The following is a 227,926-nucleotide window of genomic DNA, read 5'->3' as shown; positions in this document are numbered from 1 at the left end:
CTGTCGTTCGCCTGCTCGATCAGCGATGCCTCGTCGTCGAACGGCATCGCGACGAGCACCGGCCCGAAGATTTCTTCCTGGCAGATGCGCGCGCTGTTCGGCAGGCCTTCGAGGATCGTCGGCTGATAGTAGAAGCCGCCCTCGCGCCCGTCGCCCGACGGCCGCTCGCCGCCGCACAGCAGGCGCCCGCCTTCCTCGAGGCCGAGCGCCACGTAGCGCTCCACCGACTCGCGATGCTTCGCCGTGATGAGCGGCCCCATCTGCGTATCGGCGCGCGTCGGGTCGCCCACGCGCAGCTTGCGCGCGCCGGCCACCAGGCGCTGCATGAATTCGTCGTACACCGAACGCTGCACGAACAGGCGCGAACCCGCGATGCAGGCCTCGCCCGACGAGCTGAAGATGCCGTACAGCACGCCGTTGACCGCGTGATCGAGATCCGCGTCGTCGAACACGATCGTCGGCGACTTGCCGCCGAGTTCGAGCGATACGGGCATCAGCTTCTCCGCCGCGATGCGCGCGATGCCGCGCCCGACTTCGGTGCCGCCCGTGAACGACACCTTCTTCACGAGCGGATGGCGCACCAGCACGTCGCCGATCACCGAGCCCTTGCCCGGCAGCACGCTCAGCACGCCCTTCGGCACGCCGGCTTCCTCGCAGATGCGCGCGAGCGCGAGCGACACGAGCGGCGTGACTTCGGCCGGCTTCAGCACCACCGCGTTGCCGCCGGCGAGCGCCGGCGCGAGCTTCTGCGCGTCGGACGCGATCGGCGAGTTCCACGGCGTGATCGCCGCGATCACGCCGATCGGCTCGTACACGCTCATCGTCAGGTAGTCGCCGCGCGACGGCGTCAGCTCCTCGTCGAGCGTTTCGAGGCAGGCCGCGAAATAGCGGAACGTGTTCGCCGCGCTCGCCACCAGCACGCGGGTCTCGCCGATCGGCTTGCCGTTGTCGCGGCGCTGCAGGTTCGCCAGCGCCTCGTGGCGCTGCATGATCAGATCCGCGATGCGGTACAGCACCTGCGCGCGCTGGTGCGGCTTGAGCCCGGCCCAGTCGGCGCGGCGCCACGCGGCGTCGGCGGCCTCGACGGCTTCGGCCGCGTCTTCCGCGTTCGCGGTCGACACTTCCATGTTCAGCGACTGGTCGGCCGGGTAGAGGCTCGCGTAAGGCGCGCCACGGCCGCGCCGCCACGCGCCGCCGACCAGGATGTCGCCGTTGGGTACGAGGCTCGTATCGAATGGAGTCATTTCACAAATCCCACAAGTCTGTCTCTGCGCCCCCGCCCTTGCAGCGGCGCGGATCGATCTTTCGGTCGCTCGGGCCGCCCGCTCAGATCACGCAGCGGGCCGCGCGGTTGCGCAGCGCGCGGATCGCGCTGAACGCCGTCAGCGCGGACGTCTTCGGGTTGTCGGGCAGCGGCTTGCCGCTCATCTCGAGCGACATCTCGCCGAACGCGCCGCGCGCGGTGATCCGGTGCACGTTGCGCGTGACCGCCGGATCGGCGATCAGCCGCACGCGCGTCTGGTCGAGCCCGAGGCCCGCGAGCGCGACGGTCGCCGCGACGTTCGCGTTCTTCGGGTACAGCCGCGCCGCGTCGCGCGCGGTGCCTTCGAAAATCACGCGCTCCTCGGTCATCGCGCGCAGGTCGCACAGTTCTTCTGCCGGCGTGCCGAGCCAGCCGAGCGGCGGCTTGCGGCCGACGTACAGCACCTCGTCGAGGCCGCCCTGCTTCGCGGCGGCGAGCGCGTCGATGCCGCCGATCGCGCCGGACAGCAGCGTGAGCGTCGCGTCGCCCTCGTCGGCGGCCTGCGACAGCGCATCGAGCAGCGCGAGATCGGACAGCGCGCCGATCGACGCCACCGCGCAATCCGTGCCGGCCTTCAGCAGCGGCACGACGTGATCGACGAGCGCGCTGTGGCCCGCGCATTCGAGCGCGAACTCGGGGCGATGCGCGAGCGCGCCGACCGACGACACCACGTCGACCGCGCCGCCGAGCGCGCCCTGCACCGCCGCGCGCTGATGCTCGGGCACGATCACGTGCGCGACCCGCAGCGACGCGTCGTGCTCGACCGCGCGATACACGGCCGCGCCGATCGCGCCGAAGCCGATCATCGCGACGTCGACGGGCGCATGCCCGTGTGCGTGATCGTTACGCATACTGGCGCTCCGACGGCGCTTCCTTCTTCACCGGCGGGCCGGCGAACTGCGATGCGAACGAGCCGACCGACAGCATGTCCACTTCGACGAGCACCGGGCCCGCTTTGGCCAGCCCTTCGCGCACGATGCCTTCGGCCTGGTCGAGCGACGTGATCCGGTAGTGCGTGAGGCCGAAGCTCGCGCAGAACTGCGCGAAATCGGGCTGGTGAAGCTGGACGAAGCAGCGGCGGCCGCCGTAGTGCGCGTCCTGGATGTTGCGGATCACGCCGTAGCACTGGTCGTTCATCAGCACGATCATCACGTTCGCGTTTTCCTGCACGGCGGTCACGAGTTCGCCGACGTTGACCATCAGGCCGCCGTCGCCGACCAGGCAGACCGTCTTCGCCGCCGCGCCCGCGAGCGCCGCACCGATGCCCATCTGCATCCCCTGGCCGATGCCGCCGCCGAGCGCATGCACGCCCGCGCGCGGCTCGAAGATCTGCAGCAGGCGGTTGCCCCACGTGCTGTTCGAGATCGTCACGTCGCGCACCCAGTTGTAGTCGCGGCCGACCGCGGCCTGCAGCGTGTCGACGAGCTGCTTGTAGGGCCCAAGGCCCTTTGCAACGTCGGCAACCGCCTGCTCGCGCGCCGCCGCCAGATCCGCCGCGAATTGCGGATCGACGCTCAAGCGGCCTTCGAGGCGATCGGCCAGCTCGGCCAGCACGCGCTTCGAGTCGCCGTGGATGAACAGGTCGTTGCGATAGCCGCGGTTGTCGGCGAGCGCATCGGCATCGACGCGGAACAGCGGCTGCGGCAGCGCGAGCTTGTACTTCAGCGTCTCGTTGCCGCGCAGGCGCGAACCGACGACGACGAGCGCGTCGCAGGTCTTGTAGAACGCTTCCACCGCCGCATGCACGTTGAACGCGCCGAGCGTCGCCGGGTGATCCTCGGGCAGCACGCCGCGGCCCTGCACGCTCGTCACGACGCCGAAGCCGAGCTTCACGAGGCGCTCGACTTCCGCCCGCGCGTGGCGCGCGCCGCCGCCGAGCCACAGCAGCGGGCGGCGCTTGCTCGCGAGCGCGTCGGCGAGCTTCGCGATGCGTGCGCTGTCGTGTTCGCGGACTGCAACGTGCGCAGGCGCGAGGTCTTCCGGCCATTCGATCTCGGCCGCCTGGATGTCGATCGGAATCTCGACCGACACGGGGCCCGTCGGCGCGGTCTGCGCGACGCGCACGGCCTCGCGGATCGTCGGCAGCACCGTCTCGACCGTGCGCACGCGGAACGCGGCCTTCGAGATCGCGTCGAGCATCGTCAGCTGGTCCGGCGCCTCGTGGATGTACGCGAGATCCTGGTCGAGGTACGGCGTCTCGATCTGGCCAGTGATGTGCAGCAGCGCGGTGCCGGCGGTCAGCGCCTCGACCATCGCGCCGGCCGCGTTGCCCGCCGCCGTGCCGGTGCTCGTGAACGCCACGCCGAGGCCGCCCGACACGCGGGCCAGGCCGTCGGCCATGTTGAGCGCGCCCGCTTCGCCGCGCGCGCCGACGTAGCGGATGTTGCCGCGCGAGTTGATCGCGTCGAGGATCGGCATGTTGTGGATCGAGATGACCCCGAAGGCGGTCTTCACGCCGCACTGCTCGAGAAAGGCGGCAATCAGCTCGCCAACCGTGGTTTTGTTAGACATGGCGTGCAAAGCCTCCAGAAACGTCGATATGGCTGCCCGTCGTGTAGGACGACAGATGCGTTGCGAGATAAAAGAGCGCCCAGGCGGCCTCGTCAGGCCGGCCGAAGCGGTTCAACGGAATGTTCTTGTTGCGGGCGAGTTCGCCCGTCCAGTCTTCCCAGCTCTGGCCGGGCTGCGCCTGCGCTTCGTAGCGGCGGCGCCACTGGCCCGATTCGACGATGCCGATCAGGATCGAGTTGACGCGGATGCGCTGCGGCGCAAGCTCGGTCGCGAGCGACTTCACGAGGCTCAGCACCCCCGCGCGCGCCGACGACGTCGCGACCATGTGCGGCTCCGGCTGCAGCGCGAGCAGCGAGTTCACGCAGGTGATGCTCGGCGCGGCCGCATCGCGCAGCATCGGCAGGAACGCGCGGGTCGGCCGGATGATGCTGAAGTACTTCAGCTCGAGTTCGTCGCGCCATGCGTCGTCGCTCGTGTCGGCGAACGTCGACACGCGCCCCTGCCCGGCGTTGTTGATCAGCATGTCCGCGCGGCCGAAGCGCGCGGACACGGCTTGCGCGAAGCTCGCGACGTCGCCCTCGTCGAGCACGTTGCAGCGCGCGGCGAGCAGCTGCGCGCCCGGGTATTGCGCGCCGAGCATCGCCTCGGCGCGCGCAAGGCGCTCGCCGTCGCGGCCGCATATCGCGACCGACGCGCCCGCCTGCAGGAACCGCTCGGCCGTCGCGAGGCCGATGCCGGACGAACCGCCCGTCACCACCGCCACTTGCCCGGTCAAATCGATCTGGATCATCAGAGCCCCAATGCCTTCAAAAACGAATGCTCGTCGTCCGAGCGGTAGTTGAGCCGCCGCGACAGCTCGGCCGCCGCGCGCTGCACCTTGTCGATCAGGCCGTCGGCGATCAGCGTCGCGTCGATCTCCGGGCGCGGCACCGTCACCGTGATGCACGCGACGATCTTCTGCGTCTCGTTGCGCACCGGCGCGGTGACCACGGAAATGCCGCGCTCGAACGACGAGTTGCTGACGCCGTAGCCGCGCAGCGCGTCCTCGCGGATCACGCCGTACAGCGCGTCGACCGTGTCCGGCGTCGCCTGCGTCATCCGCTGCAGCGTGCCTTCCGGATACAGCGCACGCAGCTCGCCCAGCGACAGGTCGCCCATCAGCACGTGCCCGTGCGTGGTGGCGTGCGCCGGCAGCCGCGTGCCGACGTTCACCCGGATCGAGCTGAACACCGGCGCCTGGCTCTGCGCCTTCGCGACGAACACCACGTCGCGGCCGTCGCGGATCACGATGTGCGTCGTGAAGCCGGTGGCGTCGCGCAGGCTTTCGATCACCGGCAGGCCGAGATCGGTCAGCTCCAGCGAGCTCAGGTATTCGAAGCCGAGCCGCAGCACCGCGATGCCGAGCTTGTAGTTGCGATCCTTGTCGGCGCGCTCGAGGAAGCCGAGCGATTCGAGCGTCTGCAGCAGGCGGAACACCGTCGTGCGCGGGATGCCGAGCCGCTTCGACAGCTCCGGCGCACCGAGTACCGGCTCGCGCGGCGAGAACTCCGCGAGAATGCGCAAGCCTCGTTCGAGGCCCGGCACCACGTAGGTCGCTTCGCCTTTCTCTTCGCCCTTCGCGCCGTCGGTTTCGTTGATCAGCGGTTCGCTCATGCTGCCTCCCGCCGGGCCGCCCCAAGGGCGGCAGCCGCCCCCTCGGGGGGCCGTGAACGTGTCGATCCGGCGTGGCGCTTTAGCGCGTATTCCGGCCCCATGCAAAGCAAGTGAACGTAGGGGTCGTTCATCTCATCCCCCGCTGCTGGTCGCATTGACGGCAGAACATGTCGATCAATGCCGTATAAGCGGCCGGCGCTTCCACGTAACCGGCATGCCCGGCCTGCGGAATCACCTGCAGCCCGACGTGCGCGGCCGCCGCGATCCGCTCGCATGCCGCGGGCGGCGTGATCGCGTCGCTCGCGCCGACGGCCACCGCCGTGCGGCCGCGAAAACCGGCGAGATCCGAAGCGAGATCGGCGTTCGCGAGCAGGTGCGTCGCCTGCGCATAGCCGGCCGGCACGATGCGCGCCATGTTCCAGCGCACCCATGCGCGCGCGTCCTCGCTCGCGTTGCCGGACAGCATGTTGGCGCTGCGCTGCGCCGCGAGCCCGGCCGGGCCGAGTTCGGCCAGCATCGCGAGCCGCGCGTCGCGGCGCGCGTCGCGCGTCTCGGCGGGCGCGCTGCCGTAGCCGCCCGCGGGCGAGATCAGCAGCAGCCCGGCGACGCGCGCCGGCAGCGCGCGGGCGAAGCCGCCCGCGACGATCGCGCCGAGCGAATGGCCGACCAGCACGCAGCGTTCGATGCCGAGCGCATCGAGCCACGCGCCGAGCGCCGCCGCATAGTCGGCGGCCACCGGCGACGCGCCGCGCACGGGCGTCGATGCGCCGTAGCCCGGCGCGTCCCACGCGAGCACGCGCCGCGAAGCGCCAAGCGCATCGAGCTGGCGCACCCACGACGCGGCGCCCGAGCCGATCCCGTGCAGCAGCACGACGGGGTGCGCGCGGCCGGCCAAGGTGTGGCCGGCATGCTGCGCGCCGGCCTCGCGGTAGCCGATCGTGCCCGCCGCGCCGGCCGGCGAGCGCTGCTCGGGGAACCGCTCGAGCAGCGTCGCGAAGGCGGCGACGCGCTCGCTTTCACGTTTGTCGATGACACTCATCGCTTCACCTGTCTGCGCTCAACGCTTGATCTTCGCGAGCGGCGAATCCGGCGGATACGTCGGCGTGATCGGCTTCGACGAACCGAGCATCACGCACATCAGCGCGTCTTCCTCGCCGATGTTGATTTCCGTGCGATACACGCCCGGCGGCACCGAGATCAGGTCGCGCTCGCCGAGGATCGCTTCCCAGGTCTCGCCGTCGCGCTCGCAGATCACCTTCATCTTGCCGCGCAGCACGAAGAAGATTTCCTCGACGTCGATGTGGATGTGGCTCGGGCCGATGTTGCCGGCCGGGATCACCATCGTGGAGAACGTGAAGTTGCCGGCCGGCACCGTATTGACGTCCTTCGCGACGCCCGTGCCGCCCGTGCCGACGTAGCGCATCTGCGCGCGGCGGTACTTCGGGTCGTAGTCGGCCTGGAACTTCAGCGCATCCCAGTCGTAGCGCCGCGTCGCGTAGCGCGCGACGCGCCCTTCCATCCAGTCGCCAAAGCTTGCGCCTTCCGGCTGGTCCCACGATTTGCGATCGAGATCGGCGTCCGCCATCGTCATCTCCTTCATTCGGATTCAGAGTGAAAATCAGTTCATTACGAAGCCGCCGTTCACCGGCAGCAATTGACCCGTCACGAAGCGCGCGGCATCGGACAGCAGGAACAGCACCGGGCCCGTCACGTCGTCGGGCACCTGCGCGCGCGTCAGCGCGCGGCCCTGCTGGTAATACGCGTGGCGCTCGGCCGGCACGTAGGCGGTGGCCTCGACTTCGGTGAGGCCCGGTGCGATCGCATTGACCGTCACGCCGTGCGCGCCGAATTCGCGCGCCTGCGCATGCGTCATCGCGATCACCGCGCCCTTGCTCGCGACGTACGCGAGCAGCTTCGGCGCGCCCCACAGCGCGGTGTCCGACGCGAGGTTCACGATCGCGCCGCGCCCCGACTGCGCGAGGTACGGCAGCGCCGCATTGCTCGCGAGCCACAGGCCGCGCACGTTCACGTTCATCACCGCGTCCCAGGTCGCGACGTCGAGTTCCGTCGACAGCCGGCCGCCCGAGTTCGTGATCGCCGCGTTGTTGATCAGGCCGTCGACGCCGCCGAGCGCCGCCGCGCCCTGCGCGACGAACGCATGGACGCTGGCCGGATCGGCGAGGTCGAGCGCGAAGAAATGCGCGGCATGGCCCTGCTGCGCGAGTTGCGCGGCGAGCGCGCGGCCGTCGTCGGCCAGCACGTCGCCGAACGCGACCTGCGCGCCGGTGGCGACGAGCGTCTTCACGAACGCCGCGCCGAGACCGCGCGCGCCGCCCGTGACGAGCACGCGCCGGCCGGCGAGCGACACCACGGATGCGCGCTCAGCCATGAGCCTGCTCCGTAGCGGCCGGCTGTTGCGCGGCGCGATACGCGTCGAGCGCGGACAGGTGTTCCTGCGCGCGCTGGCGCAGCATCCGCCGCACGCGCGTGATGCCGACGTCGTGCTGGTACAGGTATTCGTGGTCGCGCGCGTTCGGCGCGAGGCTTTCGAGCACGTAGCGGTCCTGCTCGAGCACGTCCCAGTGCAGGCCCTCGAGACGGTTGCGGTACATGAAGCGCCACACGTCGCGCTGCCAGCCGCTGACCTTGCGGGTGCGCCAGAAGTACACCTGGCAGTGGTCGTCGTCGACCGGCGTCGCGAAGCCGATGATCCCGAAGTTGCCGCCCGGGCCGAACTTCTGCTTGTACGGAATCGCGAGGCGCATCCACAGGCAGCCCGTCTCGCCGAGCTCGACCCAGTCGAAGTTCACGTCGCGCTGGCCGATCTTCTCGAACATCAGGCCCGTTTCCGTCTTGCGCACGCGCATCTCGGCCTGCTTGTCGCCTTCGGCCATCGAGTGCGACGTCGCGTGCAGGTACGCGCCGTGCATCGGGTCCATCACGTTGTCGATCGCGTACTGGTAATTGCAGGTCCAGTTCGACACGCACAGGAAATGCGCGTATTCGTCGGCGACGAGTTCCTCGGGCAGGTTCAGCGGCGCCGGCTCGGCATGCGCATCGTCGCCGAACCACAGGAAGATCGCGCTGGCCTTTTCCTGCACGGGATACGACTTCACGCACTTCGTGCCTTCGAGCGGACAGTTCGACACGGCCGGCACGCGGTTGACCGTGCCGCTGCCGTCGACCTCGACGCCGTGATACCAGCACGCGAGGTTGCCGCCGAGGTTCCAGCCGAGCGACAGGCGCGCGCCGCGGTGCGGGCAGCGATCCTCGAGCGCATGCACCTGCCCTTGGTGGTCGCGCCACAGCACGATCTGCTCGGACAGGCGCGTGAGGCCGACGGGCGCGTTCGACACCTGCCAGCTCGGCGCGACGGGATACCAGTAGTTCTTGATGCCGCGGTCGAGATAGGCGCGGACCGGGTCGTGTTGGGATGCGGGTTGTGCGGGGGACGTCATCAGTGGGCTCCGGATTCGGTTGTCGTCGGGTCGGCGGGTCACGCGCGCGGCGCGCTCATTCCGCCAGCGCGGCCAGCTCGGCGCGGAAGCGCTCGGCCGTCCACGGCGCGCCGTCCGGCGTGCGGAAACCGATGCGGTTCAGGCCCGCGACGACGTCGTCCAGCTCGGTCGCGCCGGCCTCGAACACGCGTTCGAGCGCGTCGCCGAGATCGTTCTCGTACTGCGTCGGCTCGGCCTTGCGGTTCTGCCACACGCGGTTCTCGACCTGGCCCGGGATCTCGATCTGCCCCTTGCCCGCGACGTTGTTCGGCTGCGGCGCCACCCACGGCTTCAGGAAGGGATTGAAGTTCACGGTCGCTTCTTTCATCAGTCACTCCACCTTGATCTGGATTTCCTCGCCGGCGAGGCGCACCGCGTACTGCTTCAGCGCGCGGCCGCCCGGCCCCTTCAGGCACTGGCCCGTCCGGATATCGAACACGGCTTCGTGCAGCGGGCATTCGACCGTGCCGTCGTCGACGAAGCCCTGCGTCAGCAGCGCGTATGCATGGGGGCACACGTTCTCGAGCGCATACACCTCGTCGCCGACGCGGTAGATCCCGATTTCGACGCCGTCGGTCCGCTTGAACTCGATCGGCGTGTCCTCCGACAGCGCGCCGGCGTGCCCGGCGCAAATCCATTGTTCAGACATCTCACACCCTTCCTTCTGATCGACGCTTGGTTTGTTCCATACCCGGAACAGCAGTTTATGGATGGTGATTATAGGAGCGACTTTCCGGGAGAAGAATAAAAAGCTGCATGTCCTAGGGAAAACACCGACCGCCGGGTCCGAAATCGTCCGACCCAATCTCGCCGATGCGGATTTCTTCTTATATACCGGGGAGTTATTCCGTTTTCGATGGATCCCGCGCGATGCCTGCGGCCCGGCAGGCATGCCGCTCCGACCCGAAAAATTTATTTTTTTCCATGCTTGGCCCGGTCCTATACTTCATTCCACCAGAGGCACATTGTTCCTTGTATGGAACACACAAATGCCCAGCCAGCAGTGGAATGCGCGGAGCCGGCAGGTCGTCCCGTTCGCGCGCCGCCACGGCCCGTTTTTCATTCGAGTGAGACTCAGGAAGGAGATCCAATGGTCAAGCATGCGGTAGCAGCCGCGGTGGTCGGAATCGGCGCCGTGTCGGGCGCGTGGGCGCAGAGCAGCGTGACGCTGTACGGGAGTACGGATGCGGGCGTCGCCTACGTGAACAACGTCGGCGGCCACGCGAAGTGGGCGATGATCCAGGGCAACACCCAGCCCGATCGCTGGGGCCTGAAGGGCAAGGAAGACCTGGGCGGCGGCCTGTCGGCGATCTTCCAGCTCGAGAACGGCTTCTATACGAACAATGGCCAGTTCGCGACCGCGAACACGATCTGGAACCGCGCCGCGTGGGTCGGCATCGATTCCACGCGCTACGGCACGCTGACGCTCGGCCGCCAGACGCCGCTGACCTTCGACTATCTCGACCCGCTCAGCACCGCCTACCTCGCGGCGAGCTGGTTCGCGTTCCACCCGGGCAACATCGACGGGCTCGCCGCGACCGGCAACGTGCCGTACAACAACGCGATCAAGTACCGCTCACCGAGTTTCGCGGGCTTCAGCGCCGCCGCCGTGCTGGCGCTCGGCAACACGACGAACTTCTCGACCGGCAAATCGGTGGGCGTCGCGCTGAACTATGCGAACGGGCCGTTCAAGGCGTCGGCCGTCTATTCGAGCGAGCACGACCGCTCGGTGCTGATCAGCCAGACGGGGATCACGCGCTTCCAGGGGCAGAACACCGCGAACGGCTATCTCGCGAGCAAGATGGAGAACATCGGCGCGGGCGCGTCGTACCAGTTCGGCGACTTCCTCGTGCACGGGCTCTACACGCGCGTGAAGCTGCAGTCGAACGGCTTCTCGGATACGTTCCAGAGCTACGACGCCGGCGTGAACTACCGCACCAGCGCGTTCAACACGATCGCGGGCGGCGCGGCCACGTCGACGCTGGCGGGCCGGCGCTGGACGCAGCTCGAGCTCGGCGACATCTATGCGCTGTCGAAGCGCACGCAGCTCTATGCGAACGTGCTGGTCGAACACGGCACGGGCGGCGCGAAGGCGGCGTTCTTCACGGCCGGCGTGTCGAGCACGGCGAACCAGGTCGTCGTGCTGGCCGGGATCCACCACTCGTTCTGACGCGGTGACGGTGCGTCGCACGGGCGCGCGCCCGTGCGACCGGCGCTCAGAGTTTCGGAATGCGAATCCGGCTGATCATCAGCGAACCCGACAGGCCGAACACCAGCGCCAGCGGATGAAACACGCCGACGCGCGTCGCGATCTCGCCGAGCCACATGGTCGGGCCGATCCCGCCGCAATAGGTGGCGACGGCCAGCATCAGCACGATGACGATCGAAGTCGGAATCGGCGTGCCCTCGAAGTACGTCACCTTGCCGGCCTCCTGCGACAGCGCCTCCGCCGTCACGTTGTAGCGCGCGAGCCGCGACACGCCGCATGCGACGAAGTAGACCAGCAGGACGCGGTCGACCATGCCCCGCATCCCGCACCCGTAGCCGATGACGGCCGGCGCGACGCCGAACGAAATGACGTCGGCGAGCGAGTCGAGCTCGCGGCCGAGCACCGACGACTTCTGCCGCCAGCGCGCGATCCTGCCGTCGAGGATGTCGAAGATCAGCGCGGCGACGATCAGCCCGGCCGCGTAGTACACGTGCCGCACGTCTTCGGTGGCGATGTACGAGATGATCGAGAAAATGGCGCTAGTGCCGCAGACGGCGTTGCCGAGCGTGAACCAGTCGGCCAGGTGGAATTCCCGGATCATCGAGAAACGTCGGACGGGTTTGGTCTTGTTCATCTATCTGTCGGGAGAATGGGGGCAGGCACAAGGTGCTGCCGATGTCGCTCCCCGACGAGGCGGCGTCGCGCCGCTTCGCCGAGTCGCCCGTGTATCAGGACATTTCCACGGAGCGCCACGCCGGCCGCGCGTCAGAACATCGCGACCTTGTGGCGCGCGTGCGCGAACGTCGGATCGCTTTCGAGCGGACGATAGTTGAGCCGTTGCGACAGGTCGACCGCCGCGCCGCAGACGGCCTCGACGAGGCGCTCCTTCTCGCCGGCCTCGCCGATCTCCGAGCGCGGCACCGTCGCGGTGATCGCCGCGACGATCGAGCCCGAATGGTCGCGCACCGGCGCGGTCACGGCCGAGATGCCGGCTTCGAACGCGGCCTCGCTCACCGCATAGCCGAGCCGCGCATAGTGGCGCACGCGTTCGTATAGCTCGTCGACCGTGCCCGGCGTGCGCTCGGTGAACTGCTCGAGGCGCTTTTCCGGGTAGAGCTGGCGCAGCGCGTCGCGCGTCAGGTCGCCCATCAGCACGTGGCCGTGCACGGTCGCGTGCGCGGGCAGCCGCGTGCCGACGTGCACCTTCACCGAGCCGAACATCGACGCGTTGCTCTGCGCCTTCGCGACGAACACGACGTCGCGCTGGTCGCGAATCAGCAGGTGCGTCGACAGGCCGGTCGTGTCGCGCAGCCGTTCGAGCACCGGCGTGCCGAGATCGGTCAGTTCGAGCGAGTTCAGGTATTCGAAGCCGAGCCGCAGCACGCCGACGCCGAGCCGGAAGTGCCGGTCGCCGTTCACGCGTTCGAGGAAACCGAGCGCTTCGAGCGTCTGCAGCAGGCGGAACGTGGTCGTGCGCGGAATGCCGATGCGCTTCGACAGCTCGGGCGCGCCGAGCACCGGCTCGCGCGCGGAGAACTCGGCGAGAATCCGCAGGCCGCGCTCGAGGCCCGGCACGAGGTAGGACGACGCGCCGCCGGGCGCTTCGTCGTCGCCGGCCGCGACGGGTTCCGGCGCGTCGCCCTCGGCCGCGGCCCGGCGTGACGGCCGCGCCTTCGCGGCAGGAGGTTTGGTCGCGCCACTCATCGTAGTCTTGGCCATGTGGACATGGACGGAAGGAAATCGATCACGAAACAGGTCATGGATCAGCGTGGAGATTCGGTCATGCTACCTCAGCGCGCGCCGCCAGTTTGCACCCACGGGCACCGCCGGGGCGCGGCATGCGCATCCACGATCCATTGAATAGTCAGACACGATCGAGAGGATATCAGCGATAGGCGGCGAGACGCCATACGGATATCGCCGGACGACGGGTGGACGCGGCTCGGCCCGTCGCCGGTTCGACGCCGGTTCACCCGGTCATTTACAGGCGCGACAGATGTACCCGAATGTTCGTCCTGTCGTACAAGAAGGTGCCGTCGTCACCGGGAGCAAGCACGCGCGCGAGGTCTACCGGCAACAACCATCCGCTCCCCAGACGCCCGCCGTTTACGGCCCGGATCCGGGTGCCGCCGACGGCGATCGCGGCATGAAAGACATTGCCGCCCCGCGAGAAGCCGACCGCGGTTCCCGCCGCAATGCTGCCCCGCCCGTCCCATTGACTGCCGGCCTCGAAGTTGAACCGCGGCCGCCAGTGCTGGCCCGTCGTGTCGAGCAGCATGCCCGGCGTGATCAAACCGTGACCTTGCAACAGGTATCTCACGAAGGCGGCGGCATCGTAGCAGACACCCCTGGGAACGTATTCGGCGATGTTGGCCATGCCATACAGCAATGCCTGCGCGTGCTTCTGCCTTTCGGCAAAACCCAGTTGGGCGACATGCGAGCCTAATTGAGTGAGTTCCATGGTCGGATCCCTTGCGATTCGAAATAGGAAGTGATCGGAGAGACATCGTCAAGAGCAGAAGACGCGGCGATGTACGAATCGGGGCGAACCAGGATTATTCGATCCGCATACGGGCTCTTCGCTTCTCGAATCCGGATCACTTTGACGAATGCCGGCAGATCCAGGGGCAACTTGCAGTCGCCAAAAATGAGAAGCGTAAAAAACCGGTAGTCCAGCAGCGAGTAGATGCGCGTATCCGCCTGCGCCCCCTCGTTGCGGACCATGAAATCGGGCAAGCGCGTGCCGTGCAGCGCGTGCTCGCCGTAGCGAATGCCCATTCCCGTGATGTAGCCGGCTCTTTTCTCGACGATCCTGACGTAGTCATCCGCGTGCGTTCCCGCCTCGGAGTACTTGGTGGAACGCACGAGCGCGCTGGACGTCTCGACCACGCCCATGGCCACCGGCTTGCGCTCCTGCTCGTAGGTGCGCAGCAGCGCCGTCGGTGCGCCCATGCCCAGCACCATGCTCATCTTCCACATGAGGTTGAAGGCATCCGCCAGGCCGGTGTTCAAGCCCTGACCGCCATTCACCGAGTGAATGTGGCACGCATCGCCAGCCAGAAAGACCTTGTCGGCAATCGCATAGTGCTCGGCCACCGATTCCTTCACCGAGAACTGCGAGAACCAGACGAGTTCCTTGAAGCGCAGCGCGTGCGGCTGCATCGCGCGATTGATCTTCGCGACCGCCTGTTCGACCGTGAAATCCTTCGTATCCATGCGAACGTAAAAGCGGTCGAGATTCCCTTCGCGTGGAATCCACGCCACGTCGGAGGTCTCCGCCTGAAAGACGATGATTTCCGGCACCTTCTCGAAGTCGGTCTCGATCACGCCATCCAGCACCGCCCAGACCAATTGCGGCCGCGTCACCTCGAACGGAACGTTGAACAGGTCGCGCACGAACGAACGTGAGCCGTCCGCGCCGATCACGAACCTGGACGTGACGGTCTCGCCGGTCGACAGCGTCGTCGTGCATCCATCGTCGGTAACCTGGATATCGGTGACGGACGTGTTGCGCCGTACCGCGGCATCCAGCGCCTCGAGCTTCTCGTCCAGCAACTGCTCGACGAACGACTGCCCCAGCATCAGGAAATGCTTGTGAAAGCAGCCTTCCAGCGCTTCCCACCACGTCGACTGACGCGAAACGAACTTGCCCCCCGCCCACACCGAGCTGGTGTTGCAAGGCTTCCCCTGCGGATAGAGGTCGTCGAACAGGTCGACGATCTCGAGCAGCTGCAAGGTGCGCGCATTGAGCGCATCGGCCCGCCCCACCTGCAGCGGCGCCGCCGATTTGTCGACGACCAGCGTGCGCAGATTGCACAACTGCCCCAGGTACGCGCACAGCAGCCCCACGGGGCCCGCGCCGACGATGACGACGTCCACCTCCCGCGCGCTCATGCGTATGCCACCAGGTGAGGATTGTCGAGCGGCGGGTTGCCGAGCACGTGCACGCGGCGAAGATGTCGCGGCGCGCCGCTCGTGAACCCTTCGCGACCATGGAGCAGCGTGTAGTTATCCGAAATCACCACGTCGCCGGTCTGCCATGCATGCGCATAGAAGTTCTCGGGCGCGTACAGCGCGGCGCGCAGGCTGCGATGAAAGTCGCCGATGTCGGCTTCGGCAATACCCGTGAACGCCAGGGCCGGCCGATTGACGAAGCTCTCGTCGCCTTCGACGGACGGCTCGTTGTAGCGGACGACCGGAAAGCCGCTCACCGGGTGCGTCGTGACGATCGGCGCAATCGTCTTGCTGTCGTAGAACGCCATCTTGCGATGGTAGACGCCGGTCACCTTGCTCCAGAGCGCGCGGGCCTGGGGGGCGGCCCGCTCCAGCAAGGCCTTCGTGTTCGAGAACGTGGTGCGCCCGCCCTGCTCGGCCTCGGGCGCACTGACGCAGTGGAATAGCTGAAACTCCGGCACCTGCTGCCGGTACATGCCGTCCCAGTGAAGCGGCACGTAGTTGTTGTCGAAGATGTGGTCGTCGGGCTTTTCGTGTTCGATCAGCTCGAGGGTCTTGCCGAACGGCCACACGCTGATCTCGCCCCAGCCGCCGCAATATGCCTCGAAAGCCTCGGCGCCATCGAACGTCTCGAAACCGCGAAGCACCAGCAAGTGGTGTTGCCGCACCAGTTCGCGCATGCGTTCGGTCGGCAGTTCGCGCACGTCCGCGCGGCCGGACGCCGGCCGCACCATCACGCCGAACGGTGTCACCTGTGTGGTCTCGTAGTTCACCTTCATTCCTCCATCCCGGCCGCGCCGAGTCTGCGATTGGGCAATGCCGAACCATCGAGAACGTAATGGCTCGGACGTCCGTTTTGAAAGACGAGCGCCGCGCCCGCCGCCTCGGCCTCGCGCCGCTTGAGCAACCTGAAGCTGCCGTTCACCAGGGCCGCGACGCCGTGCCAGGGCGTGAGCCATCCGTCCGCCGTCGCCATCATGTGGATGCCGATCTTCCTGCTGCCGCAGCTCTGCGGGTGGATCGACAGGCGGACCGCATCGGGAAAGATCGTCGCGAGCAGCCCGTCCCATGCCTTGCTGCGCTGCACGACCTGGTATGCGCGCTCGCGGCATTCCTTCTGCAGCGCCGTCTTGCTGATGTCCATGTCGGGCCGGGTGGCATCCTCGACGAGAAAGCGCGTGATCCCGCAGTACATGCGCCGGGCCTCGCCGCCGGCCCGGACGGCGGCCCGCAGGTCTTCGAGGGGCTGGCCGTGGCTCGTCATGAGGCGCGCGCGCATCTCGTCGAAGCCGCTGCCGGGAAAGACATCGTCCAGGTTGAAGGTGCTGAGCGCGCTCGCGCCGAGCTCCTCGATCAACGCAGAGATCCCCTGTTGATAGGCGGTGACGTCGCTTTCGTCCATCCCGACCGCATCGCTGAACACGCGGCCGTCCGAGCACAGAATGATCCGCGCCCCTGGCGCGTACACGGCGCCGATGCGGTTGCAGAGTTCGTTGAGAAACGCGAGCGACTGCCGCTCGGCCATGTCCGGCGTCGGGCCGAGCACCTTGTCCGGGTTGGGCGATTTGGCGGGAAAAGCGGGCAGGACGAACACGACAGGCTCGTCGCGCTCGATCGCCTTGATGACCCGGTCGAGATGCGGACCAAGACAGGTCGCGCACAGCGGGCCTTCGCAGGGGTTCTGGGCCGCGATGCGGCGATGCTTCATCACGAGCCCCAGAATCTCCGTCGCTTGCGTATGGATGGATTGATCGGGCAGATCGCGCTTCTCTGGGGGCGTACAGGAAAAGGCTGTGTGCATCGATGATCTCGACATTAGGGCGTGTTGACGTGATTAAAGGGATGCAAATAGACATTCCACCTATTCGCTCTGCGAACTATGTTTCATTCGCCGAGAGACTGGTAAATTCCGCCGATACTTTTAACATTAAATATTATTTGCGTCGAGATTAAAAATTCGAAAAATATAGTTGAGAAGAGAAACGGAAATAAAGGACTCCACTGAAACGCAATAATGAATAATGGCGTGCATATGTTTATTTAGAGCTGCTGACACATGCGCACGGATCCCCGGGCCGATCGAAACGCTCACGATCTGCACAGGCGCCGCCGCGCTCGTCGTTCAGGCGAGAGCATGTATTGCATTCCAGGCCGGCCATCAGCGCAGGAGCCCGTTTGGCGATTATGCGAACGACCCGCTGAGTGTGTTCATGCAAAAACATATCGCGGCCTGAACAGAACGGCGCGCGTTTCAGAAAGATCGGGTTGGCCCGCAGGAACGCGCCGTAAATGCGCCACTGATTGACGGCCGGCTCGCTTCGACCGCGGCGAGAATCTCGACCCCATACTCGCCGCGAATCCGGCCGCCGAACCCGTCGATGACTTCATCGAACTTCGGCGCCGATACGGTTGGTCTTTCGCGGCGCACTGTTTCTGTGATCCGCGCATGCGCTTCGAGCGACGCCTCGCATCGCCCGGCAAGCCGCCTGCCACGCGCGCCGCAGCGCCGCCCGCGCCGGAGCAACTTCCCGGCGCAAGCGTTCGAGCTGCGCCCGCGCAGGCTGCGGGCCGATCCGGCCGGTCAGCGCGTCCACATGCGCGGCGAAGCCGAACAACGCGGCGATCGCCGGCACGACCAGGATCAGCACGATCATCATCGCGCCGCTCCGGACGGCCCGCGCCGCGCGCGCCGCTTGCCGATGTCGGTCACTCGCCGCACCGGATCCCCGCTTCGAATGTCGCCGCGCGCGCCGCGTGCGGCTGCAGCGGTCCTGGATGCGGCGACGGGCGGCCGCATTCGTCGCGCCCGCGCCGCGCTCACGAGCGGTGCGCACCGGTCGCTCACGGCGCGCCCGACACAGCAGCCGTCGCATCCGGATTCGGCGCGAGACGCAAACGCACGCGCAGCGGCTGGCGCATGCCGGGCGGCGGCGGCTCCGCCAGCGGGCCTGCGGTCAACAGCTGCCGCAGCGCGGCATCCGCGCCCGCATCGCCGAGCGGGTCGAATTCGACGCGCGTGACGGTTCCATTCGCGCCGATCCACGCGCGCACGACGATCGCGGGCGGCGGCGCATCGGCGCGCGCGTTCAGCACGCGTGCCTCGAGCGACCGGTGCAACCGGTCGGCGGCGTCGCCGTCGGCTTCGAGCCAGCCCTGGAACTGCCGCCCGACGCGCTGCGCGTAGGCAATCCACGGCTGCGGCACGTCGGCGGTCTGCGCGCGCGCGGGCGCGCCCGCCGCGAGCGTCCACGCGACGACGAGCGCCGCACCCCAGCCCAATGCGCTCATGCGCGGGTTTCGTTTCATGAGGATGTTCGCCTCTCCGTCCGTTTCCGCGACGCGCCATGCGCCACCGCGCTCACCCCGGTTCCACGGCCACATACAGGCGCGTGCCGCCGCGCTGCACGAGCAGTGCGGCCGTGCCGCGCGCGCGTTCGATCTCGCCGACCAGCGCGCCGGCGTTCGCCACCGGCGCGCCGTTCACCGACAGCACCACGTCGCCTGCCCTGAGCCCCGCCCGCGCGGCCGCGCCGCTCGCCTGCTCGATCACGAGCCCCTGGCTCACGCCGAGCTGCCGCCGCTCCTGCTCGTTCGCCGGACGCAGCGCGAGCCCGAAGCGCGCGAGCCCCTGCGCCTCGCCGCCCGGCGCGTCGCCGCTGTCGAACGCCCCCACCGTCGCCTGCAGATGGCTCGCGCGCCCCGCGCGCCACACCAGCAGATCGGCCACGCGCCCCGGCCGCATGCCCGCGACGGTGCCGAGCAGGTCCGCGGAATCCGCGACCGTCTTGCCGTCGATCGCGAGCACCACGTCACCGGCCTGCAGGCCGGCCTGCGCGCCGGGGCCGCCGGGTTCGACCATCGTGATCAGCGCGCCGTCGGAATGGCGCAGGCCGAACGAGCGCGCGAGCGCCTGGCTCACTTCCTGCAGCGCGACGCCCAGCCGCCCGCGCGTGACCTTGCCGGTCTGCAGCAACTGGTCCTTCACGTCGAGCGCGATGTCGATCGGGATCGCGAACGCGAGCCCCTGGTAGCCGCCGGTCTTCGAATAGATCATCGAATTGATCGCGATCACGCGGCCGTTCAGGTCGAACAGCGGGCCGCCCGAGTTGCCGGGGTTGATCGGCACGTCGGTCTGGATGAACGGGATCGCGCGCTCGCCGGGCAGCGCGCGCGACTTCGCGCTGACGATGCCCTGCGTGACGGTGTTCGCGAACCCGTATGGCGAGCCGATCGCCATCACCCAGTCGCCGACCTCGGTGCGCGCCGGGTCGCCGGTCACGACCGTCGGCAGGTTGCGCGCGTCGATCCGGATCACCGCGACGTCGGACACCGGGTCGCTGCCGATCACGCGGCCCCGGAACTCGCGCTTGTCGGTCAGCTTCACGTCGACCGCGGCCGCGTCGGCGACCACGTGCCGGTTCGTCAGGATGATGCCGTCCGCGCCGACGATGAAGCCCGAGCCGAGGCTCACTTCCTCGCGGTTGCCGATCACGCGGCGCGCGAGAAACGGCGCGAGCGGATTGTCCGGCGCGATGCCGGGCGGCAACTGGATGCCCATCTGCGCCACCTCGCGCGTGACGCTGATGTTGACGACTGCCGCGCCATACCCCTTGACCAGTGCGGCGAAGTTCGGCAGCGCCGCACCGGTGATCGCCGGTGCCTGAACCGGCCGCTCGGCGGCCGACGCCGCGCCCACGCCCGCGCCGGTCAGCACCATCGCACCCAGCATCGCGAGCAGCACGGCCATCTGTCTGCAGATACCCGATTCCACGATTCCCTTCCCTTTGGATTCATGCCCGCACGACGCACATCGCGCCGCCCGCTCATTTCGGCGGCACGGCCACCGGCGGCGCCGGGCGCTGCGGCGTCGCCGACTTGCCCCAGTTCGTGCCGAAACGGTTGCGTTCCGCCGACAGGTTGAACGTGCCGAGCCGGTTCGACGGCGCCTTCGCGAGCCCCTCCGTGGACGCCTGAGACGCGCCGGCCTGCGGCGTGCCCTTCGGCTTGAGCTGCGCGCTCAGGCAGTCGTACGACAGCGCACGCCGCCCGTCCACTTCGGCGTCGACGCACACCGGCTTCGCCGCCGCGCCCGGCTGGCTGCCGGCCGCGGGCGGATGGCCCGCCTGCGCATGAGCGGCGCCCGCGAGCCACATGCCCGCGACCATCACGCTCCACCTCGCTCCTCTGGTCATGCCTGCCTCCTTCGATGCTCGCCGGCGCGCCGCGCGCCCGCGTCAGGTTGGCTCGCGCCGCGCCGAGCGGGCGACGAAACGCGCGAACGCCGCGCGCTCGGCCGGCCCGATGGCGGGCCGGCGCGCGTCCTGCTGCTGCGCCCACGCGTCGCGCACGCCGCCGATCTGCTGCCACGCGACCACCTGCGCGCCGGTCGGGAACGGCGTCGCCTGCGGCTCCCGGTAATCGACGCGGAACAGGCGCGGCGCGTCGGCGCCGGCGGTCCACAGGTCCGCCGCATCCCGCACGCTCGCGTCGAACCAGAAGCGCACCCAGCGCACCGCCGCGCCGGCCGCCGGCGGGTCGCGCCCGTCCTGCTCCGCCTGCTCCTGCGGGGCCGGCACCCGCATGAAGCCGGCCAGCACGAGCAGCACGGCCGCGAGATCGTCGTCGCGCAGCGACGGATACGACCACAGCGCCTGCACGTCCGCGCAGGCCAGCACGGCCGTGAAGCGCGCGATCGTGAACGCGGGCCACACGCGCCGCACCAGCGCATAGTGGCGCTCCCAGTGCGCGACGAACCGCTCGCGCTGGCGCGCCGACGCCTGCGCGTCGCGCCCGCCGCGAATCGCCAGCTCGTCGGGCTGGTACTGGCGGGTCGTCAGCACGCATTGGGCCGAGCACCGCGCGCTGCGATGGCGCACCCGGCCCGGCATGCCGGGCATCGGCTCGAGCGCGCCGAAACAGAGCGGGCAATGCGACGGCGGCGTGCCGCGCCCGCCGGGCCACGCCACGGTGGCCGCGACGCGCGCCTGCGACGGCCCGGCGGGCGGATGCTGCTGCCCGCGCGCGGGCGGCGCGGCCTCCTCCGGTGTCGATGCGGATCGGATGACGGTCATGGCGCTCCCTACCGGGCGGACGCGAGCGCCTTCTTCAGCGCATCCTCGTTGATCGGCGCGTTGCCGCCGAGCTTCGCCAGATACGCCTGCGCGTTCTGCTGCGTGCGCTGCGCACGCAGCGTCGCGCGCAGGCGCTCTTTCACGTCCGCGAGCGGGCTCGGCGCCGCCGCCCGCGTCTCGATCAGCTTCACCACGTGAAAGCCGGCCGACGTGCGGATCGGCGCGGACACCTGCCCCGGCTTCAGCGCATCGGCCGCCTGCCGCACCGCGGGCAGCATCACCGTGTCGGGCACGAAGCCGAGATCGCCGCCGTTGACGGCGCTCGCCTTGTCCTGCGAATGCGCTTTCGCGAGCGCCGCGAAGTCGCCGGTGCGCGCGCGGGACGCGAGAACGGCGGCCTCCTTGCGCGTGCGCTCGACGGCTGCCGCGTCCGCATCCGGCGCGACGGCCAGGTAGATCTGCGCGACGTGCAGCGCGCGCGGCACCGTAAACGCCGCGCGATTCCGTTCGTACGCCGACTGGATCTCCGCATCGGACGGATAGTCGGCCGGCGGCGCATTCACCGACGCGAGATAGCTGCGCGCGATGATGTCGCGCCGCGCCTGCTCGATCGCCGCCTGCACGTCGGCCTGCTTGTCCCAGCCCTTCGATTTCGCCTCGGCGAGCAGGGCCTTCTGCGCGAGCGTCCCGCGCACGAGCTGGTCCAGCGCGGCCGGATCGGCCGCGAGCCGGGTGCGCGCTTCCGCGCCCGCCGATTGCAGCAGCGCGGCGATATCGGCCTGCGTGACCGATGCCTGCGCTACGTTTGCGATCACGTCGTCCTGTGCGGCCGCGACGAGCGGCAGGCTCAACGGCACGCTTACCAGCAGGCCGGCCATCATTCTTGCGAGTGTCTTCACGGTATGTCCCGTTCCTGTGTTCCTGTGTCACTGCCGTTACCGGCCGCGCGCATCATGCGATAAGCGCGGGCCGTCTGTTTCCACCGGCCGCTGCGCCCCGGCCCCGACATGCACCCGTACGACCACCGGCTGCGCCATCCCGCGCGGCGGCGGCGCGCCGATGGGCTGGCCGACCAGCACCGCGCGCAGATCCGCGGCGACGTCGGGCACGAATGCCGGAATGCTCTCGATGCGTTCGACGTCGCCGCGCCGATCCAGCCATGCCCGAAGCAGCAACTCGGGCGGCATCGCGCCGTCGTTCTCCGCGGCTCCGGCTTGACATTCGAGGTACGCGCGCAAGCGGCTGGCAGCGGCCCCCGTGCCGTCGAGCGCCGCTTCGAGCCGCCGCGACACGCGCTGCGCGTAGACGACCCACGCTTCGGGCGCATCGGCGAGCGAGACCGGGCCCGGCTGCGCCGGCCGGCCGCCCGTCAGCAGCGAACGCAACGCGGCGCCGATCCAGCCCGGGCCAGTCATCACGCGGCGGCTTCCGCGCGAACGGCCGCGGCGTCACCCGCACCGTCACCGGCCTGCGCATCGTCGCCGTCGGACGCCGTGCGCGCGGCGGCTTCCTGTTCGGCCAGCGCCGGCCGGTTGCGCAGGTGCAGCAGAAACTCCTGCACCATCCGGTCCCACAGCTCGATCGTCGAACGCAGGTGGCGCACCGACACCCCTCCCGCGACGATCACGTCCATCTCGAGCGCGAGGAACGGCCCGTGGCTCGCGAGCCGCGCGAACCGCTTCGTGCGGTTCCAGTCGCCCACGAGCTGCGCGGGCAAGTCGCCCTGCACCTGCAGCACGCAGCCGAGCGTGTAGTCGAGATAGCGAAGCGTCGCGGGCTCCGCCTGCGCGGCGGATGGCAACGCATTGCCGAAGCGCACCGCAAAGCCGACGCCCTGACTCGCGCTCATCAACTGCACCGCGCCGTTCTGTTCGGTCGCGCTCACGCGGTAGCCCGCGCCACGGAACACGTCCGCGAGCTGCTCGACGCCCACCGCGTCGATCAACCCTTCCTGCGCCGGGTGCTCGCCCGGTGCGTACTGCTTGCTGTCCAGCATGGCTCTCATCCTTGTTTCAACGAATCGTTTTGATTACACGCGACGGAAGGCGCGTGCCGTCACGGCGCGGCGGCCCCGCTGGCCGGGTTCGCCGGGCGCGCGGCCCGGTCGTACTTGCCCGCATACAGCGCATCGCCGTAGCGCTGCGCGAGCGTGTCGTACTTCACGCGCGCCGCTTGCGCGAACGGCTGCCGCGACGCAAGCACGGTGCCGATGCCGACCTGTTCGTAGGCCTCGAGGATCTCGTGGCCCACGCGGTACAGCGCTGCATTGTGGGCTTCGCAGGTTTGCAGTTGCGTGTCACGCGCGCCGATTTCCGCCTGCCGCTGCGCGTTCTGCGCATCGCGGGCACGCGACACCGTCAGCAGATCCTCGTAGGACGCCTTGTATTTCGCGAGCGCCTGCGCGTCCTGCTCGCGCGCCGCCTTCTCCTGCGCGAGCGCGCGTTTCGCGGCCGCCTCGCCGCCCGGCTGCCCCCTGGCCGCCGCGAGCTGCGCCTGGGCCGCCTTCAGCTGCGCCAGCGCGTCGTCGCGCTGCTGTTCGGCGGCGGTCTTGTCCGCCTGCAGCTGCGCCTGGCCGTTCTGCAGCTGGCGCAGCTCCTGCACGGTCGAGCGCAACTGGCTGCGCAGCTTGTCCTCGATGCCCTGCGCGCCGGCGCCGCCGGCGGCCAACAGCAGCGCGCCGGCCAGGCCGGTCGCGAGCAGCGCGTATTGCGTGGTTTTCATCCGCGGCTCCGGTCAGAAACGGGCGTTGAGCTCGAGCTGCAGCACGTCGATCGACACCGGCGGGCCGTACACCTCCTTCGCGCTCAGGTAGCGGGCCGACACCCACGCGTCGCGCGCGACCGCGTATGACGCGCCGATCACGTAGCCGCGCGCGTTGGTGCCGCCGAGGTGGAAGTCCGAATCGTTGAACGCGTCGAGCACCGCATCCGGCTGCAAATACTTGTACGCGATCGAGAAGTTCCACTGCCCCTTGGCACGCGGTTCGGGCTCGCCGATCGTCGCCTTCGCGAGGAAGCCGTTCGGGCCGCTGCGGTAGTCGCTGCGCGACGCGTTCACCGTCGTCGATTCGTAGTTGTTGACCGGCAGCGACGCCGCGCCGAACGCCTTGTTCTCGTTGTACGCGAGGTTGCGCACGTATTCGCCGTCGAGCCGCAGCTTGAAGCGGTCGGCGACCACCGTATCCCACTGCGCCTTCAGGTCGAGCAGCCGGTAGTTGTACGCGAGCCCGAACAGCTGCGGCTGCGGCGTCATGCCCGGCGCGAGGTTCGGGTTCTGCACGATGTTGCGCAGCGCGACCAGCGTGTTGCCGCCCTGCATGAACGCCGGCGCCTGGTTGTCGCTGCTGCAGTTCGTCGCGCCGAGATACAGCGCGCACGGCGACGACAGCGTGCCGCGCATGTTCTGGAAGTCGTAATACGCGACCGCGCCCTTCAGCCGGTTCTTCGCGTCGATCTTCCAGTCCGCGCCGAACTGCGCGCCGAACATCCACTTCGTGTCGCTGCCGGCCTTGTCGGTGCTGTTCGACGGGAAGTTCTCGCTCGTGTACTGGATCGGGAACACGCCGAGCGTGCCGAACAGCGTGACGTCCGGGTTCCACGGCAGCGCATGGCGCAGGTTCGCGGCGAGGCCGTCCATCATCAGGTCGTCGGAGAACACCAGGTCCGACTTGAAGAACGGGTTGTCGAAACGGCCGGCCTTCAGGTTCAGCCACGCCGTCGGGCGGTACGAGAAGTACGCCTTGTTCAGCCAGATGTTCTTCTTCGCGAAGCCGCCGCCCGCCGTGGCCGTGGTCGACACCGGCCCGTTGTCGTTGCCGCTCGCGAGCTGCACGCCGGCCGTCAGCTCGTCGGAGAGCGCCGCCGTCACGCCGAGCCGCGCGCGGTAGCGCAGCAGGTTGTTGCGGTTCTGCGTCGTGTTCTGCGTCGGCAGCTGCGTCGTGTTGGTGTTCGAGTTGATGTCGAAGCCGCCGCCCTGGTTGATCGCGGCGAAGTTCGTCACGTTGTTCGCGTTGCGGCTGCCGTAGAAGTGATACTCGTCGCGCACGCGCAGGTCGCCGTCGAGCGTGATGCGCGACACCCAGTCGGGGAACGTGTTCGGCTGCGCCCAGTTCTCGGCCTTCGCCTGCGCGATCACTTCCTGCTTGACCTGGTCGCGGATCTGCTCGCGCACCACCTGCGGCACGTACGGCACCGCGACGTCGCCCGGCTGCGTCGGCGGGTTGACGATGCCCGCGCCCGCGACGGCCGGCGCGCGGGCCGCCTTCGCCTGCGCGGCTTCCGTGCGCGCTTCGGCGATCAGCTCGTGCGCGTTCTGCTGCGTCAGCACGCCGCGCTTGACGAGCAGGTTGATCAGGTTGATCACCACGCTCTCCGTCGGCGCGGCCTTGCCCGCTGCCGCCTGCGCGTCGAGCGATTGCCCGTGTGCGGCGGACGCGCAGGTCAGCCCGAGCATCAGCACCGCGCCGCCGATGCGCGACAGTCGCGCGGGCAGCGCGCCTTGTCCGTTCATCTTCCGAATCATTAATGGACTCCGAACAATTTCCGTTTCTTTTCCGGCAGCATCCGAGCGACGGCGCTGCCCCGTGATTCACTCGCGTGTCGTGCGCGTCGCGTCATGCCGGCTTGCGCCCCTGCAGCCTGACGAGCACCGGATAGGTGGTCGCGGGCGGCGGCGCCTCGTCCACCTTGCCGAGCGCCTCGACCGCCGCGACCACCGCCGCGTCGAGCTTCACGTCGCCGGTCGACTGCGCGACCGTCACCTTCGCGATGCGGCCCGACGGCTCCAGCCACAGGTGCAGGCTGCCCGCGAAGCGCGCGCCGCCGGCCTCCTGCACGCCCTTGTCCTGCTCGATCGCGCGCTGCAGCACGTAGACCATGTACTGCGCATAGCTCGCGTTGCCGAACCGGCCGCCGCCGCCGCTGCCGACCATCCCCGAGCCGTCGCCCGCGCCGATGCCGAAGTTGTCGCTGCCGGCCTGCGCATCGGCATTCATCGTCATCTGCTTCGGCTGGTTGTCCGACGGCTTCGGCGTCTCGGACGGCTTCGGCGCGACGGTCGGCTTGTCGACCGGCGTCTTGACCTCTTCCTTCACCTTCTCCGGCGGCGGCTTCTGCTTCGGCGGCGGAGGCGGCGGCGGCAGCGGGATCACGGTCGTCACCTGCGGCGCGGCCGCGCGCTTCACGCCCGCGGTATCGCTCGCGAAGCGCCAGACCAGCGCGGCCAGCCCCGCGAGCACGAGCGCGATCGCAACCGGCTTCACGAAACGGCCGGGGCCTTTCTGCGGCGGGCCGCCGTTGTAGGTCATTTCCATCGCGCTAGCCGCCCTGCTTCGCCTTGCCCGTCACCAGGCCGACCTGCGACAGGTCGAGGCGGCGCAGCAGGTCGAGCACGTCCATCACGCGCTGGTACTGCACGGCCGCGTCGCCCTTCAACACGATCGGGAATTCCGGGTGGGTCGCCTTCTCGGTGCGCAGCCGGCTCTCGAGTTCGTCCATCGTCACGGGGTACGCGTCGAGGAAGATCTGCCCCGAATCCGCGACCGTGATCGCCTTCGTCTTCGGCTTCGCGAGACTGGCTGACGAGCTCGCCTTCGGCAGGTCCACCTTGATGCCCTGCACCGACGCGGTGGTCATGATGATGAAGATGATCAGCAGCACGTACGCGAGGTCGAGCATCGGCGTGATGTTGATGTCGTCGTACGGCTTGTCGTCGTCCTGAACCTGCATGGTGGTCTCCCCGCGTCCGTTCAGTCGGCCAGCACCGCGTGATCCGGCGCGCGATGCGCTTCGGCCAGGCGCGTGACGAATTCGTCGACGAACACCTGCATGTTCGCGGTCACGTTCTTGTTGCGGATCAGCAGGTAGTTGTAGCCGAACAGCGCGGGAATCGCGACGAACAGGCCCGTCACGGTCGCGAGCAGCGCGGCCGCGATACCCGGCGCGATCGCGTTCACGTTCACGTCGCCGGCCGCGGCGATCGCCGCGAACGTGATCATCACGCCCACCACCGTGCCGAGCAGGCCGAGGAACGGGCCGCCCGAGATCGCGATCGTCAGCAGCACCATCGACTTCGACAGCTTCTGGTTCTCGCGCACGAGCGTCGCGTCCATCGACGCGCGGATCGCCTCGATCGATTCGGTCGTGATCACCGTGCGGCCGTTGCCGTCCACGCGGCTGTGGATTTCATGAACGCCCGAGCGATACAGCCGGTACAGCGACGACTGGTGCAGGCGCCGGCCATCGTCGCTGCGCTCGTCGACGTGCGCAAGCCCGACGAGGTGCTTGCCCGCCACTTCGCGAAAGCGCTGCACGAAGTAGAGGTTCGCCTTGTCGACGGTGCCGACGTAGCGCGCCTTGGTCCACATCACGATCCACGACACGATCGCCATGCCGAGCAGGATCGTGATCACGACCCACGCGTCGACCGTCACCGACTGCACGATCACGCCGAAGTAGCCGAAGCCGAAGCCCGACTGCTTCTCGTCGTTGCCGTAGGCGACGAGCTTCGATTCCGAGCCTTGCGACAGCACGTCGAGCGCGAGCGCGTCCGGCGTGCGTGCGATCTTCGACAGGCGCAGTTCGTCGATCGCGCCCACGTAGCCCGCGAAGCCGGCCGGCGCGCCGGCCGCATCCGCGCCCACCGCCGCAGCGCCGGCGAGGGCCGGCAAGGCCGCCGCGGCCTGCGCCGCCTGCTTGCCGTTCACGTAGACGGTCAGGTGCTTGCCGTCGGCCGTCACGGCCACGTGCGTCCACTGGTTCGCCGCGACCGGCTGCGCGGCCGGCGTGCGGACCGGCGCCGAACCGTTGGCGGCGCCGTCGACCTGCGCGAACGGCACGCCGTTGTCGAGGCCGATCAGCAGGGCGTTCGCGCCGTCGCGGCGGCTGTACAGCAGCGCGTTCGGCGCCAGCGCGGACGGCTTGACCCATGCGCTGAACGTGAAGCCGCTGCCCGCGGCGACGTTCAGCGACGGGCTGGCCGGCAAGTTCAGCGCGGCGCTGCCGTCGAACTGCGCGGCCTTGCCGACGATGCCGTCCTCGACGGCGCGCAGCGGCGCGTTCTGCGCGTGGTTGCCGTACGCGGTCGCGTCCTTCGGCGGTGCGCCCGCCGCGCCGTTGAAGTGATAGACGAGCGTGTAGTCGGCGTCGAAGGTATCGGCCGGCTTGCCGCCGTCCGGCGCCTTCTTGTTGCCGTAGTACATCCAGATCGACTGCGCGGCGCCCGCCGGCATCTTCGGCACGTCGATCCAGACCAGCGCGACGCCGAGCATCGGGTCGTACTGCTCGACGTGGTAGTTCAGCGGCGTCTTGTCGTCGGCCGCGACGAAGCGGATGTCCGCGCCGTTGTCGGCGAGCCCGTCGAACTGGAAATTGCCCGAGTGCAGCCGGATCAGCAGCGGCACACGGCCGGCCGATTCCGCCAGGTTCGCGCCCTTGCCGCTGGCGTCGATCGTGATCGCCTTGCGGTACGACCAGTCGTTCTGCCACCACGCACTCGCGATGCCGGGCAGCACGCCCAGCATCGCCGCCAACAGGAAACCCAAGACTCGCTTCACGATCCACTCCCCGAATGTGCCGCCCCGATGCGCGGGTGCGCGGCACGATCAAAAAAATCCGTCAGAACCCCAGCCGCACGTAGAAATCGAACCGGGGGCTGTATTGCTTCGTATGGACGCCGGCCTTCAGCGGCCAGCCCGCCTCGAAATCGGCGCTCAGGTACTTGGCCAGTTGCAGCCGCGTGCCGACGCCGACGCTGAGCAGGTTGAAGCTCGACGTCTGCTCGGGCAGCGGGCTCAGCAGCCACAGATGCGCGGCATCGACGAACGCATGGAAGCGCCATTCGTTGATGCGGCTGCCGATCGCGCCGCCGAGAAACTTCGCGAGCGACGGGGTGCGCAGCTCGAGCGAACCGATCACGCCGCTGTCGGCCGTGTCCTCGGCCTGCATGTAGCCGCGCACGCTGTTCATCCCGCCCGCGGCAAACTGCTCGCTCGACACCAGCGGCGAATTCGAGATCTGCGCGCTCACGTGCGCATTGGCCTGCAGGTCGTTGCCGAAGCGCTGCGTATGGTTCACGTCGAACTTGCCGTAGACGAAGTCCGGCGTCGCCTTGTAGCGCTTGCTGTCCCACGCGCCCCAGTCGCTGCCGATGCCGCGGATGTTGGTCACGAGCGCGGCGGAGAACGACGTCTGCGATTGCTTCAGGCTGAGCTGGCCGTTGTACGAGAACGTCACCGGCACGTAGGTGAGCGGCACCGTCGACGTCTGGCCTGCCACGCTCACGTTCTCGTCGTAATGCTTGCGGTCGATTTCGATGCTCACCGAGTGCGCATAGGTGTCCGACGCCGGCAGCGCGTAGATCGCGGTGAAGCCGAAGGTCGTGCCCTTGCCGAGCACGTTGGTGCCGCCGACCGACGCGACGTTGCTGTCCGAGTGGATGACGGTCGCGAGGAAGCTCCAGCGCGAATCCTTGAGCGGCGCGAGATACGAGAACGCATAGACGCGCGCATCGTTCGGATGCTGCGGCGCCAGCACGTAGGTGCCGGAAATCACGTGGCCGAGCTGCCACAGGTTCGAATAGCTGAGCGTCGCGGTGGTCCGCAGCGCGGAGGTGCCGGGGCTGCTGTCGTTGTTCAGGTCGATCGAGCCGTGCAGCGGGCTGCGGTCGTCGACCTTCAGGTCGACGTCGACCGTCTGCGGCATCGTGCCGGGCTTCAGCACCGGAATCACCTGGCGGTCCGCCGAGCGGTTCAGGTCGGCGAGCTGCAGCTGCGCCTGGTTGAAATCGGGCACGACGCCTTCGGCGAGGGCCGGCACCGCATCGCGGACGTTCTGCAGCGACGTGTATTTCGCGCCGTCGACGCGCAGCCGCCCGACCTTCGCCTCGACCACCTGCAGCACGATCACGCCGTTCTTCACCTGCTGCTGCGGCAGCTCGACGACGACGGACTGATAGCCGCTGTCCTGGTACACCTTCTGCAGCGCGTCGCGCGCCGCGTTCACGTCGGCGAGGCTCCGGCCCGGCCCCTCGAACGGATACACCGCCTTCTCGATCTCGATGCGCGGCAGCGTCGTGTTGCCGCGCACGATGAATGCATTCACGTCGAACGTCTGCGGCACGCCGCTCGCGGGCGTCGCGGCCGGCGGGGCCGGCGGCGCCGCGCCCGCGTCCTGCGCGCGGGCCCCCGATGCGAGGCTCAGTCCCCCGACCAGCGCCACGCCGGCCAGGCACCGGCGTCGCAGCCGCCCCGGTTCGCGTGATTTACGGTCTGCTCTTGGCGGCATGCGCCATTCCCCTTTTGTTTCGGATCACCCTCGCGCTGACGGGGGCCTCCGGTGCGCCCCGCTATCAAAGCGTTGTTTCAGATTGATGACGAATGCTTAGCCATCCTCATCGCGCTGCGCGGCATCGTCCTGTCCGATACCGCCATCGCCGGTCCGGCCGCCGATCTCACGCGCTCACCGACAAGGACGAAGCCTTTGCGCGAAACCCGCAGTACGCATCACGACGCATCGCATCGCGGCATTCACCTACCTAGACGGAACGACACGCGAATTGCCGCAGATTTTTTTTGCGCGCAGGACCCGGGCGCGACGCGGGCAAGACGGCGGAACACGACGAAAGGACCGGCGCGGGCCGGCGAAGGGCGAACGCGCCGCGCGACGACGATGCGCGACAGGCCGCCCGCGCGTGAAACGCGCGGCGCATGGCAGTTGGCGTTGAATGGCCCTCGTTTCGTATGCGTGCCGTTCGTCCGAGTGCGGCACTGTCGGCAAACGTCCCGCCGTCATGCGCGCGCGACGCGTTCGCCACGCCCCGTCATGCATGCAGCCCGACAATCGTCAGGTTTCAACAGGGAAGTTTTTGTGACATTCGCCGGAAGATTCGCACCGGACGGCGCGCGACGAAAAATTCTGCGGCATTCGCCGCGCCGAAACGTCCTAACCGTTGAGAAGATCGTCAACGACGGGAGTCACCATGTCGCTCGCCACACTGCTGCTGCGGTGGCTCGCCGATAGACTGGCGGGCGTCGCTGCACTGCCGCATCCGACGCATCCGCATCCGCGCGGCGGCCGCCCGCTGCGCTGGCGTGCGCCGTGGCTTGCGTGGCAGCTGCTTTCGTGGGTCGCGCTCACGCTGCTGGCCCCGCCGTTCTGCGCGATCGGCGCGCTGCTGCTGATCGATCCGTCGAGCGACCAGCCGCTGTTCTGGGCCGCGGCGATGGCGATCGTGCCCGTGGCGAACGGCGCGGCGATCGTCGCCGCGAACCAGCGCCATCACCGCGCGCCGTTCACGAGCCGGCGCGCGGTGGCGTGGTACGGCTTCGTCGCGGGCGCGACGATCGCCGCCGCGCTGTTCGTGCTCGTGCTGTGGCTGACCCACGCGATCGACGCGCTGATCGGCCCGCTTGCGGCCGCAACGGCCGGCACGCGGCCGGCCACGCTCGCGCCTTGGATCGCCGGGGTCGCCGCGCTGTTCGGCATCGCGTCATCTGCGCATGCGAGCATCGCGCATGCGTGGCTCGCGTTCGACGCATGACGGCCACGCCCCTGTTTCCTGTTCGCACGAGGAGCGCACATGCATCGTTGCGGTGATGGCCGGACCCGGGGCGCGCGGCGCGAGCGCGGCATCGCGATCGTGACGGTGCTGCTCGTCGTCGCGCTGGCGGCGACGCTAGCCGCCAGCGTGCTGTGGCGCCAGCAGGTCGCGACGCGCGACGTCGAGAACCAGCGGCTCGGCGTGCAGACGATGTGGGTCGAGCGCGCGGCGGTCGAGTGGGCGCGCGCGGTGCTGCGCGCGCAAAGCGCGACGTCGAACGTGACCGTCGCCGGGCAGCCGTGGTCGTCGCCGATCGCCGACGTGCAGCTCGCCGACTTCCTGCCGCCGGACGCGGCCGCGGTCAACGCGGAACTGTCGCGCGCGTGGATTTCCGGGCATGTCGAGGATGCGCAGGCCCGCTACAACCTGATGAACCTCGTGTCGCGGGTCGCGCCGGGCAAGCCGTGGCAGGCCAACGGCGAAGGCGTGCTTGCATACCGGCGCCTGCTCGGCGAGCTGTCGCTGAACCCCGAACTCGCGCAACAGACGGCCGACTACATGCTGCGCTCGCTGCGCGACGCGAACGGCCCGGGGGGCTGGCCGCTGCAGCTCGTGTCGGTCGACGATCTCGCGCGAGTGCCCGGCTACGACGCGCGCACGCTCGACGCGCTCGCGCCGCACGTGACGATCCTCCCGGACCTCGCGCCGGTCAACGTCAATACCGCGGCCGAGCCGGTGCTGGTGGCCGCGATCCCGTCGCTGTCGCGCAGCCAGGCGCGCCGCCTCGTCGAGCGGCGCCGCACCGCGTACTTCGTCGGCACCGGCGACATCGCCGAATACCTGGCGCCCGTGCAGGGCAACGCAACCCTGCCGGACGGCGCGGCCGTCGGCGTCAACAGCGGCTACTTCATCGTGCATTGCCGCATCCATTCGGCGCGCGTCAACGCGCGCATCGATACGCTGATCGCCCGCTACGGCAGCGGCAACTTCAGCTGGACCTCGGTGATCTGGGTGCGGCGGCTCGCGAGTTAGGGTCTGTTTACGCGCATGCGAATACGTCCATCGCGCGCCTCGCGAGCGGCCGTTCTCATGGCAACGCATGCGCGTTCCAAATGTAAGCCCCTAATTCAGCGACGGCTCGCCCAGCGCGACCGGCCGCACGACCTGCGTCGCGCCCGCATGGCCGAACGACAGCCGGCTCACGCTCGTCTCGCGCACCTCGCCGAGCAGCCGGTTCCAGTCGTCGATCGACACCAGCAGCGCGATCGGCCGGTTGTATTTCGTCACCATCACGAGCGCCTCGCTCGCGTGCCGCAGCGCCTTCGACGGGTTGCTGCTGAAATCGCGGGTCGCCATCGCGATCGTGCGCAGGCTGAACACGTTCGACGCCGCGTCGTCGCCGTCGTCGTGCAGCAGCCGCTCGAGCGTCGCCGCGCGCAGCAATGCCTGCGATTTCGCCGACAGCTTGTTCTCGCGGCGCTTCCTGCGCTCGCTGCGCGGATCGACGTGGATCGCGAGCAGCCGCACGATCTGCGCGAGCGCCGTTGCCGGCATCTGGTCGTAGCGCCGCCACCAGTCCGGCGGCAGCGCGATCATCATCCCCGCGTAGGCCGCCGCCACGCCGGCCGCGATGTGGGCCGGCAGCCGCTCGGCATCGCGCGCGTCCAGCTCCAGCGCATGCGTGACGACGTTCGCCATCACGCCGAACACGTTGTATGCGAGCGCGACGATGCCGCGCGCCAGCAGCGCCGCGCGCGCCGGCACGTTGCCGCCGGCTGCGTCGCCGAGCACCGCATCGAGCGGCAGCGGCAGCGCCTCGCGCCAGCGCCGGCTCGCGAGTTGCGCGACCTGAACCGCGTCGAGCTGCGACGCCGGCGCGTTGGTCAGCACGCGCAGCGGCGCATCGGCACCGCCACGACGCCATTCGATGCGCCGCAGCGCGAGGCCCGGCTCGCCGTCGACGCGGACCGCCTGCTCGACCACGGGCCCGCCATCGAGCGTGCCGGCGTCCTGCCAGTCGCCGGGTGCGCCGAAGCCGACCGTGCCATCGTCGTCGCGGACCACGAACGCGCTGCCGCGACGCGGCCAGCCCGACAGCAGCGCGCCGACATCGAGCGGCGCGTCGACGATCCACAGCTCGCCCGGCTTGACCGACTCCAGCACCGCAGCAACGAATGCACGCGCGTGAATCCGGCCGCGCTCGGCCGGCAACAGGTCGACGATCATCCCGAGATCCGGATCGTAGACGGGCAGCATGCGCGGGCCGTCGGCCGGCGCGTGCGCCGCGTCGTCGGCATCGCGCGCGGGCGCTGCACGCGTTGCGCCGCCGTCCAGCACGCGCAGCCGCAGGCCGCCCGCCGCCCGTGTCCATTCGCGCTCGCGCGGCACCGGCGCGGTCGCGGGCAGCAGCAGCTCGACGCTGTCCTGCACGAGCGCGCGCCCCCAGCCGGCGCGCAGCCGGCTCATCCGGTCGTGCAGCGCAGCGACCGCCGCGCCGAACCCGGCCGGCAACCCGGCGACCTGCGCATCCGACGGCCGCGATCGCGCCGCGATCGTTGCGATCGCATCCACCGCCAGCGAGAACAGCGCCTCGCGCAGCTGCTCGCCGTCCGGCTCGCCCTCCATTTCCGCGGCGACGTCGACCCACTCGTCATGCAGCGCGCACTGCATGACGAGGCGCGCCATGATCGCCATCGGACTGTGCTCGACAAAGCGTTCCACGACCGTGCGTATCACCTGATCACCCCATCCCTGTCTGGTTGAGCGCGCATGCGCACACTTGACGCGCCATTTCAGGCGCAGCAGCATCGTGGACGACCGGATGCGCGCGGCCGACACGCCGCGGCCATCCGCCCGCAACGGTTGCACGAGGCCCCCGCATGTACGTAGACCCCCGCGTGGCACACGGCCGCGCCCGCTTCGACCTGAGCCGCTCGCCCCGCCTGTTCGCCGAGGAACGGCGCTGGGAGATCAGCGACGTGGTCACGCGCGGCATCGACCAGTTCGCGGGCGTGCGCAACCGCCGCAACCTGATGCGGCTGCTCGAACGGCAGATCGCACCGAAACTCGCGCGGCTCGGGCTCGAACCGTACGTCGGCGCGCTCGGCCGGCATGAAGGCCTGTTCGTCAATTTCTCGACGATGAGCGCCGAGCATGGCCTGCGCGAATTTCAATTGCAGCTCACCGTGCCCGACCTCGTGCTGCGCAGCTTCGCGTCGAGCGTGATCCGCCCGCACGCGGTCGCGCGCTGCATGCAGCGCAACGGCGTGATGTCGCTGGCGGAAATCGAACATGAAACGCGCACCGCGTTCGTGATCGCACGCGTGATGCGCGCGCTGGCGCGGGCCGAGCAATGGCGGCAGGTGGGCGTGCCGACTCCGCACGGGCTGTTCGTCGGCGCGCTGACCGGCGGCGACGACGTCTGCATGAACACCTACTTCCGGCCCGGCGACAACGACCGGCCGTCGCGCTGGCGCGGCTTCGCCGGGCTGTTCGCCGCGATGCCGGACTGGCGAGCGGACCAGGTCCGGCACGGCGGCGATCTGCTGCAATGGATGATCAACCATATCGTGGCCTTGCAAGAATCCGCACCGTTCGTCGAACGCTTTCCATTTCTGCTCGAACCGCATCGCGACGCCGACGACCCGCTCGACGCGGCCTGGGCCGGCGCCCGCGCCTGCGCGCGGGACGATCCGGCGTCGTACTGACGCCGTCGGCGCGGTTCCCGATTTTTCTTGCTCGCTTGCTCTCTCCGTGGCGGCGATCCGGGGGCCGTCCTCGTCAGCCCCCGGTGCCGTCTCACGATCACGCTTCTTGGCCCTCGTGCTCTCGTTTACTAGGTCGCAACGGGCGCGCCTAACCCGCAGACTTTCTTGCGATGAACGCCGCGCACCGTTCAAATCGTTCGCCACATCCGCCGCGTTCCGGTAGGGTTGCCGTGTCACACCGCCGTCACGACCACGACACTTCAACGGACTGCGACATGCCCCTGCTCAGCATTTACCTGACTGCACCGATGGCATCGACTGATTCGGAAATTTGGTTCTCGGCATACGGGTTCGGATGGGGCTACGCAGCATTCGCGCTGCCGTTCGAAACGCTGCGCGAGCATCTCGGCGCGTCGGATACGAGCCATCGGCAATGCATGCTGGCCTTCGAACTGAACCGGCAGCGGATCCTGCGCGCGGTCGCAATGCGCACCATCCCGCTCGACGGCCAGCGCATCACGCTGCTGCCATCGGATCTCTAGACGCCCCGGCGGCCGCCTCAGTGCGTCCGCGCCGGGCCATCCGGTTCCGGATCGCCGAGCATGCCGAGCACGACCCACAGCCAGATCAGCTCCTGCGCGGCCCCCGCGTGCGCGGCGCTTTGCATTTGCCAGCGCCGGAACGCGTCGAGCTCGCGCTCGGTCGCATCGCCCGCGCGCAGCCAGAGCAGCCAGCGCACGGCGCCCTCGCAAATCCCGTCGGCGAGCGCGTGCGCGTCGCCGGAATGGTCATCCCGTCGCGATATGGTCATGATCACGCCACCGCCCGAAGCTCATTGAACGCATCTTCCCCACGCAACGCGTCGATACGCTGCACGGGGCGCCTTGCCGCACACGCCTCGGGTCCGACGACGCCCCACCGGGCTGCCGCTGACGGCAGCCCGGCGTTTGCCGGCCCTCATGGATAAGGTCGAATCGAAGACGCGCAACCCGCAGAACGCGGAACGCGATGACGGTGGCGCTCAGCTCAGCTCAGCTCAGCTCAGCTCAGCTCAGCTCAGCTCAGCTCAGCTCAGCTCAGCTCAGCAGCACGATGTTGCCGGGCAGGCGCGTGACGTGCGCGCCGTACAGGCGGCCGACCATGTCGATCACGTCGTCGAGCCGCGCGATCGGGAATTGCGCCTGGATGCGGTTCGCGCCGAGCGCGGCGCTGCGCAGCACGACCTTGCCGCGCCGGTAGCGGTTGATCTCGTCGACGACGTCCGCGAGCGGCACGCCGTTGAACACGAGCATGCCGCGCCGCCATGCGCTGACCGCGCCCGGATCGACGCGCGACACGGGCCGCATGCCGCGATCGTCGTAGATCACCTGGTCGTCGGCGCGCAGCGTGCGCGCGCCGCGCGGATGCGCGAGCGCGACCGTGCCCGACAGGCAGGTCACGCACACCTGCGCGCCGGTGCGCCGCACGTTGAAGCGGGCGACCGCCGCCTGCATGCGCCCTCCGCCCGCGACCACCACGACGGGCCGCAGCGCCGCAGCGCCCCCAGGCGGCGCCGCCGCGTCGATCTCCGCTTCGCCGGCCACCACCTCGACGCCGCGCGCCGCGATGCTCGCGGGCAGCACGTCCACCCGCGTCTGCGTGTTCAGCTCGACCGTCACGTTCGCGGCCAGCGCGACCTGCCGCTGTTCGCCGGTGCCTGTGCGGTAGTCGGCCGCGAGATCGGCCAGCGACGGCCAGAGCGCCATCGGCGGGCGCAGCGTGAGCCACGACGCGCCCGCCGCGACCGCGAAGCCGACGAACGCGCGCCGGCCCGTGCGGATCGTGCGCTCGCGCTTTGCAACGTTTGCCCACGCGGCGGCCGTGCGCTCCTCCTGCGCGAGTTCCGCCGCGGCGGTGCGCAGCGAGCCCCACGTGTCGCGCAGCAGGTGCGCGGCCTGCGGACGATCCGCGCACCAGCGCGCGAACGCGTCGGCGTCGTCCGGGGCCGCTTCCCCGGAGCGCAGACGCAGCAGCCACGCGCTCGCTTCGTCGAGCGGATCGTGTGCGGTATCGGCCTGGGCTTTCGTCATCGTCGGGATGCTCAAAATTTGCGGGGCCCGCCGCGCGAACCCGTGTACGACTCACCCTCTTCCTGCATGCGCTGCAGGCAGTGCTTCATCGCCGCGCTCAGCTCGCTTTCGACGAGCCGCAGCGAAATGCCGAAACGCTCGGCGATCTCGCGATTCAGCAGCCCGTCCACGCGGGCCGCCAGCAGGATCGCCCGGCGCCGCGGCGGCAGGCCGCGCAGCACCTCCTTCAGCGTGTCGACCTTGCGCCGCGCGGCGACGATGCGCTCGGGATCGGCCACTTCGTCGGGCAGTTCGAGCAGCGTCTCGACATCGTCGTCGTGCAGGTGACGCCGCTCGCGGCGATGCTGGTCGATCGCGACGTTGTTCGCCATCCCGAGGATATAGGCGTCGGCGTTGGTCACCTGCGCGGACACGTTCGCGTTCTCGAGGCGCAGCCAGGTTTCGTGCAGCGCGTCGGCGGCGCCGTCCTTCGAGCCGGTCACGCGTTCGAGCCGCCTGACCAGATACGCGTAGCGCGACGCCAGCAGCTTCCTGAGCCCGGCGCGAGTGGTGTCGGACATGGCCGCCTAGTTCCGTTCGGCTGTCTGCGGACAGCGGAAATGCACGCCGTTGCCGACCGGCCGCAACAGGATCGTGACCGGCTGCGGCAACGCCGCGGGCGGCGCCGCGTCGAGCTGCAGCGCGCGCAGCGCGCGCACGATCGCCGCGTCGCGCGAGGCCAGACCACTCGATGCCACCATGTTGACCGCCACCACCGCCCCCTTGTTATCGATGCGCAGCTGCGCGACGAGCCGATAGCCGCCCGGCACCGCCGCCGGCTGCGCGCACAGCGCATCGATCAGATGCGCCTGCAGCAGGCCCGCGAACGCGCGCCGCTCCGGCGAATCGCCGACGCCGTCGATCGGCAGCGCGGCATCCGCCGGCGTGTCGAGCGCGGCGGACGCCGCATCGCCGGCGGGCCGCGCGACGATGATCGCCTCGTCCGGCCGCGCGAATTCCGCGCGCAACCCCGTTCCCGCCAGCACCCTCTCCAGTGCGTCGCGCGGCAGGAACTCGCCGCTGACCGGCGCGCTCGTCCGCCCGTCGAGCAGCGGCGCGGGCGCCAGCACGATCAGCTCGGTGATCCGCGCGAAATCCTGCAAGGCCTTCGCGAGCGGCTGCGCGGGCAAATCGAAGCGCGCCGTGGCGCCCGGCTGACGTCCTGCGGTTCCGGTCTCCTGCGCCTGCACGACACGCATGAACAACGCGGCAAAGGTGAACCACGCGACGATCGCCAGGACACCGGCCGGCGCCCGTGAACGCGTCATGAATGCCTGGATGGAATTGAGGTTGCATGCTGCCACCGGATTCCCCTCACCCCCGTGAGCGCCCCGTGGCAAGCGAATGACAGATTGTGCGCGCCGTCCATGACAGTCAGGTGAATTGTGCAGCGGGCCGGCGCGACGGCAAGCCGCGCGTAAGGCGGCCGTGTGCATCCTGCACCGTGCATCGATCGAGCACGGTCTGCGCCGCGTTCGGCCACGCATTGCGGGGCGCATCGCCCGTGTTTACCCATTGCCCGCGCCGGGCGAACGGCGCGTACGGCGTCGGCACGTCCTGTCATTGCGCGGCGTCGAACGCGCCGGGCGAAGGCGGCGGCACGATCAGGCTGGACATCGCGCACCCCGCGCGGGCCGCGTGATGGCCTTCATGGTGATCGCGCCGCCGCTCAAGGCCGCTGCACGACGAAATTGCCGATCCCGGTGCCGACGACGAGCAACCGCACGTCGCCCGACGTCAGCGTGATCGTCACCGGCACGTCGATGCTTTCGTCGCCGAGCACGACGCGCGCGATCGGCTCGCCGCCGCCCGTGTAGTGCACCGTCACGGCGGTCACCGCCGTGCCCCAGCGTCGCGCGCGAAACAGGTCGTCCGTCATCGGCGACCACGCGCCGCCCTCGGTGCGTTGCACGAACCGGTAGCCGCCGCCCACCGGCTGCCATGCGATCGGCGTCGAGCGCACCTGCGCCTCGTCGCCCGCCGATTCGAGCAGGCTCGCGAGCCGCTGCGCCTCCTCGGCGAGATCGGCGCGCCGGTTGCGCGACGGCGCGAGCGTCACGACCGCGACGAGCAGCCCGACGATCATCAGCACGACGAGCATCTCGAGCAGCGTGAAGCCCGCCGCGCGCCGCTCGGCCATGCGCTTATTGCCACGAGCCGATGTCCGCATCGTTCCCCTCTCCGCCCGCCTTGCCGTCCGCACCGTAGCTGAACACGTCGATCGCGCCGTGCGTGCCGGGGCTCAGGTACTGGTACGCATTGCCCCATGGATCGTTCGGCAAACGCTCCAGGTAGCCGCCGTCCTTCCAGTTGTTCGGCATCGGGTCGACGGCCGGCTTCTGCACCAGTGCATGCAGCCCCTGCTCCTGCGCCGGATAGCGGCCGTTGTCGAGCCGATAGAGATTCAGCGACTGCATGATCGTGCCGATGTCCTGCTTCGCGGCGATGCGCCGCGCCTCGTCGGGCCGGCTCATGATCTTCGGCACGATCAACGCGGCGAGGATGCCGAGGATCGCGACCACCACCATGATCTCGATCAGGGTGAAACCCCGTTGCGCACGGCCGCGCTTGGGTGCTGGATGCTCGTCTCGCGTCATCATGCATTCACTCTCGCGTCAAATCGCGCTGCCCGCCGTGCGGAACCCGCATGCGTTCGTGCGCTGAGCGGCGCATCACTGCACCATGTTGTTCAGTTCGATGATCGGCATCATCACCGCCAGCACGATCACGAGCACCACGCCGCCCATCGCGAGAATCAGCAACGGTTCGAGCAGGCTCGTCAGGAACATCGTGCGCCGTTCGAGCTCGCGCGCCTCGCCTTCGGCCGCGCGGTCGAGCATCGTCGTCACGTCGCCGGTGGCCTCGCCCGAGCGGATCAGGTGCACGAGCACCGGCGGGAACGTCTTCACATGGTTCAGCGCGCGCGACAGCGCCGAGCCTTCGCGCACCCGCACGATCGCATCGTCGATGTTCGCGCGCATCGCGCGATTGGAAAGCGTCTCGCCAGCGGCCTGCAGCGCGCGCAGGATCGGCACGCCGGCCGCGGTGAGAATCCCCAGCGTGCTCGCGAAGCGCACCGTGTTGTAGCCGCGCACGAGCTTGCCGGCGAGTGGCGCGGTGAGCGTCCACCGGTCGAACGCGAGCCGCGGGCGCGCTTGCGACAGCACCTTGCGGATCGCGAGCACGGCCGCCGCGAACGCGACGAGCGACGCCCACCACCAGTGCCGCACGAAATCCGACAGCGCCATCATGGCGACCGTCAGGAACGGCAACTGCTGCTTGGTGCTCGTGAACACGTTCGCGACTTGCGGCACCACGTAGCTCAGCAGGAACGTGACGATGCCGAACGCGATCAGCGTGACGATGCCCGGATACGTGAACGCGAGCAGGATCTTCTGCTTCAGCGCGTTGCTCTGCTCGATGTAGTCGGCGAGACGCGACAGCACGACGCCGAGCTTGCCGGTGTGCTCGCCGGCCGCGACGAGCGCACGATAGATCTCCGGGAAATCGCGCGGATGCTGCGTGAGCGCGTTCGCGAACGTATGGCCGCCGACCACTTCCGCGCGGATCGACGCCATCAGCTCGCGCACGTATTCGCGTTCGGCCTGCTCGCTCAGCACCGACAGCGATTCGTCGAGCGGCAGCCCGGCGATCAGCAGGCTCGCGAGCTGGCGCGTGAGGATCGCCTGTTCGCGCTGCGACAGCTTGCGGCCGAGTGCGAGACGCTGGCTGCGTTCGCCGTGCAGCCGCGACGCGGCAAGCTCGACGACGAGCGGCGTCAATCCTTGCGTGCGCAACTGGTTGCGCCCGGCACGCGCGCTGTCGGCTTCGAGCAAGCCCTTGCGGGTCTTGCCGGCCCGGTCGATCGCTTCATAGCGGAATGCGGACATGTCAGTGGCCTCCGGTGACGCGCAACACTTCCGCGAGCGACGTCGCGCCCGCCGCGGGAATCTCCGCGATGCGGCGCACGTTGTCCGCGTAATCGGTGACGACGATCGCGTTGTCGCTCGGATAGGCGGCGACCGCCTTCGCGACCTGGCTGACGTCGGCGTTCGCGACGTTCGGCAGCACCTGCGCATGCGCGAGCCGCACGACGCGCAGGCCGACGGCGAACCATGTGCAGCGGGACGAGAAGCGGACGAAACGGGAGCGTGTCATCGGTAATCGGCGACGGGTGGCAGGCGGGCTGTGGCGATGCGCGAGCAAAGACTAAGGAGTGAACCGGCGCAAATTTGTGACGGATGTTGGGCTACCTTTTGGGGCGGCGGCGATTAATCGTCTCGGTTATTTACTTGTCGTCTTTTTAAATTTCCCGCTTACCCTAAATTCATTAAATAAGCAGCCGTTTGGAATCCGCTCTCTTCTCGATCACTCAAGTTCGAAAGCGTGGGCGGCACGAATGTTCCGTAGCATCTGCCATCAAATTGACTCGACGCCACGCTAGCGCAAGCCGGCGTGCAGCCCGGGAATCGCGAATCGCCCCGAGTCCCGTTTACTCCGAGCCGCGACCCGATCGAATAAGGCATTCAGTCATTCCGTTAAAAATGTTCCGTAGCATTCTTTATGAAAAGTTCACACGCGCACGGCGCGTTTCCTCCTACAGTTCATCCGGCGGTCGACACGGCATTCCGGCCGCAGCAGCAGGCTTCCCGTTTATCTTCGTCCAAGGACATTCTCATGAAATCCAGCAAGCGCAAGATCTGTCAGGTCCTCGCTCTCGTCGTTTCGGGCATGGGCGCCTCCGTCGCGATGGCCGCCGGCCCCGTGATTCAAGGTGGCGGCTCGTCGCTCGTCGCGCCGACCATCGGTTCGGTCAGCAACCCGGCCACGGAAATCGGCCTGTTCGGTACCTCGCAAGCCACGTTCACGTACTTCTCGGTCGGCTCGGGCGCCGGTCAGAACGCATTCCTGAACAACCAGCCGACGTTCTTCGGCGCAGGCGTGACGGGCACGGCTCACTTCGCGAACAGCGATGCCGCGCTGAGCAACGCGCAGGTCACGAACTACAACAACACCGGCCGCGGCACGACCGACGGCCCGCTGATCCAGATCCCGTACATCGTGACGCCGATCACGATCCCGGTCGTCAACGGCCCGGCCGTGACGAGCACGACGACCCCGCAAACGACGCCGGGTCAGGCACACAGCATCGCGCTGAACGACAACGATCTGTGCGGCATCTTCTCGGGCAAGCTCACGAACTGGAATCAGGTCACCAATCCCGAAACCAACGCGACCTACACGACGAACGCTCCGATCAAGGTGATCTATCGCTCGGATGGCAGCGGCACGACGGAACTGCTGACCCGCCACCTGGCCGCCGTTTGTACGACTGCCAACACGGCCACAGGTGTGAAGTTCGTCGACTCGCTGACGTTCACTGCGTCGTTCCCGAGCGGCTTCCCGACCACCGCGTCGTTTGTCGGCGTGTCCGGCAGCGGCGGTGTGCGCAATGCGCTGTCATCGTCGACGACCGCCGCAGTCGCCTACCTGAGCCCGGACTACACAAACACGTTCCTCGCGCCGTCGAGCTCGGTCGTGACGGCAGCCGGCGCGCTGCAACTGCAGGTGGCCAGCCTCCGGAACGGGAACACGTACTACGCGCCGACGTACGCAAACGCGACGGCGGCACTCGGTACGGTTGCGGCGCCGTCGGGTGCTGCCGCAGCAGATCCGACGCAATGGGTGCCGAACGCGGGTAACCCGTCCACCGGCTATCCGGTTTCGGGCACGAGCCAGATCATCCTGAGCCAGTGCTATGCGAACGCGACGGTCACGAGCGCCGTGCAAAACTTCCTGAACAGCCACTACACGAACGCCAGCTTCGCATCGATCGTGCATGGCAACGGCTTCGATACGGTGCCGTCGAACTTCCGGTCGGCGATCTCGGCGAACTTCCTGAGCAACACGAGCGGGAACGGCCTCGACATCGGCAACGCATCGACCTGCGCACTCTTCACCGGCCGCTGACAGAAAGCCGACCCCGTCGTACCCGGTATGACGACACCCCGGCCTTGAATATTCAAGGCCGGGGTTTTTTACGTCCCGCCACTGCAAATCCCGGGCCTCGGAAATCGGGCTGTTTGGTACGGCCGAAGGCACGTTCTCGTACTACCCGGTTGAAGTCGGAGCAGGTCAATATGCATGCTTGAATACAGCGATGCGGCGCTCACACACCGGCAGCAGGTCACCCATCCTCAAATGGGCGCGTACCACGCAGCGAGCGCCCCGATCAAGGTGATCTGCCAGAACCGAGCGCCTGGCTCGTCACCTGGCAGCCGTCTGCATACCTGAATCGATACCTCGTCGCACCCGCACCTTGAACCGACAAGGTGAGGGTATGTCACGCTCTGCTTGCGCAACATTCATCGACCCATCGACCCGTCGCCGAGCGTCGATACGCCGGTTCTCCGCTTGCCAATCCGCGCTCCGGTGCTGACGACGCAACGTTCCAAAGCCGACACCCCGAAATTCGTCACCAGCCGCATACCCGTTGCTCATGACCTGTTCCGGGGTTTCCTGACAGACAACGCTCAAAACCGGTTCAACTTCCCGAGCTCGTCCTTGCTGAGCAACGTCCGCTGCGTCGGCCCGGCGGAGCCGAATCCCAGCAGCGAAACGGCGTTCGACGGATCGTAGCCGACCTGTTCCGACTTGCGCCGCTTCGCGCCGCCATCCGCGCCGCTATCGCCGAAGCCCTCGACCTGCACGGTGATCGTCCAGCGACGCTGGCTGCCGCCCGCCGCGTTGTTCTTCGCGAGGTCCTGCGCGACCTGGCTCGCCGCCGACGCCGCCGCACTCGCGGCAGTCAATGCGCCCGTATTCACGGCCTGCACGAGCGGAATGCCGGTCGACTTGCCCGTCACCTGAATGTTGTCCGCATTCACGACATGCAGCGCCGCGACGTTCAGGTTGCCCGCGCGAATGCCCGCATCGCCCGCATCGACCGTTCCGCGCGGCGCGATCAGGTTGATCGTGCCGTTCGGCGCGCCCGGCACGCTCTGCAGCGTCGCGATGCCTGCCCCCGTCACCTGGCCGCGCGCGTCGACCGTGCAGTAGTGGTTCGCGTCGCACACATACTGCGGCGCCGGCGTGTCGGCCGACGACTTGGAGCCCTTGCCCGCGTTGATGTCGCCATTTGAACTCCAGATCGTCATGTCGCCGCCCTGCTCGGTGAAGATCCGGCTCTGCGCAAGCAGCACGCTCTGGTCGGTGAAGATGTTGACGTCACCTTTTTCGAGCGCGAGGATCCCCATCGTGCCGGGACCGGCGACGACCGTCCCCGTGCCATCGACGACCTGCGGCGGCGCCGAGGCGCTGCCGACGAGCGCCTGCCCGCCCGGCCCGAGGATCGTGATGTCGCCACCCTGCTGGGTCTGGATCGTCGTGCTGCGGATGTCGAGATTGCCCGTATTGGCGGTTTTGTTCGCGCCGTTGGAGCCGCCGCCCAGATTGTTGGCGGTATAGCCGTACGAAGCCGGGAACAGCGTATTGATCGCCTGATAGCCTCTCGCATACTGATCGTGGTACGGACTCGACGCATCGTTGAAATCCTCGCCGACGCGCGTCAGTACGCCAAACAGCACCTTCTCGGCAAAAAGCTGCTGCACATGCGACGGCAATGCCTGGAACTGCTTCCACGCTTCGTCGGCCGTCAGGCGGCCCACCCTGGCCTGTGCCGCCTGCTTGTCGACCAGCAATCCCGTGTCGACGCCAAGCCCCGCGTCGTACTGCTCCATGAACGCGATCAGGGCCGGCGTCGCGCTCGGTATGCCTGCCACGGCGCTGCCCGGCGCGATGTAGGCCGAGATGAACCCCTGCAGATCGACACCCGGCCCGACGCCGAACCGCACGTTGACGTTCGCGCTTTCATGCGGAAGGTTCGGGTTGTTCGCGTTGCCGACCGCGTTGATGCCCGTGAAAACCTGCGTAACCGATGCGGTGTCGGCATGCGCGTTGAACAGTTCGGCCCGGCTCGTCAGCGGACCGATATTGCGCCCGGCTTGCACGTCGAGCCAGCCTGGACCGCCGACCGCCAGCACAGGCACTGCACCGCCGCCGCCATTAGGTATCGGCGTATCGTAGATGTCGCGGCCCGCTACGATGCGGGTCATGTCCGAGCTGCGCAGGTTCTGGCCCAGGAACGCGAGGTTGACGATATCCTGCCCCGCCTGGATGAGCGCCGGCTTGTCGATCGAAAGCGTGACGAGACTCCCGTAGAGGCCGTCACCTGCGCCTGGAATATCTGGCGTACTGGCCACGCCGTTGACGATGCTCCCGTTCAGGCTGTAGATGCGCGCAGGCGTCGAATCGCCGCCGTGCAGCGCATTGAGTGCATGTGCAGCAAGCGTCACATCGGTCGGAAGCGGGACCTTCGCCAGCGGGTTCGTCGGTGACGGCATCTGCGCCTGATCCGCATCCGACATGCCCAGTACGCCGGGCAGGTAGGCCGCGGTGTATTTCGTCGCGACGTTGGAGAGACTCACGGACTGGGTGGCAATCAAATTCATCTGCCCGGTGGCGGACGGATACAACGTGCCGCCCGAATCGATGCCGATGCCGCCGTTGAACGCGGTCAGATTCAGGCTGGCTGGCAATACACCGTTCGTGCCGGTCAGCGTTGCGCCGAGCGTACCGAACCGTACATCGCCCGTCGTGGACAACACGTTCACCGCGGAAGACGAGGAATAGCCTTGGCTGTCGGCATACTGCGAATAATCCGAGAGACTAATGTTCGGCTGTTCGCTGTTGTTGGCTTGCTGGAACGTGCTTGAATAAGACGGATTGAGCATCGCGCCTATATCGACGCCCTGCCGCGCGGTCACGTTCAACACGCCATCCTGCGCGGCAAGCACCGTCGATACGGCAATCGGCTCAGCGCCGAGCATTCGCCACGGCAGGGCGATATCCGCGCCGATGCTTCCACCGGCCGCGATCGCTCCCGTTCCCTTCGCGACGAAGTAGCTGCCGCTCAGGATATCGCCACCCGCCCTCACGGTCAGGTTGCCGCCGCCGACGGTCACCGGGGTGTCGCTGGCATCCTTGTACCAGGTCGTCGGCAGCGATACGGCAAGGTCGGAAATATTGCCGCCCGCGCTGATCGACACATTGCCGCCGACGCTCATCACCCCCTGGCCAAACGCGCCGAAGTCGATCGAACTGCGGGCCAGCGGCGTATAGACCATCGTACCGTCGGTCTTCTTCGTGACCGTCTTGTCCGGCGAGATCTGCATCCACTGCCACCAGTACTGGCTGATGCTGTTGCCGGCCTGCCCCGTCACCTCGCCTGTCGTATCGGTGACGTTCTGCACGCCGTCGACGTTGCGCTGCGCATGAATCGTGATATCGCCGGCCGAATCCGGGTTCACGGTCGGCGTGACCAGAATGTCGGGGCTCCCCGGTGCGCCGCTCATCAGTGCGCTGGCCAGACCCAGCGCGGGCGCACCCTGCGCGGGTGCACCGGCCGTGTACACCACGCCCGGCGCAGTCGTATCGGACAACGCGAAGTCGTTGCCCGCGGCGATGTCGATCGACCCGGTGCCGGTACGAATCGTCGTCGGCTGCAGCAGCGTCCGCCCGTTCGAATCGACATACGCGGTATGCTGGTTCAGCGTCACGTTGCCCGTCGACGCGCCGCCGGAGCCGAATGCCGCAACGGCCTGCAGCGCAAGCGGATTGGCGCTGGCGGTATCCGCGCCCGCGACGATCCGGTACGACGCACTCTGCCCACCGAGGAGCGCCGCGAAACTGATCGGCAACGGGTTGTTGGCGGTCGCGACGTTGGCCGGCGCATTTCCCGGCAACGCGCCGATGTTCACGCCCGTGAACGGGATCGACAACGGCGCGGTCGGCGCGAAGAAGAAGCTGTATACGCCCTTCGGCTGCAGCACGGGCGGAGTGGCCGTCGTAATGCTCGTGACTTGGTTCAGATAGCCGTTATAGACGGAAATGTACTGTCCGTAATCCTTCGGATTCGACGAAGCGACCGGTGGCGTCGGTGTGCCGAACTTCGGAATGACCGTCGTGCCATTCCGCACGAAGCCGACGATGGTGAAATTGGTATAGCCTTTCAGCCAGCTCGGTCCATTCTCGTCGTAATACGCGAGCGCGTAATCCTGATAGGTCGGGAAACTCGACGGAACCGGCGCCGGCGTATTCAGCGGACTGTAGGGCAGGATGTGCGACGTGTACCGGCCGCTTGCCCAGTCGCCATAGTACGTTCCCCACGCATTCGCGTATTGAAGGTAGTCGGAATAGTACTCGGACGCCTGGCTCGTGAGCGGTGCGCGCAACGAAACATTGGGGTCGTACAGCGGGTTTTGCGGATCGCCGGCGAACGAAGCGAGCGACTGGCTCGCCCCGCCGAAGAACTGCACCGTAATCGACGCCGGATCGCTCACGGCCATCAACCCGTTGTACAGCTTCAACGCATCCGCATACGTGCCGGTGGCCGACGCATCCCCCGCCGCCCCGAGGATCGTCGCCACCTGACTCTGGAAGAACCCGTCGGTGATGCTGGCCTGCGCGTCGACATTGCCTGCCGCGCGGAACGTCAGCATCGGCGCGATCGTGTCGTGGTAGCGGTACGCCGGCGTGATCGAGCCGTTGTCGTTCGGCAGCCCGGCGCCGAGATTCCAGTTCGACAGGATCGAGATGTTGCCGTTGTTGATCGTCGCGCCCGGATTGTCCAGCTCGATGCCCGGCACCACGCGGAAGTTCGCGATATTCGACGTCTGCCCGACGAGCGCGGGCCCGCTCGCACCGAGGCCGCGCTGGATGAAATCCATCAGCGTGCCGGGCTGCATCGTCAGCGTTCCGTCGGCGGCCTTCACGATCTGCCCGCCGTAATAGTTCTGGTGATCGGTATTCGCGCTCGTCGGCGAGAAATACATGCCGTTCAGCCCGTTGAAGCCGGCGAACGCGTCCGACTTCACCCCCGCGTAAAGCTGCGCCGGATCGGTCAGCGTGAATTGCGCGCCCGTCGCGGTGTTCGTCACCGTGCCGAGGCCGCTGCCGTTCGGATCGGGCGTGAACGTAAACGTTGCGCCGCCCGCGCCCTGCGCGGTAAACGTGCCGGCCAGCAGGTGCCCCTTGCTGTCGAACCAGCCGGCCGGATCGACGATGCCGTCGAAGTGCTGCGCGCCCGTCGACGCGTCGGTCGTACTCCACACGCCATACGCCTCGAGCGACGTCGCACGCGAGCCGGCGACGCCCTTGGCGTTCTTGAACGCTGCCGGCAACTGCACGTTGACGCTGCCGTCGGCGAGCAGCGGCGCGCGGAACGTCACCGTGCCGCCCGACAGCCCGCCTGCCGTACCGCCCGACACGTCGATCAGCGCGTTTTCGCCGACCCGGATCAGCCCCGCGCGCGACGGATCGAAATTCTCATAGCCATACGTCCCGTTGTACGGATTCGCGACGCCCGGATCGAACACCGCGCTGGTGCCGATGTTCACCGTGCCGCCGCGCTGGGCCGCATCGGTGCTGCGCGCGAGCAGCGTGCCCTCGACATCCACCCCGCTGCGGCCGAACAACGCGATCTTCCCGCCTGCTTGCCCCGACGCATCGATCGTCCCCAGCACGCTCACATTGCCGTTCGCCGTATCCGACGCATTCCCCGCCCCACCATCGGCCGTCAGCGACACCGCATGCGCGGTCAGCGCATTGCCCGGCGACAGCGTCAGGTTGCCCGTCTTCGTGTGCACCGTGATCGACTGGTTCACGCCGCTCGACGCGAGCGTCTTCGCGAGCGCGTCGAGATCCGCCGCGCCCGCGGTGTCGAGCGACAGCGAGCCGCCCGCGTAGCCGTTCGCCGCGCCGCCCTTGATTGCGCCGTTCAGGTTCACCCCTTGCTTCGGCGCCGCCAGCGCCAGGCTGCCCGCCGCACCGCCGCCCTTCGCGCCCGAGAAGTCGAGGGTCGCGCCAGGCTGCACGTCGACCGTGCCCGCATCGGCGGTCAGCTGGATCGACCCGGCCGGCGCGTACTGCGTCACGTCGAAGAACTGCTTCGACACGCCCGCCGCACTCACCGTCGCGCCGCTGCCGATCGTCAGGTTCCCGCTCGTCGCCTGCAGGCTCACGTTGCCCGCCGGCGCGGTAATCGTCGCGCCGTTGTCGAGGAGCGTTCCGCCGATGAAGCTCCACGCGCCGCCCACCGGCGTTTTCGTCAACGCCGTGCCGGGCGCCGCGTTCAATGTCAGCGCGCCGGTCGTCTTCACCGTCGACGCCGAACGCGTATCGGCGAGGTACACCGGCGCATTGAGCGTCACCGGCAGCGCGCCGAAGTCGAACGTGCCCGTGCCCTGCCCGACGATGCCGCCGGTCGCGTTCAGGGTGGCCGCGCCGAATCCGCTCACGGTCTTCGCGCCCGTGCCGAAATCGATCTCCTTCGCGTTGACCGTCAGCGTGCCGCCGCCCGGCGCCGCCGTGCCGACCGGCGCGCCCATCTCGTTCGTGAACGCGAGCTGCGGCGCATTCAGCGTCACGCGGCCGCCGTCGCTCGTGAAAGTGCCCGCGCTCAGGTCGACGCTGTTGCCGAACGTCGCGTCGACGTCGCCGACGAAGCCGATCGCCCCGTAACTGCGCAGCGTCACCAGTTGCGCGTTCGCGAACTGCGCGAGCCCCGCCGGATCGATCACGAACCCCGGCAGGTTCGCCGCCGCCGCGCCCTTCGCGTTCGTGAACGTGATGGCCGAGCCGTCCGCCGTGATCGCCTTCGCCGACAGCACCGCGCTCGGGTCGACCTTCAGGTTGCCGGACGAGTCGAGCAGCAGCGCCTGCCCGCCGGCCAGCGTCGCGCCCGCGCCGACCGTCAGCAGGCCGGTGCCCGTGCCGCCCGTGCGCGCGAGCGGCGCCATCGCGCCGTTCGATACGCGCAGCAGCGCGCCGTCGCCGGCGATCGCGATCGGCTGATCCTTCGCGGCCGGATATTCGCCCGCCGCCGCGATCGACGCGCCCGCATCGACGCGCAAGCCGTTGGCCGCGTTCGGATCCGTGCCGCTCGCATCGGCCTTCGTCACGAGCAGGATCTCGGGCCCCTTCAGCGCGGAATTCGCGTCGTTCGACACGACCACGCTGTTCGCGATCGGCGTGATCGTCACACCTTTCGTCGTCGCCGTGCGCGTGCCGCCGATCAGCAGGCTGCCCGCGTTCAGCGAGCCGAGCTCGTTCGCGCCGATCTGCAGATAGCCCGCCAGCGCCGCGCTGCCGTTGCCGGTGACCTGGATGTCGCGCGACGCGATATCGACTTCGGCCGGCGCGCCGCCCGCGCCGGCGGCGGTGTTCAGCGTCGCGCCGAGCGCGAGCGCGCGGGTCGCCGCCAGCACCAGTTGCCCGCCGTCCACCGGCAGCGGCGGCGTGACGTTGCCCTTCTTTGCCGCCTGCTCGGTGAAGAAGGTGTTAGCGCCCTTCAGCGTGTATTGCGAATACTGCTGCCACACCGGGCCCGACTGCACGCTGAACAGCGTCGGCGTCGCGCTGCGCCCGCCCGTCACTGCGTCGGCAAAGTAGCCGGCCGTGACCACCGTGCCGTCCGGCAGCACCTTGCTCGCGCCCGGCGCGACGTTGCCCGGCGTGCCCGACACCGTCACGCGATACGCGCCCGGCACCGTCGCGTACTTGCCCGGCAGCAGCGTGTAGTAGCCGGCGGCCAGCCCCGGCACGCCGGACAGGTACACCGCCTTGCCGATCGCGTCGTTCATCCCGGCCCGGCCGACGCCGAGCGTGGCCGTCGTGGTGGACGCCGTGCCGTTGTCGTTGAGCTGCGGCTGCACGGTTTGCGCGAACACCGGGTCGTATGCGGCAACGGGCGACTGCGCGCCCGGCAGGATCGCATACACGTTCCCGCCGCCGGCGTTGACCGGCACGGCCGTCGCGCCCTTGCCGTTCGCGTAGCTCACGTTGTATTGCGACAGCACGTCGCGCGTGCCGCCCGTGCCCGGCACCCATTCGGCGGCCTGCAGGTCGCCGCCGCCCGACAGGTCGATCGTCGCGCCCTTGTCGAGCGCCACGCGGCTGCCGTTCACGCCGATGAACTTCGCCGGCGGCGCGCCCAGGTCGGCCGCCGTCGTCCCCGCGAACGGGTTGTACTGCCACTGCACGCCGTCGACGGTCGTGCCGTACGGAATGATCGCGTCGCCGTTCGACACCGAGGTCACGCTGCCTTTCGCGAACGTCACCGAGTCGGTCGCGACGAGCGGCAGGTTGTTGAACTGCGCCTGCGTCGCCGCGTTCGCCGGGTCGCCGACGCCGAACACGAGGGTGCCCGACGGCGCGCGCACCGCGCCGCCCTGCACGATGTTCGTCGCGTCCACCAGCAGCGTGCCGCCGGCCGACAGCGGCGCGCCCGACGTGCCGTTCGACGCGAACGTGACCGCCGTCGGCGCGGGCTTGCCCGTGACCGGATCGATCGGGCCGACCGCATCGACGATGAACGTGCTGCCGGTGGCCGGATACAGGCTCGCCGCGCTGAACGTCAGGTTGCCGGGCGTGTACAGCACGCCGGCCAGCGGCGCGACCGTGCCCGCCGTCGTCACGTTCGTCGAACTGAGCCGGATGTCGCCGCGGCTGTTGAAGTTCGCCTGGCCGAAATTGTTCAGCTGGAACTGATTGCGCAGATCGATGAACGACGCGTTGACGTTCAGCGTCGCATCCGACAGCGCGGCGACCGGCGCCAACCCGGGCGACTGCGTCGTGTTCACCGGGCCGGCCACCGCAACATACGGCGCATCGATCGACACACGCGTGCCGAGCGGCGGCTGCGGCTGCGCGAGCAACGTCGAGAGCACCGTCGGCGGAGTCGAATTGATGTCCGGCTGGCTCGCGGGCTTCGACAGCAGCGTCGTCAGCTGATCCAGCCCAAGCGCCGCGATCCGGCCGGTATTCAGCGTCACCGACTCCGGCAACGTCAGATTGACGTTGCCGGCGAATGCGATCGGCGGCACCGGCGACCTGAGGTGCGACGACGCACCGTCGCCCAGCACGAGATTCGCGATGCCCGAGCCGTTCAGGCTGTCGGCGACGAACTGGATCACGCCGGTCGGTTGCCCGACCGGCAGCCCGGTGGCCGGGTCGATCGCCGTCGAGAAGGCTTGCCCCGGCGCCAGCCCGGCCGGCACGAGCGTCCCGCTCTGCCGCACGACCAGCGCGGTCGCCCCGGCGCTGCTCGCGTTCTGATGCGGCAGGATCGACAGCGTGCCGCCCCGCGCCGGCTCGGCGCCCGCGCGGGCTGCCAGCGTCGCATCGGCAAAGAGGCCATACGCGGCGGACAGCGTGATCGACCCCGCGTCGCTCCACACCGGCTGCGATGCATATGCGCCGTTCGCCTGCAACTGGTCGAAGTTTGCCGACGCGCCCGACGCGTCGATCTTCGAGCCGGCCTGCGCGACCACGTAGCCGGTGTCGCTCGACAGCGTGACCGAACCGCCCGGCAGGACCTTGCCGACGTTCGGCACGACGGCTTGCCCGCCGACCTTGACCGGCGTCGCGAGCGGATTGGCCAGCGCGACGCCCGACACGTCGAGCGTCGCATCGGCGCCGAGCCAGACCGACCGGCTGTCGCTCGGAACGTAGACGCCGAACTGCCCCGGCTGCGCGAACGCGCCGCCCGTGTCCGCGCTCAGCGTGATCGCGCCGCCCGGCGCACGCACCGAACCGAGCACGGTGACTTGCGTCGGCGAGCCGAAGCCGATGCTCGCGCCGGCATCCGCAAGGATCGACGCGCCGGCCGACACCGTAACCGCACCGGTCACGCCCGGATACGACGGCGTCGCGACCGACGGCGTGAGCCACGACACGTAGTTGCCGCCGGTCAGCACGAGATTCGTTGCCTGCCGGTGATAGGCGTCGAGCCGGCCGATCGTCGTCAGGCCGCCGGCCGACAGGTTCGCGCCCGTGCCCGCCTGCCGCAGCGCCGGCAGGTCCGGCACGAGGTTCCGCTGCGTCAGCGCGATCGTCGCGCCGGGTGCGACGACCGAGTCGTAGTACGCGTTCAGCACGTACTTGCCGAAGCCCTGCTGCGCAAAGAAGGTCTCCGGCAGATACACGTCCCACGGCGCGGCCGCCGCCGGATCGCCGCCGATCCGGAAGCCGAGCGCCTGCAGCGACAGCGTGCCGCCGCCGGAGAAACCTTCGCTGAGGATCGTGCCGCCCAGCGCGAGCGTGCCGGCCGTCGGCTGCCTGTCGGGAAGGTTGGCCCCCCCGTCGCCGGTATGCCCGAACTGCTGGGCGAGAGGCGCCACATACGTGCGCAGCGACACATTGCCGGCCCGCCCGGCCGGGATGCCGTCCTGCATCAGCAGTTGACCGTTCGCCAGCATCTGCCCGCCGCTCGAGACGTCGAGCACGCTGCCGGGCCGAAGCAGGATCGAGCCGGTCGTATCGGCGGTGACGCCGTTATTCGCGATCACACTCTCGGTGGCCGACAGCGAAATGCTGCCGCCGTTGATGAACTGGCTGTTGCCGGGCGTCGTGCCCGGCGCTGCCCGCACATTGTTGTTCACCCATTGACCCGCGGTACTGAGCACCGCCTGCGGGCCCACGACGACATTGCCGCCGCTCGTGATCGAGATCGAGCCGCCCGGCGCGGACAAGCGGCCCTCGACGTTGACGTCCATGCCGCCCGTCGAGCTGTTGAGCGTGACGGAGCCGCCCGGCTGCAGGTTCAGTTGCGCATGCTGCTCGACCGCGATGCCCTTGCCGCCCGCCTTGTCCTGGGTCACGTTCAGGTTCGCGAAGCCGCCCTGGTTCAGGGTCGCGGCCGGCACCACCATCGTCGTCAGGAGATCGCGCGGATCGGTGTCGGGCAGCGCTTGCAACGCATGCTTGTCGAGCGGCGTATCGATCGAAAAAGCCGGCGCCAGGTCGCTCAGCTGCGGCGCCCGATCCTGCAGGATCGTGAACCCCGTGATGCCCGACGGCGCGGCGGTGCTGTTGTTCCACGCGAGCGCGGCCAGCGCACCGCCGCCGAGCTTCGGATCGGCGCCGAGATTGAACGTGCCGCCCGACGGCAGGCTGTTGCCCTGCATCTGCTTCGCGCCGCCGAACGCCTGCGCGCTGACGTCGCCGTCGAGCACCAGCGCGCGCGACGCATAGAGGTCGAGCGTGCCCGCGTTGCCGCCGACGATGGAGTCGGCCTGGTACGCGCCCGCCGTCTGCAGCGGGTTGAACCAGGACTTCGTCACGCCCCAGCGCGGGTGGCTCTCGACGTACTGCCCGGCGATCCCCACGTATCGCTCGTACGGGCTCGCCTGCCCGATCGGCACGATCGCGCCGTTCGCATCGACGAGGCGCGTCGTGTTCACCATCCCGCCGGCGTAATGCACATAGCCGCCGTTCAGGTTCATCGACGACCCGGTGGCCGTCATCACGTCGCCGCCCGCGAGCGTGATCGTGCCGCCGTTGGTCAGCAACTGGTCGACGGTGCGCGGAATCAGGTTCGCGTAGCCCGACAGGTTCAGGATCGGGCTGCCGACCCACTGCACGCCGTCGCTGCGCGTGCCCGTCAGCGTGCTGTCGACCACCATGCCCTTCAGCCCGTACAGGAAGCTGTTGCGCAGCAGCGGCGAATCGGCCAGCTCGTTCTGCCCGATCCGGTCGATCGTGAGCAGCGTCTGCGCGATCGGCGCGCCGACGTTCGCGAGGCCCGACACGTCGATCGTCGCGCCGCCGTCCACGTAGATCCGGCCGGGCACCGCGGTCTGGCCGGGCGGCGGCGCCGCGCCGGCCACCTGCGGCACGTATGCCGTCACCGACACGTTCGAGCCCGGCGCCTCGATCAGCGAGCCCCCCTGGAACCATACCGAACCGGCCGTCATCGCGATGCCGCCCGGCGTGAAGGTCGTGCCCGGCGTGGACGTCGCGGTCTGCCCGTTGCTGTCCGGCAGCACCGCCGTCACCGATCCGGGGCCGAAGCTCAGCAGGCCCGCGCGGTGCACGTCGTCGGCGCCGCCGCCGGGCCCGCCCACGACCGCGCCGGCCTGGCCCGGGTACGCCCGGCCCAGCGGATCGTTCGACGCGTACTCGTCGGCGGTCGAGATCGCGATCGTGCCGGGCGTGCTCACGCTCGTCGTCACGCCCACCACGCCGTTCTGCGCGACGCGGCTGCCCAGCAGGTTCACGTTGCCGCGCGCGGCCTGGATGATGCCCGTGTTGGTCAGCGTGCCCGCGGGCGTCACGTCGATCGTCGCGCCGGTCTGCGGGTCGCTCGTGACGATCTGCCCGCTCAGCTCCGGCAGCAGCACCTGCGGATTGTTCTTCCCGGCCAGCCCGTTGGGGCGCAGGCTCACGCCCACGCCGGCCGCGAGCACGACCTGCCCGGCCGTCGCGGTGATGCTGCCGCCGTTCGTCACGTTCGGCGCGGCCACCAGCACGAACCCGCCGTCGCTCACCGTGCCGTTGGCGTGCGTCGTGATCGACGCGCCCGGCTCGATCGTGATGTCGCCCGGCGCCTGGTACGCGCCGGCGAGCGCCGCCTGGGTGCCGAGGCCCAGCACTTCGTTCGGCCGGTTCGACCCGACCACGCCGGTCGAACTGCCCGACTGCGGATACGCGAGGCCGCCGGTCGTGCCGGCCGGCAGGCTGAGGAACTGCTTGTTGCTCGCGACGATGCCGTCCGGCGTCGGCATCAGCTGGTTCTTCGTGTCCAGCAGGTGCAGCGACGACGCCACCAGCGAATGCACGTTGACCTGCGACCCGGCCCCGAACAGCACGCCGTTGCGGTTGATCACGTACACGGCCCCCTGCGCGGTGATGTTGCCGAGGATCTGGCTCGGCCGCCCGCTCGGGTCGTTCACGCGGTTCAGCACGGCCCAGTTGTTCGCGCCGTTGGTCTGCGTGCCGGCCGACTGGTCGAAGTTGAGCGTGGTCTGCCGCCCGACGTTCATCGTCTCCCACGTCAGCACCGCGTTCTGCCCGGTCTGCTTGACGTCGACGTTCACGTGCCCGTTCGCGTCGACGCTCTGCCGCGGCGCGTTCGCATTGAACCAGAGCACGGGGTTGTTCGAATCGCTGCTCGCCCCCGCCGCGACCTGCAGGCCGCCCGGCGCGAGCCCGTTCGGCACCGTCGACGGCAGCTTCGCGGCGGCCGCGGCCGCATTCTGCTGCGCCGCGATCTGCGCGGCGATCGCATGCGCCGCGTAGCCGAGGTTGCGGATCGACGGCTGGCTCGCCTGCAGCGCCTGCTGCGGCGACACGCCGAGATTCGGCACGCCCGGCATGTCGCCCGCCCCGCCGCCCGGCGCGCGCGCCGCCGCCTGCCCGAGGTTCATGATGCCCGCCGCCTGCGCATGCGCGGTGACGCCGGCCGCCAGCACGAGGGCGACCGCCCGGCATAGCGGACGCAGGTCCGATCTCAGGATCGACCGCGAACGAATCGGGTCATGTTGTCGTGCTGTGCGTGCGCGTGCTGCCATTCTCCACCCCGAACCCTAGAAGATTGCGCGCGGCCACGGTCGCGCCGATGTCGACGCCGATCCGCTGCCGCGCATGTCGTTGCGCCTTGAGCAGGCTGCCGGAATCCGAAGACCATACGAAGCCCGCGTGGCAGCGACGTGGCGGGTGCTACGGACCATTCCGGCCGCCGTCGAAAGGTCCGTAACTTTTGTCATGGGCGCGCGCTCGCGCGCGCGGCCAGCGCCGCGCCCACGCGCGCGACGACGGCCGGCCAGTCGCCGGGCCGCGCCTGCCGGAACAGCGTCGCGCCCGGGTACCACGGGCTGTCGTCGCGCTCGAGGAGCCAGCGCCAGTCCGGCACGCGCGGCAGCAGCACCCACACCGGCCGCCCGAGCGCGCCGGCCAGGTGCGCGACCGACGTGTCGACGCTGATCACCAGATCCAGCGCGTCGACGAGCGCGGCCGTCTCCGCGAAATCCGTCAAGGCATCCTCGAACGACGCGACGCCGCTCGCCGCGAACGCATCGGCATCGCGCGGCCGCACTTGCGGCTGCAGGCTCACGAAGGTCGCGTCGAGCGTCAGCAGCGGCGCGAGCGCGGCGAACGGCACCGAGCGGTTCTCGTCGTTCGCGTGGCGCGGGTTGCCGGACCACGCGATGCCGACCTTCAGGCGGCGCGGCGGCGCGATCCCGGCGAGCCGTGCCGCCCATGCGTCGCGGCGCGTCGGGTCGGCATGCAGGTAGCGCGCGTCGGCCGGCACCGTGTCGAGCGTCGTGCGAAACGCGTAAGGCAGGCTCATCAGCGGGCAATGCAGGTCGAACGCCGGCAGCGGCGCCCCTTCGGTGACGACGCGGCTCACGCCGCGCAGCGTGCCGAGCAGCCCCCCGAGCGCGGCCGGCGCTTCGACGATCACGGTCGCGCCGCGGTCGTGGACGAGGCTCGCGTAGCGGCAGAACTGCAGCGTGTCGCCATAGCCCTGCTCCGCATGCAGCAGCACGGTCCGCCCGGCGACGGGTGCGGCGCCGTCCCACATCGGCCGGTCCGCATGGCGCCGGTGCAGCATCGTGTCGGCGGCGCTCCAGCGCGCTTCATGCCGCTTCCAGCCCGTGTCGAAATCCCCCATCAGCAGGTGGCAGAACGCCTCCGAGCGGCGCGCCGCGCCGTGATGCGGATCGCGCTCGCACGCCAGCTGAAAATCGGCCAGCGCCGCGTCGTGTTCGCCGAGCTGCTGGCGCGCGACCGCGCGCGTGAACAGGTGCTGTGCGAGCATCGCCGGCGCGCGGGCCGCCGCCGCATGGCTCGCGTACGCGTCGTCATAGCGGCCGAGCTGCTGCAGTGCCAGCGCGCGGTGATATAGCAGTTCCGCATGCGGCCCCGTCGTCGCGAGCGCGCGGTCGTAGTGCGCGAGCGCGTCGTCGAACGCGCCGAGCGCACGCAGTGCGGCCGCGCGGTTGCGCAGCGCATCGACGTCGTCGGGCGTGCGCGCCAGCGCTTCGCCATACGCGTGTGCCGCGTCCGCATGCCGGTCGAGGCCGAGCAGCGCATTGCCTCGGCCGATCCACGCGGCCGGGTTGCCGCGATCCAGCGCGATCAGCCGGTCGCAGCGCTTCAGCAGCTCGTCGCGCGCGTGCAGCAGGTCGAGCGCGACGCAGCTCGCGAACAGCAGCTGCGCATCGTCCGGCGCGCCCGCGAGCCCTTCGTCGAGGCAGGCGAGCGCTTCGGCCGGGCGGCCGAGTTCGGTCAGCACGACGCCGCACGCATGCACGAGTTCGGGCGTCTTGCCGCGCACGACCATCGCGAGCCGGTAGGCGCGCAGCGCTTCGTCGCACCGGCCCAGCGCGCGCAAGGCATGGCCGTGCTCGACGTGCGCGGCCGGGTCGTCCGGATCGATCCGCAGCGCGTGTTCGACGCTGATCAGCGCATCGGCGGGCCGGCCGAGCAGCCGCAGCGTCTCGCCGCGCCGGCACCATGCGCTCGCGTAGCCCGGTTCGCGGCCGAGCGCGCGATCGTAGGCGGCGAGCGCGTCGTCGTAGTGCCCGAGCGCGCGCAGCGCGTCGCCGCGCGCGAAGTGCGACGCCGCGTGGCCGGAGTCCTGCGCCAGCGCGCGATCGCTCGCGGCGAGCGCATCCTGATGGCGGCCGACGCCGGCCAGCGCCGCCGCATGGTTCGCGAGATTCCACGGTTGACTCAGGCCGCCCCGCATCGAGCGGGCGATCAGCGGCTCCGCACGCGCCGGGTCGCCGAGCCGCAGGTACGCGACGCCGAGCAGGTGCAGCGCCTCGACGTGATCGGGCGCCATCGTCAGCACGCCCTCGTACAGCCGTGCGGCGCCGGCGAAGTCGCGCTGTTCGAGCCGCGTGCGCGCGTTGCGCAGCGCGTCGTCGAGCGCCGCGCGCAGCGTGCCGATGCCCGCGCCGGGCGCGAGCGCCTGCGCCGCGTCGCGCGTGCTCATCGCGCGCCTCCGTCCACCATCGCCGGCAACGCGGCGCGGATCCGCTCGACGACCGGCGCCCACTGTCCGCCTTCCGGCTGGCGGAACAGCCGCGCGCCCGGATACCACGGACTGTCGTCGCGATCGAGCAGCCAGCGGAAATCGGGCGTGTACGGGATCATCAGCGCGAGCGGCCGCCCGAGCGCGCCGGCCAGGTGCGCGACCGACGTGTCGACGCTGACCACGCCATCCATCAGCGCGGTGAGCGCGGCCGTATCCGCGAAATCCTCGAGCGCGTCGCCGACGAAGCGGACCGGCGCAGCATCGAGCAGCGGGCGATCCTCGTCGCGCAGCACCTTCTGCGCGCACACCCATTCGTAGCGATCGTCGAGCAGCGGCAGCAGGTCGGCCAGCGCCATCGAGCGGTTGCGGTCGTTCACGTGCAGCGGGTTGCCGGACCACACGAGCCCGATGCGCGGCCGCGCGGGTTCGCCGAGCCGTTCGCGCCAGCGCGCGATGCGCGCCGGGTCCGCCCGCAGATACGGCACGCCGGCCGGAATCGACGCGAGGTCGGTGCGGAATTCGTGCGGCAGGCTCAGCAGCGGGCAATGCAGGTCGAACGGCGGCAGCGGCGCGCCGCGCGGCACCAGCGCGTCGACGCCGTCGAGCGTCGCGAACAGCGCCGTCAGCTCGACCGGCGATTCGAGCACCACCCGCGCGCCCAGCGCCTTCACGAGCGGCACGTAGCGGCAGAATTGCAGCGTGTCGCCGAGCCCCTGCTCCGCGTACAGCAGGATCGTCTGCCCGTCGAGCGGCAGATCCCGCGTCCAGCGCGGCTGCGCGAACGCGCGCCGGCTCGCGTCGAGCTGGCGGTCGCGCCAGCGCCATTCGTATTCGGCCCAGCCTGCTTCGAAATCGCCGATCGACAGGCACAGGAACGCACGCATGCAGTGCGCCTGCACGTAATCGGGATCGATGTCGATCGCGTCCGCGTACGCCTGCCGCGCCTCGTCGTGGCGGCGCAGCGCGCGCAGCGCATTGCCGCGGTGGAAATGCGTGAGCTTGTCGCGCGGCGACGCCGCGATCACGCGCGTGAAGTCGGCCAGCGCATCGTCGTAACGATGGGTCTCCAGCCGCACCCGGCCGCGCGTGAACCACGCGTGCGCGTAGCCCGGATCGGCCGCCAGCGCGCGGTCGCACGCGTCGTGCGCGTCGTCGTGGCGGTCGACGGCGATCAGCGCGCTCGCGTAGTTGCACAGCACGCCCGGGTTGTCGGGTTCGGCGTCGAGCGCGCGCGCATAGCTGTCGATCGCGTCGCGATAGCGCGCGAGGTGGCTCGCCGCGTTGCCGCGGTTGGCGAGTGCGCGTGCGTGCCGCGGGTCGATCGCGAGCACCCGGTCGCAGCGGACCAGCGCCTCGTCGTGCCGCCCGAGCTGTTCGAGCGCGACCGAGCTGTTGAAGATCGCATCGACGAAACCGGGGCTCGCGGCCATCGCGGTGTTGAAGTCGGCGAGCGCGCGTTCCGGTTCGCCGAGGTCCAGGTACGCGACGCCGCGCAGGAACAGCACTTCGGCGCTGCCCGGCACGAGCGCCAGCGCATGATCGTAGCTTTGCGCCGCGTCGCGGAACCGGCCGAGCCCGCGCAGCGCCAGCCCGCGCGCGCGCAGCGCGTCGAACGTGCGTCCGGCGATGGCGACCGCGTGCTCGCAATCGGCCAGCGCCGCGTCGAAGCGGCCGAGCGCCAGCAGCGTCTCGCCGCGCTTCACGAAGCCGTCCGCGAAGCCCGGCGCGAGTTCGAGCAGGCGGTCGTAGGCCGCGCATGCGTCGCCGTGGCGCGCGAGCTGCGCGAGCAGGCCCGCGCGCTGAAACAGCGCGCGCGGGTGCGCGGGATTGATCGCCAGCGCTTCGTCGAGACGCGCCAGCGCTTCCGGCTCGCGCCCGAGGCCCGCGAGCACCGCCGCGTGGTTCGCGAGCGCGAGCGGCGCCGGCTGCCGCTCGATCGAGCGCCGCATCAGCGTGTCGGCTTCGGGCAGCTGCCCTTGCTGGAATCGCACCGCGCCGAGCAGATGCAGCGCCTCCGGATGATCGGGCGCGAGCGTCAGCAGTTGCGCATACGCCTGCTCGGCATGCTGCAGCGCGCCCTCGCGATGCGCGTTGCGTGCCCGCTCCAGCAGCCGGTCGAGCTGCGCGGCGTCGGATGGACGGATCTCGGGCGACGGCTGCGCGATCGTCGATGTCGCGAGCGGCGTGCCTGCACCGTTCGATGTCATTGTGTGGCCCCCGGGTTGTCGCATGTGTCGTCTAATGTGTCAGCCGGCTGAGCGCGGCCCGCACCGCGTCGATCACGCCCGCCCATTCGCCCGCAACGGACTGGCGGAACAGGCGCGCGCCCGGATACCACGGGCTGTCGAGCCGCTCGCGCATCCAGCGCCATTCCGGCGGGTCCGGCAGCAGCACCCACACCGGATGGCCGAGCGCGCCGGCCAGGTGCGCGACCGCCGAATCGACGGAAATCACGAGGTCCAGCGATGCGATCAGCGCCGCCGTCTCCGCGAAATCGCCGAGCTCGTCGTCCACGCGCAGCACCGGCGCGTTCTCCAGCAACGCGCGCTCGCGTGTCGTCACGTTCTTCTGCAGGCTGATCCAGTCGACGTCGAGGTCGAACAGCGGCGCGAGCCGCGCGAAATCGATCGAGCGGCGGTGGTCGTTCCGGTGTTCCGGATTGCCGGCCCACGCGAGCCCGACGCGCGGGCGGCGCCGGTTGCCGAGCAGCGCGGCCCACTGGCGAACCCGTTGCGGATCCGCGTGGAGATAAGGCACGGGTTGCGGTATCCCGGGCAGCAGCGCGCGCAGCGCGAACGGCAGGCTCGGCAACGGGCAGTGGCAGTCGAACGGCGGCAGCGGCTCGCCGCGCGCGATCACCTGTGCCGGCCCTTCCAGCGAGGCGACGAGCGCGCGCAGCGGCGGCGGCACTTCGAGCACGACGCGCGCGCCCTGGGCGGCGAGCTGCGGCACATAGCGGCAGAACTGCAACGTATCGCCGAAACCCTGCTCGGCATGCACCAGGATCGTCCTGCCGTCGAGCGCGCCGTCGCCGCGCCACGCCGGCTGCGTGAACGGGCGCGCGTGCCGCGCGATCGCCGGATCGCGCAAGCGCCATTCGTACTCCGCCCAGCCGCGCGCGAAATCGCCTTCGACGAGGTGGAGCGACGCGCGCGCGACGCGCGCTTCCACGTCGTCGGCATCCAGTGCGATTGCGCGATCGTAGGCAGCCAGCGCATCGTCCGCGCGCCCGGTCGCGGAGTGAAGGTTGCCGCGGTTGAGCCAGCTCGTCGCATGGTCCGGCCGCAGCGCCAGCGCGCGATCGAGCGAGTGCATCGCTTCGTCGTAGCGGTGCAGGTCCTGCAGCACGCTGCTGCGGTTGGCCCAGGCCTCGGCGAAGCGGTCGTCGCTTGCCAGCGCCGTGTCGTAGCAGCGCAGCGCCTCGTCGAAGCGCTTCAGGAAACGCAGCGCGGTGCCGCGATTGCATTCGATGTCGGGCGCGCCGGGCGCGAGGTCGAGCGCGCGGGCGTAGCTGTCGAGCGCGTCGTCGTAGCGCGCGAGCTGCAGCAGCGCGTTGCCGCGGCACGCGAACGCGCGCGCATCGTGCGGCGCGAGCGCGAGCATGCGTTCGCAGCGCGCGAGCGCCTCGTCGGCGCGGTTCAGCCGTTCGAGCGCGACCGCGCTGTTGTAGAGCGCGTCGATCAGCGCGGGATCGGCGGCGATGGCCTCGTTGAACGCGCCCAGCGCTTCGTTCAGGCGCCCGAGCGCGACGAGCGTCTCGCCGCGCGCCGACAGCATCGCCGCGATGCCCGGCCGGATCCCGATCGCGCGGTCGAAACACGGCAGCGCATCGGCCGGACGCTGCAGCGCGCGCAGCGCGAGCCCGCGGTTGAACCACGATTCGAACGAGCGCGGCTCGACCATCAGCGCGCGGTCATAGGTGTCGAGCGCATCCTGATGACGCCCGAGCGCGCGCAGCGCGCTGCCGCGATTGCACAGCGCATCGAGCACGAGCGGCGACACGGCGAGCGCCCGGTCGAACGCGGCCAGCGCCTGTTCGTGGCGGTGCAGCCCGATCAGCGTATTGCCGAGCCGCACCAGCGTCTGCACGTCGTTCGGCTCGACGCGCAGCGCCGCGTCGAACTGCGCGAGCGCTTCGTCGATCCGGCCGCTTTCCCCGAGAATCGCGCCGAGATCCGACAGCGCCCGCGCACCCGCTTCGATCGCGATCGACTGCCGCAGCAGCGCCTCCGCGTCGGCGGCCGCGCCGCGCTGGTATTGCAGCACGCCGTACAGGTGCAGCGCCTGCGGATGGTCCGGCTCGTTCGCGAGCACGGTGAGATAGTCGCGCGCGGCGTCGTCGAACTGCCCCGCGCTGTGCCGGTTCCTCGCGCGGGTCAGGATCGCCGCCGACGCGTGTGTTCCGGATGCGTGATGCGCGGATGCGCGCACCTGTGCGCCATGTGAGTACTCGCCCGCCACGTTGGCCCCCTTGCCGTCTTGCGGAATCCGTCGCCGATCGCCCGCCGGAAGCGGCGGGTCGCGGCAATCGCTCTCGACGCGAGACTAGGGACGGGCGGTAACACGCGTATGACGAATGTTACGGACCATTTTGCCGGGCGCGCGGGATGCGCCGCCGCGCATGCGCGGCGGGCGTGCCGCTCACTGGCCGATCGGGATCGTGCGCACGTATTCGACCGGCGGCGTGCCGAGCGCGACCGCGAAGCGAATGCCGCGCGGCAGCGGCATCCCGAGCGACGTGGTGCTGCTGATGCCGTGCTGCGCGAGGAACTGCGCGTAGGTCTGTTCGACGAGCGGCTGGCTGGCCGTCCACCCGTCCGGCGCGATCCATACCGACAACTGCAATGCACGCGCGTCGCGGCTCACGACCACGCGCGCGAAGCTGTCCATCTGCTGCAGCGCGCCTTCGAGTTCGGCGAGCGACGCCAGCGGCTGCGACGCGCTGCGCGCAAGTTCGCGCCCTTTCAGCTGATAGCGCACGACCTGCACGTGCGTCGGCCCGGCGCCGACGCCGACGTGCCGCACGAGCACCAGTTCGTTCGGGCGGATCCGCAGCGGCGGCCCGAACACCTCGTCGGCCGTCACGAGGTTCAGCAGGTCGAACTGGAGTTGCGAGAAATAGCGGCCGAGCAGCCGCGTTTGCGTCAGGTTCGACGCGATACCGTCGCGCCCGCGAATCGTCGCGTCGAGGCCGCGCCACGACAGCAGCGCGATCACGGCCAGCAGCGCGATCGCAACCAGCATCTCGATCAGCGTGAAGCCGCGGGCGCGCCGCCGCGCGCGACGGTCAGCGGCGCGCTTCATTCTGGACGACGGTGACGACTTCGGCGAGCACGTTCCGGCTCGACGCCGACGGGTGCACGCTCACCGTCACCTGGCGCACGAGCGGGCTCGGCAGCGCCGTCACGCGCTGGCGGCACACGAACCGGTACGGCCCCTGCGGGCACGCGAACGTGCTGGTGCCGACCGGCGGCCAGGCGGCGGCGATGCGGATCGCGCCGAGCGCGTTGTCCGCGCTCCACAGCGCGAGCAGGCGCATGCGGGCCGTGTCGGTGTCCGACGCGAGCGCGCCGATCGCGCGCATCACCGCGCCCAGCGCAACCGCGACGATCGCGAGCGCGATCAGCACCTCGATCAGCGTGAAGCCCGCTTGCTGCCCCCGTGCCGCAAGCGGCGCGCCGCGCACGGGGCGGTTGTCGTGTTCAGTCTGGTCGTCGCGCATGGCCCACGTCGGTCGGTTGTCCGGCTCGCCGGCCGGATGCGCGGCCAACGTTAAGCGAAACCTGTGGCAGGGGCGTGTCGAAAGATACGGACCATTTCGGCCGTGCGAGGAAGGGAGATACGACGGGCGGGATGGGAAACCGGCAACGGGCGTCATCGCCCGCCGGTATGAACCGCAAGCAATTCGAATGGCGATTGCGACGAAACCGCACTGCGATCACACGCCGGCAGCGCGCACCGTCCGCCCGTCACGGGCGTCGACGCCGGCCGGCGCTTTCACGCCATCACGGGGCCGTCGAACGATGCGAGCGCACGCTCGCCGGCCGCCTGGGCGTCCGCTTCCCGATAAAAGCCGTCACGGCTGAACGCGACCACCTTCACGCCGACGCCAGCCGCCCGCTTCACCGTCAACGCCCATTGCCATTCGCCGTCCTGTTCGAAGACGTGCAGCAAGGGTTCGAGGGATTCATGCAGTCCGGTCACGCGCTGTTCTCCCGCTGCCCGCCGTTCGGCGCCTGCCGAGGTCCGGGCATGCGATGCAATCATTCCGGCGGCTGTCGATGCTCTCTCAGTAGTCGACGCACGCCGGTCCATCACGCAGTGTAGTCGAGGATTGTTGCAACGCACCATTAGCGGTTCTACTCAGCTATCGAGCGACATAAATCGATTCATTGATTCAATTTCGAGTCACGCGTCGACCAGCCGGAACGTCAGGTTCACGCGCTCGCCCTGCACGGCCGGCGCTTTCGGCACGCGATGCTGCCATTCGGCCTGGGTCCGGCCGCGCATCACGAGCAGGCTGCCGTGCGTCAGGCGGTACGCGTGCGTGACGCCGCTCGCGCGGTGCCGCAGGTCGAACACGCGCATCGCGCCGAGGCTCACCGACGCGATCACCGGCGCGGCGCCGAGTTCGGGCTCGTTGTCCGCGTGCCAGCCCATGCTGTCGAGCCCGTTGCGGTAGCGGTTCAGCAGCACGCTGTTGAAGCGCGCGCGGCAGGTCGCCTCGACCGCGCGCTTCAGCGCGAGCACGGCCGGCGTCCATGGCGCGGGCACGTTGCGGATGCCGGAATACACGTAGACGGCTTCGGGCTCGCCCTGCCATGCGGTCAGGCGCGGCAGCGGAATGCGCCCGCGCGGCGTGCGGATCGCGTCCTGGCGCCACGCGACCTCGTCGATCAGCGCGGCCAGCAGGCGATCGGCGTCCGGCGGCGCGAGCCAGTCCGGATACCAGTCGACGTCGGGCGCGGGGGTGTCATCGAAGAGATCGGGCGTGGAGGACATGTCGAAGGGATGGAAATTCAGGCAGCAAACATCGACGGGCGATGCATGATTGCATGTTAGCGAACGGCGCGCGCGGCCGCCATGCTCGCTCATTCGTGCGGCGTCGCCCGTCGCGCCGGCCGGGCGCGGGCGCGTCACGCTATCATCGCGGCATGCTGCCCCCCGCGTTCCGGCCATGCCGGCCGCCGCGGCGCGGCTTTTTCGTCACCCTGCGGCCGGCGCGACCCGGCCGCGCTTCTTTACCGTACTCATCATGACGCTTTCCGATTCCGCCCTCGACCAGCTGTTCCTCACCGCGCGCACGCACAACGCCTGGCAGGACAAACCGGTCGACGACGCGCTGCTCCACCGCCTGATCGACCTGGCGAAATTCGGCCCGACGTCGGCGAATTCGAGCCCCGCGCGCTTCGTGTTCGTGAAGTCGCCGGAAGCGAAGGCGCGCCTGAAGCCGGCGCTGTCCGAAGGCAATCTCGCAAAGACGCTGGCCGCGCCCGTCACGGTGATCGTCGGCATGGACATGGCGTTCTACGACCACCTGCCGCGGCTGTTCCCGCACGCGGACGCGCGCAGCTGGTTCGCCGGCAACGACGCGCTGATCCAGGCCACCGCGTTCCGCAATTCGTCGCTGCAAGGCGCATACCTGATCATGGCGGCCCGCGCGCTCGGCCTCGACGCCGGCCCGATGTCCGGCTTCGACAATGCGGCGGTCGACGCCGCGTTCTTCGCCGGCACCACGGTGAAGAGCAACTTCCTCGTCAATCTCGGCTACGGCGACCCGGCCGGCCTGCACCCGCGCGGCCCGCGCTTCGACTTCGACGACATCGCGCGCATCGCGTAACAGTCATGCGGGGGCACGCTGCGCACGCCCGCACGGGCGGCCGCGCCGCCCCCTTCCGCTGCCGCCTACGCGCCCCGCGTCAGCCGGATCAGCGTGATCTCGGACGGCACGCCGAAGCGGTTCGGCGGCCCCCAGTACCCGGTGCCGCGGCTCGTGTAGACCCACAGATCGTCGAACTTCCGCAGCCCCGCGATGAACGGCTGCTGCAAGCGCACGAACGGCGGCCAGGGCAGGAACTGCCCGCCGTGCGTATGGCCCGAGATCTGCACCGAGAACCCGGCCTTGCTGGCCTGCTCCGCGCTCCTCGGCTGGTGCGCGAGCAGGATCCGCGTGCCGACGTCGCGCGGCGCGCCCGCGAGCGCGCGCGCCGGGTCGCTCCGGTGCGCCGGGTCGAACGCGCCGGCCGTGAAGTCGGTGACGCCCGCAACCACCGCGCGCGCGCCGCCGTGCTCCACGACGACGTGCTCGTTCAGCAGCACCGTCAGCCCGATGCGGCGGAATTCCGCGATCCATGCATGCGCGCCCGCGTAGTACTCGTGGTTGCCCGTGACGAAAAAGCTGCCATAGCGGGATTTCATGCGGCCGAGCGGCGCCGTATGCTCGCGCAGCCGTTCGACGGACCCGTCGACCACGTCGCCCGTCACGGCCACGATGTCCGCATCGAGCGCGTTGACCGCGCCGACGATGCGCTCGACGTACGGGCGCTTGATCGTGGGCCCGACGTGGATGTCGGACAGCTGCACGATCGTCAGCCCGTCGAGCGCGGCGGGCAGGCCTGCCACCGGAATCGACACGCGCTTCACGGCCGCGGTGCGCCGCGCGCCCGCGAAGCCGATCGCGGTGATCAGCAGCGCGCCGGCCAGCACGGCCAGCGCGCTGTCCGCCGCCGCCCCGCTCCACGCGCCGGCCTGCACCAGCGCCCGCCATGCGGCCACGCCGAGCAGCACGAACTCGCGCAGGAACGTCAGCGCAAGCAGCGACGAAAAGAACCCCATCGCGATCGCGCCCGCCCAGCCGAACGCGGTCGCCGCCCAGCCCTCGTCGAAGCGCCGCGAGAACATCCCGAGCGGAATCAGCACGCAGAAGCTGGCCAGCACCAGCGCCGCGACGACGCGCGCGCCGGTCGACGCGAATGCGTCGGGAATGATCCGCATCCCGACGTACAGATGAAACGACACGCCGATCGCAATGAACCGGACAAAGAAACTTCGCATGGAGCGCTCACCCACCACGTTGCGACACAAGCCAGCGGGGCGCGCGTCGAAGCGGGACGTTGCGCCCCGTGCCGCGTGCCCCGCACCGTACGCACGATGGTACACATATCGCGCCGAACGCGACGGCGGCGGGCCCGGACGCACCTGCCGTCGCGCCATGCCACGCGCTTCCATCCGGCATGACCCGTAGTGGCGTCCGCGCGCCGTTTCGCGGCTTCGCGCGATAATCGGCGCATTCATCCGCCCACACCGCCATGCGCTTCGATCTGGTCGACCTCAATCTCTTCACGCACATCGCCGAGGCGAGCAACCTGACGCGCGGCGCGGAACGCGCGCACCTGTCGGTGCCCGCGGCCAGCATGCGCATCAAGAATCTCGAGGAACAGGTCGGCGTGAAGCTGCTGAGCCGCACGAGCCAGGGCATGAAGGTCACGCCGCCCGGCGAGACGCTGCTCGCGCATGCGCGCCGCGTGCTGCGGCAGCTCGAGCAGCTGAGCGGCGACCTGCAGGAATATGCGTCCGGCGTGAAGGGGCACGTGCGCGTGTTCGCGAACACCACCGCGATGAGCGAGTTCCTGCCCGCGGTGCTGCGCAGCTACCTCGTCGACCATCCGGACGTGACCGTCGACATGCAGGAGCGGCTGAGCCCGGACATCGTGCGCGCGGTGCAGGAAGGCGTCGTCGACATCGGCATCGTCGCCGGCAACGTGCGCACCGAAGGGCTGCAGGCGATGCCGTACCGGCGCGACCGGCTCGTGCTCGCGGTCGCGCCCGGCCATCCGCTCGCGAGCCTGAAGTCCACGCCGTTCGTCGACACGCTCGGCTACGACTTCATCGGGCTGCCGGAAGCGAGCGCGATCCAGAACTTCCTGAAGCGCGCGGCCGCGGACGTGCAGCGCACGCTGCGCTGGCGCATCCAGGTCAGCAACTTCGAGACCGCGTGCCGGATGATCGAGGCGAACGTCGGCGTCGGCGTGCTGCCCGAAGGCACCGCGCGCCGGCACGCGAAGACGATGGCGCTGCGCATCATCCGGCTCGACGACGACTGGGCCGAACGCCGGCTGCAGATCTGCGTCGCGGATCTCGACGCGCTGCCGCTGTTCGCGCGCAAGCTCGTCGACCTGCTCGTCGAGGACGGGCTCGGCCGGCAGGACTGACCGCGTTCGTACCGATTCGCGCCCGTTCGCCACGCAATGCGCGCGTCGCGCGCCGATTCTTTCGTCGACGGTTCCTTTCGATCCTTAGCGACCCTACGCATGACCGGGCACGCCGGCCGTGCGCCGGCTGGCCGCCGGCGTCGCCGTGATTTATCATCGGCACCGTCACGCAAGCGCGGCGGCCGCATCGCGCCGCGCCCGGCCCCACCCTCATCCGTCGAGCCCGTCACACCATGATAAAAACAACGTCGCGCGCGCCCGTGCGCGTCGCCGCCGCCGTGGCGCCCGCCCTGCCGCTCGCAGGCTGCGCATCGCGCGGCGCGCCCTCCTACGTGCTGTTCGGCGCCTATTTCCCGCTGTGGCTCGCGAGCGCCGTGATCGGCGTGATCGGCGCGATCGTCGCGCACCGCGTGTTCGTCGCGACCGGCTGGGCGGCCACGGTGCCTTATCAACTTGCCGTCTGCACCGCGATCGGGCTCGTGATCGCCGTGCTCGTCTGGCTCACCGGCACGGGGCCCTTCGCATGAAGCTCGCCGGCCTCTCCCGCCCCTCCGTCAAGGGCCGCGCGATCGCGCTCGCGATCGTCGCGCTCGGCGTCGCCGCCCTTGCCTATGCGTATCTCCGCACGAGCGCCTATCCGTCGACCGACGACGCGACGATCGACGCGGACGTCGTGCACGTCGCGTCGCCCGTCGGCGGGCGGATCGTGCGGCTCGCGGTGCACGAGAACCAGCGCGTCGCGAAAGGCGCGCTGCTGTACGAGATCGATCCGGTGCCGTACCGGCTGACCGTCGCGCAGGCGCAGGCCGATCTCGAGCTCGCCCGCGCGTCGCTCGACACGCGGCGCAGGACGCTGATCGGCGAACGGTCGGGCGCGTCGGTCGCCGCCGAACAGGTGAAGCGCGCGTCGCACAACTACGATCTCGCGACGCGCAACGTGAAGCGGCTCGCGCCGCTCGCCGCGCAAGGCTACGTGAGCGCGCAGGCATTCGACCAGGCGCAGGTCGCTCAGCGCGACGCGGCCGTGTCGCTGGCCCAGGCGCAGGAACAGCAGCGATCGTCCGCGCAGACGATCGGCGACGACGCCGACGCGATCGCCACGCTGCATGCGCGCGAAGCCGCGCTCGCCCGCGCGCAGCATGCGCTCGACGACACCGTCGTGCGCGCGCCGCACGACGGGCTCGTGACGGGCCTGTCGATCCTCGCGGGCGAGACGGTCGCGCCGAACCAGTCGATCTTCACGCTGATCGACGCGAGCGAATGGTTCGCGGTCGGCAACTTCCGCGAGACGTCGCTCGAGCAGATCGCCGTCGGCGACTGCGCGACCGTCTATTCGATGATCGACCGCGGCCGGCCGCTGGCCGGCAAGGTGGTCGGGATCGGCGCCGGCATCGCGGATACCGACCGCGTGAACCTGCCGCGCTCGCTGCCGCTCGTCCAGCGCTCGGTGAACTGGGTGCGCGTCGCGCAACGCTTCCCGGTGCGCGTGAAACTCGACGAGCCCGACGCCAGGCTCGTGCGCGTCGGCGCGAGTGCGATCGTCGAGGTGCGGCATGGTTCGGCCTGCCGCTGACGTCGTCGCGCCGGGCCCGCGCGAGATCCTGCGCCTGCTCGCGCCGTTTCCGGGCCGCGCCGCGATGGTCGCGCGCGTCGCGCTGATCTGCACGCTGACCGTGCTCATCACGAGCGCGTACGGCACGCCCGAAGCCGCGATTTCCGCGTACGTCGTGTTCTTCCTGATCCGGCCGGACCGCGTGACGAGCGTCGTGCTGGCCGTCGCGATGCTGCTGCTCGTGACGATCGTGATCGGGCTCGTGCTCGGCGTCGCGATGTTCAGCGTCGACTATTCGATCCTGCGCGTCGCGTGCATGGTCGTGCTGTCGATCGGGCTGCTCTACCTGACGTCGGCCAGCAAGCTGCGCCCGGTCGGCGCGATTCTCGCGATGATCGTCGGCTTCGGGCTCGACCAGCTCGGCCTCGTGCCGTTCGGCGAGGCCGCGACGCGCGGGCTGATGTATGCGTGGCTGATGGTCGCGATCCCGGTCGGCGTCGCGATCGTCGTCAATATCCTGATCGCGCCGTCGCCGCGCCGGCTCGCGTGCGCGCGGCTCGCGCAGCGGCTGCGGCTCGCCGCGCAGCGCCTGCGCGGCGGCGACGACGACGCCACGCGCGCCGCGTTCGACGCAAGCCTGCGCGAAGGCGACCAGCAGCTCCTGACCTGGCTCAAGCTGTCGAAGCTCGAAGGCTCGTCGTCGGCGGCCGACGTCGTCGCGCTGCGGCAGGCAATCGCATCGAGCACCGCGATTCTCGTCGCGGCCGCGCTCGCGACGCGCGAACCCGGCGCGCGGCTGCCGGACGCGTTTGCCATGCCCGTCGCGGCCACGCTCGACGAGATGGCCGGCATGCTCGAGCAAGGCGGCTATCCGGTCGACATCGCGCTCGCGCTGCCGCCGGACGATGCGCTGCCGCCGCTCGCGCGCGTCGCCGCGGCCGACCTGCGCGACGCGATCATGCATTTCGCGGAACCCGCCGACCCGGCCCGTGCCGCACCGGCCTCACCGGCCTCACCGGCCTCACCGGCCGCACCGGCCACATCCGCCGCGCCGCCCGCCGTGCCGCCCGCCGTGCCGCCCGCTTCGCCGCCCGCCTCGCCATCCCCCGCCGCGCCGCGCGGCGGCTTCTTCCTGCCGGACGCGCGCACCAACCCCGATCACATCCGCTACGCGCTGAAGACCACCGCCGCCGCGATGTTCTGCTATCTGCTGTACCTGCAGCTCGACTGGTCAGGCATCCATACGTGTTTCATCACGTGCTACATGGTGTCGCTCGGCACGACGGCCGAGACGGTCGAGAAACTCACGTTGCGGATCGCCGGGTGCATCGCCGGTGCACTGATCGGCACCGCCGCGATCGTGTTCGTCGTGCCGTCGCTGTCGTCGATCGGCCAGCTGATGGCGCTCACGTTCGCCGGCGCGTCGATCGCCGCGTGGGTCGCGTTCGGGTCGCCGCGCATCGCGTACGCCGGCTTCCAGATCGCGTTCGCGTTCTTCCTGTGCGTGCTGCAGGGCGCGAGCCCCAGCTTCGACCTGACGCTCGCGCGCGATCGCACGATCGGCATCCTGCTCGGCAACGTCGTCGTGTATCTCGTGTTCACGCGCGTGTGGCCGGTCAGCATCGGCAAGCAGGTCGACGCGGCGCTGGCCGCGCTGCTCGACCAGTGGCGGCGGCTCGCGCAGGTCGCGCAGCCGGCCGAGCGGCGCGCGAAGGCAGCCGACGCGTTCGCGCGCCATCGCGCGATCGCGCAAGATCTCGGCCTGATCCATTACGAACCGTCGTGGGTGCGGCCCGCGCCGGCGTGGGTCGCCACGCGGCGGCGCACGCTCGCGGAACTCGATGCGCTCGAAGCGCCGCTGTTCCTGCTCGCCGAGCGCACGCCGGGCGACGCCGCGATCGGCGAGCGGCTCGCGCGCGTGTCGCACGACGCCGGGTCGGGCGACAGCGGCGCGGGCGCCGACACCCTGCCGCCCGCACCCTCGCCGACCGTTGCCGACCCCGCGCGCGACGCTTTGCTCAACCTGATCGACACGAGGCTCGCGCGCATCGCCGACGCCGCCCGTCAAGCCTCACCGAAGGAGCCCGCCCGTCATGCGCCGACCTGAATCGCCGGCCGCCCCGCTCATCGTCGCCGTCGCGGCCGCCGCCGCGCTGGCCGGCTGCGCGACCTCGTCGCTCGAATTGGCGCCGCAGGCGTCGGACCATCCGTGGCAGCCGCAAACCGCGCCCTCCGGCGAGATCGTGCCGGGCGCAGCGAAGGTATCGGCAAATGCCGCCGGCCACGACTACACGCTGCCCGCCAACCCCGCGCTCGCCGCGGTGCCGCCGCCGGCCGCACTCGATCCCGCGCATGCGTACACGCTGCCGGAACTGATCGACCTCGCCGAATCGACGAACCCGCTGACGCGTATCGCATGGAACGACGCGCGCAACGCGGCGCTCGCGGTCGGCATCGCGAAGACCGCCTACCTGCCGCATTTGTCCGCGACGGCGATGGGCGGCTACCAGGCCGGCCACGGTTCGACGTCGACGCAGCTCGGCAGCGCGTCCACCGACACGAGCGTGCGCGGCACGATCTCGGCGCTGTCGCTGCAGTGGCTGCTGTTCGATTTCGGCGGCCGGGCGGCGCGCGTCGAAGCGGCCGAGCAGGCGTCGATCGTGTCGAACGTCGCGTTCACGGCCGTCCACCAGCAGGTGATCCACGACGTGACGGTGGCGTACTACCGGTACGAAGCATCGCGCTCGCGCGCACGCAGCGCCGAGCAGAGCCTCGCCAACGCCGACGCGATCGTCGCGGCTGCGCGCGCCCGGCTCAAGCAGGGCGTCGGCACCGTCGTCGAGGCCGCGCAGGCGACGCAGAACCGCGCGCAGGCCAACCTCGCGCTCGTCGAAGCGCGCGGCGCGGAGAGCGACGGTTACCTCGGCCTCGTGTCGGCGCTCGGCATTTCGCCGCTGTCGAAGCCGACGATCGCGGCGCTGCCCGCGCGGCCGCTGCCGCCGGCGCTGCGCACGTCGGTCGACGCGATCGTCGCGGATGCGATCGCGCGGCGCCCCGATCTGCAAAGCGCGTATGCGCTCGAAAAGGCCGATCGCGCGAAGGTGAAGGCGGCCGAGGCGGAGTTCATGCCGAAGGTGTTCATGTCCGCGTCGACGTCATACAGCAGCGGCCGCACGGCGATCACCGCGCTGCCGGCGATCGGCCAGCAGGCGCCGACCGTCAACCTGAACGGCAGCCGCTACGGCGGCGGCGTGTTCGTCGGCGTGACGATCCCGCTGTACGACGGCGGCCTGCGCTCGGCGGTGCTGATGCAGGCGCGCAACGATGCCGAGAGCGCCTCGGCGCGGCTCACGCGCACGAAGGAGGAAGCGGTGCGGCAAGTCGTCGCCGCGCAGAACGCGCTGCAGACGAGCCTCGCGTCGAACGAGGCCGCCAAGGCCCTCGTCGATGCCGCGCAGACGAGCTACGACGCGGCGCTGACCGCGTACCGCAATGGCGTCGGCTCGGTGACCGACGCGACGCTCGCGCAGAGCCAGCTGCTCGCGGCCCGCAACGCGGATGTCGACAGCTACTGCGGCGCGCTGTCGGCCGCCGCCGCGCTGGCGCTCGCAACCGGCACGATCGGCGCGGCGCAGTGACGCGGGTGCGGGCGGCGGCCCGCCACCCGCGGCGCGAACGAACGGTGCGAATGAACCCCATGAGTTGACGCACCCGTGCGCCGCCCACTAGAATGCCGCCCATTCAACTTTCAGGAATCAACGTGGACAGTTGCAGCACATTGCGTGCGCTTCTCGCCGCCTGAACGCCTGCCCGCCGCAGTTCTCCTGCCCCGGCTCGCGTTCCCGCGAGTCAGCACGCCGCTTCGCTCCGTTTCACATTGCATGACGCATTCGCCGGGTAGAGTACCGGGCGATGACGGCTGCCGCATTGCCGCCCGTTTCGACGCCGGCACGATGCGAGCCCGCATGCGCGCCCCGTACGGCAGGACAACTCATGACTTTCGATTTCGCACTTCGACTTTTTACCGCGTTCGCCTGCGGCGTCGCGATCGGCCTTGAACGCCAGATGCGCCAGCGCACCGCGGGGCTACGCACGATCACGCTGGTCGCGAGCGGGGCCTGCCTGTTCGTGACGCTCGGCGTGCTCACCGGCAACGGCGTCGCGGGCGTCACGCAGATCGCCGCGTATGTCGTGTCCGGCGTCGGCTTCCTCGGCGGCGGCGTGATCATGCGCGACAAGGGCTCGATCCAGGGCATCAACACGGCCGCCACGCTGTGGTGTTCGGCCGCCGTCGGCGTGCTGTCGGGCTCCGGCCATTACGTGCCCGCGCTGGCCGGCACCGGTGTCGTGCTGCTCACCAACACGGTGCTGCGCGGCGTCAGCCAGGCAATCAACGCGACGCCCGTGTCGAATGCCGACCTCGTGCGCGAGTACCAGATCACCGTGATCTGCCTCGAGGCGGACGAGGTGCACATCCGCACGCTGCTGTCGAATTCGATGTATGCGAAACCGTTGTCGTTCCAGAGCCTGACGAGCGAGGACGTGCCCGATCAGCCCAACCGGCTGAAGGTCACCGCGACGCTGAAGCTGCATCCGAAAGACCAGCCGAAGCTCGAGCAGATCGCCAGCCGGATCAGCATGGAGAAGAGTATTTCCAGCGTGAGCTGGACCGCGAAGGAAGCGGAACCGCTGATGGAGTGAGCGGCGCGCGAGCCGGGCGCGCCGCGCGTTACGGCGTATCGATGAGCCCGGCCGAGATCGCCTTGACGACCGCCTGCACCTTGTTGGTCGCGCCGAGCTTCTCGAGGACGTTGTTCACGTGGAAGTTGACCGTTCGTTCGGAGATGCTGAGGATCTGGCCGATCTCGCACGCCGTCTTGCCCTCGGCGGTCCAGCACAGCACTTCGCGCTCGCGCGCGGTCAGCGCGACGCTCGCTTCGGGCGACAGCTTCGCCACCATGAAGCGGCTCATCAGCGAATGCGACAGGTTCGCGAGCCAGTTGGTCTGCAGCGTCAGCATGTTGATTTCGGCGGGCGTGAGCGGATCGGCGTGGCGCGCGATGCTCAGCAGGCCGAACGCTCCGCGCGCCGCCCAGCTCGACTGCGCGACACCGACCGACAGGCCGTAGTCGCGCGCGTCCTGCCACAACGGCGACGGCCCGATCTTGTCGACGTCCGGCCACACGATCATGTTGGTGCTGAGCGCGCCGTCGCGGACCGTCGAGTCGATCTCGATGTAGTTGTTCGCCTGGTAATGGGCCATCCAGCCGTCCGGGTAGGTGTCGAAGATCGCGACGGTCGGCTTCGACACCGGCAGCGGCACCCGGATCCCATAACAGCAGTACTCGAAGCCCAGGCGCTTCGAATACGCGGCAATCCGCTGAAAGAGCTGGTGCTCGTCTTCAGCGGCGCTGAATTGTTGGTAGGCATCCTGCCAGCGCAGTTCCATTCGTTCTCCGACACGTCACGCTGTCATACTTATCAGGTTTCAGCCCCAGGTGGGGCTGATACATTCCGCGCATGACCTCACCTTTGCTGTACCCCTTCCACGGCCCGTCTCCGGACGGCTACGTGCGCCTGTCCGAAAGCGCACTGGCCGAGCTTGCGCTCGACCATGTTTCCAGCGGCATCGATGCGTCGCTGCTGGTCGAGCTGCGCAGCAGCGCGATCGACGCCCGCCTGGCCGGCTACACCGAGTGGCAACGCCCCGCCCGCCCCGGCATCGCCTACGTCACGCTCGGCTGGGACTGGTATCTCGAACGTGCGTCAGGCACGTTCGTGATCGCCGGCGGCGACGTCCGCAGCAATGTCATGGCCACCGACGCCAGCGGCGCCGACATCGGCATGTTCCGCACCGCCGCCGCGCTCGTGGCCCGCCTCGCCCGCCTCGACTGGCCGACGGCCGTCGCGTTCGCCGTGTTCGCGCATCGCGACGCCTATCATGCCGGGCCGACGCTCCAGTGACAACCGGCCAGCCGCGCATTCATCCGATGATTCAGCAGCGTTGGCGCTCTTTATAAGCAAATCCGCGCCAGTTTTCAATCCCGGCGATCAAGAAACCGTTACCACGCCCACGCCGGTTATTTTCACCGGCCACCCTGTAAGAGTTACCAGTTACCGCCCCCTCGGGACGCGCGCTGTAATGCGTGCATACCAAGCAAACATCCGAGGACACCATGCGGACCTTCGTTCACGAAGAAGGGCGGTTACCACACGAACTCGCGGCGGATATCGGGCGTTACCGGCATCGAGTGTTCGTCGAACAGCTCGGGTGGTCGCTCCCGTCGGCGAACGAGTGCTTCGAGCGCGACCAGTTCGATCGCGACGATACCGTATACGTATTCGCGCGGAACGGCCACGGCGAGATGTGCGGCTGCGCGCGTCTGCTGCCGACCACGCGCCCGTACCTGCTGAAGTCGTTGTTCGCGGACCTGATCGCCGAGGACATGCCGCTGCCGCAATCGGCCGCAGTGTGGGAGCTGTCGCGCTTCGCGGCAACCGGCGACGAAGGCACCGCGGAAAACGCGGCCTGGGCGGTGCGGCCGATGCTGGCGGCGGTGGTCGAGTGCGCGGCGCAGCTCGGCGCGCAGCGGCTGATCGGCGTGACGTTCGCCAGCATGGAGCGCCTGTTCCGCCGCATCGGCGTGCATGCGCACCGCGCCGGCCCGCCGAAGATGATCGACGGTCGGATGGTCGTCGCCTGCTGGATCGATATCGATCCACAAACGTTTGCAGCGCTTGGAGTCACCCCGGGGTCCGGCACCGGGCAAGCCATCGCCGCCTGAGCGCATCCCTTCGCTCGGGCGGCACAGTATTCGAAGGAGAGTCAACGTGGACCATTCAACGGTCTTTCGCTCGATGATGCCGGCATTGACGAGTGCCGACGGCGCGCGCATCGCCGTCGCGTATCCGTCGTTCCCCGAGCCGCTGCCGCTGGTCCGGCTCGACCGCCGCGGGCTGGTGTTCCGTGCCGCGGGCCCTGCTCCGCTCGTCTGCGGGCTGCCGCGCGCGGCCACGCTGCTGGCCGGGGACGAGCCGCTCTGCTCGCTGCGCCTCGTGATCCGCGAAGTCGCCGCGGCCGGCGACGGCCACCACGACCTGACGATGCAGCCGTCGGGTGCGGCCAGCGACGAACTGTTGTGGCATGCGCTGCGCGACCGGGAGCCGTACCGGCATATCCAGCACCCGCTCGCGCCCGTTTCCGATCCGGCAGCCGCGCCGGCCGGCACGTCGCGCAACCCCGCCATGGCGTCGACCGACGGCGCGCGCCTGTCGCGCCGCGCGGCGTTCCGCCTGCCTTGCCGCAGCGACGCGCTGTTCCTGGCCGACTGGCTCGAATATCACTTCGACGAACTGCGCGCGCTCGCACAACGGCATACGCCGCAATTGCACCTCAACCAGCTCGAGCGGCAACTCGCCGACGACGAAGTCGGCGTGCGCTTCGTCTACGACATCGACGGGCATGCCTCCCGGCATGAGCTGAACGACTGCGCGCGTGAAGCGTGCGCCTGGATCGAAACGGAAATGCGCGACAAGTTCGCGCTGCCGATCGCCCAGGAGCGGTTCGGCGAGCATCGGGCGCGCAGGGGCGCTTGAACGCCCGGCACCGTGAAGCGATGGTGACAGGCCCAGCAAGTTGCAGAAATACAACGGGCTCTTGCCATCGCTAGGGTTTTCCCTTAAATTTGCACCTGTCTCCTCCATGTCTCCAACATGGATTCGGCCCGCTCAAGCAGCGGGCTTTTTTATTGCCTGCGTCGGCCCCGATACGCAGTCGATCCGGCTAGCTGCCAGCGAGATGCCCACCGCCTCGCTTCATGAAGTAGAGCGTGGCGGCGACGATCGCGACCGATAGCGCCGGCACAAGCAGCAAACGCCACCGACCTTTTCTCGTCCTCGGCCACGGCATTGAGCCTGTTCCACCCGCGTCGCCCGTGATGATCGATATGGCCACCATGATCAGCACGGCCAGCACCATCGTCCCCTTGGCAACGAGCCCGAACACGTATTCCAGCACGGCCGCCCATCGCGACTGACGGTATGGCCCAGTGACGGGTCGCCGAAGATCCGGCTGACGATCGTTCAAACTTTCACGCCCAACGCTCGGCCGTTCACGCGGCACCCACGCGTGTCAGGCGCTCGAGTTGACGCACGATTTCCACGCGCAGGTCGTCCGGCATGTCGTCCTGGAAACCGAGAATATTCGCAAACCACAGCCCGTCGGCCGCAAGCCGGCAGATCATCAGCGTCGCCGCCTGCTCGAGCGGCACCGGATCGGGGCGCGTCCATTCGCGCAGCGGCACGGCCCAGCGTGCGCGCGTGCGCGGCTCGCTCACCATCGATGCCACGAGGGCGCGCAGCAGATCGATGCTGGCCGCGGGGTTCGTCTCGTCGAGCGTCGTGTGCACGTATGCGCGTGCGGCGGCGCCGGCAGGCTGCGGATCGGCAGCGATCCGCGCGTCCATCTGCGCGCCGAACCGCGTCGTCGTCTGCTCGAAAAGCGCATCGAGCAAACCCTGCTTGTTCTCGAAGTGATATTGCAGCGCCCCTTTCGTCACGTTGGCGCGCTTGGCCACGGCCTCCAGCGTCAGCGCCTGCACGCCATGCTCCGTCACGATCTCCGATGCGGCGACGAGAAGCCGCGCCCGCACCTGCTCGGGCGCCTTCTTGCGCCGCACGCCGGCGAGCGCTACCGTCGCGGCGAGTGTGGGGGCTGCGGCCTGCTCTGCTGCGGGCGCGCCGGCGGCCCCGGCAGAATCGGTCTGCGCGGGCGCGCCGTACGGCGCCATGTCGACATGTCTGTTCATGCGCGGATCTTATCACCGCCTCCAGCTTCCACTCAAACATTCCATCTGGATGGTATTATTTCGCGCATGAATCCGATCCCCGTTTTCTCCTCCGCCGCGCTCGACGCGGCGATCGTCCGCGGGCGCGACGCCCTCGCCCATCTTCAGCAGCCCGACGGCAGCTGGTGTTTCGAACTCGAATCCGACGCGACGATCACCGCGGAATACATCCTGATGATGCATTTCATGGACAAGATCGACGAGGTCCGGCAGGCGCAGATGGCGCGCTACCTGCGCGCGATCCAGCGGCTCGACTCGCATGGCGCGTGGGATCTGTACGTGGATGGGGCGCCGGACATCTCGTGCAGCGTGAAGGCGTACTTCGCGCTGAAGGCGGCGGGCGATTCCGAGCATGCGCCGCACATGGTGCGGGCGCGGGAAACCATCCTGAAGCTCGGTGGCGCGGCCCGCTCGAACGTGTTCACCCGCATCCTGCTCGCGACGTTCGGCCAGGTGCCGTGGCGCGCAGCGCCGTTCATGCCGATCGAGTTCGTACTGTTTCCGAAGTGGGTGCCGATCTCGATGTACAAGGTCGCCTACTGGGCGCGCACGACGATGGTGCCACTGCTGGTGCTGTGCTCGCTCAAGGCGCGCGCGCGCAATCCGCGCAACGTGTCGATCCGCGAACTGTTCGTCACGCCGCCCGACGAGGAGCGTCGCTACTTCCCGCCCGCCACCGGGATGCGCAAGCTCTTTCTGGCGATGGACCGCGTCGTCCGGCACGTCGAGCCCCTGCTGCCGAAGCGCCTGCGGCAACGCGCGATCCGGCACGCCGAAGCATGGTGCGCGGAGCGCATGAACGGCGAAGACGGGCTGGGCGGGATCTTTCCGCCGATCGTGTACAGCTATCAGATGATGGAAGTCCTCGGCTACCCGGAAGACCATCCGCTGCGGCGTGATTGCGAAAACGCGCTGGAGAAGCTGCTGGTCACACGCGCGGACGGCAGCATGTATTGCCAGCCCTGCCTCTCGCCGGTATGGGACACAGCCTGGAGCACGATGGCGCTCGAGCAGGCGCGCGGCGCGACGCAGGATGCCCAGGTTCCCGATCGCGAACTCGATGCGCGCATCGCGCGTGCATACGACTGGCTGGCAACGCGCCAGGTGAACGACCTGGAGGGCGACTGGCGCGAGAACGCACGACGCGGCACGCCACCGGGCGGCTGGGCGTTTCAGTACGCGAATCCGCACTATCCGGATATCGACGACACCGCGGTCGTCACGGCGATGCTCGATCGCCGAGGTCGCGCGCAAGCGCGTGTATCGGGCAAGGATCCGTACGCGGAACGCGTCTCGCGCGCGCTCGACTGGATGCGCGGGCTGCAGTCGCGCAACGGCGGCTTCGGCGCGTTCGATGCGGATTGCGATCGCATGTATCTCAATGCGATCCCGTTCGCCGACCATGGCGCGCTGCTCGACCCGCCGACCGAGGATGTGTCGGGCCGCGTGCTGCTATGTTTCGGCGTCACGCGGCGCGAGGAAGACAAGGCGGCGCGCGCCCGCTGCATCGAGTACGTGAAGCGTACGCAGCAACCGGACGGAAGCTGGTGGGGCCGCTGGGGCACGAACTATCTGTACGGCACGTGGAGCGTGCTCGCCGGCCTCGCGCTGTCGGGCGAGGACAAGTCGCAGCCGTACATCGTGCGTGCGCTCGACTGGCTTCGTGCGCAGCAGCACGCGGACGGCGGCTGGGGCGAGACGAACGACAGCTACGCCGATCCGCGCCTCGGCGGGACCAACTACGGCGAGAGCACGTCGAACTACACCGCGTGGGCGCTGCTTGCGCAAATGGCGTTCGGCGACTGGCAATCCGATTCCGTGCGCCGAGGCATCGCGTACCTGCTGTCGGTCCAGCAGGACGACGGCTTCTGGTGGCATCGCTCGCACAACGCCCCGGGTTTTCCGCGCATCTTCTACCTGAAGTATCACGGCTACACCGCGTATTTCCCGCTGTGGGCGCTGGCGCGCTATCGGCGCCTCGCCGGCGCGCAGTCCGCGCCGCCCGCGCGCGATCCCGGCACGGCGAACGCGATCGCCGATCAAGCGGTGGCGTGAGCGGTGCGCGGCGCTGCCGCGTGGCCTCGGTGAGCGGCTCGCCGGCCGCTCAGCCTGACGTCGTACGCCGCCGGGCGACGTACACCACATGCCGGCGCAACGGATGCCCCGCCGCAAGCGCCGGATGATCGAAGTCCCGCACGGGTTGCGGCTGCATGCCGATACGCTGCATCACACGCTGCGAGCGGAGATTGCTGTCGGCGGTCCACGCGAAGACCTCGGCCAGCCCGATCCGCTGGAACCCGTCGGCAAGCGCCGCCGACGCCGCTTCGGCCATATACCCCTGCCCCCACGCGGCATGCGCTTGCCGCCACGCGATTTCCACGCAAGGCGCCATCGGATGCTCGACGCCGCTCACCTGACGCAGCCCGCAGAGGCCGATCAATGCGCGGTCGACGCGGCGCTCGACCGCCCACGGGCCAAAACCGTGCTCGTCGAAATGCGCGTCGAACCGCTCGATATCGCTGTGGGCCTCGGCCGCCGTCATCGGGCCGCGCGCGAGCCACGCCGTCATCTCTGCATCGGCATGCAGCGCCGCAAACGACGCGGCATCGTCCAGCCGCCAGCGGCGCAGCGTCAGGCGCTCCGTCACGATCTTCATTGCAGCGCTCATCCGTCACCCGGGTCGGGTCGTCCGCCGCACCGCCGGCAACAGAACGCTGCGCGCGCAATCATCCTGCCGATGCGCCATGGCTGAGGCCGGCGGACGGGCTTCGATGCACGCGCATCGACACGCGTCACTCGTTTTCCTCGAAGTAATGCCCGAACTTCGTCTGCTTGGTGCGGATATAGCGTTCGTTTTCCTCGCGCACCGGCACCGCCAGCGCCACCCGTTCGCACACGGGAATGCCGTGCTTCACGAGGGTGTCGAATTTCTTCGGATTGTTGCTCATCAGGCGCACCGACGTCACGCCGAGGATGCGCAGGATCGCGGCGGCGGAATCGTATTCGCGGGCGTCGTCGGGCAGGCCGAGATCGAGGTTCGCCTCGACCGTGTCCCGCCCCTGCTCCTGCAGCGCATACGCGCGAATCTTGTTGCTCAGGCCGATCCCGCGCCCTTCATGGCCACGCAGGTAAAGCAGTACGCCGCGGTCTTCCGCGGCGATATAGCGCAACGCGAGGTCGAGCTGCTCGCCGCAATCGCAGCGATACGAACCGAACACGTCGCCGGTCAGGCATTCGGAATGCAGCCGCGTCAGCACGGACTGCTCGCCGGCGACATCGCCCATCACAAGTGCGAGGTGTTCGGCATCGCTGCCCGTCACACGGAAGGCATACGACGTGAACGTGCCGTAACGCGTGGGCAGCGACGCGGTAGCCACGAGCGTCACGCACTCGTCGGCCTGGCCATTGCCCGGCTTGGGCGATTGGGAACGCGAAGACATCATGAAGTCAGTCAAACGATCAGGTATGTAGGAATTTTCTGGATGGCGCGTGACGGAAGTTTACCGCTAATCTGCAATCTGTCACGCGCCTGCTGCCACGCACCCGGCTATACTGAACCCGTCGGGTGACCCGCATCACGCCCAGCCTTCCCTGCATTGTCCAGCACTCGGAGAAAGCGTATGAGCACGACCGTCGCGCAAATTCTCAAGGCCAAGCCGGATTCGGGCCGCACTATCTACACCGTCACGAAGACCGATCTCGTCTACGACGCCATCAAGCTGATGGCCGAAAAGGGCATCGGCGCGCTGCTGGTCGTGGACGGTGACGACATCGCCGGCATCGTTACCGAGCGCGATTACGCGCGCAAGATCGTGCTGCAGGATCGCTCTTCGAAGGCGACGCGCGTCGAGGAGATCATGACCTCCAAGGTGCGCTACGTCGAACCGTCGCAGTCCAGCGACGAATGCATGGCGCTGATGACCGAGCACCGGATGCGCCACCTGCCCGTCCTCGACGACGGCAAGCTGGTCGGCCTCATCTCGATCGGCGACCTCGTCAAGAGCGTGATTGCCGACCAGCAGTTCACGATCAGCCAGCTCGAGCACTACATCCACGGAACCCCGGCCGTCACGTCCGTCTGACGGCGCTCCCAGCAAAAAAGGCCCAAACGCGCGAGCGTCTGGGCTGAAAGCCGCCGGAATGCGGCGACGGAGGTTCTGCGCCTGCTTGCGAGCGGCGCGCCTGTGGCGCGCGGCTCGTCGATGTCGGATGCGTGCGGGCAGACCCGGGATGCTTAGTTGCCGAAGTAGACCGAATTCACGGGATTCGGCGCTTCCGTCATGCGGCGGCCGCCCGATTGCGCCGCGCCGGCGGCCACGGCACCGTAGCCGCTCGTGTCCGCGTGCGCCAGCATCGGCTGGCTCGGCTGGATGCGCTGCTCGGCAGCCTGGATGTCGGCCGGGTACTGCGAATCGCTGGCGTGCGGCTTGTAGCCGTTCTGCTCGAGCTGGACGAGCTCGGCTTTGACCTGGTCGCGGGTCAGCCCTTGCTCCGATTGCGCGAACGATGCAAGCGGGGTGGCAAGAACGGAAGCGGCAATCGCTGCGTAGATGATCGACTTCATGATGACTTACCTCCGAAATGTGTTCTGTTTTCACGTCGCTTCCGGCAGGTTTGTCTGAAGCGATTGAAAGCAGTCTAGTCTCCGCCAGACCAAGGGGAAACCCTTAGTTTGAACATACTGCGTTGCGTTTTTGACAAAAATCGTAGGTCCCCGTGAGATCAGAACGCGTTCACTTGCGTCATTTCGACAACAATTGCTGACGAATTTCTGACATGCCGATGCACATCACACGCCAGGATGTTGTAGAATCGTAAGGTTTATTTGACTGACGATTCCCCCCCATCATGCGCGCGTTCACGTTTTCCGCTATTTCGACGTCCTGCCCGGACGGCGTGCGCGCGCTCGCCGGCAACCCGGCTCACCCTCTCGCTCGACGCGCGGCCCAGGCTCCGCTCGCCCCTGCCCGGCGCTTGATCTGACCACCCAGTCTCCTCCCGGAGCCAAGTCAGACAGGCTCCGGGCGATCCACGTAGGTAAGCCTCGCCTGCCCTGCCGATCAATTGGAGAACTGCCATGAAACAACGCCTTTATCAGCTGACCGAACTCGACGTTGCACGCCTCAAGAAGCATGCCGAACACAACCCGCGCTTCCAGGCCATGCTGGACGCGTTGCTGGAGCGGGCCGATATCGTCCAGCCCGACGCCATCAAGGCCAACGTCGTCACGATGAACTCGCAGATCACGCTGCTCGACGAAACGAACCAGGAGCGGACGACCTGGACGATCGTTTATCCGGATGCCGCCAATCTCGAACAAGGGCGCCTGAACGTGTTTTCGCCGGTCGGCATGGCGCTGCTGGGCACGCAGCGCGGCCAGCTCGTGAAGGTGATGCAGCCGAGCGGCGTGGAAAAGCTGATGAAGGTCGCGGAGATCGTGTTCCAGCCGGAAGCCAACGGCGAATACACGCGCTGACGTGGTGCTGGACGGCGGTTGCACCAAGCGCGCCGCCGAGCACAAAAAAAGCGAGGCCCCGAATTTCGGGCCTCGCTTTTTTTTGTGCTGCCGCCACCGGAAACATCCAGGATCGGCGCTCGATCCCAGCGGCTGGATCGTCCAGACGAAAAAAAAAGGCGCCCGAAGGCGCCTTTTTCAGAGCTGCAAAGCTGGTTTCCCAGCCGTCACGCTTAGAAGCGGTGACGCAGACCAACCGTTGCTGCGGTTTGGTTGATCGACGAGCTCGGCAGGTTGTTGCTGCTGATGCCTTCGCCGTTGTAGATCGATGCGCCAATACCGTTCTTCGCTGCACGCTGATACACAGCTTGTGCGTAGACGTCCGTGCGCTTCGACAGCGAGTAGTCAGCTTGCAGGCCGAACTGGTTCCAGTGCGTGCTGCTGTTGTTGATCTTCGCGTTCGTGTACGTGTAAGCAGCGCCCAGGCCGAGAGCCGGCGTCAGGTTGTACTTTGCGTTGACTTCATAGTTGTCAGTGCGCAGCGTGCTCAGACCGACTGCATTGTTGTCGAGACGCGCTTGCGTCCATGCAGCGCCGACTTGTGCCGGACCGAATGCGTAACCAGCAGCAGCACCGTACGTGCGGACGCGGCCTTGGCTAGCGATGCCACCGATTGCCGACGACGTCGCGCCGTTTGCGTTCGTACCGTCACCCAGGTTCGCTTGCGAGTATGCAGCAGCCAGCTTCAGACCTTGGAACTGGTATGCAGCACCCGCGCTGTATGCACGGTTGTTGCCGAAGTTCGTGTTGTTCGAGAACGAGTACGTGCCGCCGAATTGCAGGCCAGCGTAGTTCGCGCTCGTGAACTTGATCGTGTTGTTCGCTGCGACATCGCCGGTCGTGCTCAGACGGTCAAGGTTCAGCGGGTGCGCGAAGTACGTGCCGCCCCACGAGCCCGTTGCGGTCAGCGGAGCCAGGTAGTCTTGAACTGCGTCATACTGCTTACCCAGCGTAACGGTGCCGTATTGGCTCGACAGACCGACAAACGCTTGGCGGTTGAACATGCCGTTGTTGTTCGAGAACTTGCCGTTACCGATGTTGAAGCCGCTTTCCAACGTGAAGATTGCCTTCAGGCCGCCACCCAGGTCTTCCGAGCCACGCAGGCCGAAACGGCTCTGGTCAATGCCCGAACCCATCGCCCAACGCGACTTGCCAGCTTGGCCCAGTGCCGGCTGGACGTTGCTCGTGTAGGTGATGCCTGCGTCCAGCACGCCGTACAGCGTGACGCTGCTTTGCGCGTGAGCGACGGTTGCGAACGATGCTGCAGCTGCTGCAACGATCAGAGTCTTGTTCATTCGTGGAGCTCCCTTCTAAAAAGAGGCAGGTCTCGCGACCTTGTTCATAAACGGTCTGCAACCGTCCGGAAGCGCCATCGGTCCTGCTGGCTGCACCCGGATAGTTGCCCGTTTGGGAACCGTGAGTTTAGGGGTGTACCCTAGGCCCGCCATTCGCAAATAAAGAAATAAGCTTTTCCAGAACTAGAAATAATGAAATCGGGGATGAGTCATAAGTATTTGTTTTGAAGCTTCTTTTTGGCTTCTTGACGACCTCTTTTTGGCGACCTTCATCCCATCATTCTTTCGTGTCACCGTCTTGACGGTTGCATAGAAACAACAGGCGGAATCGCGCAAACCACCTGGATTCGGTAATTGTTACCGCATTTTGTCTCAAATATTGGGTTGCTCGCAGCGAAAACGGACGGTGCCGGTGCCAAACATCCGAAGAATGGCCGTCAACCCTCTTTCCACGTCATCACTACAAGCGGCGGGCCGTGACATGCCGTAACAGCCTTAACGGGCCGCGTAACCCCGCCCAAGGGCGAGCAGGATAACGTACGTCATCCCGGACAGCAGAACAGGACACGCCATGAATCGACGCTCGTTATTGCGCACCATCGGATTGACCGCCGCCTTCATGGGTACGGGCGCCTGGCTCCGCGCCGCCTCGGCCCAGCCCGCTCCACCCGTCTACCGGCCGTCCGGCCCGCATCGCGTGCCCGGCGGCCCGCCGTATGACGACCGCCCGGGCGCCGCGCCGCCGCCGATCCGCCATGACCGCCGCCCGCCGCCGCCACGGCCGCACGGCTATATATGGACGGACGGCTACTGGCGCTGGCAGCGTGGACAATATGTATGGATCCCCGGCCGCTGGCTCGCGCGCCGCCCCGGCCATCGCTGGATTCCCGGCTATTGGCGACGTCAAGGGCCGGTGTGGGTGTACGTCGACGGGTATTGGCGCTAGCCGCCGTGCGCAGCGGTAGTCACGTCACGACCGGCACGACGCGGGGCAACGCCTTCGATCGGGCGATGCCCCCGCACTTCGACACTAACTCACGTTGCCGTCGCGCTCCCGCGCCTGACGCCTCGCGTCGCAAATCGCGCGATGGTTCTCGTCCGCCCAGCGGACCAGCTCGCGCATCGGCACGAGAAACGACCGGCCGAGCCCGGTCAGCGCGTATTCCACGCGCGGCGGCACTTCGGCGTACAGCGTGCGGCTGATGAATCCGTCCTGCTCCAGCCGCTTGAGCGTGCGCGACAGCATCTGCTTCGAAATATCGCCGATCGCGCGGCTGAGCTCGTTGAAGCGCAGCGTGCCATCGGCAAGCGCCTCGAGCACAAGCAGGCTCCATTGGTCGCCGATCCGGTCGAGCACGTCGCGAATCGGGCAAGGCTGGTCGAACGCGATCGGATCGCCTGCGGTGGAGATCGGCATCGCCGGGTGGTCTTTCACGGGAATGAGCAGGTCATCGCGGTGTGACCTGTTCACACCGCCGTGACTTCTTGTGACGGTCGGGCGGCAACTGTACCATTCCAGCGGCCCGGAATCGGGCTCATTTCGACAGTTCAACGAAGCATGTTCGAAGCCGGCGGCCTCGACTGCTTCATCAGGAAACCTGCGCGTCGATTCGGCGCGTCCGCCGTGACGCATCGATGTCGACGGCAGCGCCCGCAGACAAGGAACACGCCCATGGCCTCCTCCCGCTCGTCCCTTCGCTCCCTCCTCGTCGCCGTCGGCCTGCTGGCCGGCGCCGCGGCGGCGCACGCCAGCCAGCCGGCGACGCGCGACCTCGCCGCCGAGGAAGCAAACCGCCAGCTCGTGCTGACGTTCTACGACCGCGTCTTCAACAAGCACGAGGTCGCCGAGGCCGCGACCGTCTTGGCCGACGACTACAAGCAGCACAATCCGCACGTGCCGGACGGCAAGCAACCATTCGTCTCGTACTTCACCGGCGCATTCAAGGCGAATCCGCAAGCACACGCGCGGATCGTGCGCAGCGCCACCGACGGCGATCTCGTTTACCTGCACGTCCACTCGTCCGTCCGCCCGAGCGACCGGGGGGAAGCGATAGTCGACATCTTCCGCGTGAAGGGCGGCAAGATCGTCGAGCACTGGGACGTGATCCAGCCGGTGCCGGAAAAATCCGCGAACGCGAACACGATGTTCTGAGGCTGCGTGGCGGGCGCGCTTTGCCAGGAAGCAAACGGCCGCGCCCGACAAAGTCAACAAGCGCCTTCAAACGACTTCCAGCGCCAGCACCTGCCCGGTCGTCAGCACATCGGCGAACGTGTCCTCGAGCGCGGCCAGCGACGCGCGATGCAGCACGCCATGCTGCACGACGCTGCCGTCCGCGGCATCGAGATCGCGCGTCGCGCACGCGTCGTCCACCACGATGACCGCGTAGCCGAGCGGCACCGCGTCGCGCGCCGCGCCGGCCACGCACGCATGGGTCATCAGGCCGGTCACGAGCAGCGTGTCGATGCCGGCCGCCTTGAGGCGCACGTCGAGATCGGTCGTCGGAAACACGCTGACGGACGTTTTCCGCACGACCGCGTGATGCGGCGCCGGCTGCAGGTCCGCGTGAAACCGGAAGCCTTCGCTCGCGTCGGCGAAGATCGGGCTGTCGGCGGGCGCCACGTGCTGGATGTGGAAGACCGGGATGCCCGCGCGATCCGCAAGCGCGATCACGCGTCGCGCGTTGGCCAGCGCGCGCGGGCCATCCGGAATCGGCAGCCGGCCGCCGAAATACTCGTTCTGGAAGTCGATGACCAGCAGTGCCGTGCCGGCGGCCCGGATCGACGTCGGCGCGCTCGCGCCAGCGATGGTACGGATGGTGGGATGGTGCATGCGTCGCGCGCTCGAGATGGAGGTTGAACGGAACGTGATCGCCCGGCGTGCGCCGGGCCGTGCCGTTCGCGGCAAATACCGCGAAGCGCCAGTGTCGGGCGGCGCGGCCATTTGTGACAGCGGCCCGCAGGACAACATCGGAAAGAATCGGGCCAAACGAATCGGACAACGCGCGATGCGCGGCGGGCAACCCCGCGCCGCGCTCAATACCCTTTCGGCTGGATCGCCGGCGCGCCGCCCGCGGAGTGCGCCGCGCGCTTGCCGCCGCGCACGAAACGCCGCCCGGCCGGGCCATACACGCCGTCCGGTTCCGGGAACAGCGACAGCAGCGTCAGGTACAGGATGCCGCCCACCAGCAGCGACACCGGCACGCTGAGGTCGAGCCCGCCCGCGAGCCGGCCGAGCGGCCCGACGAACTGCCCCGGCAGGTTGACGAACGCCAGCCCGAGGAACGCGGCCGGCAGCCACGCGCCCATCGCGCGCAGGTTCCAGCCGTGCGCGAACCAGTAATGGCCGCCGCGCAGGCCGCGGTTGAACACCTGCAGGTCGTCGGCGAGATAGAACCCGCGGCGCGTCACGTAGCCGATCACCATGATCGCCATCCACGGGCAGCTGAACGTGCAGATCAGCGTCGAGAACGTCGCGACGCTCTCGACGAGGTTGAACGCGAAGCGGCCGATGAAGATGAACGCGATCGCGATCGTGCCGATCAGCAGCGTTGCGCGCACACGGTTCAGGAAGCGCGGGAACATGCTCGACACGTCGAGGCCCGTGCCGTACAGCGCGGTCGTGCCGGTCGACATCCCGCCGATGATCGCGATCAGGCACATCGGCAGCAGGAACCAGCGCGGCGAAATCGCCAGCAGGCCGCCGACGTAATCGTTCGATGCGACGAACGCGGGCGCCTGCGATGCGATGAGGGTCGCAGTCGCGAGGCCGAAGAAGAACGGCACGAAGGTCGCGACCTGCGCGGCGAACACGGCGCCCATCACGCGATGCTTCGGCGTGCGCCGCGGGATGTAGCGCGCCCAGTCGCCGAGCGTCGACGCGAACGATACGGGGTTGCTCAGCGCGACGAGCACCGCGCCGATGAACGCGGCCCAGAAGCCCGCGCTGCCTTGCTGCAGCGTGCCCGCGTAGTTCATGTCGAACGTGCCCGCGAACGCGAACAGCCCGGCGACGAACAGCACGCTCGCGGCCCACACGGCGATCTTGTTCACCCACAGCATGAAGCGGAAGCCGTAGATGCAGACGATCAGCACGAGCACCGCGAACACCATGTAGGCCGCGCCGAGCGTGAAGCCGTTGACGGGCACGCCGACCATGCTGTGCGCGCCGCCGACGAGCGCGTCGCCCGAGCTCCACACCGCCAGCGAGAAGAACGCGATCGACGTGAGCAGCGCGAGGAACGAGCCGACGATGCGGCCGTGGATGCCGAAGTGCGCGCCCGACGATACCGGGTCGCTCGTGCCGTTGCGCGGCCCGAACTGGCTCATCGGCGCAAGGATGCAGGTGCCGGCGAGCACGCCGAGCAGGATCGCGCAGACGCCCGCCTTGAACGACAGCCCGACCAGCACGGGAAAGCTGCCGAGCACCGATGTGGAAAACGTGTTGCACCCGCCGAACAGCAACCGGAACAGATCGATCGGCCGCGCGTAGCGCGATGCATCGGGAATGCGCTCGAAACCGAACGACTCGACCTGCGTAATCCTGCCTTCACTCATTTGTCTCCAGCTCCTCAGGTGCGTCTGCACGGCCCGGGGCTGCGGCCGCGCGACGCATCGTCATCAATATTTGCGGCCACTCTAAAACAGATCGAGGGCCGCAAATATCACGCATTCGAGACGTTTACGACGACGAGGAACAATGTTTTCCGGCAGGTGACGCGCCGTCAGTGCGCCGGCTCGGCCGCCGGCGCGCGGCATGCGACCAGGCCCCGTTGTACGGCCGGCCGCGCCGCGATGTCCGCGAGCCAGCGCTCGACGTGCGGGTATTCGCTGACGTCGAGATCGAGTTCATGCGACGTGCGCAGCCACGGAAACGCGACGATGTCGGCAATCGAATACCGCGACGATGCGAGATACGCCGATTCCGCCAGGCGGCCGTTCACGACACCGTACAGGCGCCGCGCCTCGTTCCGGTAGCGTTCGATCGCCTCGGCATTGACCGTCTTCGATGCACGCAGGAACCACCAGAGCTGGCCGAGCATCGGGCCGATGCCGCCGATCTGGACATGCAGCCATTGCTGGACCGCCGTTCGCTCGGCCAGCGTTTCAGGATGCAGGCACCCCGTCTTCTCGGCGAGATAGCCGAGGATCGCGCCGGATTCGAACACGGCGAGCCCGGCATCGTGATCGACGATGGCCGGGATCTTGCCGTTCGGGTTGATGGCCAGGAATGCCGGGCTGCGCTGCTCGCCGGCGGACAGGTTCACGTGCACACGCTCGTGCGCGAGCCCGGCCTCTTCCAGGTAGATGGCGACCTTGTGCCCGTTCGGCGTGTCGGCCGTGTAGAACGTGAGGGAGTGCGTCGATGTCATGTCGGTCCTTGATCGTTGTCATCCGCATATTGTTGCAACTACAATCATTGCAATTGCAATCCTATGCGGGGCCGACGGCTCCGGCAAGATTCCAGCACTCGAAGGAGGGACATGCAGACTGCGCCATTCGGTTCGCCCGCGCGGACGCCGGCGCCGCCGCCGCGCACATCCGGCTGCGCGGCGCGGGCAGCACGCTCGCGCAAGTGCAACAGGCGGCCGCGCTGCTGAACGACCACTGGCGCATCGATTCGACGATCTGGAGCTGTCCGAGCCATACGCAGCTCGCGCGCGACGGTCATGCGGCCGACCGCCTGAACCGGCTACTTCTTCGCATCGGCCGCTGCCTCGCGCGCGGCGGCAGTCGCGCGATCGAGCGCGGCGGCCACGGCCGCCTGCTCCTTGCCGCCGAACTGGCCGAGAAACAGCTCGGTGACCGTCGACTGGTACACCTTCCACATCTTCTTGCGCAGCGCACGCCCCTTGTCGGTAATGCTCGCGTACGCGGCACGACCGTCGTCCGCCGAGCGCGCGCGCTCGACGAGCCCTTCCTGCTCCAGGCGATCGACGAGCCGTGTGAGGTTGTAGCGCTCGATCGCGAGCACGTCGGCCAGTTCGTGCATGCGCCGCGTGCCGTCGGGCCCGCTTTCGAGCCCCCACAACGCGTCGTACCACGCATACGCGGGCAGGCCGGCATCCGCGAGGCGGCGCTCGATCTCGCGAATCATCGTGCGGTGCGCGCGGACGAACGAGAACCACAGATCGGGGGCGGGTGCGGTCATGTCAGGTCGTTCCTCTGTCGTTTAATTGCAGTTGCAATTAAATTTTACCTCGATACAATTCCCCCAATACGATTGCAATTGCAATCATCTGCCCGCCTATCGGCGAGCGCTGCGTCGCGCGACGCAGCGCCACGACCATCGCCCCGCGCAACCTGATGCTTCTGGAGACACCGCACCTCTCACGTTGCCCGACATCGATCCGCAGGAAACCCGCGAATGGCTCGATCGCCGCGGAGCGCTGGAACCTGCTGCATCCCGAGCAGGAGCCGCGCATGCCGTACGTGCAGGAATGTCTCGATGGACGCACAGAGCCGGTGGTCGTCGCGACCGACTACATGAAGATCGTCGGCGACCCGATCCGCGCGTTCGTCGACGGCCGCCGCTTCGTCGCGCTCGGCACCGACGGCTTCGGCCGCTCGGATACGCGCGAGGCGCTGCGCACGTTCTTCGAGGTCGATCGCCACTTCATCGCGCTCGCCGCGCTGAAGGCGCTGGCCGACGACGGAGCAGTGCCGCGCGCAACCGTCGGCGATGCGATCCGGCGCGACGGGATCGACATCGACAAGGTCAATCCGGCAACGGTGTGACGGATACGCCGGCCATCGGCCGGCGTATCGCTCGATGCGCGCCCCGCTATCGCTGCGACTGCGCGAGCGGGCCTGGCGCGCCCTGCCCCGTTCCCGACGGCCAGCCGCCGGCGAGCGCCTTGTACAGCGCGACCGTCGCGGCCGCACTGCGCATCCGGCCATCGGCCGCCGCGTCCTGCGCCTGCAGCAGCGTGCGCTGCGCGTCGAGCACTTCGTAGTAGTCGATCGCGCCGGCCGAGAAGCGCGTCTGCGCGAGCTGCGCGGCGCGCGCGCTGTCGTCCGCGGCGCGCACGAGATGCACCGTCTCGTCGCGCGTGCGTGCGGCGCGCAGCAGCGCGTTCTCGGTGTCCTCCAGCGCGCCGAGCACGGTCTGCCGATACTGCGCGAGCTGGCCGGCCGCCTCCGCGTCACTCGCGGCGATCCGCGCGCGCACGCGCCCGACGTCGAGGAACGACCAGTCGATGCCGAGCGCGATCAGGTTCGTATCGCTGCCCGCACGGAAGAACCCGTAGCTGCTGGTCGCGCTGCCAAGCAACCCCGACAGCGTGAAGCGCGGGAACAGGTCGGCCGTCGCGACGCCGACGCGCGCGGTTGCCGCATGCAGCCGCGCCTCGGCGGCGGCGACGTCCGGACGCCGTCGCAGCAGGTCGCCGGGCGTGCCGGGATCGATGTCGGCGGCGAGCGCCGGCAGCGGCGCGGGCGCGTCGAACCGGCCGATCAGCGCGTCCGGCGTCTGCCCGGTCAGCACCGCGAGCCGGTGTTCGTCGACGCCGATCGCGGCTTCGTACACGGCGATCCGCGACGTCGTCGATTCGTATTGCGCGCGTGCGCGCGCCGCATCGAGTTCGGAGCCGCGCCCGGCCCCGACGCGTGCATTGATCAGCGCGAGCGTCTGCTTCTGGTTCGCGGCATTCTCGCGCGCGATCCGCAACCGCTCCTGCGAGCCGCGCAGGTCGACGTACGTGCTCGCGACCTCGCCCGCGATCGCGATGCGCACCGCGCGCACGTCCGCCGCGCTCGCGGCGGTTTCCGCGCGCTGCGACTCGATCGAGCGCCGCACGCGGCCGAACAGGTCGAGTTCCCATGCGGCGTTGATGCCGACGCTCGACGTCGGCGTGTCGCGCTGGCTGCGCGGTGCGCCGAACGCCTGGTCCCGGCTCGCCAGCCGATGGCCGATCTGGCCGTTCGCGGTGATCGTCGGATAACGGTCGAAGCTCGCCTGCGACAGCAGCGCGTTCGATGCGTCGTAGCGCGACACGGCGACCTGCAGGTCCTGGTTAGCGGCGAGCGCCGCGTCGATCAGCCGGGTCAGCGCCGGATCGCCGAAGCCGCGCCAGAACGCGGCATCGGCATCGGCCGATGCATCGGCCGGCACCGCGCCCTGCGGCGCCGCCGGATGCGCGTCGCGGGCGAATCGCGCGGCCGTGGCCGTGTCAGGCCGCTTGAAATCGGGACCGACCGCGCACGCGGCAAGCGCGATCGACATCGCGAGCGCGGAAAGACGGAAAGCGGCGCTCATCGGTTTTCTCCTCCGAGGGTGCCGTGCTGCTCGTTCCAGACGGCGGGGGTGCCACCCGCGAGCTTGCGGATCGCGACATAGAACACGGGCGTGAGGAACAGCCCGAACAGCGTGACGCCGAGCATCCCGGCGAACACGGTGACGCCGGTGGCCGCGCGCACCTCGCTGCCCGCGCCGCTGCCGATCAGGAGCGGCACCGAGCCCGCGATGAACGCGACCGACGTCATCACGATCGGGCGCAGCCGCAGCTTGCACGCGTCGAGCGCGGCTTCGATCGTGCCCTTGCCCTGGATCTCGAGCTCGCGCGCGAACTCGACGATCAGGATCGCGTTCTTGCACGCCAGCCCCATCAGCACGACCAGCCCGACCTGCACGAACACGTTGTTGTCGCCGCCGGACAGCCACACGCCGAACAGCGCCGCGCACATGCAGACGGGCACGATCAGGATCACCGCGAGCGGCAGCGTCCAGCTCTCGTACAGCGATGCGAGCACGAGGAACACCAGCATCACCGCGAGCGGGAACACGACGATCGCCGCGTTGCTCTGCGTGACCTGCTGGTAGCTGAGATCGGTCCATTCGAGCGTGATGCCGGGCGGCAGCACCTCCTTCGCGATCTGCTGGAGCTTCGCGATCGCCTGCGACGACGACATCACCTTCGGATCGGCGTCGCCGATCAGGTTAGCGGCCGGGTAGCCGTTGTAGCGCACGACCGGGTCGGGCCCGAACGTCGGCTCGACCGTCACCATCGAACCGATCGGCACCATCTCGCCCTTCGCGTTGCGCGTGCGCAGGTTCGCGATATCCTCCGCGGTCTGCCGATGGCCGGCATCGGCCTGCGCCATCACGCGGTACACGCGCCCGAACAGGTTGAAGTCGTTCACGTACATCGAGCCGAGATACACCTGCAGCGTGTTGAACAGGTCGGTCAGCGCGACGCCCTGCGCCTTCGCCTTCAGGCGATCGACCTTCACATCGAGCTGCGGGATGTTCGCCTGGTACGAGCTGACGGGGTAATGCATCCCCGGCGTCTTCGCGACCGCGGCCTGGAACGCCGTCAGCGCATTCTGCAGCGCGCCGTAGCCGAGCCCCGCGCGATCCTCCAGGTACAGCGCGTAGCCCGAACCGTTGCCGAGCCCCTGGATCGGCGGCGGCAACAGCGCATACGTGATGGCGCCGCTGATGCCCGCGAAACGCGCGTTCAGCTCGGCATTGATCTGCGCGGCGCTGCGCTTGCGCTGGTCGAACGGCTTCAGGATGACGTACGAGTTCGTGATGTTCGGCGTGTTCACGCCCTGCAGCGCGTTCAGGCCCGCGAAACCCTGCACCATCTCGACGCCTTCGGTGCTGCGCGCGATCTTCGTCATCTGCTCGGCCACCGCGCTCGTGCGCGACAGCGACGCGCCTTCCGGCAGCTTCGCGCCCGCGAACAGGTACAGCTTGTCCTGCACGGGGATGAAGCCGCCCGGCACCGCGTTGAACAGCAGCGCGGTGGCCGCGAGCAGCGCCGCGTAGACCGCGAACACCGCGCCGCGCCGCTTCAGCGTGCGCGCGACCACGCCGTGATAACCGTCCGAGCTGCGCTCGAAGAAGCGGTTGAACGGGCGGAACAGCCAGCCGAACGCGCGGTCGATCGCGCGCGTGAGCGCATCCTTCGGCGCGCCGTGCGGCCGCAGCAGCTTCGCGGCGAGCGCGGGCGACAGCGTCAGCGAGTTGACCGCGGAGATCACCGTCGAGATCGCGATCGTCACCGCGAACTGCTTGTAGAACTGCCCCGTGACGCCGGACAGGAACGCCATCGGCACGAACACCGCGCACAGCACCAGCGCGATCGCGATGATCGGGCCGGACACCTCCTTCATCGCCTGGTGCGCGGCGTCGCGCGGGCTCAGCCCCTGCGCGATGTTGCGCTCGACGTTCTCGACGACGACGATCGCATCGTCGACGACGATCCCGATCGCCAGCACGAGCCCGAACAGCGTCAGCGTGTTGATCGAGTAGCCGAGCATCAGCAGCCACGCGAACGTGCCGACCACCGACACCGGCACCGCAATGAGCGGGATGACCGATGCGCGCCAGGTCTGCAGGAACAGGATCACGACGAACACGACCAGCACCACCGCCTCGATCAGCGTGTGCTGCACCGCGCGGATCGATTCGCGCACGAACACCGTCGGATCCCACACGGGCCGGTACGCGATGCCTGGCGGAAAGCGCGTCTGCAGCTCGTCGAGCTTCGCGTACACGGCCTTCGCGACGTCGAGCGCGTTGGCGCCCGGCGACAGGAAGATGCCGACCACGGCCGAATGCTTGTCGTTGTAGAACGAGCGCAGCGTGTAATCGCCCGCGCCGAGTTCGAGCCGCGCGACGTCGGACAGCTTGACGACCTGCCCGTCGCCGCCGTTGCGCAGCACGATGTCGCCGAATTCCTGGGTCGTGCGCAGCCGGCCGCGCACGTTGATCGACACGAGGAAGTCGCTCGCCTTCGGCGACGGCTCCGCGCCGAGCTGCCCGGCCGATACCTGCACGTTCTGCTCGCGCACCGCGGCGATCACGTCGCTCGCGGTCAGCCCGCGCGACGCGAGCCGGTTCGGGTCGAGCCAGACCCGCATCGCGTAGTCGCCGGAGCCGTACACGCCGACGTCGCCGATGCCGGTGATCCGCGACAGCTCGTCCTTCACGTTCAGCGTCAGGTAGTTGCGCAGGTACAGCGAATCGCGGCTGTTGTCCGGCGAGTAGAGACTCACGTACATCAGCGGCGTCGGCGACTGCTTCTGCGTCGTCACGCCGTACTGCCGCACTTCGTCGGGCAGGCGCGACAGCGCCTGGCTCACGCGGTTCTGCACGCGCACCGCGGCGGTGTCCGGATCGACGCCCGGCAGGAACGTGACGACCACCTGCAGGCTGCCGTCCGAACCCGCGACCGACTTCATGTACATGATCCCTTCGACGCCGTTGATCGCTTCCTCGAGCGGCTCGGCGACCGATTCGGCGATCGCCTTCGGGTTCGCGCCCGGATACGTCGCGCGCACCACGACGCTCGGCGGCACGACTTCCGGGTACTCGCCCGCGGGCAGCATCGGGATCGCGATCAGCCCGAGCGCGAAGATGACGATCGACAGCACGACCGCGAAGATCGGCCGGTCGATGAAGAAACGGGAGAAATCCATCGCTTGGCCTCCCGTCACTGCGCCGCGGGCGCCGCGGCATCGGCGCGCAGCGCGGCGACGGGCGGCGCGGCCAGCGCCTTCGGCTTGACCGGCGCGCCCGGATAGTAGATCCGCTGCAGGCCGTCGACGACCACGCGATCGCCCGCGTTCAGCCCCTTCTCGACGATCCGCTCGCCGCCCAGCTCTCGGCCGATCGTCACGTCGCGGCGCAGCGCCTTGTCGCCCGGGCCGATCACGTATACGTACTTGCGGTCCTGGTCGGTCAGCACGGCCTTGGTGTCGACCAGCAGCGCGTCCTGGTCGCGGCCGCTGACGAGCTGCACGCGCGCATAGAGGCCCGGCGTGAACGCATGGTCGGCATTCGGCAGCCGCACGCGCGCGCGGATCGTGCCGGTGGCCGGATCGAGCCGGTTGTCGAGGAAATCGACCGTGCCCGCATGCGGGAAGCCGGCTTCGTTCGCGAGGCCGACGCGCACCGGATCGGCGCCGATCGCGCGATGCTTCGGATCGGCGCGCTGCGCGTTGTAGCGCAGGTAGCTCTGTTCGTCGCAATCGAAGTACACGTAAACGGGATCCTGCGACACGACCGTCGTGAGCAGCGTGTCGTCGGCGCGTGCGAGGTTGCCGACCGTCGCCATCGCGCGGCCGACGCGGCCCGCGATCGGCGCGCGCACCTCGGTAAAGCCCAGGTTCAGCTGCGCATCCGCGACCGCGGCTTCCGCCGCCTGCAGGTCCGCGCGCGCCTGCGCATCGGCGGCGCGCGCGTTGTCGAGTTCTTCCTGCGACGTTGCGTGCGCATCGATCAGCGTCTGCACGCGCTTGAGCTGCACCTGCGCGAGGCCGGCCGCCGCACGGGCCCGCTGCCGCTGTGCCGTCGCACGATCGAGCGCGATCCGGTACGGGCGCGGATCGATCACGAACAGCACCGCACCTTGCGGCACGAGATCGCCCTCCTTGTACGCGACGCGCTGCAGATAGCCGCTCACGCGCGGCCGCAGTTCGACCGCGTCGACCGCTTCGACGCGGCCGTTGAATTCGTCCGCGAGGCGGACCGTGCGCAGCGCGATCGTCGCGACGCCGACTTCGGGAAGGGCCTGGGCCGGCGGATCGCCTCTGCCGTCATGGCAGGCGGACAACGCAAGCAGCAGCGCGCCGGCGACGCCCCATGGCGCCGCCTTGCGAACAGGGAAATGGATCATGGAGCCTCGCGGTACGTTAAACTGCCGCGTAGCTTAAAAGTTGAAGTTGACTTTAAGTCAAGTTTTCCAGGAGAACGTCATGGGTACTGTCGAAGAGTCGGAATGGCCGTTGATGTCGATCCGCGAAGTCGCCGCGCGCAGCGGCGTGCCGGCATCGACGCTGCGCTTCTACGAGTCGCGCGGCCTGATCCGCTCGCATCGCAATGGCTCGAGCCATCGCCACTATTCGCGTTCGGTGCTGCGCCTGATCGCGTTCATCGTGTTCGCGCAGAAGATCGGCTATTCGCTCGACGAGATCGCCGAGCAGCTCGTCAGCCTGCCGGCCGACACGCTGCCGACCAACAAGGACTGGCAGCGCTTGTCGCGTGGATGGAAAAAACGTGTGGCCGACCAGATCGTGGAATTGCAGCGGCTGTATATCAATCTCGACGAGTGCATCGGCTGCGGATGCCTGTCGCTGAAGCGCTGCAAGCTGACCAACCCGGAAGACCGCGCGGGCCGGCGCGGGCCGGGCGCGCGGCGCTGGCTCGGCGATCCGCCGCCCGTGTGACGGCGATGCGACCGGCCGTCAGCGCGACGCCGGCGTGCGGGGCCCCAGCATGTTGAATGCCGTCTCGAGCACGGCTTGCTTGAACGCGTCCGGGCGCATCGGCAGCGTCGTGAATTCGTGCATCAGGTGGCTGTAGGACACCGTCGTGCTGATCGCATTCTCGAGCATGAAGAACAACAGGCCGGGATCGTTCGCCTGGATCTCGCCGGCTTCGGCGGCGTCGTTCAGCAGGCGCGCCATGGCCGCATAGTACGGCCGCACCAGCAGCACCTTCAGCCGGTCGAACCGCTCGCCCTCCTCCGTCGCCGCGGTCGAGAAGAACATGCCGATGTCCGGTTCGGCGAACACCGAATCCACGCCGAGCGCCACCGCGCGTTCGACGCGCGCGCGGTAAGTCAGCGGCGACGCACGCAATGCGTCGACGGCCGCGAACAGCGGCGCCATCAGCTCCGCGATCTGGTCGACGACCGCGTTCCAGAGCGTCACCTTGCTGCCGAAATGGTGCGCGATCAGCGCCGCATCGACCCCCAGTTCGCGCGCGATCTCGCGCACGCTCGTCGCGTCATAGCCGCGCTTCGCGAACGTGCGGCGCGCCGCCCGCAAGATCACGTCCGGACCGACGGACTCGCCCGGCAACGGCCGCCCGCGCGTGCGCCGCCGGCTCGCCGATCGCTCTGAGACTGCTTCCACGTTCCCGCCCTCCCTCCAGAATCCGATTGCCCTGCCTCCCGCCCGCCCCGACTCGCGGAACCGGACGGCCTCTCTTTGATTGACACGTCAAGCACCGAGGCGCTAGGATCATACCTTATTCATCACGCGATGATTTAAGCATGTCCGATCCAGTACGCATCGTCATCGTGGGCGGCGGCATCGCCGGCCTGTTGCTCGCGACCCGCCTGGGCGACCAGCTCGGCCGCACCGGCCGCGCCCATGTCACGCTGATCGACCGCAGCCCCACGCACGTGTGGAAGCCGCTGCTGCACACGATCGCCGCCGGCACCCGCGACGTGCAGCAACAGCAGGTGATCTTCCTCGCGCATGCCCGCGAACACGGCTTCACGTTCCAGCCCGGCGACATGCAGGGGCTCGATCGCGCGCGCCGGCGCGTGGCGCTCGGCGAGATCCGCTCGCAGGACGGCCAGCTGGTGCTCGATGCGCGCACGATCGAGTACGACGTGCTGGTGCTCGCGCTCGGCAGCCAGGCCAATGATTTCGGGGTGCCCGGCGTGCGCGAGCATTGCTACTTCATCGACAGCCAGCGCCAGGCCGAGACGTTCAACGAGGCGTTGCGCATGCGCGTGTTCCGCAGCGTCGCGAACGACGAGGCGCTGCGTGTCGCGATCGTCGGCGCGGGCGCGACGGGCGTCGAGCTGGCAGCGGAATTGAGCCGGCTGCTGGAGATCGCGGGCGCATACGGCGACGCGTCGGTGCGCGAGCGCCTGCAGCTCACGCTGCTCGAAAGCGCGCCGCGCATCCTCGCCGCGTTCCCGCCGAAGATTTCCGCGTCGGCGCAGCGGCGGCTCGAGCAGATCGGCTTTCGGGTGCTGACGTCGACGCGTGTGAACTCGGCCGACGCGCACGGCTTCCATTTCGGCGACGGCGCGTTCGCGCCGGCCGACCTGATGGTCTGGGCCGCCGGCGTGAAGGCGCCCGACTTCATGAGCGCGCTCGGCGGGCTCGACACCAACCATGCGAACCAGGTCGTCGTGCGGCCGACGCTGCAGGCGCTCGACGACGAGCGCGTGTTCGCGATCGGCGACTGCGCGAGCCTGCAGCCGGACGGCCAGGAACGGCCGCTGCCGCCCACCGCGCAGGTGGCCACGCAGCAGGCGGCCCATCTGGCCGCATGCCTGCCGTCCTGGCTCGACGGCAAGGCGCTGCCCGATTTCGCGTTTCACGATTTCGGCGCGCTGGTGTCGCTCAGCGACTACGACGCATTCGGCACGCTCGGGCAGTTTGGCTTCTTCCGCGGCGGCTTCATCCGCGGACGCTTCGCGCAATTCAGCCACCTGATGCTGTACCGCCGTCACCAGCACGCGCTGCACGGCTTTTCCAAGGCGACCCTGCTGTGGATCGCCGAGCGGATCAACGGCTGCGCGCAACCGCGAATTCGCCTGTCGTAACACCGGCCGCGCTCCGGATCGCGCATCGACTCGGGAGGACAGACATGTTGGATGACAGTGCAACGCCGTGGCTGCGAACCGTCACGGATATCGGCAGCCTTGGCGGGCCGCCCGCCGACTGGGCGATGTCGCGGCGACGCAGCACGACCCGCGACAAGCTGCCGGCGTGGAATGCCGCGAGCCGGCCGACGATCGGCGTGCTCGAGCGGCCGACGCGCGAATGCGTGGTGATCTCGTGGTGCGACGCGTGCACCGGCCGCTACGCCGACCAGAAATGGCGGCTGTTCAATACGCGGCGCCGCGGCGTGTGCGCGCTGTCGGGACGGCCGATCCAGATCGGCGACAGCGTGTACGCCCCGCAGCTGCTCGGATCGACGCCGGGGAACGCCGCCGCGATGATCCTCGCGGATTGCCTGGATCAGCTCGAAGCGGCCTGATCGCGCGACGTGGGCCATCGTGCCGCCCGCGCTTACGGTTTGCCGACAGTCGCGCATGTCCGTCCGCACGCCGCCGCTCTCACGGCGGGAATAAATCCGCCGCCTCGCAGGTATACCCGGCTGAAAGTGCCGGTTTCTTCGCGGACGTTTCCGGCCGTCCGCCGTCGTCATTCGCTCGCGAGGCTCCCATGTCGTCACAAAACCCATCCAGTCCGTCCCGCCGGCAGGCGTTGAAATGCATGGCCTACGGCGGCCTCGGCACGCTCTTCACGCTGTCGGGCGGCGTGCTGACGCCGTTCGACCTCGCCCTGGCGCAGGGCAGCAAGATGCCGCCCGCGGACATGGGCAAGCCGCTGTTCGTGCAGATCAGCGACACCCACATCGGCTTCAACAAGGAAGCCAACCCCGACGTGACGAGCACGCTGAAGCAGACGATCGACCTCGTCAACGGCATGCCGGCGAAGCCCGCGCTCGCGATTCATACCGGCGACATCACGCATCTGTCGAAGGCGGCGGAATTCGACCTCGCGTCGCAGCTGCTGTCGGGCCTGTCGATCACCGAGCTGCATACGGTTCCGGGCGAGCACGACGTCACCGACGGCTCCGGCGCCGAGTATTTCAGCCGCTTCGGCAAGGCATCGGACAACCGCGGCTACTACAGCTTCGACCACGACGGCGTTCACTTCGTCGGGCTCGTCAACGTGATGCACTTCAAGCCCAACGGCCTCGGCAGCTTCGGCGCCGATCAGCTCGCATGGCTCGAACAGGATCTCAAGGGCAGGAGCGCGAGCACGCCCGTCGTCGTGTTCTCGCACATGCCGATGTGGACCATCTACGAACCGTGGGGCTGGGGAACGGGCGATGCGGCGCAGGCGATCGGCTACCTGCGGCGCTTCGGTTCGGTCACAGTGCTGAACGGGCATATCCATCAGATCGTCTCGAAGGTGGAAGGCAACATCACCTTCCATACCGCCCGCTCCACCGCATTCCCGCAGCCCACCGCGGGCAACGGCCCGGGCCCGGTGCCGCTCACGGTGCCGCGCGACCAGCTGGCGAAGATGCTGGGCGTGACGACCGTCGAGTATGCGGGCCACCCCGCCGCGTCGGCGCTGCACGATACGACCATCGGCTGAGCGATCAGGAGACCATCGTGAAAAACCGCATGTTGCCCCGCATCCTTGCCGCAGCCGCGCTTTGCCTCGCCGCGTCGGCATCGGCCGTTCCCGCGTTCGCGCAAAGCGCCGGCGGCCCGGTCGTCACCATCAAGAATTTCATGTTCTCGCCAATGTCGACGACGATCAAGGCCGGCACGACGCTCACCTGGAAGAACCTCGACGCCGAGCCGCACACCATCGTCAACGACGCCGGAATCTTCCATTCGAACGCGCTCGACCAGGACGAGACGTACTCCTACACGTTCGACAAGCCGGGGGTCTACAAGGTGTTCTGCGGGATCCATCCGTTCATGAAGGAAACGATCACGGTGCAGTGATCCGGATCACCGCGGCCCGTGCCGGACGACGCAATCGCGGTCGTCCGGCATGACGCCGTGCCCCCCTCCAACGCCTGCTTCCTTCATCGCGGCTACATGACGCGCGCCGGCTCCGCCACTACGAACCCGCGCGCATGCGCTCGACGAGCCCGTCGAGTTCGCGGGCGCCCGCGTCGGTGATCGCCCAGTAGTTCATGTGCCCGGCCGACCAGCGCGCGACGTGATACCCGTGCTGCTCGTCGATGCGCGGCGTCGCACCCGCGCTGTCGCCCGGCCATACATAGACGTCGATCGGGTGACGCTTGTAGCGATACACGAGCACCGCAACCGCGCGACCGCCGACGTAGTCGAGCCGGCCGCCGACGAGCGGATAGCCGGCCTGCGCGAAATCCCGCACCGGCGGCGCGAAGTCGAGCTTGCCGTCGAACCACGGCTTGACGGTGTGCCGGTCGGTCGACACGACATCGGTCAGGCGATCCAGCTGCAGCGAACGTACGTGGTTGTCGACGAGCGCCGACCTGAGCTGCGCGTCGGCCGACGGCGCGGACAGGTAGAGCACGCCGCTGCAGGCGAGCGCCAGCGCACCGAGCGCCATCGCGCCGGCCGGCGCCCAGATCGACAGGCCGCTCGCGCGCCGCGGCGCAAACCAGCCCGCGATGCGCTCGCGCACCGGCCGGTGGGCGCGCAAGTCGGCCTGGATCCGCGCGCGCAGCGCATCGGGCGCGGGATAGCGAAGCTCGGGCGACGTCAGCCACGCGCGCACGCGCCGCTGCGCGTCGAGCGCGGCGCGGCACGCATCGCACCGGGCCAGGTGACGCTCGAAGGCCGCGCACTCGGTCAGGCTCAGTTCGTTGTCGACGTATGCGGGCAGTACGTCATGTGCTTGTTGATGATCCATCATGCCTCCTGGCCCAGGTCCGTGAGAATCGCGGCGAGCTGCCGGCGGCCGCGCCCGAGGCGCGACATCACCGTGCCGATCGGCACGCCGACGATGCTCGCAATTTCCTTGTACGACAGCCCCTCGATCTCGCGCAGCACGATCACCTCCCGATGCTCGACGCTCAGGCTGTCGAGCGCCGCGACGACCTGCCGGCGATCCTGGTCGCGCATCATCAGCGCCTCGGGGCTCGACTGCCCTTCGTCGCTCGGCTCCGGCACGGCATCCTCGTCGTCGAGCGACAGCGATCCGGCGGCCCGCCGGCGGTTCTGCCGATACCATGTACAGAACACGTTGCGCACGATGCGCAGCAGCCACGCGCGCGCATCGTCGCCGTCGAACCGGCCGATGAAGCGGAACGCGCGCACGTACGCTTCCTGGACGATGTCCTGCGCGTCCTGGTCGTTGCGGGCCAGCCAGCGGGCGACGTTGTACGCGGCATGCATGTGAGGCAGCATCAATGCCTCGAAGCGCCTGACGGAAGTTTGCTCGTCCATTCCACACCCGGATCGTCGCTTGATCGGAACCGCACCCGCATCCGTAATAACTGCGAATGCGTGCGTTCTATTCCCGTGTTCCGCACAAATCGCCGCGCGGCGGATTTCGACGACGCCGGATGAAATCGCGGAATAAATCCGCGCCGCCCGATGTTGGAACGGATGCAGCACTCACCTTTTCAACTTCCGAAGGAGCTGGACATGAACAAGCACTTGCTGGCCGGCGTGGCCGTCGTCATGCTTTCCGTCGCCGGTTTTTCCACGTCCGCATCGGCGCAGGGCAAGACGCGCGCCGAAGTGCGCCAGGAACTGATCGATGCGCAGAACCACGGCCTGAGTTTCGTGACCGATACGTCCTACCCCGAAGTCAGCCCGTTGTTCCGGGCGCAGGCAGAACAGATGCAGGATTCGCAGGCGCGCAGCGGAACGGGCAGCCAGCCCGCCGATTCGTCCGAGGCCGGCAAGCGCGCGATTGCGCCGTCGATGCCCGGCGCCGCCAACTGCGTCGGCCCCTTGAGCTTCTGCTCGCCGTACTTCGGCAGTTGATGCGAACGCGTCGCCATCCCAATCGTGTCGGGAGCATCACCATGAAATATTCGATCGGATCCCTGATGATTGCCGCGCTGTTCGCCAGCCATGCGGCATGGGCCCAGTCGCCCGCGCCGCTCACGCGCGCGCAAGTGCTGGATGAACTCTATCGGCTCGAAGCCGCCGGCTACAATCCGTCCGCCGGCGACGAGGGCTCGTATCCCGCCGATATCCACGCCGCGCAAGCGCGCGTCGACGCGCAGCAGGCGGCGCAGGCCGCTGCGTCCGGCGCGCCTGCCGCCGGTATGACCACACAAGCCGGCAAGTAGCGGAACATCGTGCCGGAACGAAGCAGGCGCGGCCCCGCCTCGGGAAGGCCGGTTTCCCGATGAAAACCGGCCTTCGCCTTCACGCACGCGAACTGGCCAGCACGTTCAGCAGGCCGGCGCCGATCAGCGCGGGAATCAGCGGCGTGAAGATGCTGGCGATACGCCGCAGGAAACGGCTCGGCGCGGTGTTTTTCCGCGCCGCGCGCGTCGCGGCTTCACGTGACGGGGCTGCCGTCTCCGGCTGGGCCGCGGGTGCTGCAGGCGCCGCGGGTACCGCCGGCGAAGCAGCCAGCGCGTCGGCGAACGCGGCCGACGCCTGCGCAACCGCGCCCGGACCGATCACGATCTGCAGCGGGTTGCCGGCCACGACGCCGAGCACCGCCGGCGACGCCTTCAACGCCGACAGGTCGGCGCGGTCCGCATCGACCAGCACGATACGCAGGCGCGTCATGCAATGAAAATGGCGCTCCACGTTCGCCGCCCCGCCCACCGCGCCGAGGATGGCGTGCGCCAGCGCGTCGAGCTGCGCCCCCTGTTCCGAACTCATGCTGTTGCTCCCGCCAGTCGATCCGTCATGTCCATGCCCCGCCCGCCGCCGCACTCGGGGCAGGTTCTTCGCGAAAGGTATGCCTTCGCAATAATTGGACCGTACCAAATATCGACCGCCCCGCAAAATCCGTCTTTTCATATGCATATGAAGCGATCGGCAGATTTATTCAAATCTCCGCCATATCAAGCAATTCTCTGCATATCGCGATGCGGCTTCACGCGCACGGCATGGCGAAACCGCTTGCCATACCTGTTTTCAAATCCGACCATACCAATTATCATTTGACGGATCGTTTCCGGGAGAGCACACCACCATGCCGCTGGACCATCTCGTCACCGAGCAGCCCAACGGGCAAAGCGCGAACCTCGACGCGCTCGGCATCGGCGAAGCGCTGGCACTGATGAATCGGGAAGACGCGCGCGTCGCGGCGTGCGTCGCCCAGGCATTGCCCGCGATCGCCGCCGGCGTGGCCGCGATCGCCGACGCGCTGCGCGCGGGCGGCAGGCTGATCTATATCGGCGCCGGCAACAGCGGGCGCATCGGCTACCTCGATGCGCTCGAGTGCCAGCCCACGTTCGGCACGCGGCCCGGCGACATCGTCGGCATCGTCGCGGGCGGCTTCGCGGGCATCACCGAGTCCGCCGAGGATTCGGACGCGCTCGGGCGCCGCGATCTCGAAGCCGTCGAACTCGCGGCGAACGACGTGGTCGTCGGGTTGACCGCGAGCGGACGCACGCCTTACGTGATCGGCGCATTGCGCTACGCGCGGGCGACCGGCTGCCGGACCGTGTGCGTGGCGTGCAACCTCGGCAGCGAAGCGGGCCAACTGTCCGACGTCGCGATCGAGGTGGACTGCGGCCCGGAAGTGCTGACGGGCTCCACGCGCCTGAAGGCCGGCACCGCGCAGAAGATGATCTGCAACATGCTGTCGACGATTTCGATGGTGGCGCTCGGCAAGACCTACGGCAACCTGATGATCGACGTCCAGGCGCACAACCACAAGCTGCGGCAGCGCGCGATCGGCATCGTGTCGCAAGCCGCGCACGTGTCGCACGATGCGGCGGAGCGCGCGCTCGATCAGGCCGGCAACCGGCCGCGCATCGCGATCCTGATGCTCGTCGCGGGCGTCGATCGCGCGAGCGCCGAGCGGCTCGCCGGCGCGGCAGGCGGCTCGATCCGCAAGGCGCTCGCGCTGCTGCCGTCCGACGGACAAAAATGATGCGCGCGTCGCGCGCATTGCCCCCTCGAATGTCGCCTCTCACATGAAACCTTCGAACCCGACTCCACGCGGCCGGCCCCGCGCCCGCCCGACCGAACGCACCGACCTGTTCGACGCTGCCCAGGTGGCGGCGCTGCGCGCGCCCGTCAATGGCGGCGAGAGCGGCGATTCGTCGATCTCGATGCGGCTCGCGCGCCTGCTGCGCACGGCCATCGTGGACGGCAAGCTGAAGACCGGCGAGGGCCTCCCGCCGGAACGCGAACTGGCCGAGCGCTTCCAGGTGTCGCGGGATACCGTGCGCCGGGCGATCGACAAGCTCACGCGGCAAGGGCTGATCGAATCCCGGCGCGGCGCCGGCACCTTCGTCGCCGCGCGGGTCGAGCAGCAGCTGTCGCTGATCACCAGCTTCTCGGACGACATGCAGCGGCGCGGGCTCAAGCCCGGTTCGCAGTGGCTGCGGCGCGAGCTCGACCGGCCGTCGCCCGACGAGCTGCTCGCGCTCGGGCTCGGGCCCGATGCACGCGTGATCCGCCTCGAACGCGTGCGCACGGCCGATGCGGTGCCGATGGCGATCGAGCGCGCGACGCTGCCGGCCGACCTGCTGCGCGACACGGTCGATTTCGGCGAATCGCTCTATCGCGCGCTGCAGGACGCCGACGTGCGGCCCGTGCGCGCGATCCAGCGGCTGCGCGCCGAACTTGCGTCGGCGCGTGATGCAGAACTGCTCGGCATCAACGCGGGCGACCCCGTGCTGTCGATCGAGCGCCGCTCGTTCTCGAGCGAGGGCTGCCCGCTCGAGTTGACGTGCTCGTTGTACCGGGGTGACCGGTATGACTATGTCGCGGTGCTGGATAACGATTGATCGAGGGCGGCGGCGCAAGTCAATGGAGGTCTTCTTCCGTTGAATATGCCTGCGGCGCCTTGGTCCGCCTGAAGCACCATCATTCCGTGCTGGCGCACCCGGGCGCGATCCGAACGGCAGGATCGAGGTTTCGCCGCGACAGCCAGTACATCCCCGCGACGGCCGCCGCGTACGGAATGGCCGAGTACCAGCCGATCTCGATGATGCTGTTCACGCCGCTCGTCTTCAGGATCGACGGAAGCCAGAAACCCACGGCGTAGACGCCGCATATCAGACAGAAGTAGACCACCGACAGACGGTAGATTCCGATGTCGCGCAGCACCGTCTTCAGGGCCGGCCACCGTTCCCGAGTCGATCGTTCGGTATCGCGCTGCTCGATGATCGCCCGCTTCTCGTCGGCCGTCAGCCATCGCGTGTCCTCGGGGGCGCCATTCAGCCACATCAGTGCGAGCGCGCCCAGAATGAGCGCCGGCACACCTTCGATCACGAACATCCATTGCCAGCCGGCGAACCCCGCGACGTCTTTCATGTGTTCGAGCAGCCACCCGGACGCTGGTGCCGCGACGATGCCGCCGAGTGGCGCCGCGCACAGCAGCAAGGCCATCGCCCGACCGAGGCGCTCGCGCAGGTACCAGCGAGTGCGATAGAAAAGCATGCCGGGAGCGAAGCCTGCCTCGCATACGCCGAGAAGGAGTCGGGCCACGTAGAACGACGTTGCGTCGGTGACCAGGAACATCGACATCGACGCGATACCCCAGAGCAGCATGATCCGGCTCAGCGTCTTGCGCGCGGCGATCCGGGTAAGGAGCTGGTTGCTCGGAATTTCGAACAGCATGTAGCCCAGGAAAAAGATGGCCGCACCGAAGCCGTAGGCGGCGGCGCTCAACGCGAGATCCTGTTGCATCTGCAATTTCGCGAAGCCGATGTTCACACGATCGATATATGCGACCGCATAACAGACGGCGAGGAAGGCGAGTACCCGGCGATCGATTTTCCTGTACAAGGCGTGCGCGCCGTGGGTGCCCGCGTCGAACACGATCGACATGAATGCCCTCGGTGAATGGCGCTGCTTCTCGGTATTGCGCGTTTTTTATCGGGTCCGACTTTAGCGCCAAATGGTATCGCGCGGGATATCGATCTTCGAAAGGGATGTTGCGTCATATCTCAACACCTGTCGCAACTGACAGTTAGTCGGTAGAGAACAAGAACCGAAATTTTCGCCAGATTCAACGAATTGAAAGCGGACCCTGCCGGCACCTCATCGACCGCCAAGACTGGCATGGCTTCAGTGATGCTCCCAATCTCCCCCTCCATCAGCAGGAATCTCGAATGGCACGCTCACGACTCTAGTTTCATGGTCGTAAACAATGCCAACGCAATCGGTCAACTCAATATCAATCGAGTGGATTTCCTGACCACACCAAAAACAGTACGCGCGCGCGAAATTCGGATCTAAGTATGTGACGATATTTCCTTGGACTGGCCCCAGGGGGCTCACTAAGATACCGAGCGTACTGTTTATTTTTCGTTCGCATCGACGTGCTGCGTTGGGCAATCTTCGCCCCAGGCACACATAGCCTTATGACCACTGCCACATCCTCTGCCACGGGCCGCCACCGACGCCCGCAAAGCGAACGCCGCGCCACGACCCGCCACGCGCTGATCAATGCCACGCTGCGATGCATGAAAGAAGTCGGGCTCGCAAAGACATCGATCACCGAAATCTGCAGCCAGGCCGGTTTCTCCCGCGGTGCGCTTCTGCATCATTTCCCGCACAAGAACGACCTGCTGGTTGCGTCGTACATCGAGTGGCTGGAAGGCAAACTGGCTTCGCTTCAGCAGCGGATCCACAGCACCGCCACCGTGCGCGAGGAAGTCGTTGCCTGGCGCACGCAGATGCAGGAAACGCTTCCGATGACGCAGGAGTTCTACTGGGCCCTGCGCAATGACGACGACCTGCGCGCACGCTTCAACGCTGCGTTGCTCACGCATTCGATCGGAGCAGACGTGAGCGCGTACCTGCCGAATACGTCGATCGACAACACCGCCACACCCATGCTCACGCGTTACGTGATTGCATGCTTCATCCGTGGATTGTGCTTTCAGGAACTATTCGTACGCGATCAATCCATCCCGGATCAGGCATTCGATCATTTCGTCGAGATTCTGAGTGCTTTCGTAGAGCGCCCCCCCGCTGCTCACGAGTGAGATTCAGCATTGGTTGATCCATTCATGAATCCATGCCAGGCATGAGATTCCTTCATATCGGATTCCTAATGACAAGAGATTGCAAATTCAGGCTGCACATATTGTCCGCACTGATGTTCGGAACAGGATCGCTCTCGCTTGCGCATGCCGAGACCGCCCCCGCCTCGCCCGACGCCCCGACATCCGATACGCAAATACCGGCCGGCAAGGGCGCCCGCCAGGATAGCGACCGGGTTCGCAGTCTCGCCACCGTGACCGTGAACGGCGTGCGGCAGCAGGCCCCACAAGTCTCGAGCGGCGCACTTGGCACGCGTTCGGACCTCGAAACGCCGTTTTCCACGCGTGTCGTCAAGCAACAGGAACTGGAGGATCGCCAGGTGAAAGCACTTGGCAAGGTGTTCGCGGAAGATGCGGCGGTCATGTCGCTCGGCGACACCTATTCGTTCAACGCGTACTCGATCAACGTACGCGGCATTGCCCTCGATGACTACAACGGCTACAAGATCAACGGGTTGCCGTTCTATATGACGACGGTGGAACTGCCGGTCGAATCGTTCGAGTCGATCCAGCTGCTCAAGGGATCATCCGGCTTCATGTATGGCTTCGGCGCCCCGGGCGGCATCATCAACTTCGTGACGAAGAAGCCCACCGACGCATTCACGTTCAGCGCGGACGTCGGCTACAGTTCGGACAGCGTGTTCAGCGAGCACATCGACACCGGCGGCCGCTTCGGCCCCGGGCAGATGTTCGGCTATCGATTCAACATCACGCACGAGCAAGGCGATACCTACAATGGATCGCACGTGCTTCGCAATTCCGAATCGCTGTCGCTCGATGCGCGTCTTGCAAGCGGCCTCACCTGGACGTTCGACGGCATCTACCAATCGCGCAAGGTCGAAGGCGGCATCCAGGATCTCACGCTCGATTCGTATGCGAGCAAGGCGTTGCCTCGTGCGCCGAGCGGTCGCACGAATCTGTCCGCATACAACGACACGTGGTTCAACTCGAACGTCTATTTCGCGTCGACCGGCCTGCACTGGCAGATCGATCCGGCCTGGAAAGCGAGCGTCGACTATAGCCACAGCAAGGACGAACGCAGCTACTCCGGGCAGTGGCTCGGGTTGCTCAACGAACAAGGTGACTTCAATACGTTCCTGAATCGCGCACGCGGCTCGTCGATCTACGATCAGGTACAGGCCACGCTCGAAGGCAAGTTCTCGACCGGCCCGGTCGATCATCAGGTCGTGGTAGGCGCGTCCAGCCAATGGCTCAGCAAGAAAACCGTGCCAGCGTCGCTCTACACCGACATCGGCGCCAACAATCTCTATCAACCGATCGCCACGCACACGTGGAATGGCACGTTTGACTACGGCCTCCAGTTCGACAACTTCAGTTCGCAGCAAAAATCGGTATTCGCAAGCGACACGCTGAGCTTCCTGAAGTACTGGTCGATCCTCGCCGGCGTCCGCTACACGAGCTATCACCAGACCTCGCTGACCAAGCCCGGCGCCGCGGCCAAGGTTTATACGCTCACGCCCACCACGCCCACGTTCGCGCTGATGTTCCGTCCGCGCAACGACCTGCTGTTCTACGCGAGCTATGTCGAGGCGATCGAGGACGGCGGAACGGCGGGCCCGACCTATGCCAACGCAAACGAAGTGCTGTCGCCGCTCAAGAGCAAGCAGTACGAGGTGGGCGTGAAATATGACGGCCGCAAGGTGGGCGCTTCGGCGGCGCTCTTCCGGATCCAGCGCGGCGCCGAGTACGGCAATGCGCAGAACATCTATGTGTCGAACGGCTCCGAGCGCATCGAGGGCCTCGAACTGAATGGCCGCGTCGACCTGCCCGCGGGTTTCCGCATCTCGGCGAGCGCGTCGTGGCTGTCAGGCACCTATACCGAGACCGAGGCCGATCTCGTCGGCAAGCGCATCGAAGGCATCCCGCGCTGGCAAGGCGTGCTGCAGGTCAGCGATCGCATTCCGGGCCTGCCCGGCCTGACCGCGAGCGCCGAGGCACACTATTTCAGCAGCATGAAGGCCGATGCGCTCAATCAGTACGTGCTGCCGAGCTACACGCTCTTCAACGCCGGCCTGAGCTACCGCACCACGATCGGCGGGCACGGCGTCACGCTGCGCGCCGAAGTCGACAACATCTTCAACCGCCGCTACTGGGGCTTCCTGCAGTCCGACTATATCTTCGTCGGTCAACCGCGCACGGTGGCGCTCAACGCGAGGTTCGACCTGTGAGCGCCGCGCACTTTTCCTGGGATGGCGCGATGCCGGGCGAGCGTCGCCGGGCGACGTATCTTGCGCTCGTGATGCCGCGCCGCGAAACGCACGCTCACGACGAACGCCGTTCGCAAGATCGACGCGCACGAACGCCCGGCGCGCATGGCCCGCGCGACGCCGCATCCGTTCCGTCGCGCAATGTCCTCGCATGCGCGCTCGGCGTGGCGGCGCTGCATGCCGCATTCGTCTGGACGTGGCTGCACGCGCCGGCACCGGCGAACAAGCCGCCCGTTACGCCACCCATCACGCTCGAGATGACGGCGCCGCCCAAGCCGCTGCCACAGGCGCCCAAGGTGGCACCCGTCACGCCGCCGAAACCGCTGCCGCAGGTACGCAACGCGCATCCGCCCCGCCCGCGCCCCGTGCCGACGGCGACGCCCACGCCGCTCGCCGACGTGCCGCCGCCCCCGGCCGCGGCGCCCACGCCCGCTCCGGCGGACACGCCCGTGGCGGCGCCGGCGGCAGCGCCGCGCACGGCCGCGTCGCCGACCACCGAGAAAACCACGCTGCCGGACGGCGATGCCGACTACCTCCGCAATCCCGCGCCCGCCTATCCGGCCATCGCGCAGGACTACGGCTGGCAAGGCAGGGTCGTCCTTCACGTGCACGTCCTCGCGAGCGGCACGCCCGATTCGATCCAGTTGCGCAGTTCCAGCGGACATCGCGTGCTCGACGACGCCGCCATCGCCGCCGTGCGCCGCTGGAGCTTCGTGCCCGCCAAGCGCGGGACGACACCCGTCGACGGCTGGGTCGACGTTCCTCTGAATTTTCAACTTGATTGATCCATCAGGAGTTCGAACATGAATTCGCTACCGCTTACGATCATCGTGCAGGGCGCGCTGTGGGCGCTCGGTCTCTTTTCCATCGCCACGTGGACGATCATCGTCGTCAAGACCCTCCAGCATGTGCGCGCAGCGCGCGCCGATGGCCGCGCCAGCGCAGCACTCGCCGACGCCAGCACCCTGCGCGAAATCGCCGCGCGTGCGCTGCAGGCAGGCCCCAAGGCCCGGGTGACGCAAGCCGCCCTCGATGCGCTCGCCGACGCGCATGCATTCGCGGGCGAAACACCCGAAGATCTGTGGAGCCGCCAGGACACGCTCGAGCGCCAGCTCGCACGGCAGATCGGCCAGGAACGCCGACGTCTCGAGCATTCGCTCGCATGGCTCGCATCGGTCGGCAGCGTCGCGCCGTTCGTCGGCCTGTTCGGCACCGTGTTCGGCATCATCCACGCGCTCGGCGCGATCTCGCACGCGGCGTCGGCAAGCATCGACGTCGTGGCCGGCCCGATCGGCGAGGCGCTCGTCGCCACCGGCATCGGCATCGCGGTCGCCGTGCCCGCCGTGCTTGCCTACAACGTCTTCGTGCGCCGCGTGAAGGTGGTCGTGGCGCGCCTCGACGACCACGCAGGCGATCTCTATGCACTCGCGCAGCGCGACCATTTCCGTCTCGCACGCGACGGCGGGGACGATGCAGGCACGACCCCGTCGCGCGCGGAACGCAGCGCGGCGCCGTTCGTTCGTGCGCAGGAGGTCGCAGCATAATGGCCTTTTCTTCCTCCAGCCAGGACGACGACGTCCTCAGCGAAATCAACATTACGCCGCTCGTCGATGTGATGCTCGTGCTGCTCGTCGCGTTCATCGTCACCGCGCCGCTGCTCAACAAGGCGATTCACGTCAATCTGCCGAAGACCGAAGCCACGGCCTCCGTCGATCCGAAGAAACCGCTCGCGGTGAGCGTCGACGCGGCCGGCGCCGTATGGTTCGACAAGCAGCAGGTGCCGCTTGCGCAGGTGGAGAGCCAGCTCGAATCGCGCAAGCGGCAGGATGCCGATCTCGCGGTATCGCTGCAGGCTGACGAAAGCGTGCCCTACGGCCCGGTCGCGAAAGTGATGGGTGCGATCCAGCATGCAGGCATCGCGAAGCTGTCGCTGGTCACGCAGCCGGGGCATTGATGGCACGCGCCGGACGTTCATTTCCGCACCGTTCGCGTCGTACCGGGCGCCGCGCGGCATCGCGTATCGCGGCGTGCATTGCGCTGTGCGTCGTCGCCTCGGCGCGAGCCGCGATCACGCCTGCCGCGGCCACTTCTCCAGCCCCCCGCTGGCAAACCACGCTCTCCGAGTTCGGCGACGCACGGCCCGCTGCCGCACTGACGCGCTTTGCCTATGCCGATGCCGCCCCGCCGCGCGAAGGCACGCTCACGCTGTCGAACTACAGCGAAGTCTCGACCTACGACTCGCTGAACCCGTTCCTGCTGCGCGGCAATGCGGCGCCCGACCTGCTCAATCTCGCCTTCGAGACGCTGATGCAACGCAGCCTCGACGAAGTCGGCATCCAGTACCCGCTGCTCGCCGACCGCGTCGCACTCGCCCCGGACGGTCTCTCGGCCACGTTTCATCTCGACCCGGCCGCGCGCTTCTCGAACGGCGACCCCGTCACCGCCGACGACGTGCGCTATGCGTTCGAATGCCTGACGAACCCGGCCACGTCACCCGTCTACAGCAGCCGCTACGCACTGATCCGCGACGCCGTCGTGGTCGATGCGCACACCGTTCGCTTCGAGTTCCGCCGCGCCGACCGTCGCGCCGCGCTCACGGCGGGCGACCTCTACGTGTTTTCGCGCAACTGGGGGCGCACGCGTGGCCGCGGCACGCTGCGCTTCGATCAGCTCGCGACCGTCGAGCCACTCGCGAGCGGCCCCTACGTGATCGCGTCGCGAGCGAGCAACCGCGAAATCGTTTATCGGCGCAATCCGCGCTATTGGGCCGCGAATTTGCCGGTGCGCCGCGGCATGTTCAATTTCTCGACGATACGCTTCCGGCTCTACAGCGATCCCTACGCGCCGCTGCAGGCGTTCCGCGCGGGCGAAATCGACGCGCTCTTCGAAGGCAGCGCCGAGCAATGGGCGCACAACTACGACGGCCCCGGTTTCACGAACCGCACGCTCTACAAGCGCGAGTTTCCCGAACGCGGCATCAGCGGCGCACAAGGCCTCATCTTCAATCTTCGCCGCGCGAAGTTCCGGGACGTGCGCGTGCGCGAGGCGATCGGGCTCGCGCTCGACTACGAGTGGATCAACCGCAACATGTTCTACGGGCAATACACGCGCAGCCGCAGCTACTTCGACGACAGCGAGTTCGCGGCCACGGGCGCGCCCGGTGCGGCCGAGCTGGCACTCCTGGAGCCGCTGCGCAACACGGTGCCGCCCGCCGTGTTCGGACCGCTGCCGCCGCAACCCGACACGTCGGCCCCCCACGGCCTGCGTCGCAATCTCGCCAGGGCCGAAGCCCTGCTCGCGAGCGCGGGCTGGCGGTATCGCGACGGCGTGCTGCGCGACGCGTCCGGCGCGCCGCTCACCGTCGAGTTGCTCGACGACGGCAGCGGGATGGAGCGCATCCTGATGATCGTGGTGCGCAACCTGCGGCTGCTCGGCATCGACGCGCGTCTGCGCATCATGGACCAGGCCGTCATCAACGAACGGCTCAAGCATTTCGACTTCGACATGACCACCGTAGGCTATCGCCCGGCCAGCATCCCGGGCGCGGAACTCGCGCGCCGCTTCGGCAGCGCGGCAGCGCGCACGCCCGGCTCGGAAAACTATGCGGGCGTGGCGTCGCCCGCCGTCGACGCGCTCATCGATGCCGTCCAGCGCGCGCAATCCGAAAGCGAACTGGTCGCGGCGACGCGTGCGCTCGACCGCGTACTGCTCGGTGAACACATCATGGTGCCGGAGTGGCATATCACGCATGCGCGCATCGCGTGGAACGCGCGCATCGCGCCGCCGTCGAGCGTGCCGCGGCAGTACGGCTGGGCCGACTGGGTCATCGGCTGGTGGCACCCGCAAGCGGGCACGCCGCTGCGAAGCAAGTGAGGCCGCCATGATCGCGTACATCGGTCGCAGACTGCTGCTCATGGTGCCGACGCTGCTCGGCGTGCTGACCCTCACCTTCATCATCATGCAATTCGTGCCCGGCGGCCCCGTCGAACAGGTCATGGCGCGCCTTCAGGGCACTTCGCTGCACGGCGAAAGCACGCGTGGCGGCGACGGCTATCACGGCAACGAGGGAGTCGATCCCGTGCAGGTCGCCGCGATCCGCCATGAGTTCGGCTTCGACGTGCCGCCGCTCACGCGTTATGTGCGGATGCTCGGACGCTACGCGCGGCTCGATCTCGGCCAATCGTTCTTCCAGCATCGGTCGGTGTGGGACCTGATCGTCGGCAAGCTGCCCGTCACGGTCACGCTCGGCGGCTGGTCGCTCGCGCTCACTTACCTGATCTCGGTGCCGCTCGGCATTGCGAAGGCGCTGCGACGCGGCACGCCGTTCGATTTCGCGACGAGCATCGCGCTGCTCGCGGGTTATGCGATTCCGGGCTTCGTGCTCGGCGTGCTGCTGTTGATGCTCTTTAGCGGCAACCTGTTCCTGCACGTGTTTCCCCTTGGCGGCCTCGCGTCGGACGGCTACGACCGGCTCGCTTTGGGTGCCCGCGTCGTCGACCGGCTGTGGCACCTCGTCCTGCCCGTCACGGCGGCGGTCACGGGCAATCTCGCCGTCGTCTCGCTACTCACGCGCAACGCGTTCCTCGACGAGCTCGCGCGTCAGTACGTGCTGACCGCCCGCGCGAAAGGCGCGTCGCGCCAGCGCGTGGTGTGGGGACATGTGCTGCGCAACGCGCTGATCCCGCTCGCCACCGGCTTTCCTGCCGCATTCGTCGCAGCGTTCGTGAGCGGCAGCCTGCTCATCGAAACGCTGTTCTCGCTCGACGGCGTCGGCCGCCTCTCATACGACGCCATCATCGGCCGCGACTATCCGGTCGTACTCGGCGCGTTGTTCGTGTTCACCGTGGTGAGCCTCGTCGCGAAGCTCATCGGCGACATCGCCTACGCGTTGATCGATCCGCGCATCCATTTCGGCGGCAACGTCCATTGACTCTCTCGTCCATCATGGCAGCCATCACCCCACTTCGCCCGCCCGCGCCGCCCCTTCCGGCGGCCGATATCCCGCCGATCGGGCGCACGGCGAACTTCTGGCGGCGCTTTCGCGGGCACCGGCTCGGCTTCGCCAGCCTCGTCGCGTTCGCGGCGCTCTTCGTCGCGAGCCTGTTTGCGGGCTGCATCGCCAACGACCGCCCGCTGATCGTGCGATACGACGGCCAATGGCTGTTCCCCACGGTGCGCACGTACCCCGATACGCGGTTCGGCGGCACGTTGCCGACGGAAGCCGATTATCTCGATCCGTTCATCCGCGAGCAGCTCGCGCGTGACGGCAATTTCGCACTCTACGCGCCCGATCACTATCGCTACGACACCGTGAACTATCACGCGGCGACACCGTTTCCCGCGCCGCCCTCCACGGAAAACTGGCTCGGCACCGATGCGTTCGGCCGCGACGTATTCGCGCGCGTGCTCTACGGCTTTCGCAGCTCGATCCTGTTCGCATTCGCGCTCACGCTGTCGGGCGCGCTGATCGGCGTGCTCGCGGGCGCGCTGCAGGGCTATCACGCGGGACGCGTCGATCTCGTCGGGCAGCGGCTCATCGAAATATGGAATGCGCTGCCCGACCTCTATCTGCTCATCATCCTCTCGTCGATCTTCGAGCCGAGCCTGCCGCTCCTCTTCGCGCTGCTCGCCGCATTCGGCTGGATCACGCTTTCCGATTACGTGCGCGGCGAGTTCCTGCAGAAGCGCTCGCTCGATTACGTGCGCGCCGCGCGCACCCTCGGCCTCTCCGACCGGCAGATCATGTGGCGGCACATCCTGCCCAACAGCCTCACGCCCGTCATCACGTACCTGCCGTTTCGCATGAGCGCCGCCATCGTCGCGCTCACGAGCCTCGACTTCCTGGGCCTTGGCGTACCGCCGCCCGCGCCGAGCCTCGGCGAGCTGCTCGCCGAAGGCAAGAGCCATCTCGACGCGTGGTGGATCTCGGCCACCGCCATTGCCGCGCTCGTGCTCACGCTGCTGCTGCTCACCTTCATCGGCGACGCGCTGCGCGAATCGCTTTCCGTCCGCAAGCCGGGCGCCTTCGGATCATCACGAACATGAACACTCCCGTACTCGCGGTGGAAAACCTGCACATCCGCTTCGGCGCGCATACGGTCGTCAACGGCGTCGATCTCTCGATCGCGCCCGGCGAACGGGTCGCGCTCGTCGGCGAATCGGGTTCCGGCAAGAGCCTCACCGCGCTCGCGATGCTGGGCCTTGCCGACGGCGCCACGGTCAGTGGCCGCGTGCGCCTGGACGGCAAGGACCTGCTCGGCAATACCGATGCGAAATGGCGCACCGTTCGCGGGCGCGACATCGCCATGGTGTTCCAGGAACCGATGACTGCGCTGAATCCGGTGTGGAGCATCGGCCGGCAGATCGGCGAAAGCCTCCGCCTGCACGCGGGCCTGCGCGGCGCGGCGGCGCGTGCGCGCGCCATCGCGCTGCTGCGCCGCACCGGCATTGCGCAGCCCGAGCGCAAGATCGATTGCTATCCGCATCAGCTGTCCGGCGGGCAGCGCCAGCGCGCGATGATCGCGATGGCGCTCGCGTGCCGGCCGCGCCTGCTGATCGCCGACGAGCCCACCACCGCACTCGATGCCACGATCCGCCAGCAAATCGTCGATCTGCTGATCGACCTGCAGGAGGGCGAATCCGGACTCGCGGTGCTGTTGATCACGCACGACCTGCATCTCGTGCGGCGCTTCGCGCACCGCGTGGCCGTGATGCGTCACGGCGAAATCGTCGAAAGCGGCGAAACCGGCGCGCTCTTCGCAACGCAGCGGCATCCGTACACGCGGATGCTGTTCGGCAGTGCGCCGACACGCACGCTCGCGCCGCTCGCCGCCGACGCACCTCGCGTGCTGGAAATCAACGGGCTGCGCGCGGGCTATCGCATGCGGGCGCGCGGCTGGCGTGGCGTGTTGCGCAGCGACACGTCGACCGTACTCGACGGCATCGATCTTCATCTGCGCGAGGGGGAAACGCTCGGCGTGCTCGGCGAGTCGGGCTGCGGGAAGTCCACGCTCGCATCGGCCATCCTCGGCCTGGTACGGCCGCTTGGCGGCACCCTCGGCTTTGCCCGGCTCGGCCACGCGGACACGCAGTCGCGCATGGCACGCGCGGCCCACGTGCAGATGGTGTTTCAGGATCCGTTCGGCTCGCTGCCGCCGCGCATGACGGTGGGCGAGATCATCGGCGAGGGGATGACGCTGCATCACCCGCACCTGACGCCCGATGCGCGGCGCGCGCGTGTCGCCGCACTGCTCGCCGAAACCGGCCTGCCGGCCGAGGCGGCGTCGCGCTACCCGCACGCGTTCTCCGGTGGACAACGACAGCGCATTGCGATTGCGCGCGCGCTCGCCGTCGATCCGCGCATCCTCGTGCTCGACGAACCGACCAGCGCACTCGACGTCTCGGTCCAGCGCAACATCCTCGCGCTCCTTGTGGATCTGCAGCGCCGGCACAAGCTCAGCTACGTGCTCATCAGCCACGACATCGACGTCCTGCGCGCGACCGCGCATCGAATCGCGGTCATGCAGAACGGGCGCATCGTGGAAACCGGCGAGACGCTTCAGACCTTGCATTCGCCTCGGCATGCGTATACCCGAGGACTCGTGGCGGCGACGCGCGAACAGCGCGACCTGGCCGCGCTTTCAGGTACTGCACTCATGCAGTAGCGGGTCCGTGCAGTGGTCGATCCATCCCGGACACTGCGTCACGTCTTTCTTCCGCGACTGCCGCCGCGAACCTCCTGCGCCGTCATGTAACCCGCTGACGGCAGCCATTCCGTCTTCAGGCGGCGGAACAACCGCTCCATCGGCGCGTTATCCCGACAGCCACGACGACTCATGCTCGGTTGTGGCCTGCCACGCCACCCATCCGTCATGTCCCGTGCCGGCAGGACCAGACCGGCATCGGCGCGTGTCGAGAACGCCCGGCCAACGCCCCGCCGCGGGTACAAGCCGAGCAATGCCGCCAAGTCATCGACTGACTGTCATTTCTGCGAGTTGCCGATTGCCAAACAATATCTAAAGATATATTTTTAGATATACATCCTTCGCCATCACGCCGCAGGAAACCGACCATGCCCTTCCTCCTCGACCGAGCGCGCGGCGTCCGCCGCCTGCTTCCCGGGATCGCCGCGCTCGCGATCGCCGGCTGCGCCCCGTTCGGCCCGCAACGCCCGCCGGCCAGGATCACTCCCGTCGAGCAGCTCGATGCGGGCGCCGCGATCCGGTCGGCCGGCGCCGGCTCGCCGACGATCGCCGCACGCTGGTGGACCGCATTCGGCGATGCGCAACTGGATCGCCTCGTCGACGACGCGCTGGCCGGCGCACCGACGCTGCGGGCGCAGCGGGAACGCGTCGCGCAGGCGCTGGCCGACGCCGACGTCGAAAGCGCTGCGCTGCTGCCACAGCTCGGCGCGGCGGCCAGCGCGGTGCCGACGCGCCTGCCGGGCAGCTACCGGACGCCGCCGCCCGCGGCCGGACACTGGCAGGCCGATGCGCAGGCGCTCCTCGGCGCGTCGTTCGATCTCGACATCGCCGGCCGGCAGCACGCGCTGGCGCGCGCCGCCGCCCTGCGCGCGGACCAGCAGCGCGCGCTCGAGCAAGCGGCCACGGTGTCGCTGCAGGCGGCGATCGTCGAGACCTATCTGCAGCTCGCGCTCGAACGGCAACTGCTCGCGATCGCGCGCGATACGCTGCAGCAGCACAGCGAACTGCTCCGCCTCACATCGCAACGCGCCGATGCCGGCCTCGACATGCAGGTCGCCGTGCTCAGGGCAAGCGAACCCATCCCGCACGCGCAGGCCGACGTCGACGCGCACGCGGCCGCGGCAGCCCGGCTGCGCCACCGGCTCGCCGCGCTGGTCGGCCGGGGGCCCGGTTACGCCGAGGCGCTGACGCCCGCCGCGCCGCCGGCCGCCGAGCTGCCGATGCCGGCCGTCCTGCCCGCGGCGCTGATCGGCCGCCGGCCGGACGTGCTGGCCGCGCGTTACCGGGTCGAAGCCGAAGCGGCGAACATCGACGCGGCGCGCGCCGCGTTCTATCCGGACGTCAACCTGCTGGCCTTCGCCGGCGTGCAGAGCTTCGGCTTCCGCGCGCTGTTCCACGGCAACAGCGGCACGCTCGGCGCGGGCCCCGCGATCACGCTGCCGATTTTCGAGGGCGGCCGCCTGCGCGCCGGCCTGCGCGCGCAAAGCGCCGCCTACAACGCCGCCGTCGCCGTGTACGACGACACGGTCGTCAACGCGCTCGCCCAGGTCAGCGACACCCTCGTCCAGATCGACACGCTCGGCCGGCAGCGCGCGCTTCGCCGCGAAGCGCTGGCACGCGCGCGACAGACCTATGCCATCGAGACGCAGCGCTACCGGAAAGGCATGTCCGGCTATCTCGACGTCCTGCTTGCGCAAGGCCGGCTGCTCGAGGATCGCGCGTCGGTCGCCCGAGCCGACGCGTCGTTCGCGATCGAGCACGCCCGCCTGATCGCCGCGCTCGGCGGCCCCTCTTCCACTGGAGTCACGCAATGAACCGTCCCGAATCCCCCGTCGCCGAGCCGTCGCTGCAACGCGCGCGCCGGCGCTACTTCCGCTGGTTCTTCATCGCGCTCGCCGGCGCCGCCGGCATCGCCATCGCCGGCTGGGCCGCCACGCGCGGCACCGAGACGACCGACGATGCGTACGTCTCCGGCGACGTCGTGCAGATCTCGCCGCAGATCGGCGGCACCGTCGACGCGGTGCGCGTGCAGAACGCCGACTGGGTCCGCCCCGGCGACCTGCTGTTCAGCGTCGACAAGACCGATGCCCGGCTCGCGCTGGACGAAGCGGTCGCCCAGCTCGCCCATGCGGTACGTGAATACCGCACCGCGCACGCGGACGCGGCGCGCGAGCAAGCGCAGATCCGGCTGCGGCGTTCCGAGTGGTCCAAGGCGAACGACGACCTGCAGCGCCGGCTGAGCCTCGCGCAGGACGGCGGCGTGTCGCGCGAGGATCTTCGCCACGCGCGGGATGCGATGGACGGCGCGGCGGCCGCGCTGAACGCGCAGCAAGCCGCGTACGACGCGACGCTCGCGCACACCGACGGCACGTCGATCGGCACGAATCCGCTCGTGCGCGCGGCGGCGTCCCGGGTCCGCAGCGCGGCGCTCGCACTGCGCCGCACCGAGATACGTGCGCCGCTCGGCGGGCTCGTCACGCGCCGGGTCGTGCAGGTCGGCCAGCACGTCGCGCCCGGCACGCCGTCGCTGGCGCTCGTGCCGCTGGATCGCGTATGGGTCGAAGCCAACTTCAAGGAATCCCAACTGCGCGGCATGCGCGCCGGGCAGCCGGTCGAGCTGTTCTCCGACCTGTACGGCAGCGACGTGGTGTTCCACGGGCACGTCGTCGGGCTCGAAGCCGGCACGGGCGCCGCATTCGCGGCGGTGCCCGCGCAAAACGCGACCGGCAACTGGATCAAGGTCGTCCAGCGCGTGCCGGTCCGGATCGCGCTCGATCCCGCCGAGCTGCGTGCGCATCCGTTGCGCATCGGCCTGTCGATGACGGCGTCGGTGCCGGTCGATCACGGCGCCGGCGCCGCAACGGCATCGGCGTCGCCGTCCGCCCATCCGCCCGAGGTGCGCCGGCCGATCGACGCCACGTCGATCTACCGCGACGACGACGAAGCGGGCGATGCGCTCGTCGCCGCGACGATTCGCGCGAACAGCGGTGCGCGCCCGCTCGCGCCGGGAGCCTGACGATGCGCTTCTTCGCCCGGAACGCAGCACCGAAACTGCCGCTGGAGCCGCTCGCCGGCATGCCGCTGACGCTCGTCGCGATCGCGGTCAGCGTCGCGAATTTCATGCAGACGCTCGATCTGACGATCGCGAACGTCGCCGTCCCGACCATCGCGGGCGATCTCGGCGTCGCGCCGGACATGGGCACCTGGATGCTGACCTCGTTCGCGACGCCGCTCGCGATCACGCTGCCGCTCACCGGCTGGCTCACGCAGCGCTTCGGCCAGGTCCGGCTGTTCCGCGTCGCGGTGCTGCTCTTCGTGCTCACGTCGATCCTGTGCGGGATGGCGCCGAATTTCGAGGCGCTGCTGCTGTTTCGCGCGCTTCAGGGTGCCGCGTCGGGCCCGATCACCGCGCTGTCCCAGGCGCTGCTGCTCGCCGTGTTCCCGCCGACGCGCCGCCACGTCGCGCTGGCCGTGTGGCAGACGACGACGTTCGTCGCGCCGGTGCTCGGACCGATCGCCGGCGGCTGGATCACCGACAACCTGAGCTGGCCGTACATCTTCTACGTGAACGTGCCGCCGGGCGTGCTCGTGCTGGTGGTGCTCGCGCGGCTGCTGGCGGGGCGCGACAACGCGACGCGGCGCCTGCCGGTCGACGTCGTCGGGCTGCTGCTGCTCACCGTCGCGTTCGGTTCGCTGCAATTGCTGCTCGATCGCGGCCAGAACCTCGACTGGTTCGCGTCCGACGAAATTCGCGTGCTGGCGGCCGTGGGTATCGCGTCGTTCATCGCGCTGATCCTCTGGGAGCTGACCGACAGCCATCCGATCGTCGACCTGCGGCTGTTCGCGAACCGCGACTTCACGACCAGCACGCTCGCGATCACGGTCGGCTTCGGGCTCTACTTCGGCGCGCTGGTGCTCGTGCCGCTATGGCTGCAGACCCAGCAGGGATACACGGCCACCTGGGCCGGCATCGCCACCGCGCCGCTCGGCGTCGCGGGGATCGTGATCGCGCCGCTGCTCGGCCGCTTCCAGGGCCGCACCGACCCGCGCCTGCTCGCGACCGTCGCGCTCGTCGGCTGGGGCGCCGCCTCGTTCTGGCGCATGCACTTCAACAGCGACGTGACGATCGGCGACATCGCCGCCAACTCGCTGCTGATGGGCGCCGCCACCGCGTTCTTCATCACGCCTCTCGTGTCGCTTTCGCTCGCCGGGCTGCCGCGCGAGCGGCTGCCCGCGGCATCCGGGCTGCAGAACGCGCTGCGACGGATCGGCACCGGCGTCGCGACCTCGGCCGCGCCGACCTACTTCGAGCACCGCTCCCGCGTGCACAACACCTATCTCGTCGACCACATTACGCCGTACGATTTCGCGTCCGGCGACTGGTTCGCGCGGCTCGATCACGCGGGGCTGTCGCCGTCCGGCGCGCTCGCGTCGGTCGCGCATGCGATCGATGTCGAGGCGCACATGCTCGCGTTGAACGACTTCTCGTTCGGCTGCCTGCTGCTGTTCGGCGCGATGCTGCTGACGGTCTGGTCGATCCGCTACCGTCGGGCGTGAGCCCGGGCCCGGACATCCCGAGCGGGTCATTTGCATGTCCACGGCTATCACCCCCATAGCCGCCAGTGTCTTTCCGAATATCGTCAAATTCCGATATAAGATTCGCCCATCGACGATGCCAATTTGCCTGAACAATACCCACCCATGCCGACCGACCTCGACATCGACGCGATCCTGAAAGCGCTCGCGAACCCTGTCCGCCGGGAAATCCTCGTCTGGCTGAGAACGCCCGGCGCGCACTTCCCGAACCAGACGCTGCCGTACGACCACGGCGTCTGCGCGGGGCAGATCGACGCGCGCTGCGGGCTGTCGCAATCGACGGTGTCCGCGCACCTTGCGACGCTGCAGCGCGCAGGGCTCGTGACCTCGACCCGGATCGGCCAGTGGGCGTTCTTCAAGCGCAACGAGGCCGTCATCGACGCATTTCTCGACGCCCTGCGCCGCGAACTCTAACCCACCCGGCCGGACCATCCATGCGGACTTCCGTCCCGCTTTTCGTGAAGAGGTAACTGTCATGCCCACGCTGTTCGATCCCGTCACCCTCGGCGACCTGACCCTGCCCAACCGTATCGTGATGGCGCCGCTCACCCGCGCCCGCGCGGGCGATTCGCGCGTGCCCAACGACCTGATGGTCCGCTACTACGCCGAGCGCGCGTCGGCCGGCCTGATCATCAGCGAAGCGACTGCGGTCACGCCGCAGGGCGTCGGCTATGCGGGCACGCCGGGCATCTGGTCCGACGAACAGGTGGAAGGCTGGAAGCGCGTGACGCGCGCCGTGCACGACGCGGGCGGCCGCATCGTCCTGCAGCTCTGGCACGTGGGCCGGATCTCCGATCCGGTCTTCCTCGACGGCGAATTGCCGGTCGCGCCGAGCGCGATCGCGGCGGGCGGGCACGTGAGCCTCGTGCGTCCGGAGCGTCCGTTCGTCACGCCGCGCGCGCTCGCGCTCGATGAAATCCCGGGCATCGTCGCCGCGTACCGCAAGGGCGCGGAAAACGCGAAGGCCGCGGGTTTCGACGGCGTCGAGATCCACGGCGCGAACGGCTACCTGCTCGACCAGTTCCTGCAGGACAGCACCAACCGCCGCACCGATGCGTATGGCGGCCCGATCGAGAATCGTGCGCGCCTGCTGCTGGAAGTGGTCGACGCCGCGATCGACGTGTGGGGCGCCGGGCGCGTCGGCGTGCACCTCGCGCCGCGCGGCGACGCGCACACGATGGGCGACTCCGACCCGGCCGCGACGTTCGGCTATGTCGCGCGCGAACTCGGCCGCCGCAAGATCGCGTTCATCTTCACGCGGGAGTCGTTCAAGGGCGACGAGTTGAGCCCGCGCCTGAAGGAGGCGTTCGGCGGCCCGCTGATCGCGAACGAGCAGTTCACGCCGGACGCCGCGCAGCAGGTGCTCGAAAGCGGCGACGCCGATGCGATCGCATGGGGCAAGCTGTTCATCGCGAACCCCGACCTGCCGCGCCGCTTCGAACTGAACGCGCCGCTCAACCAGCCGGTGCCGGCCACGTTCTACGCGGAAGGCGAAACGGGCTACACCGACTACCCGGCGCTCAGCGACGCCGCGTAAGCACCGCCGGCCACGGGTTCATGCGCGCAGGTCGCGGCGCATGAACACGCGCCGGGTTTCGTCGAGGCCGAGCGACACGTGATGCGCGCGGATCGCGCGCAGCGTCTCGTCGAGCGCGGCATCGTCGATGTCGTCGAAGCCGTGGCGCCGGTAATACGGCGCATTCCACGGCGGCGTGACGAACGTCGACAGCACGATCTGCGCGAGCCCTTCCGTGGCCGCGCGCGCGGCCACCTGCTCGATCAGGCGCACGCCGATTCGCTGCCCCGCGTGCGACGGCGCGACGTCCAGTTCCTCGAGATACAGCCGGTGCGCGTCGAGCAGCCGGTAGAACGCGAAGCCGACGCATGCGTCGCGTGCATCGACCGCGACGTACGCGCGGCCCGCGTCGATGCGCACGAGCACGGCGGCCGCATCGGTCGCCCCCGCGTCGGCGATGTGCGCCATGCCGATCTCGCGAAAGCGCTGCGCGGCGGCGACCTCCACGGCGGCCATCGCGGCGGCGTCGTCACGGGTGGCGAGGCGGATTCGGACAGGTTCGGTCATGGCGTCGGCAGTAGGCAGGCTGGAACGGGCATCACTATAATCGAATCTTCATACGTATCGAACGCCCCGCATACGAGGCCACCATGACGCTGTCCGCGCTTGCCGTATTCGCCCTCGCCCTGCTCGTCTCCGCCGGCACGCCCGGCCCGAGCGTCGCCGCGCTCGTCGCGCGCGTGCTCACCAACGGCGTGCGCGACGTGCTGCCGTTCCTGCTCGCGATGTGGATCGGGGAAGCGATGTGGCTCGGCTGCGCGGTCGCGGGGCTCGCAGTGATCGCGCATGCGTTCGGCAGCCTGTTCATCGTGTTGAAGTTCGCGGGCGCGGGCTATCTTCTGTTCCTTGCCTGGAAGATGTGGCGCGCGCCGGCCGACCCCGCCGGCGCGACGCTGCCGAGCGCACGCTCGCCGTGGCGGATGTTCGTGGCGGGCCTCCTGGTTACGCTAGGCAACCCGAAGATCATGATGTTCTACCTGGCGCTGCTGCCGACGCTCGTCGACCTGCGCCACATCGGCGTGCTCGCGTGGCTCGAGCTGACCGTCACGATGCTCGTCGTGCTGGTGGCGAGCGACTTCTGCTGGGCATTCGTCGCCACCCGCGCGCGGCGCTTCCTGACGAGCCGCAAGGCGATGCGGATCGCGAACCGCACGAGCGCGACCGCGATGGCCGGCGCGGCGGTGGCGATCGCGACGCGGTAGGCGACGCGACCTGCTGCCTCGAACGCGGACGACGCAGGCAAGCATCGCGCGAATGCACGACGCATCCGCCATTCACCGGGACGGTGCGAGCAGGAAACCGATTGCAGATCGCCACCAGCGATCGTCGACGAACGCCGCCCAGTCGCCATGGTCGGCCGATTTCACGACCGCCAGCCGTCTCGGGTCGGCCAGCGTGTCGAACAGCGCCTCGCCGAAGCGCGCGGGCACCGTGCCGTCGCGCTCCGCGACCACCACCAGCACCGGACGGCCGAACGCCGTCAGGTGCGCGGCGCTGTCGTAGCGGTCGCGCAGCAGCCAATTCACCGGCAACCACGGGTAGTGATAAGCCGCGACATGTTCGAGCGTATCCCACGGAGTGATCAGCATCAGGCCGGAGATCTTGTCACGCTCGCGCGAGCTGGCCTCGGCCGCCACGCCCGTGCCGAGCGATTCACCGACGACCAGCAGCGGCGCGCCGTAACGGCGGCGCGCGAGTTCGATCGTCTGCTGCGCGTCGGCGGCCAGGCTGCGCTCGTTCGGCGTGCCGTTGCGCGGCCCGTAACCGGGGTACTCGGCGAGGATCACGCGCAGCCCCATGCGAGTGAGTTGCGTCGCGTAGTACGAACGGTGTCCGGCGTGGCCGGCATTGCCATGAAACACGACGACCGTGCCGCGAACGGGCCCGGCCGGCTCCGCAACCAGCCCGCGATAGGCATCCCGCGACGGCCACGCGCGCAGTGTGCCGGACACGACGTCCGCAATCGCCGCCTTCTCCGGAAAGTAAAGGAAGCGATCCTGCAGCTTGGCAACGCCCGCCATGACGATCACGCAGGTGATGGCGAGACACAGCACGATTCGTATGATTTTCATCGCGTCGAGCGCAACCCGTCCGTGGCCTGCCGCCCTGCATCGCCTTCGTGCATGCGGTTCGTCGATCAAGCATACGCCGGCCGCCCGAATAAACATTCAGGATTTCTGCTGATCGCGACAGGCGTCACGCGTGCGACGGCCCGGTGGCGCTGCTCTCCGGCGAACCGGTAATACACGGTAACGAAATCGGCTGCCCGTTCCGCGCCACCAGCGCCCGCACCAGCCGCCAGTCGTCGTCGCGACAGAAGTCGAGCAGCACGATCCCGCACGGCCCGGGGTGCGTGCGCAACCGTTTCGCGAGCCGCGCGTGAATTCCCGCCATCGTGCCGTTGCCGCGCGCGACGACCGACGGATTCGCGCCCATGCCCGTCCCGCTGGTGAAGTTGACCGCCCAGCGGCCGCTTTCCGCACCCGGCATGTGCGTGAGCAATGCGTCGACCTCGCGCCACTTGTAGTCGATCGACGCCGCCACCGGCACGCGATACGCGTCCTGGATCACGAACGCCGCCCCCGGCTGATCGATCGTGAACGTCTGGTTGTCCGGCCACGCCGTCAGGTCGATGCCGAGCGGACGGCTGCTCCGGAAGCGCCGCAGCAGCACGGCCGCCCCGCGCACGTCGCCGAGTGCCGGAAGCGCGCCGCCCGCATGCCAGCGCAACCCCGGATGCCGCGCGCGATGCGCATCGAACGTCGCATCGAAGCTGCGCCGGCACGCGTGCGCCGGCCATTCGTCCTTCACCGACATCACGATGCATTCGCGCGGATGCGCGGCAAGAAAACGCGCGCAGGTCGCGAGCACGTCGTCGAAGGTCATCCCGAGCGCGATCCCGCCGTGATGAATCTCGAACCGGTCGTGCACGTGCCGGCAGCGGATATCGAGCATCCGCACGCCGTGCATCAGCTGCGCGTCGAGCGGCGCGTCCTGGGTGCGGACCAGAGCATCGTCAACGGTATACGCACAGGTGTCATGACTGCCCGGTACGGTCAGGGTATGCAGCGCTCGCGCGTCGTCGAGCGCCGACATCCAGTCGGCGAGCGGCAGGCGCGGATCGGAGTGCGGATGGATCATGAGTCGATGACAGACAAACAGAAAAAACAATGGGTGACCGCGTCCGACGTGGCGGCGCGGGCCGGCGTGTCGCGCTCGGCGGTGTCGCGCGCGTTCTCGCCGACGGCGAGCATCGCGCCCGAGACACGCGAACGCGTGATGCATGCGGCGCGCGCGCTCGGCTACCAGGTGAACCTGATCGCGCGCGACATGATCACGCAGCGCAGCAGCATGATCGGCGTCGTCACCGCGGGCTTCGAGAACCCGTTTCGCGCGCGGCTGCTGTCCGACCTGCTGGCGGCGCTCGGGCATCGCGCGCTCACGCCGCTCGTGACGAACGCGGAAGACCCGCGCCAGATCCGCCAGTCGCTCGAGCGGCTGCTCAGCTACCGGATCGCCGGCCTGGTGATGACGTCCGCGTCGCCGCCGCTGTCGGTCGCGCGCCAGTACCTCGCGCACCGGATTCCGGTCGTGATGATCAATCGCGCGGCGAACCTGCCCGGCGCGGACGTCGTCGTCAGCGACAACGCGGACGGCGCCGCCAATGCCGCGCGGATGCTTGCCGAGGCCGGCGCGCAACGTCCCGCGTTCGTCGGGCCGCGCGCAACGAGCTACAGCGCGAACGCGCGCGCCGCCGCATTCGCCGACGCGCTCCGTCAACACGCGCCCGAGCGCGCCGCGGCGATGCGGATTCACGCGACGCCATCCGACACCTACGCATGCGGCGTCGACGCCGCGCGGCAGCTGCTGGCCGGCAACGCGCGTCCGGACGGCGTGTTCTGCTCGTCCGACCTGCTCGCGCTGGGCGTGATCGACACCGCGCGGCACCGCTTCGGCCTGCACGTGCCGGACGACCTGCGCGTGATCGGCTTCGACGACATTCCCGCCGCCGCGTACGACGGCTACGCGCTGACGACTTTCCGGCAGGACACGCAGGGGCTCGCGAACGCGGCCGTCGGCATGCTGGCCGAGCGGATGCAGGCTTTTGCCGGCCCGTCGCGCACGCAGGTCGTGCCGGTGACGCGCGTGATCCGTCACAGCTGCGGCTGACGCCGGCCACGACGCGGCGCGCCCGCACCACCCGGCCGGTTCACGTCAAGGTTCACTTCAACCCGCCCGCGAAGCCGCGCAGCAGATAGCGCTGCACGTACCCGGCCACCGCGAGCGTCGGCAGCGACGCGATCAGCCCCGCGCTCATCAGGTCGCCCCAGTCGATGCCGTTCTCGGTCACGTAGCCCGCGATCGCGAGCGGCAGCGTGAAACGGCTCGGCGTCGACACGAACAGCAGCGCGAGCAGGAACTCGTTCCATGCGGCGATGAACACGAAGATCGCGGTGGCGATCAGGCCGGGCGCGCACAGCGGCAGCACGATCTGCACGAGCCGCCGCGCGAGCCCCGCGCCGTCGATGCACGCGGCTTCCTCGTATTCGACAGGCACGTCGCGCACGAACGCGAGCAGCATCCAGATCGCCATCGGCAGCGCGTAGAGCTGGTACGCGATCATCAGGCCGGGCGACGAATCGAGCAGGTGCAGCCGCTTCGCGAGCGCGAACAGCGGCACCGCGATCGTGATCGGCGGCATCAGCTTCAGCGCCAGCACGAGCACGAGGAACAGCAGGTCCAGGCGCGCGGGAAAACGCAGCCGCACGAGCGCATAGGCGGCCGGAAACGCGAGCGCCAGCGCCAGCAGCGTCGTGCCGAAGCCGACCAGCAGCGAATTGACGAGCGGGCCGCCGATGCCGTTCGACCAGACCGACGCGAAATGCGCGAGGGTCGGCGCGGCCGGCCACAGCCGCAGCGGATGATCGAGCCGCTCGAGCGTCGGCATGAAGGCCGCGCCCGCCATCCACAGGCACGGCAGCAGCAGCGCCGCCAGCGCGAGCGCGCGCAGCGCCCACGGCATGCCCCGTGCGAATGCCGCGCGGCCGCGCGCGGGCCGCGCCATGGCGCGCGCGCCGTGCGGCGTCACGCGCGCCGCTTGCGAACCGTTTGCCATACGTATCCCGAGACGAGCAGCGCGGACGCCGCGAGCATCAGCACCGACGCGGCGCTCGCCGGCCCGACGTTGAAGAAGCGAAACCCCGTGTCGTAGATGTAGGTCGACAGCGTCTGCGTCGCGTTGCCGGGGCCGCCGCCCGTCAGCGCGTAGACCTTGTCGAACAGCTTGAACGTGTCGATCGAGCGCAGCAGCAAGGCGAGCCCGATCTGCGGCGCGGCGAGCGGCAGCGTGATGTCGCGCAGGCACTGCCATTCGCTCGCGCCGTCGGTGCGCGCGGCTTCGTACAGCTCCTGCGGGATCGACTGCAGGCCCGCGAGCACGATCAGGAACGCCATCGGCGTCCACTGCCACACGTCGACGAGCATCAGCGACCACAGCGCCAGATGCGGATCCGACAGCCAGCGCACGCCGTCCAGCCCGACGGTCGCGAGCAGCGCGTTCAGAAAGCCGTCGAAGTTGAGCCAGTTGCGCCAGATGGCCGAGCAGACGAGCGTCGACAGCATCATCGGCAGGATCGCGAGCGGCAGCGCGAGCTTGCGGCCCGGGAACGCGCGCACGAACAGCAGCGCGAGACCGAAACCGAGCGCCACCTCGACGAGCGACGCGGCGAGCGTGAAGCGCAGCGTGTTGCCGAAACCGGCGGCGAATGCATCGTCGGCGAGCACCGCGCGATAGTTCGCGAGGCCCGCGAACGCGCGGCGGCCCGCCGTGTAGTCGACCTGGCAGAACGAATCGACCAGCACCTGCGCCACCGGATACAGCGCGAGCGCAACCAGCACCAGCAGCGCGGGCCCGAGCAGCGCGACGAACGGCAGCATGCGGCCTGGCGTCTTCATGGGCGGCTTGCGTCGAATGCGTCGGCGCGATGCATCATTTGCCCGCCGCGGCCATCGCCTGCGCGATCTTCTGCCGCGCCTGGCGCAGCGCCGCGTCGGGCGCGGCCTGCCCCGTCAGCGCGAGCTGCAGCTGGTCGCCGAGGATGCTCTCGATCTGCTGCCAGTCCTTCACGCGCGGCCGCGCGCGGCCCGCTTCGAGCGCCTTCAGCTGATCCGGGTACCAGCGATACTGCCGCACCAGCGCCGGATCCTCGAACACGCTCTTGCGGGTCGGCGGAATGCCGAGCGCGGCGAGGCGCGCCTGCGTGTCGCGCGACGTCAGGTAGGCTAGGAAATCCTGCGCGAGCTTCGCATGCGGCGCGTCCTTCGGAATCGCCATCTGCCAGATGCCGAGCATCGGCGCGGGGCCCGCGGTCTGCCCCGGCGGCGCCTGCAGCGCGATCTGGCCGGCCACGCGCGACTGCTTCGGATCGTCGAGCGCCGGCACCCACGCGGGCCAGACCTCGATCGCCTGCGCGGCGGTGCCGCGCTGCAGCGCATCGCGCACTTCCGCCGCGCCGTACACGTCGACGTCCTTCGGCGCGTACGCCTTCAGCGCGAGGAAGGTCTTCAGCGCCGCCTGCGCCTCGCGCGAATCGATCGTCACGTTGCCGGCGCGATCGAGCACGTCGCCGCCGTACGCCCACAGGATCGGCAGGAACCCCGTCACGACCGGGTTGCCCTTGGTGCCGCGGAACACGACGCCGCTCAGGCTCTTGTCCGCGCCGCCGAGCGTCTGCGCGATCTTCAGCACGTCGTCCCAGTTGCGCGGCGGCTGCAGCTTGAATTTCGCGAGCAGATCCTTGCGGTACGCGAACATCTCGACGTTGCCGACCACCGGCAGCGCATACAGCCCGCCCGCCGCGTTGCGGCCGAGCGCGACGGTCGACGCGACCAGGTCGGCGTCCGCGAGCGTCGCCGGCAGCGGCTTCAGCCAGCCGTTGCCGATGAATTCCGGCGACCACGTGTCGTCCATCATCACGAGGTCGTACGCGCCGGTGCCTTCGCGCATCGACAGCTTGAGCTTCTGGTAGAGGTTCGCGTTCGGCAGCTTCAGCAGTTCGACGTCGGTGCCGGGATGCAGCTTCTGGAAGCCGGCGACGGCGTCGGCCAGCCCCTTGCCGTAGATGTCGTCGCGGCCCGCGATGACGAGATCCGCGGCGACGGCATGCGACGCGACGACGGAGAGCGCAACGGCGGCGGACAGCGCGCGCAGGCGGCTGAAAAATGTCATGGTCTTCCTCACGATGGGCGCGATGGTGGAACGGCAATCCGTTGCACACGTGTGCAACGAAAGGGGCGGCTCGGGCCGCTCGAGACGAACGCCATTGTTCACGCCGATCGTTAAGGAATTGTGGCAGGCGGCTTGTGCGGGTTCGGGCGGCCGCCCCGCCGCGCCTGCCCCGGCAACCGGCCGTCGCCGCGTCAGAAGTTCACGCGTATCCCCGCCATCACCGCGAGCTGCCGGTTCGAATTGCTGTTGCCGAGCACCGGGATCTGCGCGTAGTTGGCCGGGTTGCCGCCCGCATCGGTGCCGAGCCCCGTGCCGCTCGCGAGCTGGCCGATCGCGACCGCATACAGCGCGGTGCGCTTCGACAGGCTGTAGTTGGTGCCGACGTTCACCTGGTGGAAACGCGTCGTGCCGCGCCCGTCGGTATGCGCGGCGTTGAAGATGTACGCAACGCCGCCCTGCAGCGCGGGCGTGAACATGTACGTGACGTTCAGTTCGCCGGCGTCGAACGTGAATGCCTGCGTGCCGGGCCGCGCATCCGTCGAGAAGAAGCGGCTGTCGCCCAGGCGCGTATGTGTGTACGTGAGCGCAACCGTGGCATCGCCGAGCGCGACCGAGCCGCCCGCGCCGAACGTGCGCATCGACGCGGCGTCCTGCAGCAGGCAGTACATCGCGCCCGGGTTGCTGCAGGAGAAATCGCCGATATAGCCGCTCTGGCCGCCGAGCGCCGCGTCGAGCGGCTGGCGCAGGTTCAGGTAGCCGAGCGCGAGCGACACCGGCGCGCGGTTGTACGACACGGCCAGCGCATAGCCGCGCTTCGCGGAGAAATTGCCGGCCTGCCCGCCGAAGCTGAACGTGCCGCCGAACGTGAGGCCGTTGAAATCCGTGCTCGTGAACTTCACCGCGTTGTTGAAGTTGAACGCGGCGTTCAGGTTGTCGACGTCGCCGAGATGCGAGCCGTATGGCGTCGACCAGTTGTTGCTCGACACGTACGCGCCGAGCATGTCGGTATAGGAATCGTATTGCCGCCCGAGGCCGAGCGTGCCGACGCCGTCCTGCCGCAGCCCGACCCACGCCTGCCGGCTGAATGCCGCACCGCCCTGCAGCGCCTGCCCGTTCGCGGACAGGAACTGCTGCTCGAGCGCGAACACCGCATTCAGGCCGCCGCCGAGCGGCTCCGCGCCCTGCAGGCCGAAACGCGACGGCACGAGGTTGCCGCCGCCCATCTGCCACGCATGCCCGCCGCCGACGCTGCCGTCCGCACGCGTGAACTGCTGGTTCGTCGAGTAGATGATGCCGGTATCCACGGTGCCGTACAGCGTCACGCTGCCTGAAGTCTGCGCGTGCGCGTGAACGCAGGAAGCTGCAGCCGCCGCTGCGGCCAGTCGTCGTCCGATCGTCATTCCCGTCCCCTGATGGTCATCGCTTCGCTGTGCGAAGCGATATGGTTGATGATGTGGGTGACGGGACTCTATCCGGCGAAAATTCCGGACCTCTATCGCAAATCGGCAAACGGATGCGGCGTGGCGCTCATTCGGGGCGCAGCGTCTGCGACGGCAGTTCGCCGAACAGGTCGCGATACTCGCGCGCGAAGTAGCCGAGGTGCGTGAAGCCCCAGCTCGCGGCCGCCTCGCCGACGCCGAGCTGCTGCGCGGTCGTCGTGCGCAGCATGCGCCGCACCGCGTTCAGGCGGATCGTGCGCAGGTAGCCGACCGGCGTCACGTCGGCGACGCGCTGGAAGCTCGTCTGCAGCGTGCGCCGGCTGCAGCGCAACGCGCGGCACAGCTCGAGCACGGTGACGGGCTCCTCCGGCCGCTCGCGCAGGTGCCGCTCGCAACGGCGCACGATGTCGCTGTAGGTCGCATGCGTGATGTCGCGGCGCTCCGCGCCGACTGCCTGGTCGAGCGCGTCGAGGAACATGCCGAGCATCGCGTCGCGGAACATCCGGCGCGTCGCCGCGTATTCGAGGCAGCCGGGGTTGCGTTGCGCTTCGTCGATCAGCGACGACAGCCGCGCGCCGAGCGCGACGCCCTGCGCGTCCGACAGCCGCGTCACGTGATGCAGCTTGCGCCCGCCGGCCGCGCCCGAACCGAACTCGACCTCGCACAGCTCGTCGACGAGATCCGACGCGGCGCTGATTCCGACGAGGCCCATCCCTTCGGGCGTATGGAACTCGAAATCCTCTCCGGCGCGCAGCGCGAGCAGTGCGTAGCCGTCGATCGGCTGCCCCTGGAACGTGCCCGCGAGCGGCATCGACAGCGGCACCGCGAGCGACGTGCGGCCAGCGGGCGCGACGCCCGTCTGCGCGACGCGCCGGTTGGTGGTTTCGCGGAAGAAGTGGAAATCGTCGTACAGCACCTGCGTGACGGTGCCCTTGAACCGGCCCGGCGTCATCTGACGATAGACCTGATGCCAGCCCGCGATCGCGAGCCCATGGTCGTGCACGTCTTCGTGCGAACGTGACTGGAACAACATCGGCGCCTCCGGTGGAACCCTGATTCCCTTGCGCGCGGCCGCCGGCATCGTGCGTCGGCACGCGACGCCACAGCTTACCTTCGCAAAAAGCCGCGCAATACACGATCGAATGCCGCGCAGGCCGCCGACAGCGCAGTAGCCTGCTCGCCCGTCAGCCGCACGTAGCGGCGAAACGACGGCATCCGGTTCACGACCTCGCTGCCGCCGTACGGCACGATGGTCAGGGTCCAGCATCCGTCATGCGCGTCGATCGCGCAATCCGCCAAATGGACAGGCCGCAGCGCGTCGGCGAGCGCCGTTTCGGCCAGCAGCGCGTCGACGATCCGCGCGAAATCGGGATCGCACCCGGGCCGCGGCGCCGCGCGCACGCCGGTGCGCCGCAGCCAGCCCGTCTGTAACACACGCGCACTGCCGTGCGCGGCCGGGCCGCGCGCCGTCACCGCGATCCGCACGCTGACCGTGTGCATCAGGAACTGCCGCGCGACCTGCTCGGTGGCGCTCACCCGCACGCCGTTCGGCAGCCTCGCCGCGCCGTTTGCGCCGTTTGCGCCGTTTGCGCCGTTCGCCCCGTTCGCCCCGTTCGCCCCGCTTGCCCCGCTTGCCCCGCTTGCCCCGCTTGCCCCGCCCGCGCCGTCGCGCGTGGCGCTCAGGTCGGCCAGCACGCGCGCGGCGGTCGCGCCGGGCCGGTAGCCGGGCGGCGGCGCACCGGGTGCGGCGCGCCAGCGGGCGAGCATGGCCTTCATCCGGCGACGTGCTCGTTGCGCAGCACGTCCTCGACCGGCACCGGCCTGAACGGATGCCGGCGCTGCACGACGACGGTCCAGAACAGCGCATACAGCGCGGTCAGCCCGAGCATCGCGCCGAACGGCACGTAGATGTCGCGCGGGTTCATGCCCGGCGGCGTGATGTACCAGATCGCGAGCACGATGCCGACGCTCGACACGATCTGCGGCAGCGGGAACCACGGCGAGCGGTACGGGCGCGGCAGGTCCGGCCGGCGGATCCGCAGCATCACGACCGACGCGGTGACGAGCAGGTACGCGGTGCCCCATGCGCAGGTCGCCGCGAGCACGAGGTGCAGGATGCTGTCGAGGTTGCCCTTGATCAGCCACGCATGGAAGATCGGCACGACCGCCGCCGCGACGATGCCGACCACCGGCGTCTTGAAACGCGGATGCAGGTACGCGAAGCAGCGCGGCAGCGCGCCGTCGATCGCCATCCCGTACAGGATGCGCGGCAGGCCGGCCATCAGCGTGTTGATCGTCGCGGCGCCGGCAAACAGGAATGCGATGCCGAACCACACGCGGCCGAACGGCCCGAGCACCTGCAGCGCGAACGCGGGAATCGCGCCGGGCGTGTCGAGCAGGTGCGTGAGGCCGTCGGCGCTGACCGCGACGTTCGGCACCTGGCGGCGGATCGCCGCGCCGTACAGGAACATGCAGACCGCGACGCCGACGAGGCCGAGCGCCATCGCGCGCGGAATCGTGCGGCCGGGCGCTCTCATCTCCGGCGCGAGCGGCGTGACGAACTCGCAGCCGACGAACATGAACATCGCCATCCCGACGAGCGACAGCACGGCCGGCACCGTCGTGCCGACTTCCGAGCGGCCGAACCAGCCGTCGAGCTGCACGGCCGGCGCGGCGGCGATGCCGAGGATCCCGAAGGTCATCAGCGACAGCCACATGCCGGCCGTCAGCACGATCTCGAGTTTGCTGAACACCTTGATGCCGATGATGTTGGTGATCGCGAACGTGATCACGAGAACGACGCCGACGAGCCACGAACTGTTGTGCTGCTCGAGCGCGGCGTTCAGCGATTCGAAGTTGACGAGCGCCATGATGCCGCTCAGGATCGTCTCCGCCGTGCCCGCGAACACGTGCACGAGGAAATACGCGGAAATCGTGCCGGTGATCGCCCAGAAGCGGCCGAGCCCGCACGACAGGTAATCGTAAACCGAGCCCGCGGTGGGCAGCATCGCGGCCGCCTCGGCGAAGGTCGTCGCCTGCGCCTGCATCATCACGAACGCGATGATCATCGCGATCGCGAACGCCCAGCCGCCCATCCCGAAGCCCGACGTCGCGGTGAGAATCACCGGGCTCGCCATGATGAGCCCGACGGCGCTCGCCAGCGCGGTCGGGAAGCCGACCGCCCCCGCCTTCAGCACGGTGCCGTGCTGCGCACCCGTCGCGGCGGCGGACGTGTCGCCCGCCGTGCTCGTATACCCTGACCATTCCGACATCGTCGTCTCCTATCTACCGTCCGATGTCGACAAAATACGTAATCCAAAAAAGCGAGAGATAGCTCAAATCGGCAAACCGGCGGGCGGCGTCCGTACCGCCCGCGCGGCGGGCCCGCGTTACGCGAACGGCACCGCGGCAAAGCCGGCCGCGAGCGCGTCGACGATCCGGTCGAGCTGCTCGCGCTGGATCACGAGCGGCGGCGACAGGATGATCTTGGTGCCGACCGGGCGCACCAGCACGCCGTGCTCGCGCGCGACCTCGGCCACCGCGTTCGCATAGCCGGACAGCGGATCGATCGGCTCGCGGGTCGCCTTGTCCGCGACGAGGTCGAGCGCGAGCATCAGCCCCTTGCCGCGCACCTCGCCCACCGCCGCGAAGCGCCCGGCGAACGGCTGCAGCGCTTCGAGCAGATAGGCGCCCTGCTTCGCCGCGTTCGCCGGCAGATCCTCCTTCAGCACGATGTCGAGGCTCGCGATTGCGGCCGCACACGCGACCGGGTGGCCCGCATACGTGTAGCCGTGCATGATCGCGCCGCCGAAATCGGCGTTGCCGGCGAACGCGTCCTCGATCCGCGCGTTCACGGCGGTCGCGCCAAGCGGCACGTAGCCCGACGAGATGCCCTTCGCGAGACACATGATGTCCGGGCGCACGCCCCAGCCGCGGCTGCCGAACAGGCTGCCGCTGCGGCCGAAGCCCGTGACGACCTCGTCGGCGATCAGCAGCACGCCGTAGCGGTCGCACACCTCGCGCACGAGCGGCCAGTAGTTGGCCGGCGGCACGATCACCCCGCCCGCGCCCTGGATCGGCTCCGCGATGAACGCGGCCACCGTGTCGGGGCTCTGGAACAGGATCTCGCGCTCCAGCAGCTCCGCGCAGATCCGGCCCAGTTCCTCGGGATCCTGCGTGAACGGGTTGCGATACAGCCACGGCGTCTCGACGTGGAAGCAGCCCGGCAGGTTCGGCTCGTAGTTGCGGCGGAACACCGTGTTGCCGTTGACCGACGCGCCGCCGAAATGCGTGCCGTGGTAGCCCTGCTTCAGCGAAATGAACTTGGTGCGGTCGGCCTGGCCGCGCACCTTCCAGTACTGGCGCGCGATCTTCAGCGCGGTCTCGATCGAATCCGAGCCGCCCGAGCTGTACAGCACGCGGCGCATCCCTTCCGGCTCGAGCATGTCGATCAGCAGCTTCGACAGCTCCTCCGCGCGCGGGTGGCTGATCCCGTCGAACAGCTGGAAATATTCGAGCTCGTCGAGCTGGCGCACGATCGCATCTTTCACTTCCTGGCGGTTGTGGCCGACGTTCACGTTCCACAGGCCCGCGACGCCGTCGACGAGCTGCCTGCCGTGTTCGTCGAACACGTAGCAGCCGTCGCCGCGCACGATGCGGATCGGCTGGCGCCGCTTCATGTCGTTCGGGTGCAGCATCGGGTGCCAGAACTTCGCTTCGTTGTAGCTCATTGCAGTCTCCGGTTTTGGATGGGTGGTCAGGCCGCGCCGCGCGTCAATGCGCGATGCAGACGGATTTGGTTTCGGTGAAGCCTTCGATCGCGTACTGGCCGAACTCGCGGCCGATGCCCGACTGCTTGTAGCCGCCGAACGGCATCGACGGATCGAGCGGGATATGGCAGTTCACCCACACGGTGCCGGCCTCGATCTGCGGCACGAGGTTCATCACGCGCGTCAAATCGTTGCTCCAGATGCTCGCGGCGAGCCCGTACGGCGACGCGTTCGCGAGCCGCACGGCGTCGGCCGCGTCGTCGAACGGCACCACGACGATCACCGGGCCGAACACCTCGTCGCGCACGATCGCGCTGTCGGGGCGCGGGTCGGCGATCACCGCGGGCTTCACGAAGTAGCCGGGCAGCTCGTCGGCCGGCGTGCCGCCCGCGAGGAACGTGAGGCCGTCGCGGCGTGCCCCTTCGATGTGCTGCACGACCTTGTCGCGGTGCTGCGCGGACACGAGCGGGTTGATCTGCGCGCTCGTGTCGAGCCCCGGCCCGAGCTTCATCGACTGCGCGACGCCCGCGAGGCCGTCCGCAAGCTGCGCGAACTTGCTGCGGTGCACGTAGATGCGCGACGCGGCCGCGCACACCTGCCCCTGGTTGAAGAACGCGCCGGCCGCGACGCCGTCGAGCGCCTGCTGCACGTCGACGTCGTCGAGCATCACGATCGGGTTCTTGCCGCCGAGTTCGAGCGAGAAGCGCGTCATGTTCTGCACGGCCGCCGCGCCGACCAGCTTGCCGGTCGCGGTCGAGCCCGTGAACGAGATCTTCGCGACCGACGGATCGCTCGCGAGCGCCGCGCCGCACGCGCGGCCGCCGGTGACGACGTTGAACACGCCCGGCGGCACGCCCGCTTCGCGTGCAAGCTCGGCGAGGCGCAACGCGGTGAGCGGCGTTTCCGGCGACGGCTTCAGCACGATCGTGCAGCCGGCCGCGAGCGCGGGCACGAGCTTCCACACGGCGATCATCAGCGGAAAATTCCACGGCACGATCGCCGCGACCACGCCCACCGGTTCCTTGCGCGTATAGGCCGTGTAGCGCGTGCCGGGCGGAAACGGGATCGACACGTCGAGCGTCTGGCCGGTGATCTTGGTCGCCCAGCCAGCCATGTAGCGCACGTATTCGACGCTCGCGCCGACCTCGACCGCGCGCGCGACGTGGATCGACTTGCCCTGGTTCAGCGTCTCGAGCTGCGCGAGGGTTTCGGCGTCGCGTTCGATCAGGTCGGCGAGCTTCAGCAGGATGCGTTCGCGGTCCGCCGGGCGCAGGCCGCTCCATACGCGCGCGTCGAATGCGCGCTTCGCGCTCGCGACCGCGCGGCCGACGTCGTGTTCGTCGGCGTCCGCGACCGACGCGAGCCGCTCGTCGGTCGCCGGGTTGTAGATGTCGAGCCGTGCGCTGGCGTGCGCGGGCTGCATGTCGCCATCGATGAAAAGGCCGAAGTCGCGCGCGACGAAGCGGCGCACGGTGTCGCTGACGGCGACGAAGGTCGTTGAGGTCATGAGCGTCTCGAAGGTGTCGGGTCGAGGCCGCGTGCGTGGCACGCGGGCGTCGCACCACTGTATCGAGCGGGTTCGGCGCGCCGTGAGCGCAAATTGGCAGCGTGTGGGGGCTGCGGCGACTACAGGAACAGCGCGCCGACGAGTTCGGTGCGGTTCGACACGCCGAGCTTGCGATACATGCGCATCAGGTGCGTCTTGATGGTCGGCTGGCCGAGCGCGAGATCCCGCGCGATCTCCTTGTTCGAGCGGCCGTCGCGCACGAGGCGCGCGATCTGCTCCTCGCGGTAGGTCAGGCGCTCCTCGCAGCCGATCCGGTGGATGCCGCGCCGCGCGCGCAGCAGCGGGCCCAGCGCAGCCTCGGCCACCGGTTGCACACGCGCGAGCGCGTCGATTTCACTCGGCGAGAAGCGGCCCGCCGCGCCGAAACGCAGCAGCGAGAATGCGCCGACCGTCCGGCCCGCGTCGCGCAGCCATATCTCGATCACGTCGGCGACATCGTGGCGGCGCAGGAAGCAGGTCCAGTACGCAGAGGCGTCGCGGCACGCGTCGGGCAGCTGCGACGCGAGCGTGACGACCTCGCCGGCGCCCGACGCGCAACGCGACGGATGCAGCGGATCGAGCATCCGGTAACGGGCGACATAGGTGCGATGCATCGATTCCGGCATCCCGAACAGTTCGAAATCCGCCGGCTCGCCGCTCGCATCGAGCCGGTAGAACACGGTCGCCGATGGGCGCGCGAATGCTTCGAAGGCGCTCACGCAGGCCCGCAGCGCGCGGTGCCAGTCGGCAGCGGCGGCATCGAAAGGCGGTGATGAAATCGGCGTGATGGACATCGGCTGGCTGGCGGACGCGTCGGATGTCGAGGCAGACTACCGGCGCCGACGCATGACGCGTGAGCACAAATCGGCAAGTCGCCGGGACGGCAGCTTGCCTGCCATCGAGAACAGCGGCTTGACCGAGGCTGAATACGCATTGCGGTGATTGGCTGCGAAGGACAAGTCAGCGGCCTCCATCCCGCCGTCACATCGCATGCATTTACATACAAATCGCCAAATGAAGTAAACGCTAGCATTAATAAAAAATCACCTTGAATTAACGCTCGAATTCCAGTTGCTTAAGGTTTATTCGTGTATTAGATTTCTTCGTACCGTCTGTCGCGATCCATCACCACGCAATTCAGACGCCCGCGTGACCACGCGCAAGCGAGCAGGCTTCAATTGCTGCCGCGCAATAAGAAATCAGCGAATCGTTCGCGATCCGGGGAAAAACATGCGACTTCAATTCTGGATGTGCGCCGGCATCTCCTGCTTGCTGGCGGGGTGCGCCACAAACCTGTCCAACGTCTCGGCATTCGCGAATTCCGCCTCCAACGTGGCGTCCGAGACGAATACCGTATTCTCGAACCTGCCCGACACATGCACGGATTTCGAATCGCTTTTCCGAGCGGAATACAATGTCGGCGCTTCTGCGCTGGCACATGCCAAAACCACTGGGAAGAAAATTGATCCGATGGTCGAACAGGCAGCCCGAGGCTTGGTCGACGGTCTGAAACCCGTTCGAGAGAAAGTCAAGGACAATTGCGTACGGCTTAACAAACTGACCCCCGCCCTGCAACTCCTCAACCAGGCTTTGTCGAATTATGCATCGGGCTTGAAAAGCCTTTCGCAGGATCAATTCGTCACCTACAACCCTGCCTTTGACAGCCTTCCGCAGAGTCTGGCCGGATTCAAGAACCCGGATGGATCCTCGCTGATCTCGACAAGCCAGGTGCAGGCGGTCGACAGCCTGCAAAAGCTCATCTATTCGGCAGCCATTCGGTCCTACCGTCAAAATAAGCTTGCTTCCGTGCTGAATGACGAGAGCTCGGAAAGCGTCGCCAAGGTTGTCGGCGCCCTTAAAACGCTGGCGAGCAATTACGGCACACAGCTCCAGTCCAATCAGCAGCTTGCACTCCAGGCAAAGGATCTGTTCTCGGTCCTCCAGTCAGCGGGCTACTACTTCGAGCCGGTCGCTCAGGAAAGCATCTCGACGGAGATGGCCGCGATGTCGGCAAAAAGCGAGGCTCAGCAGCACGCGCTGAATCAGTACGTCACCCTTCTGGACAAGCTCATGCCGGCATTCAAGGCCGCGCAGTCCAGCGTACAGTCGCCATCCGCGAAGGATGTGGCGGTTGAAATCAAGGATTTTTCGAAGTCCGCTTACGACACCGCGGAAGCGCTCAGGAAGGCATTCTGAAAACTGGAGTCATGTATGGCACCCGCTATCTCCGTCTCACCGACGCAAGACGAACTTCAGCAGATCAAGGACGTCGGCATCTCGTACGTGCAGGCAATCGGCACGCAGGTCCATAAATTGACGGCGGATCCCGAGCAGACTCGGGACGAGCTGGCGCTGGCACTCAACTTGATCGGGCAGTCCAACACGTTGCTTGCGGCGCTTCAGACGATCACCGTCGACAACATGACGGCCGCGCTGGCCGATTCCGGAGAGGCAGTCGACGTCATCAACCAGTGCGCACGGACGCTCGCGGATGCTATCAAGACGAGCGCGCGGATTGCGACGACCGTCGCGGCAGTCACCGCTTTTATCAATTTCGTGGCCTCACTCGCCGCAGGGCCGTCACTCTCCGTCATCTCCACCGGGAGAACATTTCTGCTAGCAGCGAAGGCGGCGGCGTAGGTCGCGGGTCTTGAGCCGGGTTACGCCAACCGAGTGAAGCATCGTCGGGCGAACCGCCCCGGTTTCGTCGGGGCGGTTGACTTGACGATGTGCATGGCGGCAGCCCGCCTCACCGCGACGCGAACGTATCGCACACGCTCAACTGCCCCGATTCGAGCCCGCGCCGCAGCCAGTACACCCGCTGTTCGCTCGTGCCGTGCGTGAAGCTCTCCGGCACCACATAGCCCTGCCCTTGCTGCTGCAGACGATCGTCGCCGATCGCCGCAGCCGTCTTCAGGCCCTGCTCGAAGTCGCCCGGCTCGATGAGCCGCTGGTTCGCGCGCTGCGCGTTGTTCGCCCACACGCCCGCGAAGCAGTCGGCCTGCAGTTCCATGCGCACCGACAACTGGTTCGCGCGCGCCTCGCTCGAACGCCGGCGCGCGGCGTCGACCTTGCCGGAAATGCCGAGCAGGTTCTGCACGTGATGGCCGACCTCATGCGCGATCACGTACGCCTGCGCGAAATCGCCACCCGCGCCGAAGCGGTTGCGCAGGTCGCTGTAGAACCCGAGATCGATATAGACCTTGCGGTCGGCCGGACAGTAGAACGGCCCCATTGCGGTCTGGCCGGTGCCGCAGGCCGTCGGCGTGGCGTTCCGGAACATCACGAGCGTCGGCGGCTGGTACTGCTCGTGCAGTTGCGCCGTGAAGATGTTCCCCCAGGTCCGCTCGATGTTGCCGAGCACCTTGCGGGTGAACACCGCGCCGGCGTCGTTCGCGGGTGCGGCGTGCTGCTGCGCGGCCGACGGCTGGGCCTGCTGCTGCCGCGCGCCCTGCAGCGCCGACGCGCCTTCGAGGACGACACGCGGGTCGATCCCGAAAAAATACGATGCGGCCAGCGCGATGACGATCGTGCCGATGCCGATCGTCGCCCGCCCGCCGCCGAAGCCGCCGCCACTGCGGCGATCCTCGACATTCTGGCTTTCTGCTTCGTCGTCCAGTCTCATGGCGGACTCTCCCTTGCTTGTCGTTGCGCCGGCCGGATCGCGCCGGCCGGATCGCGCCGGCCGCCCGCGCTATTGTGCCGAGCTTTGACGGCATATCGCAAAAATATCGAGCATAGAGCGATCGGGCGCGCGCGATCGTCAGTTTTTGCAAAATGCGGCGCGCCGCGCGAACGCGGCGTGTCTTGAATTGCACAGTGTGCCAGCCGCGCGCGGCATTTCGACAGACGATAACCGGGCGACGCGCGCCACGGCCGGGGTTCAGCCATCCGGCTGATAGCCGCGCGCCGCCACGCCGCCTACAGTGACCGGAATCGACACCTTCCGGAGAACACGATGACGCACCCGCACCCCCGCACGATCGCGATCACCGGCGCGGGCACCGGCATCGGCGCCGCGTGCGCGCGCCGCTTCGCGCGGCAGGGCGACCGCGTCGTGCTGATCGGCCGGCGCCGGGCGCCGCTCGACGCGCTGGCGGCCGAAACGGGCGGCCTCGCGCTGGCCGGCGACGCAGCCGGCGCGACCGACTGGAGCCGCTTCCTGCCGCGCATCGCCGAGCGCTTCGGCCGCATCGACGCGCTCGTCGCGTGCGCGGGCGGGCACGGCGTCGGCCGCGCGGACGAGATCGACGACGCGCATTGGCGCGACGCAATGCACGCGAACCTCGACACCGCGTTCGTGAGCGCCCGCGCCTGCCTGCCGGACCTGATCGCGCAGCGCGGCAGCATCGTGCTGGTCGCGTCGATCGCCGCGCTCGCGGCCGGCCCCGGCGTGTGCGGCTACACGGTCGGCAAGCATGCGCTGCTCGGGCTTGCGCGCTCGCTCGCACGCGATTACGGGCCGCACGGCGTGCGCGCGAACGCGGTGTGCCCCGGCTGGGTCCGCACGCCGATGGCCGATGCGGAGATGGCGCCGCTGATGGCGCGGCACGACGAATCGCTCGACGCGGCCTATGCACGCGTGAGCGCCGACGTGCCGCTGCGCCGCGCGGCCGGTCCGGACGAGATCGCGGCGGTGTGCGCGTTCCTCGCGTCGCCGGATGCGTCGTTCGTGACCGGCGCGACGCTCGTCGCCGATGGCGGCGCGATGTGCGTCGACGTGCCGACGCTGGCGCTTGCCGACCTTTAAGACGCGTGATGCACGCCGGCGCAGCTTGTCCTGCGCGCGGAATCCGTTACCATCGATCCGGCCTGCGAACCGTCCGCGCGATGCGCGCCTTTATTGTCGAGATTCGATGAACATCCGGTTTCTGGAAACCTTCGTCTGGCTCGCGAAGCTGGAAAACTTCCGGCTCACGGCCGAGAAACTCCACACGACGCAGGCCGCCGTGTCGAGCCGCATCGCATCGCTGGAGGACGCATTCGACGTCCGCCTGTTCGACCGCAACGCACGCTCGGCCACGCTGACGCCGGCGGGCCGGCGCATGCTCGCCTACGCGGAGCGGATCGTGCGGCTCGACAGCGAAATGCGCCGCGACATCGATGCGGCGAGCGATGCCGGCCTGATCCGCATCGGCGTGATCGAATCGATCGTGCACAGCTGGTTTCCTGCGCTGATGGCGCAGCTTCGCGAGCGCTATCCGCGGCTCGACGTCGAGATCACCAGCGACACCACGCGGCACCTGATGCGCCTGCTGAGCACGGACGGCGTCGACCTGATCCTCCAGACCGACTCCGTGCCGGGGCCCGACTTCACCAACCGGCCGCTCGCCGAGTTCGCGGTGCGCTGGGTCGCGAGCCCGCGGCTCGGTCTCGCCGGCGAGCGGCTCGGCGTCGCGCAACTGGCCGGCTTCCCGATCGTCAGCTTCTCGCGCCACTCGGGGCCGCACGCGACGATCGAGCGGATGTTCGCCGCCGTCGAGCGCCCGGCCAGCATCAACTGCATCACGTCGGTCGCCGCGATGATTCGCCTCGTCGCCGACGGCTTCGGCGTCGCCGCGCTGCCGCCCGCGATCATCCGGCGCGAGCTGCAGGAAGGCGCACTCGAACTGCTGGACGTCGAGCCCGACTTCCCCGCGCTGCCGCTCGTCGCGTCGTACCGGACGCAGGGCCTGCCGGTCGCGGCGCGCATCGCGGAACTCGCGAGCGAGGTCGCGCGCGCAATGCCGTCCGTGGCAACCGACGGTGCGGCCGGCACGCAAGCACACACGCAGGCCGCGCCGCTCCCGGCATCCGCCGAGCGCACGTCGAGACGCGGCGCCCGCACCGCACGCACGCCGCGCAAGTCATAAGAAAACCTGTTCACCGCGAATTTGATTTCTTGTTGGACGCGTGCGGGGCGCGTTCGGGACACTGAGGTTCCTGTCTCGCACCCTGTCACGAGGAATCTCCGCGATGAGCCGCACCTTTCTTCCGCACGGCCAGCTTTGCGTCTGGACGGACATCGACCCGCTGCACGAAGCCGATTTCAACGCGTGGTACGACCGCGAGCACATGCAGGAACGCGTCGCGATTCCCGGCTTCCGGTACGCACGGCGTTTCCGGGCAACCGATCCTGGGCCGCGCAAGTATCTGGCGCTGTACGTCACCGATACGCTCGACGTGTTCCGCAGCGACGCATACCGCCACGCGTTCACGCAGCAGACGCCGTGGTCGCTCGCGAACTTTGGCCGCATGAGCGCCACGCAGCGGCGCGTCGGAGAACTGACGATCGAGGCCGGCGACGGCGAAGGCGTGCATCTCGCGATGTTCGTGCTGCCGCCCGCGCGGCTCGACGTGCCGCTGCTGCGCGAGCGTGTCGATGCCGCCGTGCGCGAACCCGGCATCCACGCCGCGCGGCTGTTCCGTACTGAGTCCGAACTCTCCGCCCCGATCGGCGACCCCGCCGCCCGGCCGCTCGCCGACGCGCTCGTGCTGATCGAAGGCAGCGACGCCGACGCCGCGCGCCGGGTGGCGGTCGAGCTTGCCGGACACGACGACGTCCGCACCTTCGATCTGCTCTGGCGAATCGCCGCGCGCCCCGCGCCGCCGCTGGCCGCCAGGGGGGCGGCTGCAGCCGGCCGGTCCGCCGCGCCGGCGATCGGCACGTGAGCGCCCGAGCATCCTGCCGCGCGCATCGGGTTCGCCCCGCCTCTCCCGTCACCTCACAACCTGCACAGACAACCATGAACACCCTTGCCCCGCCCGCCGCCGGTGCGCCGCACCGCGTCCGCAACAGCCGTCTCGCGACCGCGAGCATGATCGGTACGTCGCTCGAGTGGTACGACTTCACGATCTACAACACGTTGGCCGCGCTCGTCTTCAACCGCCTGTTCTTCCCGTCGGTCGATCCGCTGGCCGGCACGATCCTCGCGTTCTCGACCTACGCGGTCGGCTACGTGTCGCGCCCCCTCGGCGGTTTCGTGTTCGGCAACCTCGGCGACCGCATCGGCCGCCGCGCGGTGCTGATGCTCACGCTGGTGCTGATGGGGCTGACCACCGCGCTGATGGGCGCGCTGCCGACCTATGCGAGCGCCGGCCTCCTGAGCCCGATCCTGCTGGTCGCGCTGCGCTTCGTGCAGGGCGTCGCGCTCGGCGGCGAATGGGCCGGCGCGGTGCTGCTGTCCGTCGAGCACGGCGACCAGAACCGGCGCGGCCTGTCCGCGTCGTGGACGCAGGTCGGCCCGTCGTTCGGCACGCTGCTCGGCACGGGCTGTATCGCGCTCGTGACGCTCGCCACGTCGCCGGACGGTTTTCTCGCGTGGGGCTGGCGGCTGCCGTTCGCGGCCAGCCTGCTGCTCGTGGGCTTCGGCCTGTGGCTGCGGCACGGCGTCGACGAAACGCCGCAATTCGAGCAGCTCGCCGAATCGAACGCGACGGCGGAAATCCCGGTCGCGGAAGTGCTGAAGCACTACTGGCGCCGGCTGCTGATCGCGGGCGGGGTGCGGATCGGCTCGGACGTGCTCTATGCGCTGATCGTCGTGTTCACGCTGACCTACGTGACCACCGTGCTGAACCTGTCGCGGCCCGTCGCGCTGACGGCGGTGATGGCCGGCACCGCCTGCAACGCGCTCGCGGTGCCCTTCTTCGGCGCGCTGTCCGACCGCTTCGGGCGCCGCCCCGTCTATCTGGCCGGCGCGCTCGCGGGCATCGTGTGGGCGTTCGTGTTCTTCGTGATGCTCGACACCGCGCGACCGGGCGTGATCGTCGCGGCGGCGGCGTTCGGCCTCGTGATCCACGCGGCGATGTATGGCCCGCAGGCCGCGTTCATCACCGAGCAGTTTCCGACGCGCGTGCGCTATGCCGGTTCGTCGCTCGCGTACACGCTGGCCGGCATCGTCGGCGGCGGCTTCGCGCCGCTCGTGATCACCGCGCTGTTCCGGCAGACCGGCACGACGACAGCAGTCTCGCTGTACGTAACCGCGGCGCTCGTCGTGACCGCGCTCGCGCTGCTGGCCGCTCGCGAAACCGCTCACCGGCCGCTCGCGCAATGAGCGCTGCCGCGCGCTCGCCGTTCCACTGCCCCGAACCCCAAACGGAGAAAGATCTGCATGCATCCCCTGTCGTTCAACGTCATTCCCCGCCATGGCCCGCCGGAAGTCGTCGCCGTCGCGATCGAGCGGGTCGTCATCGCCGGCTGGGCCGGCCGTGACGCCGGCGCGATCCGCGCGCACATCGACGAACTCGCCGCGCTCGGCGTCGCGCCGCCATCGGCCACGCCGTGCTTCTATCGGGTCGCGCCCGCGCTGCTCACGCAGGCGGCGTCGATCAGCGTGCTCGGCGCGCGCTCGGGCGGCGAAATCGAATGCGTGCTGCTCGACAGCCCGCTCGGCACGCTCGTGACGCTCGGCTCGGATCACACGGATCGTGAGGTCGAGGCGTACGGCGTGGCCGTGTCGAAGCAGGTGTGCGCGAAGCCGCTCGGCCGCGATGCATGGCGGCATGCCGATGTCGCGGATCACTGGGATGCGCTCGAAATGCGGTCGTGGCGAATCGCGACGAGCGGGGAGCGTGTCGCTTACCAGCATGGCGCGCTCGGCGGTCTGCTCGCGCCCGACACGCTGTGGCGCCGCTTCGACGATGCGCGCGCGATGCCGGCGCGCTGCGCGATGTATGGCGGGACGGTCGCCGTGCACGGCGCGATCGCGGCGATGGCGCACGGCGATGCGTTCGAGATGGAACTGCACGATCCGGTGCTCGGGCGCAGCCTGCGGCATCGGTATGCGGTCGAGGTGCTGCCGGTGGTCGCGTAGCGGCCGGCGGGATGCGTGCGGCTTGCGGGGTGTCGCTCATCGCACGCACCCCAACCCCGCCAGCGTCGCCTCGACCGCTGCATCGAGCGGCGTATGCGGTTCGCTGCCCAGCACCTCGCACAGCCGCGCGTTGTCCATGCGGATCGGTTCGCGCCACAGGTAACGCATCTCGAGCAGTTCGCGCAGCGTCGGCACGAACGGCGACGCCGCGCGCAGCAGCCACCACGGCAAGCGCCGCATCACGGGGCGCGCACCATGCCGCTGCGTGACGCGGCAGATCGCCTGCGCCATCTGCGTACCGTCCTCGTCCCAGTGGCCCGCGTGGTGAAAGCGCGCGAACGGCGCCAGCGTGTCGCGGCGCGCGATCAATTCCACCATCGTGCGCGCGACGTCGGGCAGATATGCCCATTGATGGCCGACGCCGCGCTGCCCCGGCAGGCTCACGGCCCGCACCGGCCGGCCCGGCTTGACCAGCGCCTGCGAGAACCAGTTGTTGCCGGCCCGCGGCCCGAAGAAATCGCCGGCGCGCACGATGATCGTCCGCACGCCCTGCGCGGCCGCCGCCTGCAGCCGGCGCTCCAGTTCGACGCGAATCGCCCCCTTGCGCGTGGACGGATGCTGCGGCGAATCCTCATGCAGCACCGGAAACGCGTCGGCGCCGTAGTTGTAGACCGTGCCCGGCAGCACGACGGTCGCGCCCGCCGACGCGGCCGCCGCGATCGTGTTGTCGATCATCGGCAGCACCAGCGTCGACCAGTTGCGATAGCCGGGCGGATTGACCGCATGCACGATCACGCTGCACCCGTGCGCGGCCCGCGTGACGGCCTCGCGGTCGAGCGCGTCGCCCTGCACCCAGGTCAGGCCATCTCTCGCCGGCTCGCTCCCCGCGCCGCCGCGTCGCAGCGCGCGCACCTGCCAGCCCGCGTCGCGCAATTGCCGCGCGACCTCGCCGCCGATGCCGCCCGTCGCGCCGAGCACCAGCGCCCACCGTTCCGCCCCGTCCACCCGTGTTGCCATTGCCGCTCTCCCAAGTCGCGTTCGTCTGCGGTGCATTCTGGGCCGCATCGGGATAGCAAGGAATTGCCTAACGTGATCGATCCGCTATACATTTTCGTATGGCCTCCGATCTCAACTGGGAACACTATCGAACCTTCCTCGCCGTGCTGGACGAGGGCTCGCTGTCGGGCGCGGCGCGCGCGCTCGGCGCCACGCAGCCGACGGTCGGCCGTCACGTCGCCGCGCTCGAAGCCGCGTTCGGCCAGGCCTTGTTCACCCGCTCGCCGTCCGGGCTGCTGCCGACCGAGGCCGCGCTGGCGTTGCGCGGCCATGCCGAGGCGCTGCGCAGCGCGGCCGCCGCATTCGAGCGCGCGGCCGCCAGCCACGGGAGCGGCGCGAGCGGCGTGGTGCGGATCTCGGCGAGCGACGTGATCGGCGTCGAAGTGCTGCCGCCGATCCTGACGCGGCTGCGGCGCGACCATCCCGAACTCGTCATCGAGCTGGTGCCCACCGATCGCATCCAGGACGTGCTGAAGCGCGAAGCGGACATCGCGGTGCGCATGGCGCCGCCCGCGCAGGATGCGCTCGTCGCGCGGCGCATCGGCAACATCGAACTTGGAATGTATGCGCGCGACGACTACATCGCCGGGCACGGCGCGCCGGCGACGCTCGCCGAGCTCGCGCGGCATGCGCTGATCGGTTTCGACGCGGTGACGCCGTTCCTGCGCGCGGCATCCCGCGCGCTGCCGGCGTGGAACCGGGACGCGTTCGCGCTGCGCACGGACAGCAACCTCGCGCAGCTCGCGATGATCCGCGCCGGCTACGGGATCGGCATCTGCCAGGCCGCGCTCGCGAAACGCGATGCGCGGCTGGTGCGCGTGCTGCCGCACGAGATCGCGCTGCCGCTGGAGACGTGGGTCGTCATGCACGAGGATCTGCGCAACAGCCCGCGCTGCCGGGCAGCGTTCGATGCGCTGGTGCGCGGGCTGAGTGCCTATGCGGAAGGAATGGAGGATTGACGGGGGCGCCGAGCTGGGGGCGCCGAGCCGGGGGCGCTGAGCCGGGAGCGCCGAGCCGGGGGCGCCGAGCTGGGAGCGCCGAGCCGGGGGCACCGAGCTGGGAGCGCCGAGCCGGGGGCGCCGAGCCGGGGGCGCCGAGCCGGGAGCGCCGAGCGGGCGCCGCGTCACACCAGCAACTGCCTCGCCAGCACCTCGCGCGCCTGCGTCACGGCTTCGCGTTCGCCGGGCAGCGGCGGCGTGAGCGAGAACACCGCGTCGGGCAGCGCCGGCAGCCGGTATTTCGCGCCGAGCCGCATGAGGCCGTCGCCGATCGCCGACGCGCACAGGCAGCCGACGCCCAGCCCCGCCGCCAGCATCGACTGCAGCCCGGCGACGCCCGACGCACTGTGCACCAGCACGAACGGCACGCGCTGCTCCTCGAGGGACCGAATCGCGACCTGATGCATCATGCAGTCGTCCGGCAGCAGCACGAGCGGCAGCGGCTCGGGCAGGTGCTCGGCCAGCGCGGGCGACGTGACCCACGACAGCGGCTCGCGCCGCAGCACCCAGCGCGTGTCGCCCGACATCGGCCTGAACGGCCCGGACGACAGGTTCATGACCACGCCGATATCGATCTGCCCCTTCGCATGCGCGTGCTCGATCTCGGCGCTCTTCATCGCGCTGACGTGCAGGCTGAGCTGCGGATAGCACTCGCGCAGCCGCGCCAGCAGGCCCGCGACCTCGTGCGTGCGGTAATAGTCGGTGATCGCGACGCGCAGTTCGCCCTTGATCGCCTGCCCGCGCAGCTCGTCGAACGCAGCCTCGTTCAGCGCAACGATGCGCCGCGCATGATGCAGCAGCCGATTGCCGGCCGGCGTGGCCTCGACGCCGCGCTTGCTGCGCACGAATAGCGGCACGCCCGCGCGCGCCTCGAGCTTGCGAACCTGCTCGCTGACCGTCGACTGCGAGAGGTGCAGCCGCGGCGCGGCCGCCGTCAGGCTGCCCGCGTCGGCCACCGCCGCAAAGGTCCGCAACTGGTCCAGGTCGAATCCGCGCATGTCCCCGCCTATCCATCGAATAACCCGATGGATGCTACCACTCTTTCCCGCTTTTCCGAATCATAGGCGCGACGCCAGAATGGCGGCTCGCCTGCCCGGGCGCGTGCGGACCCGTTGTCCGGCGCGGCCGCAACGGCATGCCTCGATCGGACACACGCTCATGACGAACCCCATGCTCACCTCACCCGCCACGGCGGCGGACGCGACCGACGCCACCGCGCGCAGCCATCACGGCTGGGCGCTCGTGGTCCTGCTGATCGGCGCGATCCTGCCGCCGCTCGACTATTTCATCGTGAACCTCGCGCTGCCGGCGATCCGCGACGGCATCGGCGCGCATCCCACCGAGCTCCAGCTCGTGATCTCGGCGTATGCGTGCGCGAGCGCCGTGACCCAGATCACCGGCGGGCGCCTCGGCGACCTGTACGGCCGCAAGCGCATCTTCATGATCGGGATGGCGGGCTTCGTGGCCGCATCGACGCTGTGCGGCCTCGCCGGCAGCGGCTCGGTGCTCGTCGGCGGGCGCGTGCTGCAGGGCCTGTTCGCCGCGACCCTCGCGCCGCAGGTGCTCGCCACGATCCGCAGCGTGTTCACGCCGCACGAGCAAGTGCGGGTGATGGGGCTCTACGGTTTCGTGTTCGGCCTCGCGGCCGTGATCGGCCAGCTCGGCGGCGGTGCGCTGATCAGCCTGCATCCGTTCGGGCTCGGCTGGCGCGCGATCTTCCTCGTCAACCTGCCGATCGGCGTGCTGGCGCTGCTCGGCAGCTGGCGCTTCATCCCGGAAAGCCGGCCGCCGCGCGGCCAGCGCATCGACCTGCCCGGCACGATCCTGCTGTCGCTGTTCCTGCTGATGCTGGTCTATCCGCTCACGCGCGGGCACGAGGAAGGCTGGCCGCTGTGGATGACGGCCTGCCTGATCGGCGCGCTGCCGATGCTCGGCGTGCTGCTGACGGTCGAGGGCCGCCGGCTCGCCGCCGGGCACGATCCGCTGCTGGACGTGCGCCTGTTCCGCAATCCGGTCGTCGCGCTCGGGCTCGCGCTGGCGTTCCTGTTCTACATGCTGAGCGCGTTCTTCCTGAGCTACGGGATCTATCTGCAAGGCTGCCTGCAATGGTCGCCGCTCGCGTGCGGGCTCGCGATCCTGCCGTTCGGACTCGGCTTCCTGTCAAGCCCGCTGCTGATGCCGCGCCTCGTCGGCCAGCTCGGCGGCTATCGCGTGCTGACGCTCGGCTTCGCGCTGCTGACTACCGGCCTCGCCGCCGCGGTCGCGCTCGCCGGCACCCGCGCGCCCGGGCCCGGGTTCTATCTCGGCCTCGCGGCGATGGGCGTGGGACAGGGGCTCGTGCTGCCGTCCATCGTGCGGATCGTGCTTGCCGAAGTGGCGCCGGAGCGCGCCGGCGTCGCGTCCGGCATGGTCACCGCGACGCTGCAGATCGGCGCCGCGGTGGGTGCGGCGACGCTCGGCGGCGTGTTCTTCGCGCGGCTCGGCGCGCATCCCGGCGCGCTCGACTACGTGCACGCGTTCCGCGCGTCGATGTTCGCGATGGTGGCGATACTGGCGATGTGCGTGCTGCTGTCGATGGCGCTCGGGCCGCTGCACCGGCGCCTGCATCCGGGGGCGTGACGCGCGCGCCGTCGTTCAGTGGCGCGCAGTGCGTTTCGCGGGTTCCATGCGTTCCGCCTGACGCGCTTCCCATGCGACGAGCGCTTCGCGATAGCGGGCCAGCGCCTCGTCGTACAGGTCGAACACACAAGGCGAGCATCCGCTGTTGCAGCAATCCTCGAGTTCCGGTTTCTGCGGCGGGGTCGGACGGGGATCGTCGGGCGTCGGATCGGAAGCGGGCTTGCGGGACACGGCGGGATTCGGTCTGGGTGAAACGCCCAGTATAGGCCGATCCCGCCTGCCGCCGCGTTACACCGGGGTCACCTCGAGCGTCTTCGGGGCGATAACGCGCACGCGCAAGCTCACGACGCCGGGGCATCCGGCTTCGCGCCGTCGGCGGCGGGCTTGTCGAGCAGCGGCTGCCACGCCGCGCCCACCGAATACCAGTCGACGTGCCGGGTCAGCAGCATGATGGTGGCGAGTATCGCGAACAGCAGCAGCGAGCCGAGCATCAGCGCGTTGTCCTCGGACAGCAGCAGGCCGTAGAGCGCCGCGTACAGCATCGCCAGCAGGCCCGCGAAGGTCGCCCCGCGCCGCGCGCTGTGCAGCACGAACGACACGTAGAAGCCGAGCAGCCCGATGCACGCGCCGCTGGCCGCGAGATACGCATACCCGAACGCGATGTGCTCGGACAGGCTCAGCAGCAGCAGGAAGAACAGTGCGAGCGACAGCCCCACCAGCAGGTACTGGATCGGGTGGATGCGCAGCCGCTTCACGAGCTCGAACATGAAGAAGCTCGCGAAGGTCAACATCACGAACAGCGCGCCGTATTTCGTCGCGCGCTCGGCTTCGAGATAGACGTTGACCGGCTCGATCAGCGACACCGACGCCGATTCGAACGCGTCGTCGCCGCTGCCCGACGCGATCTGCTCGCGCACCTTGGTGTTGAACGACGTCAGGCTCCACGCGCTGGCGAAGCCGCCGGCGTCGACCGTGCGGGTGCGCGGCAGGAACGCGCCGTCGAAACTCGGGTGCGGCCACGCCGATTTCAGCGAGAAATCGTTCTGGTCGGCCACCGGCGCGAACGCGACCGACTGCGCGCCCAGCAGCGGCAGGTCGATGCTGAACGGCACCGGGTTGCCGCCGGCGGCGGCCGCGAACGCGGCAAGATCGACGTCGGCGTGCACGCCCTGGCGCAGGCTCGGCAGCCGCGCGCCCTGCTCGACCGCCAGCCGCTTGCCGCCGAACGCCAGCACCGGCTGCGTCATCAGCCCGCGCACGTCGCTGATGCCGAACGCGACATACGCCGTGCCGATCGCGAAGCTCACGTGCCCGGCCGATTGCGGCAGCTGCTTCAGGTCCGGCAGCGCGAGCGTGCCTTCCCAGCGACTTTGCAGGTCGTACACGAGCGCCTTGTGGATGCCGCGATAGCGGACGTCGGTCGCGAGGCTGCCCTTCACGCCCAGCGTCTTCGGAAACACGAGCAGGCGTTTCGCTTCGCTCTGGAGGCGGGTTTTCTCGGGCTGGCCCGCTGCGGTGTCTTCGCGCACGCGGGTGACTTCCGTGTACGGCACGACGAGGATCGGCCCCGTCACGGTCTGCGGCCCCGCGTAGCTGGACCAGATGCTTTTCAATGCGTCATCGCGATACAGCGCGCGTTCCCGCACGATGCTCTCGACCAGGTGCAGCGGGATCAGGATCAGCAGCACGAGGGCCGCAGTGATCAGGGACTTGAACATCAGGATGCGATTCATGCGATCGGAGACCGGAGTGGAGGAATCCGGTCAGCATGAGCCCGCCGCGTGAAGCGCCGCGGAAGCGGACGTGAAGCGAATGTGTGGCGAACGTGAAGCGCCCGCTCAGCCCGCCGAAGGCAGCGTCAGCGTCGCGCAGGCGCCGCCTTCGGGGCGATTGTCCAGCGCGATGCTGCCGTGGTGCAGCATCGCGACTTCGCGGACGAAGCACAGGCCGAGGCCCGTGCTGCGATCCTGGCCGTCGGGCCGCGGCAGCGAATAGAAGCGATCGAACACGCGCGCCATGGCGTAGCCGGGGATTCCGGGCCCGTCGTCGGTGACGCGGATGACCGCGACGGGCGCCCTGCCCGCCGCCTGCCGCTGCGCGGCGACCGTGACCGCGCTGCCGGGCGGCGCGAAATCCAGTGCGTTGTCCAGCAGGTTGCCGAGCGCCTGGCGCAGCAGGAACGGATCGCCTTCCACGTGGCCGGCTTGCGCATCGGCCGGCGTGTCCAGCCGCAGCGTCACGCCGCGCTTGCGCGCACGCGGCTCCGCATCGTCGAGCAGTTGTGCGAGCAAGGGCCCCAGCGCGACCGGTTCGCGCACCGACAGGCGCTGCTTCTGCTCCACCTCCGCGAGCGCCAGCAGCTTGCGGATCATCTGCTCGAGGCGGCCCGCCTGGCGGCGGATGTTGTCCGCGAAGCGCCGGCGGTTCGCCACCGGCATCTCCTCCTGCAACAGCTCGGCCGCGCCGCTGATCGCCGCGAGCGGGCTCTTCATCTCGTGGGTGAGCGTGTGGATGTAGTTCTCGACGTACTGCCTGTCCTCGAGGCGCTGGTGCATGGTTTCCACCGCGCGGCCCAGCTCCGCGAGCTCGTTGGCGCCCTGCAGCGGCATCACCGCGCGTTCGCCCGCCGCGATCGTGCGCGCATAGCGCTGCAGCCGGCGCAGGCCGACCACCAGCCAGCCCGTGCACGCGACGCCGATCAGGATCGCGCCGCCCATCAGCAGCGCGCCGTACAGCAGGATCTTGCGCTGGCTGCGCGCGATGAACGGCGCGACGGCCTGGTTCGGCTTCGCGATGGTCAGCACGCCGATGATCTCGCCGCCCTTGCGGATCGGCGCGGCGACATGCATCACCGTGCTGCTGTCGTCGTCCGGGTCGGAGCGGGTGCTGCGCGCGCCGTACTGGCCGCGCAGCGTGCGGTACACGTCGTTCCAGCGCGAATAGTCCTGGCCGACCGCGCCGCCGGCGGAGTCGTAGCGCACGATCCCGCGTGCATCGGTGACGTAGATGCGGTAGCTGATCGTGTCCTTGCGCATGCCCCACACTTCCGCGCCCACCGGGCTCGCGTGCAGCTTTTCGAGCTGCCGGGCGAACGCGCCGTCGCCGATGTGTCCGCTGGCCATGTCGTCGGCGGCGAGCGCGGCGAGCACCTGCGCGGTGTCGACCAGCGTGTCCTCCATCGCTTCGCGCACGCCGGGTTTGACTTCCTGCACGAACACCCGCAGCGTGATCAGCGCCGCGAGGCCGACGATCAGGAAAAAGCCGAAGAAGATGCGCAGTCCGATATGCATGAGGAACAGGCCGTCGTCACGGTTGCAGCGAATAACCCATCCCGCGATGGGTGCGGATCGGGTCGCGCGCGGGGTCGATCGCGCGCAGCTTCGCGCGCAGCGTCTTGATGTGGGTGTCGACCGTGCGGTCGGTCGTGTCGATCGCGTCGCGCCAGACGAGATCCATCAGCTGCTCGCGCGAGTAGATCCGCCCCGGATGCTGCACGAGCAGCGCCAGCAGGCCGAATTCGTAGCGCGTCAGGTTCAGCGCGTGGCCGAGCCATGCAACGCGCGCGCCGGCGGTGTCCAGTTCGAAGCCCGCTGCGATGTTCGACGGTGCGCCTGCCGGTTCGCGCGGAGCAAGCGCCGGCCGGTTCAGCCGGCGCAGGATCACCCGCACCCGCGCGGCCAGCTCGCGCGGCGAAAACGGCTTGATCACGTAGTCGTCCGCGCCGATTTCCAGCCCGACGATCCGGTCGATCTCGTCGTGCCGTGCGGTGAGGAAGATCACCGGCACCTCCGTGAACGTGCGCAGCGTCCGGCACACCTCGAAGCCGTTGATGTCGGGCAGGCCGACGTCGAGCACGACGAGATCGAAGCGCCCTTCGCGCAGTTGCTCGAGCGCGGCCTGCCCGAGCGTGCAGTGCACGGTCTGCATGCCGTCCGTGCCCAGCGCGTAGACGATCGTGTCGGCGATCGCCAGTTCGTCTTCGACCACCAGGATATTCGGCTGATTCATTGTGTCAGGGGTTGCTCGCGCAATGCGGTCCGGTATTTTACGCGCGGGCGGCGCGTCGACGGGCCCGCCCCCCGCCTACGCGACCCGCCCGCTCACCGGAATCGTCGCGCCGCGGATCGCCTGCGCATCCGTCGACAGCAGGAACCCGATCGTCGCCGCGATCTCGCGCGGCTGAACCCAGCGCGAAAAATCCACATCGGGCATGTCCGCGCGGCTCTGCGGCGTATCGATGATGCTCGGCGCGATCGCGTTGACCGTCACTGGCGTATCCAGCAATTCCGCCGCCAGCGCCTCGGTGAGCCGCGCTTGCCAAGCATACAGGTCCAAACCGCACCAACATTTCAGCTGCTCCTAGACACGGCTATCGGAAATAGTCATGCGGGACTCGCTTGCCAGCCGATGAATCTGATCAGTCAGTGCAGGCACCGGCATGAAGACGTTACGTATAGTAAACCCTGAAATGCGCGACGCTTGCCTTTTCAGAACTACGACCTAAATTACTTAATCGTTAGCAAAATAAAGTAATGAATTTCGCTGCATGCCCGTGCATGAAACAGATCAAATAACAACCATTCCCTTTATCAAAAGGTTATCCATCTAAAATTGGCGGCAGTCGTTTAATTTCAATTGTATTCAGTTGTTACATAATGCAGCCCGATGAGTTGTTGTATACGCTCGTCAAATCGATGCGAGCTGGAAATACAGTGAATTGCCAATTTTTTATCGAATCAATATGGCTACCCTGGATCCTAAACTGCTGACGCAAGGATGGCTCCATGCGCACGAAGAAGACGCCGGTGGCTTCTGCGTTTTTCGTCCAAGCGGAACGCCGCTCGCGCCATCACGCGGACGATCGGGCTTCAAGTTTTACGCGGATGGCCGAGTGGACGTCACCGGGCCCGGCGCCGACGACCGCAGAATCACCACTCAGGGAACATACACGCTCAGCCCGGACGGCAAGCTGACGGTGAAATTACCAGGCAAGGCAGAAGAGGTCATGCAGGTGCATTCGCTCGATCCGGATCGTCTCGTCGTAAAGCGCTGAACGTTTCCTTTCACCACGCGGGGAGATTGAAATCATGGCCACCCGTCCGCCACCATCGAACAGCAATCAACAGCCGCCGGCGCAACGGACCTGCGGCACGATGCAGGTTCACGAACGCCTGCTGCGAACCGATCCCAATTACGTGCGAAACCGCATTGCCAGCGAGAACTATCATCACATGTCGATGCGTGGTCTCGCGGTGGCGAGCCGCACTGGGGTGACGCAAATTCCCGTCGTGGTCCATGTCGTCTACAACACTAATGTCCAGAACATCTCAGATGCGCAGGTACAGAGCCAGATCGATGTTCTGAATCGTGACTATCGCAAGAAGAATGCGGATATCGGCTCGGTGCCGGCCGCGTTCCTGCCGCTGGCGGCAGACTGCCGGATCCAGTTTGTGCTGGCGAGTACCGATCCCAGCGGCGGCGCCACCAATGGCATCACGCGAACCCAAACCAACGTCACCGGCTTTACTGATGACGACAAGGTCAAGGCGGCGTCGACCGGCGGCGCAGATGCATGGCCAGCCACCCAGTATCTGAACTTGTGGGTTTGTCAGCTCGACGGTGGCCTCTTGGGCTACGCGCAATTCCCCGGTGGTGCAGCGACCACCGACGGCGTGGTGATATTGCACTCTGCGTTTGGCACGGTCGGCACGGCCGCGGCGCCGTTCAATCTGGGACGCACGGCCTCGCATGAAATCGGGCATTGGCTGAACCTTCGCCACATCTGGGGCGACGATGGCAATGGTTGCAACGGCAGTGACTTCGTCAACGACACGCCGAACCAAGCCGGCCCGAACTACGGTACACCCGCGTTCCCTCACGTGACCTGCAGCAACGGCCCCAATGGCGACATGTTCATGAATTACATGGATTACGTCGACGACGCGGCTATGTTCATGTTCACCGCCGGCCAGGTGCAGCGCATGCAAGCTTGCCTCGACGGAGATCGCAGCAGCATCGGCACGACGGTATCGACGTCGCCTCTCCAGGACATCCACGCGACGTTGGCAAGCACGGATGTACATCCGACGATACCGACGGTTGACCTTCATGTCACCATCGCGACGGCAGACCAGCCCACGATCGCCTGGACTGACGTTCATCCGACGCTGGCGACTGCCGATCATATTCCTACGCTTTCGACTCTCGACGGCGGTCCCACGCTGAAGTTCATCGACGAGCCCAAGCAACCGGTGTTCGACAAGCCGCCGGTGGCAGACCTGCAAAAAGGTCCGGCCTCCGACAGCACGGTCCAGCCGCCACATCCCGTCGATCCGGGCGTTGCCCTCTCTCACGGCGGTGGTATCCAGGGCGGCGGCGCGCGCATGGTAGCGCCTTTCGTCCTCTCTACCCCCCATCATTCGATGGCCTGGACGCAAAGCCATCAGGATGTCGCCCAAGCCACCGTGAACGGGCTGGAGCAGCGCCTGATACAGGCTCAGCAGTGGCTCAACCAATATGCTCAGCTCGAGGCGGTAGGACATGCCACTGCCGCGGATCAGCAACTCGCGCAGCAGGTATGGTGGGAATATCAGGCCCTGCTGCGCGAATATCAGCAGTACTCGGGCACAGAAACTGGCCGCGGCGGCAACAGATGATCCTGATCCTATCCACGCCGCGCGATGAACATGCGCAGGTCGTCCTGGCAGAACTGCTCAAGCTCGGCGCTCGCGCGACCATGATCGACTTGTCCGATTATCCGCAGCGCCTGACTCTTTCGATGCGATATGAGCCGGGCAAGCGCACGTTGAATTTTGGCTGCAGTGAAGGTGGACTGGATCTCGATGATTGTGGTGCCGTCTGGTGGCGTCGCCCACAATGGCCCGAGGTCAGTCACGAAATCGTTCGCGAGACGCACCGCAGGTTCGCCCTCAACGAATGCACAGAAGCCTTACATGGTCTGTGGCAATCGTTGGATGCGCAATGGATGAACGAGCCAGCGCGGGATCTCGTCGCCCAGCGAAAGCCATACCAGCTCAAAGTCGCACAAGACGTAGGGCTCGAGATTCCCGATACACTCATCACCAACTGTCCGAGCGCAGTGCGTGAATTTACATGTCGTCACGGCGCAAGCAACGTCATCTTCAAGTCGTTCTCGGCAACTGACAACGAATGGCGCGAGACGCGCATCTTGCGCGACGAAGAGCTCGAACTCGTCGACAATGTGCGCTACACACCAGTAATTTTTCAGCGCTACATCGAAGCCGATGTCGATTTGCGCATCACCGTCATCGGCAACCAGATCTTCACGGCCGCAATTCACTCGCAGCAGACAAGCTACAAGTTCGACTTCCGCATGGACATCGCTCACGCTCGCATCGAGCCTGTGGCCCTGCCGAAAAACATAGAGGATCGCGTGCTCGAGCTGATGAGGCGCCTAGGGTTGGTCTACGGTGCGATCGATATGCGCCGCACACCCGACGGCCGGTATGTGTTTCTTGAGGTGAACCCCGCCGGGCAATGGCTCTTTACCGAATTGCCGACTGGATTGCTGATCTCACAGGCAATCGCCCGGACGTTATGTGCATTCGACGCCTAACTGGACTGCGTGTTTTTGATGACAGAGCGCTCAAGCCGATGGCACGAGCGCCCCGTGAGGGACAATATTTATGATGTAATTTTCCGTACATTTCAAACGAAATCTCCCAGCGCAACGAACCGGTCGATTTCGCCTTGCCGCGCCGTCAGGAAAATCACCGGCCCCTCGGTGAACGTGCGCAACGTCCGGCACACTTCCAAGCCGTTGATATCGTGCAGTGCACGGTCTGCATGCCATCCGTGCCCAGCGCGTAGACGATCGTGTCCGCGAGCGGCAGTTCACGCGCATGGCCGGGCGGGCCCGCCCCCGGCTACGCGACCCGCCCGCTCACCGGAATCGTCGCGCCGCGGATCGCCTGCGCATCCGTCGACAGCAGGAACCCGATCGTCGCCGCGATCTCGCGCGGCTGAACCCAGCGCGAAAAATCCGCATCGGGCATGTCCGCGCGGTTCTGCGGCGTATCGATGATGCTCGGCGCGATCGCGTTGACCGTCACTGGCGTATCCAGCAATTCCGCCGCCAGCGCCTCGGTGAGCCGCGCGACGCCCGCCTTCGCGGCCGCATATGCGCCCATGCCGGCCCCGGCCTTGAGCGCCGCACCCGCGCCGATGTTGACGATGCGGCCGGCCGGGCCGCGCAGCAGATGCGGCAGCGCCGCCTTCGACGCGTTCAGTGCGGTCTTCACGTTCAGCGCGTACATCCGGTCCCAGGTGGCCGCGTCGCCGTCCGCGACGGTTTCCCACGTGAACGCGCCCGCGATGTTGAGCAGCGCGTCGAGCCGGCCGAAATCGCGCTGCGCGGCGTCGAGCGCCTGGGTGGCGGCCTGCGCGTTCACCAGGTCGATGCCGCCGATGCACAGCGCGCCGGCCGGCACGACGGGCGGCGGGTCGCCCCGCCCGATCAGCGCGATGCGCGCGCCCCGCCCGGCGAGCCATGCGGCCGTCGCGAGGCCGAGCTGGCCGAATCCGCCGGTGATCGCGACGGCCTTTCCGTTGATGTCGTCATTCATTGATGTGTTCTCCTTGATCGAGGGTCGGGTCATGCCGGCCGCCGCACCTGCGGCGTGGCCGGCGCTTCGACAGCGTAGCGCCGCTCGGGCGTCCGTGCGCGCCGGGGCGAGGCCGTGCGCTTCGCACGCGGCGCTGCAGGCCGCACAACCGGCGCGCAAGCGGGCGGGCATAATGCGCGAGGCCGGTGCGGCTGCTCGCGCATCGCGCACCGCCCCCGTATCGAATCCCGAACTTCAACCCGTCAATCCCATGCAAGTACTCATCGTTGGAACCGGCAAGCTGGCCACCGAGTTGCTCGGCTCGCACCAGCTCGACCCTGCAACGTGGCGCGTGATGCCGTGGTCGGACAGCGCGCGCAGCGATGTCCGGTCGATCGTCGTGCACGCCGGTTCCGGCCGGGAGCTTCCGGCCGCCATCGCGTTCTGCCAGGCCACCGCGTCGCCGCTCATCGAACTGTCCACCGGCTCCGACCTCGAAACCGGGTCGCACGACTTTCCGGTCGTGCTCTGCCCGAACACGAACATCCTGATGCTCAAGTTCATGAGCATGCTGGAAACCAGCGGCCCGCTGTTTCGCGACTGCCGAATCAGCGTGACCGAGTCGCATCAGGCGGGCAAGACGTCCGTGCCCGGCACCGCGGTCGGCATTGCCCGGTCGCTCGGCGTGCAGCCGGACGCCATCCGCTCCGTGCGCGACCCCGACGTGCAGCGCGGCGAATGCGGGATCCCCGACGACCAGCTCGGCCGCCACGCGTATCACCGGATCCTCATCGAGGACGGCGCGTGCAGCCTGCAGCTCGAATCCCGCGTATACGGCGCGTCGCCCTACGCGGACGGCGTGTCGCGCATCGTCGAGGCTGTCCGGCGCCACGATCTCGACAACCGCCGCTATTCGATCGTCGAGTTCATCCGCAACGGCTGGCTGTAGCCGCGCCGCTGCCTTCACGCGCCCCCCAGCACCGCACCGCTCTCCGGCAAGGTCGCGCCGCCGTCGACGACGATCGTCTGCCCGGTGATGTACGCCGCATCCGCCGACGCGAGGAACAGCATTGCGCTCGCGATGTCCTCCGGCTCGCCCATCCGCGCGAGCGGAATGTCCCGCGCGATCTGCGCGGCGAGCGCGGCATCGCCGAGATTCGCCGCCGCCGGCGTGCGGATCATCCCGGGCTCGACGCCATTGACCGTCACGTTGCTGCGCGCCAGCTCCAGCGCCGCCGCCCGGATGAAGCCGTTCACCCCAGCTTTCGATGCCGCGTAGTGCGCGAGCCCCGGATACGCGACCCGCGGCCCCGTGACCGACGACGTGACGAGCAACCGCCCCGCCCCCGCGCGCACGAACGCCGGCAGCGCCGCCTGTGCGAGCCAGAACAGCGCGGACAGGTTCACGGCCAGCGTCCGCTCGAGCAACGCCTCGTCGATTCGCGTGAACGGCGTCAGCGGAAAATACGCGGCGTTGTGGACGACGACGTCGAGCCGCCCGCTGTCCTGTTCGACCGCCGCGACGAGCGCCTGCAGCGCGTCGCGGTGCGCGGCATCGACGTGATAGGCGCGCGCCTGCCCGCCCGCGTCGACGATCGCCGCCGCCTGCGCCCGTGCTGCCTCGTCCTGCAGGTCGGCCAGCGCCACGAACGCGCCGGCCTGCGCGAAGCGCCGCGCGATTGCCGCGCCGATGCCCTGCGCGGCGCCCGTCACGAGCACGACGCGCCCGGCGAAATCCGCACTCAGCCGGCCGCTGCCGGGCACGCCGCTCATCGCGCCGCTCCGTCGTCGAGCGGATGCACGGTGTCGTTCAGCACGCGCGCATGCGCGCCGATCGGGAAGTTCGACAGCGAGCCGAAGTCGCCGCCCTGGTAGCCGAAGATCTTGCCGTCCGTCTTGCACTGCGCGAGGTCGATCAGCACCACGCCGAGGGTCGGCACCACCTTCTCGCGCCACACGAACAGGTACAGCGCCTCCGCGATCCGGAAGGTGTGGCAGCGATCCACGTCGGCCAGCCCGCGCTCCACGCCTTCCAGGCACTGCCACGCATAGAAGTTCTCGTTCAGGTAGATGTGCTCGTAGCATTCGGTCGGGCTGTAGCGATACATCGTCCGCTTGCCGATCAGCTCGCGGGTCGGCGCGTGCAGCGGCGCGGGGTGCGCGTGCGCGCCGAGCGTGCCGTGGCGGAACGCGACGTCGACGCCGGTGAGCGGCAGCCCGCGCGCGACCCGCGTGAAAGCATCGATACGCGTATCGGCTTCGGTCGGCAGCGTGCCCGTGACCGATGTCCACACGCCGCCGTCGAGATCGATCACGAGGCTCACCGACGTCGCGCGCGCCGCCGAATCGACGTAGTCGACGAAGAACAGCCCGTCGCGCAGCCGCGTCACGCGGCACGGCTCGCGGCCGCTCGCGCCGCTCGCCGCGTCGCGCCATTGCAGCGTGTGCTGCCCGAACGCGCAGACGCGCGATGCGCCCGATGCGTCGTCGAGCGTGAGCGTGTGCCCGTCGAGCGCGTCGACGGTTGCGAGGATGTTCGCATCGGGCGCGAAGCCGTCCGCGAGCGCGCCCACCTGGATGAATACCGGATCCTGTCGTTCCACCTGCCGTCTCCCGTGCAGCTTCAGGCCCGGCGGGCCATCTACGCTGCTCGTGCACATGGTGCGGGCAACGCGCGGCGCGCGGTATCGGCCAAACGGCTGAAGGGCGCGCGCCGCCGGAACGCGCTACAGTGCGCCTGATCCGCGCCAGGGCCGGCGCGCGAGGAGCGTCCATGCATCGAGTCACCCATTACTCCCGCACCCGTGAAGGCGTCGAAGCGCTCGGCATCGATTCCGACCGCGCGTTCCCGCGTCACGCGCATGACGAGTTCGGCGTCGGCGTGATCGTCGGCGGCGCGCACCGGTCGTGGAGCGGCCGCGGGCAAGTCGATGCGCTGGCCGGCGACGCGATCATGGTCAACCCCGGCGAAATGCACGACGGCGCGCCGCTCGGCAGCGGCCTGCGCAGGCAGTGGCGGATGCTATATCTCGCGCCGGCGCTCGTCACGCGCGTCGCCGAGGAGGAAGGGCTCGGCGGCGTCGAACTCGCGCATCCGGCCGTGCGCGACGCACGGCTAAGCACCGCCGTGAGCCGGCTGTACGCACGCATCGTCGTCGGCAACGACGACGCATCGCTCGCGCGCGACGAGGCGCTCGTGACGCTCGTCGCGGGGCTGCTCGCGCGGCATGCGAGCCGCCCGCTGCCGCCGGCCGGCGTCGCGCCCGCGATCCGCGCGGCGCGCGAGCGGCTCGACGCGGCGCCCGCCGCGCCGGTGTCGCTCGCGGAGCTGGCAAGCCTGAGCGGCGTCAGCCGCTTCCAGCTGCTGCGCGGCTTCGCACGCGAACTCGGCATCACGCCGCATGCCTACCTGATCCAGTCGCGCACGCGCGTGGCCCGGGCGCTGCTCGCGCGTGGCCGGCCGATCGCGGACGCCGCCGCCGAGGCCGGGTTCGCCGATCAGAGCCACCTGACGCGGGCGTTCGCGCGCCAGTTCGGCATCACACCGGGGCAGTTCGCGCACGCGATGCGATAGGCGATAGGCGGAACGACGCGTGTCGCTTCGCAGCGCCATCGCACCGCCTCCCGTTTCGCCAGCACAAAAAAACGCGCTGCAATTTCGTTCAAGACGCCCGCTGCCAAGCCGCGCGACGATGCGGCGCATGAAAACACGACTGATTGGCTACCTCTATCTCGCCGCCGCGATGACGGGCGTCGGCAGCACCGTCATCGCGAGCCGCCTCACCGCCGGCGGCTTGCCGCCGTTCACCGCGACCGCGCTGCGCTTCCTGATCGCGACGCCGCTGCTGTTCGCACTGATGCGCGCGCAGCGGTTGCGCTGGCCGCGCGTGTCGCGGCGCGACGCCGCGCTGCTCGTCGTGCAGGCGGCGGCGGGCGGCGTCGGCTACACGGTGCTGCTGATCAGCGGCACGCGGCTGTCGTCGCCGCTCGACGCGGGCGTGATGCTCGGCACGCTGCCGGCGATGTCCACCCTGATCGCGGCCGTCCTGCTGCGTGAACGGCAGACGCCGCGCGACTGGGCCGCCGCCGCGCTCGCGACGTCCGGCGTGCTGCTCGTCACGTTCACGCCGGGCCACGCGGCGCCGTCGATGCAAACGCTCGCCGGCGATGCACTGGTGCTGGCCGCCGTCGCGTGCGAAGCGGTCTTCATCCTGCTGAACCGACGGCTCGCGACGCCGCTCGCACCGCTTGTGCTGTCGACCGCGATGTCCGGCCTCGGCTTCGTGCTTGCGCTCGTGCCGGCCGCATTCGAATGGCGCGCGGCCGCGGCCGGCTGGACCACCGGCGCCGTCGCGGCGATCGTCTACTACGCGCTGGTGCCGACCGTCCTCGGCTATCTGTGCTGGTACGCCGGGTCCGCGCGCACGAGCGGCACGGAAGCGGCGCTGTTCACCGCGATCGCGCCGGTGTCGGCGGTGCTGTTCGCGGTGACGCTGTTCGGCGAGGCGCTGAACGCGACGCGGCTCGCGGGCATCGCGCTGGTCGTCGCGGGCATGCTGGTGGGCGCGATGCGGCGGCGGGCCGCAGCCGCGCATGCGCCGGACGCGCAATCGGCGTGAACGCCGCGCACGCCGCCCGTGCACGCGCGTCGCATGAAGGCTTGGCATTCAAGCCCGCGCCGCGCCAATCACGACGCGATTCCGCATGCACTGTAGGAATGTGTCCGCGCGGCGCGAAACCATTGCGCGCGCTCCCGCGAGATGCAATATTCGCGTCTCCGGGCACCTCGCCATTCCGACAACCGCTCATGAACAAGACCGAAGCCAAAACAAGCATCGCGGCCATGCTGTCGGCAGGCTCGAAAAGGAGCGACGTGCTGGCCGCGCTATCCGGCCAGGGCGTCAAGGATCGCGTGCTGGCCAACCTGATCGCGTCCCGCCCCGACCCCGAGCGCTGCCGGCAGAACAAACTGCACGTCCGCCTCCTGATCGCGCTTGGCATCCTTCAGTTGCTGTACTGCCTGTGGGTGGCCTACACCCTCGCCGCCGATGCCGCATCGAACGGCCCGCCGAGCACGGCCAGCGTGGTCGTCATCGGGCTGTTCCTCGCCGTGACCGTGCCGCTGTCGCTGCTGTTCATCTGGGGGTTCGCGACGTACCGGGTCACCATCTATCACGCGTACATCGCACTGTCGATCGCGCAGATGCCGAAGCTGATCGAGCGTCTCGCGACGGATCCCGGCGATGCGCTGAAGGGCCTGGCGATCTCGATCGCACTCGTCGTGTACGTCTATTTCGTGCGCAACCGGCTGTTTCCCGATTACGTGTGGTTCTGGCCGCGCAAGGCGCAAGGCCGCTACGTGTTCGCGGAGCGCGGCTGACGCGCCCGGCAAAAAGCGCCGTGCCGCCCCACGATCGCGGGAGCGGCACGGCGCTCGTCATGTCCGGGTGCAGCGGGCGGCCTACTTCGCCTTTTCCGCGGTATCGCTGATCGCCTGCCCGCCCTTCGAGATGTCCTGTCCCACGCCGGCAACCGTATTGCAGCCGGCCAGCGCGGCGGTCGCGATCAGCAGCATTGCAGCAATCGTACGCATCATTCTCCCTCTCCTTCGAGTCAATGAGCCCGGGCGGCGGGCCGGTCGTCAATCGTCTGCGGCACGGCGGCCTGCGAGCGCAGGCCGCGGGGCCTGACCTGATTATACGAAGCCGTCCGACTTGCGCCAGCCCGGCCCCGTTCGCGGCGCCCGTGCAAGTTTCCCTTGACTTCGGCCGGCCTCGAACTAATATACGCACCGCGTATATTTTCCAGCGAGGTGCCGCCGATGACCGTTCCCCAGCAAGCCTTCCTCCGCGACGCGATGCGCCGCCTCAACATGACCCGCGAAGCGTTCGCCAGCCGCATCGGCGTCAGCCGCCGCGCCCTGGACACGTGGCTGCTGCCGGACGATTCCCAGGAGTCGCGCGGGATGCCGGAGATCGTCGAGCGCTTCGTGTCGGAGATCGTCGACCGCTCCCCGCCGGAAGGCAGCGACTATACGCAAAGCGTAGACAATCAAGGGTTGGCGAAGCAGTTCCTGTTCGAAGGCAAGCCGCAGCTGCTGTCGGTCGACCAGTTCTCGCGGGATTCGGTCGAGGCGCTGTTTCGCGTGGCCGACGTGATGCAGCCGATCGCGCGCCGCCGCAAGATCTCGCGCGTGCTCGAAGGCGCGGTGCTCGGCAACCTGTTCTTCGAGGCCAGCACGCGCACCCGCGTGTCGTTCGGCGCGGCGTTCTGCCGGCTCGGCGGCTCGGTGTGCGACACGACCGGCTTCACGTTCTCGTCGATGGCGAAGGGCGAATCGATCTACGACACGAGCCGCGTGATGTCCGGCTACGTCGACGCGCTGGTGATCCGCCATCCGGAGCAAGGCTCGGTGGCCGAATTCGCGCGCGCGACCAACCTGCCGGTGATCAACGGCGGCGACGGCCCCGGCGAGCACCCGAGCCAGGCGCTGCTCGACCTGTACACGATCCAGCGGGAATTCTCGCGGCTCGGCAAGATCGTCGACGGCGCGCACATCGCGCTCGTCGGCGACCTCAAGTACGGCCGCACCGTGCATTCGCTCGTCAAGCTGCTCGCGCTGTACCGCGGCCTCAAGTTCACGCTCGTGTCGCCGCCGACGCTCGAGATGCCCGCGTACATCGTCGACCAGATCTCGAAGAACGGCCACGTGATCGAGCAGACGCACGATCTCGCGGCGGGGCTGGCGGGCGCGGACGTCGTCTATGCGACGCGCATCCAGAAGGAGCGCTTCGCCGACGAGTCGTTCGAAGGCTACACGCCGGATTTCCAGATCAACCAGGCGCTCGTCGACACCGTCTGCGGGCCCGACACGCTGATCATGCACCCGCTGCCGCGCGACAGCCGGCCCGGCGCGAACGACCTGTCGGTCGACCTGAACCGCGACCCGCGCCTCGCGATCTTCCGGCAGACGGACAACGGGATTCCGGTGCGGATGGCGATCTTCGCGGTGCTGCTCGGCGTGGAGAACCTCGTGCAGCATTCGATGCGCGACGCGACGTGGCGTCCGCCCGCGTACCTCGGGCCGGAAGATGCGGTGTTTCACGGGATCGACTGAACGAAACGGGCGGCACGGCGGCGCACCGGACGGACGCCGCCGCCGCCGCGAAGGGTCAACCTCCCGGCAGCCCCTTCAATCGTCGGGCAAAATACGGGCGCGACTTACGTATCGCTTGCGGCGCACGCCGCCCCGCCTTTTTCGATTCCGTCCACATGAAACTCAAAACCGCGATGACGCTCGCGCTGCTGCTGGCCCCGTGCCTGGCCAGCGCGGGCAAGGTCGATTCGAGCTGCACGTACAAGGGCATTCCCCTGAAAGGCAGAGTGCAGGTCGTGACCATCGCCCCCAAGCTCAGGGTTCAAGTCGTGACGATCGCCCCCGATCTGCAGGTCGAACGTGTCAGGATTGCGCCGAACAGCTGCGGCCGGTGGGAATTTGTCACTATCGCACCCGATTTCACAATCGAGTACGTCACCATTGCCCCTGATATCAGAGTGCAGTGGACCACCATCGCCCCGGGCGTACGACCGTAACGTCTCCCCCACCACCATTGCAGCCCCCCCCGAGTTCACTCGCCCCCGTTCAACCACCCCGCAACATTTTTCAACACTCTTCCAACAACACAAACAAGAACGCTTCTCATTCCGCCTGAAATTACATAGAATGCCAGCCGAAAACAAATCGTAATAATTCCCGGCGGCATTCATGCTTTTTGAGCGATCGCCTCCGGGGCCACACCAGATGAGGTCGAAGCACCGATGAAGTCCCGCCCTGACGAATTGAAGCTCGGAAAATTCACGACCCTGTGCGGCGTGCTCGCGGCCGGCCCGGCGTTCGCCGACGGCGCGCCGCCGCCCGCACCGCCCGGCACCGACGGCCATCTCGCACCGATCGAGATCAAGGGCAAGACCGAGCACAGCTACAAGGCCGACTTCTCCGCTTCCACGAAATTCACCGCGCCGCTCGTCGACACGCCGAAATCCGTCACGGTGATCCCGCAGGAACTGATCCGCAACAGCGGCGCGGCCACGCTGACCGAAGCGCTGCGCACCGTGCCCGGCATCACGTTCGGCGCGGGCGAAGGCGGCAACCCGCTCGGCGACCGGCCGTTCATCCGCGGCTACGACTCGCAGGGCAGCATGTTCGTCGACGGGATGCGCGACACCGGCGCAACCACCCGCGAGATCTTCAACACCGAACGCGTCGAGATCACCAAGGGCTCGGACGGCGCATACGGCGGGCGCGGCGGCGCGGGCGGCAGCATCAACCTGATCACGAAGGCGCCGCACCTCGGCACGACGGCCGAAGCCAGCGCGGGCGCCGGCACCGACCGCTACCGCCGCTTCACCGCCGACGGCAACTGGCAGTTCGCCGACCATGCCGCGTTCCGGCTGAACCTGATGAGCCACAACAACGACGTCGCGGGCCGCGACGCCGTCAACAACGAACGCTGGGGCGTCGCGCCGTCGATCGCATTCGGGCTCGGCACGCCGACCCGCGTGACCGCGAGCTACTACCACCTGTCCACCGACGACCTGCCCGACAGCGGCATCCCGTACGTCTACGGCTTCAACATCCCGAAGGGCGTCACCGACGGCCCGGCGAACGTCGACCGCCACAACTTCTACGGCCTGCGCGACCGCGATTTCCGCAAGACGACGTCGGACATCAGCACGCTGAAGATCGAGCACGACATCACGCCGTCGCTGACGATCCGCAACACCACGCGCTACACGGAATCGACGCAGGACTACATCTGGACGCAGCCGGACGACAGCTCGGGCAACGTGATCAACGGCAAGGTCTGGCGCCGCAACAACAACCGCAACAGCTCGATCAACAGCATCGCGAACCTGACCGAGCTGTTCGGCGAATTCCGCACCGGCCCGTTCAAGCACAGCTTCACGACCGGCATCGAGCTCACGCGCGAATGGGGCAAGCGCGACACGTACACCGTCGCGACCGGCACCGGCAAGATCTGCCAGAACGGCATCGGCGCGGCGTCGGGCTACAACTGCACGAGCCTGTGGTCGCCGAACCCGAACGATCCGTGGGCCGGCTCGATCACCCGCGACAACGATTACGCGCACGCGCGCACCGTCACGAAGTCGATCTACGGCTTCGACACGATCGAGCTCACGCCGCGCTGGCAGGTGAACGCGGGGCTGCGCGTCGACGACTACTCGACGCGCTTCACCGACACCCGCGCCAAGGGCGGCAAGACCACCACCCGCGACGACACGCTCGTGAACTGGCAGGCCGGCCTCGTGTTCAAGCCGGCGCAGAACGGCAGCATCTACGCGTCGTACGCGACGTCGTCGACGCCGGCCGGCATGCTGCTCGGCGAAGGCAGCGAAACGCAGTCGCTGACGCCCGGCCGCGGCGGCGTCGGCTCGAACGCCGACCAGCTCGCCCCCGAGAAGAACCGCAGCATCGAGCTCGGCACCAAGTGGAACGTGCTGAACGACAAGCTCGCGCTCACCGCCGCGCTGTTCCAGATCGACACGACGAACGCACGCGTGACGCTGCCGAACAACCAGTACGCGATGGTCGGCAACAAGCGCGTGCAGGGCCTCGAACTCGGCGTCGCGGGGCAGATCACGAAGCAGTGGCAGGTGTTCGGCGGCTACACGTACATGAAGAGCGAGCTGCGCGACAACGGCAAGGACACCGCGAACAACGGCAACCGGTTCCCGAACACGCCGAAGCACAGCCTCACGATGTGGTCGAACTATGACGTGACGCCGAAGTTCACCGTCGGCGGCGGCGCGTTCTACATGTCGGAAGTGTTCGGCGACCCGGCGAACCAGCGCGCGGTGCCGTCGTACTGGCGCTTCGACGCGATGGCGCAATACCGGATCAACAAGAAGCTCGACCTGCAGCTGAACGTGAACAACCTGTTCAACCGCACGTACTTCGATCAGGCGTATCCGGCGCACTACGCGTCGATCGCGCCGGGCCGCTCGGCGTTCGTCACGCTGAACGCGCGCTACTGATCGATGGAGACCGTGTCGCTGAAGGCGCTCGCGTCGGTGTCGCCGCGCGAGTTCGCCGAGATCCTGGCCGGGCCGCCCGAGCGCGCCGCCGCGTGGGTCGCGGCGGCGGCCGAAAACGGCATCGTCGACGCGCAGGCCGTGTACGGGCAGTACCTGCTCGACGGCCACGGCGTTGCACGCGACCCTGCGGCCGCGTTCACGTGGTTCCGGCATGCCGCGCAGGCCGATCATCCGATGGCGATGAACATGCTCGGCCGTTGCTACGAGTTCGGCTGGGGCACCGCCGCGTGCGCGCCGGTGGCCGTCTACTGGTACCGGCTCGCCGCGCAGGCGGGGCTCGACTGGGGCATGTACAACTACGCGACCGCGCTCGCGCTCGGCAACGGCGTCGACGAGGACCGCGAAGCGGCGCTCGACTGGTTCCGGCGCGCGGCCGCGCTCGGTCACGCGAAGTCGATCAACCTGATCGGCGGGTTCTACGAGGATGGCTGGGTCGTGCCCGCCGACGCCGAGCTCGCGTTCGATCACTACCGCCGCGCCGCCATGGCCGGCGATTTCCGCGGCCAGTTCAACCATGCGCGGCTGCTCGCCGAGCGCGGCCGCATCGACGAAGCGCTCGCGTGGCTCGCGCGCGTGCCGGCCACCGCGACGCCGGCATTCGTCGCAAAAATGCGCGCGTATCTCGCCGCGTCGCCGATCGATGCGTTTCGCGCGGCGGCGGCGCGGCTGCCCGTTCAGAATCCGGAATTCACGTCATGATGCTGCACATTCCCGGGGTGCTGACCCGGGCGCAGGTCGCGCAATGCCGCGAGCTGCTCGACCAGGCCGAATGGACCGACGGCAATGCGACGTCGGGCGCGCAGTCCGCGCTCGCGAAGCGCAACCGACAGTTGCCGGAGGGCTCGCCCGCCGCGCGCGCGGTGGGCGACGCGATCCAGGATGCGCTGGCGCGCAATGCGCTGTTCTTTTCGGCGGCGCTGCCGCTCAAGGTGTTCCCGCCGCTGTTCAATCGCTACGAAGGCGGCGACGCGTTCGGCACGCACGTCGACAACGCGATCCGCCTGCTGCGCGGCACGGATTTCCGCGTGCGCAGCGATCTGTCGGCGACGCTGTTTCTCGAGGAGCCCGATGCGTACGACGGCGGCGAACTGTGCGTCGAGGATACGTACGGCGTGCATCGCGCGAAGCTGCCGGCCGGCGATCTCGTGCTGTATCCGGCATCGAGCCTGCATCACGTGACGCCCGTCACGCGCGGCGCGCGCGTCGCGTCGTTCTTCTGGATCCAGAGCATGGTGCGTGATGATGGCGATCGTACGCTGCTGTTCCAGCTCGATACGCAGATTCAGGCGCTGTCGGCGGAGAAAGGGGCGAAGGATGCGATGGTGATTGCGTTGACGGGGGTTTATCACAACCTGTTGAGGAAGTGGGCGGATGCGTGATGTGGCCAGCCCATCACCAAAGTGCCGCCACCGTTGCTATCGCAACACGAAGATGTGCAGCAGTCCGATTACAAGCACTGTCACGATTGCGCCGTAGAAAGCGACCTTCGTACGGAGGAAATCGAATTTGCTGGACGTCCGCTCGTATTCATTGTCGAGATTCCAGAAATCCGACACGGAATCAGGGCGATAGGCAAGATTCAGCATGACGATTGCTCCCGCCGCAACGAACAGGATCACCATCAGCACTGTAACGAACATTGACATCTCTTCTACCCAATCTCACTTGGAAGTCCATCGATAGAACTCATCCAGCTCGTCTTGATACACGTCGTTCACCATCTCGCCGGTGATAGCGCCCGCGCTTGTGCCAATGTAGACGAGTATCGCGGCGCAGACAGGTTCGGCAGGCCCACACATGAACGACACGAACAGGCCTGCAATGCCGCCGCCCAACATCGAGCCCGCAATGATACTGCCCTGTCGCGCGGCCTCCTTTACCTTGTCGTCTGCGTTGATGATAGCGCCAATCGCAAACAAGGAAGTCACGAGGATGGCAACCTTTGCCATAACCCGCATCTTGCGAATCGACGCGTTGACATCATCATTCGGACGCCCCGCCGCTTCGATGACTGTGTAGTAGACCTTGCTTCGCTCCAGTTCCGTCAGCTGAGAAAACGGCTTACTAAATTGACGCTGCGCATACTTGTCCAGGTAGTAGTCAAACCCCCGCGACTTCAGCTTAATTTTCTCGGCGCCGGCGACGCCGATGGCGGATGTGTATCGCCGATACTCGACAAACAGCTTGTCTCGCAATTGGTTGATATAGATCGCGCCATCCTTTACGGTGATGTGCCCGCCATCGACCTGTTTGCGAGTTTCGTCGGATACCTCCTTGATGTGCGCCATGTAGCGCTCACGCGTCTTGCTATCCTTGATCGCATCGGCCGCAAACTTTGCCGCCACTGCTTCGAATTCAACAATGGCCGCTTCAAGGATGCCCTTTTCCAGCGTGTGTGTTTGCTGAGTCGCGTAGTTGCCTTCGTGAGTGGTCTTGCCTTGCGCTTCAATTGTGCTCACGACGACATTGCTCCCAGCAAACGATCAATAACCGAGCCGCCTTGTGCTCCGCTCTCGTGGTGAATCTCCACCTTTTCGCACATGCTGCTGTTCGGCCGCTCGAACGCAAACATGTTGTTCGAGTCGACAACTCCGTGCTGGATGGAGCCATCGGCAAAATGCGCCGTGCATTTCATCCCTTCGCAGCTTCCGTTTTCGTCGAGCTTGAACCTGACCCAATGATCGGGATCGGAGAGTGCAGCGGTTGCAGCGGCGGCAGACGAGAATCCCATGCTCGAAAGTCCTTCGCCGTCATATTGCTCATACATTACGTTTTGCGAAGGCAGCATCGTCGGCAAAGGAAAGCACCCGCAAGAAACCTTGTCGCCTTCAAGAGCGACTTTCTGTCCCATCCACCCATCCGGAAACCGTGGGCCTACCGGAACAATATGTCCGACCGTCTTGCAGGCCGGACACATTACTGACGCGCCAAGACGGGTCAACTCCTGACCCATGACCGATGTTGTCGCAATGCCTTCGACGACTACGCCCCCGGCCGTCGATTTGTCACCCACTCTCAGATAATGTCTTTTCACAAGCGCCCTTTGATTACTCTCGGGAAAGTTTGTTTTTATATCTTCTATTACACATAAGTATCGATTATGGAAGAACGAGCTTAATGGAGGCGTCACGCAACGGGACACGGCTGCCCGTCCGACGACGGGAGCCATTTGCAGCCTGTGCAGCGAACGGGGAGTTATCGTAGGCATCAATCAGTTCCGCCTCGCTACGACACTCTCGCAATACCGTCGAATCGGACGACACGCTGCGGCCTCTCCAGCAGCCGACCCTCGCTGTCCTCCGTAATAAGGCTGACCACGATCAGCCAGAACCGCTTTCAGCGCGGGTACGGAACGACCGCGCTGCTTGATTGCGCCATACTCGATACACAGATTCAGGCGTTGTCGGCAGAGAAAGGGGCGCAGGATGCGATGGTGATTTCACTGACGGGGATCTGTCACAACCTGTTGATGAAGTGGGCGGATGCGTGACGCCACGGAATGGCGCCACGCGAAATCTTGCCGCCCGCCCTCGCCGGCTCACCGCCCGGCGCAGGCGCATCAAGCCCGCTGCAGAATATCGACCGCCTTCTCCGCATCGTCCCGCGAGTCGACCCCGAGATACGCGATGAACTGCGAACCCAGCACGGCCGACGACACGCCGCGCAGATTGATCCCCCCATCAGCGAGCATCTGCGTCAATTGCGCAATCGCGCCCAATTGATCCAGCCCCATGACGCGCACGGAGTGAACGCTCGGCGTGACGCTGAACCCCGCTTGCGTCGCGGCGCGCACCACCGCGTCGCCCTGCAGCGGCGCGACGAACACGACCCCCTTGCCCGGCGCCTCCGACGTGCGGCGCGCGACGATGAACTGCAGGTCCGCGCCCGCATCCCGCAGCGCGCCCAGCACGCGCGCAAGGCCGCCCGGTTTGTCGTCGATGGTTGCGGCCCAGACGTCGACATGTTCCACGCTCAGTTCCATGGCAGCCCTCCTGCCCGACGCACCTCGATAAAAAAAATCTAGATCACCGCTTGCATGCGGGCAAGGCAGGGCCGCATCGCGCGGCAAAGGCAAAGGGTATCCCGGGCTTGCGCCGCGTCGACGCCGCACCGCACAATCGCGATACATCTGTCACCGGCTGCTCCCATGTCCCATGCGTCGCTCGCCACCGGCGTGCTCCTCGCCGCCGGCCTCGGCCAGCGCTTCGATCCGAGCGGCCTGCAAAGCAAGCTGCTCGCGCTGCTTCCCGACGGCACGCCGGTCGCGTTCGCGGCCGCCCGCCGCCTCGCATTGGCCACCGCCGACGTGGTCGCCGTCGTGCGCCCCGGCGCCGAGAAACTCGCGATGCTGCTGAACGAAGCCGGCTGCCGCGTGATCTTCGCGCCCGACGCCGAACGTGGCATGGGCGCGAGCCTCGCCGCCGGCGTGCGCGCAAGCGCCGACGCCTGCGGCTGGCTGGTCGCGCTCGGCGACATGCCATGGATCGCACCGTCCACCTACGAACTCGTCACCCGCACGCTCGACACCGGCGCCGCGTCGATCGTCGCGCCCGTCCATCGCGGCACGCGCGGCCATCCGGTCGGCTTCGCCGAGCGCCATTACGATGCGCTCGCGGCGCTCGACGGCGACACCGGCGCGCGCGCGCTGTTCGCCCGCGAGCCGGTGACGCTGCTCGACGTCGACGATCCGGCGATCCTGCGCGACGTCGATACGCCGGCCGACCTCGCGCGCGGGCGCAACGAGCGCTGAGCGAATCCGGGTGCAAACGCGCGCCCGATTGCCTATAAAGGAGACGAGGCGCCGGCGCACCGCGCCGCCCGTCACGATCTTCGCGAGCGCTCCATGACCGACCACACGACTCCGTTGCCCGAGCCCCCGGCAGATCCCACCCGCGACCCGGAAGGCGATCCGCTCGTGCCACCGTCGCCCGGACATCACGACAGCCCGCAGCAGCCCGAGGGGCCGCCAAGCAAGGATCCCGTCTAGGGGTCGCGCGACGCCCGTTTCCGCATACCCGCTCACCGCGTGCACCGGCGTGGTGCGAACGGGCGTGCGCATCGGGTCCGACACGCGCCGCCCCATTCCGCCTTCGCCTTCGCCTTCGCCTTCGCCTTCGCCTTCGCCTTCGCCTTCGCCTTCGCCTTCGCCTTCGCCTTCGCCTTCGCCTTCGCCTTCACCTTCACCTTCACCTTCACCTTCACCTTCACCTTCACCTTCACCTTCACCTTCACCTTCACCTTCACCTTCACCTTCACCTGACGCCGTGACATTCCGCCGCACGCTCTGCCGCACATCGGCGTGACGGCCGACGCCCGCCCATGCTCCCGCCCCGTTGTTTTCACGCGGCGATCCGCTCGCGGTCAAACCTTGCACGGAACGCGACGCACCGCCGCACGCGCGGCGCGGCATTCTTCACACCATTTTTCCCTGTTAGGGATTTCCCCTCTACGGCAGTGCACAACGCCGGCCGTCAAGAAAGTCATCCCGTCACGCCGCGAGCGGCGCGTTTCTCCGATCGACCGACCGAACCGACCATGCGCAACCTCTCCCTGAATCAGAAACTCGCTTCGATGATCGTCATCCTTTGGCTCGGCCTGCTTGTGATCGCAGGACTCGGCGCGTGGCAGACGCGCGCATCGATGATCGAGGACCGCCGCGACCAGCTGGCGGCGCTCATTGCGCAAGCGGTGAGCGTCAGCGACCACTACTACAAGCTGTCGCAGCAGAACGCGATGCCCGAAGCCGATGCGAAGCAAAAGGCGCTTGAAGCGATCGCCGCGATGCGCCACGGCGCGGACGGCTACATCTCGATCAACGACTCGAAGCCGGTGATCGTGATGCATCCGATCAAGTCCGAGCTCAACGGCAAGGACGTGTCGGGCTTCACCGATCCGGCCGGCAAGCACCTGTTCGTCGAGATCGTGAAGGCCGGCAACCAGGGCAGCGGCGCCGGCTTCGTCGAATACCTGTGGCCGAAGCCCGGCTCGAGCGAGCCGCAGTCGAAGACGAGCGCGGTGCAGCGCTTCGCGCCGTGGGACTGGTACGTGGTGACCGGCATGTACATGAACGACGTGCAGACGGCCGTGCTCGCGAGCATCGGCCGCTGGTTCGCGATGACCGCCGTGCTCGGCGCGATCGCGACGGCCGTGATGGTGCTCGTGCTGAAGAGCGTGCGCGCGAATCTCGGCGGCGCGCTCGAGGACGCGCTGACCGCCGCGCAACGCATCGCGCAAGGCGACCTGACCGCGCAGGTCGACGTGAAGCAGAACGACCGCGGCAGCCTGCTGCACGCGCTGCACACGATGCAGGGCGGGCTGATCGACATGGTGTCGCGCGTGCGCATGGGTACCGAGAACATCAACGTCGGCGCGGGCGAGATTGCCGCCGGCAACACCGACCTGTCGCAGCGCACCGAGGAGCAGGCGGCCGCGCTCGTGCAGACCGCGTCGAGCATGGACGAGATGACCGCGAACGTGAAGCAGAACGCGGACAGCGCCGCGCAGGCCGCGTCGCTCGCCGAGCAGGCCGCGCAGGTCGCGACGCGCGGCAGCGAAGTGGTCGACGACGTGGTGCGCACGATGAACGAGATCACCGACCGCTCGCACAAGATCGGCGACATCATCGGCGTGATCGACGGCATCGCGTTCCAGACCAACATCCTCGCGCTGAACGCGGCCGTCGAAGCCGCGCGCGCGGGCGAACAAGGCCGCGGCTTCGCGGTGGTCGCGGCCGAAGTGCGCTCGCTCGCGCAACGCTCGGCCACCGCCGCCAAGGAGATCAAGTCGCTGATCGTGTCGTCGAACGAAACCGTCGAGCACGGCGCGACGCTCGTCACGAACGCGGGCGAGACGATGGCCGAGATCGTGCAGTCGGTGCGGCGCGTGAACGAGATCCTCGACGAAATCAGCCACGCGTCGCGCGAGCAGAGCGCGGGGATCGAGCAGGTCAACCGCGCCGTCGGCGAGATGGATCAGGTCACGCAGCAAAACGCGGCGCTCGTCGAGCAGGCGGCCGCCGCCGCGCATTCGCTGCGCGACCAGGCGGAAGCGCTGCGGGATGCGGTCACGCGGTTTGCGCTGCCGGCCTGATACGGCTCACGCCGCGCTTTGTCGATGAGCGGCGGCGGCGCATCGCAGCGATGCACCGCCGCCGCGCCGCGCGCCTAGGCCGGCACCGAAGCGACGACGCTCGCGCCGTCGCGCAGGCCGAGGCACGCCGCGCGCGAGATCAGCTCGACGTCGTTTTTTGCGCCGAGCTTCTTCATCGCGCTGATCTTCTGCGCGCTGACCGTCTGCTTGCCCTTGTTCAGCCGCTCGGCGATCGACTTGATCGACACGCCGGACAGGTAAAGCCGGATCACTTCGATTTCGCGCGGCGACAGCTTCGGTGTGCTCTGGCGGTTTTCGGTGGCCGGCGTGAGCGTGTGCCTCACCGCCGGCGACAGATAGCTGCCGCCCGCGTAGCTCGAATGAATCGCGGTGACGATGTGGCCGACGTCGTCGAGCTTGCTGACGACGCCCGACGCACCCTGCGCGAGGATCGAGCGGACGATCACCGGGCTCTCGTCCGTGACCAGCACGACGACGCCGACGCCTTCGCGGGATGCCCGCAGGCGGTCGAGCAGCTGCAGCGCATCCATCTGCCCGTCGCCTCGCATCGCGTAATCGACGAGTACGACGTCGCAGTCGATGCTGCCGAGCGCCGCGACCATGTCGCCCACGCGCCGGTAGACGCCAACCAGTTCGATCGCGCAGCCGTTGCCTGCGACGTGTTCCATGCCGGCCAGCGTCAATGGCCAGTCGTATGCAAAGACGGTGCGGATACTGAATTTCCCCATACGCGCTTCCCTTGGTTGCCGCGGTGTCGGCGGGCTGTCGCGCGCCGCCGTCCGGAGGTCGGCTTTGGTTTTCCTGTTCAGGCTATTTATAGCCTGATCGTCATTCTACGAATTCGGCGCGGCGCGGGATATCTGACACGAACTTAAATGCGCCTCAGAACGCTGGTACGAGTTTTAATTTGGCCCGGTGCGGTGAAGCACCGGCCGCCGTCCGGTTGGCCGAATGGCCGACGTTGGGGCCGGCGCGCTGCGGCGAGCGTGGCAGCGGGTAAAATTGCGGGCTTCGAATGCCATTGCGGGCGGCACGCCGGCGCGTGCAGCGTGCGCCCTCGCCTGTTTTCCCGATTGATCCATGACCGATTCCGACCTCCAAGCCGACGACACCACCCTCCACGAAGACACCCTCTGGCGCGACAACGGCTGGACCGCGCGCATCATCAAGAATGAAGACGACGACGGCTGGGCCGTCGAGATGGTCAAGGACGGCGAAGCCGAACCGGCGCTGGTCGGGCCGTGGACGATGGGCCGCGACAAGAAGAACCCGAAGCCGATGGATGCGAACGCGTTCCGCACGCTCGTCAAGACCGCGAGCGAGGTGCTGATGCGGCACGAGCAGCAGCGGCGCGCGATGCTGCACAAGGAGGTGACGGTGTGGGCCGGCGAGGATGAAGTGTCGGTCACGCTCGATATCGTGCCGGACGAGTTCGAGCCTTATGCGGAACTCAAGGCGTTCGACCGGTTCGGGGGATTGCTGGGCGACGCGAAGGTATCGGCGAGGTTCAAGCTCACCAAGGCGAGCGCCGACCGGTGGGTCGAATCGGGGTTCGCGCGGCCGTCCTGAGCGGGAAAAGGCGGCGGCCGTTCGCGTCGCGTCGAATTTCGGGCCGGAAGGCGTTCACAAAACTGCCATGTGCAGTTACAATGGCGACCCTCTTGCTCAGGTGGCGGAATTGGTAGACGCACTATCCTGAGGAGGTAGCGCCGCGAGGCGCGCGGGTTCGTATCTAAACATGCCCTTGGTGCACATTACAAAGTGCGGCTTGGCTCATGGCTGGCAGGGCTGTCCGCGATACGAGGCCTGGTGCATTCTGATTGCATTGAAATGCCGACGTGGTGAAATTGGTAGACACGCTATCTTGAGGGGGTAGTGGCGAAAGCTGTGCGAGTTCGAGTCTCGCCGTCGGCACCAAAGTATTTTCATGTTCATGCGCTTTGTAGTGGTCAACCAACCCCGGACACTACGTTAAGTTTTTCTTCCGCGACGGCCGGCGCCCGTCCGTCATTGAACTGATGCGGCCGTATCCAGTTGTACCGGTGCATCAGGCAGTGGCCGATATCCCGGTGTGCTTCCTGCGCGGACATGTAACCCGCGGACAGCAGCCATTCGGTCTTGAAGCTGCGGAACAGCCTCTCCATCGGAGAATTGTCCCGACAGTTTCCGCGACGGCTCATGCTCCGCTGTATCCGATAGCGCCACAGGCGCTGACGGAATTTCCGACTCCGCATACTGACCGCCCTGATCCGAGTGGAATAGCAACCCTTGTGGCCGACCACGCTGCTCATAGGCCATATCCAGAGCTTGCACGACCAGATCGGCATCCGGGCGTGTCGAGAATGCCCAGCCGACGACTCGGCGCGTGAACAAATCAAGTACGGCGGCCAGGTAATGCCAACGGCCTTGTGCCCAGACATACGTGATGTCGCCACACCAGACTTGATTCGGCGCATCAACCTCGAACTGACGGTTGAGATGGTTCGGAATATCGAGCCCGGCGCCTACAAGATGCGAGAGGTCCGTGACGTCATTCCTCGCGTAAAGGCCAAGGATGGCGATTCTTTGCAACGAGAACAGCTTCATGCATGGTTTCGGGAGGCTCGAAAAATCGAGAATCCAATTCGAAGTGCCTACCTGCAAGGCTTGCTGATCACCGGCGCTCGCCGTGAGGAATGGGCAGCGTTGCGCTGGGAGGATGTCGACTTCGGTTGGCGAAGTCTCCGGCTTGACGACAAGATCGAGGGAACCGGCGGACGCATCATTCCCCTCACGCCATACTTGGCCAGCCTCCTACTCGAATTGAAACGCTTGAACGAAAGACTACCTAACAAAAGGCAAGCCGCACGGCTTGCCAAGCGGGGGAAAACTGGTGGCAGTCCGAGTGGGTGTTCACCAGCAAGAAATCCGCAGACGGCAAGATAGCGGATCCTCGTGACGCTCATGTCAAAGCATTGACATCCGCCGATCTGCCTCACGTGACACTACATGGATTGCGGCGGTCCGTCGGCACTCTTTCGGAGTGGGTCGAAGTACTGTTGGCGTCGTTGCTCAAATTCAGGGGCACAAACCATCCGCGATCGAGGAAAAGCACTATCGACGACGCCCCCTGGACCTTCTACGAATGCGGCATGAAAAAATTGAGTCCTGGATACTGGAACAGGCGCAGATCGAGTTTGGCCCATCTACAACGGAGTAGTGAAGTATGCAATCCCCAGCAGCAAAGCCAGACGGATCCATAGCCTCCCATCGCAAACCACGTACATGGCAATGGAACCTATTGGTGCTAGATGGAGGCTATTCGTGCGTGGCCGATCAGTGTCGTCAGAGTCCATAGCCCCGCCTACTCATACTGTAGAGAGTAACGCTTGGCCGAAAGAACACAATGCCTGCGCCCTGAACTAGGCCCCCTCATTCCGGCACCGTTGCGACTTAAGCCATCCAGACACCCGTTTTCAGACGAGAGATACAATCATGTCAAAGCCGCTTGACATGGAGGGGTCATTACCCGGTGGTTCCGCGCCAGCGTCGGTCGACGCAAGCAAGGAGGATCACATCCTCGACGTAATCCTGTTTGCCGAAGCGTTTCTGCGCCGCGCGCTGACCTACTCGTCCGCGAAGTCGATGGTCGCTCTCAAAGTGCTCTCAGTGATGAGGAATTGTGGGCCGGCTATGATGCGTGCGAAGACCTCAATTGACGAATTTTTTGTTTTTGGCCGGCGCCACGGCCTTCCATCAACATAAAGTCTGTAAGCTATCGGTTTGATGCCCTCGATTTCCAAACACAATTATGCCTGTTCGACCTGTGTCAAAGATTCCGAAACCCCTACCCTCTGATGCGGGTGAGCCGACCGGTCGAGTTCAGGCTATCGACCGCGCGTTCATCATCCTGCGCGAGCTGGCAAAGCATCCCAACGGGCAAAGCGCCCTCGAACTGGCGCGAAATACTGGTATCGACCGAACCACAACCCATCGTCTGCTCAAGACCCTGATGCACTGGGGAATGGCTGCGGGGGAGTCCGGTGTATACTTCGTCGGCGCCGAATGCGCGTTGCTCGCTACCGGTCATTTGAATCGGGCGAAGGTTCGGCGCATAGCCTTGCCTTTCGCGGTAGAGTTGCAGGAGAAAGTGCTGCGAAACTATGCAGCCGTGTTATCCATCTCCATTCCGGCGCGTGACGAGGTCGTCATCATTGAGCGCCTATGGACGCCGGCAACCCCGATAAACGTCATCACGGATATCGGCGACCATTTTCCGATTGACCTGAGCGCGAGCGGCAAATCCATCCTGTCAACGTTTTCAAGAGAAGAATGCATCGAACGTATTGGCAAGGAGCGCTACGCCGCAATCGAAAGCCTGTTGGCGCGATCCCGAAAGCAGGACGGCTTTTCCGCGGGACACGATGATTTCAAACCTGGGCTATCGTCGCTGGCATATCCCATCATTGGACCGGACGGCACCGCCTGTGCGGCAATGGTAATTGCGGGCCTCGACCTGACGGCCCACACCAAAGTCAACTCGGACCTCGCTCAGCACCTGCGGCGGGTCTGTCAGAATGTCTCGGCAAGCCTGGGCAACATTAGCTCAAGCTCACGCGCCGTCTCGCGTCATTGATGCTGGCAGGGTCGCGATGATGGTCAACGCACCCAACGCGACGAGACCAGCCACGATATAGAGACCGGTGCTCATGCTGCCAGAGTGAGTCCTAATCCATCCGATAAAAACAGGCGTGCCAAGGGCGCCCAGTTGACCAAGCGTGTTGATAAACGCGATGCCGCCGGCTCGCGCTGACTCAGACAAATAGAAAGTCGGAATAGTCCAGTACATCGCCGTAGCGCCGAGATACCCAGCGGTGCTTACGACCAGTACCAGGACCGCCAAAGTAGCGTCATTCGCGGCCTGCGGGAGCATCGCAATGCCGAATGCTGAAATGAGAACGGGCAAAGCAAAGTGCCAGCGTCGCTCGCGCCGGGCATCTGACAACCGGGTCACGAAGAACATAAAAAACACGCCAACCAAGTACGGCAGTGCCGAAAGCCAACCGAGATTGCCTATGTTCGTCACCCCGGCACCGCGAAGAATCGTCGGCGCCCAGACGTTGACAACATTTCCTGCAACCATGATTGCGAGGCAGAACGCAATTGCCAGAAGGTACACCCGCTTGTCTTTCAGCGCGCCCCAGAAGCCAGCGTGCCGAATGTTCTGCTGGATTCGCCGATCGGCCTCGAGCGCGGCATTGATTGAAGCCTTCTCATAGTCAGTCAACCACTTTGCCTCTGATGGACGGTCACTCAACATAAAAAAGAGCATGACGGCGAGGACCATCGGCGGCAAACCTTCGAGAATGAAAAGCCATTGCCATGCGCGCAATCCCCCTACATTGCCCATGTGCGAGAGTATCCAGCCTGCGATGGGGCCGCCAAGCATTCCCGATACGGCATTCGCCAGAATGAATCGGGCAGTCACGCGAGCCCGATAAGCCGCCGGAAACCAGTAGCTCAAATAGAGAATGACGCCAGGGAAGAATCCGGCCTCGGCCGCGCCGAGCAGTGCCCGCATCCAGATGAGCTGCGTCGCATTTTGCGCGAAACCGGTCGCTACGGTTATCAGCCCCCAGAGAAGCATGATGCGTGACATGGTCTTACGCGCACCAATCCGCTCCATGAGCATGTTGCTCGGTACCTCAAGTAGCAGATACCCGATGGCGTACACGCCAACCATCACCCCGAACTGCGCCTCCGAGATGGCAAACTCGTCTTTGAATCCGAGATGAGCGAAGCCGATGTTGATACGGTCAATCCAGTTCATCACCCAGCCGAGAAACAACCACGGCATGATTCGCCAAGTCATCTTGCGGAACAGCGCCCTATCGATAGTCGGTCGATAGGTGGCCGACCCGCTCTGTGCCAACACTTGTTCTGACATTTCCCCACCCCTCTGCAGACGCTTCAGACAACAATGTCGGGAAGATCGCGGCGCACACGTCCGCAACCAGAATATTTCGACTCAGGATTCGCGTACGCGCCCAGCGCCCGGCTTGTGCGCGACGATGTCACCGTATTCCTCGGAGTCGGTCACGCGCTTCCTCGCGGAATCAACGAGCGCAAAGTGGGCCTCGACGCGACGAGCGCGTTCGCAAAGGACGAGTTCCTTCGTGAGTCGCATCGCTGCCGTGGAGTGCCCGGCCATTCTCTTCGCGAGCTCGAGCGCAACGCTATACGGGTCGTCATGAATCTGATGAACCAGACCGAGCGTGAGCGCTTCCTGCGCATCGATAAGACGCGCTGATAGCATCAGGTCGAGCGCTGCTGCTTCCCCGATTATCGCGGGAAGGTTGACTGCACTGATCCCCGAAAGCATGCCGTGTTGGACTTCGGGGAAGCCTAAAGTACTGTTAGGCGCCGCAATCCGCACGTCGCAGTGAATGGCCAACGTCAGCCCCATGCCGATGGTGTACCCGTGAAGCGCAGCGATGACGGGTTTCGTCAGCCGAACACCAATCGATGGAATCGCGTCTGCGAGTACCTGCGCGGTCACCATCTCCCCGCTTTCCTGAATCTCTTTTATGTCGGACCCCGCGCAGAAGGCACGCGGTCCAGCTCCGTGCACCACGATGGCGCGAACGGCGGCGTTGTTCTCAGCCTCTTGCCAGATTTGTGCCAAGCGTCGCTTTCCGATGCTTCCAAGTGCGTTCATGCGCTCGGGGCGATTCAGGGTCACGACATAGACGCCATCGGCTGCGGGTTCGAAATCAATCTGCATGCTGTCCTCTATTGAGAAATTGACGGGCTCCAGCCGAGGCGAACGTTGCGTCGCGATGTCGCGAAGTGACTGTCGAACCTCAACTATTTTTTTCGATGTTTGTATTGTGCACATCGTGTGTGTATTATGAACACATCAAAATTATGAGGACAACGATGAAAGCAATTATTTTGGAAGCGTTTGGCGGCCCCGAAGTGCTGAAACTGCGCGAGATTCCGCCCCCAGTTCTGAAGCGCGGAGAGGTGTTGGTCAAGGTTCATGCAGCGGGTGTTTGCCACCACGACGTCATGCATCGCGCCGGCAAGCTTCCGGGCGCCAAGGTCGGGGTCGTGCTCGGTCACGAGACGGCCGGCGAGGTGGTCGCACACGGAGAAGGCGGGAGTCCTCACGCGATTGGCACGCGTGCGGTGATTTATCAACGCGCCTTCTGTGGCGAGTGCCGGGATTGCCTTCGCGGTCGCCAAGATATGTGCCGCGCCGCCAGCCTCCCATCAGTGGATGCCGAAGGAGGTACTGCGGAATATGTAGCGGTCTCATCGAGCGCCATCATTCCAATTCCCGATGGACTCGACTTCGTGAGTGCGGCGCTCGCGTCCTGCCCGATTGCCACCAGCCTTCGCGCCCTGACGAGCGTCGCGGGTATGCAACCCGGAGACACCGTTCTCATTACTGGCGCAAGCGGCGGACTCGGTGCCCATCAGATTCAGATTGTCAAGGCTCTCGGCGGCCGCGCTATTGCTGTCACGACGAGCGAACGCAAGGCTGCCTTCCTCAAATCGCTCGGCGCACACGATGTCGTTGTCGCATCGAATGGCGAATTTGGCGCGGCCGTATGGAAGCTGACAGGTAAACGAGGCGTCGACATCGCTGTCGAGAACGTTGGCCCATCTCTGCCGGAGACCATTCGCTGTGTGACGTATGGCGGCACCGCAGTCGTCCTTGGGAACATCGGCGCTCAACCGGTACCGATTCCGCCTGGTCTGCTTATTGGCCGACGCATCACCGTGGCCGGTTCTGGCATGGGAACGATGGAAGACTTGCGGAAGTCCATCGCGATGTTAGCCAATGGTCAGGTCAAGCCCGTTATTTCGAAGGTCCTTCCCTTCTCCGAAATCGCCAGTGCTCACGAGATGCTGGATACGCGGGCAGTGGAAGGCCGCGTGGTTATGCAAGGATGGTGACGCGTGAATGTAACCCATTGCATTGAGGAAGTCGCTCGACGATTTCCCTCCAGACCCGCGCTCATCGTCGACGAGTCGGGCGAACAGGTCAGCTTCCGTCAGTTCGCGGACGCAATTGCAGCAACCGGCGCGCTCATCTGTAAGAATGCCAAACTCTCGGAGGGAGGCCGCGTAGCGCTGCTCGGTGACGGCTCTGCCCATTATCTGTACGCCGAGTATGGTGCCATGAACGCCGGACTGGTACGGGTCTCGCTGGATCCGAGCTTGACCAGCGAGGAATTGGCAGCGCAAATTTCCGACGCAGGTGCGGGCGTGCTGCTATTTGCCAGTGCTCACGCTCAACGTGCAGAGGAGGTCCAAAGACTTATCGGCGGCACGCGACTCGCACTCGCCCTGCTTGATGACTTAGGCAATCTCACTGCGCCGCAAGAAGTGCCGCAGTCGGATGATGGGAAAGGAATCACCGCTCTAAATTACACCGGAGGGACTACCGGAAAGCCGAAAGCGGTGATACATACCCACGCTTCTCTGAATGCGGCAAAAGAAAACGTTGTTCAGGCCTGGATAGCGGATGGTTCGGACGCAGCCCGCCTGATGCTGAATGTGCGTCCGCTGTGGCCAATCGCAGCCATCGGTCTACTCGCGCACTTATCACAAGGCGGCACTGTCATTCTCGGGGGCCACTTCTCATCGGAAACGTTTGCCGACCAAGTAGCGCGTCATGGCGCGCAGTGCACCTCGCTTGTGCCGACCCATCTCGTACGGCTTACTCGCGAACTGAAGCCGGGTGACGAACGGCTAGCTTCTCTTCAGCGTATTGACATTGGGGCCGCCGCGCTCTCGTTTGATGTACTCAGTCGAGCTAAGGAGATTTTTGGAAATACGCTGGCCATGCTCTACGGTCTCACTGAGGCACCATGGAGCTGCTACCGCAACCGTGCTGCGCTCAGCCTTGTTACTCGTGACGATTTGCTCACCCATGGTCTCGTCGGTGTGCCCACGCGAAACAGCAGGATAAGCATTCTGTCTCCGGACGGGCTGCCATGTGCTACCGGGAAATCTGGTGAGGTTGTCATTGAGGGCGGACATCTCATGGCATGCTATTGGAATAGACCCCAAGCGACCTCAGATGTACTGTTTGGTGGACGATTCCATACTGGCGATGTGGGTCAACTCGACGAAGCCGGGCGACTTTATCTAACCGGGCGGGCAAAAGAAATCATCCGATCCGGCGGGAAATCGGTACAGCCTGGTGAAGTGGAGGCAGTGCTGTGTGAACACCCCGCCGTGGCAGACGCTGCCGTCGTAGGAATCGCCGATGTCGAATGGGGTGAGATGGTGGCCGCAGCGGTCGTCGCGAAGCTGGGTGCAACGCTGTCTGCCGAGATTTTGACCGAATATTGCCGTCAGCGACTATCCGCGCACAAAAGACCTCGCCGGATACTTATCGTCGAATCCGTCCCGCGCTCGCATTACGGAAAAATACAGCGCGCAAAGGTGAAGCAACAGTTTGACCAGGTGTGAGCGAAGTCCGACGTTTTCGCGCCGGGCTTCGTAAGGCAACGTCGTCATTTCTTTCTTCCAGAAGAGAATACAAGTCATGACCACCACCAAAACTCTCATTTGTTTAGGCATCCTACTATTGTGCTTAGAGGCACATGGTCAAAGCTCAGTCACGCTTTACGGCATGGCCGACGCTGGACTGACTTATACGAACAACCAGGGCGGCGCCTCTCGAGTCCAGACGTGGAGCGGAAGTCGGGGAAGCAGTCGATTCGGGTTTCGTGGCACTGAAAATCTTGGCGGAGGCCTGAAAGCGATATTCGGTCTTGAGAATGGCTTTGATATTCAAAGCGGAAAATCACTCCAGAACGGGCGCTTGTTCGGGCGTCAGTCGTGGGTGGGCCTGACTGGAGACTTTGGGACGGTCACACTCGGCCGTCAGAGCGACATCGTCTTCGATGTGCTGGGAGCGTATGAAACAGGAATTCTGATGGCGGGATCGTTGGGTGCTCGCGCCGGCGATGTAGACAATATTTTCGGTGACTACTTCTTTAACAACGCCATCAAGTACGTCTCCCCGACGTGGCAAGGCGTGACATTGGAAGGGATCTATTCCTTCGGCGGTATTGCCGGGTCGATGGCTCGCAACCAGGTATGGGGCATCGCCGCTAGTTACGACCGTGGTTCATTGGGCGCGACCGTTGTGTATCGCCGTGCAAACGAGCCCGCCGTGTCGCAATTCGATGCAAGCAGCAGCGCCGTCGCAGGACAGACGTTCGCGAATCCCTCCAGCAACCCGATGTTCTCTGGATACCTATCTGCCCGGAGTCTCGAGGTCTATGGAGCGGGCCTTCGCTACAAATTCGGTTCATCGGTGGTCGCAGCAAACTACACGACCACCCGCTTCAACCATGTTCTAAAAACGAGCTCCACGCCAATCGGAGGCATCAGTCCGAGCATCAACTCGGCAGAACTCAACTATACCTATCGGTTCACGCCAGAGCTTCTTATCGGCGCCGGGTTTTCATATACGCATGCCGAAGATGCGAAGTACACGCAGTCGACAATTGGTTCGACCTATTCACTTTCCAAGCGCACATTCCTCTACGCGATGACGTCCTGGGTTCACGCCATAGGTACCAACTCTCTCAATCGACCTGCCGTGGCAGGTATCGACCTGCTGACAGCATCGAGTAATGCAAATCAGCTGGCCGTCCGCATCGGCATTCACCACAACTTCTGACAAGCCGGAAATTACATGAAGCGATATGTGAATCCAAAAGTTGGTGACCGTGCGACGTTCGCAGACGCAGTTCAAGTCGATGGATGGCTTTATGTGTCTGGGCAATGCGCAATGCAGGATGGTGAATTTCAAAACGGTCCCATTGCATCGCAAGCCCGCAAGTCGCTCGAGCAACTTTCCGAGATTCTTGAGGCTGCCGGATATTCAAAGGAACACGTCGTCCGGTGCGGCGTTTGGCTTGCCGACGCCAGAGACTTCAACGCGTTCAATGCGGTTTTCAGGCAGTTTTTTGGAGAGCACAAACCCGCCCGAGCTTGCGTTGTGTCGAGCATGGTCGTCGACAGCAAGGTCGAGGTCGACTGCGTCGCATACAAGGCTTCATGACCATCGCAGTCGCGAAGCCATGTCATCAAGACAGCCAAGACGTGCACACGTCAGCGTCTCGGTTAAGACTCGATTGATTGACAGATTGATTCACTTTGGATAAGCCGCAGAGGGAAAAACATGACTGTTTATAAACTCGACAACGTCAGCCCGCACATTGATGAGTCCGCTTATGTGGCAAAATCCGCGAATGTGATTGGTGACGTTTCTATCTCCAAGGGAGCGAGTATTTGGTTCGGCGCGTCTGTCCGAGGGGATAAAGCCTCAATCTCGATAGGCGAAAATTCAAATATCCAAGAAGGTGCCGTCTTGCATGTCGACCCTGGATACCCACTGAAGATTGGCGCCGGAGTAACCATCGGTCATCTTGCCATGGTGCACGGTTGCACGATTGAAGACGGGACGTTGATAGGCATCCAAGCGGTTGTATTGAATGGCGCGGTCATCGGTCGAAACTGCCTCGTGGGCGCAGGCGCCATTGTGACCGAAAATAAGGTTTTTCCAGATAATTCTTTAATTCTTGGCGTGCCAGCAAAGGTTGTAAAAGAACTCTCGGAGGCGCAAGTAGCATCTCTCAGTGACAATGCGAGCACGTATGTGGAACTCGCCGGAAGATATAAGGCAGGTCTCCAGGAGGTTGATTAGGTCCTGTCACGCCCTGATGCTTTACAGCCGGTACGATGGGTGACCTGCTGCGGAATTCTACGCCAATCAAGTAATGAGTCTGGCGTCGATTGATCCGCTTGGGTTTCCTGGACCAGATCTAGAGCGAGTTTTGCGGCAAGCTTCACCCTGAACCAGGAGGTGGTTTGTCATGAAGCGGAAACGCTTTTCGATCGAACAGATTGTGGCGGTACTGAAGCAAGCCGAGCTGTGTTGCAATCGGCTATGCCTGATGAGGCCGCTTGCGCATTGATGTGAGCAACGCGCGCTTATTCGTCCTTCACCACGAACCTCAGAACAGCCGTCAGGACCGTCGATACCGGCAGCACTGCCGCCATGCCCAGCATGCCCATCGCGAACGACCCCGTCCGATCTTTCAGCCAACCAACGAGGAACGGTCCAGCAAATCCGCCAAAGGTGCCAACGGAGTTGATAAAGGCCAGCACACCGGCAGCCGCAGCGCCGGACAGGAACCGCGTCGGGATGCGCCAGAAGACAGCCCGCGCCGTCGTGACGCCGATGACCGCAATCGTGATGCCGATCAGCGCCAGCCAGAATGCATTGAGCAAGGCCGCAATAACCATCCCACCCGCGCCAAGCAGACAAGTGAGCAGCAAATTGGCGATCTTTGTCCCATTGCGATCAACCATGTGCGCCCAGGTCGACATCGCCGGCGCACACGCCAGCGCGAATCTCTACTCACTGGTCGAAACCTGCAAGGCCAACGGCATCGACCCGTATCGCTACCTCACTTGGCTGTTCCAATGCTCCAGTTCCCTGATCGTCCGGGGCAAAGGGGATTGGTCAATGTGCAATCGCTCGGCCGCACGGGCGAAATGGAGTTCCTCGGCAACAGCCATGAAACAACGGAGGTGTCGAAGTTCCACACCCATTCCCACGAAGATTTCATATCGAATCAAGACATCTCAAGCCTTGCCTGATTTGCTCGCAGCTCCATGTAGTGCTAGCAGAATCTGCACCGGGTGAGGCAATGTCACCGAGTCCATCGCTCTGACCTGGCTACGGCAGGAATAGCCCGTCGCCATTAATCTGCCGCCTGATCGGTGCTGTGCCACCACAGGTGCCCAGCTCATCCCGTAGAGCGACTCGGAGGTCGTGCGATTTCGAGCTTCATGGCCGTAGGTGCCGGACATGCCGCAACAGCCGGAAGGCTGGACATTCAACCTAGCCCCCAATGCCGCGAACACACGTTTCCAGTCCTCCATCGCGCCCGCCGCGTTGGTTCGCTCGGTGCAATGAGGCAGCAGCACATAGGGTTCTGCGTCGTCGGCAATGGCGTTGCCATGCGGCACCAGCGCTCCGGCCAGCCATTCCTGGAGCAGATAAACGCGCGGCAGCTTGACGTCACTCAATGCTTCCGGGTATTCGGTGCGGTAGACGAGCGTCATCGCCGGATCGATACCGACCAGCGGCACGCCCGTGGCTGCCAGGCTCTCGAGCATGATGGCGTTGCTTTGGGCCGTGCGGCGAAAACCGTCCAGGAAGCCATGCACGTGCAGCGGCTTGCCGCTCGGCATGTAAGGCGCCAGCAGGGGCTGAAAGCCGAGCGATTCCAGCAGCCGCAAGGTGTCTAGCACGAGGCCTGTCTCGAAGTGGCTGGTGAAAGCATCCTGCACCAGCACGACGGGGCGCTGTTCCTGCTTCGCGGCAGCGGCGACACTTTGCGGTGTAGCCACCGCGAAACCGGCACGGCGCGCCTCGTCCGCCAAGTCCAGGCCACTCAGGCGGGGAATGTGCACCAGGCCGACGCGGCGCAACAGCCACTGTGACGGCGCGCTGGCCATCAGCGAGTTCATCAGGCGCGGCGCCTTGGCCATCCAGGGCAAGGCAGGCTCCAGGCAGGCCAGCAGCCAGTCGCGTACGGGGCGCAGATAGCGGGTGTGGTACAGGGCCAGGAACTTCGCCCGGAAAGCAGGAACATCTACCTTGATGGGGCATTGCCCCGCACAGGACCTGCAGGACAGGCAGGTATCCATTGCTGCCTTGACCTCGTGCGAGAAGTCGTATTCGCCGCTGCGCTTGGCCAGGGTATTGCGGATCTTTGCGAGCGGTGACGCCATGCGCTGCCATCCGTTGATGGCCTGGGCGTTCAACTGGTCGGCTTGGCCCGCTTGGCTGACGAGGTACAGCCATTCGCGCAGCAACCCAGCACGACCCTTAGGCGAAAAGCGCCGGTCGCGCGTCGCCTTCCACGACGGGCACATGGCGTCGTCGGCATCGAAGTTGAAGCAGGCGCCATTGCCATTGCAGTGCAGCGAGTCCTCGAAGTGGTGACGTACGGCAATGGGGATGACGCGATCACGCTGGCCACGCGTCGGTGCTTCATCCACCCGCGTCAATGCCTGCCCGGCAGGCGCAGCGATCTTGCCGGGGTTGAACTGGTTATGTGGGTCGAATGCCGCCTTGATGTCCTGCAAGCGCGAATACAAAGGACCCCAAAAGGCCGGTGCATATTCCGAGCGCAGCCCCTTGCCATGCTCGCCCCACAGCACGCCGCCGTACTTGCGCGTCAAGGCCACGACTCCATCGGTGATGGCGCGGATCTGGCCTTCCTGCGCCGGGTCTTTCATGTCTAGCGCTGGGCGCACGTGCAGCACGCCCGCGTCGGCATGGCCGAACATGCCATAGACCAGCCCCTGGACGTCCAACAGCGCGCGGAACTCGGCGATGTAGTCGGCCAGGTTTTCAGGTGGTACGGCCGTGTCTTCGACGAAAGGCAGCGGGCGGCGCTCGCCGCGCAGTCGCCCCAACAGACCGACCGAGCGCTTGCGCATGGCCCAGATGCTTTCCACATCGGCATGACCGTGGGCGATGCTGTGACCCAGCACGCCGGCGGCGGCGTCCGCACCGTTCAACAGGGCCAACGCATTGTCCAGCGCGGCGTCGAGCGCCGCCGGGTCGTCAGCGGTGAATTCCACCAGGTTCACGCCCTCGAGCGGCAGTGAGGCGTCGGGGAAGAAGCGCGCGATCTCCGACCAACTGTTGTCATCGCGCGCCAGACGCAGCACTACGGCATCAATGGCTTCGATGGAGGTGGCCTGCAGCTTCAGCAGCCGGGGCGCGTCGCGCAGGGCGGCGTCGAAGCTGGCATAGCTCACCACCGCCAGCGCAGCGTGCTTGGGAATGGGCAGCAAGTTGAGCTTGGCTTCGGCGACGAAGCCCAGGCTGCCTTCCGCGCCGCACAGGATGCTGTTGAGGTTGAAGCGGCCCTGCGCGTCGCGGATGTGGGCCAGGTCGTAGCCGGTCAGACAGCGGTTAAGCTTGGGGAAGTGCCGCTCGATCAGCGCAGCGTCGTGTTTCCGGATTTCATCGACGGTACGGTGCACGCGGCCCACCAGGTCAGTGCGGGCCTGCAGGCCCGCCAGCGTTTCGTCGCCGATCGGGGCCGAGGTCCACAGCGTGCCGTCGGCCAGCACCGTGCTCAATTCCAGCACGTGGTCACGCGTCTTGCCGTAGGCGCACGACCCCTGGCCGCTGGCATCGGTGTTGACCATGCCGCCGATGGTGGCGCGGTTGGATGTAGACAACTCGGGTGCGAAGAACAAGCCATAGGGCTTGAGCGCAGCCTCCAGCTGGTCCTTGACCACGCCCGCCTGCACCCGCGCCCAACGCTCCTCAACGTTGATTTCGAGGATGCGATTCATGTGGCGCGACACGTCCACCACCACGCCATCGCCCAGGGACTGGCCATTGGTGCCAGTGCCGCCGCCGCGCGGAAACAGCCTCAGCGCATGAAAGCGTTCGTTCACGGCCAGACGGACGATCCGAATCAGGTCTTGCGAGTTCTTGGGGAACACCGCCAGCGCGGGCAGCACCTGGTAGATGGAATTGTCAGTGGCCAGGGCCGTGCGGTCGGAATGGCTCTCGCACACCTCCCCCTCGAAACCGCGCAGCCGCAACTCCGTCGCGAATTCCTGGTAGAGGCTGCCCGCTTGGGGCAAGCGATCAAGTCGCGGGATCATGAATGCTCCTTGGCGAACACTCGATTTCAATGAGGGCGAGCGCGGAACATTAGGAGATTTCCCGCCCCTTGGTTTCGGGCAGCAACATCGCGGCCAGCAGAACCACCACCGCCGCCCCGCCGGCGAACATGCCGATGGCGACACCCAAGCCTTTTGTGTTCGCCAGATGGCCCACCAGGCTCGGGAACAGCGCGCCGATGCCGCGCCCAAAGTTGTAGGCGAAACCCTGCCCCGTGGCACGTACGGCGGAGGGAAACAACTCGGTCAGGTAAGCACCCATGCCGCTGAAGATCCCGGAGGCCGCGAAGCCGAGCGGAAAGCCGAGAAAGAGCATCTGCTCGTTGGACAGGGAGAGCTGGGTGTACGCATAGACGGTGATGCCCGACAGCACCGCGAAGATCAGCAGGTTTGCCCGGCGGCCCAACCTGTCGGTCAGGTAGGCGCCAACCAGGTAACCGATGAAGGAGCCGACGATGATCACCAGCAGGTAGCCGCCAGTGCCGATGATCGACAGATGGCGCTCGGTCTTCAGGAAGGTGGGTAGCCAGGTAGTCACAGCGTAATAGCCGCCCTGCACGCCGGTGCACAGCAAGGCGCTCAACACCGTCGTCTTGATGAGCGCCGGCGAGAAGATGGCCCAGGCGGAGGTGCGGTGGTGACTGACCACTTCCGCCTCCTGGGTGCGCTGGAACAGTTCGGGCTCCGGTACGTGCCGGCGGATGAACAGCACCAGCGCGGCAGGGATGATGCCGATCCAAAACAGGGCTCGCCATGCATAGTCTTCCGGCAGCCAGGTAAAGACGGCGGTATAGAGCACAGCGGCCACACCCCAGCCCACCGCCCAGCCGCTTTGCACCGTGCCGACGGCGCGGCCGCGGTACTCGGTGCGTACCATCTCGCCCATCAGCACCGAACCCACGGCCCATTCGCCGCCAAAGCCCAACCCCTGCAGTGCACGCAGCACCAGAATCTGCTCGAAGTTCTGCGCGAAACCGATCAGCATCGTGCACACCGAGAACCAGAGGATGGTGCCTTGCAGGACGCGCACGCGCCCGAAGCGGTCGGCCAGAATGCCCGCCAGCCAGCCGCCCACGGCGGAAAACAGCAAGGTGACGGTGGCCAACATGCCGGCCTGTCCCTTGTCGATCCGGAAGAGCGTGCTGATCGTCGTGATGACGAAGGTGAACACCATGAAGTCGAAGGCGTCGAGCGCCCAGCCGCCGAAGGCAGCGGTGAAGGTGCGCCGCTCGGTCTTGGTCATTTGGCTATACCAGCTCATGTCTTGTCTCTTTCGTGTTATGTGGAAGAGATATCCCTATCCGTGCCGGGTTAGGCAACGGATGGGAAGCCATACAGGCAAGTGGGGTTGGTGACGAGGATGCGGTGGCGGGTTTCCGCATCGGGCGCCCATGCGGCCAGCAGGTTGAGCAATCGGCCCGTATCTGGCGTGCGGCTTTGCGAAACGTGCGGCCAGTCGCTGCCCCAGAGCATGCGATCCGGGGCATCGGCGATCAGCGCTTGGGCGAAGGGGGTGACATCTTCATAGGTTTGGAAGCGGTCGCTGAGGCGATAGGCGCCCGAGAGCTTGACCCAGTAGCCGTGATCGGCCACCAGGCGGCGCAACGCAACGAAGCCGGGGGCATGGAGCCCCTCCCCAACAGGCATGTGCCCCATGTGGTCCACCACGCCGGGAACGGGCAAATCGGCCATGCGCGGCAGCAGCTCGGGCAAGGCTCGCACATCCATCAGGAACTGCATGTGCCAGCCCAGGTGCTTGATGCGGTGAGCCAGTTTCTCCATCGCCGCAAAGCCGATGCCACCGCCAAAAAGCACATTGATGCGCAGTCCGCGCACGCCCGCCTGATGCAGCTCTTCCAACTCGCGGTCGCTGATGTCGGGCGAGACCACGGCCACGCCCCGCAAACGGCTCGGATGACGCCGCAGCGAATCCACCATGCAGCGGTTGTCGGTGCCATACACGCTGATCTGCACCAGCACGCCGTAGGTCATGCCGAGGGTGTCGAGCATGGCGAGGTACTTCGCTTCGGGAGCCGGCGGCGGCGTGTAGCTACGGTTGCTCACCAGCGGGTGGATCGGGTCGCCGGAAATCACGTGGGCGTGGGTATCGACCGCTCCCCACGGCACCTGGAAGCCGGGGGGCTCGAACTGGTCCTGTGCGGCCGCACACAGCGGCGCAGGCACATCGTGGGTGGCTGTGTTCATGTGTCTCCTTCCTTGGAAAACCGTCGAGGCTGTTGCTCGACTTCCGGCGAATTGTCATATGTTATCGATTCCTTGTTATCTTCAAGAAATTCAGTATTCATGAGTTTAAGCACCCGGAATATTGAGCAAAAGCGTATTATTTCCGGGATATGCATGAGGTTTATGAATGAACCCCCGAGCCCTGACTCCTTCCATGTCCCTGCTGCTGGCGTTTGAGGCATCCGCGCGACACCAGAGCTACACCCGCGCAGCAGAGGAGCTAGCCTTGACGCAAAGTGCGGTCAGCCGTCAGGTACAGGCTCTCGAAGAACTGCTGGACGTGCAGTTGTTTCTCCGCAAAGGGCGGCGGATCGAGCTGACCGATGCAGGGCGGTTGTACATGCGCGGTGTGGGCAGCGCGATTACCGGTCTGCGCAACGCGACACTGCAAGCCATCGCACACCGCTCGGGGGGCGGCATCCTGAATTTGGCGGTGCTGCCCACCTTCGGCGCTCGTTGGCTGATGCCGCGCCTGCATGCCTTCTATGCCGCCAACCCCAACGTGGTTGTCCACATGCATTCGAGAATCGGCGACTTCGATCTCGACACGGCAGGCATGGATGCTGTGATCGGCGTTGGCAAAGACGATCTGCCAGGCTTGGCATCTCATCGCCTGCTCAAAGAGGAACTTGTCCTTGTCGCCAGTCCAGAGTTGCTGAACCGGCACCCCATCCAATCAGTACACGATCTGGATTCGCTGTTATTGCTCAGGGTGGCCTCTCGCCCCAATGTCTGGAAGGAATGGTTCGATGCCTGCAATGTCAAGCTGCGTGGCTCCTATTTAGGGCCGACCTTCGAGGTGACATCGCATCTGATCCAGGCCGTTGCGACAGGTATCGGCGTGGGCCTGCTACCGCGATGCCTCGTCGCGGAAGAGTTGCAGTCAGGGAATCTGCTCGCGCCACTCAACGTTTCCTATTTCAGCGGCCTGAGCTACTACTTTGCTTATCCCGCCCACAAGGCAGAGTGGCCGTCCATCGCGGCATTTCGTAACTGGCTCCTGACGATCGGCTAGGGGTATGTCTGCGGCCTATTAAAGAAGGCCACGATTTTTTGCAACCTCACGATGTGACCCTGCCTCGCTTTCACGTACGGCGACTCATGCGGCGATCACACCGAGTTCCCCCGTGTGAGTTCTCTCAAAGTCTCGGTCGTACAGTCGACTCCGTCGTCTTACGTGGCGGAAAAAAGAAAAAGACGGACGTTACGGTTCCGGACCTGATGCATCGGCCCCGCTCAGTGGAATGCCATATTTGCGTCGATCTCCGGGTCAGCATCGGATCGATGCCGCCCCATCCCCATTCCGCCGCGCCGATCCTCACGAATGGTAGGCCGTCTCCCCGTGCGAGCTGACGTCGAGCCCTTCCCGTTCGCGCTCGTGATCGACGCGCAGGCCGATCGTCATGTCAACGAGCTTGAACGCCACGACCGACACGGCCGCCGACCAGACGAGCGACGTCCCGACCCCCCAGCATTGCGCGATCAACTGATCGACAACGTGATAGTCGGCCACCTTGTTCGCGACGTAGTCGTAGATGCCCGTGCCGCCGAGCGACGGCGACGCGAACACGCCTGTCAGCAAGGCGCCGGCGATCCCGCCGATGCAATGCACGCCGAACACGTCGAGCGAATCGTCGACGCCGATCATGCGCTTCAGGCCATTGACGCCCCAGTAGCACACCGCGCCTGCGATCAGCCCCATCGCGATCGCGCCCATCGGGCCGACGAAACCGCACGCGGGCGTGATCACGACGAGCCCGGCGATCGCGCCCGACACCGCGCCGAGCATCGACGGCTTGCCTTTCATCGCCCACTCGACGACGGTCCAGGACACCGTCGCCGCACACGTTGCGAGCAGCGTCGTGACGAACGCCAGCGTCGCCGCGCCGCTCGCCTCGAGCGCCGAGCCGACGTTGAACCCGAACCAGCCGACCCAAAGCAGCGACCCGCCGATCATCGTCATCGTCAGGCTGTGCGGCGCCATCGTTTCGCGTCCGAACCCGGCGCGCTTGCCGATCATGACCGCGCCGACCAGCGCCGCGATGCCGGCGTTGATGTGCACGACCGTGCCGCCCGCGAAGTCGATCGCGCCCTTCTGGAACAGGAAGCCCGCCGTCGCATTGGCCTTGTCGGCCGCCGCGGCGCTCGTGTAGGCATCGGGGCCGGGCCAGTACCAGACCATGTGCGCGATCGGCAGGTACGAGAACGTGAACCACAGCACCATGAACATCAGCACCGCTGAGAATTTCGCGCGCTCGGCGATGCCGCCGACGATCAGCGCGGGCGTGATCGCGGCGAACGTCAGCTGGAACGACACATAGATGAACTCCGGAATCACGACGCCCTTGCTGAACGTCGCGGCCGTCGAATCCGGCGTGATCCCGGCGAGGAACGCCTTGCTCAGCCCTCCGAAGAACGCGTTGCCTTCGGTAAAGGCGACGCTGTAACCGTAGACGGCCCACAGCACGCCTAGCAGGCAGAACACGACGAGCGTCTGCATCAGGATGGACAGCATGTTCTTCGCCCGCACCATGCCGCCGTAAAAGAGCCCGAGCCCGGGCGCCGCCATCATCACGACGAGCAGCGTCGCGACGATCATCCATGCGGTGTCGCCCTTGTTGGGCACCGGCGCGGCGGCTGCCGCGGCGCCATCCGCCAATGCGGGCACGGCAAACGCCGCCATCCCGAGCAATGCAAGCAATCCGATGACTTTTTTCATTCGTCGATTCCTCGAAAATGGCAACGCGGGCTTGGTCGCGACGCCGATACCGTCGCGAAAGCGGAGCAGGCGAACCGGCATGCCGTCGCGCGGTCCGCCGCGCGACGATGCGGCGGACCTCAGCCCAATGGAGTAATCACGCGGCGCGCCCGCGAGCGGAATCGGCAGCAGCTACGCCGGCCGGGCCGGCGTGCGCCGAGCTCTTCGCACGCGATGCGGCGGACGTCAATAACGCTGCCCAGGAATCCACGACGTGCCGGCGAGCGGCACCCGCGCCATCGCGGCCGCCTCGACCGTCAGCGCGACGAGATCCTCCGGCTCCAGGTGATGCACGTTCTGCTTGCCGCAGGCCCGCGCGATCGTCGTGAGCTCCATGTTCAGCGTCTTCAGGTAGTTGCGTACGCGGCGCGCGCCTTCCTCGGGCTGCACGCGCTGCTCGAGCACCGCGTCCTGCGTCGTCACGCCGACCGGGCACTTGCCCGTATGACAGTGATGACAGAACCCCGGCGACGTATTCAGCGCCGCGTAGTCCGCGACGGCCGAATGCAGCGCACCGTTCTGGAAGTACGTATCGCCGTTGCAGCCGAGCGCCATCAGCACGCCCTGGCCGATCGCGACCGCGTCCGCGCCGAGCGCGAGCGCCTTCGCGACGTCGGCGCCCGTGCGGATGCCGCCGGACACGATCAGTTGAACCTGCCCTTTCATGTTCAGCTCCTCGAGCGCGTCGACGGCCTGACGGACCGCCGCCAGCGTCGGGATGCCGACGTTCTCGATGAAGCAGGTCTGCGTCGCCGCGGTGCCGCCCTGCATGCCGTCGACGACGACGACGTCCGCGCCCGCATGGACCGCAAGCTTCACGTCGTTGAACGTGCGCGTCGCGCCGACCTTCACGTAGATCGGCTTCTGCCAGTCGGTGATCTCGCGCAGCTCCTGGATCTTGATCGCGAGATCGTCGGGGCCGGTCCAGTCCGGATGGCGGCTTGCCGAGCGCTGATCGACACCCGCCGGCAGCGTGCGCATCGACGCCACGCGCGGATTGACCTTCTGCCCGAGCAGCATGCCGCCGCCGCCCGGCTTCGCACCTTGCCCGATCACGACCTCGATCGCGTCCGCGCGGCGCACGTCGTCGGGATTGAACCCGTAGCGCGACGGCAGGCACTGGTAGACGAGCGTCTTCGACGAACGGCGCTCCTCCTGCGTCATCCCGCCGTCGCCGGTCGTCGTCGACGTGCCGGCCGCGGTCGCGGCGCGGCCGAGCGCTTCCTTCACGTTCGCCGACAGCGCGCCGAAGCTCATGCCGGCCACCGTGACCGGAATGTCGAGCACGATCGGCTTCTTCGCGAAGCGCGTGCCGAGCACGGTCTGCGTTGCGCATTTCTCGCGATAGCCTTCGAGCGGATAGCGCGACAACGACGCGCCGAGAAACAGCAGGTCGTCGAAATGCGGCACCGGCCGCTTCGCGCCGAGACCGCGGATCTCGTAAAGGCCGCGCTGGGCGGCCGTGTGGATGTAATCGATCGTCTTGCGGTCATAGCCGTGCGACTCTTCCTGCTGCAAGCGCGCGAAATGAATGGGTTTGGCTTCCATGGCGTCTTCCCGAACGAGCTTTGGATTCAATATTGCTGGTCCGCGTCGGCGTTCCAGTGGTAAAGGGTGCGTGCCGACGCGATGCGCCTGAACGCGCGCGGGTCGTGGTCGAGGCCGGCGGCGTCGAGCAGCGCGGCAACGGCGCCGACGTCCGCGTCGGTCATCGGCTCGAACTGCGCGTCGGCGCCGAGCGATTTCACGTCGCCCTTCACGTACAGCACGGCCTCGTAGAGCGAATCGCCGAGCGCGTCGCCGGCATCGCCGCAGATCACCATGCGCCCGGCCTGGGCCATGAACGCGGAGAAGCTGCCGACCGAGCCGCCGACGACGATGTCGCCGCCTTTCAGCGAAATCCCGCAACGCAGCCCGGCGTCACCGTCGATCACGAGCAGCCCGCCGTGCGCAGATGCGCCCGCGCCGTTCGACGCGAAGCCCTTCACGTGCACCTTGCCGCTCATCATGTTTTCCGCGACGCCGGTACCGGCGCTGCCCTCGATGACGATCGTCGCGCGCTTGTTCATGCCGCCGGCGTAGTAGCCCGCATGCCCGTCGATCGTCACCGTGACGTCGGCGTCGACGCCGACCGCGATGTTGTGCGCGCCGTTCGGCGAGGCCACGACGATGGCTTGCCCGTCGAGCACGTCCGCATCGCCGTGCAGATACTGGTTGACGTCCCGGACCGTGGCGCGCTCAAGGTCGAATGTCACGCGTTCCATACATACATCTCCTCGGGTGCGGGTTCGAATACTTTCGCGTTCTTGATGTCGGGCAGATGCGCAAGCGAGCGGAACTCGGACGCGATCGCCACGTAGTCGTCGTTCTCGGCAACGACGGCAGGCTTGCACGCGAACGGATCGCGGATCAGCGCCAGCTCGGTCGGGGTGCCCATCAGAAAGGTGAAGAAGCCGTCGAGCGCCTCGAAGCCTTTCTGCAGCGCGGCATGCAGCGTGTCGCCTTCACGCAGCCGCCATTCGAGGAAGCGGCATGCGGCCTCGGTGTCGTTGTCGGTGTCGAAGCGGATACCCTCCGGCTCGAGCTTGCGCCGCACGCCGTACGGATTCGACAGCGACCCGTTGTGCACGAGGCAGAAATCCTCGCCCGCGGTAAACGGATGCGCGCGGTCCGGCGTCACCGCCGACTCGGTCGCCATCCGCGTGTGGCCGACGAGGTGGGAGCCCTTGAGCGCGCCGAACGCATAACGCGCGGCGATGTCGGCGGGCAAGCCGATGTCCTTGTACAGGTCGATCGAGCGGCCGGCCGACAACACGTAGACGTGCGGGTAGTGCTCGTTCAGCCAGTGCTTGATCGTATCGGGTCCCCCTCGGACGGTCAGCACCGCGTGATTGCGCTTCGCGTCGATGCGCGCCGTGGCGTCGACGGACGCATTCAGGCGGTCGAGCAGCACGTCCCACGGGAAATGCTCGCCCTCTTCCGTAAAGCCCGAATACAGGCTCAGCTTGCGCTGAGCCGAATCGACGGCCTCGCCGAACACGGCGAGGCCGGCCGAATCCGGGCCTCGCTCGGTCATGCCGATCAGCATCGGCACCATCAGTTCACCAAGCCGGTCGCGCAATGCCGGTGTCTTCACCAGCAAGCCTACGATTCCGCACATGTGTTCCCCCTCCTTAGAAAAATTCGATGTACTGCTTGATTTCCCAATCCGATACGTGGCGCATGTACTCCAGCCACTCCATCCGCTTGAGCTTGAGAAATTCGTCGACCACCGGCCCGAGCGCACCCCGGATCAGCCGATCGGCTTCGAGCGCGTCGAGCGCTTCGCCGAGGTTCTGCGGCAGCACGCCGATGCCGCGTTCACGCAGCTTTTGCGCCGGCCACTCGTACAGGTTCTCGTTCGCGGGGGCGCCCGGCGACAGGTCACGGTCGATGCCGTCGAGCCCGGCGGCGATCACGGCCGCCGTCGCGAGATACGGGTTACATGCGCCGTCGGGCAGCCGCAACTCGATCCGGCCGCCGGGCATGCGCACCATCGTCGAGCGGTTGTTGTCGCCGTAGCTGATGTAGGCCGGCGCCCAGGTCGCGCCGGTCAGCGAGCGCCCGACCACGAGGCGCTTGTACGAGTTCACGGTCGGGTTGCAAAGCGCCGCCAGCGCGGGCGCATGCGCGAGCAAGCCTGCCGTGAACCGGTAGCCGAGCGCCGACAGGCCCATGCCGAGCGGATCAGCGTCGTCGGCGAACAGGTTGCGCTCGCCGTCGCCGATCGACATGTGCATGTGCATGCCGTTGCCGGGGCGGTTTGCGAACGGCTTCGGCATGAACGAGCAGATCATCCCCAGGTCGTTCGCGATCTCCGACGCGGCCATCTTGAAGAACACGTAGTGATCGCACGACGTCAGGCAGTCGGTGTACGTGTAGTTGATCTCGAACTGGCCGTTCGCGTCCTCGTGGTCGATCTGGTACACGTCGATGCCGACCGAGCGCAGCGCTTCGGTCAATCGCTCGAGGAACACCCGCGTACGCGACAGGCCCTTGTAGTCGTAGCACGGCTTCGCCAGCGTGTCGCTCGGGTCGCACGGCTCGAGCACACCCGATGCCGAGCGCTTCAGCAGCGAAAACTCGGGCTCGAGGCCGGTAAACAGCGTCCAGCTCCGCTCGGCAAGACGCGCGACCTGCTTCTTCAGCGTCACGCGTGAATCGAACGCCCAAGGCGCGCCGGCGACATGGCCGTCGCACACAATGCGCGAGAGCCCCGGCTGCCACGGTACCGGCGTGAGCGTCGCGAGATCGCCGACCGCCATGTAATCCGGACCGTTCGGCTCGATGCCGACACCCCAGATCGCGAAGCCCGCAAAGCCCGCCCCGGCGGTCAGCACGCTTTTCAGATGCGCGACCGGCACCGACTTGGCCTTGGCCACGCCGTGAATATCGACAAATTGCGCAAGCACGTACTTCACGCCTTCCTGCGTCAGATACGCCTGCGCCTCTTCCGCGGAGTCGAAACGGGGCACGCTGCCGAGCACGTTGGCCGGCAAACTGCTCGCATCATTCAGGTTCATCGCCACTCCTTTCCACTGCTGCCTTCGATGATCAAAGGAAACCGCCCGCATGTGGACGGATTTACTTTCAAGAAACAATAATTCCTTTCATGAAACTTTCCGCGCGAACGCCTCCCTCCTTCGTTCACGGCTTCCGCCGCCACAATCTGCTACCCTGCCCTTTTTACCGAGGCCGACGATGTCCACCGCAGACGACAGCAAACCACCGCTCGAACGCTATCTCGGCTCGACGATCCGCGAGCTTCGCCAGCGTCACGGCCTGACCATCGCGCAGGTTGCCGAGCAGGCCGGCATCAGCCGCGGGATGCTCTCGAAAATCGAGAACGCGCAGACTTCGACCGGCCTCGACGTGCTCCATCGCATCGCGCAGGCGCTCGGCGTATCGATGTCGACGCTGTTCCGCAACTTCGACGTTCCGCAGGGCGGTGCTCAGCTCGTCAAGAAGGGCGCCGGCATGGAAGTCGTCCGCAAAGGCACAAAACGCGGCCACACCTATCATCTGCTCGCCTACGACCAGGGCCCGCGCAAGCTCTTCGAGCCGTTCCTGATCACGATGGAAGATCAGGCGGAACGCTTTCCCGTCTTCGAACATCCCGGCACCGAGTTCATCCACATGCTCAAGGGCGTGATCGAGTACCGCCACGGCCAGCAGACTTACATCCTCCATCCCGGCGACACGCTGACTTTCCGGGGCGACGTACCGCATGGCCCCGAACGCCTGATCAAGACGCCGATCCAGTTCCTGTCGATCTTCGTCTATGGTCAGCAGACCGAATAGTGACGCCGTGACGCCGTGACGCCGGATATGACGCAAGCATCGTGCCAAGTTTCCCAAGGTGAATCAAAGATTCCCACGGATAAACACTTTCAGCGCAATGCGTGCCGTGCGTCGTTTCATCTGTTCAATCGATCCTGCCTGCCGGCGGTGCGACGTCTTGTTGAACACGGTGCAACGGCGCACTGAAACAGCAACCGCGGTTACGAAGATGTATCAGAAGCGCTTATGCTGAAGCGGGCAACGCCGCGAGCACAGCCAGCGCCGTGTCGATCATCCGGCGCAGCGTCGGCTGCACGGCCGCCGCGCGAGCGGGATCGTATTCAAACGGAAAAACCTCGTTCATATAGGTCGACTGGCACATCTCGAGCTGGATCGCGTGCACGCCACGCGACGGCTCGCCGAACCGCCGCGTGATATAGCCACCCTTGAAGCGGCCGTTGGCCACCCACGTGAACGGACTCGCCGCGGCTTCGCGCGCCGCAGCGGCGAGCAGCGCCGGCGCGGCGGTGCGGCCGTCCTGCGTGCCGAGATTCAGGTCGGGCAGCTTGCCGTCGAACAACCGCGGCAGCACGCTCGAAATCGAATGTGCCTCCCACAGCAACACGTTTCCATGAAGCGCGCGCAGTCTGGCCAGTTCCGCTTCGAGCGTTGCGTGATACGGCTGCCAGTATGCGTGTACACGGCGCGCTTGCTCCTGCGCGTCGGGCGCGCAGCCCTCCCGGTAAACCGGTTCGCCGACGAAGGTTTCCGTCGGGCACAGTCCTGTCGTCGTCTGCCCCGGATACAGGCTTTCGTCATTCGGCGGCCGGTTGAGGTCGATCACATAGCGCGACACCGTCGCGCCGAGCACCGTGGCGCCGAATTCCGCTGCGAACGCGTACAGACGGTCGAGATGCCAATCCGTATCCGCGAACGTCAGCGCCGCATCCGAGTACGTGTCGCGCAGCGGCGCCGGGATCCCGATGCCGAGATGGGGGATCGAGATCAGCAGCGGCGCATCGCCCTGCTGCAACTTGAACAGTTCGGTCATGTAGCACTCCGTGGAAATCAAAGCAGCGCATCGTCGGGCAGATGCGGCAACGCGCGTTCGAGTGACGGTCGAATCGAGCGATCGATGACGGCCCGTGTCAGCGTGACGATTTCCCTGACGAAATCGTCCCACTCGTCCTGGCGATGCAGCAGGAAGAAATCCCGGCGTCCGAGTCGCCCGGACGGCAGCGGCAGCACCTCGATTTCGTCGAGATAGTGCCGCGCCTGCCACAGGCACAGCGGCGTCGAGATCGCAAAGCCGAGCCGCGCAGCCACGAGGCTCAGCAACGGATCGGTCGCGTCGAATTCGAAGCGTCTCGGGCTGTCGATGCCGAGGTGGCGCGCATAGCGTTCCACCTGCTGGCCGATCACCGAACGCCCGGTGTAACGGATCAGCGGCAACTCTGACGCCAGCACACGCCAGTCGACTTTCGGGCGGCCGGCCAGATGGCCGCGCGCGACGACCGCGACGAACGCCTCCGAGAACAGCGGCATCTCGACGATGCGCGCGTCGCTCAGCGTGGTCTGCGTGCAGACCGCGACATCCAGTTCCCGATCGTGAAGCTGCTTGCTCAGCCCCGGCGTCAGCCCGGACCACATCGTGATCTGCCGGGCGGTGCCGGAAACCGCCCGGATCAGTTCCGGGCCGACCGTCGCGGCAAACGAATCAACGCAGCCGAGCCGCACCGGCAGCCGGCCGGCGGCCGACGCATCGCCGACGCGTGCGCTGACCATCTGCGCGTGCTCGAGCAGCGGCCGCGCCAGTTCGAGCAGCGCGCGCCCGGCGATGTTCGGCCGCGGGGGCCGGCTGTCCCGGTCGAACAGCACCGTGCCCTGCTCGCGCTCGAGCGCCGTGATCGCCTGGCTGATCGCGCTCTGGCTCACGCCGATCCGCTTGGCCGCGGCGGTCATCGAACCGGTCTCGCAGACGGTGACGAACGCCGCAAGCGCCCGCAGATCGATTGGCGGTGGGGTGCGTCTCATCGTTTCTCCCGGGTAGACACCGGATTCGACGGACCGGCGGCATGGAACGCATGGTGCGCCGGATCGGGCGGCCCGGGCGCGAGATGAGCATTTCCGGGCACGCAGCATAAGTTTGCCTAATACAAAATTCGGCTGCGCCCGTGCTTTCTAGAATCGGCTCACTGCCTACCCAGAGGGAAATCATGAGCCGTTACGACTTCATCGTGATCGGCGCCGGCGTGATCGGCGCATCCGTCGCACATCATCTGGCGTCGCTCGGCGCCGGCAGCGTGCTTGTCCTCGAACGCGGGATGATCGGCACCGGCACGACGTCGCAATCGTCCGGCCTGCTGCGCACGCACTACTCGGTACGCCAGAACGTCGAACTCGCGCGCGCGTCATGGTGGGCCTTCAACAACTTCGCCGAATACGTAGGCGACGACGAGGCATCGTGCGGCCTCGTCAAGTGTGGATACATGATCTGCGCGCCGGACGGCGACAAGCTCGAGCCGCTGCGCGCGTCGCTCGACGTACAGCGCGCGATGGGTTCCGAGGTCGAGACGCTGGACCGGCAGGCCGCGCAAGCGCGTTTGCCGATCGCCCGCTTCGACGACGCGGTGCTGATCGGCTTCGAGCCCGAGGCCGGATTCGCCGACGCATATCTCGTCGCCACCAGCTTCGCGAAATCGGCTCGCCGCCGCGGCGTGAAGATTCTGGAAGGCACGACCGTCACCGGCGTGTTGCGCGAGGGCCGCCGCGTCGTGGGCGTCGACACGACCGCCGGACGCTTCACCTGCGGCACGCTGATCAGCACGCAGAACATCTGGACGCCCGAGCTGTCCGGCTGGATCGATGTGCCGCTGCCCGTCAAGCCCGAGCGCCACACCGTGCTGGCGCTCGAGTGCGATGCGCACTACTCGTTCAAGATGCCTGCGTTCAAGGATCTCGGCTCGCCCGGCATGCTGTATTACCGCAGCTACGGCGGCAGCCAGATGCTGGTGTCCGAGGGCGTGGTCGGCGAGACGCTGAATGTGCCCGAGACGGAACAGGGCGACATCTCGCTCGACTATGTCGCCGAAGTCGGCGCGCAGGTGGCCGAGCGCTTCCCCGCGTACGAAACCGCTGGGCTCGCGTCGTCGTGGACCGGCGTCTACGACGTCACGCCGGACTGGAATCCCGTGCTCGGCAACGTCGGCGATATCGATGGGCTCGTCGTGGGTTTCGGTTTCTCCGGCCACGGCTTCAAGCTGTCGCCCGGAATCGGCAAGCTGCTCGCGCAGCATGCGCTCGGTCTTCCGACGGACGTCTCGCTTGCCCCTTACGCGCTCGAGCGTTTCTCGACCGGCGCGTTGCTGACCGGCAAGTACGGCCTCGGCGCCGTGTCCTGATCTCTCCTCCTTCAGCGTCTACATCATGTCTGTCAAGATTCTGGTCCCCATCAAGCGCGTGGTCGATCCGAACGTCCGGGTCCATATCGGCGCGGGCGGCGCGATCGACACGGCCGGCCTCAAGATGTCCGTCAACCCGTTCGACGAATGCGCGATCGAAATGGCGCTGCGTCTGCGCGAAGCGGGCCACGCCTCGCGCGTCACCGTCGTCACCTGCGGCCGGCCGGTCTGCCAGGACGTGCTGCGCACCGGGCTCGCGATGGGCGCGGACGACGCGGTCCTGATCGACACCGGCGACGAGCGTGCATCGATCGATTCGTCGGGCGTTGCCGCCCTGCTTCGCGCATTTATCGCCACGTCGCCGCACGACCTGGTGCTGTGCGGCAAGCAGGCGATCGACGACGACACCGGAGGCGTCGCGCCGATGCTCGCCGGCCTGCTCGGCTGGCCGCAGGCGCTCGACGCGACCGGCCTCGCGCCCGACGGCGCCGGCTGGCGAGTCACCTGCGGGGACGATTCGGGAACCGCCACGTGGCGGCTCGCCGGTCCCGCCGTGATCAGCGCCGACCTGCGGCTCGCGGAACCGCGCCGCGTCACGCTGCCGAGCATCGTCAAGGCAAGGCAGAAGCCGCTCGCCATCCTCGATGCAGCTCGCTTCGGCATCGAACTGGCACCGGCCACGCATACGGTCCGCATCGACGAACCCGCGATCCGCCGAGCGGGTACGCGCATGGCCGACATTGCAGAACTCGTCGCCGCGCTCGCCGCGCACAACGTATTCGTTCATTCGGGAGCCGCCGCATGAGAACGCTCGTCATCGCGGATACGTTCGCCGGCACGCTGGCCGAATCGGCGTCGCGCGTCGTGACCGCCGCCCTTCAGCGGCGCCAGCCGGTCGACGTGCTGGTCCTCGACCCGGCCGCTGCTGCTGCGGCGGCCCTGATCGAAGGCGTCGAGCAGGTGTTCCATCCCGTTGCGGCGAACGCCGCCATCCCGCCGGAAGCGCTGGCGGCGATGCTGTGCGAATGGGTGCCGCGCCATTCGCTGTTCGTCGCCGCGCATCGCACGCTGGGCCGCAACGCACTACCGCGCGCGGCAGCCGTCGTCGGCGGCGCCTTCATCGCCGACGCCGTGGCGATGACGGACGACGATCGCTTCGTGCGCGGCCTCTATGCGGGCAGCATCGTCGCCACGGTAATGAGCACGCGTGCGACGACCTTCGCCACGGTTCGCGCATCATCGTTCTCGCCGGCCGGACTGCGCGCCCAGCCGGCCCCCGTCGTGGCGCTCGACGCCCCTCCGGCGTTCCCGGCGACGACGCTGCTCGAGCGGCATGGCACGCAAGCGACCGGGCTCGATCTGAACAACGCGCCGATCGTCGTATCAGGCGGGCGCGGGCTTGCATCCGGCGAAAACATGGCAAGACTCGGCGCGCTGGCCGCGCGGCTCGGCGCGGCGCTCGGCGCATCGCGCGCCGCCGTCGACGCAGGCTATGCGCCAAACGCGATTCAGGTGGGCCAGACGGGCAAGACCGTCGCGCCGGATGTCTACCTGGCATTCGGCATTTCCGGCGCCGTGCAGCATCTCGCCGGCATGAAGGACTCCAAGCTCGTCGTCGCCGTCAACAAGGACCCGGACGCCCCCATTTTCTCGTTTGCCGATATCGGCTTCGTTGGAGACCTGTTCGACGTGATGCTCGCGCTCGAACGTCACATCGGCCCGGGCGACAGCGCATGACACGCGCACCGTCCAGTGGCAGTGGCGCCACCGCGCGTCACGCACTTTCGTCCCATCGCTACCCGAGCGTGCAATTTGTCGATTGCGTGCGAATTGCGCCCGAAGCGTGGGCGAACGGGGCCGGCGTGACACGGACGGTTGCCACGCGCATCGGTTCCCGCGGCAACGCCGAATGGCGAGTCAGCCTCGCGACGCTCGACGGATCGGCGCGGTTTTCACAGTTTCCGGGTGTGGACCGCACGCTCGTTCCAATCGACGATACGCCGGTCGAATTGAACGTGCAGGATGGGCAACTGATCGCACGCCCAATGCAACCGGCCTGCTTTCCCGGCGATCTTCTCGTGTGGACGAGCGGCATGACACGCTCGACGACGGTTCTCAACGTCATGACGCATCGTGACGCATGTCGCGCCACGGTCATCGTGACGACCCATTCGCGCCGCATCACGCCCGCGCCCGCGCAACTGTTGATCTGTGCGTCCGGGCAATGGCGCGTCGCAAGCAGCCTGTTGAGCGCAGTCTCGCTGGGTTCGATGCAGGGTCTGTGGGTCGAGGGGCGCGCCGAAGAACTCGACCTGCGTCCCGTCGCGCCCGGGTCCAGACTGGTCTTGATTGCTATCCATCCGGTCTCGCACTAAACGAAACGAACAGTGAAGACATGCCTGATATGACCTTTGCCGAGCAATACGGCCCGCGCGAATCGATGGAATACGACGTCGTGATCGTCGGCGGCGGCCCGGCCGGGCTGTCGGCCGCGATCCGGCTCAAGCAGCTGGCTGCCGAGAAAGGCACCGAGATCGGCGTGTGCGTGCTCGAGAAGGGTTCCGAGATCGGCGCGCACATCCTGTCGGGCGCGGTGATGGACCCGCGCGCGATCACCGAGCTGTTCCCCGACTGGAAGGAACGCGGCGCGCCGCTCGATGTCGAGGTGACGGAAGACCGCTTCCTGTTCCTGTCCGAGAAAGGCGCGGTCACCACGCCGAACTGGGCGCTGCCGGACAACTTCAAGAACCACGGCAACTACGTGATCTCGCTCGGCAACGTCACGCGCTGGCTCGGCGCACAGGCCGAAGCGCTGGGCGTCGAAATCTTCCCGGGCTTCCCGGCCGCCGAGATCCTCTACAACGACGACGGCTCGGTGAAAGGCGTCGCGACCGGCAACATGGGCGTGGGCAAGGACGGCGAGCCGACCGAGAACTTCCAGCTCGGCATGGAGCTGCACGCGAAGTACACGCTGTTCGCCGAAGGCTGCCGCGGCCACCTCGGCCGCCAGCTGATCTCGAAGTTCAAGCTGGACGCGAACGCCGATCCGCAGGCGTACGGGATCGGCATCAAGGAGCTGTGGGAAATCGATCCGGCCAAGCACAAGCCGGGCCTCGTGATCCACACGGCCGGCTGGCCGCTGAAGTCGGACACCTACGGCGGCTCGTTCCTGTATCACATGGACAACAACCAGGTGGTGGTCGGCTTCGTGGTGGGCCTCGGCTACACGAACCCGTATCTGTCGCCGTTCGAGGAATTCCAGCGCTACAAGACGCACCCGTCGATCCGCGCATTCCTCGAAGGCGGCAAGCGCGTGTCGTACGGCGCGCGCGCGATCACCGCGGGCGGGCTGCTGTCGCTGCCGAAGACGGTGTTCCCGGGCGGCGCGCTGATCGGCGACGACGCAGGCTTCCTGAATGCGTCGCGCATCAAGGGCAGCCACGCGGCGATCAAGACCGGCATGCTGGCGGCCGACGCGGCCTTCGACGCGGTGCAGGCGGGCCGCCAGGGCGACGAGCTCAACGCGTATCCGGATGCGTTCAAGCAGTCGTGGCTGTACAACGAGCTGTACCGCGCACGCAACTTCAAGCAGTGGATGGCGAAGGGGCTGTACCTCGGCACGCTGATGGTCGGCCTCGAGCAGAAGGTGATGGGCGGCAACGTGCCGTGGACGCTGCATCACAAGCACGCGGACCACGAGATGCTGAAGCCGGCGTCGCAATGCGAGCCGATCGAATATCCGAAGCCGGACGGCAAGCTGACGTTCGACCGGCTGTCGTCGGTGTTCATCTCGAACACGAACCACGAGGAAAACCAGCCGGCGCACCTGACGCTGAAGGATGCGAACGTGCCGGTGAACGTGAACCTGCGCACGTACGCGGGGCCGGAAGGCCGGTTCTGCCCGGCGGCGGTGTACGAGTTCGTAAAGAACGACGACGGCAGCGATCGCCTCGTGATCAACGCGCAGAACTGCGTGCACTGCAAGACCTGCGACATCAAGGACCCGACGCAGAACATCGTGTGGGTCACGCCGGAAGGCGGCGGCGGGCCGAATTACCCGAACATGTAATGTCGAGCTCAGTCGACGCCGGTTGCGGGGCATATCGTGGCGCCTTGGCCATCAGCTTATGCCTCACACACAAGGTTTCGGATAGGCTCGGCGGCCAGACTGTAAACAGCCCCGTCTAGAATTGACACCCAGGATCGCTACTGTCCTTCTTACAGATCAACGCCCAGCATTTCAGGTCCTGTTCGTTCTTCAGCATGTCGCTGCTGACCTGGTCCTTGACGGCCTGAGAAAATCGAGCGTTTTTCAGTACTTCAGCACGATTCTGCTCCATGTATGCGGCGGCTCGCTCGTAGCCACCGTAGTTGCGTGCCTGATCCTTGAGCAGGATCGATTGCCGAACCGTGATGGCCTGGCCGTCATTGCTGATCACCCCTTTGATGCCCGTCAATTCGCAGGCCATTGCAGTCGAGGCAAGGCTGAACAAGATGTATGCGGTCAGAATGGTTTTCATTCGTAGGTTTCCTCACAATTTTACTTAGAGCCATTTACTCATCTTTGACACCGCGGTGTTCGGCGAGCAGCGTCACGCACGCAGGTTCCTTCCAGTAGGTCGCCTTGACGCGATAGTCATCGTCGTACTGGATCTGATACTGGCACGTAACGTAGCCCGGTTTGTTCGACGTATGGAAATTGAAGATGTAGTTCCATACGTGCACGCCAAACAGTCCCTCATCGAAATGTGGTTCGCGAATCAGCGCGTAAACCTGTTCCTTCGTCAGCCCGGGCTCGACCTGCCGCAAATTTTCGACGTTCGGAAACGTGCCCTCCTTCAACCATGCAGTACTGCGATCAGGAAACACGACCGCTCCGTTTTTGTCCGTTATCGGCGCCATGCCGCCGCATCCTGACAACAGGAGAATACACATCAGGGCGCCGGAAATATATCTACGTTTCGTCATCGCATTGGATTCCAAACAATCTGATTGCAAGATCGCGGACGGCGTTTCCCTTCGGCAAGGTAAACACCCTGGTCACCGAATCCGCCCCTCTTTCATCACCACTCGTATCCGACTTGCGCGCGTACGCCTACATCGCCAGTCGACGTGCCGGCGACTCCACCGTTGATCAGCCACCGACCATTTTCTGAACGATGGGTGACGCTGACTGCGCCCGCCTTTCCGCTCTTGTAGCTCCCCACCCCAACCCCGACCACCGTACGCCCCGGCTGGGACGGCGTGAGATTCGGCATTGCCATCGCCGCCGCGACGCCCGCATACGCATTCTTGGCAACATCGCCGATCGCCCGGTTCATATCATTGACCCGTCGATCGGTGTAGTCGTTTGCCTGTTGAACACCTTGCGCGACCGATGTATTCAACTGATTGACGTTGACGGCATCGGTGCCCTGCGTACCCGGCGCGACGTTGATGATCTGGCGCTGTTGCGTGTCGTTGCCGACCGACACGACGTTCGAACGACCGCCATCCGTTGAATTTGCGCCGATTGCCGCCGAGTTCGAGCCGGCGGTGACGGTCGGACGATCCGTGCCGGTGCCGTTCATGTCGGCCGCAACGCCGTTGTTGTTCGCCGTGCGCGTCGTGTTGTTATTGATGGTCGTCGACAGCTGGTTCAGCGTGTTGTTGATGGTGGTCACGCCGGTCGACAGCGATGCCACGGTGCTGTTCGTCGAGCTGAGGCCCGTCGACAGCGAGCCGATGCCGGTCGAGGTCGACGTCGACAGCGACGTGAGGTTGCTGTTGGTCGACGACAGGCCGGTCGACAGCGAGCTGATGCTGGTCGACGTCGACGTGGACAGCGACGCGACGGTGCTGTTGGTCGAGCTCAGGCCGGTAGACAGCGAGCTGATGCCGGTGGACAGCGAGCCGATGCTCGTCGACGTTGCCGTCGACAGGCTGTTGACGGCCTGGTTGGTCGCGTTGAGCTGGCTGCCGTTGACCGCGTCCGTGCTGGTGGCCGAGATGCGGCCCGCGGCGACGTTGGTGATCTGGCGTTCCGCGCCCGGCGCGCCGACGCTCACGACGCTCGTCGGCGAGCTACCCGCGAAGAGGTACGTGACGCCGCCAATCGTCGTGCTGGACGTCGGGTTGGCGGCGGCCGTGACGGAGTTCGTGCCGAGCGCGACGTCGTTGAGGTTGTTCGCAACCGCGTTCGAGCCGAACGCGAGCGAGCCGGCTGCTGCTGCCGTGGAGGTGTTGCCGAGCGCGAGCGAGCCGTTGCCGGTGGCGGAGTTGGCGTTGCCAATCGCCAGTGCGCCGTTGCCGGTCGCCGTGTTGTTCGCGCCGAGCGCGACCGCGCCGGTGCCGGTGGCCACGTTCGGATCGCCGATCGCGACCGCGCCGTCGCCGATCGCCGTGTTCGCGACGCCGATCGACACGGCCTTGCCGCCTGTTGCCGACGCGTTCTGGCCAATGGCGACTGCACCGTTCGACGAGGCGTTCGCACCGTCGCCGACCGCGACGCTGCTCGCGCCCGAGGCGCTTGCGTTCACGCCCGATGCGATGGCGTTGACGCCGGAAGCACCGTCGTTGTTGTAGTTGGCCTGCTGGGTGCCGTTGTCGTTGACGCTGTAGTAGTGCGTCTTCGCGGCCTGGATCGCGGTCGAGGTGGACGTCGACAGCGATGTGAGGTTGCTGTTGGTCGTGCTCAAGCCGGTCGACAGCGAGCCGATGCCGCTCGACGTGGAGGTCGACAGCGATGCGACCGTGCTGTCGGTCGTGCTCAGGCCCGTGGACAGGGAGCTGATGCCGGTCGAGGTCGAGGTGGAGAGCGATGCGACCGTGCTGTTGGTCGTGCTCAGGCCGGTGGACAGGGAGCTGAGGCCGGTCGAGGTCGAGGTGGACAGCGACGCGACGGTGCTGTTGGTCGAGCTCAGGCCGGTAGAGAGCGAGCCGATGCCGGTCGAGGTCGAGGTGGACAGCGAGGCGACGGTGCTGTTGGTCGAGCTGAGGCCGGTGGACAGCGAGCCGATGCCTGTCGAGGTCGAGGTGGACAGCGAGGCGATCGAGCTGGTGGCCGTCGAGATGCCCGTCGACGTGGAAGTCGACAGCGATGCGACCGAGCTGTCGGTCGAACTCAGGCCGGTCGACAGGGAGCTGATGCCCGTCGAGGTCGAGGTGGACAGCGAGGTGATCGAGCTGGTGGCCGTCGAGATGCCCGTCGACGTGGAAGTCGACAGCGATGCGACCGAGCTGTCGGTCGAACTCAGGCCGGTCGACAGGGAGCTGATGCCCGTCGAGGTCGAGGTGGACAGCGAGGTGATCGAGCTGGTGGCCGTCGAAATGCCCGTCGACGTGGAAGTCGACAGGGAGGCGACGGAGCTGTCGGTCGAACTCAGGCCGGTCGACAGGGAGCTGATGCCCGTCGAGGTCGAGGTGGACAGCGAGGTGATCGAGCTGGTGGCCGTCGAGATGCCCGTCGACGTGGAAGTCGACAGCGATGCGACCGAGCTGTCGGTCGAACTCAGGCCGGTCGACAGGGAGCTGATGCCCGTCGAGGTCGAGGTGGACAGCGAGGTGATCGAGCTGGTGGCCGTCGAAATGCCCGTCGACGTGGAAGTCGACAGGGAGGCGACGGAGCTGTCGGTCGAGCTCAACCCAGTCGAGAGCGAGCTGATACCCGTCGAAGTCGACGTGGACAGCGAGGTGATCGAGCTGGTGGCTGTCGAAATGCCCGTCGACGTGGACGTCGACAGCGACGCGACGGAGCTGTCGGTCGAGCTCAAACCGGTGGACAGCGAGCTGATACCGGTCGAAGTTGAGGTGGACAACGAGGCAATCGAGCTGGTGGCCGTCGAAATGCCGGTCGACGTGGAGGTCGACAACGACGCGACGGAACTGTCGGTCGAGCTCAAGCCGGTCGACAGCGAATTGATGCCCGTCGAGGTTGAGGTGGACAGCGACGCGACGGTGCTGTTGGTCGAGCTCAGGCCGGTAGAGAGCGAGCCGATGCCGGTCGAGGTCGAGGTGGACAGCGAGGCGATCGAGCTGGTGGCCGTCGAGATACCGGTCGACGTGGAGGTCGACAGCGACGCAACCGAGCTATCGGTCGAGCTGAGGCCGGTCGACAGGGAGCTGACGCCGCTTTGTGCAGTGCTGATGCCGGTCGAAGTCGACGTGGAGAGCGACGTGATCGAGCTGGTGGCCGTCGAAATGCCCGTCGACGTGGACGTCGACAGCGACGCGACGGAGCTGTCGGTCGAGCTCAGGCCAGTGGACAGCGAGCTGATGCCCGTTGAGGTCGACGTGGACAGCGACGCGATCGAGCTGGTCGCCGTCGAAATGCCGGTCGATGTAGAGGTCGACAGCGAAGCGACGGAGCTATCAGTCGAGCTGAGACCGGTCGACAGCGAGCTGATGCCGGTCGAAGTCGACGTGGACAACGACGCGATCGAGCTAGTGGCCGTCGAGATGCCGGTCGACGTGGACGTCGACAGCGACGCAACCGAGCTATCGGTCGAGCTCAGGCCGGTTGACAGGGAGCTGATACCGGTCGAAGTCGAGGTGGACAGCGAAGCGACGGAGCTGTTGGTCGAGCTCAGGCCCGTCGACAGGGAGTTGACGCCGCTTTGTGCAGTGCTGATGCCCGTCGAAGTCGACGTGGAGAGCGACGTGATCGAGCTGTTGGCCGACGAAATGCCCGTCGACGTGGACGTCGACAGCGACGCGACGGAGCTGTCGGTCGAGCTGAGGCCGGTGGACAGCGAGCTGATACCCGTCGAAGTCGAGGTGGACAGCGAAGCGACGGAGCTGTTGGTCGAGCTCAGGCCCGTCGACAGGGAGTTGACGCCGCTTTGTGCAGTGCTGATGCCGGTCGAAGTCGACGTGGAGAGCGACGTGATCGAGCTGTTGGCCGACGAAATGCCCGTCGACGTGGACGTCGACAGCGACGCAACCGAGCTATCGGTCGAACTGAGGCCGGTGGACAGCGAGCTGATACCCGTCGAAGTCGAGGTGGACAGCGAAGCGACGGTGCTGTTGGTCGAGCTCAGACCCGTCGACAGAGAATTGACGCCGCTTTGTGCAGTGCTGATACCCGTCGACGTGGACGTCGAAAGTGACGCAACAGAGCTATCGGTCGAGCTGAGGCCGGTGGACAGAGAGCTGATGCCGGTCGAGGTCGACGTGGACAGCGAGGTGATCGAGCTGGTGGCCGTCGAAATGCCCGTCGACGTGGAGGTGGACAGCGACGTGATCGAGCTGTTGGCCGACGAAATGCCCGTCGACGTGGACGTCGACAGCGACGCAACCGAGCTATCGGTCGAGCTCAGGCCTGTTGACAGGGAGCTGATACCGGTCGAAGTCGAGGTGGACAGCGAAGCGACGGAGCTGTTGGTCGAGCTCAGGCCCGTCGACAGAGAGTTGACGCCGCTTTGTGCAGTGCTGATGCCGGTCGATGTGGACGTCGAAAGCGACGCGACGGAGCTATCGGTCGAGCTGAGGCCGGTGGACAGCGAGCTGATACCCGTCGAGGTCGACGTCGAGAGCGAAGTGATCGAGCTGGTGGCTGTCGAAATACCGGTCGACGTGGAGGTCGACAGCGAAGCAACCGAGCTATCGGTCGAGCTCAAACCGGTCGACAGCGAGCTGATGCCCGTCGAGGTCGAGGTGGACAGCGAGGTGATCGAGCTGGTGGCCGTCGAAATGCCCGTCGACGTGGAAGTCGACAGGGAGGCGACGGAGCTATCGGTCGAGCTCAACCCAGTCGACAGCGAGCTGATGCCGGTCGACGTCGATGTGGAGAGCGAGACAACGGAGCTGTTGGTCGAACTCAGGCCGGTCGACAGCGAGCTGATGCCCGTGGAGGTCGACGTGGACAGCGACGCGATCGAGCTGTTGGCTGACGAAACGCCCGTCGACGTGGACGTCGACAGCGAAGTCACGCTGCTATCCGTCGTCGAGAGTCCGGTCGACAGCGACGCAATCGCGCTGTCGGACGTCGACAGTGTCGAGGACAACGATGCGACGGTACTGTTCGTGCTCGACAGGCCGGTGGACAGCGAGCCGATGCCGGTCGAAGTCGACGTGGACAGCGACGTGATGCTCGAATCGGTCGTGCTCGCGACTGCATAGAGCTGGCTGCCGTTGATCGCGTCCGTGCTGGACGACGTGATTCGGCCGGCCGCCACGTTGGTGATCTGACGCTCCGCCCCTGCGTTGCCGACGCTCACGACGCTCGACGGCGTGGCGCCAGCGAAGTTGCCGTACGTCGTCGAGCCGATGGTCGCGCTGCTGGTCGGGTTCGCGGCCGCGGTGACGGAGCCGCTGCCGAGCGCCACGTCGCCCGCGTTGTTCGCGATGGCGTTCGGGCCGATCGCGACGGAGTCGGTGCCAAGGGCCTGACTGTCTGGCGCAGTCGAATTCGCGTGGAAGTACTTGATGCCCTGGCTGTTGATGTTGTCGATGGCCGCGCCGACGCTGTTGGCCGCGGACGTTGTACCGTTGGCGTTGTACGTGGTGTACGACGGCGCGGAGATCGTGCCGGTTGCCGGGTTGTACGTTGCGCCGCCACCAAGCGCAGCGGCAGTGCTGTTGCCGAGGTTGTTGGTGTTGGTCGTCACCGTGCTCAGGCCGGTGGACAGCGAGCTGATGCCGGTCGAGGTGGACGTGGACAGCGAGGCGATCGAGCTGGTGGCCGTCGAGATACCCGTCGATGTGGAAGTCGACAGCGACGCGACCGAGCTATTGGTCGAGCTCAGACCGGTGGACAAGGAGCTGATACCGGTCGAAGTCGAGGTGGACAGCGAGGCGACCGAGCTGGTGGCCGTCGAGATACCCGTCGATGTGGAAGTCGAAAGCGACGCAACCGAGCTATCGGTCGAGCTCAGGCCGGTGGACAAGGAGTTGATACCGGTCGAAGTCGAGGTGGACAGCGAGGCGACCGAGCTATTGGTCGAGCTCAGACCGGTGGACAGCGACGTGACACCACTTTGCGCGGTGCTGATACCCGTCGACGTGGACGTCGACAGCGACGCGACCGAGCTATTGGTCGAGCTCAGACCGGTGGACAACGACGTGACGCCGCTTTGCGCGGTGCTGATGCCCGTCGACGTGGACGTCGACAGCGATGCAACACTGCTGTTGGTCGTGCTCAGACCGGTGGACAACGACGTGACGCCACTTTGCGCGGTGCTAATGCCCGTCGAGGTGGACGTCGACAGCGATGCGACCGAACTGTTGGTCGAGCTCAACCCCGTCGACAGCGACGTGACGCCACTTTGCGCGGTGCTGATGCCCGTTGACGTGGACGTCGACAGCGAGGCGACCGAGCTATTGGTCGTGCTCAGACCGGTGGACAACGACGTGACGCCGCTTTGCGCGGTGCTGATGCCCGTCGACGTCGAGGTCGACAGCGATGCGACCGAGCTATTGGTCGAGCTCAGGCCGGTGGACAGCGACGTGACACCACTTTGCGCGGTGCTGATACCGGTCGACGTGGACGTCGACAGAGATGCAACGCTGCTGTTGGTCGAGCTCAGGCCGGTGGACAGCGACGTGACGCCGCTTTGCGCGGTGCTGATACCCGTCGACGTGGACGTCGACAGCGATGCAACACTGCTGTTGGTCGAGCTCAGACCGGTGGACAACGACGTGACGCCGCTTTGCGCGGTGCTGATGCCCGTCGACGTCGAGGTCGACAGCGACGCGACCGAGCTATTGGTCGTGCTCAGACCGGTGGACAGCGACGTGACGCCACTTTGCGCGGTGCTGATGCCCGTCGAGGTCGACGTCGACAGAGATGCAACGCTGCTATTGGTCGTGCTCAGACCGGTGGACAACGACGTGACGCCACTTTGCGCGGTGCTGATACCCGTCGACGTGGACGTCGAGAGCGACGCGACCGAGCTATTGGTCGTGCTCAGACCGGTGGACAGCGACGTGACGCCACTTTGCGCGGTGCTGATGCCCGTTGACGTGGACGTCGACAGCGAGGCGACCGAGCTATTGGTCGTGCTCAGACCGGTGGACAGCGACGTGACGCCACTTTGCGCGGTGCTGATGCCCGTCGACGTGGACGTCGACAGCGACGCGACCGAGCTATTGGTCGTGCTCAGGCCGGTGGACAACGACGTGACGCCGCTTTGCGCGGTACTGATGCCGGTCGACGTCGACGTCGACAGCGAGGCGACCGAGCTATTGGTCGAGCTCAGGCCAGTGGACAACGACGTGACGCCACTTTGCGCGGTGCTGATGCCCGTCGAGGTCGACGTCGACAGTGATGCAACGCTGCTATTGGCCGAGCTCAGACCGGTGGACAGCGACGTGACACCGCTTTGCGCCGTGCTGATGCCCGTCGACGTCGAGGTCGATAGCGATGCGACGGAACTGTTGGTCGAGCTCAACCCCGTCGACAGCGACGTGACGCCGCTTTGCGCGGTACTGATGCCGGTCGAAGTCGACGTGGAGAGCGACGTGATACTCGAACCGGTCGTGCTTGCGACGGCATAGAGCTGGCTGCCGTTGATTGCATCGGTGCTGGTCGACGTAATCCGGCCTGCCGCGACGTTCGTGACCTGGCGCTCTGCCCCAACTGCACCGACGCTCACGACGCTTGACGGCGTAGCGCCGGCGAAGGTGCCATACGTGGTCGAGCCGATGGTTGCGCTGCTGGTCGGGTTCGCGGCGGCGGTGACGGAACCGGAACCGAGGGCGACGTCGCCGGCGTTGTTCGCAACCGCGTTCGGGCCGATCGCGACGGAGTTGGTGCCGAGGGCCTGGCTGTCCGGCGCGGCGGAATTCGCGTGGAAGTACTTGATACCCTGGCTGTTGATGTTGTTGATCGCCGAGCCGACATTGTTCGCGGTGGTCGTCGTGCCGTTCGCGTTGTACGTGGTGTACGACGGGGCCGAGATGGTGCCGGTTGCCGGATTGTACGTTGCGCCGCCGCCGAGGGCCGCGGCAGTGCTGTTGCCGAGGTTGTTGGTGGTGGCCGTCACCGTGCTCAGGCCCGTGGACAGCGAGCTGATGCCGGTCGACGTGGACGTCGACAGCGAGGCGACCGAGCTGTTGGTCGAGCTAAGTCCGGTGGACAGCGAATTGACACCGCTTTGTGCGGTGCTGATGCCCGTCGAGGTCGACGTGGACAGCGAAGCGACGGAGCTGTTGGCCGAAGAAATACCCGTCGACGTGGAGGTCGAGAGCGAGGCGACCGAGCTGTTGGTCGAGCTCAAGCCCGTGGACAGCGAATTGACCCCGCTCTGCGCCGTGCTGATGCCCGTCGACGTGGACGTCGACAGCGAGGCGACCGAGCTGTTGGTCGAGCTCAAGCCCGTGGACAGCGAATTGACCCCGCTCTGCGCCGTGCTGATGCCCGTCGACGCCGACGTCGACAGCGACGCGACCGAGCTATTGGTCGAGCTCAGGCCGGTCGACAGCGACGTGACGCCACTTTGCGCGGTGCTGATACCCGTCGACGTGGACGTCGACAGAGATGTAACGCTGCTGTTGGTCGCGCTCAGACCGGTGGACAGCGACGTGACGCCGCTTTGCGCCGTGCTGATGCCCGTCGACGTGGACGTCGACAGAGATGTAACGCTGCTGTTGGTCGCGCTCAACCCCGTCGACAGCGACGTAACACCGCTTTGCGCGGTACTGATACCGGTCGACGCGGACGTCGACAGCGACGTGATCGAGCTTTTGGCGGATGAGATCCCCGTCGACGCTGAGGTCGACAACGAAGTGATCGAGCTATTGGCAGACGAAATGCCGGTCGACGCAGAAGTCGACAGCGACGTGACCGAACTGTTGGTCGAACTGAGACCGGTCGACAGCGAGCTGATGCCGGTCGAAGTCGACGTGGACAGGCTCGCGATGCTCGACGTCGTCGTGCTGGCGACGGCGTACAACTGGCTACCGTTGATGGCGTCGGTACTGGATGCGCTGACGAGGCCGGCCGCGACATTCTGGATACGACGCTCGGCGCCCGGCGCGCCGACGCTGACCACGCCTGCAGCGCCGCTTGCGCCCGCATACGTGCCGAACGTCTGGCTGCCGATGGTCGTGCTGCTGACCGTGCCGGTGCCGCCCGTCGCCGCAGTCGCGGCGCCGGTCGTGACGGCGTTCTGTCCGAGCGCAACCGAGCCCGCCACGTTCGCGGTGGCGCCAGCGCCGAGTGCGACCGCCGCCGTGGCCGTCGACGGGACGGACGTCAGTTCGCCGATCGCGATGGCATCCGTAGCAGCGGCCGAAGCTTCGTTCCCCTTGGTGGCGCTGTTGCCGATGGCAATCGATCCTGCTCCCGAGGCTATGCCACCCACTGCCGTCGACCACGTGCCACTCGCTGTCGCCTCGTCACCGAGGGCAGTGCCTCCCGTAGCACTGGCGGTCGCAAGGTTGCCCAACGCGGTCGTGAAGTCGCCATTCGCCAGAGCGGTATTACCAAAAGCCGACGCATCTTCCCCGGTCGCCGTCGCGCCGCGACCGACTGCGGTCGCTGAATGGTTGGTACCTGATATTACTTTACCCGCCGCATATGAGTTGCTGCCAACGGCTACATCGCCGGAACCTACAGCAGTCCCTCCTCCCGCCTGATACTGCGCAAACGCCGGAAGAGAAAAAGCCATCACGCCTGCGACGCATAACCCGATCGCGATGCTGATCGCGGACAACTTGCCCCGCGGCTTACCGCCTTGCAAGGCATTATCGGCGTCACGCGCTGTGCACGACGACGCGCTGCCTTTGCCCCGTGCGCTATCGATCTCCGACGCTGCAACCCAGGTCCCGAGTGCCTCGTTCCAAATTGTCTTATAAATACGATTCATTGCTCGCTCTCCCCGGGCTTTTCACGCCACCAGAACTTCATCCAAGACCACGAAGAGAGCCGATCAACTGTCCTGCTGAAATCAACAAACCCTTCGATACGAGCAGGAGTCTATTTTTTTTGAAACTTCATAATGCCAAATCTTGCAAAAAGATCTTTAATAATTGTTAATTTTAGAATTCATCTAACCAATTAAAAATAATCTTCCCATGTTTAATGCACTCAAACCCAAAGCACCCCGGCTTTACCCCTTACGTAGTTTCACCAATTAAATAACAAATGCCTTACTCTCAGCATCTCTAATGGTTTACCTTGTTTATTCATACAGTTTAGTTTTCGATTACTTCCAACAGAGATTCAATGACGCCCCGAAGCGCATTGAACCGACCGCATCAATTGCCAATCGCCCCGCGAAGTAAAAGTGGGACAGGTTCCGTCGCAGTAAGCCGCCGGTGAAATGGTCCGACGCCGAACTCCATATCCGTGAGCAGCAATCGTGAAGGCGAACGTCGAGAAGGTCTTGAAGATGATGCTGACCTGTGTACGTTGATGCGTGGCCCGTCCGCAGGCATAGCTATCTCGGGGACACGATGGCCGAGCACCGCGTCTCGGTGGATCACTCGACTGGGCATCCCTGGGCCCTGAAGTTACTGCCGGTGCTGAACCAGATCAGCCGCCAGCATAAGCGGCCAGTAAATAGAAACTGGCGCATGGACGAAACCTGCAATCTGGTGCGCGGCCGGGGGTAGTACGTGTACCGAGCGCTCGACAAGACCGGAGACGCCATTGACATCCTGCTGCGTGCGAAGCGCGACACGGTTACAGCACAGTGAATTTTCGGTCGGGCCATCGAGCGACACGGTCACCGTCGACGGTAGTCCGTCCAACCAGCCTGCACTTCACAATCACGACGCCGAGCGGGAAACTCCCATCGCCGTGCGGCACGTCAAATACCTGACCAACATCGTCGAACAGGACTACCGGCGGCAGGATTGCACCACAACACGCTTACTGCGACACGACCAAGAACCGCATACTCATAAATGTCCTGACGATCTGGTTTCGTATCGCGCGAATCCCCGGCAACGTCCACTTGTCCTACAAATACACCAACAAATCATACAAATCCATATTTGTTAAACATGTTTAAATTTCCCAAAATATCGCAAAACCAAGAGCATTTCCTTATTGCATCAATAAATTGACGCCGCTTCAATTCCGCAAAATCAACTCACATCCACCTCGCTGCACATCTGTTTTTTATAGAAAATCGTCAGATCAATCAGCCCTCGACAGGGTTTGCATGCAAACAGGTCGTGGCAATTTCATAGCCGGGTATCAAAATGAATCCAACCTTCGCTGAATGCAGTCGATCAAGAAGAGCGGGTTCGAAATCTCTTCACAAGGTTTCGGTGGGCAAGGAGGCAGCCATTTCATCATCGGCTTTCACCAATTTTTTGGCGTACTCGCCGGCGTTGCTTTCGGGCATTTCGTCAGCCAAAAAGCTCAATCGCCCTGCTGGCAACATCGACATTGGCCAGCATCAGCCCGCTGCCGGACCGCCTGTCAACGACCATCAACAACACGACGCGGGCAGCAATCAACGACGGCTTCGCGGTCGACATGAACGACATGACCCCGGACAGCCAACCGTCACCGTCAGTTCGAACTCGACGGACGGTGGGCGATCGCACGTCGTTGGCGTCGTTGGCGTCGTTGGCGTCGTTGGCGTCGTTGGCGTCGTTGGCGTCGTTGGCGTCGTTGGCGTCGTTGGCGTCGTTGGCGTCGTTGGCGTCGTTGGCGTCGTTGGCGTCGGTGGCGTCGGTGGCGTCGGTGGCGTCGGTGGCGTCGGTGGCGTCGGTGGCGTCGGTGGCGTCGGTGGCGTCGGTGGCGTCGGTGGCGTCGGTGGCGTCGGTGGCGTCGGTGGCGTCGGTGGCGTCGGTGGCGTCGGTGGCGTCGGTGGCGTCGGTGGCGTCGGTGCGCCGGGATCGGGGCAACAGATCACAAGCGTCGCAGTTTGGGCGTGGTGGGCAAAAGCCAAAATTGAATCGGATTGC

General features: G+C 67.2%; 201 protein-coding genes, 1 tRNA gene and 12 pseudogenes (1 of these 214 cut by a window edge). 92 read left to right on the top strand and 122 right to left on the bottom strand.

The window, feature by feature from the left end:
* From ABFO07_RS20460 to ABFO07_RS20410, 11 genes are all read right to left on the bottom strand, one after another.
* Positions 1-1,244, bottom strand: partial view of an aldehyde dehydrogenase gene (locus ABFO07_RS20460; protein WP_124596868.1) — the 5' portion only. Its footprint begins 247 nt before the window's first position; only the first 1,244 of its 1,491 coding nucleotides appear in the window; the start codon lies at positions 1,242-1,244; its stop codon lies off the left edge, out of view.
* 82 nt (positions 1,245-1,326) lie between these two features.
* Positions 1,327-2,154 carry an aspartate dehydrogenase gene (locus ABFO07_RS20455; RefSeq protein WP_347469487.1) on the bottom strand — a complete coding sequence of 276 codons (828 nt, stop codon included), beginning with the start codon at positions 2,152-2,154 and terminating at the stop codon, positions 1,327-1,329.
* Positions 2,147-3,814 carry a thiamine pyrophosphate-binding protein gene (locus ABFO07_RS20450; protein WP_347469486.1) on the bottom strand — a complete coding sequence of 556 codons (1,668 nt, stop codon included), beginning with the start codon at positions 3,812-3,814 and terminating at the stop codon, positions 2,147-2,149. The genes ABFO07_RS20455 and ABFO07_RS20450 overlap by 8 nt, the downstream gene beginning before the upstream one ends.
* A complete protein-coding gene (locus ABFO07_RS20445) occupies positions 3,807-4,604 on the bottom strand; it encodes an SDR family oxidoreductase (protein ID WP_059884136.1) in 798 nt (265 codons plus the stop codon). Before ABFO07_RS20445 ends, ABFO07_RS20450 begins: the two co-directional genes overlap by 8 nt.
* Positions 4,604-5,467, bottom strand: a complete 864-nt coding sequence (locus ABFO07_RS20440) for an IclR family transcriptional regulator (RefSeq protein ID WP_059892004.1) — start codon at positions 5,465-5,467, stop codon at positions 4,604-4,606. The genes ABFO07_RS20445 and ABFO07_RS20440 overlap by 1 nt, the downstream gene beginning before the upstream one ends.
* A 127-nt stretch (positions 5,468-5,594) precedes the next feature.
* Positions 5,595-6,506, bottom strand: a complete 912-nt coding sequence (locus ABFO07_RS20435; RefSeq protein WP_060148473.1) for an alpha/beta fold hydrolase — start codon at positions 6,504-6,506, stop codon at positions 5,595-5,597.
* A gap of 18 nt (positions 6,507-6,524) precedes the next feature.
* The gene (locus tag ABFO07_RS20430; protein WP_059563106.1) at positions 6,525-7,052 is read right to left on the bottom strand and encodes a cupin domain-containing protein; all 528 of its coding nucleotides are present in this window, start codon (positions 7,050-7,052) and stop codon (positions 6,525-6,527) included.
* Positions 7,053-7,085: 33 nt separating this feature from the next.
* Entirely contained in the window at positions 7,086-7,856 is a 771-nt protein-coding gene (locus ABFO07_RS20425) for an SDR family oxidoreductase (protein ID WP_347469485.1), read from the bottom strand.
* A complete protein-coding gene (locus ABFO07_RS20420) occupies positions 7,849-8,925 on the bottom strand; it encodes an aromatic ring-hydroxylating dioxygenase subunit alpha (RefSeq protein ID WP_347469484.1) in 1,077 nt (358 codons plus the stop codon). Before ABFO07_RS20420 ends, ABFO07_RS20425 begins: the two co-directional genes overlap by 8 nt.
* 55 nt (positions 8,926-8,980) lie before the next feature.
* Positions 8,981-9,292 (bottom strand): recombinase-like helix-turn-helix domain-containing protein, encoded by a 312-nt coding sequence (locus ABFO07_RS20415; RefSeq protein WP_059804895.1) that lies wholly within the window; start codon positions 9,290-9,292, stop codon positions 8,981-8,983.
* Positions 9,293-9,295: 3 nt separating this feature from the next.
* Positions 9,296-9,613 (bottom strand): non-heme iron oxygenase ferredoxin subunit, encoded by a 318-nt coding sequence (locus tag ABFO07_RS20410; RefSeq protein ID WP_017329029.1) that lies wholly within the window; start codon positions 9,611-9,613, stop codon positions 9,296-9,298.
* A 441-nt stretch (positions 9,614-10,054) separates the two neighbouring features.
* Here ABFO07_RS20410 and ABFO07_RS20405 point away from each other — a divergent pair, with 441 nt between their 5' ends.
* Entirely contained in the window at positions 10,055-11,134 is a 1,080-nt protein-coding gene (locus tag ABFO07_RS20405) for a porin (RefSeq protein ID WP_124491228.1), read from the top strand.
* A 46-nt stretch (positions 11,135-11,180) separates the two neighbouring features.
* Here the strand turns inward: ABFO07_RS20405 and pssA are convergent, their stop codons facing one another.
* From pssA to ABFO07_RS20305, 20 genes are all read right to left on the bottom strand, one after another.
* Positions 11,181-11,807, bottom strand: coding sequence for a CDP-diacylglycerol--serine O-phosphatidyltransferase (gene pssA / locus ABFO07_RS20400; RefSeq protein WP_059884131.1), 627 nt, complete (start codon positions 11,805-11,807; stop codon positions 11,181-11,183).
* Positions 11,808-11,938: 131 nt separating this feature from the next.
* Positions 11,939-12,892 carry an IclR family transcriptional regulator gene (locus ABFO07_RS20395; protein ID WP_059804890.1) on the bottom strand — a complete coding sequence of 318 codons (954 nt, stop codon included), beginning with the start codon at positions 12,890-12,892 and terminating at the stop codon, positions 11,939-11,941.
* Positions 12,893-13,154: 262 nt separating this feature from the next.
* Positions 13,155-13,634, bottom strand: a complete 480-nt coding sequence (gene tecA / locus ABFO07_RS20390) for a type 6 secretion system effector deamidase TecA (protein ID WP_059884130.1) — start codon at positions 13,632-13,634, stop codon at positions 13,155-13,157.
* Positions 13,616-15,067 carry an FAD-binding protein gene (locus tag ABFO07_RS20385; RefSeq protein WP_347469483.1) on the bottom strand — a complete coding sequence of 484 codons (1,452 nt, stop codon included), beginning with the start codon at positions 15,065-15,067 and terminating at the stop codon, positions 13,616-13,618. Before ABFO07_RS20385 ends, tecA begins: the two co-directional genes overlap by 19 nt.
* Complete coding sequence (locus tag ABFO07_RS20380; RefSeq protein WP_059805063.1) at positions 15,064-15,900, bottom strand: TauD/TfdA dioxygenase family protein; 837 nt, start codon at positions 15,898-15,900, stop codon at positions 15,064-15,066. The genes ABFO07_RS20385 and ABFO07_RS20380 overlap by 4 nt, the downstream gene beginning before the upstream one ends.
* 2 nt (positions 15,901-15,902) lie before the next feature.
* Entirely contained in the window at positions 15,903-16,928 is a 1,026-nt protein-coding gene (locus ABFO07_RS20375) for an isocyanide synthase family protein (protein ID WP_347469482.1), read from the bottom strand.
* A gap of 583 nt (positions 16,929-17,511) precedes the next feature.
* On the bottom strand, positions 17,512-17,784 hold the full coding sequence (locus tag ABFO07_RS20370) for a hypothetical protein (RefSeq protein WP_059884127.1): 273 nt from the start codon (positions 17,782-17,784) through the stop codon (positions 17,512-17,514).
* Positions 17,785-17,968: 184 nt separating this feature from the next.
* On the bottom strand, positions 17,969-18,433 hold the full coding sequence (locus tag ABFO07_RS20365) for a YbaB/EbfC family DNA-binding protein (RefSeq protein WP_347469481.1): 465 nt from the start codon (positions 18,431-18,433) through the stop codon (positions 17,969-17,971).
* Positions 18,434-18,485: 52 nt separating this feature from the next.
* Positions 18,486-19,874: a Do family serine endopeptidase gene (locus tag ABFO07_RS20360; protein ID WP_347469668.1), complete on the bottom strand. Its 1,389-nt coding sequence runs from the start codon at positions 19,872-19,874 to the stop codon at positions 18,486-18,488.
* A gap of 76 nt (positions 19,875-19,950) precedes the next feature.
* The gene (locus tag ABFO07_RS20355; protein WP_375861426.1) at positions 19,951-20,319 is read right to left on the bottom strand and encodes a hypothetical protein; all 369 of its coding nucleotides are present in this window, start codon (positions 20,317-20,319) and stop codon (positions 19,951-19,953) included.
* Positions 20,320-20,361: 42 nt separating this feature from the next.
* Positions 20,362-21,198: a hypothetical protein gene (locus tag ABFO07_RS20350; RefSeq protein ID WP_347469480.1), complete on the bottom strand. Its 837-nt coding sequence runs from the start codon at positions 21,196-21,198 to the stop codon at positions 20,362-20,364.
* 8 nt (positions 21,199-21,206) lie between these two features.
* Positions 21,207-22,097, bottom strand: a complete 891-nt coding sequence (locus ABFO07_RS20345) for a peptidylprolyl isomerase (RefSeq protein WP_347469479.1) — start codon at positions 22,095-22,097, stop codon at positions 21,207-21,209.
* A 36-nt stretch (positions 22,098-22,133) separates the two neighbouring features.
* Positions 22,134-22,616: a hypothetical protein gene (locus ABFO07_RS20340; protein WP_347469478.1), complete on the bottom strand. Its 483-nt coding sequence runs from the start codon at positions 22,614-22,616 to the stop codon at positions 22,134-22,136.
* Positions 22,613-23,194, bottom strand: a complete 582-nt coding sequence (locus tag ABFO07_RS20335; RefSeq protein WP_347469477.1) for a YbjN domain-containing protein — start codon at positions 23,192-23,194, stop codon at positions 22,613-22,615. The genes ABFO07_RS20340 and ABFO07_RS20335 overlap by 4 nt, the downstream gene beginning before the upstream one ends.
* A 59-nt stretch (positions 23,195-23,253) precedes the next feature.
* Complete coding sequence (locus tag ABFO07_RS20330) at positions 23,254-23,919, bottom strand: hypothetical protein (protein WP_347469476.1); 666 nt, start codon at positions 23,917-23,919, stop codon at positions 23,254-23,256.
* 12 nt (positions 23,920-23,931) lie between these two features.
* Entirely contained in the window at positions 23,932-25,719 is a 1,788-nt protein-coding gene (locus ABFO07_RS20325; protein ID WP_347469475.1) for a putative porin, read from the bottom strand.
* A gap of 91 nt (positions 25,720-25,810) precedes the next feature.
* A complete protein-coding gene (locus tag ABFO07_RS20320; RefSeq protein WP_347469474.1) occupies positions 25,811-26,509 on the bottom strand; it encodes an energy transducer TonB in 699 nt (232 codons plus the stop codon).
* A 4-nt stretch (positions 26,510-26,513) separates the two neighbouring features.
* Positions 26,514-26,924 (bottom strand): ExbD/TolR family protein, encoded by a 411-nt coding sequence (locus ABFO07_RS20315; protein WP_059562915.1) that lies wholly within the window; start codon positions 26,922-26,924, stop codon positions 26,514-26,516.
* A 20-nt stretch (positions 26,925-26,944) separates the two neighbouring features.
* Complete coding sequence (locus tag ABFO07_RS20310; protein WP_322229546.1) at positions 26,945-28,750, bottom strand: DUF2341 domain-containing protein; 1,806 nt, start codon at positions 28,748-28,750, stop codon at positions 26,945-26,947.
* A gap of 61 nt (positions 28,751-28,811) precedes the next feature.
* On the bottom strand, positions 28,812-30,479 hold the full coding sequence (locus tag ABFO07_RS20305) for a ShlB/FhaC/HecB family hemolysin secretion/activation protein (RefSeq protein ID WP_347469473.1): 1,668 nt from the start codon (positions 30,477-30,479) through the stop codon (positions 28,812-28,814).
* 694 nt (positions 30,480-31,173) lie between these two features.
* Here ABFO07_RS20305 and ABFO07_RS20300 point away from each other — a divergent pair.
* On the top strand, positions 31,174-31,734 hold the full coding sequence (locus tag ABFO07_RS20300; RefSeq protein WP_347469472.1) for a hypothetical protein: 561 nt from the start codon (positions 31,174-31,176) through the stop codon (positions 31,732-31,734).
* A 39-nt stretch (positions 31,735-31,773) separates the two neighbouring features.
* Positions 31,774-32,766: a type II secretion system minor pseudopilin GspK gene (gene gspK / locus ABFO07_RS20295; RefSeq protein WP_060015721.1), complete on the top strand. Its 993-nt coding sequence runs from the start codon at positions 31,774-31,776 to the stop codon at positions 32,764-32,766.
* A 90-nt stretch (positions 32,767-32,856) separates the two neighbouring features.
* On the opposite strand, the gene ABFO07_RS20290 is transcribed toward gspK, so the two are convergent.
* Positions 32,857-34,455: a type II toxin-antitoxin system Phd/YefM family antitoxin gene (locus ABFO07_RS20290; protein WP_347469471.1), complete on the bottom strand. Its 1,599-nt coding sequence runs from the start codon at positions 34,453-34,455 to the stop codon at positions 32,857-32,859.
* A 158-nt stretch (positions 34,456-34,613) separates the two neighbouring features.
* Here ABFO07_RS20290 and ABFO07_RS20285 point away from each other — a divergent pair, with 158 nt between their 5' ends.
* Both ABFO07_RS20285 and ABFO07_RS20280 read left to right on the top strand, forming a co-directional pair.
* Complete coding sequence (locus ABFO07_RS20285) at positions 34,614-35,441, top strand: hypothetical protein (protein ID WP_060015718.1); 828 nt, start codon at positions 34,614-34,616, stop codon at positions 35,439-35,441.
* Positions 35,442-35,716: 275 nt separating this feature from the next.
* A complete protein-coding gene (locus ABFO07_RS20280) occupies positions 35,717-35,983 on the top strand; it encodes a hypothetical protein (RefSeq protein WP_230949436.1) in 267 nt (88 codons plus the stop codon).
* A gap of 17 nt (positions 35,984-36,000) precedes the next feature.
* On the opposite strand, the gene ABFO07_RS20275 is transcribed toward ABFO07_RS20280, so the two are convergent.
* The 4 genes from ABFO07_RS20275 to ABFO07_RS20260 all read right to left on the bottom strand — a co-directional run bounded on the left by ABFO07_RS20275 (position 36,001) and on the right by ABFO07_RS20260 (position 38,817).
* Positions 36,001-36,252: a FecR/PupR family sigma factor regulator gene (locus tag ABFO07_RS20275; RefSeq protein ID WP_230941921.1), complete on the bottom strand. Its 252-nt coding sequence runs from the start codon at positions 36,250-36,252 to the stop codon at positions 36,001-36,003.
* Between the two features lie 265 nt (positions 36,253-36,517).
* A complete protein-coding gene (locus tag ABFO07_RS20270; RefSeq protein WP_060148455.1) occupies positions 36,518-37,510 on the bottom strand; it encodes a FecR family protein in 993 nt (330 codons plus the stop codon).
* An 11-nt stretch (positions 37,511-37,521) separates the two neighbouring features.
* Positions 37,522-38,070, bottom strand: a complete 549-nt coding sequence (locus tag ABFO07_RS20265; protein ID WP_060351665.1) for an RNA polymerase sigma factor — start codon at positions 38,068-38,070, stop codon at positions 37,522-37,524.
* A gap of 6 nt (positions 38,071-38,076) precedes the next feature.
* Positions 38,077-38,817: a secretin and TonB N-terminal domain-containing protein gene (locus ABFO07_RS20260; protein ID WP_347469470.1), complete on the bottom strand. Its 741-nt coding sequence runs from the start codon at positions 38,815-38,817 to the stop codon at positions 38,077-38,079.
* A gap of 176 nt (positions 38,818-38,993) precedes the next feature.
* Here ABFO07_RS20260 and ABFO07_RS20255 point away from each other — a divergent pair, with 176 nt between their 5' ends.
* Entirely contained in the window at positions 38,994-39,191 is a 198-nt protein-coding gene (locus tag ABFO07_RS20255) for a hypothetical protein (RefSeq protein WP_347469469.1), read from the top strand.
* Between the two features lie 27 nt (positions 39,192-39,218).
* Here the strand turns inward: ABFO07_RS20255 and ABFO07_RS20250 are convergent, their stop codons facing one another.
* The 4 genes from ABFO07_RS20250 to ABFO07_RS20235 all read right to left on the bottom strand — a co-directional run bounded on the left by ABFO07_RS20250 (position 39,219) and on the right by ABFO07_RS20235 (position 41,707).
* On the bottom strand, positions 39,219-39,719 hold the full coding sequence (locus ABFO07_RS20250; RefSeq protein WP_060027420.1) for a GspH/FimT family pseudopilin: 501 nt from the start codon (positions 39,717-39,719) through the stop codon (positions 39,219-39,221).
* On the bottom strand, positions 39,694-40,146 hold the full coding sequence (gene gspG / locus ABFO07_RS20245; RefSeq protein WP_059906069.1) for a type II secretion system major pseudopilin GspG: 453 nt from the start codon (positions 40,144-40,146) through the stop codon (positions 39,694-39,696). The genes ABFO07_RS20250 and gspG overlap by 26 nt, the downstream gene beginning before the upstream one ends.
* A gap of 75 nt (positions 40,147-40,221) precedes the next feature.
* Positions 40,222-41,439 (bottom strand): type II secretion system inner membrane protein GspF, encoded by a 1,218-nt coding sequence (gspF, locus tag ABFO07_RS20240; RefSeq protein WP_060015706.1) that lies wholly within the window; start codon positions 41,437-41,439, stop codon positions 40,222-40,224.
* Position 41,440: 1 nt separating this feature from the next.
* Positions 41,441-41,707, bottom strand: a complete 267-nt coding sequence (locus ABFO07_RS20235) for a hypothetical protein (RefSeq protein ID WP_059993059.1) — start codon at positions 41,705-41,707, stop codon at positions 41,441-41,443.
* 519 nt (positions 41,708-42,226) lie between these two features.
* Here ABFO07_RS20235 and ABFO07_RS20230 point away from each other — a divergent pair.
* Positions 42,227-43,519: a substrate-binding domain-containing protein gene (locus tag ABFO07_RS20230; protein ID WP_347469468.1), complete on the top strand. Its 1,293-nt coding sequence runs from the start codon at positions 42,227-42,229 to the stop codon at positions 43,517-43,519.
* Between the two features lie 563 nt (positions 43,520-44,082).
* Here ABFO07_RS20230 and ABFO07_RS20225 read toward each other — a convergent pair.
* From ABFO07_RS20225 to ABFO07_RS20190, 8 genes are all read right to left on the bottom strand, one after another.
* On the bottom strand, positions 44,083-56,958 hold the full coding sequence (locus ABFO07_RS20225; RefSeq protein ID WP_430733072.1) for a filamentous haemagglutinin family protein: 12,876 nt from the start codon (positions 56,956-56,958) through the stop codon (positions 44,083-44,085).
* A 191-nt stretch (positions 56,959-57,149) separates the two neighbouring features.
* The gene (locus tag ABFO07_RS20220; protein WP_347469466.1) at positions 57,150-59,390 is read right to left on the bottom strand and encodes a tetratricopeptide repeat protein; all 2,241 of its coding nucleotides are present in this window, start codon (positions 59,388-59,390) and stop codon (positions 57,150-57,152) included.
* Positions 59,387-61,639 carry a tetratricopeptide repeat protein gene (locus ABFO07_RS20215; RefSeq protein WP_347469465.1) on the bottom strand — a complete coding sequence of 751 codons (2,253 nt, stop codon included), beginning with the start codon at positions 61,637-61,639 and terminating at the stop codon, positions 59,387-59,389. The genes ABFO07_RS20220 and ABFO07_RS20215 overlap by 4 nt, the downstream gene beginning before the upstream one ends.
* A 31-nt stretch (positions 61,640-61,670) precedes the next feature.
* Entirely contained in the window at positions 61,671-63,893 is a 2,223-nt protein-coding gene (locus ABFO07_RS20210) for a tetratricopeptide repeat protein (protein WP_330996158.1), read from the bottom strand.
* A 180-nt stretch (positions 63,894-64,073) separates the two neighbouring features.
* The gene (locus ABFO07_RS20205; RefSeq protein WP_059804801.1) at positions 64,074-64,736 is read right to left on the bottom strand and encodes a PulJ/GspJ family protein; all 663 of its coding nucleotides are present in this window, start codon (positions 64,734-64,736) and stop codon (positions 64,074-64,076) included.
* Positions 64,720-65,154, bottom strand: a complete 435-nt coding sequence (gene gspI / locus ABFO07_RS20200; protein WP_059884178.1) for a type II secretion system minor pseudopilin GspI — start codon at positions 65,152-65,154, stop codon at positions 64,720-64,722. The genes ABFO07_RS20205 and gspI overlap by 17 nt, the downstream gene beginning before the upstream one ends.
* Positions 65,155-65,429: 275 nt before the next feature.
* Entirely contained in the window at positions 65,430-65,636 is a 207-nt protein-coding gene (locus tag ABFO07_RS20195; RefSeq protein WP_059563111.1) for a hypothetical protein, read from the bottom strand.
* Positions 65,637-65,840: 204 nt separating this feature from the next.
* A complete protein-coding gene (locus tag ABFO07_RS20190) occupies positions 65,841-66,434 on the bottom strand; it encodes an alpha-ketoglutarate-dependent dioxygenase AlkB family protein (RefSeq protein ID WP_060148447.1) in 594 nt (197 codons plus the stop codon).
* Between the two features lie 253 nt (positions 66,435-66,687).
* Here ABFO07_RS20190 and ABFO07_RS20185 point away from each other — a divergent pair, with 253 nt between their 5' ends.
* Entirely contained in the window at positions 66,688-67,272 is a 585-nt protein-coding gene (locus ABFO07_RS20185) for a malonic semialdehyde reductase (protein ID WP_059563112.1), read from the top strand.
* 65 nt (positions 67,273-67,337) lie between these two features.
* Here ABFO07_RS20185 and ABFO07_RS20180 read toward each other — a convergent pair whose 3' ends face one another.
* Entirely contained in the window at positions 67,338-68,486 is a 1,149-nt protein-coding gene (locus ABFO07_RS20180; RefSeq protein WP_347469464.1) for a metallophosphoesterase, read from the bottom strand.
* 254 nt (positions 68,487-68,740) lie between these two features.
* Here ABFO07_RS20180 and ABFO07_RS20175 point away from each other — a divergent pair, with 254 nt between their 5' ends.
* From ABFO07_RS20175 to ABFO07_RS20150, 6 genes are all read left to right on the top strand, one after another.
* Positions 68,741-69,643 carry a LysR substrate-binding domain-containing protein gene (locus tag ABFO07_RS20175; protein WP_347469463.1) on the top strand — a complete coding sequence of 301 codons (903 nt, stop codon included), beginning with the start codon at positions 68,741-68,743 and terminating at the stop codon, positions 69,641-69,643.
* Between the two features lie 233 nt (positions 69,644-69,876).
* A complete protein-coding gene (locus ABFO07_RS20170; RefSeq protein ID WP_347469462.1) occupies positions 69,877-70,170 on the top strand; it encodes a hypothetical protein in 294 nt (97 codons plus the stop codon).
* Positions 70,167-71,216 carry a multidrug transporter subunit MdtN gene (mdtN, locus tag ABFO07_RS20165; RefSeq protein WP_060015686.1) on the top strand — a complete coding sequence of 350 codons (1,050 nt, stop codon included), beginning with the start codon at positions 70,167-70,169 and terminating at the stop codon, positions 71,214-71,216. Before ABFO07_RS20170 ends, mdtN begins: the two co-directional genes overlap by 4 nt.
* Positions 71,197-73,302 carry an FUSC family protein gene (locus ABFO07_RS20160; protein WP_347469461.1) on the top strand — a complete coding sequence of 702 codons (2,106 nt, stop codon included), beginning with the start codon at positions 71,197-71,199 and terminating at the stop codon, positions 73,300-73,302. The genes mdtN and ABFO07_RS20160 overlap by 20 nt, the downstream gene beginning before the upstream one ends.
* Positions 73,289-74,833: a TolC family protein gene (locus ABFO07_RS20155; RefSeq protein WP_059957843.1), complete on the top strand. Its 1,545-nt coding sequence runs from the start codon at positions 73,289-73,291 to the stop codon at positions 74,831-74,833. The genes ABFO07_RS20160 and ABFO07_RS20155 overlap by 14 nt, the downstream gene beginning before the upstream one ends.
* A gap of 355 nt (positions 74,834-75,188) precedes the next feature.
* Positions 75,189-75,896, top strand: a complete 708-nt coding sequence (locus ABFO07_RS20150; RefSeq protein WP_059562942.1) for an MgtC/SapB family protein — start codon at positions 75,189-75,191, stop codon at positions 75,894-75,896.
* Positions 75,897-75,924: 28 nt separating this feature from the next.
* On the opposite strand, the gene ABFO07_RS20145 is transcribed toward ABFO07_RS20150, so the two are convergent.
* Positions 75,925-76,644: an autoinducer binding domain-containing protein gene (locus ABFO07_RS20145; RefSeq protein WP_017328975.1), complete on the bottom strand. Its 720-nt coding sequence runs from the start codon at positions 76,642-76,644 to the stop codon at positions 75,925-75,927.
* 71 nt (positions 76,645-76,715) lie between these two features.
* Here ABFO07_RS20145 and ABFO07_RS20140 point away from each other — a divergent pair, with 71 nt between their 5' ends.
* The 3 genes from ABFO07_RS20140 to ABFO07_RS20130 all read left to right on the top strand — a co-directional run bounded on the left by ABFO07_RS20140 (position 76,716) and on the right by ABFO07_RS20130 (position 78,791).
* On the top strand, positions 76,716-77,159 hold the full coding sequence (locus ABFO07_RS20140) for a DUF4902 domain-containing protein (protein WP_059804777.1): 444 nt from the start codon (positions 76,716-76,718) through the stop codon (positions 77,157-77,159).
* A 212-nt stretch (positions 77,160-77,371) separates the two neighbouring features.
* Positions 77,372-77,980: an acyl-homoserine-lactone synthase gene (locus ABFO07_RS20135; RefSeq protein ID WP_060148442.1), complete on the top strand. Its 609-nt coding sequence runs from the start codon at positions 77,372-77,374 to the stop codon at positions 77,978-77,980.
* A gap of 46 nt (positions 77,981-78,026) precedes the next feature.
* On the top strand, positions 78,027-78,791 hold the full coding sequence (locus ABFO07_RS20130; protein WP_175038308.1) for a hypothetical protein: 765 nt from the start codon (positions 78,027-78,029) through the stop codon (positions 78,789-78,791).
* Positions 78,792-78,978: 187 nt separating this feature from the next.
* On the opposite strand, the gene ABFO07_RS20125 is transcribed toward ABFO07_RS20130, so the two are convergent.
* Complete coding sequence (locus tag ABFO07_RS20125; RefSeq protein WP_230948482.1) at positions 78,979-79,212, bottom strand: hypothetical protein; 234 nt, start codon at positions 79,210-79,212, stop codon at positions 78,979-78,981.
* Between the two features lie 94 nt (positions 79,213-79,306).
* Positions 79,307-80,002, bottom strand: coding sequence for a TetR/AcrR family transcriptional regulator (locus ABFO07_RS20120; RefSeq protein ID WP_059920886.1), 696 nt, complete (start codon positions 80,000-80,002; stop codon positions 79,307-79,309).
* Positions 80,003-80,068: 66 nt separating this feature from the next.
* On the opposite strand from ABFO07_RS20120, the gene shc reads away from it, so the two are divergent.
* A complete protein-coding gene (shc, locus tag ABFO07_RS20115; protein WP_060015675.1) occupies positions 80,069-82,096 on the top strand; it encodes a squalene--hopene cyclase in 2,028 nt (675 codons plus the stop codon).
* Positions 82,097-82,145: 49 nt separating this feature from the next.
* On the opposite strand, the gene ABFO07_RS20110 is transcribed toward shc, so the two are convergent.
* On the bottom strand, positions 82,146-82,697 hold the full coding sequence (locus ABFO07_RS20110) for a GNAT family N-acetyltransferase (protein ID WP_081064382.1): 552 nt from the start codon (positions 82,695-82,697) through the stop codon (positions 82,146-82,148).
* A gap of 136 nt (positions 82,698-82,833) precedes the next feature.
* On the bottom strand, positions 82,834-83,484 hold the full coding sequence (gene ribA, locus ABFO07_RS20105) for a GTP cyclohydrolase II (RefSeq protein ID WP_059562949.1): 651 nt from the start codon (positions 83,482-83,484) through the stop codon (positions 82,834-82,836).
* A gap of 177 nt (positions 83,485-83,661) precedes the next feature.
* On the opposite strand from ribA, the gene ABFO07_RS20100 reads away from it, so the two are divergent.
* Positions 83,662-84,123 (top strand): CBS domain-containing protein, encoded by a 462-nt coding sequence (locus ABFO07_RS20100; protein WP_059562950.1) that lies wholly within the window; start codon positions 83,662-83,664, stop codon positions 84,121-84,123.
* Between the two features lie 152 nt (positions 84,124-84,275).
* On the opposite strand, the gene ABFO07_RS20095 is transcribed toward ABFO07_RS20100, so the two are convergent.
* Positions 84,276-84,605 (bottom strand): DUF4148 domain-containing protein, encoded by a 330-nt coding sequence (locus ABFO07_RS20095; RefSeq protein WP_059562951.1) that lies wholly within the window; start codon positions 84,603-84,605, stop codon positions 84,276-84,278.
* A 513-nt stretch (positions 84,606-85,118) separates the two neighbouring features.
* Here ABFO07_RS20095 and ABFO07_RS20090 point away from each other — a divergent pair.
* On the top strand, positions 85,119-85,517 hold the full coding sequence (locus tag ABFO07_RS20090; protein ID WP_347469460.1) for a GreA/GreB family elongation factor: 399 nt from the start codon (positions 85,119-85,121) through the stop codon (positions 85,515-85,517).
* 212 nt (positions 85,518-85,729) lie between these two features.
* Here ABFO07_RS20090 and ABFO07_RS20085 read toward each other — a convergent pair whose 3' ends face one another.
* Positions 85,730-86,851, bottom strand: a complete 1,122-nt coding sequence (locus tag ABFO07_RS20085) for a porin (RefSeq protein ID WP_059562953.1) — start codon at positions 86,849-86,851, stop codon at positions 85,730-85,732.
* A gap of 571 nt (positions 86,852-87,422) precedes the next feature.
* On the opposite strand from ABFO07_RS20085, the gene ABFO07_RS20080 reads away from it, so the two are divergent.
* Positions 87,423-87,797: a YXWGXW repeat-containing protein gene (locus ABFO07_RS20080; RefSeq protein WP_081072923.1), complete on the top strand. Its 375-nt coding sequence runs from the start codon at positions 87,423-87,425 to the stop codon at positions 87,795-87,797.
* Between the two features lie 84 nt (positions 87,798-87,881).
* Here ABFO07_RS20080 and ABFO07_RS20075 read toward each other — a convergent pair whose 3' ends face one another.
* A complete protein-coding gene (locus ABFO07_RS20075; RefSeq protein ID WP_060148441.1) occupies positions 87,882-88,268 on the bottom strand; it encodes a winged helix-turn-helix transcriptional regulator in 387 nt (128 codons plus the stop codon).
* 255 nt (positions 88,269-88,523) lie between these two features.
* On the opposite strand from ABFO07_RS20075, the gene ABFO07_RS20070 reads away from it, so the two are divergent.
* Complete coding sequence (locus ABFO07_RS20070; protein ID WP_059905991.1) at positions 88,524-89,003, top strand: nuclear transport factor 2 family protein; 480 nt, start codon at positions 88,524-88,526, stop codon at positions 89,001-89,003.
* Between the two features lie 66 nt (positions 89,004-89,069).
* Here the strand turns inward: ABFO07_RS20070 and ABFO07_RS20065 are convergent, their stop codons facing one another.
* From ABFO07_RS20065 to ABFO07_RS20050, 4 genes are all read right to left on the bottom strand, one after another.
* A complete protein-coding gene (locus ABFO07_RS20065; RefSeq protein ID WP_059993047.1) occupies positions 89,070-89,681 on the bottom strand; it encodes a cysteine hydrolase family protein in 612 nt (203 codons plus the stop codon).
* Positions 89,682-89,884: 203 nt separating this feature from the next.
* Positions 89,885-91,405, bottom strand: a complete 1,521-nt coding sequence (locus ABFO07_RS20060; RefSeq protein ID WP_347469459.1) for a purine-cytosine permease family protein — start codon at positions 91,403-91,405, stop codon at positions 89,885-89,887.
* 167 nt (positions 91,406-91,572) lie between these two features.
* Positions 91,573-92,220, bottom strand: a complete 648-nt coding sequence (locus tag ABFO07_RS20055; RefSeq protein ID WP_347469458.1) for a glutathione S-transferase family protein — start codon at positions 92,218-92,220, stop codon at positions 91,573-91,575.
* Between the two features lie 320 nt (positions 92,221-92,540).
* Complete coding sequence (locus ABFO07_RS20050; protein WP_059905995.1) at positions 92,541-92,999, bottom strand: MarR family winged helix-turn-helix transcriptional regulator; 459 nt, start codon at positions 92,997-92,999, stop codon at positions 92,541-92,543.
* Between the two features lie 191 nt (positions 93,000-93,190).
* On the opposite strand from ABFO07_RS20050, the pseudogene ABFO07_RS20045 reads away from it, so the two are divergent.
* Positions 93,191-93,586 (top strand): annotated as a pseudogene (locus ABFO07_RS20045) (transketolase-like TK C-terminal-containing protein); the annotation flags it as partial.
* 46 nt (positions 93,587-93,632) lie between these two features.
* Here the strand turns inward: ABFO07_RS20045 and ABFO07_RS20040 are convergent.
* Genes ABFO07_RS20040 through ABFO07_RS20030 form a run of 3 tightly spaced genes read right to left on the bottom strand, consistent with a single transcriptional unit; the run spans position 93,633 to position 99,474 of the window.
* A complete protein-coding gene (locus ABFO07_RS20040; protein WP_347469457.1) occupies positions 93,633-95,105 on the bottom strand; it encodes an efflux transporter outer membrane subunit in 1,473 nt (490 codons plus the stop codon).
* Entirely contained in the window at positions 95,102-98,275 is a 3,174-nt protein-coding gene (locus ABFO07_RS20035) for an efflux RND transporter permease subunit (protein ID WP_059562962.1), read from the bottom strand. Before ABFO07_RS20035 ends, ABFO07_RS20040 begins: the two co-directional genes overlap by 4 nt.
* Before the next feature lie 14 nt (positions 98,276-98,289).
* Positions 98,290-99,474: an efflux RND transporter periplasmic adaptor subunit gene (locus ABFO07_RS20030; protein ID WP_347469456.1), complete on the bottom strand. Its 1,185-nt coding sequence runs from the start codon at positions 99,472-99,474 to the stop codon at positions 98,290-98,292.
* Between the two features lie 79 nt (positions 99,475-99,553).
* On the opposite strand from ABFO07_RS20030, the gene soxR reads away from it, so the two are divergent.
* Complete coding sequence (gene soxR / locus ABFO07_RS20025; RefSeq protein WP_059562964.1) at positions 99,554-100,024, top strand: redox-sensitive transcriptional activator SoxR; 471 nt, start codon at positions 99,554-99,556, stop codon at positions 100,022-100,024.
* A gap of 18 nt (positions 100,025-100,042) precedes the next feature.
* Here the strand turns inward: soxR and ABFO07_RS20020 are convergent, their stop codons facing one another.
* Positions 100,043-100,714: a TetR/AcrR family transcriptional regulator gene (locus ABFO07_RS20020; protein WP_347469455.1), complete on the bottom strand. Its 672-nt coding sequence runs from the start codon at positions 100,712-100,714 to the stop codon at positions 100,043-100,045.
* Positions 100,715-100,854: 140 nt separating this feature from the next.
* Here ABFO07_RS20020 and ABFO07_RS20015 point away from each other — a divergent pair, with 140 nt between their 5' ends.
* The 4 genes from ABFO07_RS20015 to ABFO07_RS20000 all read left to right on the top strand — a co-directional run bounded on the left by ABFO07_RS20015 (position 100,855) and on the right by ABFO07_RS20000 (position 104,076).
* Positions 100,855-102,147 carry an NAD(P)/FAD-dependent oxidoreductase gene (locus ABFO07_RS20015; protein WP_347469454.1) on the top strand — a complete coding sequence of 431 codons (1,293 nt, stop codon included), beginning with the start codon at positions 100,855-100,857 and terminating at the stop codon, positions 102,145-102,147.
* A 47-nt stretch (positions 102,148-102,194) separates the two neighbouring features.
* On the top strand, positions 102,195-102,584 hold the full coding sequence (locus ABFO07_RS20010) for a DUF3331 domain-containing protein (RefSeq protein ID WP_059921016.1): 390 nt from the start codon (positions 102,195-102,197) through the stop codon (positions 102,582-102,584).
* Positions 102,585-102,772: 188 nt separating this feature from the next.
* Entirely contained in the window at positions 102,773-103,717 is a 945-nt protein-coding gene (locus ABFO07_RS20005) for a metallophosphoesterase family protein (protein WP_060352321.1), read from the top strand.
* Between the two features lie 29 nt (positions 103,718-103,746).
* Positions 103,747-104,076 (top strand): cupredoxin domain-containing protein, encoded by a 330-nt coding sequence (locus tag ABFO07_RS20000; protein ID WP_059804732.1) that lies wholly within the window; start codon positions 103,747-103,749, stop codon positions 104,074-104,076.
* 118 nt (positions 104,077-104,194) lie between these two features.
* Here ABFO07_RS20000 and ABFO07_RS19995 read toward each other — a convergent pair whose 3' ends face one another.
* Together ABFO07_RS19995 and ABFO07_RS19990 are read right to left on the bottom strand one after the other, a co-directional pair.
* Positions 104,195-104,974 carry an anti-sigma factor family protein gene (locus ABFO07_RS19995; protein WP_347469453.1) on the bottom strand — a complete coding sequence of 260 codons (780 nt, stop codon included), beginning with the start codon at positions 104,972-104,974 and terminating at the stop codon, positions 104,195-104,197.
* A complete protein-coding gene (locus tag ABFO07_RS19990) occupies positions 104,974-105,510 on the bottom strand; it encodes a sigma-70 family RNA polymerase sigma factor (RefSeq protein ID WP_026043895.1) in 537 nt (178 codons plus the stop codon). The genes ABFO07_RS19995 and ABFO07_RS19990 overlap by 1 nt, the downstream gene beginning before the upstream one ends.
* A 201-nt stretch (positions 105,511-105,711) precedes the next feature.
* Between ABFO07_RS19990 and ABFO07_RS19985 the strand changes: the two genes are divergently transcribed.
* A complete protein-coding gene (locus ABFO07_RS19985; RefSeq protein ID WP_347469666.1) occupies positions 105,712-106,056 on the top strand; it encodes a DUF4148 domain-containing protein in 345 nt (114 codons plus the stop codon).
* 41 nt (positions 106,057-106,097) lie between these two features.
* On the top strand, positions 106,098-106,367 hold the full coding sequence (locus ABFO07_RS19980; protein WP_347469452.1) for a DUF4148 domain-containing protein: 270 nt from the start codon (positions 106,098-106,100) through the stop codon (positions 106,365-106,367).
* A 79-nt stretch (positions 106,368-106,446) separates the two neighbouring features.
* On the opposite strand, the gene ABFO07_RS19975 is transcribed toward ABFO07_RS19980, so the two are convergent.
* Entirely contained in the window at positions 106,447-106,914 is a 468-nt protein-coding gene (locus ABFO07_RS19975; protein ID WP_347469451.1) for a PTS transporter subunit EIIB, read from the bottom strand.
* Between the two features lie 316 nt (positions 106,915-107,230).
* Here ABFO07_RS19975 and murQ point away from each other — a divergent pair, with 316 nt between their 5' ends.
* Together murQ and ABFO07_RS19965 are read left to right on the top strand one after the other, a co-directional pair.
* On the top strand, positions 107,231-108,136 hold the full coding sequence (gene murQ, locus ABFO07_RS19970) for an N-acetylmuramic acid 6-phosphate etherase (RefSeq protein WP_059562973.1): 906 nt from the start codon (positions 107,231-107,233) through the stop codon (positions 108,134-108,136).
* A gap of 43 nt (positions 108,137-108,179) precedes the next feature.
* The gene (locus ABFO07_RS19965; protein ID WP_081070588.1) at positions 108,180-108,998 is read left to right on the top strand and encodes a GntR family transcriptional regulator; all 819 of its coding nucleotides are present in this window, start codon (positions 108,180-108,182) and stop codon (positions 108,996-108,998) included.
* Positions 108,999-109,077: 79 nt separating this feature from the next.
* On the opposite strand, the gene ABFO07_RS19960 is transcribed toward ABFO07_RS19965, so the two are convergent.
* Positions 109,078-110,043, bottom strand: coding sequence for an MFS transporter (locus tag ABFO07_RS19960; RefSeq protein WP_347469450.1), 966 nt, complete (start codon positions 110,041-110,043; stop codon positions 109,078-109,080).
* Positions 110,044-110,579: 536 nt separating this feature from the next.
* Here ABFO07_RS19960 and ABFO07_RS19955 point away from each other — a divergent pair.
* The 9 genes from ABFO07_RS19955 to ABFO07_RS19915 all read left to right on the top strand — a co-directional run bounded on the left by ABFO07_RS19955 (position 110,580) and on the right by ABFO07_RS19915 (position 121,155).
* Complete coding sequence (locus tag ABFO07_RS19955; protein WP_347469449.1) at positions 110,580-111,206, top strand: TetR/AcrR family transcriptional regulator; 627 nt, start codon at positions 110,580-110,582, stop codon at positions 111,204-111,206.
* A gap of 251 nt (positions 111,207-111,457) precedes the next feature.
* Positions 111,458-113,452, top strand: a complete 1,995-nt coding sequence (locus ABFO07_RS19950; protein ID WP_230949437.1) for a TonB-dependent siderophore receptor — start codon at positions 111,458-111,460, stop codon at positions 113,450-113,452.
* Positions 113,453-113,523: 71 nt separating this feature from the next.
* Positions 113,524-114,276 carry an energy transducer TonB gene (locus ABFO07_RS19945; RefSeq protein WP_230948486.1) on the top strand — a complete coding sequence of 251 codons (753 nt, stop codon included), beginning with the start codon at positions 113,524-113,526 and terminating at the stop codon, positions 114,274-114,276.
* 18 nt (positions 114,277-114,294) lie between these two features.
* Positions 114,295-115,035, top strand: coding sequence for a MotA/TolQ/ExbB proton channel family protein (locus ABFO07_RS19940; RefSeq protein WP_059804713.1), 741 nt, complete (start codon positions 114,295-114,297; stop codon positions 115,033-115,035).
* Positions 115,035-115,445: an ExbD/TolR family protein gene (locus ABFO07_RS19935; RefSeq protein ID WP_059804708.1), complete on the top strand. Its 411-nt coding sequence runs from the start codon at positions 115,035-115,037 to the stop codon at positions 115,443-115,445. The genes ABFO07_RS19940 and ABFO07_RS19935 overlap by 1 nt, the downstream gene beginning before the upstream one ends.
* Positions 115,445-117,364 carry an extracellular solute-binding protein gene (locus ABFO07_RS19930; RefSeq protein ID WP_124491043.1) on the top strand — a complete coding sequence of 640 codons (1,920 nt, stop codon included), beginning with the start codon at positions 115,445-115,447 and terminating at the stop codon, positions 117,362-117,364. The genes ABFO07_RS19935 and ABFO07_RS19930 overlap by 1 nt, the downstream gene beginning before the upstream one ends.
* A gap of 7 nt (positions 117,365-117,371) precedes the next feature.
* A complete protein-coding gene (locus ABFO07_RS19925) occupies positions 117,372-118,421 on the top strand; it encodes an ABC transporter permease subunit (RefSeq protein WP_322229431.1) in 1,050 nt (349 codons plus the stop codon).
* A gap of 14 nt (positions 118,422-118,435) precedes the next feature.
* Positions 118,436-119,536, top strand: coding sequence for an ABC transporter permease (locus ABFO07_RS19920; RefSeq protein ID WP_060148431.1), 1,101 nt, complete (start codon positions 118,436-118,438; stop codon positions 119,534-119,536).
* Positions 119,533-121,155, top strand: coding sequence for an ABC transporter ATP-binding protein (locus tag ABFO07_RS19915; RefSeq protein ID WP_060148430.1), 1,623 nt, complete (start codon positions 119,533-119,535; stop codon positions 121,153-121,155). The genes ABFO07_RS19920 and ABFO07_RS19915 overlap by 4 nt, the downstream gene beginning before the upstream one ends.
* Before the next feature lie 65 nt (positions 121,156-121,220).
* Here ABFO07_RS19915 and ABFO07_RS34770 read toward each other — a convergent pair.
* Positions 121,221-121,352: pseudogene (locus ABFO07_RS34770) on the bottom strand (IS3 family transposase); the annotation flags it as partial.
* Between the two features lie 210 nt (positions 121,353-121,562).
* Here ABFO07_RS34770 and ABFO07_RS19910 point away from each other — a divergent pair.
* The 5 genes from ABFO07_RS19910 to ABFO07_RS19890 all read left to right on the top strand — a co-directional run bounded on the left by ABFO07_RS19910 (position 121,563) and on the right by ABFO07_RS19890 (position 127,327).
* Positions 121,563-123,008: an efflux transporter outer membrane subunit gene (locus tag ABFO07_RS19910; protein WP_060015626.1), complete on the top strand. Its 1,446-nt coding sequence runs from the start codon at positions 121,563-121,565 to the stop codon at positions 123,006-123,008.
* Positions 123,005-124,210, top strand: coding sequence for an efflux RND transporter periplasmic adaptor subunit (locus ABFO07_RS19905; RefSeq protein ID WP_059906015.1), 1,206 nt, complete (start codon positions 123,005-123,007; stop codon positions 124,208-124,210). Before ABFO07_RS19910 ends, ABFO07_RS19905 begins: the two co-directional genes overlap by 4 nt.
* Before the next feature lie 2 nt (positions 124,211-124,212).
* Positions 124,213-125,751 (top strand): DHA2 family efflux MFS transporter permease subunit, encoded by a 1,539-nt coding sequence (locus ABFO07_RS19900; protein ID WP_347469448.1) that lies wholly within the window; start codon positions 124,213-124,215, stop codon positions 125,749-125,751.
* A gap of 144 nt (positions 125,752-125,895) precedes the next feature.
* Positions 125,896-126,204: an ArsR/SmtB family transcription factor gene (locus tag ABFO07_RS19895; RefSeq protein ID WP_059562980.1), complete on the top strand. Its 309-nt coding sequence runs from the start codon at positions 125,896-125,898 to the stop codon at positions 126,202-126,204.
* Positions 126,205-126,265: 61 nt separating this feature from the next.
* Positions 126,266-127,327 carry an alkene reductase gene (locus ABFO07_RS19890; RefSeq protein ID WP_059562981.1) on the top strand — a complete coding sequence of 354 codons (1,062 nt, stop codon included), beginning with the start codon at positions 126,266-126,268 and terminating at the stop codon, positions 127,325-127,327.
* 18 nt (positions 127,328-127,345) lie between these two features.
* Here ABFO07_RS19890 and ABFO07_RS19885 read toward each other — a convergent pair whose 3' ends face one another.
* Entirely contained in the window at positions 127,346-127,873 is a 528-nt protein-coding gene (locus tag ABFO07_RS19885) for a GNAT family N-acetyltransferase (RefSeq protein WP_059957772.1), read from the bottom strand.
* An 83-nt stretch (positions 127,874-127,956) separates the two neighbouring features.
* Here ABFO07_RS19885 and ABFO07_RS19880 point away from each other — a divergent pair, with 83 nt between their 5' ends.
* Positions 127,957-128,568 (top strand): LysE family translocator, encoded by a 612-nt coding sequence (locus ABFO07_RS19880; protein ID WP_059562983.1) that lies wholly within the window; start codon positions 127,957-127,959, stop codon positions 128,566-128,568.
* 72 nt (positions 128,569-128,640) lie between these two features.
* On the opposite strand, the gene ABFO07_RS19875 is transcribed toward ABFO07_RS19880, so the two are convergent.
* On the bottom strand, positions 128,641-129,438 hold the full coding sequence (locus ABFO07_RS19875) for an alpha/beta hydrolase (protein WP_060015620.1): 798 nt from the start codon (positions 129,436-129,438) through the stop codon (positions 128,641-128,643).
* A 124-nt stretch (positions 129,439-129,562) separates the two neighbouring features.
* Positions 129,563-130,507: a phosphatidylinositol-specific phospholipase C gene (locus ABFO07_RS19870; protein ID WP_347469447.1), complete on the bottom strand. Its 945-nt coding sequence runs from the start codon at positions 130,505-130,507 to the stop codon at positions 129,563-129,565.
* Between the two features lie 6 nt (positions 130,508-130,513).
* On the opposite strand from ABFO07_RS19870, the gene ABFO07_RS19865 reads away from it, so the two are divergent.
* Positions 130,514-131,536, top strand: a complete 1,023-nt coding sequence (locus ABFO07_RS19865) for a LacI family DNA-binding transcriptional regulator (RefSeq protein ID WP_059884066.1) — start codon at positions 130,514-130,516, stop codon at positions 131,534-131,536.
* Between the two features lie 52 nt (positions 131,537-131,588).
* Here ABFO07_RS19865 and ABFO07_RS19860 read toward each other — a convergent pair whose 3' ends face one another.
* From ABFO07_RS19860 to ABFO07_RS19815, 10 genes are all read right to left on the bottom strand, one after another.
* On the bottom strand, positions 131,589-132,431 hold the full coding sequence (locus ABFO07_RS19860) for a carbohydrate ABC transporter permease (RefSeq protein WP_059805039.1): 843 nt from the start codon (positions 132,429-132,431) through the stop codon (positions 131,589-131,591).
* A 20-nt stretch (positions 132,432-132,451) separates the two neighbouring features.
* On the bottom strand, positions 132,452-133,321 hold the full coding sequence (locus ABFO07_RS19855) for a carbohydrate ABC transporter permease (RefSeq protein WP_059884064.1): 870 nt from the start codon (positions 133,319-133,321) through the stop codon (positions 132,452-132,454).
* A gap of 34 nt (positions 133,322-133,355) precedes the next feature.
* Positions 133,356-134,594, bottom strand: coding sequence for an ABC transporter substrate-binding protein (locus tag ABFO07_RS19850; protein ID WP_059920832.1), 1,239 nt, complete (start codon positions 134,592-134,594; stop codon positions 133,356-133,358).
* A gap of 191 nt (positions 134,595-134,785) precedes the next feature.
* On the bottom strand, positions 134,786-135,994 hold the full coding sequence (locus ABFO07_RS19845) for a porin (RefSeq protein ID WP_059804667.1): 1,209 nt from the start codon (positions 135,992-135,994) through the stop codon (positions 134,786-134,788).
* 127 nt (positions 135,995-136,121) lie between these two features.
* Positions 136,122-137,066 carry a helix-turn-helix domain-containing protein gene (locus tag ABFO07_RS19840; protein ID WP_059562989.1) on the bottom strand — a complete coding sequence of 315 codons (945 nt, stop codon included), beginning with the start codon at positions 137,064-137,066 and terminating at the stop codon, positions 136,122-136,124.
* Between the two features lie 74 nt (positions 137,067-137,140).
* Positions 137,141-137,809 (bottom strand): DUF3156 family protein, encoded by a 669-nt coding sequence (locus tag ABFO07_RS19835; protein WP_347469446.1) that lies wholly within the window; start codon positions 137,807-137,809, stop codon positions 137,141-137,143.
* Entirely contained in the window at positions 137,806-139,305 is a 1,500-nt protein-coding gene (locus ABFO07_RS19830; protein ID WP_322237460.1) for an APC family permease, read from the bottom strand. The genes ABFO07_RS19835 and ABFO07_RS19830 overlap by 4 nt, the downstream gene beginning before the upstream one ends.
* A gap of 117 nt (positions 139,306-139,422) precedes the next feature.
* Positions 139,423-140,763 carry an aspartate aminotransferase family protein gene (locus ABFO07_RS19825; protein WP_059804653.1) on the bottom strand — a complete coding sequence of 447 codons (1,341 nt, stop codon included), beginning with the start codon at positions 140,761-140,763 and terminating at the stop codon, positions 139,423-139,425.
* A gap of 43 nt (positions 140,764-140,806) precedes the next feature.
* On the bottom strand, positions 140,807-142,309 hold the full coding sequence (locus ABFO07_RS19820; RefSeq protein WP_124491038.1) for an aldehyde dehydrogenase family protein: 1,503 nt from the start codon (positions 142,307-142,309) through the stop codon (positions 140,807-140,809).
* Between the two features lie 119 nt (positions 142,310-142,428).
* A complete protein-coding gene (locus ABFO07_RS19815) occupies positions 142,429-143,142 on the bottom strand; it encodes a helix-turn-helix transcriptional regulator (protein WP_060027452.1) in 714 nt (237 codons plus the stop codon).
* On the opposite strand from ABFO07_RS19815, the gene ABFO07_RS19810 reads away from it, so the two are divergent.
* The 3 genes from ABFO07_RS19810 (at position 143,135) to ABFO07_RS19800 (ending at position 144,988) form a co-directional block, all read left to right on the top strand.
* Positions 143,135-143,290, top strand: a complete 156-nt coding sequence (locus tag ABFO07_RS19810; protein ID WP_155681691.1) for a hypothetical protein — start codon at positions 143,135-143,137, stop codon at positions 143,288-143,290. The two genes, ABFO07_RS19815 and ABFO07_RS19810, sit on opposite strands and share 8 nt — an antisense overlap.
* A gap of 288 nt (positions 143,291-143,578) precedes the next feature.
* Positions 143,579-144,544, top strand: coding sequence for a hypothetical protein (locus ABFO07_RS19805; RefSeq protein WP_124481046.1), 966 nt, complete (start codon positions 143,579-143,581; stop codon positions 144,542-144,544).
* A 15-nt stretch (positions 144,545-144,559) separates the two neighbouring features.
* On the top strand, positions 144,560-144,988 hold the full coding sequence (locus ABFO07_RS19800; RefSeq protein ID WP_059804642.1) for a hypothetical protein: 429 nt from the start codon (positions 144,560-144,562) through the stop codon (positions 144,986-144,988).
* A gap of 109 nt (positions 144,989-145,097) precedes the next feature.
* On the opposite strand, the gene ypfJ is transcribed toward ABFO07_RS19800, so the two are convergent.
* A complete protein-coding gene (ypfJ, locus tag ABFO07_RS19795) occupies positions 145,098-145,973 on the bottom strand; it encodes a KPN_02809 family neutral zinc metallopeptidase (RefSeq protein WP_059804639.1) in 876 nt (291 codons plus the stop codon).
* A gap of 333 nt (positions 145,974-146,306) precedes the next feature.
* On the opposite strand from ypfJ, the gene ABFO07_RS19790 reads away from it, so the two are divergent.
* The 5 genes from ABFO07_RS19790 (at position 146,307) to ABFO07_RS19770 (ending at position 151,140) form a co-directional block, all read left to right on the top strand.
* On the top strand, positions 146,307-147,098 hold the full coding sequence (locus tag ABFO07_RS19790; RefSeq protein WP_322237472.1) for an SDR family NAD(P)-dependent oxidoreductase: 792 nt from the start codon (positions 146,307-146,309) through the stop codon (positions 147,096-147,098).
* 106 nt (positions 147,099-147,204) lie between these two features.
* The gene (locus ABFO07_RS19785) at positions 147,205-148,200 is read left to right on the top strand and encodes a LysR family transcriptional regulator (protein WP_347469445.1); all 996 of its coding nucleotides are present in this window, start codon (positions 147,205-147,207) and stop codon (positions 148,198-148,200) included.
* Between the two features lie 103 nt (positions 148,201-148,303).
* A complete protein-coding gene (locus ABFO07_RS19780; protein ID WP_347469444.1) occupies positions 148,304-148,999 on the top strand; it encodes a hypothetical protein in 696 nt (231 codons plus the stop codon).
* 74 nt (positions 149,000-149,073) lie between these two features.
* Positions 149,074-150,381 (top strand): MFS transporter, encoded by a 1,308-nt coding sequence (locus ABFO07_RS19775; protein ID WP_060015586.1) that lies wholly within the window; start codon positions 149,074-149,076, stop codon positions 150,379-150,381.
* Between the two features lie 57 nt (positions 150,382-150,438).
* Entirely contained in the window at positions 150,439-151,140 is a 702-nt protein-coding gene (locus ABFO07_RS19770) for a DUF2848 domain-containing protein (protein WP_322237479.1), read from the top strand.
* Between the two features lie 36 nt (positions 151,141-151,176).
* Here the strand turns inward: ABFO07_RS19770 and ABFO07_RS19765 are convergent, their stop codons facing one another.
* Complete coding sequence (locus ABFO07_RS19765) at positions 151,177-152,157, bottom strand: NAD-dependent epimerase/dehydratase family protein (RefSeq protein ID WP_059906030.1); 981 nt, start codon at positions 152,155-152,157, stop codon at positions 151,177-151,179.
* Between the two features lie 98 nt (positions 152,158-152,255).
* On the opposite strand from ABFO07_RS19765, the gene ABFO07_RS19760 reads away from it, so the two are divergent.
* Positions 152,256-153,155, top strand: a complete 900-nt coding sequence (locus ABFO07_RS19760; RefSeq protein ID WP_124492083.1) for a LysR family transcriptional regulator — start codon at positions 152,256-152,258, stop codon at positions 153,153-153,155.
* A gap of 164 nt (positions 153,156-153,319) precedes the next feature.
* Here ABFO07_RS19760 and ABFO07_RS19755 read toward each other — a convergent pair whose 3' ends face one another.
* Positions 153,320-154,192 (bottom strand): LysR family transcriptional regulator, encoded by an 873-nt coding sequence (locus ABFO07_RS19755; RefSeq protein ID WP_059563001.1) that lies wholly within the window; start codon positions 154,190-154,192, stop codon positions 153,320-153,322.
* Positions 154,193-154,352: 160 nt separating this feature from the next.
* On the opposite strand from ABFO07_RS19755, the gene ABFO07_RS19750 reads away from it, so the two are divergent.
* Positions 154,353-155,813: an MFS transporter gene (locus ABFO07_RS19750; protein WP_347469443.1), complete on the top strand. Its 1,461-nt coding sequence runs from the start codon at positions 154,353-154,355 to the stop codon at positions 155,811-155,813.
* A gap of 15 nt (positions 155,814-155,828) precedes the next feature.
* On the opposite strand, the gene ABFO07_RS19745 is transcribed toward ABFO07_RS19750, so the two are convergent.
* The 5 genes and pseudogenes from ABFO07_RS19745 to ABFO07_RS19725 form a co-directional block, all read right to left on the bottom strand.
* Positions 155,829-156,044: an oxidoreductase-like domain-containing protein gene (locus tag ABFO07_RS19745; RefSeq protein ID WP_060148414.1), complete on the bottom strand. Its 216-nt coding sequence runs from the start codon at positions 156,042-156,044 to the stop codon at positions 155,829-155,831.
* A 110-nt stretch (positions 156,045-156,154) separates the two neighbouring features.
* Complete coding sequence (gene creD / locus ABFO07_RS19740) at positions 156,155-157,546, bottom strand: cell envelope integrity protein CreD (protein ID WP_059993010.1); 1,392 nt, start codon at positions 157,544-157,546, stop codon at positions 156,155-156,157.
* A gap of 105 nt (positions 157,547-157,651) precedes the next feature.
* A complete protein-coding gene (gene creC, locus ABFO07_RS19735; RefSeq protein WP_059804603.1) occupies positions 157,652-159,103 on the bottom strand; it encodes a two-component system sensor histidine kinase CreC in 1,452 nt (483 codons plus the stop codon).
* Positions 159,104-159,119: 16 nt separating this feature from the next.
* Positions 159,120-159,821 (bottom strand): two-component system response regulator CreB, encoded by a 702-nt coding sequence (gene creB, locus ABFO07_RS19730; RefSeq protein WP_059906036.1) that lies wholly within the window; start codon positions 159,819-159,821, stop codon positions 159,120-159,122.
* A gap of 75 nt (positions 159,822-159,896) precedes the next feature.
* Positions 159,897-160,136 (bottom strand): annotated as a pseudogene (locus ABFO07_RS19725) (SDR family oxidoreductase); the annotation flags it as partial.
* Between the two features lie 418 nt (positions 160,137-160,554).
* Between ABFO07_RS19725 and ABFO07_RS19720 the strand changes: the two are divergent.
* From ABFO07_RS19720 to ABFO07_RS19710, 3 genes are read left to right on the top strand one after another with little or no spacing between them, the layout of a single operon-like run.
* Positions 160,555-160,866 (top strand): hypothetical protein, encoded by a 312-nt coding sequence (locus ABFO07_RS19720; protein ID WP_124491163.1) that lies wholly within the window; start codon positions 160,555-160,557, stop codon positions 160,864-160,866.
* A gap of 34 nt (positions 160,867-160,900) precedes the next feature.
* Complete coding sequence (locus ABFO07_RS19715; protein WP_347469442.1) at positions 160,901-162,469, top strand: zinc metalloprotease; 1,569 nt, start codon at positions 160,901-160,903, stop codon at positions 162,467-162,469.
* Positions 162,466-163,410 (top strand): MvdC/MvdD family ATP grasp protein, encoded by a 945-nt coding sequence (locus ABFO07_RS19710; RefSeq protein WP_124491162.1) that lies wholly within the window; start codon positions 162,466-162,468, stop codon positions 163,408-163,410. Before ABFO07_RS19715 ends, ABFO07_RS19710 begins: the two co-directional genes overlap by 4 nt.
* Positions 163,411-163,517: 107 nt before the next feature.
* Here ABFO07_RS19710 and ABFO07_RS19705 read toward each other — a convergent pair.
* Positions 163,518-163,669: pseudogene (locus ABFO07_RS19705) on the bottom strand (two-component system response regulator CreB); the annotation flags it as partial.
* 51 nt (positions 163,670-163,720) lie between these two features.
* A complete protein-coding gene (locus ABFO07_RS19700; RefSeq protein ID WP_059804597.1) occupies positions 163,721-164,419 on the bottom strand; it encodes an SDR family NAD(P)-dependent oxidoreductase in 699 nt (232 codons plus the stop codon).
* A gap of 250 nt (positions 164,420-164,669) precedes the next feature.
* On the opposite strand from ABFO07_RS19700, the gene ABFO07_RS19695 reads away from it, so the two are divergent.
* On the top strand, positions 164,670-165,347 hold the full coding sequence (locus tag ABFO07_RS19695; protein ID WP_059563007.1) for a dihydrodipicolinate reductase C-terminal domain-containing protein: 678 nt from the start codon (positions 164,670-164,672) through the stop codon (positions 165,345-165,347).
* A gap of 14 nt (positions 165,348-165,361) precedes the next feature.
* On the opposite strand, the gene ABFO07_RS19690 is transcribed toward ABFO07_RS19695, so the two are convergent.
* Both ABFO07_RS19690 and ABFO07_RS19685 read right to left on the bottom strand, forming a co-directional pair.
* Positions 165,362-166,171 carry an SDR family oxidoreductase gene (locus ABFO07_RS19690; RefSeq protein ID WP_347469441.1) on the bottom strand — a complete coding sequence of 270 codons (810 nt, stop codon included), beginning with the start codon at positions 166,169-166,171 and terminating at the stop codon, positions 165,362-165,364.
* Complete coding sequence (locus tag ABFO07_RS19685) at positions 166,168-167,001, bottom strand: molybdenum cofactor biosynthesis F family protein (RefSeq protein ID WP_059993009.1); 834 nt, start codon at positions 166,999-167,001, stop codon at positions 166,168-166,170. Before ABFO07_RS19685 ends, ABFO07_RS19690 begins: the two co-directional genes overlap by 4 nt.
* A 170-nt stretch (positions 167,002-167,171) precedes the next feature.
* Between ABFO07_RS19685 and ABFO07_RS19680 the strand changes: the two genes are divergently transcribed.
* From ABFO07_RS19680 to ABFO07_RS19670, 3 genes are all read left to right on the top strand, one after another.
* The gene (locus ABFO07_RS19680; protein WP_347469440.1) at positions 167,172-167,972 is read left to right on the top strand and encodes an AraC family transcriptional regulator; all 801 of its coding nucleotides are present in this window, start codon (positions 167,172-167,174) and stop codon (positions 167,970-167,972) included.
* A 127-nt stretch (positions 167,973-168,099) separates the two neighbouring features.
* Positions 168,100-169,017, top strand: coding sequence for a DMT family transporter (locus ABFO07_RS19675; RefSeq protein WP_347469439.1), 918 nt, complete (start codon positions 168,100-168,102; stop codon positions 169,015-169,017).
* Positions 169,018-169,205: 188 nt separating this feature from the next.
* Positions 169,206-169,778: a hypothetical protein gene (locus tag ABFO07_RS19670; RefSeq protein ID WP_059563011.1), complete on the top strand. Its 573-nt coding sequence runs from the start codon at positions 169,206-169,208 to the stop codon at positions 169,776-169,778.
* 81 nt (positions 169,779-169,859) lie between these two features.
* On the opposite strand, the gene ABFO07_RS19665 is transcribed toward ABFO07_RS19670, so the two are convergent.
* The gene (locus ABFO07_RS19665) at positions 169,860-169,994 is read right to left on the bottom strand and encodes an entericidin A/B family lipoprotein (RefSeq protein WP_059563012.1); all 135 of its coding nucleotides are present in this window, start codon (positions 169,992-169,994) and stop codon (positions 169,860-169,862) included.
* A 225-nt stretch (positions 169,995-170,219) separates the two neighbouring features.
* Here ABFO07_RS19665 and ABFO07_RS19660 point away from each other — a divergent pair, with 225 nt between their 5' ends.
* From ABFO07_RS19660 to ABFO07_RS19640, 5 genes are all read left to right on the top strand, one after another.
* Positions 170,220-171,515, top strand: a complete 1,296-nt coding sequence (locus tag ABFO07_RS19660) for an aspartate carbamoyltransferase (RefSeq protein ID WP_059563013.1) — start codon at positions 170,220-170,222, stop codon at positions 171,513-171,515.
* Positions 171,516-171,670: 155 nt separating this feature from the next.
* On the top strand, positions 171,671-171,991 hold the full coding sequence (locus ABFO07_RS19655) for a hypothetical protein (protein WP_060148403.1): 321 nt from the start codon (positions 171,671-171,673) through the stop codon (positions 171,989-171,991).
* Between the two features lie 225 nt (positions 171,992-172,216).
* On the top strand, positions 172,217-174,454 hold the full coding sequence (locus tag ABFO07_RS19650; protein WP_059920789.1) for a TonB-dependent receptor: 2,238 nt from the start codon (positions 172,217-172,219) through the stop codon (positions 174,452-174,454).
* A 3-nt stretch (positions 174,455-174,457) separates the two neighbouring features.
* Positions 174,458-175,213 carry a tetratricopeptide repeat protein gene (locus ABFO07_RS19645; protein ID WP_059906046.1) on the top strand — a complete coding sequence of 252 codons (756 nt, stop codon included), beginning with the start codon at positions 174,458-174,460 and terminating at the stop codon, positions 175,211-175,213.
* A complete protein-coding gene (locus ABFO07_RS19640) occupies positions 175,210-175,893 on the top strand; it encodes a Fe2+-dependent dioxygenase (protein WP_060027463.1) in 684 nt (227 codons plus the stop codon). Before ABFO07_RS19645 ends, ABFO07_RS19640 begins: the two co-directional genes overlap by 4 nt.
* Positions 175,894-175,929: 36 nt before the next feature.
* On the opposite strand, the gene ABFO07_RS19635 is transcribed toward ABFO07_RS19640, so the two are convergent.
* The 4 genes and pseudogenes from ABFO07_RS19635 to ABFO07_RS34765 all read right to left on the bottom strand — a co-directional run.
* Positions 175,930-176,154 carry a hypothetical protein gene (locus tag ABFO07_RS19635; protein WP_347469438.1) on the bottom strand — a complete coding sequence of 75 codons (225 nt, stop codon included), beginning with the start codon at positions 176,152-176,154 and terminating at the stop codon, positions 175,930-175,932.
* Between the two features lie 21 nt (positions 176,155-176,175).
* Positions 176,176-176,973, bottom strand: coding sequence for a hypothetical protein (locus ABFO07_RS19630; RefSeq protein ID WP_230941919.1), 798 nt, complete (start codon positions 176,971-176,973; stop codon positions 176,176-176,178).
* Positions 176,970-177,365, bottom strand: a complete 396-nt coding sequence (locus ABFO07_RS19625) for a hypothetical protein (protein ID WP_230941918.1) — start codon at positions 177,363-177,365, stop codon at positions 176,970-176,972. Before ABFO07_RS19625 ends, ABFO07_RS19630 begins: the two co-directional genes overlap by 4 nt.
* Positions 177,366-177,377: 12 nt before the next feature.
* A pseudogene (locus ABFO07_RS34765) lies at positions 177,378-177,467 on the bottom strand (PAAR domain-containing protein); the annotation flags it as partial.
* A gap of 426 nt (positions 177,468-177,893) precedes the next feature.
* Between ABFO07_RS34765 and ABFO07_RS19620 the strand changes: the two are divergent.
* Positions 177,894-178,004 (top strand): annotated as a pseudogene (locus ABFO07_RS19620) (PKHD-type hydroxylase); the annotation flags it as partial.
* A gap of 69 nt (positions 178,005-178,073) precedes the next feature.
* Here ABFO07_RS19620 and ABFO07_RS19615 read toward each other — a convergent pair.
* The gene (locus ABFO07_RS19615) at positions 178,074-178,496 is read right to left on the bottom strand and encodes an ACT domain-containing protein (protein WP_059884036.1); all 423 of its coding nucleotides are present in this window, start codon (positions 178,494-178,496) and stop codon (positions 178,074-178,076) included.
* 165 nt (positions 178,497-178,661) lie between these two features.
* Between ABFO07_RS19615 and ABFO07_RS19610 the strand changes: the two genes are divergently transcribed.
* Positions 178,662-179,264: a nucleotidyltransferase family protein gene (locus tag ABFO07_RS19610; protein WP_060015552.1), complete on the top strand. Its 603-nt coding sequence runs from the start codon at positions 178,662-178,664 to the stop codon at positions 179,262-179,264.
* Between the two features lie 269 nt (positions 179,265-179,533).
* Here the strand turns inward: ABFO07_RS19610 and ABFO07_RS19605 are convergent, their stop codons facing one another.
* Complete coding sequence (locus ABFO07_RS19605) at positions 179,534-179,785, bottom strand: hypothetical protein (protein WP_347469437.1); 252 nt, start codon at positions 179,783-179,785, stop codon at positions 179,534-179,536.
* 264 nt (positions 179,786-180,049) lie between these two features.
* Between ABFO07_RS19605 and ABFO07_RS19600 the strand changes: the two genes are divergently transcribed.
* Positions 180,050-181,603, top strand: a complete 1,554-nt coding sequence (locus ABFO07_RS19600) for a methyl-accepting chemotaxis protein (RefSeq protein ID WP_347469436.1) — start codon at positions 180,050-180,052, stop codon at positions 181,601-181,603.
* A gap of 74 nt (positions 181,604-181,677) precedes the next feature.
* Here the strand turns inward: ABFO07_RS19600 and ABFO07_RS19595 are convergent, their stop codons facing one another.
* Positions 181,678-182,352, bottom strand: coding sequence for a response regulator transcription factor (locus ABFO07_RS19595; protein ID WP_059986581.1), 675 nt, complete (start codon positions 182,350-182,352; stop codon positions 181,678-181,680).
* A gap of 352 nt (positions 182,353-182,704) precedes the next feature.
* Between ABFO07_RS19595 and ABFO07_RS19590 the strand changes: the two genes are divergently transcribed.
* Both ABFO07_RS19590 and ABFO07_RS19585 read left to right on the top strand, forming a co-directional pair.
* Positions 182,705-183,193, top strand: a complete 489-nt coding sequence (locus ABFO07_RS19590; protein ID WP_347469435.1) for a hypothetical protein — start codon at positions 182,705-182,707, stop codon at positions 183,191-183,193.
* 263 nt (positions 183,194-183,456) lie between these two features.
* Positions 183,457-183,541 (top strand) — tRNA-Leu (locus ABFO07_RS19585).
* 32 nt (positions 183,542-183,573) lie between these two features.
* On the opposite strand, the pseudogene ABFO07_RS19580 reads toward ABFO07_RS19585, so the two are convergent.
* Positions 183,574-184,117 (bottom strand): annotated as a pseudogene (locus ABFO07_RS19580) (IS3 family transposase); the annotation flags it as partial.
* A gap of 9 nt (positions 184,118-184,126) precedes the next feature.
* Between ABFO07_RS19580 and ABFO07_RS19575 the strand changes: the two are divergent.
* The 3 genes and pseudogenes from ABFO07_RS19575 to ABFO07_RS19565 all read left to right on the top strand — a co-directional run.
* Positions 184,127-184,823 (top strand): annotated as a pseudogene (locus tag ABFO07_RS19575) (tyrosine-type recombinase/integrase); the annotation flags it as partial.
* Between the two features lie 275 nt (positions 184,824-185,098).
* Positions 185,099-185,368 carry a hypothetical protein gene (locus tag ABFO07_RS19570; RefSeq protein WP_059886263.1) on the top strand — a complete coding sequence of 90 codons (270 nt, stop codon included), beginning with the start codon at positions 185,099-185,101 and terminating at the stop codon, positions 185,366-185,368.
* Between the two features lie 61 nt (positions 185,369-185,429).
* The gene (locus ABFO07_RS19565; protein WP_196481818.1) at positions 185,430-186,239 is read left to right on the top strand and encodes an IclR family transcriptional regulator; all 810 of its coding nucleotides are present in this window, start codon (positions 185,430-185,432) and stop codon (positions 186,237-186,239) included.
* Here ABFO07_RS19565 and ABFO07_RS19560 read toward each other — a convergent pair.
* The gene (locus ABFO07_RS19560; RefSeq protein WP_059886266.1) at positions 186,216-187,550 is read right to left on the bottom strand and encodes an MFS transporter; all 1,335 of its coding nucleotides are present in this window, start codon (positions 187,548-187,550) and stop codon (positions 186,216-186,218) included. The two genes, ABFO07_RS19565 and ABFO07_RS19560, sit on opposite strands and share 24 nt — an antisense overlap.
* An 81-nt stretch (positions 187,551-187,631) precedes the next feature.
* Complete coding sequence (locus tag ABFO07_RS19555; RefSeq protein WP_063895295.1) at positions 187,632-188,387, bottom strand: enoyl-CoA hydratase/isomerase family protein; 756 nt, start codon at positions 188,385-188,387, stop codon at positions 187,632-187,634.
* Between the two features lie 155 nt (positions 188,388-188,542).
* Between ABFO07_RS19555 and ABFO07_RS19550 the strand changes: the two genes are divergently transcribed.
* From ABFO07_RS19550 to ABFO07_RS19530, 5 genes are all read left to right on the top strand, one after another.
* Positions 188,543-189,568 carry an alcohol dehydrogenase catalytic domain-containing protein gene (locus tag ABFO07_RS19550; RefSeq protein ID WP_060288828.1) on the top strand — a complete coding sequence of 342 codons (1,026 nt, stop codon included), beginning with the start codon at positions 188,543-188,545 and terminating at the stop codon, positions 189,566-189,568.
* 3 nt (positions 189,569-189,571) lie between these two features.
* Entirely contained in the window at positions 189,572-191,092 is a 1,521-nt protein-coding gene (locus tag ABFO07_RS19545; protein WP_347469434.1) for a class I adenylate-forming enzyme family protein, read from the top strand.
* A gap of 76 nt (positions 191,093-191,168) precedes the next feature.
* Positions 191,169-192,314 (top strand): porin, encoded by a 1,146-nt coding sequence (locus ABFO07_RS19540; RefSeq protein WP_347469433.1) that lies wholly within the window; start codon positions 191,169-191,171, stop codon positions 192,312-192,314.
* Between the two features lie 15 nt (positions 192,315-192,329).
* On the top strand, positions 192,330-192,698 hold the full coding sequence (locus ABFO07_RS19535) for a RidA family protein (RefSeq protein ID WP_059886271.1): 369 nt from the start codon (positions 192,330-192,332) through the stop codon (positions 192,696-192,698).
* 120 nt (positions 192,699-192,818) lie between these two features.
* A complete protein-coding gene (locus ABFO07_RS19530; RefSeq protein WP_081077763.1) occupies positions 192,819-193,343 on the top strand; it encodes a gamma carbonic anhydrase family protein in 525 nt (174 codons plus the stop codon).
* Positions 193,344-193,630: 287 nt separating this feature from the next.
* Here ABFO07_RS19530 and ABFO07_RS19525 read toward each other — a convergent pair whose 3' ends face one another.
* Positions 193,631-194,029 (bottom strand): hypothetical protein, encoded by a 399-nt coding sequence (locus ABFO07_RS19525; protein ID WP_347469432.1) that lies wholly within the window; start codon positions 194,027-194,029, stop codon positions 193,631-193,633.
* Position 194,030: 1 nt separating this feature from the next.
* On the opposite strand from ABFO07_RS19525, the pseudogene ABFO07_RS19520 reads away from it, so the two are divergent.
* A pseudogene (locus tag ABFO07_RS19520) lies at positions 194,031-194,123 on the top strand (transposase domain-containing protein); the annotation flags it as partial.
* A 5-nt stretch (positions 194,124-194,128) separates the two neighbouring features.
* Here ABFO07_RS19520 and ABFO07_RS19515 read toward each other — a convergent pair.
* From ABFO07_RS19515 to ABFO07_RS19500, 4 genes and pseudogenes are all read right to left on the bottom strand, one after another.
* Positions 194,129-194,248: pseudogene (locus ABFO07_RS19515) on the bottom strand (LysR family transcriptional regulator); the annotation flags it as partial.
* A gap of 39 nt (positions 194,249-194,287) precedes the next feature.
* The gene (ydiJ, locus tag ABFO07_RS19510; protein WP_347469431.1) at positions 194,288-197,344 is read right to left on the bottom strand and encodes a D-2-hydroxyglutarate dehydrogenase YdiJ; all 3,057 of its coding nucleotides are present in this window, start codon (positions 197,342-197,344) and stop codon (positions 194,288-194,290) included.
* Positions 197,345-197,393: 49 nt separating this feature from the next.
* Positions 197,394-198,623 (bottom strand): MFS transporter, encoded by a 1,230-nt coding sequence (locus ABFO07_RS19505; RefSeq protein WP_347469430.1) that lies wholly within the window; start codon positions 198,621-198,623, stop codon positions 197,394-197,396.
* A 50-nt stretch (positions 198,624-198,673) separates the two neighbouring features.
* Positions 198,674-199,567 (bottom strand): amidohydrolase family protein, encoded by an 894-nt coding sequence (locus ABFO07_RS19500; protein ID WP_059886277.1) that lies wholly within the window; start codon positions 199,565-199,567, stop codon positions 198,674-198,676.
* A gap of 166 nt (positions 199,568-199,733) precedes the next feature.
* On the opposite strand from ABFO07_RS19500, the gene ABFO07_RS19495 reads away from it, so the two are divergent.
* A complete protein-coding gene (locus ABFO07_RS19495; protein ID WP_059886279.1) occupies positions 199,734-200,621 on the top strand; it encodes a LysR substrate-binding domain-containing protein in 888 nt (295 codons plus the stop codon).
* Between the two features lie 303 nt (positions 200,622-200,924).
* Here ABFO07_RS19495 and ABFO07_RS19490 read toward each other — a convergent pair whose 3' ends face one another.
* The 5 genes from ABFO07_RS19490 to glnT form a co-directional block, all read right to left on the bottom strand.
* On the bottom strand, positions 200,925-202,325 hold the full coding sequence (locus ABFO07_RS19490) for an ammonium transporter (protein WP_150999228.1): 1,401 nt from the start codon (positions 202,323-202,325) through the stop codon (positions 200,925-200,927).
* Between the two features lie 225 nt (positions 202,326-202,550).
* Entirely contained in the window at positions 202,551-203,912 is a 1,362-nt protein-coding gene (locus ABFO07_RS19485; protein ID WP_059886282.1) for an FMN-binding glutamate synthase family protein, read from the bottom strand.
* 26 nt (positions 203,913-203,938) lie between these two features.
* A complete protein-coding gene (locus ABFO07_RS19480; RefSeq protein WP_347469429.1) occupies positions 203,939-204,628 on the bottom strand; it encodes a protein glxC in 690 nt (229 codons plus the stop codon).
* Complete coding sequence (locus ABFO07_RS19475; RefSeq protein WP_347469428.1) at positions 204,616-205,524, bottom strand: amidophosphoribosyltransferase; 909 nt, start codon at positions 205,522-205,524, stop codon at positions 204,616-204,618. Before ABFO07_RS19475 ends, ABFO07_RS19480 begins: the two co-directional genes overlap by 13 nt.
* Before the next feature lie 13 nt (positions 205,525-205,537).
* Positions 205,538-206,926, bottom strand: coding sequence for a type III glutamate--ammonia ligase (glnT, locus tag ABFO07_RS19470; protein WP_196481753.1), 1,389 nt, complete (start codon positions 206,924-206,926; stop codon positions 205,538-205,540).
* 178 nt (positions 206,927-207,104) lie between these two features.
* On the opposite strand from glnT, the gene ABFO07_RS19465 reads away from it, so the two are divergent.
* The gene (locus ABFO07_RS19465; protein ID WP_059886288.1) at positions 207,105-207,704 is read left to right on the top strand and encodes a helix-turn-helix domain-containing protein; all 600 of its coding nucleotides are present in this window, start codon (positions 207,105-207,107) and stop codon (positions 207,702-207,704) included.
* A gap of 223 nt (positions 207,705-207,927) precedes the next feature.
* Here the strand turns inward: ABFO07_RS19465 and hutG are convergent, their stop codons facing one another.
* Positions 207,928-208,734, bottom strand: a complete 807-nt coding sequence (gene hutG / locus ABFO07_RS19460; RefSeq protein ID WP_347469427.1) for an N-formylglutamate deformylase — start codon at positions 208,732-208,734, stop codon at positions 207,928-207,930.
* Between the two features lie 17 nt (positions 208,735-208,751).
* A complete protein-coding gene (locus ABFO07_RS19455; RefSeq protein ID WP_059886292.1) occupies positions 208,752-209,717 on the bottom strand; it encodes a LysR family transcriptional regulator in 966 nt (321 codons plus the stop codon).
* Between the two features lie 182 nt (positions 209,718-209,899).
* On the opposite strand from ABFO07_RS19455, the gene ABFO07_RS19450 reads away from it, so the two are divergent.
* The 5 genes from ABFO07_RS19450 (at position 209,900) to ABFO07_RS19430 (ending at position 215,153) form a co-directional block, all read left to right on the top strand.
* Positions 209,900-211,084: an NAD(P)/FAD-dependent oxidoreductase gene (locus tag ABFO07_RS19450; protein ID WP_347469426.1), complete on the top strand. Its 1,185-nt coding sequence runs from the start codon at positions 209,900-209,902 to the stop codon at positions 211,082-211,084.
* A gap of 25 nt (positions 211,085-211,109) precedes the next feature.
* The gene (locus ABFO07_RS19445) at positions 211,110-211,889 is read left to right on the top strand and encodes an electron transfer flavoprotein subunit beta/FixA family protein (protein WP_347469425.1); all 780 of its coding nucleotides are present in this window, start codon (positions 211,110-211,112) and stop codon (positions 211,887-211,889) included.
* Positions 211,886-212,821, top strand: coding sequence for an electron transfer flavoprotein subunit alpha/FixB family protein (locus tag ABFO07_RS19440; RefSeq protein WP_347469424.1), 936 nt, complete (start codon positions 211,886-211,888; stop codon positions 212,819-212,821). Before ABFO07_RS19445 ends, ABFO07_RS19440 begins: the two co-directional genes overlap by 4 nt.
* Before the next feature lie 68 nt (positions 212,822-212,889).
* Positions 212,890-213,459 carry a HutD/Ves family protein gene (locus tag ABFO07_RS19435; RefSeq protein ID WP_347469423.1) on the top strand — a complete coding sequence of 190 codons (570 nt, stop codon included), beginning with the start codon at positions 212,890-212,892 and terminating at the stop codon, positions 213,457-213,459.
* 20 nt (positions 213,460-213,479) lie between these two features.
* Complete coding sequence (locus ABFO07_RS19430; protein ID WP_347469422.1) at positions 213,480-215,153, top strand: electron transfer flavoprotein-ubiquinone oxidoreductase; 1,674 nt, start codon at positions 213,480-213,482, stop codon at positions 215,151-215,153.
* A gap of 115 nt (positions 215,154-215,268) precedes the next feature.
* Here the strand turns inward: ABFO07_RS19430 and ABFO07_RS19425 are convergent, their stop codons facing one another.
* From ABFO07_RS19425 to ABFO07_RS19415, 3 genes and pseudogenes are all read right to left on the bottom strand, one after another.
* Positions 215,269-215,604, bottom strand: a complete 336-nt coding sequence (locus ABFO07_RS19425; RefSeq protein WP_347469421.1) for a hypothetical protein — start codon at positions 215,602-215,604, stop codon at positions 215,269-215,271.
* 67 nt (positions 215,605-215,671) lie between these two features.
* Positions 215,672-216,052: pseudogene (locus tag ABFO07_RS19420) on the bottom strand (outer membrane protein assembly factor BamE); the annotation flags it as partial.
* A 95-nt stretch (positions 216,053-216,147) separates the two neighbouring features.
* A complete protein-coding gene (locus ABFO07_RS19415) occupies positions 216,148-225,870 on the bottom strand; it encodes an ESPR-type extended signal peptide-containing protein (RefSeq protein WP_347469664.1) in 9,723 nt (3,240 codons plus the stop codon).
* An 857-nt stretch (positions 225,871-226,727) separates the two neighbouring features.
* Between ABFO07_RS19415 and ABFO07_RS34760 the strand changes: the two are divergent.
* Positions 226,728-226,853: pseudogene (locus ABFO07_RS34760) on the top strand (IS6 family transposase); the annotation flags it as partial.
* A 509-nt stretch (positions 226,854-227,362) separates the two neighbouring features.
* Here the strand turns inward: ABFO07_RS34760 and ABFO07_RS19410 are convergent.
* Complete coding sequence (locus tag ABFO07_RS19410) at positions 227,363-227,866, bottom strand: hypothetical protein (protein ID WP_347469420.1); 504 nt, start codon at positions 227,864-227,866, stop codon at positions 227,363-227,365.
* Positions 227,867-227,926: the final 60 nt, after the last annotated feature.

This window comes from Burkholderia stagnalis (genome assembly GCF_039848545.1).
In the GTDB taxonomy this organism is placed as follows: Bacteria; Pseudomonadota; Gammaproteobacteria; order Burkholderiales; family Burkholderiaceae; genus Burkholderia; species Burkholderia stagnalis.
This window is presented reverse-complemented; position numbering and strand designations above follow the sequence as displayed.

Excerpts from the sequence above, each read along its gene's own strand:
- ABFO07_RS20455 (WP_347469487.1), bottom strand. The coding sequence starts at position 2,154 with ATGCGTAACGATCACGCACACGGGCATGCGCCCGTCGACGTCGCGATG.
- ABFO07_RS20450 (WP_347469486.1), bottom strand. The coding sequence starts at position 3,814 with ATGTCTAACAAAACCACGGTTGGCGAGCTGATTGCCGCCTTTCTCGAG.
- ABFO07_RS20445 (WP_059884136.1), bottom strand. The coding sequence starts at position 4,604 with ATGATCCAGATCGATTTGACCGGGCAAGTGGCGGTGGTGACGGGCGGT.
- ABFO07_RS20440 (WP_059892004.1), bottom strand. The coding sequence starts at position 5,467 with ATGAGCGAACCGCTGATCAACGAAACCGACGGCGCGAAGGGCGAAGAG.
- ABFO07_RS20435 (WP_060148473.1), bottom strand. The coding sequence starts at position 6,506 with ATGAGTGTCATCGACAAACGTGAAAGCGAGCGCGTCGCCGCCTTCGCG.
- ABFO07_RS20430 (WP_059563106.1), bottom strand. The coding sequence starts at position 7,052 with ATGGCGGACGCCGATCTCGATCGCAAATCGTGGGACCAGCCGGAAGGC.
- ABFO07_RS20425 (WP_347469485.1), bottom strand. The coding sequence starts at position 7,856 with ATGGCTGAGCGCGCATCCGTGGTGTCGCTCGCCGGCCGGCGCGTGCTC.
- ABFO07_RS20420 (WP_347469484.1), bottom strand. The coding sequence starts at position 8,925 with ATGACGTCCCCCGCACAACCCGCATCCCAACACGACCCGGTCCGCGCC.
- ABFO07_RS20415 (WP_059804895.1), bottom strand. The coding sequence starts at position 9,292 with ATGAAAGAAGCGACCGTGAACTTCAATCCCTTCCTGAAGCCGTGGGTG.
- ABFO07_RS20410 (WP_017329029.1), bottom strand. The coding sequence starts at position 9,613 with ATGTCTGAACAATGGATTTGCGCCGGGCACGCCGGCGCGCTGTCGGAG.
- ABFO07_RS20405 (WP_124491228.1), top strand. The coding sequence starts at position 10,055 with ATGGTCAAGCATGCGGTAGCAGCCGCGGTGGTCGGAATCGGCGCCGTG.
- pssA (WP_059884131.1), bottom strand. The coding sequence starts at position 11,807 with ATGAACAAGACCAAACCCGTCCGACGTTTCTCGATGATCCGGGAATTC.
- ABFO07_RS20395 (WP_059804890.1), bottom strand. The coding sequence starts at position 12,892 with ATGGCCAAGACTACGATGAGTGGCGCGACCAAACCTCCTGCCGCGAAG.
- tecA (WP_059884130.1), bottom strand. The coding sequence starts at position 13,634 with ATGGAACTCACTCAATTAGGCTCGCATGTCGCCCAACTGGGTTTTGCC.
- ABFO07_RS20385 (WP_347469483.1), bottom strand. The coding sequence starts at position 15,067 with ATGAGCGCGCGGGAGGTGGACGTCGTCATCGTCGGCGCGGGCCCCGTG.
- ABFO07_RS20375 (WP_347469482.1), bottom strand. The coding sequence starts at position 16,928 with ATGCACACAGCCTTTTCCTGTACGCCCCCAGAGAAGCGCGATCTGCCC.
- ABFO07_RS20370 (WP_059884127.1), bottom strand. The coding sequence starts at position 17,784 with ATGATGATCGTGCTGATCCTGGTCGTGCCGGCGATCGCCGCGTTGTTC.
- ABFO07_RS20365 (WP_347469481.1), bottom strand. The coding sequence starts at position 18,433 with ATGAAACGAAACCCGCGCATGAGCGCATTGGGCTGGGGTGCGGCGCTC.
- ABFO07_RS20360 (WP_347469668.1), bottom strand. The coding sequence starts at position 19,874 with ATGGCCGTGCTGCTCGCGATGCTGGGTGCGATGGTGCTGACCGGCGCG.
- ABFO07_RS20355 (WP_375861426.1), bottom strand. The coding sequence starts at position 20,319 with ATGACCAGAGGAGCGAGGTGGAGCGTGATGGTCGCGGGCATGTGGCTC.
- ABFO07_RS20350 (WP_347469480.1), bottom strand. The coding sequence starts at position 21,198 with ATGACCGTCATCCGATCCGCATCGACACCGGAGGAGGCCGCGCCGCCC.
- ABFO07_RS20335 (WP_347469477.1), bottom strand. The coding sequence starts at position 23,194 with ATGCTGGACAGCAAGCAGTACGCACCGGGCGAGCACCCGGCGCAGGAA.
- ABFO07_RS20330 (WP_347469476.1), bottom strand. The coding sequence starts at position 23,919 with ATGAAAACCACGCAATACGCGCTGCTCGCGACCGGCCTGGCCGGCGCG.
- ABFO07_RS20325 (WP_347469475.1), bottom strand. The coding sequence starts at position 25,719 with ATGATTCGGAAGATGAACGGACAAGGCGCGCTGCCCGCGCGACTGTCG.
- ABFO07_RS20320 (WP_347469474.1), bottom strand. The coding sequence starts at position 26,509 with ATGGAAATGACCTACAACGGCGGCCCGCCGCAGAAAGGCCCCGGCCGT.
- ABFO07_RS20315 (WP_059562915.1), bottom strand. The coding sequence starts at position 26,924 with ATGCAGGTTCAGGACGACGACAAGCCGTACGACGACATCAACATCACG.
- ABFO07_RS20305 (WP_347469473.1), bottom strand. The coding sequence starts at position 30,479 with ATGCCGCCAAGAGCAGACCGTAAATCACGCGAACCGGGGCGGCTGCGA.
- ABFO07_RS20300 (WP_347469472.1), top strand. The coding sequence starts at position 31,174 with ATGTCGCTCGCCACACTGCTGCTGCGGTGGCTCGCCGATAGACTGGCG.
- gspK (WP_060015721.1), top strand. The coding sequence starts at position 31,774 with ATGCATCGTTGCGGTGATGGCCGGACCCGGGGCGCGCGGCGCGAGCGC.
- ABFO07_RS20285 (WP_060015718.1), top strand. The coding sequence starts at position 34,614 with ATGTACGTAGACCCCCGCGTGGCACACGGCCGCGCCCGCTTCGACCTG.
- ABFO07_RS20280 (WP_230949436.1), top strand. The coding sequence starts at position 35,717 with ATGCCCCTGCTCAGCATTTACCTGACTGCACCGATGGCATCGACTGAT.
- ABFO07_RS20275 (WP_230941921.1), bottom strand. The coding sequence starts at position 36,252 with ATGACCATATCGCGACGGGATGACCATTCCGGCGACGCGCACGCGCTC.
- ABFO07_RS20270 (WP_060148455.1), bottom strand. The coding sequence starts at position 37,510 with ATGACGAAAGCCCAGGCCGATACCGCACACGATCCGCTCGACGAAGCG.
- ABFO07_RS20265 (WP_060351665.1), bottom strand. The coding sequence starts at position 38,070 with ATGTCCGACACCACTCGCGCCGGGCTCAGGAAGCTGCTGGCGTCGCGC.
- ABFO07_RS20260 (WP_347469470.1), bottom strand. The coding sequence starts at position 38,817 with ATGACGCGTTCACGGGCGCCGGCCGGTGTCCTGGCGATCGTCGCGTGG.
- ABFO07_RS20250 (WP_060027420.1), bottom strand. The coding sequence starts at position 39,719 with ATGCGGACATCGGCTCGTGGCAATAAGCGCATGGCCGAGCGGCGCGCG.
- gspG (WP_059906069.1), bottom strand. The coding sequence starts at position 40,146 with ATGACGCGAGACGAGCATCCAGCACCCAAGCGCGGCCGTGCGCAACGG.
- gspF (WP_060015706.1), bottom strand. The coding sequence starts at position 41,439 with ATGTCCGCATTCCGCTATGAAGCGATCGACCGGGCCGGCAAGACCCGC.
- ABFO07_RS20235 (WP_059993059.1), bottom strand. The coding sequence starts at position 41,707 with ATGACACGCTCCCGTTTCGTCCGCTTCTCGTCCCGCTGCACATGGTTC.
- ABFO07_RS20230 (WP_347469468.1), top strand. The coding sequence starts at position 42,227 with ATGAAATCCAGCAAGCGCAAGATCTGTCAGGTCCTCGCTCTCGTCGTT.
- ABFO07_RS20225 (WP_430733072.1), bottom strand. The coding sequence starts at position 56,958 with ATGGCAGCACGCGCACGCACAGCACGACAACATGACCCGATTCGTTCG.
- ABFO07_RS20220 (WP_347469466.1), bottom strand. The coding sequence starts at position 59,390 with ATGAGCACGCGCGACGCGGCGCAGGCGCTCGCGCCCGGCGCGGGCATC.
- ABFO07_RS20215 (WP_347469465.1), bottom strand. The coding sequence starts at position 61,639 with ATGACATCGAACGGTGCAGGCACGCCGCTCGCGACATCGACGATCGCG.
- ABFO07_RS20205 (WP_059804801.1), bottom strand. The coding sequence starts at position 64,736 with ATGAAGCGCGCCGCTGACCGTCGCGCGCGGCGGCGCGCCCGCGGCTTC.
- gspI (WP_059884178.1), bottom strand. The coding sequence starts at position 65,154 with ATGCGCGACGACCAGACTGAACACGACAACCGCCCCGTGCGCGGCGCG.
- ABFO07_RS20190 (WP_060148447.1), bottom strand. The coding sequence starts at position 66,434 with ATGTCCTCCACGCCCGATCTCTTCGATGACACCCCCGCGCCCGACGTC.
- ABFO07_RS20185 (WP_059563112.1), top strand. The coding sequence starts at position 66,688 with ATGACGCTTTCCGATTCCGCCCTCGACCAGCTGTTCCTCACCGCGCGC.
- ABFO07_RS20180 (WP_347469464.1), bottom strand. The coding sequence starts at position 68,486 with ATGCGAAGTTTCTTTGTCCGGTTCATTGCGATCGGCGTGTCGTTTCAT.
- ABFO07_RS20175 (WP_347469463.1), top strand. The coding sequence starts at position 68,741 with ATGCGCTTCGATCTGGTCGACCTCAATCTCTTCACGCACATCGCCGAG.
- ABFO07_RS20170 (WP_347469462.1), top strand. The coding sequence starts at position 69,877 with ATGATAAAAACAACGTCGCGCGCGCCCGTGCGCGTCGCCGCCGCCGTG.
- mdtN (WP_060015686.1), top strand. The coding sequence starts at position 70,167 with ATGAAGCTCGCCGGCCTCTCCCGCCCCTCCGTCAAGGGCCGCGCGATC.
- ABFO07_RS20160 (WP_347469461.1), top strand. The coding sequence starts at position 71,197 with ATGGTTCGGCCTGCCGCTGACGTCGTCGCGCCGGGCCCGCGCGAGATC.
- ABFO07_RS20155 (WP_059957843.1), top strand. The coding sequence starts at position 73,289 with ATGCGCCGACCTGAATCGCCGGCCGCCCCGCTCATCGTCGCCGTCGCG.
- ABFO07_RS20150 (WP_059562942.1), top strand. The coding sequence starts at position 75,189 with ATGACTTTCGATTTCGCACTTCGACTTTTTACCGCGTTCGCCTGCGGC.
- ABFO07_RS20145 (WP_017328975.1), bottom strand. The coding sequence starts at position 76,644 with ATGGAACTGCGCTGGCAGGATGCCTACCAACAATTCAGCGCCGCTGAA.
- ABFO07_RS20140 (WP_059804777.1), top strand. The coding sequence starts at position 76,716 with ATGACCTCACCTTTGCTGTACCCCTTCCACGGCCCGTCTCCGGACGGC.
- ABFO07_RS20135 (WP_060148442.1), top strand. The coding sequence starts at position 77,372 with ATGCGGACCTTCGTTCACGAAGAAGGGCGGTTACCACACGAACTCGCG.
- ABFO07_RS20120 (WP_059920886.1), bottom strand. The coding sequence starts at position 80,002 with ATGAACAGACATGTCGACATGGCGCCGTACGGCGCGCCCGCGCAGACC.
- shc (WP_060015675.1), top strand. The coding sequence starts at position 80,069 with ATGAATCCGATCCCCGTTTTCTCCTCCGCCGCGCTCGACGCGGCGATC.
- ABFO07_RS20110 (WP_081064382.1), bottom strand. The coding sequence starts at position 82,697 with ATGAAGATCGTGACGGAGCGCCTGACGCTGCGCCGCTGGCGGCTGGAC.
- ribA (WP_059562949.1), bottom strand. The coding sequence starts at position 83,484 with ATGATGTCTTCGCGTTCCCAATCGCCCAAGCCGGGCAATGGCCAGGCC.
- ABFO07_RS20100 (WP_059562950.1), top strand. The coding sequence starts at position 83,662 with ATGAGCACGACCGTCGCGCAAATTCTCAAGGCCAAGCCGGATTCGGGC.
- ABFO07_RS20095 (WP_059562951.1), bottom strand. The coding sequence starts at position 84,605 with ATGAAGTCGATCATCTACGCAGCGATTGCCGCTTCCGTTCTTGCCACC.
- ABFO07_RS20090 (WP_347469460.1), top strand. The coding sequence starts at position 85,119 with ATGAAACAACGCCTTTATCAGCTGACCGAACTCGACGTTGCACGCCTC.
- ABFO07_RS20085 (WP_059562953.1), bottom strand. The coding sequence starts at position 86,851 with ATGAACAAGACTCTGATCGTTGCAGCAGCTGCAGCATCGTTCGCAACC.
- ABFO07_RS20080 (WP_081072923.1), top strand. The coding sequence starts at position 87,423 with ATGAATCGACGCTCGTTATTGCGCACCATCGGATTGACCGCCGCCTTC.
- ABFO07_RS20075 (WP_060148441.1), bottom strand. The coding sequence starts at position 88,268 with ATGCCGATCTCCACCGCAGGCGATCCGATCGCGTTCGACCAGCCTTGC.
- ABFO07_RS20070 (WP_059905991.1), top strand. The coding sequence starts at position 88,524 with ATGGCCTCCTCCCGCTCGTCCCTTCGCTCCCTCCTCGTCGCCGTCGGC.
- ABFO07_RS20065 (WP_059993047.1), bottom strand. The coding sequence starts at position 89,681 with ATGCACCATCCCACCATCCGTACCATCGCTGGCGCGAGCGCGCCGACG.
- ABFO07_RS20060 (WP_347469459.1), bottom strand. The coding sequence starts at position 91,405 with ATGAGTGAAGGCAGGATTACGCAGGTCGAGTCGTTCGGTTTCGAGCGC.
- ABFO07_RS20055 (WP_347469458.1), bottom strand. The coding sequence starts at position 92,220 with ATGACATCGACGCACTCCCTCACGTTCTACACGGCCGACACGCCGAAC.
- ABFO07_RS20050 (WP_059905995.1), bottom strand. The coding sequence starts at position 92,999 with ATGACCGCACCCGCCCCCGATCTGTGGTTCTCGTTCGTCCGCGCGCAC.
- ABFO07_RS20040 (WP_347469457.1), bottom strand. The coding sequence starts at position 95,105 with ATGAGCGCCGCTTTCCGTCTTTCCGCGCTCGCGATGTCGATCGCGCTT.
- ABFO07_RS20035 (WP_059562962.1), bottom strand. The coding sequence starts at position 98,275 with ATGGATTTCTCCCGTTTCTTCATCGACCGGCCGATCTTCGCGGTCGTG.
- ABFO07_RS20030 (WP_347469456.1), bottom strand. The coding sequence starts at position 99,474 with ATGATCCATTTCCCTGTTCGCAAGGCGGCGCCATGGGGCGTCGCCGGC.
- soxR (WP_059562964.1), top strand. The coding sequence starts at position 99,554 with ATGGGTACTGTCGAAGAGTCGGAATGGCCGTTGATGTCGATCCGCGAA.
- ABFO07_RS20015 (WP_347469454.1), top strand. The coding sequence starts at position 100,855 with ATGTCCGATCCAGTACGCATCGTCATCGTGGGCGGCGGCATCGCCGGC.
- ABFO07_RS20005 (WP_060352321.1), top strand. The coding sequence starts at position 102,773 with ATGTCGTCACAAAACCCATCCAGTCCGTCCCGCCGGCAGGCGTTGAAA.
- ABFO07_RS20000 (WP_059804732.1), top strand. The coding sequence starts at position 103,747 with ATGTTGCCCCGCATCCTTGCCGCAGCCGCGCTTTGCCTCGCCGCGTCG.
- ABFO07_RS19995 (WP_347469453.1), bottom strand. The coding sequence starts at position 104,974 with ATGGATCATCAACAAGCACATGACGTACTGCCCGCATACGTCGACAAC.
- ABFO07_RS19990 (WP_026043895.1), bottom strand. The coding sequence starts at position 105,510 with ATGGACGAGCAAACTTCCGTCAGGCGCTTCGAGGCATTGATGCTGCCT.
- ABFO07_RS19985 (WP_347469666.1), top strand. The coding sequence starts at position 105,712 with ATGAACAAGCACTTGCTGGCCGGCGTGGCCGTCGTCATGCTTTCCGTC.
- ABFO07_RS19980 (WP_347469452.1), top strand. The coding sequence starts at position 106,098 with ATGAAATATTCGATCGGATCCCTGATGATTGCCGCGCTGTTCGCCAGC.
- ABFO07_RS19975 (WP_347469451.1), bottom strand. The coding sequence starts at position 106,914 with ATGAGTTCGGAACAGGGGGCGCAGCTCGACGCGCTGGCGCACGCCATC.
- murQ (WP_059562973.1), top strand. The coding sequence starts at position 107,231 with ATGCCGCTGGACCATCTCGTCACCGAGCAGCCCAACGGGCAAAGCGCG.
- ABFO07_RS19965 (WP_081070588.1), top strand. The coding sequence starts at position 108,180 with ATGAAACCTTCGAACCCGACTCCACGCGGCCGGCCCCGCGCCCGCCCG.
- ABFO07_RS19960 (WP_347469450.1), bottom strand. The coding sequence starts at position 110,043 with ATGTCGATCGTGTTCGACGCGGGCACCCACGGCGCGCACGCCTTGTAC.
- ABFO07_RS19955 (WP_347469449.1), top strand. The coding sequence starts at position 110,580 with ATGACCACTGCCACATCCTCTGCCACGGGCCGCCACCGACGCCCGCAA.
- ABFO07_RS19945 (WP_230948486.1), top strand. The coding sequence starts at position 113,524 with ATGCCGCGCCGCGAAACGCACGCTCACGACGAACGCCGTTCGCAAGAT.
- ABFO07_RS19940 (WP_059804713.1), top strand. The coding sequence starts at position 114,295 with ATGAATTCGCTACCGCTTACGATCATCGTGCAGGGCGCGCTGTGGGCG.
- ABFO07_RS19935 (WP_059804708.1), top strand. The coding sequence starts at position 115,035 with ATGGCCTTTTCTTCCTCCAGCCAGGACGACGACGTCCTCAGCGAAATC.
- ABFO07_RS19930 (WP_124491043.1), top strand. The coding sequence starts at position 115,445 with ATGGCACGCGCCGGACGTTCATTTCCGCACCGTTCGCGTCGTACCGGG.
- ABFO07_RS19925 (WP_322229431.1), top strand. The coding sequence starts at position 117,372 with ATGATCGCGTACATCGGTCGCAGACTGCTGCTCATGGTGCCGACGCTG.
- ABFO07_RS19920 (WP_060148431.1), top strand. The coding sequence starts at position 118,436 with ATGGCAGCCATCACCCCACTTCGCCCGCCCGCGCCGCCCCTTCCGGCG.
- ABFO07_RS19915 (WP_060148430.1), top strand. The coding sequence starts at position 119,533 with ATGAACACTCCCGTACTCGCGGTGGAAAACCTGCACATCCGCTTCGGC.
- ABFO07_RS19910 (WP_060015626.1), top strand. The coding sequence starts at position 121,563 with ATGCCCTTCCTCCTCGACCGAGCGCGCGGCGTCCGCCGCCTGCTTCCC.
- ABFO07_RS19905 (WP_059906015.1), top strand. The coding sequence starts at position 123,005 with ATGAACCGTCCCGAATCCCCCGTCGCCGAGCCGTCGCTGCAACGCGCG.
- ABFO07_RS19900 (WP_347469448.1), top strand. The coding sequence starts at position 124,213 with ATGCGCTTCTTCGCCCGGAACGCAGCACCGAAACTGCCGCTGGAGCCG.
- ABFO07_RS19895 (WP_059562980.1), top strand. The coding sequence starts at position 125,896 with ATGCCGACCGACCTCGACATCGACGCGATCCTGAAAGCGCTCGCGAAC.
- ABFO07_RS19890 (WP_059562981.1), top strand. The coding sequence starts at position 126,266 with ATGCCCACGCTGTTCGATCCCGTCACCCTCGGCGACCTGACCCTGCCC.
- ABFO07_RS19885 (WP_059957772.1), bottom strand. The coding sequence starts at position 127,873 with ATGACCGAACCTGTCCGAATCCGCCTCGCCACCCGTGACGACGCCGCC.
- ABFO07_RS19880 (WP_059562983.1), top strand. The coding sequence starts at position 127,957 with ATGACGCTGTCCGCGCTTGCCGTATTCGCCCTCGCCCTGCTCGTCTCC.
- ABFO07_RS19875 (WP_060015620.1), bottom strand. The coding sequence starts at position 129,438 with ATGAAAATCATACGAATCGTGCTGTGTCTCGCCATCACCTGCGTGATC.
- ABFO07_RS19870 (WP_347469447.1), bottom strand. The coding sequence starts at position 130,507 with ATGATCCATCCGCACTCCGATCCGCGCCTGCCGCTCGCCGACTGGATG.
- ABFO07_RS19865 (WP_059884066.1), top strand. The coding sequence starts at position 130,514 with ATGACAGACAAACAGAAAAAACAATGGGTGACCGCGTCCGACGTGGCG.
- ABFO07_RS19860 (WP_059805039.1), bottom strand. The coding sequence starts at position 132,431 with ATGGCGCGGCCCGCGCGCGGCCGCGCGGCATTCGCACGGGGCATGCCG.
- ABFO07_RS19855 (WP_059884064.1), bottom strand. The coding sequence starts at position 133,321 with ATGAAGACGCCAGGCCGCATGCTGCCGTTCGTCGCGCTGCTCGGGCCC.
- ABFO07_RS19850 (WP_059920832.1), bottom strand. The coding sequence starts at position 134,594 with ATGACATTTTTCAGCCGCCTGCGCGCGCTGTCCGCCGCCGTTGCGCTC.
- ABFO07_RS19845 (WP_059804667.1), bottom strand. The coding sequence starts at position 135,994 with ATGACGATCGGACGACGACTGGCCGCAGCGGCGGCTGCAGCTTCCTGC.
- ABFO07_RS19840 (WP_059562989.1), bottom strand. The coding sequence starts at position 137,066 with ATGTTGTTCCAGTCACGTTCGCACGAAGACGTGCACGACCATGGGCTC.
- ABFO07_RS19835 (WP_347469446.1), bottom strand. The coding sequence starts at position 137,809 with ATGAAGGCCATGCTCGCCCGCTGGCGCGCCGCACCCGGTGCGCCGCCG.
- ABFO07_RS19830 (WP_322237460.1), bottom strand. The coding sequence starts at position 139,305 with ATGTCGGAATGGTCAGGGTATACGAGCACGGCGGGCGACACGTCCGCC.
- ABFO07_RS19825 (WP_059804653.1), bottom strand. The coding sequence starts at position 140,763 with ATGAGCTACAACGAAGCGAAGTTCTGGCACCCGATGCTGCACCCGAAC.
- ABFO07_RS19820 (WP_124491038.1), bottom strand. The coding sequence starts at position 142,309 with ATGACCTCAACGACCTTCGTCGCCGTCAGCGACACCGTGCGCCGCTTC.
- ABFO07_RS19810 (WP_155681691.1), top strand. The coding sequence starts at position 143,135 with ATGGACATCGGCTGGCTGGCGGACGCGTCGGATGTCGAGGCAGACTAC.
- ABFO07_RS19815 (WP_060027452.1), bottom strand. The coding sequence starts at position 143,142 with ATGTCCATCACGCCGATTTCATCACCGCCTTTCGATGCCGCCGCTGCC.
- ABFO07_RS19805 (WP_124481046.1), top strand. The coding sequence starts at position 143,579 with ATGCGACTTCAATTCTGGATGTGCGCCGGCATCTCCTGCTTGCTGGCG.
- ABFO07_RS19800 (WP_059804642.1), top strand. The coding sequence starts at position 144,560 with ATGGCACCCGCTATCTCCGTCTCACCGACGCAAGACGAACTTCAGCAG.
- ypfJ (WP_059804639.1), bottom strand. The coding sequence starts at position 145,973 with ATGAGACTGGACGACGAAGCAGAAAGCCAGAATGTCGAGGATCGCCGC.
- ABFO07_RS19790 (WP_322237472.1), top strand. The coding sequence starts at position 146,307 with ATGACGCACCCGCACCCCCGCACGATCGCGATCACCGGCGCGGGCACC.
- ABFO07_RS19785 (WP_347469445.1), top strand. The coding sequence starts at position 147,205 with ATGAACATCCGGTTTCTGGAAACCTTCGTCTGGCTCGCGAAGCTGGAA.
- ABFO07_RS19780 (WP_347469444.1), top strand. The coding sequence starts at position 148,304 with ATGAGCCGCACCTTTCTTCCGCACGGCCAGCTTTGCGTCTGGACGGAC.
- ABFO07_RS19775 (WP_060015586.1), top strand. The coding sequence starts at position 149,074 with ATGAACACCCTTGCCCCGCCCGCCGCCGGTGCGCCGCACCGCGTCCGC.
- ABFO07_RS19770 (WP_322237479.1), top strand. The coding sequence starts at position 150,439 with ATGCATCCCCTGTCGTTCAACGTCATTCCCCGCCATGGCCCGCCGGAA.
- ABFO07_RS19765 (WP_059906030.1), bottom strand. The coding sequence starts at position 152,157 with ATGGCAACACGGGTGGACGGGGCGGAACGGTGGGCGCTGGTGCTCGGC.
- ABFO07_RS19760 (WP_124492083.1), top strand. The coding sequence starts at position 152,256 with ATGGCCTCCGATCTCAACTGGGAACACTATCGAACCTTCCTCGCCGTG.
- ABFO07_RS19755 (WP_059563001.1), bottom strand. The coding sequence starts at position 154,192 with ATGCGCGGATTCGACCTGGACCAGTTGCGGACCTTTGCGGCGGTGGCC.
- ABFO07_RS19750 (WP_347469443.1), top strand. The coding sequence starts at position 154,353 with ATGACGAACCCCATGCTCACCTCACCCGCCACGGCGGCGGACGCGACC.
- creD (WP_059993010.1), bottom strand. The coding sequence starts at position 157,546 with ATGAATCGCATCCTGATGTTCAAGTCCCTGATCACTGCGGCCCTCGTG.
- creC (WP_059804603.1), bottom strand. The coding sequence starts at position 159,103 with ATGCATATCGGACTGCGCATCTTCTTCGGCTTTTTCCTGATCGTCGGC.
- creB (WP_059906036.1), bottom strand. The coding sequence starts at position 159,821 with ATGAATCAGCCGAATATCCTGGTGGTCGAAGACGAACTGGCGATCGCC.
- ABFO07_RS19720 (WP_124491163.1), top strand. The coding sequence starts at position 160,555 with ATGGCTACCCTGGATCCTAAACTGCTGACGCAAGGATGGCTCCATGCG.
- ABFO07_RS19715 (WP_347469442.1), top strand. The coding sequence starts at position 160,901 with ATGGCCACCCGTCCGCCACCATCGAACAGCAATCAACAGCCGCCGGCG.
- ABFO07_RS19710 (WP_124491162.1), top strand. The coding sequence starts at position 162,466 with ATGATCCTGATCCTATCCACGCCGCGCGATGAACATGCGCAGGTCGTC.
- ABFO07_RS19700 (WP_059804597.1), bottom strand. The coding sequence starts at position 164,419 with ATGAATGACGACATCAACGGAAAGGCCGTCGCGATCACCGGCGGATTC.
- ABFO07_RS19695 (WP_059563007.1), top strand. The coding sequence starts at position 164,670 with ATGCAAGTACTCATCGTTGGAACCGGCAAGCTGGCCACCGAGTTGCTC.
- ABFO07_RS19690 (WP_347469441.1), bottom strand. The coding sequence starts at position 166,171 with ATGAGCGGCGTGCCCGGCAGCGGCCGGCTGAGTGCGGATTTCGCCGGG.
- ABFO07_RS19680 (WP_347469440.1), top strand. The coding sequence starts at position 167,172 with ATGCATCGAGTCACCCATTACTCCCGCACCCGTGAAGGCGTCGAAGCG.
- ABFO07_RS19675 (WP_347469439.1), top strand. The coding sequence starts at position 168,100 with ATGAAAACACGACTGATTGGCTACCTCTATCTCGCCGCCGCGATGACG.
- ABFO07_RS19670 (WP_059563011.1), top strand. The coding sequence starts at position 169,206 with ATGAACAAGACCGAAGCCAAAACAAGCATCGCGGCCATGCTGTCGGCA.
- ABFO07_RS19665 (WP_059563012.1), bottom strand. The coding sequence starts at position 169,994 with ATGATGCGTACGATTGCTGCAATGCTGCTGATCGCGACCGCCGCGCTG.
- ABFO07_RS19660 (WP_059563013.1), top strand. The coding sequence starts at position 170,220 with ATGACCGTTCCCCAGCAAGCCTTCCTCCGCGACGCGATGCGCCGCCTC.
- ABFO07_RS19655 (WP_060148403.1), top strand. The coding sequence starts at position 171,671 with ATGAAACTCAAAACCGCGATGACGCTCGCGCTGCTGCTGGCCCCGTGC.
- ABFO07_RS19650 (WP_059920789.1), top strand. The coding sequence starts at position 172,217 with ATGAAGTCCCGCCCTGACGAATTGAAGCTCGGAAAATTCACGACCCTG.
- ABFO07_RS19645 (WP_059906046.1), top strand. The coding sequence starts at position 174,458 with ATGGAGACCGTGTCGCTGAAGGCGCTCGCGTCGGTGTCGCCGCGCGAG.
- ABFO07_RS19640 (WP_060027463.1), top strand. The coding sequence starts at position 175,210 with ATGATGCTGCACATTCCCGGGGTGCTGACCCGGGCGCAGGTCGCGCAA.
- ABFO07_RS19635 (WP_347469438.1), bottom strand. The coding sequence starts at position 176,154 with ATGTTCGTTACAGTGCTGATGGTGATCCTGTTCGTTGCGGCGGGAGCA.
- ABFO07_RS19625 (WP_230941918.1), bottom strand. The coding sequence starts at position 177,365 with ATGGGACAGAAAGTCGCTCTTGAAGGCGACAAGGTTTCTTGCGGGTGC.
- ABFO07_RS19615 (WP_059884036.1), bottom strand. The coding sequence starts at position 178,496 with ATGGAACTGAGCGTGGAACATGTCGACGTCTGGGCCGCAACCATCGAC.
- ABFO07_RS19610 (WP_060015552.1), top strand. The coding sequence starts at position 178,662 with ATGTCCCATGCGTCGCTCGCCACCGGCGTGCTCCTCGCCGCCGGCCTC.
- ABFO07_RS19605 (WP_347469437.1), bottom strand. The coding sequence starts at position 179,785 with ATGTCACGGCGTCAGGTGAAGGTGAAGGTGAAGGTGAAGGTGAAGGTG.
- ABFO07_RS19600 (WP_347469436.1), top strand. The coding sequence starts at position 180,050 with ATGCGCAACCTCTCCCTGAATCAGAAACTCGCTTCGATGATCGTCATC.
- ABFO07_RS19595 (WP_059986581.1), bottom strand. The coding sequence starts at position 182,352 with ATGGGGAAATTCAGTATCCGCACCGTCTTTGCATACGACTGGCCATTG.
- ABFO07_RS19590 (WP_347469435.1), top strand. The coding sequence starts at position 182,705 with ATGACCGATTCCGACCTCCAAGCCGACGACACCACCCTCCACGAAGAC.
- ABFO07_RS19570 (WP_059886263.1), top strand. The coding sequence starts at position 185,099 with ATGTCAAAGCCGCTTGACATGGAGGGGTCATTACCCGGTGGTTCCGCG.
- ABFO07_RS19560 (WP_059886266.1), bottom strand. The coding sequence starts at position 187,550 with ATGTCAGAACAAGTGTTGGCACAGAGCGGGTCGGCCACCTATCGACCG.
- ABFO07_RS19555 (WP_063895295.1), bottom strand. The coding sequence starts at position 188,387 with ATGCAGATTGATTTCGAACCCGCAGCCGATGGCGTCTATGTCGTGACC.
- ABFO07_RS19550 (WP_060288828.1), top strand. The coding sequence starts at position 188,543 with ATGAAAGCAATTATTTTGGAAGCGTTTGGCGGCCCCGAAGTGCTGAAA.
- ABFO07_RS19540 (WP_347469433.1), top strand. The coding sequence starts at position 191,169 with ATGACCACCACCAAAACTCTCATTTGTTTAGGCATCCTACTATTGTGC.
- ABFO07_RS19535 (WP_059886271.1), top strand. The coding sequence starts at position 192,330 with ATGAAGCGATATGTGAATCCAAAAGTTGGTGACCGTGCGACGTTCGCA.
- ABFO07_RS19530 (WP_081077763.1), top strand. The coding sequence starts at position 192,819 with ATGACTGTTTATAAACTCGACAACGTCAGCCCGCACATTGATGAGTCC.
- ABFO07_RS19525 (WP_347469432.1), bottom strand. The coding sequence starts at position 194,029 with ATGTCGACCTGGGCGCACATGGTTGATCGCAATGGGACAAAGATCGCC.
- ydiJ (WP_347469431.1), bottom strand. The coding sequence starts at position 197,344 with ATGATCCCGCGACTTGATCGCTTGCCCCAAGCGGGCAGCCTCTACCAG.
- ABFO07_RS19505 (WP_347469430.1), bottom strand. The coding sequence starts at position 198,623 with ATGAGCTGGTATAGCCAAATGACCAAGACCGAGCGGCGCACCTTCACC.
- ABFO07_RS19500 (WP_059886277.1), bottom strand. The coding sequence starts at position 199,567 with ATGAACACAGCCACCCACGATGTGCCTGCGCCGCTGTGTGCGGCCGCA.
- ABFO07_RS19495 (WP_059886279.1), top strand. The coding sequence starts at position 199,734 with ATGAACCCCCGAGCCCTGACTCCTTCCATGTCCCTGCTGCTGGCGTTT.
- ABFO07_RS19490 (WP_150999228.1), bottom strand. The coding sequence starts at position 202,325 with ATGAAAAAAGTCATCGGATTGCTTGCATTGCTCGGGATGGCGGCGTTT.
- ABFO07_RS19485 (WP_059886282.1), bottom strand. The coding sequence starts at position 203,912 with ATGGAAGCCAAACCCATTCATTTCGCGCGCTTGCAGCAGGAAGAGTCG.
- ABFO07_RS19480 (WP_347469429.1), bottom strand. The coding sequence starts at position 204,628 with ATGGAACGCGTGACATTCGACCTTGAGCGCGCCACGGTCCGGGACGTC.
- ABFO07_RS19475 (WP_347469428.1), bottom strand. The coding sequence starts at position 205,524 with ATGTGCGGAATCGTAGGCTTGCTGGTGAAGACACCGGCATTGCGCGAC.
- glnT (WP_196481753.1), bottom strand. The coding sequence starts at position 206,926 with ATGAACCTGAATGATGCGAGCAGTTTGCCGGCCAACGTGCTCGGCAGC.
- ABFO07_RS19465 (WP_059886288.1), top strand. The coding sequence starts at position 207,105 with ATGTCCACCGCAGACGACAGCAAACCACCGCTCGAACGCTATCTCGGC.
- hutG (WP_347469427.1), bottom strand. The coding sequence starts at position 208,734 with ATGACCGAACTGTTCAAGTTGCAGCAGGGCGATGCGCCGCTGCTGATC.
- ABFO07_RS19455 (WP_059886292.1), bottom strand. The coding sequence starts at position 209,717 with ATGAGACGCACCCCACCGCCAATCGATCTGCGGGCGCTTGCGGCGTTC.
- ABFO07_RS19450 (WP_347469426.1), top strand. The coding sequence starts at position 209,900 with ATGAGCCGTTACGACTTCATCGTGATCGGCGCCGGCGTGATCGGCGCA.
- ABFO07_RS19445 (WP_347469425.1), top strand. The coding sequence starts at position 211,110 with ATGTCTGTCAAGATTCTGGTCCCCATCAAGCGCGTGGTCGATCCGAAC.
- ABFO07_RS19440 (WP_347469424.1), top strand. The coding sequence starts at position 211,886 with ATGAGAACGCTCGTCATCGCGGATACGTTCGCCGGCACGCTGGCCGAA.
- ABFO07_RS19430 (WP_347469422.1), top strand. The coding sequence starts at position 213,480 with ATGCCTGATATGACCTTTGCCGAGCAATACGGCCCGCGCGAATCGATG.
- ABFO07_RS19425 (WP_347469421.1), bottom strand. The coding sequence starts at position 215,604 with ATGAAAACCATTCTGACCGCATACATCTTGTTCAGCCTTGCCTCGACT.
- ABFO07_RS19415 (WP_347469664.1), bottom strand. The coding sequence starts at position 225,870 with ATGAATCGTATTTATAAGACAATTTGGAACGAGGCACTCGGGACCTGG.